213 protein-coding genes and 2 riboswitches (1 of these 215 cut by a window edge) are annotated in these 230686 nt (G+C 45.1%); of the genes, 139 read left to right on the top strand and 74 right to left on the bottom strand.

The window, feature by feature from the left end:
• The 29 genes from NSQ58_RS04780 to NSQ58_RS04640 form a co-directional block, all read left to right on the top strand.
• On the top strand, positions 1 to 838 hold the final stretch of the coding sequence (locus NSQ58_RS04780; RefSeq protein WP_053326513.1) for an ABC transporter substrate-binding protein. Its footprint begins 902 nt before the window's first position; only the last 838 of its 1740 coding nucleotides appear in the window; its start codon lies beyond the left edge, outside the window; the stop codon is at positions 836 to 838.
• A gap of 68 nt (positions 839 to 906) precedes the next feature.
• Positions 907 to 1869: an ABC transporter permease gene (locus NSQ58_RS04775; RefSeq protein ID WP_023991143.1), complete on the top strand. Its 963-nt coding sequence runs from the start codon at positions 907 to 909 to the stop codon at positions 1867 to 1869.
• 11 nt (positions 1870 to 1880) lie between these two features.
• A complete protein-coding gene (gene opp4C, locus NSQ58_RS04770) occupies positions 1881 to 2804 on the top strand; it encodes an oligopeptide ABC transporter permease (RefSeq protein ID WP_013312797.1) in 924 nt (307 codons plus the stop codon).
• Positions 2805 to 2817: 13 nt separating this feature from the next.
• Positions 2818 to 3801, top strand: a complete 984-nt coding sequence (locus tag NSQ58_RS04765; protein WP_250241373.1) for an ABC transporter ATP-binding protein — start codon at positions 2818 to 2820, stop codon at positions 3799 to 3801.
• Complete coding sequence (locus tag NSQ58_RS04760) at positions 3798 to 4763, top strand: ABC transporter ATP-binding protein (RefSeq protein ID WP_013312795.1); 966 nt, start codon at positions 3798 to 3800, stop codon at positions 4761 to 4763. Before NSQ58_RS04765 ends, NSQ58_RS04760 begins: the two co-directional genes overlap by 4 nt.
• Positions 4764 to 4921: 158 nt before the next feature.
• On the top strand, positions 4922 to 5863 hold the full coding sequence (locus tag NSQ58_RS04755; RefSeq protein ID WP_023991141.1) for a D-alanyl-D-alanine carboxypeptidase family protein: 942 nt from the start codon (positions 4922 to 4924) through the stop codon (positions 5861 to 5863).
• Positions 5864 to 6099: 236 nt separating this feature from the next.
• Positions 6100 to 7158, top strand: coding sequence for an LCP family protein (locus NSQ58_RS04750; RefSeq protein WP_160788390.1), 1059 nt, complete (start codon positions 6100 to 6102; stop codon positions 7156 to 7158).
• Between the two features lie 45 nt (positions 7159 to 7203).
• Positions 7204 to 7632 (top strand): CBS domain-containing protein, encoded by a 429-nt coding sequence (locus tag NSQ58_RS04745; protein ID WP_013312792.1) that lies wholly within the window; start codon positions 7204 to 7206, stop codon positions 7630 to 7632.
• A 121-nt stretch (positions 7633 to 7753) separates the two neighbouring features.
• Positions 7754 to 8056 carry a MazG-like family protein gene (locus NSQ58_RS04740; protein ID WP_013312791.1) on the top strand — a complete coding sequence of 101 codons (303 nt, stop codon included), beginning with the start codon at positions 7754 to 7756 and terminating at the stop codon, positions 8054 to 8056.
• A gap of 5 nt (positions 8057 to 8061) precedes the next feature.
• Positions 8062 to 8979 (top strand): DUF2232 domain-containing protein, encoded by a 918-nt coding sequence (locus tag NSQ58_RS04735; RefSeq protein WP_023991139.1) that lies wholly within the window; start codon positions 8062 to 8064, stop codon positions 8977 to 8979.
• Between the two features lie 11 nt (positions 8980 to 8990).
• Positions 8991 to 10979: a DHH family phosphoesterase gene (locus tag NSQ58_RS04730; RefSeq protein WP_023991138.1), complete on the top strand. Its 1989-nt coding sequence runs from the start codon at positions 8991 to 8993 to the stop codon at positions 10977 to 10979.
• Entirely contained in the window at positions 10976 to 11419 is a 444-nt protein-coding gene (rplI, locus tag NSQ58_RS04725) for a 50S ribosomal protein L9 (protein WP_023991137.1), read from the top strand. The genes NSQ58_RS04730 and rplI overlap by 4 nt, the downstream gene beginning before the upstream one ends.
• A 2-nt stretch (positions 11420 to 11421) precedes the next feature.
• Positions 11422 to 12780, top strand: a complete 1359-nt coding sequence (gene dnaB / locus NSQ58_RS04720) for a replicative DNA helicase (protein WP_023991136.1) — start codon at positions 11422 to 11424, stop codon at positions 12778 to 12780.
• Between the two features lie 376 nt (positions 12781 to 13156).
• A complete protein-coding gene (locus NSQ58_RS04715) occupies positions 13157 to 14443 on the top strand; it encodes an adenylosuccinate synthase (protein ID WP_025723148.1) in 1287 nt (428 codons plus the stop codon).
• Positions 14444 to 14646: 203 nt separating this feature from the next.
• The gene (locus NSQ58_RS04710) at positions 14647 to 15471 is read left to right on the top strand and encodes an ABC transporter permease (RefSeq protein ID WP_023991134.1); all 825 of its coding nucleotides are present in this window, start codon (positions 14647 to 14649) and stop codon (positions 15469 to 15471) included.
• Between the two features lie 53 nt (positions 15472 to 15524).
• On the top strand, positions 15525 to 16556 hold the full coding sequence (locus tag NSQ58_RS04705) for an ABC transporter ATP-binding protein (RefSeq protein ID WP_034095133.1): 1032 nt from the start codon (positions 15525 to 15527) through the stop codon (positions 16554 to 16556).
• A gap of 98 nt (positions 16557 to 16654) precedes the next feature.
• Positions 16655 to 17824 (top strand): extracellular solute-binding protein, encoded by a 1170-nt coding sequence (locus tag NSQ58_RS04700; RefSeq protein WP_025723151.1) that lies wholly within the window; start codon positions 16655 to 16657, stop codon positions 17822 to 17824.
• Between the two features lie 2 nt (positions 17825 to 17826).
• Entirely contained in the window at positions 17827 to 18669 is an 843-nt protein-coding gene (locus NSQ58_RS04695; protein WP_076295142.1) for an ABC transporter permease, read from the top strand.
• A gap of 31 nt (positions 18670 to 18700) precedes the next feature.
• Complete coding sequence (locus NSQ58_RS04690; RefSeq protein WP_076295143.1) at positions 18701 to 20215, top strand: hypothetical protein; 1515 nt, start codon at positions 18701 to 18703, stop codon at positions 20213 to 20215.
• The gene (locus tag NSQ58_RS04685; RefSeq protein WP_076295144.1) at positions 20212 to 20679 is read left to right on the top strand and encodes a hypothetical protein; all 468 of its coding nucleotides are present in this window, start codon (positions 20212 to 20214) and stop codon (positions 20677 to 20679) included. The genes NSQ58_RS04690 and NSQ58_RS04685 overlap by 4 nt, the downstream gene beginning before the upstream one ends.
• Positions 20672 to 21679, top strand: a complete 1008-nt coding sequence (locus NSQ58_RS04680) for a CehA/McbA family metallohydrolase (RefSeq protein ID WP_076295145.1) — start codon at positions 20672 to 20674, stop codon at positions 21677 to 21679. Before NSQ58_RS04685 ends, NSQ58_RS04680 begins: the two co-directional genes overlap by 8 nt.
• A 27-nt stretch (positions 21680 to 21706) precedes the next feature.
• Entirely contained in the window at positions 21707 to 22423 is a 717-nt protein-coding gene (locus tag NSQ58_RS04675; protein ID WP_028540973.1) for a GntR family transcriptional regulator, read from the top strand.
• 147 nt (positions 22424 to 22570) lie between these two features.
• Positions 22571 to 23227: a hypothetical protein gene (locus NSQ58_RS04670; protein ID WP_023991126.1), complete on the top strand. Its 657-nt coding sequence runs from the start codon at positions 22571 to 22573 to the stop codon at positions 23225 to 23227.
• Positions 23228 to 23550: 323 nt separating this feature from the next.
• Complete coding sequence (locus tag NSQ58_RS04665) at positions 23551 to 25074, top strand: M23 family metallopeptidase (RefSeq protein WP_023991125.1); 1524 nt, start codon at positions 23551 to 23553, stop codon at positions 25072 to 25074.
• Between the two features lie 232 nt (positions 25075 to 25306).
• The gene (yycF, locus tag NSQ58_RS04660; RefSeq protein WP_025723159.1) at positions 25307 to 26038 is read left to right on the top strand and encodes a response regulator YycF; all 732 of its coding nucleotides are present in this window, start codon (positions 25307 to 25309) and stop codon (positions 26036 to 26038) included.
• Positions 26035 to 27864 (top strand): cell wall metabolism sensor histidine kinase WalK, encoded by a 1830-nt coding sequence (walK, locus tag NSQ58_RS04655; protein WP_053326504.1) that lies wholly within the window; start codon positions 26035 to 26037, stop codon positions 27862 to 27864. Before yycF ends, walK begins: the two co-directional genes overlap by 4 nt.
• Positions 27861 to 29201 carry a YycH family regulatory protein gene (locus tag NSQ58_RS04650; protein WP_076295146.1) on the top strand — a complete coding sequence of 447 codons (1341 nt, stop codon included), beginning with the start codon at positions 27861 to 27863 and terminating at the stop codon, positions 29199 to 29201. The genes walK and NSQ58_RS04650 overlap by 4 nt, the downstream gene beginning before the upstream one ends.
• 18 nt (positions 29202 to 29219) lie before the next feature.
• A complete protein-coding gene (yycI, locus tag NSQ58_RS04645; RefSeq protein WP_076295147.1) occupies positions 29220 to 29984 on the top strand; it encodes a two-component system regulatory protein YycI in 765 nt (254 codons plus the stop codon).
• 6 nt (positions 29985 to 29990) lie between these two features.
• Complete coding sequence (locus tag NSQ58_RS04640; protein ID WP_025723163.1) at positions 29991 to 30797, top strand: MBL fold metallo-hydrolase; 807 nt, start codon at positions 29991 to 29993, stop codon at positions 30795 to 30797.
• Here NSQ58_RS04640 and NSQ58_RS04635 read toward each other — a convergent pair.
• Positions 30766 to 30972 (bottom strand): hypothetical protein, encoded by a 207-nt coding sequence (locus NSQ58_RS04635; RefSeq protein WP_028540967.1) that lies wholly within the window; start codon positions 30970 to 30972, stop codon positions 30766 to 30768. The two genes, NSQ58_RS04640 and NSQ58_RS04635, sit on opposite strands and share 32 nt — an antisense overlap.
• A gap of 503 nt (positions 30973 to 31475) precedes the next feature.
• On the opposite strand from NSQ58_RS04635, the gene NSQ58_RS04630 reads away from it, so the two are divergent.
• The gene (locus NSQ58_RS04630; protein ID WP_023991119.1) at positions 31476 to 32711 is read left to right on the top strand and encodes a S1C family serine protease; all 1236 of its coding nucleotides are present in this window, start codon (positions 31476 to 31478) and stop codon (positions 32709 to 32711) included.
• 86 nt (positions 32712 to 32797) lie between these two features.
• Here NSQ58_RS04630 and NSQ58_RS04625 read toward each other — a convergent pair whose 3' ends face one another.
• A complete protein-coding gene (locus NSQ58_RS04625) occupies positions 32798 to 34519 on the bottom strand; it encodes a cellulase family glycosylhydrolase (RefSeq protein ID WP_028540966.1) in 1722 nt (573 codons plus the stop codon).
• A gap of 233 nt (positions 34520 to 34752) precedes the next feature.
• Between NSQ58_RS04625 and NSQ58_RS04620 the strand changes: the two genes are divergently transcribed.
• The 4 genes from NSQ58_RS04620 to NSQ58_RS04605 all read left to right on the top strand — a co-directional run bounded on the left by NSQ58_RS04620 (position 34753) and on the right by NSQ58_RS04605 (position 37364).
• The gene (locus NSQ58_RS04620; protein WP_341056966.1) at positions 34753 to 35517 is read left to right on the top strand and encodes a class I SAM-dependent methyltransferase; all 765 of its coding nucleotides are present in this window, start codon (positions 34753 to 34755) and stop codon (positions 35515 to 35517) included.
• A 105-nt stretch (positions 35518 to 35622) separates the two neighbouring features.
• Entirely contained in the window at positions 35623 to 35790 is a 168-nt protein-coding gene (locus NSQ58_RS04615) for a CxxH/CxxC protein (protein WP_007433184.1), read from the top strand.
• Positions 35791 to 35911: 121 nt separating this feature from the next.
• On the top strand, positions 35912 to 36847 hold the full coding sequence (locus NSQ58_RS04610) for an AraC family transcriptional regulator (RefSeq protein ID WP_068939288.1): 936 nt from the start codon (positions 35912 to 35914) through the stop codon (positions 36845 to 36847).
• A 28-nt stretch (positions 36848 to 36875) separates the two neighbouring features.
• A complete protein-coding gene (locus NSQ58_RS04605; RefSeq protein WP_340857315.1) occupies positions 36876 to 37364 on the top strand; it encodes a DinB family protein in 489 nt (162 codons plus the stop codon).
• A gap of 82 nt (positions 37365 to 37446) precedes the next feature.
• Here the strand turns inward: NSQ58_RS04605 and NSQ58_RS04600 are convergent, their stop codons facing one another.
• A complete protein-coding gene (locus NSQ58_RS04600) occupies positions 37447 to 37791 on the bottom strand; it encodes a helix-turn-helix domain-containing protein (RefSeq protein WP_076264609.1) in 345 nt (114 codons plus the stop codon).
• A gap of 192 nt (positions 37792 to 37983) precedes the next feature.
• Here NSQ58_RS04600 and NSQ58_RS04595 point away from each other — a divergent pair, with 192 nt between their 5' ends.
• Together NSQ58_RS04595 and rlmH are read left to right on the top strand one after the other, a co-directional pair.
• Positions 37984 to 38844 carry a DNA-binding protein gene (locus NSQ58_RS04595; protein WP_076264608.1) on the top strand — a complete coding sequence of 287 codons (861 nt, stop codon included), beginning with the start codon at positions 37984 to 37986 and terminating at the stop codon, positions 38842 to 38844.
• 151 nt (positions 38845 to 38995) lie between these two features.
• Positions 38996 to 39475, top strand: a complete 480-nt coding sequence (gene rlmH, locus NSQ58_RS04590) for a 23S rRNA (pseudouridine(1915)-N(3))-methyltransferase RlmH (protein WP_013312768.1) — start codon at positions 38996 to 38998, stop codon at positions 39473 to 39475.
• Positions 39476 to 39652: 177 nt separating this feature from the next.
• Here rlmH and NSQ58_RS26750 read toward each other — a convergent pair whose 3' ends face one another.
• Together NSQ58_RS26750 and NSQ58_RS04585 are read right to left on the bottom strand one after the other, a co-directional pair.
• Entirely contained in the window at positions 39653 to 39787 is a 135-nt protein-coding gene (locus tag NSQ58_RS26750) for a JAB domain-containing protein (RefSeq protein WP_413630612.1), read from the bottom strand.
• Positions 39788 to 39805: 18 nt separating this feature from the next.
• Positions 39806 to 40009: a hypothetical protein gene (locus NSQ58_RS04585; RefSeq protein WP_165178301.1), complete on the bottom strand. Its 204-nt coding sequence runs from the start codon at positions 40007 to 40009 to the stop codon at positions 39806 to 39808.
• Between the two features lie 438 nt (positions 40010 to 40447).
• Here NSQ58_RS04585 and NSQ58_RS04580 point away from each other — a divergent pair, with 438 nt between their 5' ends.
• The 4 genes from NSQ58_RS04580 to NSQ58_RS04565 are packed head-to-tail and all read left to right on the top strand — an operon-like array spanning position 40448 to position 44804.
• On the top strand, positions 40448 to 40903 hold the full coding sequence (locus NSQ58_RS04580) for a BglII/BstYI family type II restriction endonuclease (RefSeq protein WP_165178300.1): 456 nt from the start codon (positions 40448 to 40450) through the stop codon (positions 40901 to 40903).
• 12 nt (positions 40904 to 40915) lie between these two features.
• On the top strand, positions 40916 to 42181 hold the full coding sequence (locus NSQ58_RS04575; RefSeq protein WP_264454340.1) for a hypothetical protein: 1266 nt from the start codon (positions 40916 to 40918) through the stop codon (positions 42179 to 42181).
• The gene (locus NSQ58_RS04570) at positions 42168 to 43940 is read left to right on the top strand and encodes a DEAD/DEAH box helicase (RefSeq protein WP_165178298.1); all 1773 of its coding nucleotides are present in this window, start codon (positions 42168 to 42170) and stop codon (positions 43938 to 43940) included. Before NSQ58_RS04575 ends, NSQ58_RS04570 begins: the two co-directional genes overlap by 14 nt.
• Before the next feature lie 6 nt (positions 43941 to 43946).
• Positions 43947 to 44804 (top strand): protein NO VEIN domain-containing protein, encoded by an 858-nt coding sequence (locus NSQ58_RS04565; RefSeq protein WP_165178297.1) that lies wholly within the window; start codon positions 43947 to 43949, stop codon positions 44802 to 44804.
• 27 nt (positions 44805 to 44831) lie between these two features.
• Here NSQ58_RS04565 and NSQ58_RS04560 read toward each other — a convergent pair whose 3' ends face one another.
• Positions 44832 to 46331, bottom strand: coding sequence for a DNA-methyltransferase (locus NSQ58_RS04560; RefSeq protein WP_165178296.1), 1500 nt, complete (start codon positions 46329 to 46331; stop codon positions 44832 to 44834).
• 711 nt (positions 46332 to 47042) lie between these two features.
• Between NSQ58_RS04560 and NSQ58_RS04555 the strand changes: the two genes are divergently transcribed.
• The 6 genes from NSQ58_RS04555 to NSQ58_RS04530 all read left to right on the top strand — a co-directional run bounded on the left by NSQ58_RS04555 (position 47043) and on the right by NSQ58_RS04530 (position 53577).
• Positions 47043 to 49007: a translation factor GTPase family protein gene (locus NSQ58_RS04555; protein WP_341056963.1), complete on the top strand. Its 1965-nt coding sequence runs from the start codon at positions 47043 to 47045 to the stop codon at positions 49005 to 49007.
• A 105-nt stretch (positions 49008 to 49112) separates the two neighbouring features.
• Entirely contained in the window at positions 49113 to 49673 is a 561-nt protein-coding gene (locus NSQ58_RS04550; RefSeq protein WP_341056962.1) for a DUF4303 domain-containing protein, read from the top strand.
• A gap of 141 nt (positions 49674 to 49814) precedes the next feature.
• Positions 49815 to 50342, top strand: coding sequence for a hypothetical protein (locus NSQ58_RS04545; protein WP_076264603.1), 528 nt, complete (start codon positions 49815 to 49817; stop codon positions 50340 to 50342).
• A gap of 340 nt (positions 50343 to 50682) precedes the next feature.
• The gene (locus NSQ58_RS04540; protein WP_023991093.1) at positions 50683 to 52017 is read left to right on the top strand and encodes an SMI1/KNR4 family protein; all 1335 of its coding nucleotides are present in this window, start codon (positions 50683 to 50685) and stop codon (positions 52015 to 52017) included.
• Positions 52018 to 52181: 164 nt separating this feature from the next.
• Complete coding sequence (locus NSQ58_RS04535; RefSeq protein WP_023991092.1) at positions 52182 to 52784, top strand: class I SAM-dependent methyltransferase; 603 nt, start codon at positions 52182 to 52184, stop codon at positions 52782 to 52784.
• Positions 52785 to 53040: 256 nt separating this feature from the next.
• Positions 53041 to 53577 (top strand): YceI family protein, encoded by a 537-nt coding sequence (locus NSQ58_RS04530; RefSeq protein WP_071558001.1) that lies wholly within the window; start codon positions 53041 to 53043, stop codon positions 53575 to 53577.
• 77 nt (positions 53578 to 53654) lie between these two features.
• Here the strand turns inward: NSQ58_RS04530 and NSQ58_RS04525 are convergent, their stop codons facing one another.
• Entirely contained in the window at positions 53655 to 54332 is a 678-nt protein-coding gene (locus NSQ58_RS04525) for a TetR/AcrR family transcriptional regulator (RefSeq protein WP_069081262.1), read from the bottom strand.
• Between the two features lie 368 nt (positions 54333 to 54700).
• Between NSQ58_RS04525 and NSQ58_RS04520 the strand changes: the two genes are divergently transcribed.
• Positions 54701 to 56407 (top strand): CocE/NonD family hydrolase, encoded by a 1707-nt coding sequence (locus NSQ58_RS04520; protein WP_339201189.1) that lies wholly within the window; start codon positions 54701 to 54703, stop codon positions 56405 to 56407.
• A 179-nt stretch (positions 56408 to 56586) separates the two neighbouring features.
• Positions 56587 to 57048 carry a phage tail protein gene (locus NSQ58_RS04515; RefSeq protein WP_071644079.1) on the top strand — a complete coding sequence of 154 codons (462 nt, stop codon included), beginning with the start codon at positions 56587 to 56589 and terminating at the stop codon, positions 57046 to 57048.
• A gap of 77 nt (positions 57049 to 57125) precedes the next feature.
• Here the strand turns inward: NSQ58_RS04515 and NSQ58_RS04510 are convergent, their stop codons facing one another.
• The 3 genes from NSQ58_RS04510 to NSQ58_RS04500 form a co-directional block, all read right to left on the bottom strand.
• Positions 57126 to 58067, bottom strand: coding sequence for an NmrA family NAD(P)-binding protein (locus tag NSQ58_RS04510; RefSeq protein WP_069080571.1), 942 nt, complete (start codon positions 58065 to 58067; stop codon positions 57126 to 57128).
• A gap of 91 nt (positions 58068 to 58158) precedes the next feature.
• A complete protein-coding gene (locus tag NSQ58_RS04505; RefSeq protein ID WP_053326476.1) occupies positions 58159 to 59046 on the bottom strand; it encodes a LysR family transcriptional regulator in 888 nt (295 codons plus the stop codon).
• 120 nt (positions 59047 to 59166) lie between these two features.
• The gene (locus NSQ58_RS04500; RefSeq protein ID WP_023991084.1) at positions 59167 to 60255 is read right to left on the bottom strand and encodes a GntR family transcriptional regulator; all 1089 of its coding nucleotides are present in this window, start codon (positions 60253 to 60255) and stop codon (positions 59167 to 59169) included.
• Between the two features lie 290 nt (positions 60256 to 60545).
• On the opposite strand from NSQ58_RS04500, the gene NSQ58_RS04495 reads away from it, so the two are divergent.
• From NSQ58_RS04495 to NSQ58_RS04470, 6 genes are all read left to right on the top strand, one after another.
• Entirely contained in the window at positions 60546 to 62159 is a 1614-nt protein-coding gene (locus NSQ58_RS04495) for a xylulokinase (RefSeq protein ID WP_023991083.1), read from the top strand.
• 1 nt (position 62160) lies between these two features.
• A complete protein-coding gene (locus tag NSQ58_RS04490; protein WP_023991082.1) occupies positions 62161 to 62856 on the top strand; it encodes an L-ribulose-5-phosphate 4-epimerase in 696 nt (231 codons plus the stop codon).
• Between the two features lie 34 nt (positions 62857 to 62890).
• A complete protein-coding gene (gene araA, locus NSQ58_RS04485) occupies positions 62891 to 64315 on the top strand; it encodes an L-arabinose isomerase (RefSeq protein WP_023991081.1) in 1425 nt (474 codons plus the stop codon).
• A gap of 205 nt (positions 64316 to 64520) precedes the next feature.
• Positions 64521 to 64787 carry a hypothetical protein gene (locus NSQ58_RS04480; protein ID WP_341056958.1) on the top strand — a complete coding sequence of 89 codons (267 nt, stop codon included), beginning with the start codon at positions 64521 to 64523 and terminating at the stop codon, positions 64785 to 64787.
• Between the two features lie 416 nt (positions 64788 to 65203).
• The gene (locus tag NSQ58_RS04475; protein WP_053326474.1) at positions 65204 to 66703 is read left to right on the top strand and encodes a malate:quinone oxidoreductase; all 1500 of its coding nucleotides are present in this window, start codon (positions 65204 to 65206) and stop codon (positions 66701 to 66703) included.
• Between the two features lie 232 nt (positions 66704 to 66935).
• Positions 66936 to 67112: a hypothetical protein gene (locus NSQ58_RS04470; RefSeq protein WP_023991078.1), complete on the top strand. Its 177-nt coding sequence runs from the start codon at positions 66936 to 66938 to the stop codon at positions 67110 to 67112.
• Between the two features lie 10 nt (positions 67113 to 67122).
• Here NSQ58_RS04470 and NSQ58_RS04465 read toward each other — a convergent pair whose 3' ends face one another.
• Entirely contained in the window at positions 67123 to 67869 is a 747-nt protein-coding gene (locus tag NSQ58_RS04465; protein WP_341056956.1) for an SDR family oxidoreductase, read from the bottom strand.
• Positions 67870 to 68054: 185 nt separating this feature from the next.
• Here NSQ58_RS04465 and NSQ58_RS04460 point away from each other — a divergent pair, with 185 nt between their 5' ends.
• Positions 68055 to 68978 (top strand): AraC family transcriptional regulator, encoded by a 924-nt coding sequence (locus NSQ58_RS04460; protein ID WP_341056955.1) that lies wholly within the window; start codon positions 68055 to 68057, stop codon positions 68976 to 68978.
• A gap of 69 nt (positions 68979 to 69047) precedes the next feature.
• Here NSQ58_RS04460 and nudK read toward each other — a convergent pair whose 3' ends face one another.
• Complete coding sequence (gene nudK, locus NSQ58_RS04455) at positions 69048 to 70010, bottom strand: GDP-mannose pyrophosphatase NudK (protein ID WP_068939246.1); 963 nt, start codon at positions 70008 to 70010, stop codon at positions 69048 to 69050.
• 1 nt (position 70011) lies between these two features.
• Positions 70012 to 71196: a MerR family transcriptional regulator gene (locus tag NSQ58_RS04450; RefSeq protein WP_071558011.1), complete on the bottom strand. Its 1185-nt coding sequence runs from the start codon at positions 71194 to 71196 to the stop codon at positions 70012 to 70014.
• A gap of 189 nt (positions 71197 to 71385) precedes the next feature.
• Here NSQ58_RS04450 and NSQ58_RS04445 point away from each other — a divergent pair, with 189 nt between their 5' ends.
• Positions 71386 to 71961, top strand: a complete 576-nt coding sequence (locus NSQ58_RS04445; protein ID WP_023991073.1) for a histidine phosphatase family protein — start codon at positions 71386 to 71388, stop codon at positions 71959 to 71961.
• A 92-nt stretch (positions 71962 to 72053) separates the two neighbouring features.
• On the opposite strand, the gene NSQ58_RS04440 is transcribed toward NSQ58_RS04445, so the two are convergent.
• Both NSQ58_RS04440 and NSQ58_RS04435 read right to left on the bottom strand, forming a co-directional pair.
• Positions 72054 to 73121: a DUF4367 domain-containing protein gene (locus NSQ58_RS04440; RefSeq protein ID WP_023991072.1), complete on the bottom strand. Its 1068-nt coding sequence runs from the start codon at positions 73119 to 73121 to the stop codon at positions 72054 to 72056.
• Positions 73082 to 73672: an RNA polymerase sigma factor gene (locus NSQ58_RS04435; RefSeq protein WP_053326469.1), complete on the bottom strand. Its 591-nt coding sequence runs from the start codon at positions 73670 to 73672 to the stop codon at positions 73082 to 73084. The genes NSQ58_RS04440 and NSQ58_RS04435 overlap by 40 nt, the downstream gene beginning before the upstream one ends.
• Positions 73673 to 73926: 254 nt before the next feature.
• Here NSQ58_RS04435 and NSQ58_RS04430 point away from each other — a divergent pair, with 254 nt between their 5' ends.
• Entirely contained in the window at positions 73927 to 74439 is a 513-nt protein-coding gene (locus NSQ58_RS04430; protein WP_028540941.1) for a HEAT repeat domain-containing protein, read from the top strand.
• A 63-nt stretch (positions 74440 to 74502) separates the two neighbouring features.
• Here the strand turns inward: NSQ58_RS04430 and NSQ58_RS04425 are convergent, their stop codons facing one another.
• The 3 genes from NSQ58_RS04425 to NSQ58_RS04415 form a co-directional block, all read right to left on the bottom strand.
• Positions 74503 to 75948 carry a DEAD/DEAH box helicase gene (locus tag NSQ58_RS04425; RefSeq protein ID WP_076295174.1) on the bottom strand — a complete coding sequence of 482 codons (1446 nt, stop codon included), beginning with the start codon at positions 75946 to 75948 and terminating at the stop codon, positions 74503 to 74505.
• Between the two features lie 403 nt (positions 75949 to 76351).
• Positions 76352 to 76798: a GNAT family N-acetyltransferase gene (locus tag NSQ58_RS04420; RefSeq protein ID WP_023991068.1), complete on the bottom strand. Its 447-nt coding sequence runs from the start codon at positions 76796 to 76798 to the stop codon at positions 76352 to 76354.
• A 226-nt stretch (positions 76799 to 77024) separates the two neighbouring features.
• The gene (locus NSQ58_RS04415) at positions 77025 to 77606 is read right to left on the bottom strand and encodes a TetR/AcrR family transcriptional regulator (protein WP_028540939.1); all 582 of its coding nucleotides are present in this window, start codon (positions 77604 to 77606) and stop codon (positions 77025 to 77027) included.
• 318 nt (positions 77607 to 77924) lie between these two features.
• On the opposite strand from NSQ58_RS04415, the gene NSQ58_RS04410 reads away from it, so the two are divergent.
• From NSQ58_RS04410 to NSQ58_RS04385, 6 genes are all read left to right on the top strand, one after another.
• On the top strand, positions 77925 to 78986 hold the full coding sequence (locus NSQ58_RS04410; RefSeq protein ID WP_341056954.1) for an LLM class flavin-dependent oxidoreductase: 1062 nt from the start codon (positions 77925 to 77927) through the stop codon (positions 78984 to 78986).
• A gap of 24 nt (positions 78987 to 79010) precedes the next feature.
• Positions 79011 to 79949, top strand: coding sequence for an alpha/beta hydrolase (locus tag NSQ58_RS04405; protein WP_053326464.1), 939 nt, complete (start codon positions 79011 to 79013; stop codon positions 79947 to 79949).
• 323 nt (positions 79950 to 80272) lie between these two features.
• Positions 80273 to 81229, top strand: coding sequence for an endo-1,4-beta-xylanase (locus NSQ58_RS04400; RefSeq protein WP_023991064.1), 957 nt, complete (start codon positions 80273 to 80275; stop codon positions 81227 to 81229).
• A gap of 240 nt (positions 81230 to 81469) precedes the next feature.
• A complete protein-coding gene (locus tag NSQ58_RS04395; protein ID WP_053326463.1) occupies positions 81470 to 82021 on the top strand; it encodes a TetR/AcrR family transcriptional regulator in 552 nt (183 codons plus the stop codon).
• Entirely contained in the window at positions 82021 to 82392 is a 372-nt protein-coding gene (locus NSQ58_RS04390; protein WP_023991062.1) for a DMT family transporter, read from the top strand. The genes NSQ58_RS04395 and NSQ58_RS04390 overlap by 1 nt, the downstream gene beginning before the upstream one ends.
• A 245-nt stretch (positions 82393 to 82637) precedes the next feature.
• Positions 82638 to 83525, top strand: coding sequence for a class I SAM-dependent methyltransferase (locus NSQ58_RS04385; RefSeq protein ID WP_075154981.1), 888 nt, complete (start codon positions 82638 to 82640; stop codon positions 83523 to 83525).
• A 168-nt stretch (positions 83526 to 83693) separates the two neighbouring features.
• On the opposite strand, the gene gnd is transcribed toward NSQ58_RS04385, so the two are convergent.
• From gnd to NSQ58_RS04365, 4 genes are all read right to left on the bottom strand, one after another.
• Positions 83694 to 85097: a decarboxylating NADP(+)-dependent phosphogluconate dehydrogenase gene (gnd, locus tag NSQ58_RS04380; protein ID WP_075154980.1), complete on the bottom strand. Its 1404-nt coding sequence runs from the start codon at positions 85095 to 85097 to the stop codon at positions 83694 to 83696.
• A 107-nt stretch (positions 85098 to 85204) separates the two neighbouring features.
• On the bottom strand, positions 85205 to 86551 hold the full coding sequence (locus NSQ58_RS04375; RefSeq protein WP_023991059.1) for a GntP family permease: 1347 nt from the start codon (positions 86549 to 86551) through the stop codon (positions 85205 to 85207).
• 27 nt (positions 86552 to 86578) lie between these two features.
• Entirely contained in the window at positions 86579 to 88117 is a 1539-nt protein-coding gene (gene gntK / locus NSQ58_RS04370) for a gluconokinase (RefSeq protein ID WP_341056952.1), read from the bottom strand.
• The gene (locus tag NSQ58_RS04365; RefSeq protein WP_341056951.1) at positions 88110 to 88841 is read right to left on the bottom strand and encodes a GntR family transcriptional regulator; all 732 of its coding nucleotides are present in this window, start codon (positions 88839 to 88841) and stop codon (positions 88110 to 88112) included. Before NSQ58_RS04365 ends, gntK begins: the two co-directional genes overlap by 8 nt.
• 317 nt (positions 88842 to 89158) lie before the next feature.
• Between NSQ58_RS04365 and NSQ58_RS04360 the strand changes: the two genes are divergently transcribed.
• On the top strand, positions 89159 to 90454 hold the full coding sequence (locus tag NSQ58_RS04360) for a GntP family permease (protein WP_023991056.1): 1296 nt from the start codon (positions 89159 to 89161) through the stop codon (positions 90452 to 90454).
• A gap of 21 nt (positions 90455 to 90475) precedes the next feature.
• Positions 90476 to 91621, top strand: a complete 1146-nt coding sequence (locus tag NSQ58_RS04355) for a glycerate kinase family protein (RefSeq protein WP_341056950.1) — start codon at positions 90476 to 90478, stop codon at positions 91619 to 91621.
• Positions 91622 to 91792: 171 nt separating this feature from the next.
• Here NSQ58_RS04355 and NSQ58_RS04350 read toward each other — a convergent pair whose 3' ends face one another.
• The 5 genes from NSQ58_RS04350 to NSQ58_RS04330 form a co-directional block, all read right to left on the bottom strand.
• Complete coding sequence (locus tag NSQ58_RS04350; RefSeq protein ID WP_028540929.1) at positions 91793 to 92833, bottom strand: CdaR family transcriptional regulator; 1041 nt, start codon at positions 92831 to 92833, stop codon at positions 91793 to 91795.
• Between the two features lie 286 nt (positions 92834 to 93119).
• Positions 93120 to 94055 carry an RDD family protein gene (locus NSQ58_RS04345; RefSeq protein WP_341057746.1) on the bottom strand — a complete coding sequence of 312 codons (936 nt, stop codon included), beginning with the start codon at positions 94053 to 94055 and terminating at the stop codon, positions 93120 to 93122.
• A gap of 498 nt (positions 94056 to 94553) precedes the next feature.
• Positions 94554 to 95426 (bottom strand): GNAT family N-acetyltransferase, encoded by an 873-nt coding sequence (locus tag NSQ58_RS04340; protein ID WP_279833151.1) that lies wholly within the window; start codon positions 95424 to 95426, stop codon positions 94554 to 94556.
• An 89-nt stretch (positions 95427 to 95515) separates the two neighbouring features.
• A complete protein-coding gene (locus tag NSQ58_RS04335) occupies positions 95516 to 95986 on the bottom strand; it encodes a MerR family transcriptional regulator (RefSeq protein ID WP_023991051.1) in 471 nt (156 codons plus the stop codon).
• Entirely contained in the window at positions 95980 to 96708 is a 729-nt protein-coding gene (locus tag NSQ58_RS04330) for an SDR family oxidoreductase (RefSeq protein WP_075154975.1), read from the bottom strand. The genes NSQ58_RS04335 and NSQ58_RS04330 overlap by 7 nt, the downstream gene beginning before the upstream one ends.
• 149 nt (positions 96709 to 96857) lie before the next feature.
• Between NSQ58_RS04330 and NSQ58_RS04325 the strand changes: the two genes are divergently transcribed.
• Positions 96858 to 98810, top strand: a complete 1953-nt coding sequence (locus NSQ58_RS04325) for a BglG family transcription antiterminator (RefSeq protein ID WP_075154974.1) — start codon at positions 96858 to 96860, stop codon at positions 98808 to 98810.
• 166 nt (positions 98811 to 98976) lie between these two features.
• A complete protein-coding gene (locus NSQ58_RS04320) occupies positions 98977 to 100956 on the top strand; it encodes a PTS fructose transporter subunit IIABC (RefSeq protein ID WP_075154973.1) in 1980 nt (659 codons plus the stop codon).
• An 88-nt stretch (positions 100957 to 101044) separates the two neighbouring features.
• On the opposite strand, the gene NSQ58_RS04315 is transcribed toward NSQ58_RS04320, so the two are convergent.
• Both NSQ58_RS04315 and NSQ58_RS04310 read right to left on the bottom strand, forming a co-directional pair.
• On the bottom strand, positions 101045 to 101170 hold the full coding sequence (locus NSQ58_RS04315; RefSeq protein WP_256026489.1) for an EamA family transporter: 126 nt from the start codon (positions 101168 to 101170) through the stop codon (positions 101045 to 101047).
• Between the two features lie 80 nt (positions 101171 to 101250).
• Positions 101251 to 102165, bottom strand: a complete 915-nt coding sequence (locus tag NSQ58_RS04310) for a phosphatidate cytidylyltransferase (RefSeq protein WP_264454370.1) — start codon at positions 102163 to 102165, stop codon at positions 101251 to 101253.
• A 95-nt stretch (positions 102166 to 102260) separates the two neighbouring features.
• On the opposite strand from NSQ58_RS04310, the gene NSQ58_RS04305 reads away from it, so the two are divergent.
• Positions 102261 to 102803: a hypothetical protein gene (locus tag NSQ58_RS04305; protein WP_023991046.1), complete on the top strand. Its 543-nt coding sequence runs from the start codon at positions 102261 to 102263 to the stop codon at positions 102801 to 102803.
• Positions 102804 to 102821: 18 nt separating this feature from the next.
• Here NSQ58_RS04305 and NSQ58_RS04300 read toward each other — a convergent pair whose 3' ends face one another.
• The gene (locus tag NSQ58_RS04300) at positions 102822 to 103712 is read right to left on the bottom strand and encodes a diacylglycerol/lipid kinase family protein (RefSeq protein WP_075155097.1); all 891 of its coding nucleotides are present in this window, start codon (positions 103710 to 103712) and stop codon (positions 102822 to 102824) included.
• Positions 103713 to 103850: 138 nt separating this feature from the next.
• Between NSQ58_RS04300 and NSQ58_RS04295 the strand changes: the two genes are divergently transcribed.
• Entirely contained in the window at positions 103851 to 104717 is an 867-nt protein-coding gene (locus NSQ58_RS04295) for an SDR family oxidoreductase (RefSeq protein ID WP_023991044.1), read from the top strand.
• A 261-nt stretch (positions 104718 to 104978) separates the two neighbouring features.
• A complete protein-coding gene (locus tag NSQ58_RS04290) occupies positions 104979 to 105317 on the top strand; it encodes a zinc ribbon domain-containing protein YjdM (RefSeq protein WP_013312677.1) in 339 nt (112 codons plus the stop codon).
• Positions 105318 to 105357: 40 nt separating this feature from the next.
• On the opposite strand, the gene NSQ58_RS04285 is transcribed toward NSQ58_RS04290, so the two are convergent.
• Positions 105358 to 106113, bottom strand: a complete 756-nt coding sequence (locus NSQ58_RS04285; RefSeq protein WP_028540921.1) for an AIM24 family protein — start codon at positions 106111 to 106113, stop codon at positions 105358 to 105360.
• Positions 106114 to 106364: 251 nt separating this feature from the next.
• Here NSQ58_RS04285 and NSQ58_RS04280 point away from each other — a divergent pair, with 251 nt between their 5' ends.
• Positions 106365 to 107417, top strand: a complete 1053-nt coding sequence (locus tag NSQ58_RS04280) for an LLM class flavin-dependent oxidoreductase (protein ID WP_076264590.1) — start codon at positions 106365 to 106367, stop codon at positions 107415 to 107417.
• Positions 107418 to 107520: 103 nt separating this feature from the next.
• Here the strand turns inward: NSQ58_RS04280 and NSQ58_RS04275 are convergent, their stop codons facing one another.
• The 5 genes from NSQ58_RS04275 to NSQ58_RS04255 all read right to left on the bottom strand — a co-directional run bounded on the left by NSQ58_RS04275 (position 107521) and on the right by NSQ58_RS04255 (position 111683).
• On the bottom strand, positions 107521 to 108030 hold the full coding sequence (locus tag NSQ58_RS04275) for a DUF1036 domain-containing protein (RefSeq protein WP_071558028.1): 510 nt from the start codon (positions 108028 to 108030) through the stop codon (positions 107521 to 107523).
• A gap of 80 nt (positions 108031 to 108110) precedes the next feature.
• A complete protein-coding gene (locus tag NSQ58_RS04270) occupies positions 108111 to 109619 on the bottom strand; it encodes an aminotransferase class V-fold PLP-dependent enzyme (RefSeq protein WP_071558029.1) in 1509 nt (502 codons plus the stop codon).
• Between the two features lie 134 nt (positions 109620 to 109753).
• Positions 109754 to 110230: a DsrE/DsrF/DrsH-like family protein gene (locus tag NSQ58_RS04265; protein ID WP_023991039.1), complete on the bottom strand. Its 477-nt coding sequence runs from the start codon at positions 110228 to 110230 to the stop codon at positions 109754 to 109756.
• A 123-nt stretch (positions 110231 to 110353) separates the two neighbouring features.
• On the bottom strand, positions 110354 to 111169 hold the full coding sequence (locus NSQ58_RS04260; RefSeq protein ID WP_341056944.1) for an NAD(P)H-binding protein: 816 nt from the start codon (positions 111167 to 111169) through the stop codon (positions 110354 to 110356).
• 67 nt (positions 111170 to 111236) lie between these two features.
• Positions 111237 to 111683, bottom strand: coding sequence for a MarR family winged helix-turn-helix transcriptional regulator (locus NSQ58_RS04255; RefSeq protein WP_076295181.1), 447 nt, complete (start codon positions 111681 to 111683; stop codon positions 111237 to 111239).
• A gap of 232 nt (positions 111684 to 111915) precedes the next feature.
• On the opposite strand from NSQ58_RS04255, the gene NSQ58_RS04250 reads away from it, so the two are divergent.
• Both NSQ58_RS04250 and NSQ58_RS04245 read left to right on the top strand, forming a co-directional pair.
• Positions 111916 to 112878, top strand: coding sequence for a radical SAM protein (locus NSQ58_RS04250; RefSeq protein ID WP_028540917.1), 963 nt, complete (start codon positions 111916 to 111918; stop codon positions 112876 to 112878).
• A 162-nt stretch (positions 112879 to 113040) separates the two neighbouring features.
• Positions 113041 to 114015, top strand: coding sequence for an aldo/keto reductase family protein (locus tag NSQ58_RS04245; protein ID WP_076156709.1), 975 nt, complete (start codon positions 113041 to 113043; stop codon positions 114013 to 114015).
• Between the two features lie 80 nt (positions 114016 to 114095).
• Here NSQ58_RS04245 and NSQ58_RS04240 read toward each other — a convergent pair whose 3' ends face one another.
• The 5 genes from NSQ58_RS04240 to NSQ58_RS04220 form a co-directional block, all read right to left on the bottom strand.
• On the bottom strand, positions 114096 to 114491 hold the full coding sequence (locus NSQ58_RS04240) for a hypothetical protein (RefSeq protein ID WP_103744510.1): 396 nt from the start codon (positions 114489 to 114491) through the stop codon (positions 114096 to 114098).
• 188 nt (positions 114492 to 114679) lie between these two features.
• A complete protein-coding gene (locus NSQ58_RS04235) occupies positions 114680 to 116620 on the bottom strand; it encodes an FtsX-like permease family protein (protein ID WP_075154967.1) in 1941 nt (646 codons plus the stop codon).
• Positions 116610 to 117371, bottom strand: a complete 762-nt coding sequence (locus NSQ58_RS04230; protein ID WP_264454378.1) for an ABC transporter ATP-binding protein — start codon at positions 117369 to 117371, stop codon at positions 116610 to 116612. The genes NSQ58_RS04235 and NSQ58_RS04230 overlap by 11 nt, the downstream gene beginning before the upstream one ends.
• A 102-nt stretch (positions 117372 to 117473) precedes the next feature.
• Positions 117474 to 118478 (bottom strand): sensor histidine kinase, encoded by a 1005-nt coding sequence (locus NSQ58_RS04225; protein ID WP_023991031.1) that lies wholly within the window; start codon positions 118476 to 118478, stop codon positions 117474 to 117476.
• Positions 118471 to 119166, bottom strand: coding sequence for a response regulator transcription factor (locus tag NSQ58_RS04220; protein WP_028540911.1), 696 nt, complete (start codon positions 119164 to 119166; stop codon positions 118471 to 118473). The genes NSQ58_RS04225 and NSQ58_RS04220 overlap by 8 nt, the downstream gene beginning before the upstream one ends.
• 187 nt (positions 119167 to 119353) lie before the next feature.
• Here NSQ58_RS04220 and NSQ58_RS04215 point away from each other — a divergent pair, with 187 nt between their 5' ends.
• On the top strand, positions 119354 to 119983 hold the full coding sequence (locus tag NSQ58_RS04215; protein ID WP_023991029.1) for a YfbR-like 5'-deoxynucleotidase: 630 nt from the start codon (positions 119354 to 119356) through the stop codon (positions 119981 to 119983).
• Between the two features lie 204 nt (positions 119984 to 120187).
• On the opposite strand, the gene NSQ58_RS04210 is transcribed toward NSQ58_RS04215, so the two are convergent.
• Positions 120188 to 121372 (bottom strand): RCC1 domain-containing protein, encoded by a 1185-nt coding sequence (locus NSQ58_RS04210; RefSeq protein ID WP_053326445.1) that lies wholly within the window; start codon positions 121370 to 121372, stop codon positions 120188 to 120190.
• 116 nt (positions 121373 to 121488) lie between these two features.
• Here NSQ58_RS04210 and NSQ58_RS04205 point away from each other — a divergent pair, with 116 nt between their 5' ends.
• On the top strand, positions 121489 to 121980 hold the full coding sequence (locus NSQ58_RS04205; protein ID WP_028540909.1) for a hypothetical protein: 492 nt from the start codon (positions 121489 to 121491) through the stop codon (positions 121978 to 121980).
• Positions 121981 to 122033: 53 nt separating this feature from the next.
• On the opposite strand, the gene NSQ58_RS04200 is transcribed toward NSQ58_RS04205, so the two are convergent.
• Positions 122034 to 122741 carry a phosphodiester glycosidase family protein gene (locus NSQ58_RS04200; RefSeq protein ID WP_023991026.1) on the bottom strand — a complete coding sequence of 236 codons (708 nt, stop codon included), beginning with the start codon at positions 122739 to 122741 and terminating at the stop codon, positions 122034 to 122036.
• 240 nt (positions 122742 to 122981) lie between these two features.
• Here NSQ58_RS04200 and NSQ58_RS04195 point away from each other — a divergent pair, with 240 nt between their 5' ends.
• Positions 122982 to 123968, top strand: a complete 987-nt coding sequence (locus tag NSQ58_RS04195; protein ID WP_264454379.1) for an aldo/keto reductase — start codon at positions 122982 to 122984, stop codon at positions 123966 to 123968.
• Positions 123969 to 124053: 85 nt separating this feature from the next.
• Here the strand turns inward: NSQ58_RS04195 and NSQ58_RS04190 are convergent, their stop codons facing one another.
• Positions 124054 to 124677 carry an acetate uptake transporter gene (locus NSQ58_RS04190; protein WP_023991024.1) on the bottom strand — a complete coding sequence of 208 codons (624 nt, stop codon included), beginning with the start codon at positions 124675 to 124677 and terminating at the stop codon, positions 124054 to 124056.
• Between the two features lie 118 nt (positions 124678 to 124795).
• Positions 124796 to 125995, bottom strand: a complete 1200-nt coding sequence (locus tag NSQ58_RS04185; protein ID WP_053326441.1) for a glycosyl hydrolase family 28-related protein — start codon at positions 125993 to 125995, stop codon at positions 124796 to 124798.
• A gap of 295 nt (positions 125996 to 126290) precedes the next feature.
• Here NSQ58_RS04185 and NSQ58_RS04180 point away from each other — a divergent pair, with 295 nt between their 5' ends.
• From NSQ58_RS04180 to NSQ58_RS04145, 8 genes are all read left to right on the top strand, one after another.
• Positions 126291 to 127019 (top strand): YheC/YheD family protein, encoded by a 729-nt coding sequence (locus tag NSQ58_RS04180; RefSeq protein ID WP_053326440.1) that lies wholly within the window; start codon positions 126291 to 126293, stop codon positions 127017 to 127019.
• A 42-nt stretch (positions 127020 to 127061) separates the two neighbouring features.
• On the top strand, positions 127062 to 127961 hold the full coding sequence (gene aepX / locus NSQ58_RS04175; protein WP_028540901.1) for a phosphoenolpyruvate mutase: 900 nt from the start codon (positions 127062 to 127064) through the stop codon (positions 127959 to 127961).
• Positions 127961 to 129121, top strand: coding sequence for a phosphonopyruvate decarboxylase (gene aepY / locus NSQ58_RS04170; RefSeq protein ID WP_028540900.1), 1161 nt, complete (start codon positions 127961 to 127963; stop codon positions 129119 to 129121). Before aepX ends, aepY begins: the two co-directional genes overlap by 1 nt.
• Positions 129118 to 130230 (top strand): 2-aminoethylphosphonate aminotransferase, encoded by a 1113-nt coding sequence (locus NSQ58_RS04165; protein ID WP_069081032.1) that lies wholly within the window; start codon positions 129118 to 129120, stop codon positions 130228 to 130230. Before aepY ends, NSQ58_RS04165 begins: the two co-directional genes overlap by 4 nt.
• A 16-nt stretch (positions 130231 to 130246) precedes the next feature.
• Entirely contained in the window at positions 130247 to 130987 is a 741-nt protein-coding gene (locus NSQ58_RS04160) for a YheC/YheD family protein (protein WP_053326436.1), read from the top strand.
• Between the two features lie 157 nt (positions 130988 to 131144).
• Positions 131145 to 131501: a nucleotide excision repair endonuclease gene (locus tag NSQ58_RS04155; RefSeq protein ID WP_023991017.1), complete on the top strand. Its 357-nt coding sequence runs from the start codon at positions 131145 to 131147 to the stop codon at positions 131499 to 131501.
• A 110-nt stretch (positions 131502 to 131611) separates the two neighbouring features.
• Positions 131612 to 132556 carry a helix-turn-helix transcriptional regulator gene (locus tag NSQ58_RS04150; protein ID WP_264454380.1) on the top strand — a complete coding sequence of 315 codons (945 nt, stop codon included), beginning with the start codon at positions 131612 to 131614 and terminating at the stop codon, positions 132554 to 132556.
• 67 nt (positions 132557 to 132623) lie between these two features.
• Entirely contained in the window at positions 132624 to 133145 is a 522-nt protein-coding gene (locus NSQ58_RS04145) for a DinB family protein (protein WP_023991015.1), read from the top strand.
• Here NSQ58_RS04145 and NSQ58_RS04140 read toward each other — a convergent pair.
• The 4 genes from NSQ58_RS04140 to NSQ58_RS04125 form a co-directional block, all read right to left on the bottom strand.
• The gene (locus NSQ58_RS04140) at positions 133078 to 133614 is read right to left on the bottom strand and encodes a Crp/Fnr family transcriptional regulator (RefSeq protein ID WP_023991014.1); all 537 of its coding nucleotides are present in this window, start codon (positions 133612 to 133614) and stop codon (positions 133078 to 133080) included. The genes NSQ58_RS04145 and NSQ58_RS04140 overlap by 68 nt on opposite strands.
• Positions 133615 to 133650: 36 nt before the next feature.
• Positions 133651 to 134391: an SDR family oxidoreductase gene (locus NSQ58_RS04135; protein ID WP_023991013.1), complete on the bottom strand. Its 741-nt coding sequence runs from the start codon at positions 134389 to 134391 to the stop codon at positions 133651 to 133653.
• A gap of 31 nt (positions 134392 to 134422) precedes the next feature.
• Positions 134423 to 135001, bottom strand: coding sequence for a TetR/AcrR family transcriptional regulator (locus NSQ58_RS04130; protein WP_075154961.1), 579 nt, complete (start codon positions 134999 to 135001; stop codon positions 134423 to 134425).
• 132 nt (positions 135002 to 135133) lie between these two features.
• Positions 135134 to 135679: a glutathione peroxidase gene (locus NSQ58_RS04125; RefSeq protein WP_023991011.1), complete on the bottom strand. Its 546-nt coding sequence runs from the start codon at positions 135677 to 135679 to the stop codon at positions 135134 to 135136.
• A 281-nt stretch (positions 135680 to 135960) separates the two neighbouring features.
• Here NSQ58_RS04125 and NSQ58_RS04120 point away from each other — a divergent pair, with 281 nt between their 5' ends.
• Positions 135961 to 136689, top strand: a complete 729-nt coding sequence (locus NSQ58_RS04120) for a YheC/YheD family protein (protein WP_023991010.1) — start codon at positions 135961 to 135963, stop codon at positions 136687 to 136689.
• 114 nt (positions 136690 to 136803) lie between these two features.
• Here the strand turns inward: NSQ58_RS04120 and NSQ58_RS04115 are convergent, their stop codons facing one another.
• The gene (locus NSQ58_RS04115) at positions 136804 to 137514 is read right to left on the bottom strand and encodes an SDR family oxidoreductase (protein ID WP_023991009.1); all 711 of its coding nucleotides are present in this window, start codon (positions 137512 to 137514) and stop codon (positions 136804 to 136806) included.
• A gap of 32 nt (positions 137515 to 137546) precedes the next feature.
• Positions 137547 to 138098 (bottom strand): NAD(P)H-dependent oxidoreductase, encoded by a 552-nt coding sequence (locus NSQ58_RS04110; protein ID WP_076295185.1) that lies wholly within the window; start codon positions 138096 to 138098, stop codon positions 137547 to 137549.
• A gap of 160 nt (positions 138099 to 138258) precedes the next feature.
• Here NSQ58_RS04110 and NSQ58_RS04105 point away from each other — a divergent pair, with 160 nt between their 5' ends.
• A complete protein-coding gene (locus NSQ58_RS04105; RefSeq protein ID WP_013312645.1) occupies positions 138259 to 138609 on the top strand; it encodes a winged helix-turn-helix transcriptional regulator in 351 nt (116 codons plus the stop codon).
• A gap of 160 nt (positions 138610 to 138769) precedes the next feature.
• Positions 138770 to 139258, top strand: a complete 489-nt coding sequence (locus NSQ58_RS04100; protein WP_053326631.1) for a hypothetical protein — start codon at positions 138770 to 138772, stop codon at positions 139256 to 139258.
• 87 nt (positions 139259 to 139345) lie between these two features.
• Here NSQ58_RS04100 and NSQ58_RS04095 read toward each other — a convergent pair whose 3' ends face one another.
• Positions 139346 to 140086, bottom strand: a complete 741-nt coding sequence (locus NSQ58_RS04095) for an SDR family NAD(P)-dependent oxidoreductase (RefSeq protein ID WP_068939178.1) — start codon at positions 140084 to 140086, stop codon at positions 139346 to 139348.
• Positions 140087 to 140243: 157 nt separating this feature from the next.
• On the opposite strand from NSQ58_RS04095, the gene NSQ58_RS04090 reads away from it, so the two are divergent.
• A complete protein-coding gene (locus NSQ58_RS04090) occupies positions 140244 to 141149 on the top strand; it encodes a LysR family transcriptional regulator (protein WP_316244425.1) in 906 nt (301 codons plus the stop codon).
• Positions 141150 to 141238: 89 nt separating this feature from the next.
• On the opposite strand, the gene NSQ58_RS04085 is transcribed toward NSQ58_RS04090, so the two are convergent.
• Positions 141239 to 142108 carry an AraC family transcriptional regulator gene (locus tag NSQ58_RS04085; protein ID WP_316244424.1) on the bottom strand — a complete coding sequence of 290 codons (870 nt, stop codon included), beginning with the start codon at positions 142106 to 142108 and terminating at the stop codon, positions 141239 to 141241.
• Between the two features lie 316 nt (positions 142109 to 142424).
• On the opposite strand from NSQ58_RS04085, the gene rlmN reads away from it, so the two are divergent.
• The 5 genes from rlmN to NSQ58_RS04060 all read left to right on the top strand — a co-directional run bounded on the left by rlmN (position 142425) and on the right by NSQ58_RS04060 (position 147976).
• Positions 142425 to 143522 (top strand): 23S rRNA (adenine(2503)-C(2))-methyltransferase RlmN, encoded by a 1098-nt coding sequence (rlmN, locus tag NSQ58_RS04080; protein ID WP_023991003.1) that lies wholly within the window; start codon positions 142425 to 142427, stop codon positions 143520 to 143522.
• A 139-nt stretch (positions 143523 to 143661) separates the two neighbouring features.
• The gene (locus NSQ58_RS04075; RefSeq protein WP_023991002.1) at positions 143662 to 144363 is read left to right on the top strand and encodes a dihydroorotate dehydrogenase electron transfer subunit; all 702 of its coding nucleotides are present in this window, start codon (positions 143662 to 143664) and stop codon (positions 144361 to 144363) included.
• On the top strand, positions 144344 to 145276 hold the full coding sequence (locus NSQ58_RS04070; RefSeq protein ID WP_023991001.1) for a dihydroorotate dehydrogenase: 933 nt from the start codon (positions 144344 to 144346) through the stop codon (positions 145274 to 145276). The genes NSQ58_RS04075 and NSQ58_RS04070 overlap by 20 nt, the downstream gene beginning before the upstream one ends.
• Before the next feature lie 379 nt (positions 145277 to 145655).
• Positions 145656 to 147242, top strand: a complete 1587-nt coding sequence (locus tag NSQ58_RS04065; protein ID WP_341056938.1) for an ATP-binding protein — start codon at positions 145656 to 145658, stop codon at positions 147240 to 147242.
• Positions 147239 to 147976 (top strand): response regulator, encoded by a 738-nt coding sequence (locus NSQ58_RS04060; RefSeq protein WP_076156674.1) that lies wholly within the window; start codon positions 147239 to 147241, stop codon positions 147974 to 147976. The genes NSQ58_RS04065 and NSQ58_RS04060 overlap by 4 nt, the downstream gene beginning before the upstream one ends.
• A gap of 50 nt (positions 147977 to 148026) precedes the next feature.
• Here NSQ58_RS04060 and NSQ58_RS04055 read toward each other — a convergent pair whose 3' ends face one another.
• Both NSQ58_RS04055 and NSQ58_RS04050 read right to left on the bottom strand, forming a co-directional pair.
• A complete protein-coding gene (locus NSQ58_RS04055; protein WP_341056936.1) occupies positions 148027 to 149046 on the bottom strand; it encodes a 2-hydroxyacid dehydrogenase in 1020 nt (339 codons plus the stop codon).
• A gap of 17 nt (positions 149047 to 149063) precedes the next feature.
• The gene (locus tag NSQ58_RS04050) at positions 149064 to 150119 is read right to left on the bottom strand and encodes an AEC family transporter (RefSeq protein ID WP_023990996.1); all 1056 of its coding nucleotides are present in this window, start codon (positions 150117 to 150119) and stop codon (positions 149064 to 149066) included.
• A gap of 334 nt (positions 150120 to 150453) precedes the next feature.
• Here NSQ58_RS04050 and mmuM point away from each other — a divergent pair, with 334 nt between their 5' ends.
• Positions 150454 to 151401 carry a homocysteine S-methyltransferase gene (gene mmuM, locus NSQ58_RS04045; RefSeq protein WP_028540887.1) on the top strand — a complete coding sequence of 316 codons (948 nt, stop codon included), beginning with the start codon at positions 150454 to 150456 and terminating at the stop codon, positions 151399 to 151401.
• A gap of 148 nt (positions 151402 to 151549) precedes the next feature.
• Here mmuM and NSQ58_RS04040 read toward each other — a convergent pair whose 3' ends face one another.
• The 5 genes from NSQ58_RS04040 to rhaB all read right to left on the bottom strand — a co-directional run bounded on the left by NSQ58_RS04040 (position 151550) and on the right by rhaB (position 158696).
• Entirely contained in the window at positions 151550 to 153820 is a 2271-nt protein-coding gene (locus NSQ58_RS04040) for a GDYXXLXY domain-containing protein (RefSeq protein WP_341057742.1), read from the bottom strand.
• A 138-nt stretch (positions 153821 to 153958) separates the two neighbouring features.
• Positions 153959 to 154849, bottom strand: a complete 891-nt coding sequence (locus tag NSQ58_RS04035) for an AraC family transcriptional regulator (protein ID WP_076264579.1) — start codon at positions 154847 to 154849, stop codon at positions 153959 to 153961.
• A 198-nt stretch (positions 154850 to 155047) separates the two neighbouring features.
• A complete protein-coding gene (gene rhaD / locus NSQ58_RS04030; protein ID WP_023990992.1) occupies positions 155048 to 155893 on the bottom strand; it encodes a rhamnulose-1-phosphate aldolase in 846 nt (281 codons plus the stop codon).
• A 52-nt stretch (positions 155894 to 155945) separates the two neighbouring features.
• Complete coding sequence (rhaA, locus tag NSQ58_RS04025) at positions 155946 to 157202, bottom strand: L-rhamnose isomerase (RefSeq protein ID WP_053326424.1); 1257 nt, start codon at positions 157200 to 157202, stop codon at positions 155946 to 155948.
• A gap of 12 nt (positions 157203 to 157214) precedes the next feature.
• A complete protein-coding gene (rhaB, locus tag NSQ58_RS04020; RefSeq protein WP_023990990.1) occupies positions 157215 to 158696 on the bottom strand; it encodes a rhamnulokinase in 1482 nt (493 codons plus the stop codon).
• Between the two features lie 351 nt (positions 158697 to 159047).
• Positions 159048 to 159151: riboswitch (purine riboswitch) on the top strand.
• Positions 159152 to 159309: 158 nt separating this feature from the next.
• Between rhaB and NSQ58_RS04015 the strand changes: the two genes are divergently transcribed.
• The 16 genes from NSQ58_RS04015 (at position 159310) to NSQ58_RS03940 (ending at position 176387) form a co-directional block, all read left to right on the top strand.
• Positions 159310 to 159927, top strand: a complete 618-nt coding sequence (locus NSQ58_RS04015; protein WP_053326423.1) for a xanthine phosphoribosyltransferase — start codon at positions 159310 to 159312, stop codon at positions 159925 to 159927.
• Complete coding sequence (locus NSQ58_RS04010; RefSeq protein ID WP_071558032.1) at positions 159921 to 161228, top strand: nucleobase:cation symporter-2 family protein; 1308 nt, start codon at positions 159921 to 159923, stop codon at positions 161226 to 161228. The genes NSQ58_RS04015 and NSQ58_RS04010 overlap by 7 nt, the downstream gene beginning before the upstream one ends.
• A gap of 689 nt (positions 161229 to 161917) precedes the next feature.
• Positions 161918 to 162121, top strand: a riboswitch (cobalamin riboswitch).
• A gap of 217 nt (positions 162122 to 162338) precedes the next feature.
• Positions 162339 to 163919, top strand: a complete 1581-nt coding sequence (locus NSQ58_RS04005; RefSeq protein ID WP_028540880.1) for an ABC transporter substrate-binding protein — start codon at positions 162339 to 162341, stop codon at positions 163917 to 163919.
• Between the two features lie 15 nt (positions 163920 to 163934).
• Positions 163935 to 164864, top strand: a complete 930-nt coding sequence (gene nikB / locus NSQ58_RS04000; RefSeq protein ID WP_023990985.1) for a nickel ABC transporter permease — start codon at positions 163935 to 163937, stop codon at positions 164862 to 164864.
• A 14-nt stretch (positions 164865 to 164878) separates the two neighbouring features.
• Positions 164879 to 165694, top strand: coding sequence for a nickel transporter permease (nikC, locus tag NSQ58_RS03995; protein ID WP_028540879.1), 816 nt, complete (start codon positions 164879 to 164881; stop codon positions 165692 to 165694).
• Positions 165694 to 166611, top strand: coding sequence for an ATP-binding cassette domain-containing protein (locus NSQ58_RS03990; protein ID WP_028540878.1), 918 nt, complete (start codon positions 165694 to 165696; stop codon positions 166609 to 166611). The genes nikC (NSQ58_RS03995) and NSQ58_RS03990 overlap by 1 nt, the downstream gene beginning before the upstream one ends.
• Complete coding sequence (locus NSQ58_RS03985) at positions 166608 to 167384, top strand: ABC transporter ATP-binding protein (protein ID WP_028540877.1); 777 nt, start codon at positions 166608 to 166610, stop codon at positions 167382 to 167384. Before NSQ58_RS03990 ends, NSQ58_RS03985 begins: the two co-directional genes overlap by 4 nt.
• 142 nt (positions 167385 to 167526) lie before the next feature.
• A complete protein-coding gene (nikA, locus tag NSQ58_RS03980) occupies positions 167527 to 169152 on the top strand; it encodes a nickel ABC transporter substrate-binding protein (protein WP_028540876.1) in 1626 nt (541 codons plus the stop codon).
• 46 nt (positions 169153 to 169198) lie between these two features.
• On the top strand, positions 169199 to 170143 hold the full coding sequence (gene nikB, locus NSQ58_RS03975; protein ID WP_023990980.1) for a nickel ABC transporter permease subunit NikB: 945 nt from the start codon (positions 169199 to 169201) through the stop codon (positions 170141 to 170143).
• Positions 170143 to 170973, top strand: coding sequence for a nickel ABC transporter permease subunit NikC (nikC, locus tag NSQ58_RS03970; protein ID WP_080682961.1), 831 nt, complete (start codon positions 170143 to 170145; stop codon positions 170971 to 170973). The genes nikB (NSQ58_RS03975) and nikC (NSQ58_RS03970) overlap by 1 nt, the downstream gene beginning before the upstream one ends.
• A gap of 20 nt (positions 170974 to 170993) precedes the next feature.
• On the top strand, positions 170994 to 171818 hold the full coding sequence (locus NSQ58_RS03965) for an ABC transporter ATP-binding protein (protein ID WP_023990978.1): 825 nt from the start codon (positions 170994 to 170996) through the stop codon (positions 171816 to 171818).
• Positions 171819 to 171856: 38 nt separating this feature from the next.
• Positions 171857 to 172666, top strand: coding sequence for a nickel import ATP-binding protein NikE (gene nikE / locus NSQ58_RS03960; RefSeq protein ID WP_023990977.1), 810 nt, complete (start codon positions 171857 to 171859; stop codon positions 172664 to 172666).
• A gap of 142 nt (positions 172667 to 172808) precedes the next feature.
• Positions 172809 to 173618 carry a transporter substrate-binding domain-containing protein gene (locus NSQ58_RS03955; RefSeq protein WP_023990976.1) on the top strand — a complete coding sequence of 270 codons (810 nt, stop codon included), beginning with the start codon at positions 172809 to 172811 and terminating at the stop codon, positions 173616 to 173618.
• Between the two features lie 30 nt (positions 173619 to 173648).
• The gene (locus NSQ58_RS03950; protein WP_023990975.1) at positions 173649 to 174365 is read left to right on the top strand and encodes an amino acid ABC transporter permease; all 717 of its coding nucleotides are present in this window, start codon (positions 173649 to 173651) and stop codon (positions 174363 to 174365) included.
• 4 nt (positions 174366 to 174369) lie between these two features.
• Entirely contained in the window at positions 174370 to 175137 is a 768-nt protein-coding gene (locus tag NSQ58_RS03945; protein ID WP_076264578.1) for an amino acid ABC transporter ATP-binding protein, read from the top strand.
• Positions 175138 to 175370: 233 nt separating this feature from the next.
• Positions 175371 to 176387, top strand: coding sequence for an asparaginase (locus NSQ58_RS03940; protein ID WP_013312613.1), 1017 nt, complete (start codon positions 175371 to 175373; stop codon positions 176385 to 176387).
• Between the two features lie 46 nt (positions 176388 to 176433).
• On the opposite strand, the gene NSQ58_RS03935 is transcribed toward NSQ58_RS03940, so the two are convergent.
• Complete coding sequence (locus NSQ58_RS03935) at positions 176434 to 177381, bottom strand: Gfo/Idh/MocA family protein (protein ID WP_071558041.1); 948 nt, start codon at positions 177379 to 177381, stop codon at positions 176434 to 176436.
• Positions 177382 to 177493: 112 nt separating this feature from the next.
• On the opposite strand from NSQ58_RS03935, the gene NSQ58_RS03930 reads away from it, so the two are divergent.
• Positions 177494 to 178453: a helix-turn-helix transcriptional regulator gene (locus NSQ58_RS03930; RefSeq protein WP_023990972.1), complete on the top strand. Its 960-nt coding sequence runs from the start codon at positions 177494 to 177496 to the stop codon at positions 178451 to 178453.
• Between the two features lie 42 nt (positions 178454 to 178495).
• Here NSQ58_RS03930 and NSQ58_RS03925 read toward each other — a convergent pair whose 3' ends face one another.
• A complete protein-coding gene (locus NSQ58_RS03925; RefSeq protein WP_013312611.1) occupies positions 178496 to 178741 on the bottom strand; it encodes a DUF6953 family protein in 246 nt (81 codons plus the stop codon).
• Positions 178742 to 178954: 213 nt separating this feature from the next.
• Between NSQ58_RS03925 and NSQ58_RS03920 the strand changes: the two genes are divergently transcribed.
• Positions 178955 to 180355, top strand: coding sequence for a transcriptional regulator (locus NSQ58_RS03920; protein ID WP_071558043.1), 1401 nt, complete (start codon positions 178955 to 178957; stop codon positions 180353 to 180355).
• Between the two features lie 212 nt (positions 180356 to 180567).
• Here NSQ58_RS03920 and NSQ58_RS03915 read toward each other — a convergent pair whose 3' ends face one another.
• Positions 180568 to 182304, bottom strand: coding sequence for an ABC transporter substrate-binding protein (locus tag NSQ58_RS03915; protein ID WP_053326412.1), 1737 nt, complete (start codon positions 182302 to 182304; stop codon positions 180568 to 180570).
• A 147-nt stretch (positions 182305 to 182451) separates the two neighbouring features.
• Here NSQ58_RS03915 and NSQ58_RS03910 point away from each other — a divergent pair, with 147 nt between their 5' ends.
• The 4 genes from NSQ58_RS03910 (at position 182452) to NSQ58_RS03895 (ending at position 185376) form a co-directional block, all read left to right on the top strand.
• Positions 182452 to 184038, top strand: coding sequence for a DUF4153 domain-containing protein (locus NSQ58_RS03910; protein ID WP_028540869.1), 1587 nt, complete (start codon positions 182452 to 182454; stop codon positions 184036 to 184038).
• A 13-nt stretch (positions 184039 to 184051) separates the two neighbouring features.
• Complete coding sequence (locus NSQ58_RS03905) at positions 184052 to 184618, top strand: hypothetical protein (RefSeq protein ID WP_028540868.1); 567 nt, start codon at positions 184052 to 184054, stop codon at positions 184616 to 184618.
• A 9-nt stretch (positions 184619 to 184627) separates the two neighbouring features.
• Positions 184628 to 184777: a hypothetical protein gene (locus NSQ58_RS03900; RefSeq protein ID WP_179085434.1), complete on the top strand. Its 150-nt coding sequence runs from the start codon at positions 184628 to 184630 to the stop codon at positions 184775 to 184777.
• Positions 184778 to 184938: 161 nt separating this feature from the next.
• Positions 184939 to 185376 carry a hypothetical protein gene (locus NSQ58_RS03895; protein ID WP_023990966.1) on the top strand — a complete coding sequence of 146 codons (438 nt, stop codon included), beginning with the start codon at positions 184939 to 184941 and terminating at the stop codon, positions 185374 to 185376.
• Between the two features lie 73 nt (positions 185377 to 185449).
• On the opposite strand, the gene NSQ58_RS03890 is transcribed toward NSQ58_RS03895, so the two are convergent.
• A complete protein-coding gene (locus NSQ58_RS03890; protein WP_341056930.1) occupies positions 185450 to 186565 on the bottom strand; it encodes a WG repeat-containing protein in 1116 nt (371 codons plus the stop codon).
• A gap of 510 nt (positions 186566 to 187075) precedes the next feature.
• Here NSQ58_RS03890 and NSQ58_RS03885 point away from each other — a divergent pair.
• From NSQ58_RS03885 to NSQ58_RS03865, 5 genes are all read left to right on the top strand, one after another.
• Positions 187076 to 187393 carry a PTS sugar transporter subunit IIB gene (locus NSQ58_RS03885; RefSeq protein ID WP_013312603.1) on the top strand — a complete coding sequence of 106 codons (318 nt, stop codon included), beginning with the start codon at positions 187076 to 187078 and terminating at the stop codon, positions 187391 to 187393.
• Positions 187386 to 187718, top strand: a complete 333-nt coding sequence (locus NSQ58_RS03880) for a PTS lactose/cellobiose transporter subunit IIA (protein WP_013312602.1) — start codon at positions 187386 to 187388, stop codon at positions 187716 to 187718. The genes NSQ58_RS03885 and NSQ58_RS03880 overlap by 8 nt, the downstream gene beginning before the upstream one ends.
• A gap of 84 nt (positions 187719 to 187802) precedes the next feature.
• Positions 187803 to 189131, top strand: a complete 1329-nt coding sequence (gene celB, locus NSQ58_RS03875; RefSeq protein ID WP_023990964.1) for a PTS cellobiose transporter subunit IIC — start codon at positions 187803 to 187805, stop codon at positions 189129 to 189131.
• A gap of 73 nt (positions 189132 to 189204) precedes the next feature.
• Positions 189205 to 190614: a glycoside hydrolase family 1 protein gene (locus NSQ58_RS03870; protein WP_254348595.1), complete on the top strand. Its 1410-nt coding sequence runs from the start codon at positions 189205 to 189207 to the stop codon at positions 190612 to 190614.
• 202 nt (positions 190615 to 190816) lie between these two features.
• Positions 190817 to 191527: a GntR family transcriptional regulator gene (locus tag NSQ58_RS03865; protein WP_023990962.1), complete on the top strand. Its 711-nt coding sequence runs from the start codon at positions 190817 to 190819 to the stop codon at positions 191525 to 191527.
• Between the two features lie 95 nt (positions 191528 to 191622).
• Here NSQ58_RS03865 and NSQ58_RS03860 read toward each other — a convergent pair whose 3' ends face one another.
• A complete protein-coding gene (locus NSQ58_RS03860) occupies positions 191623 to 192159 on the bottom strand; it encodes a PadR family transcriptional regulator (RefSeq protein ID WP_028540865.1) in 537 nt (178 codons plus the stop codon).
• A gap of 212 nt (positions 192160 to 192371) precedes the next feature.
• Between NSQ58_RS03860 and NSQ58_RS03855 the strand changes: the two genes are divergently transcribed.
• The gene (locus NSQ58_RS03855) at positions 192372 to 193643 is read left to right on the top strand and encodes an L-lactate MFS transporter (protein WP_023990960.1); all 1272 of its coding nucleotides are present in this window, start codon (positions 192372 to 192374) and stop codon (positions 193641 to 193643) included.
• Positions 193644 to 193679: 36 nt separating this feature from the next.
• Entirely contained in the window at positions 193680 to 195629 is a 1950-nt protein-coding gene (locus tag NSQ58_RS03850; RefSeq protein ID WP_341056929.1) for an oxidoreductase, read from the top strand.
• Positions 195630 to 195801: 172 nt separating this feature from the next.
• On the opposite strand, the gene NSQ58_RS03845 is transcribed toward NSQ58_RS03850, so the two are convergent.
• Positions 195802 to 197343 (bottom strand): family 43 glycosylhydrolase, encoded by a 1542-nt coding sequence (locus tag NSQ58_RS03845; RefSeq protein ID WP_340857430.1) that lies wholly within the window; start codon positions 197341 to 197343, stop codon positions 195802 to 195804.
• A gap of 402 nt (positions 197344 to 197745) precedes the next feature.
• Between NSQ58_RS03845 and hmpA the strand changes: the two genes are divergently transcribed.
• Positions 197746 to 198975, top strand: coding sequence for an NO-inducible flavohemoprotein (gene hmpA, locus NSQ58_RS03840; RefSeq protein WP_279833288.1), 1230 nt, complete (start codon positions 197746 to 197748; stop codon positions 198973 to 198975).
• Between the two features lie 113 nt (positions 198976 to 199088).
• On the opposite strand, the gene serS is transcribed toward hmpA, so the two are convergent.
• A complete protein-coding gene (gene serS / locus NSQ58_RS03835; RefSeq protein ID WP_069081046.1) occupies positions 199089 to 200378 on the bottom strand; it encodes a serine--tRNA ligase in 1290 nt (429 codons plus the stop codon).
• Between the two features lie 818 nt (positions 200379 to 201196).
• Here serS and NSQ58_RS03830 point away from each other — a divergent pair.
• Complete coding sequence (locus NSQ58_RS03830) at positions 201197 to 201448, top strand: aspartyl-phosphate phosphatase Spo0E family protein (protein ID WP_053326396.1); 252 nt, start codon at positions 201197 to 201199, stop codon at positions 201446 to 201448.
• 524 nt (positions 201449 to 201972) lie between these two features.
• On the top strand, positions 201973 to 202704 hold the full coding sequence (locus NSQ58_RS03825) for a hypothetical protein (RefSeq protein ID WP_053326395.1): 732 nt from the start codon (positions 201973 to 201975) through the stop codon (positions 202702 to 202704).
• Positions 202705 to 202742: 38 nt separating this feature from the next.
• Here the strand turns inward: NSQ58_RS03825 and NSQ58_RS03820 are convergent, their stop codons facing one another.
• Positions 202743 to 202961: a hypothetical protein gene (locus tag NSQ58_RS03820; RefSeq protein ID WP_053326394.1), complete on the bottom strand. Its 219-nt coding sequence runs from the start codon at positions 202959 to 202961 to the stop codon at positions 202743 to 202745.
• Between the two features lie 870 nt (positions 202962 to 203831).
• On the opposite strand from NSQ58_RS03820, the gene NSQ58_RS03815 reads away from it, so the two are divergent.
• The 4 genes from NSQ58_RS03815 (at position 203832) to NSQ58_RS03800 (ending at position 211282) form a co-directional block, all read left to right on the top strand.
• Positions 203832 to 206384 (top strand): DUF2339 domain-containing protein, encoded by a 2553-nt coding sequence (locus NSQ58_RS03815; RefSeq protein ID WP_071558049.1) that lies wholly within the window; start codon positions 203832 to 203834, stop codon positions 206382 to 206384.
• Between the two features lie 162 nt (positions 206385 to 206546).
• A complete protein-coding gene (locus tag NSQ58_RS03810; RefSeq protein ID WP_013312591.1) occupies positions 206547 to 207896 on the top strand; it encodes a sodium-dependent transporter in 1350 nt (449 codons plus the stop codon).
• A 276-nt stretch (positions 207897 to 208172) separates the two neighbouring features.
• Positions 208173 to 210131 carry an acyltransferase family protein gene (locus tag NSQ58_RS03805; RefSeq protein WP_023990954.1) on the top strand — a complete coding sequence of 653 codons (1959 nt, stop codon included), beginning with the start codon at positions 208173 to 208175 and terminating at the stop codon, positions 210129 to 210131.
• 194 nt (positions 210132 to 210325) lie between these two features.
• A complete protein-coding gene (locus NSQ58_RS03800; RefSeq protein WP_028540861.1) occupies positions 210326 to 211282 on the top strand; it encodes a polysaccharide deacetylase family protein in 957 nt (318 codons plus the stop codon).
• 77 nt (positions 211283 to 211359) lie between these two features.
• Here the strand turns inward: NSQ58_RS03800 and NSQ58_RS03795 are convergent, their stop codons facing one another.
• The 3 genes from NSQ58_RS03795 to NSQ58_RS03785 all read right to left on the bottom strand — a co-directional run bounded on the left by NSQ58_RS03795 (position 211360) and on the right by NSQ58_RS03785 (position 215535).
• A complete protein-coding gene (locus NSQ58_RS03795; protein ID WP_023990952.1) occupies positions 211360 to 212487 on the bottom strand; it encodes a glycoside hydrolase family 88/105 protein in 1128 nt (375 codons plus the stop codon).
• A 49-nt stretch (positions 212488 to 212536) separates the two neighbouring features.
• Positions 212537 to 214069: an MFS transporter gene (locus NSQ58_RS03790; RefSeq protein WP_013312587.1), complete on the bottom strand. Its 1533-nt coding sequence runs from the start codon at positions 214067 to 214069 to the stop codon at positions 212537 to 212539.
• A gap of 113 nt (positions 214070 to 214182) precedes the next feature.
• The gene (locus tag NSQ58_RS03785) at positions 214183 to 215535 is read right to left on the bottom strand and encodes a right-handed parallel beta-helix repeat-containing protein (protein ID WP_341056926.1); all 1353 of its coding nucleotides are present in this window, start codon (positions 215533 to 215535) and stop codon (positions 214183 to 214185) included.
• Between the two features lie 331 nt (positions 215536 to 215866).
• Between NSQ58_RS03785 and lepB the strand changes: the two genes are divergently transcribed.
• Entirely contained in the window at positions 215867 to 216487 is a 621-nt protein-coding gene (gene lepB, locus NSQ58_RS03780) for a signal peptidase I (protein WP_341056925.1), read from the top strand.
• 59 nt (positions 216488 to 216546) lie between these two features.
• Here lepB and NSQ58_RS03775 read toward each other — a convergent pair whose 3' ends face one another.
• A complete protein-coding gene (locus tag NSQ58_RS03775) occupies positions 216547 to 217749 on the bottom strand; it encodes a GTP-binding protein (protein ID WP_081047510.1) in 1203 nt (400 codons plus the stop codon).
• Positions 217750 to 218076: 327 nt separating this feature from the next.
• On the opposite strand from NSQ58_RS03775, the gene NSQ58_RS03770 reads away from it, so the two are divergent.
• On the top strand, positions 218077 to 219765 hold the full coding sequence (locus tag NSQ58_RS03770) for a methyl-accepting chemotaxis protein (protein WP_071558052.1): 1689 nt from the start codon (positions 218077 to 218079) through the stop codon (positions 219763 to 219765).
• A 104-nt stretch (positions 219766 to 219869) separates the two neighbouring features.
• Here the strand turns inward: NSQ58_RS03770 and NSQ58_RS03765 are convergent, their stop codons facing one another.
• Both NSQ58_RS03765 and NSQ58_RS03760 read right to left on the bottom strand, forming a co-directional pair.
• A complete protein-coding gene (locus NSQ58_RS03765) occupies positions 219870 to 220700 on the bottom strand; it encodes a carbohydrate ABC transporter permease (protein WP_013312583.1) in 831 nt (276 codons plus the stop codon).
• The gene (locus NSQ58_RS03760; RefSeq protein ID WP_013312582.1) at positions 220700 to 221596 is read right to left on the bottom strand and encodes a carbohydrate ABC transporter permease; all 897 of its coding nucleotides are present in this window, start codon (positions 221594 to 221596) and stop codon (positions 220700 to 220702) included. Before NSQ58_RS03760 ends, NSQ58_RS03765 begins: the two co-directional genes overlap by 1 nt.
• Before the next feature lie 122 nt (positions 221597 to 221718).
• On the opposite strand from NSQ58_RS03760, the gene NSQ58_RS03755 reads away from it, so the two are divergent.
• From NSQ58_RS03755 to NSQ58_RS03725, 7 genes are all read left to right on the top strand, one after another.
• Positions 221719 to 223578 (top strand): cache domain-containing sensor histidine kinase, encoded by a 1860-nt coding sequence (locus tag NSQ58_RS03755; protein ID WP_023990949.1) that lies wholly within the window; start codon positions 221719 to 221721, stop codon positions 223576 to 223578.
• On the top strand, positions 223571 to 225217 hold the full coding sequence (locus NSQ58_RS03750; protein WP_264454395.1) for a response regulator transcription factor: 1647 nt from the start codon (positions 223571 to 223573) through the stop codon (positions 225215 to 225217). Before NSQ58_RS03755 ends, NSQ58_RS03750 begins: the two co-directional genes overlap by 8 nt.
• A 106-nt stretch (positions 225218 to 225323) precedes the next feature.
• A complete protein-coding gene (locus NSQ58_RS03745; RefSeq protein ID WP_028540854.1) occupies positions 225324 to 226628 on the top strand; it encodes an ABC transporter substrate-binding protein in 1305 nt (434 codons plus the stop codon).
• A 318-nt stretch (positions 226629 to 226946) separates the two neighbouring features.
• Positions 226947 to 227975: an NADH:flavin oxidoreductase/NADH oxidase gene (locus tag NSQ58_RS03740; protein ID WP_341056924.1), complete on the top strand. Its 1029-nt coding sequence runs from the start codon at positions 226947 to 226949 to the stop codon at positions 227973 to 227975.
• A 173-nt stretch (positions 227976 to 228148) separates the two neighbouring features.
• The gene (locus NSQ58_RS03735; protein ID WP_076156614.1) at positions 228149 to 229078 is read left to right on the top strand and encodes an ABC transporter ATP-binding protein; all 930 of its coding nucleotides are present in this window, start codon (positions 228149 to 228151) and stop codon (positions 229076 to 229078) included.
• Entirely contained in the window at positions 229062 to 229781 is a 720-nt protein-coding gene (locus NSQ58_RS03730) for an ABC transporter permease (protein ID WP_076156611.1), read from the top strand. Before NSQ58_RS03735 ends, NSQ58_RS03730 begins: the two co-directional genes overlap by 17 nt.
• Before the next feature lie 28 nt (positions 229782 to 229809).
• Positions 229810 to 230547: an ABC transporter permease gene (locus tag NSQ58_RS03725; protein ID WP_341056923.1), complete on the top strand. Its 738-nt coding sequence runs from the start codon at positions 229810 to 229812 to the stop codon at positions 230545 to 230547.
• Positions 230548 to 230686: the final 139 nt, after the last annotated feature.

Genomic DNA, 230686 nt, shown 5'->3' with positions numbered 1-230686 from the left:
GGACATGGACAACATCACAGTTACTGAAGACAATGTAGAGGAATTAAAGGCGTTGGGCTTCTTGGACGTGAATATTATGCCGACAAACGGCTATGGATATATTGCGTTTAATCATAAGGAAAAGAAATTTAAGGACCCTAAAGTACGTCAGGCTCTAACGATTGGCTTAAACCGTAAGGAGATTGTGCAGGGCGTGTATGGTCCATATGCGAATGTTATTAACATTCCACAATCTACAGAATCTTGGTCTTATACGGATGAAGGTATCAACAAATATGAATTTGATACAGCTAAGGCGAAGGCTTTGCTGGATGAGGCAGGCTGGAAGGTTGGTGCTGACGGAATTCGCGAAAAGGACGGAGAAAAGTTGACCATTAACTTCTCTGCGACTGCTGATAACCCAGTAGTAGAGGCCTTGCTACCGATCATGTCCAATAACTATAAGGAGCTAGGCATCAAGCTGACTTCCGAAACTTTAGATTTTAACGCCATTATGGATAAAAAGGACACAGGCAAGTTTGATATGTTCTTCGCGGCTTGGGGCTTAACACCAGACCCGGATACAACGACTTTTATTTCGAATGGTGCACAAAATGATATCGGCTATTCCAATAAGAAGGTCGATGAACTAACGCTTGCTGGTAAGCATGAGCTGGATCAAGAGAAACGCAAATTGATTTACAAACAGCTCTATCAAGAGCTGAACAAAGATCTACCAACTATTTTTATGTACCAACGCAGAGATATGTGGCCAGTTAATGGACGTGTATCTGGCTTGGAAATTACGCCATACAAAGATTTTGAGTTCACTCTGCATAACGCTCAGATCGCTCAATAAGGGTTGCCAATCGTATGCTCAGCTCTCACGAGCTGGGCATATCACTTTATTCGTCTGGAGGAATGAATATGAAGCAGTACATTATTCGAAGACTGCTGCAACTCATCCCCACACTTATTGGCATATCCATTATCGTATTTGCGATTTCAGCCATGGTGCCGGGTGATTATATTACAGCCAAGCAGAACCCGAATATGACGGCCGAAAAGGCGCAGCAGCTACGACATATCTACGGGCTGGATAAACCGGAATACCAACGCTATTTTATATGGGCCGGTAATATGTTAAAGGGGAATATGGGGGATTCATTACAGCATAAGCAGCCGGTAACGAAGGTCATTGGCAATTATGTATGGAACTCATTTATTATCGCTTTTTTTAGTCTTATTTTTAGCTGGCTGATTGCGGTTATTGCAGGAGTATTTTCAGCCAAGTTTCAATATTCGTTATTCGATAAGTTTGTCACATTATTCATTTTCTTATGTATGTCGCTGCCTTCATTTTTTATTGGTCTATTGGTCATCAAAATATTTGCCCTGGAGTGGGGGATTCTCCCGGTTGGGGGCATGACCACAGCAGGGATGGAGCCAGGCTCGTGGGCTTATATGGTGGATGTTCTCAAGCATATGTTCCTGCCGACACTCGTACTTACGATGCTGAGCACAGGAAGTCTGACCCGGTATTTCCGTACAGGCATGTTGGAGGTCATTCGTCAGGATTATATTCGTACCGCACGCGCCAAAGGCTTGAAGGAACGTACGGTTATTTTCAAGCACGCACTGCGCAATGCACTGATTCCAGCCATCACACTACTTGGCTTCGAGCTTCCGGCCTTATTTGGTGGGGCGATGATTCTGGAGAAGGTATTTGTGTGGCCGGGTGTGGGTCAGGTCTATCTGGAGTCGATTAGTATGCGGGATTATCCGTTTATGTTGGGCTTCACGATTTTCTTAGCGTTACTTACGCTTATCGGTAATTTGCTCTCTGATGTATTGTATGGCATGGCAGATCCAAGAATTCGCTTGAAGTAGGAGGGATACTATTGTCCGCAGAAACAGTCACGATTGAAACGAATCAAAAGGCGGCGATCCGTCCTGAAGCGTCTCCATGGAGAATCGCCGTTCGCCGTTTTAACCAAAACCGTCTGGCTTTGGCTGGTCTCGTTATATTAATTCTGATGGTTATCATTTGTAGTTTTGGACCGATGATTTCACCTTATCATTTAGATGATTACAAGCTAGCTGACAAAAATTTATCGCCTAATGCTAAGTACTGGCTTGGTACAGATAAGTTTGGTAGAGATATTTTGCTGCGTACAATGCTGGCCGGCCGTATTTCCTTGACGGTGGGACTGGTCGCCACGTTTATTTCGGTCATGATTGGAGCGACGTTGGGTGCGCTGGCAGGGTTTTATCGTAAAGGCGTGGATACGGTTATTATGCGGATTGCCGATATTTTCATGGCACTCCCTACATTACCGCTGCTTATTATTTTAGGTGCTGTTCTGTCGGATTTGAAGGTCGATCCGTCGAATCGCATTTATTTTCTGATGCTCATTATCGGGGTCTTGAGCTGGACTAGCTTGTCCCGTCTGGTCAGGGGGCAAATTCTTACGCTGCGTGAACAGGAGTTCATGCAGGCGACGGAAGCGCTAGGCTTGAGAGACCGTCGCAAAATATTCCGACATTTGCTGCCGAACACGATTCCTACCATTATTGTTACGGCTACGCTTGGAGTAGCGGGTGCGATTATTACAGAATCTGCGCTCAGTTACTTGGGAATCGGCGTTGTGCCGCCCACACCTTCGTGGGGGAATATGATATCGGCTGCAAATAACCTAATTGACTTCCGCAAACGGCCTTGGATATGGGTCCCACCGGGAATGTGTATTCTAATTACAGTTGTAGCGATTAACCTGATTGGCGACGGTTTGCGTGATGCGCTGGACCCTAAAATGAAGAAGTAGGAGACGAACGTTTATGGAAAATGCTTTGATTGAATTTCGTAACCTGAAAACCCACTTTCATACCTCTAACGGAACTGTCAAAGCGGTCAATGACGTCAGTTTTAAAATTCGTGAGGGTGAAACGCTCTGTGTGGTAGGAGAATCTGGTTGCGGTAAGAGTGTAACTGCGATGACGATGATGAGGTTGATTGATTCTCCCCACACCTCAGACGGACAAATCTGGTTTGAGGGCAAAGACCTCCTAAAACTCAATAAAGGTCAAATGCAGCAGATTCGCGGCAATGACATCTCGATTATTTTTCAGGAGCCGATGTCTTCTCTGAATCCCGTGCTTACGATTGGGGAACAGATCACGGAGCCATTGCTGATGCATACATTAATGAGTAAAAAAGAAGCACATGCCCGGGCAATTGAGCTGATTAATTTGGTGGGGATCTCACGTTCAGAGGAAATATTTCATTCCTATCCTCATGAATTGAGTGGCGGTATGCGCCAGCGGATCATGATTGCCATCGCATTAAGCTGTAATCCGAAGTTATTGATTGCGGATGAACCGACAACGGCACTGGATGTGACGATTCAGGCACAGATTCTAGATTTAATGCGGGATTTGAAGGATAAGCTTAAAACGTCCATTATGCTCATTACGCACGACTTGGGTGTCGTGGCAGAAATGGCTGATTATGTGGTCGTTATGTATGCTGGAAATGTCATTGAAGAGGCGCCTGTCATTGAGCTGTTTAAAAATCCGCAGCATCCATATACTCAAGGCTTATTAAAGGCGAAGCCCGTCATTAATCAGAAAATGGATCGACTCTATTCCATCCCAGGACAGGTTCCAAACCCAATTGAGTTGGGAGAAAATTGTCATTTCCATGATCGGTGCTCCCACTGTATGCAAATTTGCAAGGATCAGGTTCCTCCTTTGAATGAAAAGGAGAATGGTCATAAGGTTGCCTGCTGGCTATATGAGAAAGAAGGAGGGCAACGGATATGAGCGAGCCTTTGATTCAAGTGGAAGGGCTGAAAAAGTATTTCCCGATCACAGGCGGGATTTTTCAGCGTACTGTCGGACATGTGAAAGCAGTCGATGATGTATCCTTTAACATTCATAAGGGTGAATCCTTCGGTCTGGTAGGAGAATCGGGTTGTGGCAAAAGTACGATTGGACGCACGATTCTTAGATTGATGGATAAGACAGAGGGATCGGTACGATACAAAGGCGAAGACTTGCACGCGTTAAACAAAGAGCAGATTCGTGCGCTTCGTCCGAAGTTGCAAATCGTCTTTCAGGACCCTTTTAGCTCACTGAATCCGAGAATTAAGGTCGGTGAAGCCATTGGTGAGGCGTTGCTGGATCACGGGTTGATTGATCGTAGTGAGCTGCGGAAGAAGGTCAATGAAACGCTGAATATTTGTGGGCTATCCTCGTATCATTATGATCGGTATCCGCATGAGTTCTCTGGCGGCCAGCGTCAGCGGATCGGGATTGCAAGGGCTTTGATTTTGAATCCTGATTTTATTGTGGCTGATGAGCCGGTATCTGCTCTAGATGTGTCTATTCAGGCCCAGATTATTAACTTGTTAAGTGATTTGCAGCAGGAACGCCAATTGACCTATCTGTTTATCTCGCATGATCTAAGTGTAGTCGAGCATCTGTGTAGCCGGATTGGTGTGATGTATCTGGGTTCAATGGTAGAGCTTTCCTCCAAGGAGGAACTGTTCAGTAATCCGCTTCATCCGTACACAAAGGCGCTGCTATCGGCAGTACCGATTCCCGATCCCACGATCAAGAGACAACGGATTGTGTTGAAAGGAGACATCCCATCTCCGGCCAATCCGCCTTCAGGATGCAAGTTTCATACACGTTGTCCTATGGCAGAAGCACGTTGTAAAACAGAGATTCCGGTATACCGCGATGCGGGCGATCAGCATTTTGTAGCCTGTCACTTTGCCTAAAATATATAATTAGGAAGCAAAATATCCGTCATCCTGAAAGCAGAATTGACGGATATTTTGGCGTGGAATACAAAAGGTAAAAAAATTGTATCTTTTTTTCGAAAAATTGCAGACAAAATGGATTTTTCATCGTCTAATAAAGTATGGAGGTTATTACGATGATGAAAAAACATTGGTTACGTTGGGCTATTGTCGTCCCGGTACTTATTATATTGATTTTTATTACGCTTGGACCCCGCCTGTTGATCGGAAAGCCGAATGTGGATGCAGAGGCTGCGGTGCTGATGGACATGCATACTGGGGAATTACTGATGGATGTGAACGGCGATACGCCTATGCCTTCCGCAAATATGTCCAAGCTCATGACTGAGCTATTGGTGCTGGAGGATATTCGGGCCGGACGGTTAGGCTGGAATGATGAAGTGCGAATTAGCCGTTACGCGAGTACGGTGGGCGGTGTGAATTTGTCCCTCCGGTATGGTGAAAGGATGACCGTATCCGAATTGTTCCAGAGTATGGTTGTGTATTCAGCGAATGATGCCGCTGTCGCGTTAGCGGAGCGTTCAGCAGGGAATGAATCAGCTTTTGTGAAGCGTATGAATGGAAAAGCTGCCCAAATCGGGTTGTCATCCGATAGTCGCTTCAGCAATGCCTCTGGAGCAGGGCAGAGTGAATTGGGGCCGAATCACCCTGAGGATATTCGGGGAGAAACGAAAATGACAGCAAGCGACACGGCGAAGTTGGCCTCCTATTTGATTACGTCACACCCGGAGATTTTGAGAACGTCCAGCCGTACGCAGATGGAGTTGAAGGATAAAGGTATCTACATTAGTAATACGAACTGGATGCTGCCTTCCTTGGCTGGACCGTACTCTTACGCGGGAACGGATGGACTGAAAGCAGGATACACAAGCGATGCTGGATACTGCTTCACCGGTACAGCTGAGCAGCATGGAAGACGGCTAGTTGCTGTGGTGTTGGGTGCACCGAGCAAGGAGGAGCGTTTTGAGCAGACACGGAGGTTGTTCGATTATGGTTTTGCCCTGTCGACTTCTTTCCCGGTGCGACTGCAAAATTTGGTGAAACTGGCCCCGCATTAAGGGGGGAAATGATTTTGAAAGCTACATAGGATACGAATATAAACATGAATTAGGGCTTTGACCGTGAGGTCGAAGCCTTTTTTGGCATGAATTTGAGAAGCTGACCACGCCATGATACTTTTGACAACAGGGTAGCAGACCTTTTATGCTTTGAGGGGAAGTTTTCGCTTCATGTGGGACCAATTCGGTTTAATGAAGAGATGGGATTTGTGACGGAAAGAAGGAAGGTACCTGTTATGGAGAGAAGACATAAGAGAAGGACCAGTGGAAAGCCCAAAAAGAAAAAGAGGTTTACCGCTCTATATATTTCATGTATTGTTTTATTTTTGATTGCAGTGGGAGGCTACCTATTCCGCAAACAGCTGACACTGGTGGCTTTTGATTGGTTTGTATCACCGACGTTGGAGAGCAAGCTGGAGAAATCCTATCAGCCGCGACAATCCGGTGAACAGCAGCAGCAAGAGACAGTAGCTTACCGTAAGGAGCCCTTTTCGGTGCTGTTACTGGGTACAGATGAAAGGCCAAATGAAAAGGCGCGTGGTCGTTCGGATACGGTTATGTATGCAGTAGTACGGCCCGCAGAATCGCGTCTGCTTTTGATTTCCATTCCAAGGGATACGTACGTACAGATTGTCGGACATGATCCGAATCGCGATGGCGAGGATGATTTTGATAAGTTGGGGCATGCTTATGCGTTCGGAGGCGCAGATATGTCCATGGCTACAGTAGAGAAGTTGATGGAGCATAAGGCCGATTATTATGCTACGATTAATTTCCAGGGTATTCAGGAGGCGGTGAACGCAGTGGGTGGAGTTGTGCTTCCCATCGACAAGCCCATTGAGAATAAGAATCCGCTGCATATCAAGTTCCGTATTGAGGCGGGCAAGCCGCTTTATAATGGTGAGGAAGCCATGTATTATGTTAGATATCGGGAAGATAGCGACTTCAACCGTACAAAACGGCAGCAAATTTTCTTGAACGCTATGGCCGATAAGCTGCTGAATATCAACGGAATTACCAAAATCCCGGAGCTGCTCGATATTATGGGAGCCAATTTCAAAACCGATATGGAACCTACTTTTATTACTGGGCTTGGCAAGCAGGCTATTTCGCAGGGGAATCCACAAATTTCAAGTTTTACGATTACGGGGGAAGGGTTCAAGAAGAAGGGCCTGTATTATGACCGGGCTAATGAACAGGAACTTGAATATGCCAGACTTATGATTGCGAACTGGCTAGATTCCGATACAACCCCGCAGACGCTGAGGCTTCCCGACAAGCAGGACATTCAGTGAATAATCAATTGATTTATATTTGATTTTGAGGGGGATTCGTTTCTCATGAACATCGCTTTTTTCTTGCTTCCCAAACAGGAAGTTGCTTGTGTAACGGCGGATGCTACTTTACGGCAAACGTTGGAACGGATGGAATATCACCGTTTTACAGCGGTTCCTATTTTGGATAAAGAAGGTAGATATACAGGTACAGTTACAGAAGGTGATCTGTTGTGGCATATGAAAGAGTCCGAGGGGAAAATCACCTTTGAAAACGCTTCTAAGTTTATGCTTAAGGACGTTCCGTTGCGGGTTACGATGAAGCCCGTATCCATTGACGCGAACATGGAGGATTTAATTAATTTGGCGAAGGTACAGAATTTTGTGCCCGTCGTAGATGATATGGAACGGTTTATTGGCATTGTACGTCGCAGCCAGATTATTGAGTATTGTGAAAAATTTGTGTCCAGGGAATCGCTTAATACTTCAAGCTAAAATAAGCAGCAAAGCTGGTCCGAAAATAACGATTTACCTTATGGGGTAACAGTTATTTTCAGAATAGGATATGCTATAATGGAGAATAAAGCTTTTTCAGAGGGGTGTGACTCTTCATCATATGCCTAAAGAAATGGATGTAGTTAAACGAGCCAAGGTTATTGAATGGCTTAAAACAGAGGTGCTTGACCAAGTCTCCCGTCTGTTTAAGGCGATGTGGGAAGGCAGTACAGCCCGCATTGGTGATTGTTTGGCGAGTTTGGTGATGAGCAGTTATATTTTGGGGAGGCGCCTTGGAGTGTCTTACCGTGAATTGGATGATCTACTCATCGACAAGCTAAGAAAGCACAGAAAAGAAGGACACCAGCTGGAGGATTGGTATCAGGACATTTCCGCACTGGAAGAACATATGCGTAAGAGGTGAAAACGTTGAAATTCCGCTTGGCAACTGTAGCATGGAGCGTCATTTATTTGCTTCTGCTGCTGACTCTATTGACACCATTAAGAATCATTACCGTATTTTTGCTGATTGTGCCTGGCGCTGTATTGTTTTCATCGCTGCCTTTCAAAGGATTTCTGGTCCACGTCATACCGGTGCTGTTAATTATAGCGCTACTCGATGTGTATTCGCTGCTCCCTGCGATTTATTTTCTGATTCCTTCAATAATGATGGGACGGATTTATAAAAAGGGAGGACCTGCTTTTCAGGCGTTGATGACCGGAATGGGCATTATTTTAGCCGAGTTGTTGGTTGTTCTGTTTATCGCTACGTATTCTTTTGGGTTTGATCTTTCGCAGTACCTTCGTGATCAGGCCGCGATATCGGCAAGTATAGTACAGCAGGTTTTGAGTGCTAATCCGATGTTTTCGAACATGAATTGGACAGCGGAGGATACGCAGAAACTCGGTACAATGCTGATTGGAAAAATTCCGTATGTGCTGATCATGACCTCGTTCATATTGGCGGTGATTACGCATGCTTTGGCACGTCCGGCATTGAGCAGTCTCGATGTACCGGTACGCAAAATGAAGCCTGCTCGCGAGTGGAGGCTACCGCGCGCGCTGATCTGGTATTATCTGCTGGCAATTGTAATTGAATGGATAGCAGGGTCTTCCGATAGCAGCTGGATTCAAATGGTTTCCATTAGTATGCTACCGCTGATTCATGCATGTTTTATTATCCAGACGATTGGTTTTGTATACTTCTGGACGCATAGCCGTAAAATGAGCCCGGTGATTGCGTTGCTGCTGTCGCTCGTCGTTCTGGTGTTCCAGCCGCTCCGCATTATAGGTATTATTGATTTGGCCTTTCCGCTGCGTGAAGCTATTACAAGATCAAAGAAATAGGGTGAACAGTCATGCCTAAATTTCTACAAAAACGCTGGCACGGCTATCAGACGGTCTGGGCGTTTTTACTGCTGCTGGTGCTTGTCATATGTATTTCCATGTACAACTGGGAACTGGGTGTGATAGGACTGCTGCTGTCATTCTTGCTCGGCGGACTGATGCTGAAGACGGAATTGGATTTTCGTCGGGAACTGAATCAATATATCAGCGGTCTTTCCTTCCGGATCAAGCGGGTGGAAGGGGAAGCGATTAGTACATTGCCGTTCGGCATCATTTTATACAGTGAAAATCGAACGGTAGAATGGCACAATCGGTTTGCCGGGGAGATGTTCGAGGAGCAATCGCTGATTGGTGAGTCTCTTCAAGATTTGTTTCCTCAACTCGCAGGTGCTCTAAGCACCAAGAAGGAAACAAAGGAGCCTGCTCGTGAGCTGAAGGTGGAGCTACAGCATGATGAGCGTCATTATCAGTTTCTGATCGTGCCCGATGAGCGTCTGATATATTTGTATGAAGTAACGGAGTTGGCGGTGCTACGCAAGCAGTATGAAAACGAGCGGTTGGCGCTCGGTATCGTCATGCTCGATAATATGGACGAGGCTGCTCAGGGAATGGACGATCAGCAACGCACCGCGCTTATTGCAAAGGTGTCGAGCGAGATTACATCTTGGGCTAATCAGTACAATATTTATTTGCGTCGATTATCTTCTGAGCGTTATCTCATTATGCTAAATCATAAAGCGCTTCAGGAGCTGGAGCAAAGTCGATTCGTCATTCTGGATACCGTAAGGGAAATGACGGCGGATTTGAAAGTACCGATGACACTGAGTATTGGCTTGTCCTTCGGTGCAGAGAGCATCAAGGAGCTAGGCGAGCTGGCCCAATCCAGTCTAGATATGGCGCTTGGACGTGGGGGCGATCAGGCAGCAGTGAAGGCGGGACAGCGCCTGTCCTTTTATGGAGGCAAGTCCAATGCTGTCGAGAAGCGTACCAGGGTGCGTGCCCGAGTCATTGCACATGCGCTGCGTGACCTGATGCAGGAGAGCGACCGCGTCCTGATCATGGGACACAAAATACCGGACATGGATGCATTGGGAGCGGCCATCGGTGTGTGGAAGGCTGCGGCACTTTACAATGTAGAGGCACATATCGTACTGGATAAATCCAATCCGTCTATCGACCGAATGATGGAGCAGGTAAACAAGGATGAGAAGTTATCGCAAGCGCTCATGACGCCAGAGCAGTCGCTCCAGCTGATGACTGAGCACAGTCTGCTGGTCGTGGTGGACACGCATAAGGCCTCAATGACGATTGAGCCGCGTCTGGTGCAAACGGCCAGCCGGGTGGTGGTTGTCGACCATCATCGTCGGGGCGAGGAATTTATTAACGATTCGGTTCTGATCTACTTGGAGCCATATGCGTCATCGGCCTGTGAGCTGGTGACCGAGCTGCTGCAATATATCCATGAGAAGGTCCAACTGACACCGCTGGAGGCAACATCACTGCTGGCGGGGATTACGGTGGATACCAAGCATTTTTCCCTGCATACAGGCTCGCGTACATTCGAGGCAGCCGGCTTTTTACGGCGTAGTGGGGCAGATACAGTAATGATCCAGCGCATGTTAAAAGAGGACCTGGATGAATATATTGCTAAGGCGGAAATTATTAAGCATGCTAAAATGATATATGGGCATATCGCAATTGCGGTAACTGAGCCCGGACAGAAAATACCGCAGCTCCTGATTGCTCAGGTGGCGGATTCATTACTCAATATGACGGATGTACTGGCCTCCTTTGTGGTCAGTGAACGTCCTGACGGCCTGGTGGGGATCAGCGCCCGTTCACTCGGACGCATGAACGTACAGGTCGTCATGGAACGGCTAGGCGGCGGAGGACATCTGACGAATGCGGCGGTTCAGCTGGATTGCCCGCTGGAGGAAGCTAAGCGCAGAGTGGTCGACGTGCTGGCCGAAATTGATGGGGAAGAGGGGTTATTTGAATGAAAGTGATATTCATTAAAGATATGAAGGGCCAAGGCAAGAAGGGGCAAATTAAGGAAGTGTCGGACGGTTATGCAGCGAATTTCCTGTTGCCGCGTGGTGTTGCCCGTCCAGCGACAGAAGGAAATATGAAGACGCTGGAAAATCAGAATGCTGCTGAGGAAAAGCGCAAGCAAGAGGAAAAGGAAGAGGCTCAAGCGCTCGGCAAAAAGCTGGAAGAGACAACGATTCAGCTCAAGGCGAAGGCTGGTGAAGGTGGACGGCTGTTCGGCGCGATTACAAGCAAGCAAATCGCGGAGGCAGTAGCTAAAACTGGCATCAAGCTGGACAAACGCAAAATTGAGCTGGAAGAACCGATTCGTACGTTGGGCGTGACTCAAATGACCGTTAAGCTTCATCCTGAGGTCAAAGCTACGCTGAAAGTACAGGTGACTGAAGAATAATTATGGGCGGCGAATTTTTTGATCGGATTCCTCCGCAAAATCTGGAGGCTGAACAGGCGGTTATCGGGTCTATTTTGCTCCAGTCTGAAGCACTGATTACCGCAATGGAGCGGGTGCAAACCGAGGACTTTTATGATAAGGCTCATCAGATGATTTACGAAGCAATGATTGAGCTGGGTGAATCCGGACAGCCGATTGACTTGGTTACGCTGACCTCGAAAATTCAGGACAAGGGACAGCTAGAGGATATCGGCGGTGTCAGTTATCTGGCGAAGCTGGCTCACGGGGTGCCAACAGCGGCTAACGTGGATTACTATGCCCAGATCATTGAAGAAAAAGCGATGCTTCGTCGCTTGATTCGTGCAGCTACACAGATTGTGAGCGAAGGCTATAGCAGTGGCGAAGATGTCGCTGGTATGCTGAGCGATGCTGAGCGCAAGATTATGGAGATATCCAACGGGCGCTCAGGTAGTGGCTTTATTGCCATCCGCGATGTCGTGATGGAAGTGTTTGACCGCGTTGAATTGCTGCATCAGAACAAGGGCAATACGACCGGGATTCCGTCCGGGTTTGTTGATTTGGACAAGATGACGGCGGGTTTCCAGCGCAATGACTTGATCATTGTGGCCGCCCGTCCATCCGTAGGTAAAACAGCGTTCGCTCTGAATATTGCGCAAAACGTTGCAGTTCGGGCAAAAGAGACAGTAGCCATCTTCAGTCTGGAGATGTCGGCCGCTCAGCTCGTGCAGCGGATGATTTGCGCCGAGGCCAATCTGGACGCGAACGTCATGCGGACAGGTGAATTTAAAGGCGACGACGATTGGGCGAAGCTGACGATGGGCATTGCAGCCTTGTCAGAGGCGGAAATCTATATCGATGATACGCCCGGCATCACTGTGGCTGATATCCGTGCCAAGTGCCGCCGTCTCAAGACGGAAAAGGGACTTGGCATGATCGTAATCGACTACTTGCAGCTTATTCACGGACGAGGCAAAGCAGGCGAGAACCGGCAGCAGGAGGTATCCGAAATCTCACGGACATTGAAGCAAATCGCTCGTGAGCTTGAAGTGCCTGTAATTGCCCTCTCCCAGCTGAGTCGGGGTGTGGAGCAGCGTCAAGACAAGCGGCCGATGATGAGTGACTTGCGGGAATCGGGTTCTATCGAGCAGGATGCTGATATCGTGGCGTTTCTGTACCGGGATGATTACTATAATCAAGAAACAGAAAAGAAGAATATTATTGAGATTATCATTGCCAAGCAGCGTAACGGCCCGGTCGGTACGGTAGAATTGGTCTTTCTCAAAAATTATAATAAATTCGCTAATTACGAGCGTGCCCATTCGGATGCGTTCGCCGGATAACATATTAGTATCATTAGAAAAGGCTCTTTCGACGCGGATCTCGCGATCTTGAAAGGGTCTTTTTTTATAGAATTCACGTATTTCATATAAGGAATGAAACTCTCAATTACGAACAATACTATTTTCATGTAATATAATGTTCGCTTTTTATTTGACTTTAAAAAATGGTGCTGTTACACTTATAGTGCTGCTTCAACGCAGTGGGGAGAACAATACGCCCGGGGCTTTCCGAACCTACGGAATGTCTGCGACGGACGTTTTTTCCTGCTGTCCGAGAACGCTCCATATCTGCTCGCTCAGGCGATTGAAGTCGGATATGCGTAGTGTGTCAGCTCAAAATCAGAGTGTCTGTGGGCACTCCACGGAGGAATGAAACATGTCAACTGTAGTCGTTGTGGGAACACAATGGGGAGACGAAGGCAAAGGTAAAATCACGGACTATCTGGCGGAAAGCGCTGAAGTGGTGGCCCGTTACCAAGGCGGAAACAATGCTGGTCATACGATTCTCATTGACGGTAAAAAGTACAAGCTGAGCCTGATTCCATCCGGCGTTTTTTATGAAGATAAAAAGTGTGTTATTGGCAACGGCATGGTAGTAAATCCAGCCGCTCTTATTGAAGAAATTACTTACATTCATGATAATGGCTTTTCCACAAAAAATCTGGTCATTAGTGACCGTGCACATGTGATTATGCCGTACCATATGACGCTGGATGTGCTGGAAGAAGACCGCAAAGGTCCTAACAAAATTGGTACTACCCGTAAAGGGATCGGCCCTGCTTATATGGATAAAGCTGCACGTAACGGTATTCGTATTGCTGATTTGCTGGATGCAGAGGAATTCGAAAAGAAGCTGCGCCACCAAACGAAAGAAAAAAATCAAGTGATTGAACAAGTATACGGCGGCGAGCCATTGGACGTAGAAGAAATACTGAAACAGTATCTGGAGTATGCTGAATTTATCCGTCCTTATGTAGGAGATACGTCTGTCGTGTTGAATGATGCGATTGACGCAAATCAAAAGGTACTGTTCGAGGGTGCGCAAGGCGTTATGCTCGATATCGACCAAGGTACGTATCCGTACGTTACGTCCTCCAACCCGTCGGCTGGCGGCGTATGTATTGGTTCCGGTGTAGGCCCGTCCAAGATTCAACAAGTCATCGGTGTGGCTAAATCGTACACCACTCGTGTAGGTGATGGACCCTTCCCAACTGAGCTGAACGATGAAGTCGGCGATTACATTCGTGAAACAGGTCATGAGTACGGTACGGTTACAGGTCGTGCTCGTCGTGTTGGCTGGTTTGACAGCGTTGTTGTGCGTCATGCCCGTCGTGTCAGTGGGTTAACGGGTCTTTCCCTGAACTCGCTGGATGTATTGACTGGCCTGAAAACAGTGAAAATTTGTACAGGTTACAAGTACCGCGGTGAGGTGATTACGCATTATCCGGCTAGCCTAAAAATGCTGGCGGAATGCGAAGCGGTATATGAAGAAATGCCAGGTTGGAGCGAAGACATCACTGGTGTGAAAACGCTGGAGGAACTGCCTGAGACTACACGCAATTACGTACAACGCGTGTCTGATCTGACAGGTATCCCAATTGCTATTTTCTCGGTTGGGCGTAATCGCGATCAAACAAATCAGGTGCTTCCGATTTATTTGTAGGACAAGAATGATATAGCTATTGATACACGTTCAAAGAGAGAGGCTGTTAGCAGCCTCTCTCTTTTTTTATTCTGTGAAGTGTTAAATGGTATCTTCCCCTTTACATAATCTTATCTTCCTTGTCGATTTGTGATAACAAACCCTCTCTATAATCCAAATAGAAAAGAGATTCGGACGTCTAGACGTCTTGAGAGGGATGAATTATGAACTGGTATCTTCGCTCACTCGGCACACGCAAAATTGTGGAATTCATCGTGCTTGTCATTTTCGTCATTTTTTTCCTAGGGCCTCTGACCAATCTTCTCCTTTTGGCGGTTTCGGGAAAATGGCAGTATCCTGCACCGCTCCCGCAGAGCTTGTCACTGGAATGGTGGAAGTTTGTACTTACCCAGGATGATGTACTCAGCTCGATTTCCCTATCCTTCCTGATTGCGATTACCGTTACGGTCTGCTCCATTATCGTATGTATTCCTGCTGCTTATGCCTTTGCACGAATTTCTTTCCCGCTCAGTAAGTGGTTTCTTTTCTCATTCCTGCTTACGCATGCTTTTCCGAAAATGGGTTTGTATGTGTCCATTGCCGTACTATTCTACCAATTCGGGTTGATGAACACCTTTGCAGGCATTGTGCTTATCCATATGGTAAACACGCTCATGTATATGACCTGGATTCCTTCCTCTGCCTTCCGCAGCGTACATCGTGCACAGGAGGAGTCAGCGCGGGATGCCGGAGCCGGACCATTTCGGGTGTTTTGGAAAATCACCTTTCCTATGGCGCTGCCCGGCATTGTGGTCGCCTCCATCTTTACCTTTCTTGCTTCACTAGATGAAGCACAGGGGACACTCCTTGTCGGAACACCGGACTATAAAACAATGCCAGTCATCATGTATTCCATCATTGCTGATTATCCGAGCACAACGGGCGCTGTTTTCTCTGTCATTCTTACCCTGCCAACGATCATTCTGCTATTGGCAGCCAAGCGTTTTGTAAGTGCGGATGTACTGGCAGGCGGATTTCAGGTGAAATAACGTAATTGGTCAAAAGAGGAGTTTGCAAAATCCTGAAAAAGGAGCCTAAGCTAATGCCCATTCAATTATCCATTCAAGAGTTAACTAAGCGCTTCAAGACAGGAGACGGAGTCAAAGGCATTTCACTTGACGTGATGAAGGGAGAGCTGGTGACACTGCTGGGACCTTCCGGCTGTGGTAAAACAACCGTGCTTCGCTCCATTGGCGGCTTTTTGGACCCGGACAGTGGCGACATTCAGATTCAGGGTAAAAGCGTACTCAAACTGCCGCCCGAAAAGCGTCCGACGGCTATGGTGTTCCAAAGTTATAATTTGTGGCCGCATATGACCGTGTATGACAACCTGGCTTTCGGGTTGAAGATTCGAAAGGTGAAGAAGACAGAAATTGACCGTCAGGTGAAGGAAGCGCTAGCGCTGGTTCGGCTAGAGAGCGCAGAGCGTAAAACGCCGGGACAGCTCTCGGGCGGTCAGCAGCAGCGGGTAGCACTCGCTCGGGCTTTGCTGCTAAAGCCTGATGTATTGCTGCTGGACGAGCCTTTTTCCGCGCTTGATGCCAAATTGCGCATGGAGATGAGAGAGGAGCTGCGCGATATCCAGACCCAGACAGGGATGACGATGGTGTTCGTCACCCATGATCAGGAGGAGGCGCTGTCTATTTCTGACCGAATCGTCGTTATGAATGCGGGCCGAATTGAGCAGCTCTCTTCACCGCAGGAGATTTATGACAAGCCACAGTCACTTTTTGTAGCGGGTTTTATTGGCCGTATTAATTTATTAAAGGGGGTGAGCACAGGTCGCAGTGTCTCTGTGAGCGGAATACCGTTTGCACAAGAGCATGAATACACAGGTGAATCCATGGTTGGTGTAAGACCAGAGGATATTGTTCTGACGACGGAAGAAAATGGTTCTCTAGCCGGAACGATCAGACAAGTGATGATTCTCGGGCATTATGCGGAAGTTTCGCTGGATAGCGGTACCCATCATCTGAAAATGTTTGTGCCGCGTGAACGAGCGGCCGAGCTGCGCAGTGGAGAGCACATCAGCTTCAGCTTCAGTAAAATTGTTACTTTTCCATCAGCACAGTGAAGATTCACGATCAACCTCTATATCGCATCAATGTCCATCACGAACGCATCATCTGGTGATGCTGCGAACTTGTGCAACTATCTAAAGGAGGCAACAACGTGTTTGGGAAAAAGAATATGGGTCTGGTTTTGGCAGGGGTACTTAGTTTATCGTTGTTGGCTGGCTGTGGAAACGGCGGTAATGCCGCCACGGCTACAGGGGAAGCCAAGTCTACAAAAGCGGGAGCGGCTACGGGAACGACGGAAATTTCCTTGTACACTGGAGGGTCCCTGAACGTCAAAGAGCTGTGGGAAACGTTAATCAAGGACTTTGAAGCTAAAAATGATCACGTTAAGGTCAAACTGGTGTATTTGCCAGCAGGGACCGGAGGCGCATCTACACTGGATCGTCTGATCGCAGCCAAGAAAAGCGGACAAACCGATACAGATATCGACCTGTACGAAGGCAGTCTGGATGACATCACCAAAGGGGTAGGCGAGAAACTGTGGGAAACGGTGGATGCTGCCAAGGTTCCAAATTTGAAGAATGTTGATGAAACGTATCTCAAGCAAGTCAACAATCAGGCCATTCCATACCGTGCCTCTTCGGTTGTCCTTGCCTATAACAGTGCAAAAGTAGCAACACCTCCGAAAACAGCCGACGAGCTGTACACGTGGATTCGTCAGCATCCGGGTAAGTTTGCCTATAATGATCCGTCCACTGGTGGGTCAGGCAGCTCGTTTGTGAACACGGTTATCTATAATTTCCTTCCACCAGAGGCGATGAACAGTGATGATCCGGCAAATATGAAGAAATGGGATCAAGGCTTCTCACTGCTCAAGGAACTGGGCCCTTCAATGTACCAAAAAGGAGTCTATCCTAAGAAGAACCAAGGCACGCTTGATATTTTAGCAAGTGGAGAGGTTGACATGGTTCCAGCCTGGTCTGATATGGCGCTCGAGCAACTGGCTAAAGGGCTGCTTCCAGACACGGTGAAGCTGACACAGATCGACCCTGCCTTTACAGGTGGACCCTCTTATCTGATGGTTCCTTCGCTTTCCTCCAAAAAAGAAGCAACTCAGGAATTCTTGAATTATATACTGACGCCCGAAGCGCAAACGGTGGTTATTAATAAAATGTACGGCTATCCGGGGATTAAGTGGAATCTGATGCCAACGGAGCTGCAAGAGAAATTTAACAGTGTATCTTCTGGATACCGCAGCTTTAACAGCGGAGAGCTTCAGCAGGAAATCTACAAACGCTGGCAAAGTGAAGTAGCGGGCGGTTGATCATGAGTTCATTGTCCAAAAGGGGGATGCTGGGGCTTGCCCTGGTCATCCCGTCTTTTCTCATTTTGCTGGTCGTCGTTATTATTCCGATTCTCTATGCCGTAAAGGAAAGCTTGATTGATCAATATGGAACGGGCTACGGTCTGGCCAACTATATTCGGCTGTTCACGGAACCTGCCATGCGTAGAAATATCATGTATACCATTAATGTCACGTTAGTCTCGACGGCCCTTACTCTGGTCATCAGCTATGCTTTGGCGGTTTATCTGAGATTCGGTAAAGGGGTTGTCGTGAAGTGGATAGGTCGGTTGTATTTTATTCCGATGTTTGTTCCCGGTGTAATTGCAACGTATGCGATCATTACTATGTATGGTAATCACGGTTGGGCTACACGTCTTTTGCTGCCGCTTGGCATTGAGACGATTCCGAGGATTATTTATGACTACAAAGGGCTGGTGCTGGCTAATTTGTGGTTCAACATTCCGTTCGCAACCATGCTGCTCAGCTCGGCACTTGCCAGCATTCCAAACGCTGTCGTCGAAAGTGCCAGAGATGCCGGAGCCAGCACGATGCAGCTGTTTGGGCGCTTTATTTTACCCCTTTCCTACAAAACGATGTGGGTTGCGGTGACCTTCATTTTCATGGGAATCATGGGAAGCTTTACGGCTCCCTTCCTGATCGGTGCCAACTCACCACAAGTGCTGGGTGTTGCGATGCAGCAGGTGTTTTCCAGCTATCAGGAGACGCATACGGCCAGCGCAATGGCAGTGTTTATGTTTCTACTGTGTTCTTTTATGGGCTACTTTTATATTCGGACAATGGTGAAGGATGCGGATGCCAGCTAGACCGCCGTTATACACTAAGGAGGTTACAGGGATGAACAGCCAAGCAGAGGTGCAAATTACCGGGTTTAGTGGGCGAGTGTGGGAAAAGGATCTGCTGGATTGCGGTTATCGGATTGCCTTACACAAGGCGGAGGTTGAGCTCAGTCCGGGAAACGGATTCCGGTTTACATTTTCCATGCCAGAAGACGGATACGCGGAGCTTGATCTGTTCGCCAGATCAGACAGTGACTGGGCTGCGACAGATCGAGAATCTGCCTTCGTACGTCTCTACCTGAATGAAGCCTATAATCAAGATGTCATTTTGTACTATGGTAGCAGTCAGGGAGTGTACACCCGTTTGTTGGGATATCTAAAAGAAGGCGATTATGAGGTCTATGCCGAATTCCGCGAACTGGAATCGGCTCCGCTTGTATCTCGAGCATGGATCGACGGGGTTGAACTGCGCTGCGTGGCTGATTCCTCTCCAAGATCGCTGATTTATCGCCATACCCCGCTTTTATATGGCCGCAATCTGTCACATCCCTATGAGAATCGCTTTACAGATACACCGCTTGTTTTGTTCTATTCCATAGAAGTGAACGAGGGGAAGACGGTCATCGAATACCAGATGATGTTCAGCCATGAAGATGAGGGAACGCCCGCGCCGCTGCTTATGAGCAAATGGGGAAGAACCACCGATATCGAATGGATGTACCGCGTAGAGCTGGATGCAGGGGGCAATGTTCTGGAAGCTGTTTTCCAGGGGGCACATCATATTACGACTGCGTTTAATGGCAATTATGATCTGGGCGGGCATCCTGTTCTCCAATCCGCAACAACCAACGGAAACTTTAAGGATGACATTTCATCGGACTATCGTTTTATGCTGCCGCCTGCTTTCCATTGGAAACCAGAGGAAGAGCCGCGTGAGGCTGTCATGAGCCGTTTTCCTTTTGCCTATCAGGTCACTGGGTGGGAGATGGAACGTCAGCAGGAGCTGGAAATGCCATCACAAGCGTCTTCCATTACACTTGCACACCAGCGTAGCTATGTGTTTATCCAGACTTCAAAACGTCCCTTGCGGGATTCAGGCAGAGAATTGTCTCCAGGGTTCAAGCCTGGCTTCAATCGGCGTGAGGAGGATGCCTGTGTCGATGTTCAGCTTCGTCTTCACGGCTCGGAGCAGTGGTATTCATCGTGCCATCATGATCTGAGACTCGGGGATTTTAGAGCCGCTTATGAGGGGGCAGAGTCACACTTTTCCACCACGATCAAGCTGTCTGGAGAGGCTGTGCTTGAGGATATAGCTGAAATCAGAGCCGTATTGCTGGAAGGCGGTGCGGACAGCATGGAAGTGGTCGGACTGTGTGCTTTTACGTTAAACGAAGATAATCTCCCGCAGTTTCCAGGTATTCGTACAGACCGGGTGATTGAGCTGACGCGGCTTCAACCCGTGGGTGTTTTGTGGGCGGCAGACAAAGACATGTCGGGTGATGAAGTACATACTGTGAATGATATGGTGAGACATGTTGTGGATGAACCGTCTAGCCAGGATGGGGAGTCATGAGCAGACTACTGTATGTGGAAGGAACGGTCGACAGAACCTGCACCCAGAGCCATATTACGTACTCTTTTCATATTCCACAGCCGACTGAAACGATCCGTATTCACTTCTCTTACACGCCCAAGTTATTGGAGGATCAAGAGCAAGCACGAGAAATCATTGAGGAAAGCATGAGCAAATACGGATACGACGAGCCGGGGCATTCATCCGATCTATGGAAGAAGTATATACCGCTGCAAAATTTATTAACGCTGTCTGTCGATGATCCTCTCCGTCACCGCGGAAATGCGCACCGTCCCGAGATGCAGCAGGAGCATTGGCTCGGTTCGTCTGCGGCTTCCCCCGGATTCCTTGCAGGAGATCATCCGCCAGGCATGTGGCGGATTACGGTCAGTCTGCATGCCGTTGTGACCGAGACGCTTGCCTACCAAATTCATGTATTGGGGGAGGAAGCAGCATATGCTTAAATGGATTCCAGCTGAGCTTCACACCCATACGCTTCACAGCGACGGCAAGCAAACACTGGAGGAGCTGGCCCAAAGTGCAGCCAATCTCGGGCTTGAATGTATCGCTATGACGGATCACAACACGCAATCGGCACTTGCGGATCAGGAACGGGTTCAGCGGCAGTTCGGTCTCCCCATCATTTCAGGGATGGAGTGGACGACCTTTTACGGGCACATGCTGACGCTTGGGGTTGACCGCTTTATCGACTGGCGTGTGCTGGGACCAGATGACATCCATGAGGGGATTCGGCAGGTGCATGAGCAGGGAGGCATTGCAGGGATTGCCCATCCGTTCAGGATCGGAAGTCCGATCTGCACGGGGTGCTTTTGGGAATACACGATTCAGGATTGGCATGAGGTGGATTATATAGAGGTCTGGTCAACGCTTATGCCATCTATTAAGCGGGATAGCCAGCGGGCGTTTGCCATGTGGACCGATTTGTTGAATCAGGGGTATCGCATCACTGCGGTAAGCGGTCGGGACTGGCATGTATCTAAACCAGATGATGCGCTTCCGGCTGTTACGTATTTGGGTGTTCATGATGAAGCAGAAGAGCGAGAAGGTTTAGCAGGCCGGGCAGTTGATGCGATTCGCCACGGTTCAGTGTCAGTTACGATGGGACCGTTACTGACGATGTGGGCACAGATTAAGGGCAAAGAAAATCGTTATCACATCGGCGAATGTATAGAGCTGACTGTAGAGGATTCACTATCGGTGACGGTTCAATTGGATGTGGAAGCAAGAGCATCCCATTATAACCTCAAGCCTCAGAATCTTCGTCTTCTGCTGACAAGTAGTCATGGAATATGCTCCGAGATCCAGGTCCCTGCTCACACAGGAGAATATACGCTGTCATTGCAAGATCCGCTAGGAAAGGGCTGGATAAGAGCCGAGCTTTACGGCTGCATGGAAGACTGCGTGATGATGATTGCTTTTACGAATCCGATTTATATGGCTTAACACAATAGAAAGGCTGGGCTTCGGACGGTGTCAACAAAACAAGAGAACATAAAGCAGCTTATAGAAGAATATATGAAGGTTAATCAAATGGGTCCGGGGGATCGGCTGCCGTCGGAAACTGCACTTTCCCAATCGTTTCGTGTCTCGCGTACGACGCTAAGGGGAGCTATTCGCCAACTGGAATCGGAAGGTAAGCTACTAGTAAAACACGGGAGTGGCACGTTTGCTACTTGTCCGCTGCCGAGTATTCCAAGCTCGCTGGACCGCCTGTACAGCATCGGGGACATGATTCGTTCGGCAGGGTTACGGGAAGACGAGCAGCTGGAATCCATTCAGAGAATTTCGGTTTGCCCTCCTGATATTGCCGAACAGATGAGATTTTCCGAAAATGAGCCCATGATTGCCCTAGAGCGTACACGAACTGCCAACGGAGAGGCTGTAGCCCACTCTATAAACTGGATGCCAGAGAAATTAGCCGGTCCCATTCTGGAAGGTGACTCTTTTTCAGGCTCGCTTTTTCAGAGTCTTGAGTTCAAGGCGGGGGTGCGAATCGTCGGAGCGTATTCCGAGCTTACCGTTCCCAACTATGACGACGCACATATGACACGTCTGCTGAAGCATCCGCAGGCTACGGTATTACTATTGAAGCAGCTTCACTATGATGAAATGAACAGGCAGGTGCTGTATTCTCTGGATTATGTCCGCAGTGACATTTTCCGTTTCTGGGTGCGTCGTACGCGCTGATTCAATCAGAATGTGGCATCTTCTATTGAATTGTGCTAGTTTTACATATTCCATGGGTTAAAAATCGTCATATCTCGTCAATACTGATCTATATGCACTTCATGATGATACACACATGGCAGGATGCGTATAAGGAGGTAACGGGATATGAGGTGGCTTGGATGGCTGCTCAAAAAAGGAATGACGGTGGTGTTGGTTAGCGCACTAACGCTGGCAGTGACAGGTGTAGTCGTTAATGCTTATGTTCAATCGCTGCTGCGGCAGTTTAACATTCAGCTCGATCATCAGCCCATATGGGGATTGGGTTGGCTAAAAGGCAGTGCGGGTACGGACCAAAGCACAAACACGGGGAAGAACAAGACGACGGGAAGTGGCTCGGGAAGTGTAACACCGCCTGATGATGCGTTGCCTGTCATGGGACAGGGCTTAGAAGAAAGCGGGAGTGAGGCTGGTGGCGTAGCCAATGGCAAGGTATCTCAGGAGGGGGCCACGTCGGCCGGAACATCAGGCAACGAGTCACGGAAGCAGGCAGAAGGTACAGCTACACCCGAAACGAGTATTGAAGGCCATGATTTAGTGATTACGCCCGACCATTTGACGGAGAAGAAGAACAACTTACCAGCGGCACAGAAGCAGGAAATTTTTGCGATTCTGATGAATAAGCTGCCGCCGGAGGAGATGCAGAAAATATCAGCTGCGATGGAAGGCGGTCTCACCGAGCAGGAGCTTCAGGATATTCAGCAGGTGCTTGCGAAGTATTTGACCAAAGAGGAATATAACAAGTTGATGGATTTGCTTAAATGAGTATTTTGCAAAATCTTGAATAATAAACGATGAATTCATGGGAAATGTTTATGCTCAAAATAGGACTGTAGAATCCGCGCCATGCGCGGATTTTTTTGCGTGTCAGGAAGGAATTGGAGTGTAGTTGAATTCTTTGTAAAGGCTATGTTAAAGTAAACAGTGTTGTGAAAAGGTTAAATTTTTGAAACCTTTTACGCAACTATGCAATGGTAGATAGCGACTAATATCATAGATGCTTGTGAATACAGGCTAGGTTCATAATGTGAAAGACCAATAACGAACGCATTTATATAGAGATAAGATATGCTGAAAAGGAGAGAGTCATGAAGGTTTTGAGGGAGCAGGATTCACCAGACAGCAGGAATGCAGACTCAAACGTTGCAGACAAGCCTGCTGTGGAAGCGGGGAAAATAGCAAAGTGGTGGAGCGGTCGGAGAAAATGGTTGAGCTGGACGGCAGGCGGTGTGGTGATTGCAGGCAGTCTTATTTTTGCGAGTAATCAGTATGTCGGGGCTAACACAGTTCCTTATTATAAAGTGTATGTAAAAGGCGTCGAGGTCGGGAATATCTTGAATGAGCAACAACTTAAACAGCTGTACGCAACGAAGAGCAAACAATATAAGGACAAGTATCCCGGCGTCGATATGGTGCTCAATACGAGCGCGGTAACGACAGGCATTGAGAAGGCATATAAAGCGGATATCGACAGCGCGGCCACGCTGAAGAAGCTGGACGGTATGCTGACAGCGTATGCCAAAGGGGTAGAAGTGAAGGTCAACGGTCAGACGGTTGGCATTGTAAAGGACAAAGCGACTGCACAAGCGGCTTTAAAACAAGTACAGAAGAAGTACACACCTGTGGGTGAGGGTACATCTACAGGCATCAAGGGGCTGGTTCGCAAAACATCCGTGGGCAGCAGCCATGCGAGTGCTAGTACTAAAACCCCTAAAGCATGGCTGGAGTCTGCCGGTATCCGTGAGAAAATCGCGTACGAGCCTGTGAAAGCAGACCCGAACAAGGTGCTGACGGAGGCAGAAGCAGTCAAAGTGTTGACTGAGGGGCGTGAGGCTCCTATCACGTATACAGTGCAAGAAGGCGATTCTTTGTCGTCGATTGCAACTAAATTTAATATGACCGCTTGGGAGATTAAGCAGAACAACCCTGGCTCGCGTGAGCTGTATTTGCAAATTGGGGACGAATTGAAGCTTACTGCTCCGAAGGCTCCGGTTACGGTGCGAACAGTAGAGAAGGTCGTCGAACAGATTGCCATCGAGCCTGAGGTTGAGATTCGCCAGAGCGATGAACTGAAGGCAGGAGTTACCAAAGTAGTCAGACCGGGACAAGCAGGTCTTAAAGAGATGGACTATCGTTTGACCAAGGAGAACGGCGAGGTCGTGCAAGAGGAATGGCTCGGTCAAAAGGTGCTGCAGCCGTCTGTTACTGAGGTGGTTCTTAGAGGGACGAAGGTCGTGGGAGAAGGCTCAGGACAGTTCGCTTGGCCGGTGTCCGGCGCATCGATGTCGAGTAGCTTTGGCGCACGTTGGGGACGTATGCATGAGGGTGTGGACTTGGTCGGTAGTGCTGATATTCACGCATCAGATGAAGGCGTGGTATCATTTGCAGGTCAGCAGAATGGATACGGCAATGTCATTATGATTGATCATGGCAACGGCTACCAAACCGTGTACGGGCATTTGAGCAGCATTGGCGTTCATGTAGGACAGGTGGTTCAGCAAGGCGAATCGATTGGGGTCATGGGGAACACAGGACGCTCGACCGGAACGCATCTGCATTTTGAAATTCGTAAAGATAATACGCCACGCAATCCAATGACGTATTTAAGATAGATTGGATGTTTATATCGAGAGTTACATGATTTATGAGAATCAAAGGGAAAGGCCATGTTTTTCTGCATGCTTAACATTAGGTGCAGGCATGGTTTTTTTCTGCGTAAAGAAAAGGGTCTAGAGAAGTAATGGAATGGCTCACGGGTATGATAGAATAGAATAAACATCTTATAGGTACTGACAAACGTAAGTTAATTATAAATTATGATCCGTGAAGAGAGGTGAACGCTATATGCAGGGAACGATTCTGGTAGTGGATGATGAACAGCCAATCGCTGATATTTTAAAATTTAATTTGGAAAAAGAGGGCTACCAGGTGATTTGCGCCTTCGATGGAATCAGCGCGGTGGATATCGCGGTCAAGCAGCAGCCTGACCTGATTCTGCTGGATCTGATGCTGCCGGGCATGGACGGCATGGATGTATGCCGCGAGGTACGTGGGCATCAGCTCCAGACGCCGATTATTATGTTGACCGCCAAGGACGGCGAAATCGACAAAGTGCTGGGGCTGGAGCTGGGCGCGGACGATTATGTGACAAAACCGTTCAGCACACGGGAATTGCTGGCACGGGTGAAGGCACAGATGCGCAGACAGCAACGCGGCGGGGCAGGCGCGTCGGAAAGCCGACCGCAGGAGGATAAGCAGGGGCTGCGCGTGGGCGACCTCTTTTTTGATACGGATATGTATACAGCTTACAAAAACGGAACACCGCTTGACCTGACGCACCGTGAGTATGAGCTATTGCACTACATGGCGAAGAATGCCGGAAAAGTCATGACGCGGGAGCATTTACTCCAGGCGGTGTGGGGCTTCGAATACTACGGGGATGTGCGGACAGTGGATGTGACCATTCGGAGGTTGCGCGAGAAGATTGAGGAGAACCCGAGCAAGCCGGAGACCATCCTGACACGCCGTGGCCTTGGATATATTGTGAGCGGGGGCAAAGGTGGCCTGCGGGCATGAGATGGCTGTCTTTCTTTCGTACCATTCATGCAAAGCTGATTATTATCTATGTGCTGCTTATCTTGGTGGCTATGCAGCTGATTGGGGTCTACTTTGTCAGCTCGATGAAAAACTCTCTCACGAGTAATTTTACGCAGGATTTGCAAGCACGGGCGGAGATGCTGTCCGTGCTGGCGGAGCAGGATCTGAGTGGCAGTGACGGCAAAATGGAAGAAGACAGCGTGGAAAGCCTGCGTGCACGCGTGAATAATTTGTTTGATTTCAGCGGCGCGGAAATTCAGGTGCTGGATGCCAGCGGTAAAGTGTTAATTACTTCTCAGGGTTCACACGCCGATTATGTCGGACGCAAAAACACGCAGACAGTGGTCAGCCGCGCACTCCAAGGTATCCGTGATAACGAGGAATACATGGTGGACGAGGATAATGTCCGCAAGAAGGTCGTCGCCAAGCCTGTTATCAGCCAAGGCAAGATTGTCGGCGCGGTGTACATCGCCGCTTCGATGAGCGAGCTCTACGATACGATGAAACGCATTAACAATGTGTTTCTCTCAGGTATGCTCATTGCGCTCGCGTTGACGGCTGTGCTGGGCGTGGTATTGGCCCACACGATTACGCACCCGATTAAGGTGATGACACGTCATGCAACGGAGGTTGCCGAGGGCAAATTCGACCAGCAGATGCCTGTATTTGGTGATGACGAGATCGGCAGGCTCAGCGTGGCCTTTAACTATATGACAGGCCGTCTGCGTGAGGCGCTGTCCCAAAATGAAGAGGAGAAGGAGAAGCTCTCCTCCATCTTGACCAATATGAGCGACGGTGTGGTCGCTACTGATGACAATGGCCGGGTCATTCTAGTCAACCGTCGGGCCAGCGCCATGCTGGGCGTAAACGAGAACGAAATGACTGGAAGGCATATCGCGGTACTGCTGGGGATCGACCCGGAGGAAACCGAGGCCCTGTATAGCGGCTCTTCGGCCTCCACGCTCTTGCAGCTGGAGCCAGCCGGTCAGGATGAACCCATTGTTATCCGTGTGACATTCACGCCGATTCATCGGCGGGAATTTGGCATTACGGGAACGATTGCCGTACTCCAAGACGTGACGGAGCAGGAGGAGATGGAGACGACACGGCGGGAATTCGTAGCGAATGTATCACATGAGCTGCGCACTCCGTTGACGACCATCCGCAGCTATGCTGAGGCGCTGGATGACGGCGCGATGGCTGAACCGCAGCTCGCGGAGCGTTTCGTGGGCGTGATCCGCAACGAGACAGAGCGTATGATCCGGTTGGTTACGGATTTGCTGCATCTGTCACGGCTCGATTCCAATGAGGCACCTTTGCGGATGCAGCCTGCAGATGTGATGGAGATGCTGGACGAGGTCGCAGATCGGTTTTCTTTTCAAATGAAGCAAAAGCACATTCGCTCAGGGATGTTCGTAGAGCAGGGAATCGGTAAAGTCGTGATCGACCGGGACCAAATTGAGCAGGTGTTGGACAACCTGATGTCCAATGCGCTGAAATATACGCCAGATGGCGGGAGTATTCGGATTGAAGCTCGCCGCAATAGTGAGGGGATGCTATCCATTTCGGTACAGGACACCGGGATTGGTATTCCCAAAAAAGATCTGGACCGGATTTTTGAACGGTTTTATCGTGTAGACAAGGCGAGATCGCGCAATATGGGCGGCACGGGGTTGGGACTTTCGATTGCCCGGGAAATTGTAAAGGCGCATGGGGGCCAGATTTTTCTGGAGTCGGAATACGGTCAGGGAACCTGCACGACCTTTACGCTACCCATGTCGAGTGAAGGGAGGGAAGCACAGTGAAGGAACGTTTGAAGTCGTGGACGCTTATTTTGCTGGTTGCTTCCAGCCTGGTACAGACTTATTTTTTGATTTACCGCCTTCCGGGCAGTGATTCTGTACTCACTTCAGAGACGAACTATGTCAAAACCGAAAGCATGGGGCAGGAGAAAAAGATTGAGAACCTCGTGTTTCCTGATAAAATGCTCATTCACCAAGGTGAGAAGAAGCATACCGTTTTTTATCCGGGTGTTACTTTTTACGATTTAATTTATACACGGCTGGAAAGCCGAAGCTTTAACAACTTTCAACGTCGAAGTATTCAATCGGCAGACTGGGCGCGGATTCGCAGCGAAAATGAAGGCATCGAATTATCTTTTTCAGGCGGAGTCCCGGTTTCATTACTGGAGCGGGTCATGCGTCTGACGCCGGATTCGGTGTTTCAGGGAGAGACGATTAACCGCATCTGGATCTATATAGATGAAAAGAATGCCAAGCCGCACGCGCTCTTTTTCAGTGCCAGAGGCGATGTGGTGTATGAGGCGAACCAGTTCGATATGACGGTAGAGGACATCCGACAGCATGTGAATTTCGGTAAAAATGCCCCGTTGTACGAGCTGGTGGATAATCAGTACTACATTCCCGTGAATGACCTGGAAACTACACAGCCTGTGGTGTATGCTGGGTTGTTTACGACGGAGCAAATGCAGCGGAATTTGTTTTTCGATCCGGGGATTACGCGCAATATTCAGGAAAAGGACGGCTCCCAAATTTATACGGACAGCAAGCGTAGTCTGCAAATCAAGCAGGAGCAACGATGGATGAGCTATACCGATCCCAGTGCGCCGGGGGCGGGTGGAAGCAGTCCGATTAGGGATGTGCTGGCCGCGGTTGATTTTGTAAATCAGCATGGTGGTTGGGATGCTTCGTATCAGCTGAAATTGAAGAGCAGTGATGAAAATCGTACAACTGTGATGTTTCAGCAGTATTATGGTGCTTATCCAGTGCTGGACACACCATCGTTCCGCTTTGGTACGATTTCGCTGCAAATCCAGCAGGAAACGGCTTCTGTCTATGAACGTTCGTTGCTGTATCTCAAGGGAGGAGAACAATCCTCAAAGAAGGTTATGCTGCCGGGCGGCGAGCCCTTGAAAAAGCAACTGGAGACTGTAGGCAAAGGGAAGACGATTAGAGAACTGACTCCTGTATATCAGCCGGAGCTGATTAATGATGGATTGAAGCTTTCTCCTGAGTGGCGCGTTACGCTCAGTGACGGTTCTGTTGCTGAGATTCATGCTGTCCCTGTAACGACAGCATCGAATACAACACAAACACAGCCAGACCGGGAGACAAAGAGGTGACAGGAAGGGGGAACGGGAATGGATTGGAGCCGCGCCAAAAACGTACTGATCTGTACATTTTTGCTGCTCAATGTGGTATTGAGTTATCAACTGTGGCATGACGCGCAGGAAACGGTAGGGCCGAATTTGGATTTTACTTCATTGGATGAAAATACGCAGCGTTTAATGGAAGAGAAAAGCATTCAGGTGCTGGCTCCGATTCCCGGGGATACCCCGCAGCTGCCTAAACTTTCTTACACATACGTTCATAGTGGAGAAAAGGATGATCGTGTGCAGCTGGTGAAGCCGGTGGACAGCAAACTGGTATTCACCCATGACGCGTTAGTTGAGGCATTGGAGCCACAAATCAAGGATATCGATAACTTCCAGTATGATCCGCTGGATGTTCAGGAGGAGTTGGCATCCGGACAAGCAGATGCTTTTGTGCTCCATCCGTTGGTACAGGGCAAGTGGCCGCTATTTAATGTGAAGCTGGCTCTGTTTTACAGCAATCAGAAAATTACAGGGTATCGCAAAATTAAGGTCGATCTCCAGCCTTCGGATGAGGCAAAGAAAATGCTGCCTGCGTCCAAAGCACTGGCAAGGCTGATTGACGGTTATTTGCCGCGCGACTCGATTGTGAAGGATATCCGGCTCGGTTATTACGGACAGACCTTTAACTCCGATAGCCAGGTGGCTGCCCCCGTGTGGCGGTTTATGCTGGACAACGGGAAAGGTGTGTATTATGTGCAGATGAACGGAGATGTCATTAGTCCAAAGACAGAACATACAGAAGGGTCTTGAACAGATATGGGGATTTCATTTACCGTGCTGTCGAGCGGTTCGACCGGCAACGCTACCGTTGTGCGGAACGAAGACACGACATTGCTCATCGACGCAGGTCTCAGCGCGAAGCGTATTGACGAATTGCTGAAAGAACGCGATCTGAGCGGAGAAGAGTTGGATGGTATTTTGGTCACGCATGAGCATTCCGATCATGTTAAAGGACTAGGCGCCATGGCGCGTAAATATAATTTACCTATATATGCTAACGAGAAGACATGGTTTGCCATCAGCAATGCTGTTGGGCAAATTGCAGAGGATAACCGCAGAATATTGGAGACAGGCGCAACGCGGGAATTTGAGTCATTACGCGTGGAGTCTTTTGGCATATCCCATGATGCGGCTGAGCCTGTAGGATATAGCTTTTATGATGGGGCAGAGAAGCTCAGTGTAGCGACCGATCTTGGCTATGTCAGCGACAAAGTGAAACAGGCGATATCAGACGCGGATGTATTGGTGCTGGAGTCTAATCATGATGTGGAAATGCTGCGTATGGGTCGTTATCCGTGGAACATCAAGCGCCGTATTCTCAGTGATATCGGTCATTTATCCAATGAGATGGCGGGCGCGATTCTTAGCGAGCTATTGACAGGACGTACGAAGCGAACGTATTTGGCACATTTGAGCCGCGACCACAATATGATGGAACTTGCGAAGTTGACTGTACGTGGGGCGATGGAAGACCGCGGCTGTTTTTACAAGGACAGTGAATTTCGATTGTGCGATACGTACTATGATCGTCCTACACCTTGGGATAAGGTAAGTGAGCCATAAAGCTGTCCAGCTCGGCGGCTTTGCGTTCTACCTCTTCACGGGTCACTACGCCTTTGTCCACCAGTAGTTCAATCAATGTACTTAGCGCCAGTGTATTGCGGTAATGCTCGTCTTTCAAATCCGCAAGCTTGGCAGCCATGTGAACTTCATCCATAGCCGAACGATGTGAATTCATCATATATTCCTCCTGTAAAAATATTTTAGAAATGGCGTGCAATGAGCTTGGTTCTGCCTGTGGTTTTGTTGGGTGCTGTGATACAATAAAGCTAACAACGGAAAGCTTTCTGAAGGAAGGCTCTCATCGAAAGTATAGGCAGCTTTAAGCGGACGGGAACAGGCCAGAACGTCTCTATGAGACGATCATTTTGTAATAGAATAGAAGACTTGTTACTATTGTAGTCCATTGGTTTGGAAATCATTCCTCTTTTTTCCTCTATTCGGGGTCAGATTCGGCGTGTATGCTAATTTATGAGATTCGGTTGCTTAGGAAGGCACCATTTGTGGTGATTAATAAGTAGGCCGGAACGATTGGTTGCTGGATTCCGATGATAAGGGATATTCAATCCATTTGAGATGTTCAACGGAGCAGGTTCTCTGTAGCATAGGTTGGCGCAAGCCCGAATAGCCCTAATTTTTTAGTGAGTGTCGGTGCATGACAACGAAGGGGAGAGGATTAGCATGGGCTTGTTTGAGGACGATTTTTATTCAACAAAGGTATCCACACGTGCGGCTAAAAAAATGGCATTTAAGGCGCGCCGTGGAGGACGTGGACGTTGGCCACACAGGAAGCGTGGAGTAAGTCCGGTGCAAGCTGCTGTCATTAGCGGTGCAGTCAGTGCAGTGGTTGCTGTGCTTCTGTTCAGCTTTATTACAGGCCTGCCCTCCACTACGGCGGTAACGGGAGCCAGTCACTATCCCTTGCGGCAAGCAGCGGGTGATCCGTATGATCGGATTGTGCAGGCGGCAGCCAAGGTGCGCCCAGCCGTCGTCAGCATCGTGAATCTGAAAGAGGAAGATGGTAAAAGCACGGAACAATCCGCGCTTGGATCGGGTGTCATTTTCCGAGTGAGTTCAGGCAAAGCCTTCATTATGACAAATAACCATGTGGTCGAAGGATCAGATGATCTGGATATTGTAACGGTAGACGGTGTCAGAAAAGAGGCAAAGCTGATCGGAAAGGATCGCATTAGTGATATCGCTGTACTCGCAGTTGACGATAAAGGCATTAGCACGGTAGCGGATATCGGCGACTCCAGTAAACTTCGTCTGGGTGAGACGGTCATTGCTATTGGCAATCCGCTTGGCCTGGGAGACACGCTTACCTCCGGTATTGTGAGTTATACGAATCGCATCATTCCGATTTCCATTAACCAGGATGGCGTATATGACTGGGAGCAGCATGTGATCCAGACCGATGCGGCGATTAATGAGGGAAACAGCGGCGGAGCGCTGGTCGATCTGGACGGACGTGTGATTGGCATTAATACGATGAAAATCGCTGATACTGGTGTTGAGGGACTTGGTTTCGCCATTCCCGCCAATGAGGTAATGAAGACGGTGAATGAACTGGTTGAGGACGGCAAGATCACCCGCCCTTATCTGGGGGTATACACGGTGGACCTAAACAATGAATATGCACCGCTGGATGAAACTCAGCGCAAGGAGCTCAAGTTGCCGGACAGCGTGAAAAATGGGGCAGTCGTTCTGGAGGCCCATGGTCCTGCCAAGGAGGGTGGCTTGAAGCTGAACGATGTCATTACAGCGTTTGATAGCGAACCGATTAACTCTACCCTTGATTTACGTCGCTACTTGTACGATAACAAGAAGATTGGCGATGAGCTGAAAGTTACTTTTTACCGGGCAGGCAAGGAAGAAACGGTGATGTTAAAATTAACAGATAAGCCGGAAGGCTAAGGTAACTTATAGGCTTAACTATAAAAAAAGGCGTTCACCGGCTCATTTCCGGGAACGCCTTTTTCGATCTTCTGCTGAGCCTTAGATTAGGATGTCGTTCCCGTTACACGGGTTCCGCTCTTGGTGATTTTGTATGTCACCACATCGCCGCTCCAAAAATGGAACTTCAGCGTGACTTCACCATCTTTTACACTATTAAAAAATTCAGGTAGCAGCTTGATGCCATTGGCATCATAGGCAGGGGCAAAAGTATTGCCAAACTCTTTATAAGGCGTCCAATCCTGTGGACCGGCATTGCCACCATTGGTATAAACGGCTTCCATCGTGGCGAGCTGGCTACCGTGGAATTCTGTTGGAATGGTAAAGGCTTGTGTAGTCCCTTCGACAGCGCTTAATTTTGGGGTATCATACACGACTACTTTGAAGTTCCAGTCTGCCCCCTTGTTAAACTTAGCGGTAATGACGGCATTCTCCCCATATTTACCGGAAGTGGTCAGGCTGGTGAGCAAGCTGGCTTTTAAGGTTAATGTATCTCCGCTCAGCGTATAGTCGGTGCTCTGTGTTAGTTGCTTACTGCCCACACTGAGTGTTTTCAGCTGATTGCCATTCAGGTTTAAGGTGACCTTGGTGTCCTGAGCAGAGGTGCCTTTCTTCAAGTGAATGAGATCACGGTCTGCATTGGAGGAACGCCCTTTTAGACTGGCTTTAATAACATTAAAGAGTTCAGGATCAGACCATTTGTACGTTGTGCGGTTAAAATGCTGGCCATTATCCCAGAGCATACCTGTTATTTTCTTCTCTTTCATGTAATAGGTTAAATACTCGAAGAATTTCAGCTTTTCGCCTTGTTCAATAACGCCTGTATTTTTATCGAAGCCGAGTAGACCGAATTCACCTACAATAACCGGAATACCTTTGGCTACAAAGGTGTTATAGACGTTATCAAAGGTTTGGATGATATCGTTTTTAGTATCTTTATCAAAAGTAGTATGGCCCGCAATATTTACACTGAAAGGCCAATAACCATAATAGTGGACGGTGGCAATCAGATTGGGATCATTCAGCTTGGTTATCGTGTTGTACAGCTCGTTGATTTTGGCCTGAGCAGGTGAGGTGTCCAAGCCAGGCAGAACAAGGGGACGAGTGGCATTCTTACCGCCAGAGGCGCGGACAATTTTGTGGAAGGATACATTCAGTTCTTGGAGCATCTGATTCATTTTCGCTTCATCCGTAGTCCCTCCTTCGGAGAAACGGGGTTCGTTAATACTTTCGAACATCAGCTTGTTAGGCTGGTCTTTAAAGCGTGGGGCAATTTGTGTCCATAATGCGTTATAGCGAGCCAGCACCTCATCATGTTTGGGCTCCATATTGCTTACCCACGTCCATGAATCATGATGGACATTGATCATGACGTACAGATTAGCATCCAGTGCCCAGCGAACAACCTCTTCCACACGGTTCATGTAGGCAGACTCAACGGTATAGTTTGGTGCTGCTCCAATGTGCTTATCCCAGGTGACGGGAATACGAATACTTTTGTATCCTTGGGCGGCAATTTGCTGGATCAACGCCTGGGTAATGCGCGGATTGCCCCAGGCTGTCTCATCCGCCCCCACAGCATCCAGAGAATTTCCTAAATTCCATCCAGGCTGCATGGCTTCCACATACGATTGCATGCTGCTCGCAGCCGCAGCTTGTGGTGCTTGTCCGTCAGATTCGGCAGCAGCGGCAACGGATGCGAACGTAGATAACAACAGGGTAATGGCAAGCGTCAACGACAGCAATGAAACGGGTCTTCGTTTTAACATAACAGGCCCCTTTACAAAGTTATTTTTGAAAGCGCTTTCCAATAAAACACTACCACACTATTTGAATATGGAATACCTGTATAATTCATGTAAAAATCATGTGTTAATTAGATATTTTAATTTTGTAAGCGTTATTATTGAAAAAATACAGAAATGAGTGTAGAATCTATGGCCCTACGTGGATTGTAGTATAGCATCGGATTTGTAAATACAAAAGAAAGAAGGAGATGAATATGAATAAGTGGGACACGGAAGAGGCCATTCGACGCTGGGATATGCATGCAGGAAACTTTACTGCCAAGTACACGGAGGAAGGAGATCGATCTCGCGAAGTACTGCTAAACCCGGCATTACAAGCCTGTATGGGACCTCTCGGGGGCAAAAAAGTGCTGGATGCCGGCTGTGGCGAAGGCTATCTAAGCCGTAAAATGGCCAGGGCGGGTGCGTTGGTAGAGGCTGTCGATTACTCGACAGAGATGCTGAGGCTAGCCAAAGAGCGGACGCCGTCAGCGTTGGGAATTACATATCACCATGGCAATCTGGAAAAGCTGGAGATGTTCGGGGACCAGAGCTTTGATCTGATCGTGTCCAATATGGTCATACAGGACTTGGCCCATTATGAGCAGGCGATTGCCGAAATGCAGCGATTATTAGTTCCAGGGGGCCGCTTTATTTTTTCTATTCTGCATCCGTGCTTTCAGACGCCGCAGAGTGGTTGGGTGAAGGATGAGACTGGAAAAAAGCTGTATTGGAAAGTGGATCAATATTTCAACGAAGGCCCATTGGAGCAAGCGATCCCTTATGATCAGGAAGAAAAGTTTTTGTACTTTCACCGTACACTGAGCAGCTATGTACAGACCATTATTGAGGCGGGTTTGCTGTTGGAAGGGATGATCGAACCCAAGCCTTCTGCCGAAATGTTGGAGAAATATCCCCATTTTCACGAGGACCTTAATGTCACTAATTTTCTTATTTTTACAACCAGACGTTTGGGGTAAAAAGCAAGCCCTTTCCTTTCCGCGTCAAGTGTGGTAGAACAAAAGAAGGCAGTTTTGGCACACTTACAACAGGAAGAGCTTCAAACGGAAAGGGATGCAATTGGAATGTACGTGGTATGTAAAGAGCATGTGGAACTGGCAATTGATATGTTCGTCGATGAATACGAGGATGCACCGGATGTCGTCGATCTCAAGGAAACGAAATTTTCGGATTGGGACCCTCCAGTGAAGTGCAAGGAATGTGAGAACAAAGCAGAGTTTTTGGTCGTCTAAAAACAAGCACGGGCGTTTCGGGCAGAAACGTCCTTTTTGTATACCAGAATTTTTGCAAAAATACCCCATACATAGAGCTATATTTATTCCCACCACGTACTGAGACAGGAGTGAACGATGGATGGACCCTTTGCTGCATTCACTATTTCGTCCGCTTCAAGTCAATGGAAGTGATCTCTCCACGTATTATATCGAACAAAAGCCGTCTGCTGTGCTAAAAGCTTACGTGGCCTGTTATTGGGAGTCCGGTCCGGCTAATAGGGTGGTAGAAGAGAATCTAGCAGCTTCGTGCGAAGACACCGCTTTGTTAAGCTTGCCGCATGAAGAAACCATGGAGCGGGTATTACCTGACGGCTGTACGGATATTCTATTTGAATACGACCCGGTGAGTAAGCGTCAGGAACTCTCGTACTGTGGGACATTTACGCAACCGTTTGTGTCTGCCAGACAAGCAGGGTCCGAGACACGCATTTTTGCGGTGCGATTTTTTCCCGGTGGGGCACATTATTTTCACGGTATGCCGACTCATTTGTTTACAGGTGGTAATTATCGCTTGGAAGATCTCTGGCCCGAAAGCATCGCTGTGATAGGTGAGCGCATTATGGAAGCGCAGAATTTCAATGAACGGGTGCGCATAATGGATGAGTATCTTAACCAGCTTCTGCTGCGCCGTAGGATAAGCGATTGTGACCTGATGAAAAACTTGCTGCATCGCATCTTTGTGAGCGGCGGGAGTGTGGGGGTTAAGGAGCTTGCGGAGTGTGAGGCGATCAGTGAAAGACAGCTTAACCGCAAGTTTGGGCAGTGGATCGGAATCAGCCCCAAAAAGTTCAGTGAAGTCGTCCGCTTCCAGAGCGTTCTGCACAGTATCAAAGGCGGCGGGGGTCTGGATTGGACGGAGCTGGCATTGAAGCACAGCTTTTTCGATCAAGCGCATCTAATCCGTGATTTTCGCAGGTTTTATGGAGATTCCCCGCTTACCGCGGCTAAGGATTTACGGAAGTTGTCCGATTTTTACAATACACGCCCAGAGGCTTCGGCTATACTCAAAATATGAATAAGAATGGCAAAGGAGAGATGTGAATATGAGTGGAACACTGCAAGTTCGCGATCATTTGCTGAATGAGCTGGAGACCGGAGTACGGACAGGGGAAGCCTTAATCCGTAAAATACGTCCAGAGGATTGGAGCTTTCGTCCACAGGATAATTTCCGTTCGCTGCTGGAGTTAGTGCATCACTTTGTGCTTATTCCTGCTTCGGATCTTGCGATAATGCAGGAGAAGTCTGAGGGTGAAGTGGGAAGCATTGAAACCAGCCTGTCCGGGGTGGAAGATCCCGAGCGCTTAGCTGCGGCTTTCAGGGAAAACTTCGAGGCTTATAAGGCTTACATTCTTTCGCTTAGCGAAGACGATTATCTGAACCGTTCGACGAAAGCTTTCTATATGGAGCATGGACATTTGCAGGTCCAATGGCAGATTGAGACCGTGACCCATGTATTCCATCATCGTTCGCAGATTTATAATTATCTAAAGCAACTGGGACATGAAGTGAGCTTTTCTATGTTGTACGCTTGAGTATTTTTGTGAAGATTTATGGAGGGCACCTGTGCGGTGCTCTTTTTTGGTTGTAATTAAGCTTTTCTGAGATGATATGGCCTTACTCAAACGCACGTGAAACTTCTTTACTAACCCGTCTGAGAATGCCGATTTGCTCCTCATTCAATCTGCTGGTCAACGCAACAAACTCATCTATCGCCTCTTGCCGAATCGTTTCGTCTTCAGTCATATGTTCTTTGGAAAACATTAATTCACTGATAGACACGTTTAAGGCAGTTAACACTTTCTCCAAGGTATCAATCGAAAAGTTTCTTTCGCCACGCTCTACCGATCCAATATATGCATCATCTAATCCTGAAAGTTCCGCAAGTTGTTGCTGTGTTAATCCCTTAGCCTTCCGAATCGTTCTAATTCTTTCTCCAACCGAATTCCGTAATTTTGTCATATTAACCACCTCTCCTAAAGGTTAGGAGAGTATCGATGTAATTAGCAGAGACATAAAGGCGGTAAAATATATTGAAAAAACTGCGATTAAGTACTATATTAAATTTATTGTACTACTTAATTGGAGTTTCACAAAGGAATATATTAAGAGCGAGTGCTTTTTATTCTAGTCATTTTGAAGGAGGAACCCTCTTTGCGAACTTCTATCCTGAAATCACTCAAACCGGACATCATTGTTGAAATGTTAGAGATGGCTGTGGCTTTTGAAAATTGGAAAAAGGTGATGGAGACGGCGGATATTTTGTACCAATGTGTACAGCGTATCTATGAAGAACGGCAGTATCATAAAGCAATGAAATTATCCATCCCGCATGTCAATTTAGAACGTCCGTTGATATACTATTTTGGTTTCAGTCACCTGATGTGTGGAATGGCTCACCAGAACCAGGGTGCATATGAGCAGGCAAGGGAGTGCATCTATAAGTATGCTGAGCTGGGGTGGATGGAGGATTTAGAGGAAGAAGACATTCAGGTTGTCGAGGAATTCAGGTTTTTAGCCAAAACTAATTTATATGCAGTAGATATTTTGTCTGGAAATATAGAGCTTGTCGAGGAATACGTAGCCTTTTTGCAGGATAATCTAGAGGAAATATTACCGGGGCTGAATACCATATTACAGGCAGCGCTTATGTATCATTTGGATGTAGGGGATATTTTACATACGTTTGCAGAGCAGATTGATGAATTCGGGAGTTATGAAGACGCAGAGAACATATCTTACTATTATAGCTACTGCTATCACTTGGCTTTGTACTATCGGGAGTACGATAGATTACAGGATGCAGTGGGACTTACTGTGCGGGCGATGCAACTAGCCGATCAGTCGGGTAACGATCGTAATTTCAAGAAATGTACAGCATTGTTTGAATCATTACGGGAGTCAGCGACAGCGGAACAAATCAGCCAATATCGACAGATGCTAATGCAGAGTCTTGATGAATACGAAACGGATAGGCATTTCATTGTGAAGAGCGTAATGGATAATCCGCTATGACCTGAACAGGGAATAGGCTCGTAGTGGAGAGGAAATAGATAGGTAAGAGGCGCATCAGGTGCTAAAATAACTATGTTAAAGGTATTTTTTCATGTTAGGGATCGTAAATGCGATTTTACATTATCATTCGACATAGATAGGGGTATGGAATTTGTTTATTCAGCTTATAGGTGTGGGCAAGTTAAAAGAGAAGTATTTGGTCATGGGCATTCAGGAATATGCTAAACGGCTAGGGCCATACATCAAGTTCCAAATGATCGAGGTAGCGGACGAAAAGGCTCCCGATACACTGAGCGAGGCGGAGGTTCGACAGGTCAAGGAGCGAGAGGGCGAGCGTATCCTAGCCCATGTGAAAAGCGAAGCACACGTCATTGTACTCGCCATCGACGGCAAACTGTGGAGCTCGGAAGAACTCGCAGAGGAACTGGACAAGCTCGGCACCTACGGTACAAGCCATGTTGTCTTCGTCATTGGCGGCAGTCACGGCCTTTCTGACGAAGTCCTCCGCCGTGCCCAACAGAAGCTGAGCTTCGGAAGGATGACCTTGCCACATCAGTTGATGAGGCTGGTGCTGGTAGAGCAGATTTACCGGGCGGTGAAGATTAATCGGGGTGAACCGTATCACAAGTGATGGTAAGATAGAAAGGGAGGCCATCACCTCCCCCCAGCTTGCTTTTATTAAAATTGCGACGGTTACTCCATCCAAAAGTCGGGGAATTAAAGGATTCTAAGAAGTCATAATCAGGATATAACTTCGGCAGTAGGCTGAAGGCTCGCTCATGCAGAGACTCAATGGTGAAGTCAAAAATCAGATTAATCTTTGTATGAGGCTATTCTTTGTCGACAAAAATAGAACGACAAAATGTTCTTGCTGGAGATACCGCATCTCAGGCATCAACAGGTCAACTGCGGCCTGCGGATGATCTACGGAGTATACTGACAGGTCTGCTCAGTCTACGTGCTAACTGCAAGGTAGCGGTGATCGGCGGGCCTTCCCCTTGCCGATACCTTTGATGGACAACAGCTCAAACTCCGTGACGTTCATCAACTCCTGCACGGTGGGAAAGCGTTCAAAGATTTCATCGACAATATAGGAGCCGGGCTTCTCAGCGAGTGCATCTCCCAGCAATGATTTGATCTTATTCAGTTCGTTCGGATGGTTCATATCTGCTTCCTCCAGTAAACACAAAAAGAGAAGTCTGATTCGACTTCTCCCGTTGCGTGATAATATGTTGTTTTGTATGATAATGATTTTCTTGAGTCGCCTCATTTGCGGGCGGCTTCTTTTTCTATTTCTTCAATCTGCATCTGAATCAGGACAAACTCCACAAGAGCCTGAGCGTACCCCCTGCTACTTTTTCTTTAGGGACAGTGACAAGTGAGAGGATACTTAGAAGATAGTGAGAATATCTACTGTTAAAATCATTGGCTATATAGACCATACATGGTGTGAATCAGTTTACAGCATTTGTATGATAAAGTACTATTGAACTATATGATTCTTATTGAGTGGTACTGATTATACTAAAAGAGTTATATTGAATAATACGTATGATAATATTCAGAAGATGGTTTTTAATATGGATTTCATGGAGGAATACTTATGAAGGTATACTGCTCATCTCAACATTATGGTGACCAAGCGATTTCATCTGAACTATCAAGTCCAATTATTGAAATGCTGACTAATCTTAGCTTTGAAGTGAAAAAAGGTACTGGAAAGAAGCTAAGAAAAATAATATCAGATGCATTGGTTGAACTTGGTTGGTCTGATAAAATTAGGGTCGATTCTGAAAATAATATTACGATTACCTCTATGAAAGGGAATATTGGACTTTGTCTACAGACAGGTAATGTAAGCCGATTTTATGCTGACATTTTAAAGTTACAATCCTTGTACATAAAAGATAAAGCAGACGCAGCGATATACATTATTCCTATGAAAATTGCTTCTAAAAAAATTGGTAGCAATCATGCATATTTTGAACGGCTAGTTGAAGAATTGAATTTATACAAACACATAATTACACTTCCGATGCTTGTCATTGGTTTAGAGTAGGGAGAGATAGGGATGGAATATGGTTGGTCTTTACCTAGGAGAATAACTCACTTGAATGAACTTAGACAGACTGATGACAAGGATAATCCGCAGTTTCAATTGTTTTTTCAAAATAGAAGGCAATTTTTTACCATTTATACAGTGCCGATTGGTCTTCCAAAGTATAGATTAGCGAACGGAAGAACACAGGCTTCACAAGAAAGTTACCTATCTAAGAATCCAGATTTACCCCAGGACTACTTTGAACGCGATGAGGAGAATGTTAGCGTTCAAGAAGTTCAACATACGCTACTGAAAGGGTTATTAGGTTCGGGTGGGAAAAATATTATTAAATTTTTTAAAAACAATAGACAAAATGAACCATTAATATTAACTCATACTGGATTTGTTGTAAATGGTAATCGTCGACTTTGTGCTTTAAGGGAGCTATTGGAGGAAGACGAGGTTAAGTATAGTTATTTTTCTCATATAGATCTAATAATTCTTCCTCCATGTGAAGAAAAGGATATTGATGAACTTGAGGCCCAGTTGCAAGTCGTTACTGATATCAAGGCTGATTATAATTGGATTAGTGAAGCTTGTATGTTACGTAACAGACATATAAAACATAGATATTCACTTGAAAGCTTGGCCCAAATTTATGATAAAACAGTCCCTCAAATTGAGGACATCCTGGACACGTTGCATCATGTAGACATGTACCTTGACAGCCAAAATAAATCAAAAAGATATGAAGAAGTAGTAAAACAAGAATATGCATTTAAACAACTGAAAAAGGCTAGAAAAAAAATAAAAAACGACGCTAAAAGGACTATTTTTACCACGATAGCTTATACAATGCTGTCTGCTCCTCCAGAAACAGGACGACTTTGGGATTCTATTCCGGAAGCTGAAGAGAATCTAGAGAAAATAATAGCAAATTTACAAGACGAACTCGAAATTGATGTTGAGCTAAAAGGTGACGACAGTTACTCACTCTTGGATGATGAAGAAGACGAGTTGGAATCACTGATAGTTTCAGTAAGTGAATCAAGGAACAAAGAAAGAATCCTAGAAGTAGTTGATGATGTTATTCGTGAGCAACGTGAGATAGAGAGAGAATCACGAAATAAGAAATACGTTTTGATCCAAGTTAATAAAGCGAATACTTTTTTAAAAAATGCTATTAATGGAGTAAGTAGAGATACTGAGAGTTCAGGTATAGATCAACAGCTTGATGAGATTCTAATTTCGGTTTCAAAACTGAGGGAGTTGCTGAGAAAAAATGTTACACATTGATTATCTAGATCAACCACATAGTGCCTACTTGAAACTGGATGAAGAATCCTTAGCTTGGGGAGAAATAAGAAGGGCTTGTCAAGAAAAAGGTGAGACTACCAATGTCAGTGAACAAAGCCTTTCTATGCCGTGGTGGGTGTTTCTTTCTGCAAGGAAATCACTAAAAATTGTGGCTGTAAAGTATCATTTGAAAATAGAATTTTCTTTTAAAGTGCAAGAGTTACTTAGAGCGGCTAATCAAAAGCGAGCTCAATTTAAGGAAATTGAAAAAGTAGAGCCTGTTGGAGAAGAAGAATTAGTTGAGAAATTAATAGAGGTCGGTTTTAGCAGAACTTTAACGGAACATCAATTAAGGAATGTTGCAAAATTAGCATCTTTGTCTGCAGGGGCAACTTTTTCTGTCCCTGGAGCTGGAAAAACAACAGAGGCATTAGCATATTATTATTTCAAAAAGGAAAGTGAACGAACAGTACTTTTTATAGTCGCCCCAAAAAATGCTTTTGCGGCATGGGACGAACAACTTGAAATATGTATGCCCAATGCACAAACATTCGTTAGACTAACTGGGGGAGAGCGTTTAATCCAAGCGGCATTGTTGAAAAATCCTAAACATATCATTATTACTTACCAGCAGTTGCCGCGGGTTATTGATTTAATTTCCGCATACTTAATGGATAAGCATGTAGTTATGTTTCTCGACGAGAGTCATCGTATAAAGAGTGGCGAAGACATCGTGACTGGTAAGGCGGTCCTTTCACTCTCCCATCTACCATCACAAAAGTTGATTATGTCAGGTACACCGATGCCAAACTCGCCGTATGATTTGATTGCACAATTTAATTTTTTGTACCCGGAGATTGAAGTAGATGAAGAAAGTGTTGTTGACACCATTAATCGGATTTACGTCAGAACAACTAAGGCAGAGCTTGGCCTGAGGGAGCCTAAGTATAAAATAGTTGCAATTCCAATGAGCCCTTCTCAAAGGAAGTTATATGATTTACTTCGTTCAGAAGAAGCAAGACAATATGAAAAGCTAAAGGCCAATCAAAGAAATGCATTTAGAACAATGGGCAAGAGTATAATGCGAATGCTTCAACTAACTTCTAATCCAGCATTGATAATAAAAACTTTAAAGAACTCTAACGATTGGATGTCTGATTTTTTGCTCGATGATCAAAGTCCCAAAATTGAATATGTTTGCAATAGAGCTAGGCAACTAGCTCAGCAAGGAAAAAAATGCATTATATGGTCAAGCTTCGTTGAGAATATTGAGCTTTTAAATTTACGTTTAGAGGATTTAGGAGCTAATTATATTCATGGAGGGGTTGATGCAGGAAGTGAGGATGATGATTTATCAAGAGAAGGCAAAATTAAAAGGTTTCTTAATGAGAAAGATGCATTTGTCTTAATTGCTAATCCTGCCGCTGCGAGTGAGGGGATTAGTTTGCATACAGAGTGTCACCATGCTATTTATTTAGATCGGAACTATAATGCCGCTCAATTTTTACAGTCTGTAGATAGAATCCACCGATTAGGTCTATCTGATGATGTTGAAACTGAAGTGGAGATACTTATTTGTCCTGACAGTGTTGATGAATCAGTAAATAGAAGATTGAACATTAAAATAGATAGGATGTCGGAAGTTCTACAAGACAGCTCAATTAAGGTGGAACCGGAGTATGTTAATCCAGAGTTGTTTGAAGAATCAATATCAATGCAAGACATTAATGATTTTGTTCAACATTTGAAGGGATTATAAGCTAATATGTCCGTTTCTGTAGGGGTGCTATATTCAGCATTTAAGTTTTTAGAATTGTTGCACAAAACCGTTAGTACAGAAGAAGATATTAAAAATAGCTTTTCTAAGTTCTACGTTGCTAGTTTAAATAGTGTGTTTGAAGTGTGTAAATTATGTAATTGGATGAAGGTTGAACCAACGGGTAGCCTTGTGGTCACTGAACGAGGATATGAAGTGTTATCAGAAAAAATTCCATATAAATTCTTGCGAATTCAACTGAAACATATGATTTATTTGAACAAGCCAAGTTGGTCAAAAGTATTACATTACGGCCGATTAGAGTCATTTCAATACCTACCGACAGATATAAAACAATGCTTTGAGGAAGCCCAATTAACGGATGGCTATGATTTAGAAACCGTAACTTGGTGGGATACTGTATCAACATTTATAAGAAACGGTAAGGATGAGAGAAAATTATCCATAGGCAGAATGGGGGAGCGTCTATCTCTTAAATATGAAGAGGACAGAGTGGGAGAAACTCCAACTTGGAAATCAATTGAGAGTAACCTGGTTGGCTATGACTTATTGTCATGGCTCGACTCAGATAAAGCTGAAAAACTAAAAATTGAAGTTAAAACAACCACGATCGACGATACAGAAAAGATTACTTTCTACCTTACAAAAAATGAATGGGAAGTAGCAAGTACGTTATCCAATTATGTTTTTCATTTGTGGTCATTATACAATGGAGAAAAATTATATGTTTTCCCCCCTAATTTGATAGAAAATCAAATCCCAATAAACCAGGGGAAAGGATATTGGGAGAATGCAAAAATTGAACTGTCAAGATACGAACTGGGAAAACACAAAAGAAGTGGGTAACTGTTAACCAAGAGTTACCCACTTCTTTTAGTTATCAAAATCAAGAATATCTAAAAAAGCATCTTCTTCTCTAATTATTTGGTTAAGGTAGTTTTTCTTTTCATATTTGATGGCAGGGACTAATCTGTAGTCGTCGCTTTCAATACGAACATTACTAACTAGAGGGGGGATATCTCTATCAAATAGGTCGCTTAATTTTGAAGAATCTACTAATTCCAAAATTTGTCCTGCTGTTATCTCTCGATCCAAATTTTTTGTGTCGCCTTTAGTGTATAAATAATAAGGATTATTAGGGTAATTTTGCAAAATTTCAGGTAAATCGGTTATTGATATTACTTTCGTGGATGTTATCAAGCCATATTTGGTAAACGGAGCTTTACTAGCTTGTTGTTCCAAATGAAGGCTAAAAGTTTCAATAGCTATGTCTTGCTCATTTATAACCATAAAATAATCAACCTTACCAAGCTTATTATCAGGTAATTGAGTATCTAGAGACTCAAAAGCTAGATTTAGGAGTACTGGTTTTATGATTTCTTTTTTATCATATACTAATGGCTTTTCTGACTTAAGAATAGGTCTGAGTCGTTTAATTAAAGCTTTTTGATACTTTAAAACCCGAAGCCGATAAACCGCATTTTTCATTATTTCTTTAAGTTCATTTTGGACATCGTAATAAGCCTGTATATCGGGCCACTTATGTTCTATAAGAGGGATGGTTACTTTTTCGAATACTTTCTTATAATCAGGATTAGTATCGATTCCAAGAAACCGACGCTCTAATTTCATTGCAGTTGCTAATAGCACACCAGTTCCAGCATAAGGATCCAGAACCACATCATTTTTGTCTGACGATAGTAAAATAAGACGGGCCATCATTTCTGGTGGGAAAGGACAAGCATGTCGGAATTCTTCTTCTCCAAAATCTATTTTATTTCCCCAACTGCCCTGTGTTGGAATTGGAAATTCCCATATGTTTTCTGGGACTTTCCCTTCTGGATTATATCTCTCTGGGTAATCAATCCACCACTCCATTAGTTTGTCAACATTCTTTATCCGGTCAATGTGATATTTGTAAGTATCACTTTTAGTGAACATAAGAATGTATTCAAAAACGTTTCTCATTTGGCCTTTTCTGGACCAAGGTAGTGTCTTTCCTTTATCCCAAATAATTGTATCTTGATGGCTCCATCCAATAGACTCCAATTCCTTTGCTATATCATCTGGTAGACGAATCAACTTACCATTTCGCTTCATAGTGTCCACAATGACGAATAAAGTAGCGGAGTCTTTGGATACATCATAGACACCTTGGAAAGTTCTCTTTATATCAGAAAGATATTCATTGTAGGATTGTTTGTAACCCGTTTGTTCTTCCACATCACCATATTTCTTCATATTCCAATATGGTGGAGAGGTAATGATGAGGTCAACGAATGGTTCAGCTCCAGGAAATAATTCATGTATGTTCACAGAGCTTGCTGTTACATAAGAATTTAGTTTATCTAGATGTTGAAGGTTTATTGTCATTTCTTTGCATCCTTCCGTTTAAAGCTACAATGTCTATTATACCAACAAAATCATTGAGGATCTATAGTGCAATATTATAAGAATATGGGTAATGGTCTTTTCCTTGATATTCACTCTTAGAAAATTGAAGATAATTATTTCGAGTATTTTCCCTACTTGTGATAAGGATGATTATTAATAATTCTATAATTTTCCAGACGTATAGAAGAAGAAGTAATTAAAGAAATTGCTGATTTTCATGGAATAGATCTAAAAACTCTTGAATAGTACACTGGGGGGATGACCCCCAGTGTACTATTATTTTATGTTTTATTAGTTTACCATATCAGCCGATACGGTGAACCGTATCATAAGTAGGGCGAAACTTGAAATTGCGAAATTTATCAGGACTATAAAAAGCGGCAGTCTTCGACTTTTTCGTTGGACTGTCGTCTTTCTTTTACAATTACTATGCAGATTAAAATGGTGTAGATTCGAAGGGAAGTTTCCTTCATGCAAGCGGTAAATCAGTTTCAAGATTCCGTTCAAGCAATAGTATATTAATTATGTTTTAATCTGGAGAAATCGCTCAACATAAATGTAACTCGTTGTTTTTATCCTCTGTCTATGAAAAAAGATCCTATCTCAAAACCCAACTCCTACCCGCTCTCCCGATTTCTATGCTTTAATAAAATGAGCAGTATCAACAAGAAGCGTTGAAAGTGGGATTCTATGAAGCGATTAACGATTGGCCTGTTCGCCCATGTGGATGCAGGTAAGACAACTTTTGCGGAACAGCTGCTGTACCATACGAACAGTATCCGGTCGCGGGGGCGGGTGGATCATCAGGATGCGTTTCTGGACAGCCACGACATCGAGCGGGCAAGGGGTATTACGGTGTTCGCAGATCAGGCGGTAATAGAATATAAAGGAGACAGCTATTATTTAATAGACACACCCGGACACGTCGATTTCTCCCCGGAGATGGAGCGGGCGATTCAGGTCATTGATTATGCCATCCTGATTGTAAGCGCAGTTGAAGGTGTCCAGGGTCATACGGAGACGGTCTGGCAGCTGCTGCGCAAGCATCGAATTCCGGCGTTCTTCTTTATCAACAAGACGGATCGAATCGGTGCGGATGCAGGCAGAACCGAGGCGGATATCCGTCAGCAGTTGACGGGGGAAGTATGCTGCATTACACAGAGCTTGGCTGACGGCATAGTCGGTGAGCCGCTGCGGGAGGCCATGGCGGAGCGGGACGAAGCTTTGCTGGAAGCATTCCTGGAGGGGAGAGAGGATTCCGGCTTCTGGCTGGAGGCCTTGCAGAGGATGATAGCGGCGGGTCTTCTCTTCCCCTGTGCTTACGGCTCTGCGCTTCAGGATACGGGCGTCGTTGAATTTCTGGATCAGCTGCATCTGCTGACGACAACCACTTATGACGAGAATGCTTCGTTCCAGGGGCGGGTTTATAAAATTCGGCACGATGCAGGCGGAGCGAGACTCACGTTCATTAAGGCGCTGGGTGGTCGGCTGAAGGTGAGGCAACAGCTTAGTTACGAGAGCGGCGGCGTTCAATATGACGAAAAAATTACGCGGATCTTCTTGTTTAACGGCCTTAAATCGCAGCCGGTGGAACAAGTGGAAGCCGGCGATTTGTTTGCGGTTGCCGGCTTGTCCGCCGCCGAGGCCGGACAAGGCCTGGGGACGATATCAGACAAGTTAGCTTACGATTCGGAGCCGACGTTACAATCGAAGGTATTATTCGACAATTCGATACATGTACAGAAGGTGCTCGGTGCTTTTCGCACGCTGGAGGCGGAGGAGCCTTCTCTGAACGTCGTTTGGGATGAGAAATTGCAGGAGATTTCTATCCGCGTCATGGGATTGATTCAGCTGGAAGTGCTGGAGCAGCTTGTTAGAGAACGGTTTGGCTTTGCTATCTCTTTTGGACAACCGGAGATCTTGTATAAGGAAACGATTCAATCGGCTGTGAAAGGGTACGGCCACTTCGAACCGCTCAGGCATTATGCGGAAGTGCATCTGCTGATTGAACCGGGAGCAAGGGGCAACGGCATCATGTTCGATAGCAGATGTCATGCCGATGATCTGAATGTCAGCTATCAGAATCTGATTCGGAATCACCTCTATGAACGGGAGCATCACGGACTGCTGACCGGCATGCCGGTCACCGACGTGAACATTACGCTGCTGAGGGGCCGCGCGCACAAAGAACATACCCATGGCGGCGATTTTCGTGAGGCTGCCTTTCGAGCACTACGGCAGGGTCTGGAGAAGGCGGACAACGTGCTGCTGGAGCCCTTTTACGATTTTAAAATCAAGGTCGCTATCGATGAAATGGGCAGGGTGCTGTCCGATATTCAGCGTGCTTCAGGTATTTTTAATCCACCGCAGACAACCGGAACGCAAGCGGTGGTCACGGGCAGGGTGCCTGTGTCGACTTTCATGAACTACAGTGCCGAATTTGCATCCTTTACGCATGGACGAGGCAGTATCCGCTGCGTGTTCAGCGGCTACGACCGCTGCCATAATTCGGAGGAAGTCATAGAGCGGATGGGCTACCGCAAAGGGGCGGACCCGCTGTATACATCCTCCTCCATCTTTTGCGCCAAGGGGGCGGGTTACTCGGTGCCATGGGATGAGGCGGAAGCCAAGATGCACCTTGAATTAGAACCTTAATCGCCCATATTTCCAGGATTCAGGTAGAAAGTAGGTAGATTTAGGACAAACAATTTTTATAATGGAAATAAGATGTATATTTTATAGGGCTAAGGGGCGAATGTCATGAAACCCATGCAAGGAATAGAGGCGCTGGCGGCAGAGATTGCCGATGTGGCTAGGACGTCCTTTCGCACTCTTTTTGAAAATGGCGAACGTTACTATTACTGCACGCTATTTACTACTGGAGAGGGACATGCGCCAAGCATCTCCGCCTGGTCATGGGAGGCCTTGGAGAGGGAAGCGGCCAGGCAAGAAGAAGAAAGTGACATGCCGGGGTCAACGATTGCGGAACTCATCAAATGGTCCTATGCCGATTCACCCTATTGTTGTTTCAGGGATGAAAACTTCGATGAGGTTAAACAATTGTTTATGGGGCGTCCTTCTATTGCGGAGCTTGAGGCTGACGAAAGGAATCGTGAGTTTGATTCGAGGCTGAAGGCCATGGAGCTGGCGATGAAAACGCTCGATGATGAAGGCGCGTTTGCCTTGAATCAACCGCGAGAGTCTGTATGTGTCCTTGTCGAGGTTATGCCGCCGGATGAGATCAATACCGAAATCGCCCTACGTTTGAATCGGGCGGAGTCTCCGGCTATGCGAGCATGGCTGGCGGAAGCGGCGGAGTAAGGGCGTTCGCGTTTCTTGAGGGAGAGTTGTAAAATGCCTAATCATCAAGCGGTTTTTGGCGTGCGTATGTCCCATTCGCACAAGCACGCAGCCCGCCCCTGGCGTAAACTGAATTATAATCAGTGAGCGAGGTGAACTTCCATGGCACAATCGAAAGAGATGCGTGCACGGGCTAAGAAGTTTCAGGGCCGTCCGGTCTGTGTCACCCTGCACAGCGGAGAGACTTACGTCGGCTACATCACCGACGCTAATTATGGCGGGTTAGTACTTGCCAGCGCCGGAGTCCCCCCACGCGCTTCTTCCGGGAAGCAAGACTCCCGATCTCTCAAACGCAGAGCTGGTGCGCATGCCCCGGGCGTCCGTCTCGGCAACCGGAAAAGCGGCGCGCGTAAGCCGTCTGGCCGTTCGCGATCCCGCAAGCCGGACGCCAAGGTGTCGGCATTCCTGCCGATGATGGGCTCGCTGTTAGGCGGCCTTGGCGGCTCCACTGCAGGCGCAGGAGGGCTTGGCAGTATGCTCGGCGGCGGCCTGCGGCTGTTCGGCATGATCCAGAAATTTGTCCCGGTCGTGAAGATGGGCTACGGTATGATCAAATCCATTCGCCCGTTTCTCGGAGCCGTTAAAGGTTTGATGCCCCCGGCCAGTCCGGCCACGCCGGATAACGAATAATCGTGTCCCTGTGAACTTTAAGCCCCCATTGAGTGGTCAAAGGGGGCTAGCCCACACCATCACTTTCTAACAAGAATAAAAATGATCACGTTCTTTGTCATTAAATTTGCCAAGTTTCCGTATCCTAACAAATTCGTGTTGGCCCCCATATGGATTCCTTTCATATGCATTTTTTGTATGGTAATCTAAGGTGGTCCAGGGGACCTTAATAGAAGCTACAATGAAAGATTAATTAAAGATACATATCATTTTAAAGAGGTACGACCCATAGAAAAAATAATAAAATTGCTGGATAAGCAAACAAAGGAAACCTGGCTATGGTCAACAGGAGGGTTCAAATATGTGGTTTGGGAAGAAAGAAACGCAACTAGATCGGATAAAAAACAAACTGAGTCAAGCCATGCGCAAAGACGCCGATTTCTCGGTGTTTGGAGCATCCTCACATCAATATAGGGTTAAAGAGAAGCTTACAGCAAAAGAGCTGGCGGACTGGCAAGCCCACAATCAGGTCACACTTCCTGAGCCTTACGCGCAATTTTTAACGAAAATCGGCAACGGTGGCGCTGGCCCCTACTATGGAATCTATTCAATTGAAAAGGCAGCTTCCTATACCGAGCGCCAGGCACTCCTTGCCAAATCCGTTCTGCATCCCGGGATGACGAAAGAGGAATGGAACCATCTGATTGAGCCCCTGACCAAGGATGAGGACATTCCCGATGAGGAATACGACGAAGCCTGTAATAAGGTGCTGGGCGGCATGTTGTGCATAGGCACCCAAGGCTGCGAATACGACATGTATCTTGTACTTGAAGGGAAATACAGGGGGAGAATTGTGTACACCTCCGATTTTCATCCCGATCATCCTTTTTTCTTTGTCTATGAAGACAGCTTTCTGGACTGGTACGAGCGCTGGCTGGATGAAATTATTCTGGATTATGATATCGGGTGGTTTGGTAGTCGAATGCCGGGTGATGAGAATGCGCTGATCCAGATTTATCAGAGCGCTCCAAACGAAGAAATCCAAGCCAAAGCGCTTGATGGAATGTTCAAGTTTAAGAAAGTCTCTCAGCCAACCCTTGCTTTTTTGAAAAATATTGCGGAGCAAAGCCCAAAAAATCGGACCACAGCCATTTGGCTCATCTGCAAAACTTCTTTTGACACGGGTAGGAAATATCTTCTGGAGCTGTTGCAATCGGATAAACATGAGGATTTTCTGCAAGCTTTACAGATTCTGCATGCTTCCAGTAAAACTGTGAATTTAACAGAGTTTATTCCAGTGATCTTGCAAAGGCTTGACAGGATTCACGACCCGGAAACGTTGCGTTATGCAGGGTATATCTTGGAGGATTACGGTGCGATTACTCTCCAGAACTTTGCGCCTTTCTTGTGTCACGCTGACCCGAAAATGCAAACCACTGCCATCTATGCCGCGCGCAGTTGCGAAAACAAGCTGGGAAGCTGGCAGATTATTGAACAGATGTTGATGGGGGGCGGCCCGCAGGTTCTGAATAACTTAATTTTATACTGGGGCATTATCCCACATGAGAAGTTGCTGCCTTACTATAAGGCGGTATGGCCGCAATATAAAAGCAATCCGAATTTCAGAGAAAAATTTATCGGTTGTTTGCGAGAACTGCATTTGCCAGATGATTATTTCGACAAAGACGAATCGTGAAGAAGGTGTACATGAACCACCCCAAGGTTGTCTCCTCCATTCATACAGAGGTTTTGTTTTCCATAAGCATGAATAAGAATGTGGACTAAATGCTAATGCTTGATAGAATATCATTCTATATTGTTGTATTCAGGATTTTATTAAGGCGGATTGGGGAGGTAATTATGGGAAATACGGATAAGTTTGAAATGATAGCGAATATATATGACACTTCGGAAAGAATTCAAATTGCAAAGGCATCATCTGATGCCATTCGTGAATATGTAGTTGACGCTAATAGTAAGAATGCTATTGATTTTGGGTGTGGAACGGGTCTTGTCGGAATGAACTTGTTAAACGATTTTAATTCTATGCTTTTTCTGGATACTTCACAAAACATGATTAATCAAATAAAACAAAAAATTACTGATCTTCATATTCATAATGCAGATACAATATGCTTTGATTTTGAAAAGGAAGGTCTATCGGATCTTCATGCTGACTATATTTTTATGGCTCAGGTTCTGCTCCATATTCATGATGTTGAATTCGTTTTATCCAGATTATTGGATGTTCTAAATGAAGGAGGACATTTACTAATTGTAGACTTTAATAAAAATGAAAAAGTAGTTTCAGATTTAGTTCATAACGGATTTAATCAAGAAGAGCTGGCTGACATTATGACTAAAATAGGGTATAGAGATATTCAATCCAAAACTTTTTATAATGGAAGTAAAATATTCATGGGACAAGATGCATCTATGTTTATTCTTGATTCTCGGAAATAAACTTTTAGGCAGAAATCAACTCTCCTTATAGTTAGCTTCTAAGGTGCAACGAAATAAAAGGCCGCCCCTTATGAGACAGCCCCATGCTTCTTGTACAGTCCGAAATCGGATTTACGAGGAAGCCGAAAAAATGCTAAAACGCTACTGACATCCCGTTGTCAGTAGCGTTTTTGTATATTAGGAGCATGCGAATAGCGCAGTGTTTTGGAGATAGGGCGACCTTTCTCAAATCTTATCATAGAGGTGGAATCTATTTATGAGCAATATCAATTGGGAAGTTGATGCGGACCACAGCTCCGTTGAGTTTTCGGTAACGCATTTAATGATTAATAGAATCAAAGGAGTATTCGAGCATTTCCAAGCGATCTTGAATTTTGACCCCAATGATTTAACAACCATGGGTATTCAAGCTTCCATAGACGCAAATAGTATCACAACTCGCCAATCGCAACGAGATGAACACCTGAAGAGCGACGACTTCCTTCATGCAGCCAAGTATCCAACCATTACGTTTCAAAGCACCAGCTGCGTCCTTGCTGGCGAAAGGCAATATGAGCTTACGGGCAATCTAACTTTGCATGGAGTAACAAAACCCATCACTTTTCATACCGTTTTTGAAGGACTAAATAAAGACCCTCGTGGCCGGGAACGTGTAGGATTTCATTCAACAGCCAGTATCGAACGCAATGAATTTGGCTTGACATTCAACTCGCATCTGGAAAAAGGCGGGATTGTTGTCGGGAATGAAGTGAGAATCGAACTTTATATCGAGGCAATTAAAATAGTAGATTAGCGGTCCTAAAGGCCATCCTTTTATCGGGATGGTCCTTATTCAAAAACTTGCCGCTACAAAAAGATGCCTTGGCGGCCTCATGTTGAGCCTTCCAAGCCTCCATCCGATTGATCTGGCTTGTAGCATAGCTTGGAGGGGATAGTTTTATCAACCTGCGTTATCCGACAATACATGGCCATTCCTTCTTTGGTTAGATGAGGCAGTATAAGGCTCCATAGGATGGACAAGATGTTTTTTGGATTTGGAAGAAACTTTTGGAGAAGAATTATTTCCTGTGTGCCATACATATTTATCGATAGTAAAGAAATAGCCAAATCTTCATATTGCCCGGCATATAATTCTTCTTTCATAATTCCTTTATTAACAAACCCCTTAAATATGTTGGTAAAAAGCGTATAGAAATCATTAACAACCTTAATTTGCATTTTAGCTATCTCCGGATACAACTTAGGCAATTCTGTAAAACTGGAGAAATAAAAGAAATATTTTTTACGGAATGCATTAAGAATTAAAAACTGCTGATTCAGCCCTTCGATAGAAACCTCCGCTGAGAAATTTAAGTTTTGGTATTCTTCATACTGCATTGCCATAACACCAATCATAAGATCATGTTTTTTTTTGAAATAGTATGTCAAATTACCAGGACTTATATTTAACGCATCGGAAATATCCCTCAATGTTACATATGCATATCCTTTTTTATTAAATAATTCAATTGAAGTCTCAAGGATCTTATCCCTTAAATTAATATCCATTTCTATCTCCTTTAGAGCGTTTGTGCTATGCACTTGAAATCAAAAGCATTATATCATAAATTGTTCCTTCAAGCCGAAATAAGTAGCTTGATTAAGAATACGGAAGAATTCGAGAGATAATTTGCGAAAATCCTCAGCCAAGAGTGCCATTCCCAATAAAGACCAGAGTTGAGTTGCTGTATTTGCAGGAATATACTGATTTTAGTACACGTGTACTAAAACTTTTCTGAATAATTATTGAAGGGAGTGAACCCCTTGCAAGAAATCAGAAAGAGACCTAAAGTTCACAATGCGATTGAACAGGATACAGAAGCACGCTGCTTATTGATTGACTGGTTTGAAGAAAAACTATCAAATGGAGGCAAGCTATGAATCCATTACCTATCGACATTAACGAAAGAAGTAATCACTTTTATGAACTTACTTGGAAAGAAGTACAGATTCCTATGAGAGACGGGAATTATCTCGCCGCAAATCTTTATCAGCCTAATGTGGATGGGAGTTTTCCAGTAATCATGACGATGTGTCCTTATGGAAAGGATCTTCATTTCTCTCAATTTGCTCCTGCTAATCCAACAATCGCAATAGAATATACACACTCGCAGGATAAAGGGCCCTTAATTAGTTGGGAAACACCAAATCCTGAATTTTGGGTGCCGCAAGGCTATACTGTCTTGCGAGTAGATGAACGTGGTATCGGTAATTCTCCAGGAAAGCTGGATATATTATCAAATTCTTTGAAGAAGGATTATTATGATGCAATCGAATGGGCTGGAACGCAACCATGGAGCAATGGAAAGATAGGACTGCTGGGCATCTCCTATTTGGCTATGAGTCAATGGGCCGTGGCATCCGAACAACCTCCTCATTTAGCTTGTATCATACCTTGGGAAGGTACAGTAGATTATTATGCAGAATTCTGTTATCCGGGCGGAATCCAGGCGAACGGTTTTCTTTCATTCTGGTGGAAGAACGGAGTTTTGGCGCATCAATACAATCCCGATGGAAAATTCTCGGAAGAACAATTGCAAGCCAATCGCACTGATTTCCCGGAGATGGTAAAAAACAATCCATTACGTGATCAATCGTGGACGAATCGATTTTCTGATTTGAGTAAAGTAGAGGTGCCTTTATTATCCGCAAGCAACTGGTTTAGCGCCGGAATGCATACCCGTGGAAATTTCCTGGGTTTTCAGAATGCGGTATCAGAGCACAAGTGGCTTGAAGTACATATCGGGAGCCATGTTGGTGCATTTTACACCGCTCAGGGTCGGGAACTGCAGAAAAAATTTCTGGATTATTGGCTTAAAGGAATCGATACTGGCATAATGAGAGAACCGAAAGTAAAGCTTGCCATTCCTCGCGGAGGCAATAACTACACATGGCGCTACGAGAACGAGTATCCGCTTAAGCGCACCCAATGGACCCGCTTTTACCTTGATGCAAGCTCGAATTTGCTTTCGCAAGAGCCTCCGCAAGCCAAGGCCCAGCTTTGCTATGAAGGCGATAAGGAGTGCGAGTCAAAGCACTGGGCGAAGCCTTTTATGGTGAAAGAATTCTCGAGAGAGGAAAACAATTCAAAGCGTGTTCTGTTTGAAACCGATCCGTTTGATAACGAAACAGAAATTCTCGGGCCTATCAAACTCCGTTTGTGGGCATCGTCAACTACAGATGATATGGACATTTTCGTATCTTTGCGAAATATTGACTCACTAGGCAATGAGGTCGTTAACTCAGGAGCACTAACAGAGAAATTCCCAATTAGCCAGGGCTGGCTGCGCGCTTCCTTACGTAAAACTGATGATGAATTATCTACGGAGTATAAGCCTTATTACACCTTCGATGAGTTTCAAAAGCTGGTTCCAGGAGAAGTCTATTGCTTGGATATTGAGATATGGGATAGCGCAATTGTTGTAGCTAAAGGAAACCGATTGCTCCTGGAAATTGGAAGTCAGAATCAAAGTGGCTGCGCACTGCTGACTCAGACGGGGGATGACAGGGTTTGGGATGCAGACATTACTCTATATACAGGGGATGAATTTGATTCTTATTTGTTGCTGCCGATCATACCCTAACTGAGTTCAAGTTGACATGCTTTCCAACGCCCATGTTCCCTCAGACAGAAGGAAGTTGGAGAGAATATTCCTTTGGATCGGTGACGATTTATGTGTACCAGTAAGTTGTGAACTCCAGAACCGTACCATAAGTAGCGGCAAGTTTTTTTGGGCATAATGAGATAAAAGGAGATGTGGAAATGTCCTATATCGTTGATTTTAATAATGTGTCTACGGTTGGTTTAGAGTCTTCACCTGTAGTAGAAGCGCTTGCTGGTTTGCGTGCTAATGAAGCCCGTTACTTTATGAACAAATACAAGCATGAATTTACGGTGGTGTCAGCTAGTGAAAGTCAGGAGACCCTAGATTATGTGAACCGAATTCTGAAAGAGCGTGATATTGAATTTGCGGCCAAACCTTTAGAAACGTCACGTTTTCAAGTGGAAAATATTAAATTTGCGTATGTCTTTTATGAGGATGGTCTTGAGGTCAACGTCATGTATACGGTTGATGACACTAAGAAGCGGGCCGTTGGGTTTAAGCTTTCTGAGGGGATGGAGGTACCAAAGGAGCTAGAAGGGAAGTTTAAGTTTGCTAGGCAGAAGTCAAAACTAGCTGGAACAATTCGGGGTTCGTTTTTTGTAATTAAAGGAGAATACTAAAGTAGGCAAAAGCGCAATTGGAGAAATCGGATGTAAATCAGCTTCCGATCTCTCCGCAAACATGATCATGACTTGAATTAATTATCTTTGGAGTGTCGTTCACCCACTTGGTACTCATTCGCATGTTCAAACATATATTTCACTGTTACGGGATCTTGGCCCGTCAGCTTCTTAAAGTCGTCCGTAAATATATCCATTTTTCCTAAGCGAATAGCTTGTCCAAAGGTAACCATACCTTCAGAAGAGAAGGGGGCTTCGGAGTCCTCTGCAAATTTGCCATCCGTTGTTCTGGGAACACCCATGGCATCAAATATGGCGTAGTTTTCTTCATCCGTGATCTGCTTGTAGGTAATATGATGACCCGTTACTTCATTTCCAATCTCGATAAAGTCGGACATTGTTATTAATTCAGGACCATTTATATTTAATATCGCCTCATGATAATTGATTGCTGCTAATGCATAAGCGACAGCTTTTGCACAATCCTTCCGTGAGATATAGGCCATCTTGCCGTCACCCTGATTATTTTTCAACACGCCGTCAGACTTCACATAGGTGAAGTAATTGGTAACCATAGCCTCCGCATATTGCGAATTACGCAGGAAAATATAATCTGACCCGACACTTTTAATATAATCTTCCGTATAGACATGGTCCAGTTTTTCAACACTTGGATTGGATTCATCCGCCGCGTTAACCAATGAAGTATAGATGATTTGTGTTACTCCAGCTTCTTTCGCCGCATCGATCACGTTTTTGTGTGCATTTTGGCGTTTTACCCCCACAAAAGGCATGGAGATTAAAGCAAGTTTATCTGCATTAGCAAAAGCTTCTGCAAGACCGTCTATTGTATTGAAATTGGTCACATGCGTTTCAATACCTTGTTCTGCATACCCTTGTAAAGATGCCGGATCATATGCACAAAAAATAATTTGGTCTTTTTCTACTAATTTTAATAAGTATTCAGCCGCTTGTCTGCCCAGATTGCCATCCACACCCGTTAATAATAACTTACCCATGTTTGTCGTCACTCCTTGCTGAAATGAACTATACTTATATATTATGTGAAAAAAATAACAAAGTATAATACAAAAAACTTATGGGCTATTGCTAAAACGAATTTTGTATTTGTTGTAGGAATGAGTATAATGCTGGATTAGAATTATTTTTCAAGTAGCCTATTTCGATTTTAAAAGTATGGTGTGAACCTTGTATGGGAATGAGTCGGACCTCTTCTTTCAGGTCAGCAAGATCATAGTTATCTGGGAAAAAGCCAATTAAATTCTCTGTGATGATATAAAACAGCTTTGTTTCGACATCGTCTGCGGTTCTAAGGATGTTGGGCTGGTAACCATCTTCCATGGCATGTTGAATCATTAAATAATAGGAGTCTCCAATAACCATTGGATTCAGCATGACAAGCGGATACTTATATAATTCTTCCTTTGAGATGGACTCAAAACTGAAGAGGGGATGTTGTTTACTTACGGCCGCGCAGTATCGTCCGCTATATAATGTATGGGTTAGGATTTTCTCTTTCCCTTTAAACTCTGAGTCAAAGGCAATGGCTATGTCATGTATTCCTTTTTGCAGATACTCAGCGATATCCTTTAGCAATACTTTATTTAATTCAAGTTTAATCTTTGGATGATTTTCTTTAAATGAAGGGATAAATTTTAATAAGCTTTGGATATCTGTGATTGTAGCATATTCGATACTCAATAGCTGGGTATTATATTTTTGAAAATTTTCCATGCTTGTTTTCATATGATTATATTGCTTCCAGAGCACGACGGCCTCTGCATAAAACAGCCATCCCGCTTTGGTGGGCTCAATCGGAATTTGTTTTCTATCAATTAACTGAATGTTGAACTCATTCTCAAGTGAGGCCATTTGTTGGCTAATCGTAGTTTGCGATACAAAATTCTTCTTTGCTGTTTCTGTGAAGTTTCTACATTCAACGAGATCTATAAAATATTTTATCCTTTTTAGATTCATGTTTACCTCCAATTGTATGGAATTTATTAAAACTTACGTTCCCGCCATAAATTCAAGCCAGCATACCCTAATGTTAATGGCAAACTGGCGGTTCATAATTGGAGGTAATGTGAGCACCATTTACTTCAGTTTCTTCTTTACCGTCTCCCCTTCAATCAACACGGGCTGATAATAGGTGTGGTTGCGTAGATCCTTCTTTCCTTGCAGTTTCTTAATAACCCAATCGGCGGCATCACGTCCCATTTGTTCCTGTGGGTGTGTTAATGTCGTTAGCTTGATGTTTGCATTTTTGGAAATATAGGAATTATCTTGACCAATAATGGATATGTCTTCGGGAACAGATATCCCAAGTTGTCTGCATACATGTACAACTTCTAATCCTACCTCGTCGTTATAGCAGACAATTGCGGTTAACCCGTCTCTTTGTTCGGTAAGGAATTTTTTTAAGTTGGCGGACAGGTCCTGCTTCGTCTCTGTATAGAATGAGAGCACTTGCTCTGGGTGAAACCGTAATTTGGCTTCTCCAAGCGCTTTGATATAGCCCTTCATTCGATGCTTTCCTTGTAAATCATCCATTTTGGCAATGATACCAATGTGTGTGTGTCCGTTAGCAATCAATTCTTTTGTTGCCAGATAGCTGGATTGTACATCATCGAGACAAAAGAAGGGAACTTCCAACTCTTCATAATAAGCATTAATCATGATGAACGGAACATCCTGCTCCTTGAACGTCAAATAGTAAGAGATATTGGGATTATATAGATTGCTCTTTGTAGGCTCAATGATCAAGCCATCCACACCAAAGGACAACATCATCTCCAAAGCTTTCTTTTCCTGTGCGACATCATTATTTGTACTAGCTAATAGCAATGAATAATTATCTTCATTCAATCTAGCTTCAATCCCGCGAATAATAGAAGGGAAGATGTAATCGGAAATATAGGTCGTGATGACTCCGATGGTTTTATTACTGGAATTCCCGCCGGTTTTTGATCGGAATTGGTTGCTGACATAGGTGCCAGATCCTTTTTCACTTCTTAAAAAGCCCTCGTTGGATAGTTCTAAAATTGCCTTTCGTACCGTCTGGCGACTAACTTTATACATATCCTGCAAAGCCGATTCTGTTGGAATTTGTTCTCCTACGCTGTATGCTCCTGATAGAATGTTGCTTTTTATATCCTCAAGGATGACCTGATACTTTGGTTTCACTTTATTCCTTCTTTCCTGGTTGTCCTAATACCAATTTACCTATCCATAATATTTGTATGTACATATTTTAGCATAATTATGAACTTATTATAATCCATTGCCCAACATGCAGTAATACTAAAGGAAAAATAGAGAAACATTCAATTCGTAAGAATATTTGTAGGTATAACTATGTATTCGTGTTGACAAATGTACGAACAAAAAATATACTAAGGTTGTAAATTAAAGAAAGCGCCTTCTTTCAATTATTGCGATTATAACAGTTGTTCAGAGAGAGGAGTCACGTGAGCATGGATCAAGACATTAAACAAGCGATTACTAAGGGAGAAACCTCACTTGGTATCGAATTTGGATCCACACGTATCAAGGCAGTGCTGATTGATCATCATTTTGAAACAATCGCATCTGGAAGCTATGAGTGGGAAAATCTCTTGGTAGACGGATATTGGACGTACAACTTAGAGAGTATTATTACGGGTCTACAAGAGGCTTATAGTGAAATGAAGCAAGAAGTTGAGCGAAAATATGGAATCACTCTTCGTACCGTTGGTTCTATAGGATTCTCTGCAATGATGCACGGATATATGGCTTTTGACAGCAAAGGTGAGTTGCTTGTTCCGTTCCGAACTTGGCGGAATGCGACAACCGGTGTTGCGGCAAAAGTGTTAACTGATAAATTCCAATTCAACATCCCTGAGCGATGGAGTATTGCTCACCTGTATCAAGCTATATTGAACGAAGAGCAACATGTCCCTCAGATTGATTTTATGACGACGTTAGCTGGATATATTCACTGGCTGCTGACTGGCAATAAGTCCATTGGCATCGGAGATGCTTCGGGTATCTTCCCAATTGATGAGACTACACATGATTATAACGAATCGATGGTTAAGCAGTTCGATGAACTCATTGCAGCCAAAGGTTACGATTGGAAGTTAGAAGGAATTCTCCCTAAAGTTTATATTTCAGGCGAGCAGGCAGGTGTACTAACCGCCGCGGGAGCCAAAATCTTAGATAAATCCGAAGATTTACAACCAGGTATTCCGCTTTGTCCTCCAGAAGGTGATGCGGGAACAGGGATGGTCGCTACGAATAGTGTGAGGAAACGGACTGGCAACGTCTCTGTGGGAACCTCGGTTTTTGCCATGCTTGTATTAGAGAAGGATCTTTCAGCGGTATATCCGGAAATTGATCTGGTGACTACACCGAATGGTAATCCGGTCGGAATGGTTCATGCCAACAACTGTTCAAGTGATCTCAATGCTTGGCTGGGATTGTTCCGTGAGTTCTATGAGGCAATGGGGCAAAAGGCCGATCCAAACCAATTATTCAGTGTGTTGCTGAACAAGGCTTTGGAAGCAGATCCAGATGGCGGCGGCTTACTTAGCTACGGATATTTGTCAGGAGAGAATATCACCGGAATAGAGAAAGGCCGGCCATTGTTTGTCCGCTCCCCTGAGAGCCGTTTCAATTTGCCCAATTTCATGCGGACTCATCTTTTCACTGCGTTTGCTGCTTTGAAAATCGGAATGGATATTTTGACAAAGAAAGAAAATGTCGCAATTGATAGCATACTGGCTCACGGTGGTTTATTTAAAACCCCTATCGTCGGACAAAAAATCGTTGCGGCTGCCATGAATGTCCCGGTATCAGTGATGTCAACAGCTGGAGAAGGCGGGGCGTGGGGTATTGCTATTCTGGCTTCTTACATGATGAACAAGGCTCAACAAGAAAGTCTGGAAGACTTCCTCGACCAAAAAGTATTTAGAGATGCTGAGGGGCAAGAAATTTCTCCTGACAGTTCCGACGTTAAGGGATTCGAAGCATTCATGGAACGCTATACACAAGGTCTAGCGATTGAACAGGCTGCTGTAGATAATCTAGTGGAAAACTGGAGGGATTGATGTGTTAGAGCAACTGAAAGAAGAAGTATATCAAGCCAATCTGGATTTGCCTAAACATGGACTCGTGAAATACACCTGGGGTAACGTAAGCGCTGTTGATCGTGAGAGCGGCTTATTCGTTATCAAACCTAGTGGTGTTAGTTATGACACGATGAAACCTAGCGATATGGTGGTTGTTGATTTTGATGGCAATGTTGTTGAAGGAGAAATGAGACCTTCATCAGATACACCGACTCACGCCGTACTTTATAAGCATTATGCAGAGATCGGCGGTATTGTACACACGCATTCGACTTGGGCAACGATTTGGGCTCAAGCAGGCCTGGATGTACCTGTAATGGGGACTACTCACGCAGACACCTTCTATGGTTCTGTTCCTTGCGCCCGTTTCTTGACACAAGAGGAGATTGATCGTGGTTACGAAGCGGAAACTGGCCGTGTCATCATCGAAACTTTTGAGCAGCGCGGGCTGGATATTTTAGCAGTGCCGGGTGTTCTGCTTAAGGGTCATGCTCCCTTCACTTGGGGGAAAGATGCAAAATCGGCAGTCATGAATAGCGTCGTGTTGGAAGAAGTTTCGAAAATGAATTTATTCGCACGAGAATTGAATCATTTTGCTGAAGAATTGCCGCAACGCATTCTAGATAAACACTATTTACGCAAACATGGGAAAGACGCGTACTACGGGCAAAAGTAATATAAACTAAAAAATTATGAAAAGAGGATGAATGATGTCAACAGTAGGTACAAAACAGTTCTGGTTTGTCGTAGGTTCACAACATCTGTATGGCGAAGAAGCATTAGCAGAAGTTAAAGCACACGCACAAGAAATGACCGATGCCTTAAATAAGAGTGGCGTTCTGCCTTATCCGCTTGTATTGCAGGATCTGGCGGTTAGTGCAGACAAAATTACTAGCCTTATGAAAGAAGTCAACTATCGCGACGAGGTTGCCGGTGTCATCACGTGGATGCATACCTTCTCACCTGCAAAAATGTGGATTCGTGGTACTAAATTGCTGCAAAAGCCGCTGCTTCATCTTGCTACACAGTTCAATGAAAGTATTCCTTGGGCTACGATTGACATGGACTTCATGAACCTCAATCAGGCAGCTCATGGTGACCGTGAATATGGATTCATCAATGCCCGTCTGAAGAAACAGAATAAAGTGGTCGTAGGGTACTGGGAACGTGCGGAAGTGCAGAAGCAAATCGCAGAGTGGATGGATGTAGCGGTTGCTTATAACGAAAGCTTCAATATCAAAGTTGCCCGCTTTGGCGACAACATGCGTAACGTTGGCGTTACGGAAGGCGATAAGGTCGAAGCCCAAATTCAATTTGGATGGACCGTTGACTACTTCGGAATTGGCGACCTTGTTCAGTACGTCAATGCTGTGAAAGAAGAAGAGATTGATGCTTTGTTTGCAGAATACTCCGAACTCTATGAATTTGATTATGGTACTTACAGCAAGGAAGCTTGGGAAGCCAGCGTAAGAGTGCAAGCAAGCTATGAAATTGCCCTTAAACGGTTCCTGGATAATGGCGGCTATACTGCCTTCACTACGAACTTCGAAGACCTCTATGGTATGAAACAGCTTCCTGGTCTTGCCGTTCAACGTTTGATGGCACAAGGATACGGCTTCGCCGGTGAAGGGGACTGGAAGACGGCAGCGCTCGATCGCCTGCTTAAAGTAATGAGCCATAACCAATCCACTGGCTTTATGGAAGACTACACCTATGAATTGGCGGCTGGTCAGGAATCGATCCTTCAATCCCATATGCTTGAAGTTGACCCAACGTTGGCAAGCAACAAGCCTAAAATCATCGTTTCACCGTTAGGTATCGGCGATCGTGAAGATCCAGCCCGTCTGGTGTTTGACGGCAAGGCAGGAGACGGTGTAGTTGTTTCCATGGCTGACTTTGGCACGCATTATAAACTGCTGATCAATGAGGTTACTGCATTTGAACCGACAGTTCCTGCTCCAAATCTTCCAGTGGCCCGTGTACTGTGGAACGTGAAGCCAAACTTCCAAGATGGGGTTAAAGCATGGATTGAGAACGGCGGTGGTCACCATACCGTGGTTTCCTTGAATCTAACCACAGACCAAATTGTTACTTATGCAAAACTGGTTAACCTGGAATACGTAATTATTAAGTAACTAGAAGATAGTCATCTACTAAAAGCATTGGGTCAGTCCTCAGGACCCAGTGCTTTTTATTAGTTTTCTAAGAATGTATAGATATGGGAAGGTTCCTAAGCTATCTGGCGATATAACGGGATAATTGGTTTCTCCTTAAGGTAATCATTTAATTCATAAGGATGTGATACTATGTCCAATTTTGTTCTATTTGAAGCAACCGAATGTGCGTGAGACGATTGAGCGAGTTAAAACAATGAGATCTCAAGAATGGTTAGATTTCGCGATTTGGTACCATACGGAGCAAGATTATGGAAAGAGGAAGGGCTTGCACGGGTACGAAGGATATATTCAGTTCCTTGAACATCGACGTGAGCTAGAATTGCAAATCATTGAGCAACTCCCTTTTCAATCATTTATTATGGATAACTCCGATTATGCTTGGGAGAATCAACAACAGACCGTTTTGAATATTATGATGAAGCATTTATAAACCGTGAAGCTCATTCCAGAAAACGTTAGTGCAATTAGAAAGGGCCTATCCCGTAAAGACATATTTTACCGAATTTTTCATATACATGGACTGTTGATTCGATCATTGGAAATCTGTACTCTACATCATTTGCTTCTAAACGCTTTTTTGGTGTCTGTTATTATTGCTAGTAAGTGAAGCTCAAATAATACAGCGTGTTGAGATCAATTCTTATTATTTCTGCAAAGAAAATTCTCACTTTTTAGCAGAAATGATTTATAATTATCAGATAATAGACAATATAATTTTTAAAAGATTATATTTTAGTTATAATAGAGACAGAAAAGATATGTTCCTGAGTGGAGCCTTGCTTCTTGTATCATCTAAGCAGGAGGGCCTGCTCTTTTTTGCAAATATAAGAGATAAGGAAGGTTTTTATGAATAGCATTCAGAAAAAAACAGACATTATCTTAATCGGTGCCGGAGTCATGAGCGCGACTCTGGGATCATTGCTGAAAGAGTTAGCACCGGAGTGGGAAATTCAAGTGTTTGAGAAACTCGCAAACGCGGGAGAAGAAAGCTCTAACGAATGGAATAATGCAGGTACAGGCCATGCTGCACTGTGCGAACTGAACTATACATCCGAGAAAGCTGACGGATCTATAGATATTCGTAAAGCTGTAGACATTAATGAGCAGTTTCAGCTTTCAAGACAGTTTTGGTCTTTTCTTGTAAACAGCAATTTGATTCGTAATCCACAGGACTTTATCAAACCAATACCTCATATGAGTTTGGTAACAGGAGAGAAAAATGTATCTTTTTTGAAAAAAAGGTTTAAAGCGCTTTCAACTATTTCTCTGTTTCAAGGCATGGAATTTTCCGACGACCCTGAAAAGCTGAAGGAATGGATTCCGTTGATTATGGAAGGCCGTACATTGAATGAACCAATCGCGGCAACCAAAATCGACTCTGGAACAGATGTCAACTTTGGTGCTTTAACACGCATGTTGTTTGAGCATTTAAAAAGTAAAAACGTCGACATCAATTACAAGCATAGTGTAAAGGATATTAAACGTGCGAGCGACGGCTCGTGGAGAGTCAAAGTCCATAATCTGGACAACGGTAAAATCGAATACCATAATGCCAAATTTGTCTTTATCGGTGGTGGCGGTGGAAGTCTACCTTTGCTACAACGAACTGGTATTCCTGAGTCCAAATATATCGGGGGATTCCCGGTAAGTGGACTATTTATGGTATGTAACAATCCTAAGGTTGTCGCCCAGCATCATGCAAAAGTATATGGTAAAGCTAAGGTTGGTGCTCCTCCCATGTCTGTTCCGCATCTGGATACAAGATACATCGGTAACCAAAAAGCACTGCTATTTGGGCCGTTTGCTGGCTTCTCACCGAAGTTCTTGAAAACGGGCTCAAATTTGGATTTGATCGGTTCTGTAAAACCCAATAATCTCATCACGATGTTGGCCGCAGGCGCAAAAGAGATGGCATTGACCAAATATCTGATCCAGCAAGTAATGTTATCGAATGAAAAGCGTCTGGAAGAATTACGCGAGTTTATTCCGAACGCCAAAATCGAGGACTGGGGGATTGTGGTAGCGGGTCAACGTGTGCAGGTGATCAAAGATACGGAGGGCGGTAAAGGAACACTTCAATTTGGTACGGAGGTGGTTAGTGCCGCTGATGGTTCGGTAGCTGCACTGCTCGGCGCTTCTCCGGGTGCTTCTACTGCTGTTCACGTTATGCTGGAAGTATTGGAAAAATGCTTCCCACAACATATGGAAGAGTGGGAACCAAAAATAAAAGAGATGATTCCTTCTTATGGGGTGTCACTAGCGGAAAACCCAGAGCTTTACCAAGAAATTTACGATTCCACAACGGAGGTGCTGGGACTGGGCGAAAAAGAACCGCTTCATCGTTAATTTTTGCATGGCTGGTAACTGGATCATCCCACTACTCTTTAATAAAATGTGCAGTAATCTTACGATATATTTTAAAGTTGAATAAATAACAACACCAAGCGGTGGGAAGGAATTCCCACCGCTAAAATGCTTGCTTAACAATACAAAATTTTGCAATCCTTCTGCATTTTCGGTGTCTGCTACAGTGATCACAGTAATTATGTAGAGCGCTATAGGCTCTATTCAGTTCCAGTTGTCCAATAAACTGGTGCAGCGGATTGCTACCCCGGCTTGGTTAAAACGGATGGGCGGAGAAAAGACAGAGCTGTCGGTGGAGGATGTAGCGAAAATGGCGGTCCGACTGGCGACCCTGCCGGAGGGTGGTCCAACGGGCGGATTTAATTACATGGATGATCAGCTTCCAGGGTAAAGCACTTATGTTACATTTGTGCGGTTGGGCGGATCACGATTTCGTTCACATCAATATCATCCGGTTGTTCAATTGCGAATCCAATTGCGCGGGCTACCGCGGCCGGTGTCATGGCTAGTTTATCCCGGATGGCAGCGAGTTGATCTCTCAATGCGGGATTGGTCATACCCTCCGTGAAATTCGTCTGCACAATACCAGGCGAAATGATGGTCACGCGCAGCTTGTCACCAGCCTCCTGGCGCAACCCCTCTGAGATGGCGCGCACAGCGAACTTCGTACCGGAGTAGACCGACTGGTTCGGCACAGTCTTATGTCCTGCTACAGAAGCGATGTTCACGAAGTGTCCGGAACCCTGCTTATGAAAGATAGGCAACGCTGCGGCTATACCGTACAAAACCCCTTTAATGTTGACGTCAATCATGTCCTCCCAGTCCTCGACACACAGATCTTCGAGAGGGGAAATGGGCATAACGCCAGCGTTGCTGACGAGAACATCCAGCTTCCCGTACCGTTCGCAAGCCAAATTAACGAGGTTGCACAGATCCTCGCGCCGTCTCACGTCAGTGCGTGCATAAACAGCTTCGCCACCTCCATTTGAAATGCGTGTCGCCAGCGCTTCAAGGCGATCCGCTCCACGCGCTCCAAGCACGACTTTTGCCCCACGCTCGGCAAGCAACAGTGCTGTTGCTTCTCCAATTCCGCTGCTTGCACCTGTAATCACGACGACTTTGTTCTCTATTCTTCCTTCCAAATGCATAGCCCAATCCCTCTTCCTCTAATCTATTTGCCTTAGGCCCTTTGTTGGCCTTGCAAGTAAATTTTAAGTAGAATTCGATTGAGACAGGTAGACCGATCAAGTCCAATTCTTGCCTAATCCTATTCGGCGTGCATATAATTAGCACATCAATATTAGCGTTCAACGGAAAGGACGGTGAAGCATGAATGATTTCGTCTCCTCCCCCCTCTGATATTTCTACGAATCTAAAAGAACTGATTCATTTAATTCATCAACATGCGTCTTCGGATGGTACGTTTGTCTCGTCTGTGCCAGGACTTTATTTCAGACGTGCAAGCGATGTGTCCGAGCTGAATCATACGGTCCATATGCCCTCCCTGTACGTGGTTGCACAAGGCTCAAAGACAGCAATGCTGGCTGGAGAAAACTATGTGTACGATTCAACAACTTACATGGTCACATCAGTTCAGCTTCCCGTAACTGGTAAAATAACTCAGGCCTCGTCGGAGCTCCCTTATCTAAGTCTTCAATTATCCATTAGTCCAGACGTCATCCTGGACATTATCAAGAAGAGTCCTCCTCAATGTACCGTAAAGACTGGACGCGGCATACTGGTGAGCCAATTTGACCCTCTGCTGCTTGATGCGCTACTTCGGCTTGTCAGACTTTCGGATACGCCTGCGGATATTCAGTTTCTTGCGCCGCTTATCACGCACGAGATCCTTTATCGTGTATTACAAGGTGAGCAGGGGGCTTTAATCAGGCAATTTGCCGTAGTTGGTAGCTATGCACATAGCATCTCCAAAGCGATCCATCTGATAACCCGCGATTACTCTAAGCCTCTTGTGATCGAAGAATTGGCGAAGGAAGTAAACATGAGCGCCTCTTCCTTACACAAGCATTTTAAAAAGGTAACGGCTATAAGTCCTCTCCAGTATCAGAAGGCCATTCGACTGCAGACTGCACGCCGCTTGCTGCTCTCGGAGGGAGTGGAAGCCGCCAATGCAGGCTTTCGCGTTGGCTATGAGAGCCCTTCGCAGTTCAGCCGGGAATATGGACGCATGTTTGGGCGTCCACCAATGAGTGATGTTAAACATTTGCGCAATTCCCTTAGTGTCTCAGTTGATTGAGAGATTCTTCGGGTGATCCGTGGAGGAGGCCCAGAGCAAGTTGTCTTTGGTCTGGTCAAAGAGGATATATCACACCAACGGAAGTTCGTCGAGCCGTTCGTAAATCAACAATCCTTTCTCTTTCGCCACCCTTACCATTTCATCGGCACCCTGAGAAGGTCCTCCAACTCGAAGCACGGCGTTACAGCAATCAAGCAGGCGAATGGAAGACGGATGAAAGATTCTGTTAAAAGTCTCGTCTCCCAAAGCAGTGGAACCAGCTGTCGCGATAAGGGGCAAAGCATACCACTCCCCCAGCACCGGCATATGACCAGCCTCGTAAACTTGAAGAGCAATTTCATTCATGTAGTTGACGTTCTTCTCAATTAATACATGATCATCATTCGTTCCAGATCGATACGGGCCTGCGATAAGGATATGAAGCGGTTTCGATTTCACTTTCAAGAGTCCTTGGATCTGAGCGTATTGGAGCAGCATTATCGTCTTGGCGTCACGAATCTCGCCGCTTTCGACCATGTTTAGCACTTGAGCAAACGGGAGTTCCATTACTTCAATGTTTTCCTGCTCCTCCTCAAGGCCACCACCGCCACCCGTTGTCATATCTTCACTATACTCGGCTACATAGAAGTGCAGGATTTCGGTAACGGAGCCCGGTGACATATAGGCCTCGCCAACTTTCTGCACACGGTTGATACGGTATCCCGTCTCCTCCTCCGTCTCCCGAAGAATACCTTCTTCCGGTGTTTCTTTATCGAGTAGTCCTGCACAGGTTTCGATAAGCATCCCAGTTTCATTGCCGTTCCGATAAGTAGGCATCCGGAACTGTCTGGTCAGTACAACGGTTTGTTTGTGCCGATTATAGAGCAGGATCGTTGCGCCGTTGCCGCGATCGTACACTTCACGGGATTGTGTCTCCCATTGTCCATTATTTTTTTCAAACTCGAATGTGACCTTATTTAAGATGTACCAGTTATCCGATAGAAGCTCCTCTTTTACAATCCGTACTCTTGGGTGATACTGTTGTGACTTCATCTCATTTCCTCCCTAGAAAGATTCCGTTCTCTTTAGTCATTTCGAGAGTTCCGTTCTGCTGCAGAAGCCGATTGACGTGGTCTCGAAACTTGTCAATAGCCGCTCCGACAAGTCGCTCTCTTGCGTTCATCGGAGTCGAGATTATATATTCGATCAGGGGTTCCGCTTCGTCGACCAACAGGCAGTCCTCGTATCGAAGCAACCGAAGATCGGAAAAGCAAGAAGACAGCAAGTCCCCTCCGTTATCCAGGTGGAACCGTTTAATAGCATGATCCAACACATGAAGCTCAGGATCGAACGAAACCGCCAAGTGTTCGACCTCTTGTAGGTGTTGAGTGCTCATTGTAGAGGTGCATACTACACCTCCTTGCTTTAAGATACGGTGCATCTCGCGGATTGCTCTAGGGATGTCCGGCACGTGGTACAGCATGTTGTTAGCGATAACCATATCGAATTGCTCTTCATGGAATGGGATCTGTTGCGCGTCAACAGATAAAAACTTAAACTGCGGATTGTTGCTTCCCAAGCGACAACGTGCTTCTTCCACCATCCCGCTTGACATATCGGTAAGCGTGATACGCCAGCTGCTTGGAATTCGTTCGGCGTTTCTTATCCAAAAGGTCCCGTCGCCGCAGCCCAACTCGAGAATGTGGGCTCCCGGTTGCACCTCCAGTTGTTCAAAGATCCAACGATGCCAGCCTTGGGGATTCGTACTGTACTTGTCGTAAAGATGTATCCGCGTTTGCAGGCGGTTCGCCGTCCGATATTGCTCCCCCCAATTTTGCTCACTCTGCACGGTTTGAATAACATCCGCCAAATGGTTCCAATCGGAGCCATAAGCCGACATTTCCATAGCATCTCGTATTGCATGTACTACGTGCTCTGTATGAGCAATTTTCTTTTGTAAAACATCGAGTTGTGCTTGCAACGAGTGTCTGATCTCTCCGTTGGATGGCGACTCTGCATCTAAAATGTCCATTATTGTTTGAAGCGATAACCCTAGATACTTCAACATCTGAATTCGCTGTAGTCTTTCCATATCTTTCATGTTGTACAGTCTTATGGATCCAGTGCGATGACCTCCTGGACTCAGAAGTCCAATTTGGTCGTAATATCGCAATGTCCTGACCGTTATCCCTGTACGTTTGGCAAGCTGTCCTGTCGTCAGATAGTTCTCTTTGTCCATCCATTGCTCACATCCAATTGATTGCTCTAGCATGTCGTTCTCAGTCAGTATAGCAAATGACGTAACGTCACCTTCAAGAAAAATTTATGCAATAAGAAACAAGAGAAAACCACCCTAGCAAAAGGTAACTTGGTAGTTAGTCACGAATATCATGTAATAAAAATTCATCAGCTCTTCATGGAGGCTACTATGAAAACTTTCATTTACATGGTGAGACATGGCGAATCACCGAAGACGGAAGGAAATGAAAGAACAAGAGGTTTGACTGATAAAGGCAAGTCAGATGCTTTTCAAATAACTGAATTATTGAGAGGAGAGGGGATCGAGGTTTTCGTTTCAAGTCCATATCAACGGGCAATCCTAACCATTCAAGAATTAGCTCAATGCTCAGGACAAGAAGTTTTAATATTCGAGGATCTTAAAGAAAGAATTTTTTCTAGTGAAGATAACCGAATCCCCGATGATGAATTATTCCCTTTGTTAGATAAGTCATTTTCTGATCCCAACTTTGCTTTAACGGGAGGAGAGTCTAATGCAGTTTGTCAGAACCGAAGTATAACAGTCTTAAAGGAATTGCTAAAAATCTACCGAGGACAGAAAGTCGCATTAGGCACTCATGGAGCTGTAATGACTTTAATGATGGAGTATTATGACAAGCAGTATGATTTGAATTTTTTACTACACACATCCAAACCAGACGTATACAGAATGGAATTCAATGATCAGGAATTAGTTGAGGTAAAAAGATTGTGGAACATGCCGTAATAGTTTGTGAGGAAAAGGTATAAGGACTATTCTTCAAAGAGAGACCACCCTTAAAAAAGGGATGGTCTCTCTTCGAAACTTTTCTTTTATAGCTATTGCGGCGAACCGTTAAGCAAATCTTCAGCTATTTTTACCAGGTCTTCTTTGCTCAGCGGGCTGTCCTGGTTATCAGATATGTTGTAGTGTAACCGTCTTTTTTCATCGAGCCATCCCAGTCGATTTTTTCCTACCTCCAAGGGCTTGCTTGTTTCGCTTGCTCTGATGTAATAGGCCTTGGTTCCTTTAATCATCAGTTCCTCAGCCGAATCCTGTTCATTTTGCATCACGGTCGTCTTTGTGACTTCGGGAGCGTATTTGGTGACGGCGATATTTACATAGTCATTTCCTCTCGCATACCGGGCGAGGGTGAAGTCTGACTTGTCCCAGCTCAGCTTTTGAATAAACAGATTTTCACCTTTCGGTGCAGCTTTAGCCTGTTGCGTCAGTTTATCCGTTAAAGCCCGATATTCCTCTTTGTTCATCATCCCAGGATATGCAGCGACTGGGTAGACGTATCCGAAATCAAACCGGTAGCCATTCGGCAGATGAGTGGGACTATGCAACAGCGGAGCTTCTGTCCGCTTGATTTCATCCTGCAGACTGCTGAAGCTAGAAAGTTCAGTCGGTTTGTAGGCAAACAGGACGGGATTAGACGAATTTTGTTGATTCATAGAATCGTCCTTAACGTAATAGGCGGCATACTCTCCAGGCTGTAGACGGTCTGTCACCTCTTCGTTCCACTGTGTGTAGGTGGTTGTATACGTTTTGGAAGCGTCCGTTTCGGCTGGTGTTTTGGCGGTATTTAATACGACATCGCCTTTACTGTTACGGAATTCCAGATATTGCGAAGCGGCGTATCCAGTCACAGAGGCGCTCAATACAAAAAGCAAGATCATGATAGGAGCGGTGATGCGCGGCTGAAGACGCATTTTTACAATGAGTCCCTTTTTGGATTTCGCCTTTTGGTAGACCTGTTCCATCACTTTATCAGAGACGTCAAAAGCTTGGATTTTTAGGACACTCTCTGGTTCTGTCAGCATGTCCATGTTTTTTAAGCCTCTGTCTTTTAGATCGGTGTATTTCAGGCCTTGTTCCTGAGTTCTGTCTTGTAATTCACGCATTTTGGGTCCTCCTCTATGGGCTCCATCATTTTTTTGAGCTTTGTTTTTGTTCTGCCGTATTTTTTCTTGATCGCTTCCTCGCTTTTGTTCATAATTTCCCCGATTTCTCCAAACGATTTTTCTTCAAAGATGCGCAGCACCAACAGGTTTCGCTCCTCTGCATTCAGTTGGTCCAATGCCCGGCTCAGCGGTTCACTGAAAAGCTGACGTTCCATAACCTGCGCAGCACTGTCTGAAGTCATGTTAGTTGAGGTGAACAGGGTCATTTTAAATTTGCGCTGTAATTTCTTCCTGCGAATCAGGTTCAGGCAGTGATGATAAGCCATTTTATACAGCCAGGAGGAGAAGCCCACTGTGGGCTTGTACATACTGATTTTCTCGAAAGCACTAACGAAAATATCCTGTACAGCCTCTTCCGCTTCTTGCTCACTTCCTAATATCCGCCAGCAGTACACAAAAATCTGACGCTGATACTCCTTTACAATGTAGGCGTAATCCTGGATCTCGCCAGCTTGGACCCGTTTAATTCTATATTCGATTTCCTCATTCAAAGATTTAGGCACCCCCTCTGATTAAAAAGAAAACTATATCTGTATAACAAATGAAGAGGACCGAAAGGGACACCTTTTCTAAAATTTTTTAAGTATTAAATCAACTCTCTAAGAGAATACGATAAAGCAGAACAATTATCACCAACGTTGTTGGTTTCATAGAGCTTGAATTTTTATTGTGGAAATAAATAGAATGATAAAATATACCTATCAAAAAAGTGGAAATAGATTGTAAAGAAAAAAGGAGATGGAAAATGGGGTTTTATGATAATAGAGAAAATGCTTTATTCCGCACTCTTCAAGAGCAAGTCATAACATTCAAACAATGGGGAGCTAGCATAGCTGAAAAACATGGAGAATGGGAAACGAATTATCTTTATTGGGATAAGCTTTATAATGCTGTTGAGGAAGTGTTAGAACATACTTCATTAGCTGAATGGCAGACAGAAGTTTATGAACTGATCTTATATACACTGGCAAGGGATAATGAAGTTGAGAATGTATTGCAGTTGTTAATTGTACAACCCAAAATATTTTTGTCTTTAGCCTACAGTGCAATTACATACTCTGATTACGAAGCCAGATGGCAAATAGCCTATGGATTAGGTGAAGTAAAAGGAATGAGGGATGAAGTAAATAGTCTTTTGTCTAAGCTCTCGAATGATGAGCACGAATATGTCAGAAGAAGGGCATTAATTGCATTGCAGAAAAAATGGAAAGATGAATTAAATGATCAAGAGATAAACTCGGCAATCCCGCCCGTATAGCTAACGAAAACCATCGGCTATGCTGGGCGGGATTGCCTCACCCTCTTTAATGCAGCGTATCTTCTACTTATTCCCTTTGCGTACCTTTAACAGCTTACCCTTTACGGTCGTATTCTTCATAATTTCAAGCACCAGTGGACCTTTACCATTCAGAATCTCAACATCTGTCGCATAATCCAGAATCGTAATGATTCCGATATCATCTGCGGTGACTCCGTCAAGCTTAGCGATGGTCCCCACGAAGTCGACAGCTCTGAGTTTTTTCTTCTTACCGCCGTTAAAGTTCAGCTTCATAATCTGTTGGTTTAATTGCTCGCGCTTATCTTTTTTGAGTGCGGTTTTTACATGCAGTTTCTGCTCAAAATCTTCTCTACGGAGATCAACAGCCTCTTCTGAGGGGGCCTTTACCTGCGGAATCGCGAATCCAATATATGCTTCAATATCAACTAATCTTCTGCCATCCTTAGGAGTGATGAGGGAAATGGCTTTCCCTGTTTTTCCAGCACGTCCCGTACGTCCTGTGCGGTGAACATAGCTTTCCTTCTCAAGGGGAATATCGTAGTTAATGACATGGGTGATATTCGTGATATCAATCCCTCTGGCGGCGACATCTGTCGCAATCAAGTAACGGAATTGACCCCTTCTGAATGCATTCATTACCTCAAATCGCTCGTCTTGCTCCATGCCACCATGAATGCGATCACATGGATATTCGAGATCAGCCAATGCTCTGAATAATGTATCTACATTCTCCTGCGTACGACAGAAAATAATGCAGCTGTCAGGATTCTCAACAATGAGCAGATCTTGCAGTAGTGCCAGCTTGTCTGACTCCTTCACCTGAATAAGAGAGTGATCAATTGTAGCGGTCGTTATGCCAGTCGCTTTAATCTCAATTCTAACAGGATCGTTCATATACTTGTGTGACAGTCTGGCTACATCCTCAGGAAAAGTAGCGGAGAATAACATGGTAACCCGGTCACTAGGCAGCGCTTGAATAATCGACTGGACTTGCTCGATAAAGCCCATATTCAGCATCTCGTCAGCTTCATCAATCACGAGGTAGGCAATCCGATCTAACGATAGCGTGCCTCGTTCGATATGGTCCAGTACACGTCCTGGCGTACCTACAGCCACATGCGTTCTTTGTTTTAACTCAGCCTTTTGGATATGAAAAGGATGTTTTCCATAAAGGGGCGTTGCTTTTATCCGCTTAAAGCGTCCAATATTCGTGATGTCTTCGGTGACCTGTAATGCGAGTTCACGGGTTGGCGTCAGGATTAAAGCTTGGGGCTTATTCTCATTCCAATCTACTAGCTCACAAAGTGGAATACCATATGCTGCTGTTTTGCCGCTACCTGTTTGCGATTTGGCGACAAGATCCTTCTTCTCAAGCGCAACAGGAATAACTTCCGTTTGAATCTCTGTTGGCGTCTCATAGCCCAAGCTATTGAGCGCTCTTACAATTTCTTCACTTAATGCGTAATCTGTAAAATGCTTCTGACTCATTTTCAACCTCTTCTGCGCTGTATTTGAATACCATTACATATATAATGTCATCGTGTATCGAACTTATACTCATCTAGTATACTCTATATCCAGGCTTACTCTAATACATATCCATGTTACTGTTTGTCTAATCGTATCCTTGGAGCGTTTAACGAAGGGCTCGTCCATTTTCTTGTGTATGGCATCTGATGTGTTGGTCGACTGAGCTATTTCGCAATTTAACGACCAACAAACTTTACCCCATATGGATCTACGTTGAACAATTTCATGGAGAATTACTTATCTTCAATTGTATCGGCATTTCCATATCCGCATGCGTGAAAACATGTGTTACGAACAAAGGGCACCCAATCGGGTGCCCTTTGAACTGCCGTTAGCGCGGAAAACCGTATCAAAAGTATTGTTACGATGAAAAGTGAACCCAATTTCTCCCTTGGACAGCATCCATCTTTTTAAAGAAAATTTGAGCGCGTTTATTCTCAGTAGAAGTTATCCAGGTCATATGAGCATACCCATGATTTTGTGAGTACTTTTGACATTCTAAAAAAAGCTGTGATTCTACTTCTGTATCTCTAAATGGTTCCAATACAAATAGGTCGTTCATAACGGTGATTTTGTCTGCTTTCATCGTGCTAAAGGTAAAGAATAATGTAGCAAAGCCGATTAATTCTCCATTTTGTTCCGCCACAAATTGTATACCGTTTTGCTGCTCAAAAAGGGTTTGAATCAAATTATGAATTTTTTCGATAGGTGGCCTAGGGTTTTGATAAAAACCAACGATGTATTCATACATTAACTCGGTTAAATTGTTTAAATCATCAGGCTTAGCGTTTCTTATTAAAAATGACATTAGATGTACTCCCTTTTCATTAGTTTTGAATTAATATACATCGTAAAGTATATATATGCAAAATTAAGATCAGTGAAAGAATCTTTTGAACTCATGTAAATGCGAAGAAGTATGTAATATGAGCGCAACAAAGGCTGCCGAGGAAATGTATCCGGCAGTCTTTGTTGCGCTGAGGGACATGTGCATCGAGAATACACCCATTCGTTAAAATTGAATTTACTCCGAATTACTTAAGAAGTGTAAGTGTCACCTCTATCGTGTTATTAATAAATGATCGTTCTGGACGAGATTTTATCATTACGGTCAGTCCAATTAACGATACGACTAGCGCCTGTGATACAGCCTTCGCATTGAGCCCGATCTCAAGCTCACCTGATTGTATACCTCGTTCAATGGTTTCTTGAAATATAACCGATAGGTACATTTGATGTTCCCTTGTAAGAATTTCAAATTTCTCATCATGAGGTGCAAGTTCAACCATTGTATTGATGCAAAAGCATCCTTTTCTAGGGTTTTCTGTATATTCCTCATCTACCACACCTTCAAAAAAAGCTCGAAATGCTTCTTTTACAGATGGTTTGCTTTGAAGTTTGGCTCGGATCAGAGAAGCACGGGACATCATGTATTTGCGCAGCGCAGCTTCGAACAATTCTTTTTTGCCTCCAAAAGTGGAGTATATACTAGGTCGTTGAATTTCCATTCTGGAAGTTAAATCACTCAGTGAGGTAGCTTCATATCCCTTCTCCCAAAATATTTGCATTGCTGCATCTAATACTTTATCTTCGTCAAATTCGCGGATTCGTCCCATAATCAATACCTCTCATTGCTCGTAATTTTATTCTTAACTCAATAACTCTGATTATAATTGTCAGGGTTTTTTATTTGCGTACCAATTAGTATGTTATTATCTTATAATTAGCCCGTTATATTGTCAAATGCAGATTGGTTTATCGCACCAAGGAGATATCAGTATGAGGATAAAACAAAGTATTTTTACTATATTTATTGACAGTATTCTTTTTAATGAGTTATATTTACTGGGAAAAATATATTACCGATCGGTATGATATTTTATCGGTATTTGATTGTCATACAAAGAAAGCTATTAGAATAGGAGAGATGGACCATGGAGATAGGTATTACTTCGTTTGTAGAAACAAAGCCTGACGTTCAGACAGGTGAAGTGATAAGTCACGCACAGCGATTGCGCGAAGTTGTCGAGGAAATTATCCTTGCTGATCAAGTGGGACTTGATGTGTTTGGGGTAGGTGAGCATCATCGGAAGGATTATTCGGCATCTTCACCAGCAATTGTGCTGTCAGCGGCTGCAGCGCAGACGAAACGGATTCGGCTGACCAGTGCAGTCACAGTGCTTTCTTCAGCTGATCCCGTTCGCGTTTTTCAGGATTTTGCTACGCTGGATGGTATTTCGAATGGACGTGCGGAGATTATGGCGGGCCGAGGTTCCTTTATTGAATCTTTTCCACTGTTTGGCTATGACTTGGAAGACTATGATGAGCTGTTTGAACAACATTTGGAATTGCTTCTTAAAATACGGGAGTCCGAAAAAGTAACCTGGAAAGGCAGACATCGGCCAGCGATTAACAATTTGGGTGTGTATCCACGGCCGGTTCAGAATCCTTTACCGATATGGGTTGGCAGCGGGGGCAGGCAGGATTCTGCTATCCGTGCAGGTCTGTTAGGACTGCCCTTGATGTTGGCGATCATTGGTGGAAATCCGATGAATTTTGCACCGCTTGTACAGCTTTATAAGAAGGCAGCAGCGCACGCTGGTCATGACGAATCGCAGCTTAAGGTTGGATCGCACTCGATAGGATTTGTTGGAGAGAATAATGAACGAGCTGCAGATACATATTTCCCTTCTACGATGGCAGGTATGAATAGATTAGGCAGGGAGCGGGGCTGGGCGCATTATGATCGTTCTAGCTACGATGCCGCGCGCAGCTTTGAAGGTGCGCTGTATGTTGGCGATCCTGAGACTGTTGCCCAGAAGATCATTCACCTTCGCAAACATGTAGGTGTTACACGCTTTATGCTGTATGTTCCGTTAAGTACAATGCCGCATGCCGAGGTGATGAAAGCCATTGAGCTGCTGGGAACAGAGGTAGCACCCCGAGTTCGGAAGGAAATAGCCCAGTGGGAAGCGGAGACGGAAAAAAGATTATAAAAACCAAACATAGGAGTGATTCACATGGATTTTGAAAATCGTTTGTACCCAGAATTTAGGTCGGTAATTGCACAATTTCCTGGATTTCAATTGGAAGAAAATTTAGAACTGAGTAGAAGCTATTTATCGAGTCCTCCCATTGAGCAGTCGGAGCACGTACGCACGACAAGCCGGATGATTCCGAGCGTAGCAGGCGAGATATTAGTTAAAATCTACGAACCTGCCCAGCGAACTGACGTTAGGCTTCCGGCCATGCTGTGGATTCACGGGGGAGGCTATGTGATGGGGCATCCTGATATGGACGATGCTTTGTGCGAACGCTTCGTGCAGGCGGCCAAATGCGTCGTCGTATCGGTCGATTACCGACTTGCTCCCGAGCATCCCTACCCAGCTGCCATCGATGACTGTTATGCCGCTTTGACGTGGATGACCGATGAAGCTGAGCTGCTGGGCATCGACTTAGATCGAGTCGCAATTGCCGGAGCAAGTGGGGGCGGCGGTCTGACCGCAGCACTTGCTTTAATGGCCCGTGACAAAGGCGGGCCAGCCCTCATTTTCCAAATGCCGCTGTATCCGATGATCGATGACCGTAGTATTACGGCGTCAAGTCATGAAATTACGGCCGATAACGCACCATGGAACCGGAAGAACAACTTGGCGGCCTGGAACATGTACTTGGGGGATCGTACTGAAGACACCGAGGTGTCCCTATACGCTGTGCCGTCGAGAGCGGAATGCTTGGCTGGGCTACCGCCGACCTATACGTGCATTGGCCAGCTCGATCTGTTCCGAGATGAGACGATTGAATATGTGACACGCCTTGCCCAAGCTGGGGTAGACGTTGAATTCCATCTGTATCCCGGCACATTCCACAACTTTGAGGGGATGGTTCCGCAAGCAGAAGTAAGCCAACGTGCTAGCCAAAGTTATGTAGATGCAATTGCACGAGCCCTTAATTCTTAAACTATTAAATGGGCAGTCTCCAAAGTGATATGCTTCCAAAAAAGTAGACAGGTTAAATAATAAAACTTGCTACTGTAAGGGGAGCATATCACTTTTTGCAGTAATCTTTTTTGTCGTTTGATACGAGGCTAGATTTTAACCGAAACGATGTGTTAAAGGAGCATCAGGTGTTCAGTCGCCCCGCAATGATGTAAAGTTTTTCGGGTAAAATCTTTACTTTTACATGTAGCGGATAATAACCTTTCATTCTTATAATTGGAAATGTAAGCGATTTATTTAGAGGCGAGGATATTAAAAAACTATACGTATGAGGAGGAGATTGTATGTCGAAATTTAAAGTGGGCAAGTTGGTAAGCAGCTTGGCGTTGGCGGGTGTGTTGTTATCATCAGTTCTGATAAACCCGGCTAGTGCCAGTATGGCGAACGGTGGCAAATTCCTCGGGAATATCATTGCTGGAAGTGTCCCTGCAAGTTTCGGAACATACTGGAACCAGGTGACGCCAGAGAATTCGACCAAATGGGGGTCGGTTGAAGGCAGTCGTAACAACATGAACTGGTCGCAGGCGGATACCGCCTACAATTATGCCCGTAACAATGGCTTCCCGTTCAAGTTCCATACATTGGTATGGGGTGCTCAGGAGCCAGGTTGGATTAGCGGACTGTCGGCTGCTGATCAGAAGGCGGAAGTGACCCAGTGGATTAAAGCAGCAGGTCAACGCTATCCGAATGCGGAGTTTGTAGATGTGGTGAATGAGCCCCTGCATCAGAAGCCATCCTTCCGCAATGCCATAGGAGGTGACGGATCGACCGGATGGGATTGGGTCATATGGTCATTCCAACAGGCCAGACAAGCTTTCCCGAATGCCAAGCTGATGATTAATGAATATGGAATTATCAACGATCCCTCGTTAACCGACCAATATGTCAATATTATTAATCAGCTCAAGAGCAGAGGCCTGATTGACGGAATTGGTATTCAATGCCACCAGTTTAGCATGGACACTGTTTCAGTTAACACGATGAACACTGTACTGAACAAACTGGCGGCAACAGGATTGCCAATCTATGTGTCGGAACTGGATATAACTGGCGACGACAACACCCAGCTTGCCAGATACAAGGAGAAATTTCCGGTATTATGGAAGCATTCCGCGGTGAAGGGAGTTACGCTCTGGGGATACATTCAGGGGCAAACCTGGATATCGAATACACATCTGCTGAACTCAAATGGCACGGAACGTCCCGCACTCCAATGGCTGAGACAATATGTGCAGAGTTAAGCTATAGGTGGCACTTAAAACCCAACAGATGCGAAATTTTCCCAAATATCTGGGCTGGGTAGATGTTTATTTGACGAAGTCTTGGCTGAAATGTTATACGCCCAAGGCTTCTTTTTATTTAGCTTAAACCTAACGTATCAAAACCTAATCTAACTCAATTAGGCTTACATACCCAATCTATAACTTTAACCCACTTGAAATAAAACCGTCTGGACGGTATAGTAAAGGGGGGTGATCAATATGAATACAACTAAAAAAACATTAAAAAGAGAATTAATTCTTAAAGCGGCCTCCATGATTGTGCACGAAGAAGGAGTAGAGAAGTTAACGTTAGAAGCGGTGGCTAAGAAAGCGGGAATAAGTAAAGGAGGATTGCTTTACCATTTTCCGAATAAGGATGAATTGGTTTTGGGAATGGTTGAGCAACTATCGACCAACTTTGTCTCCGAATTTAATGAGAGAGCAGAAAACGATATGCATTCCAAAGGAAGATGGACTCGCGCTTATATGAATACATCATTTTCTGGCGATCGGAATGCAAGTGACCTGTATACCGCTCTTTCAGCAGCACAGTTTACGAACCCTCAAATGCTAAAGTTACTTCAGGACGAGTATGAGAATATCCAAAACAAAATTGAAAACGACGAATTGGATCCCGTTCGTTCCACGATAGTCCGATTAGCTATAGACGGCTTGTGGTTTGCCGAAATGTTTGGGCTTGCTCCTCCTAATGAGGAAATGAGGCAAAAAATGATGGAAGAATTGAAGACATATATAAAGGAGAATGAATAATGGCTTATCTTTTCTTGGCAATCTCTATTGTTGGTGAACTTATTGGAACTTCAATGCTTAAAGCTTCAGAAGGTTTTACCAGATTGTATCCGACTCTATTCACAATTGTTGCGTTTGTGATCTCTTTCTTCTTTATCTCTCTATCCCTTAAGACGCTTCCTTTAAATATGACTTATGCCATCTGGTCAGGTGTAGGGGCTGTTGCTACAACGCTTATTTCAGTATTGATTTGGAAAGAAAAAATCAATACAGGAAGTATCGCAGGTATTGCTTTAATTGTTATTGGCGTGGTGGTACTGAACCTATTTGGTGCAGGACATGGTGAGGCAAAAGCTACAACAGAAGCAACGGGTTCAATCGTTCAAAAATGAGATAAAGATTTTCGGACCGAGGATATAAACACGCTTGAAGGCATAAGGGCATTCGTCGAGAAAGTTCTTGTGCCGCACGGCGTGAGGGTATGAATTTTTAGTCATTTAAATTTTTTTGATTGAATTGCAGATATAATAAGTCTATAATGTCGATTGTAGGGTGTTTCATATTTACCACCATACGGAAGCAAGGTGTAGATATTAGTAGACTTTAAAATCTAATTAGTAGAAGGGAAGTCTAATTAATGACCCAGTCTTTATTTGATCCCGAAGTATGGAAGGCTGCTTGGATAAACGATCCGGAAGCTGGTGTAAATCGAATGCTTAGAGCGGGAACGGTACCGGCTCATTCGTTTGATGATATGGCAAGGGCAAGAAGCTTCCACAAGCAGGCATTTAATGAAGAGGGAATAAAAAGAACAGCCAGAATTATGGGATGGCTAAGGACACAGGGAGTTACCATTAAAGACTCCTCTATCCTAGATATTGGTGCTGCCTCGGGTGTCTTCAGTATTCCTTTTGCAGAGGAAGGGGCAAATGTTACTGCCGTTGAGCCCTCAGGACCGTTGACAGCCTTAATGGAAGAGAGTATTAAGCCATCGATAAAGGAAAACATTAAAATCGTACGGGAACAATTTGAGGAGTTATCTATTGAGACGAACGGATGGAAAAACAAATTTGATCTGGTGTTTGCATCCATGTGTCCAGCCATTTTCGGTTGGGAAATGGTAGAGAAGGCGCTCGCCTGTGCCAGCCAGTTTTGTTACATCAGTACGAGTGCTGGGCCTAAGGAGCATAGTCTGATTCAGGAATTGCGCCCTGTAGTCGGAATAAAAGAGGACCTAGTACAAACGTCAGATATGGCATATATCATCCAACTATTAAATATATATGGCTATTCTTTTCAAACCCTGATTACTCGTGAAACCCAAACGGTAATGATGTCGGTGGACGAGGCGGTAAAACATACATTAGGCTGGTTCTCATTCTTCGGGATGCCGACAGATGAACAGTCATTACAGAAGGCCGAAACTTATTTAAGAAGGACGTACGCAGGAAAGAGAATTCCTGTTCAGCAAGGAGGACGCTTTGGTAAAGTTCTGGTCCGTATAAAGAATCAGCACATGTATTAATCGTTTTGTCATGTAGCTTCTATTTATTCCCCTTGCCCTTCAGAATCTCAACGTCTGTTACATAATATAGACACAAGAGCATTGTGGGGAAAATGTATTCAAAATAAGAGCCCTAATGAAGGGAAGAACCACTTCATTAGGGCTCTGGAGATTTACTACGGCTATGGATCACTGCCAGTTTGTGTGAAAGAAACCTGCTACATCACTTCGTTCATAAGTATGGGCACCAAAATAATCCCTTTGTGCTTGCAAAAGGTTAGCATTCGAAATGCCTGTCCGGTAACTATCGTAATAAGTAAGTGAAGCACTTAAACATGGAAACGAAGTACCAGAATTAATACCCTCACAGACAACTTTTCGTAATCCTTTTTGATACTCTTTAACCTTTTCAGCAAAATACGGGGCGATTAATAGATTAGCCAAATTCGGCTGTTCTTGATATGTTTCGCTTATTACGTTTAAGAATTCGGCACGAATGATGCAACCACCACGGAAAATAAGGGCAATATCCTTTAAAGGTAAATTCCATCCGTAAAGTTCAGAAGTCATTTTATATTGTATAAATCCTTGCGCGTAGGCACAAATTTTACCCATATAAAAAGCTTGTCTAATGTACTCAATCCACACATCTTTATCTAAACTTCGCTGGTCAATCCCTGGTCCTGTTAGAATATTTTCTGCATAAACTCGTTCTTCTTTTAAAGAGGAGATGTAACGGGCAAACAATGACTCTGTAATAATGGATGATGGGATCCCATTGTCAATTGCTTGAATGCTTGTCCATTTACCAGTGCCCTTTTGCCCTGTTTTATCAAGAATCACATCAATTAGTGGTAAGCCTGTTACATCATCCTTTTTCCGTAAAATCTCTGCTGTGATTTGGATTAAATAACTTTTTAGCTCCCCTTGATTCCATATTTCAAAGATATCAGCAATTTCATTCACAGATAAACGTAACCTTTTTCTTAAAAATGTATAGGTTTCTGCGATTAATTGCATATCTGCATACTCGATTCCGTTATGTACCATTTTTACAAAGTGACCGGACCCTTTTGGACCCATATAAACACAGCAAGGGTCTGCGTCCACTTGGGCTGCTATTTTTGTTAGAATAGGAGCTGCTTTTTCATATACGTTTTTATCTCCACCAGGCATGATCGAAGGTCCATTTAAAGCCCCGACTTCGCCGCCGGAAATACCGATTCCTAAATAACCGATTCCTTTTGACTTCAATTCATCATATCTACGTTCCGTATCTTTGTAATGGGAGTTACCACCGTCCATGATCACATCGCCTGCTTCAAGGAAGGGTACTAATGTACCTATTACCGAATCGACCGGTTTGCCCGCTGTTACCATAAGGAAGATTTTCCTTGGAGTTTTTAAGGAGTAAACAAAATCTTGAATTTCGTAGTAAGGATGGATGGAGTGACCTTCACTTTTTTTAACAAGATCATCCGTTAAATCCCTCGTATAATTATAGACAGCGACTTGCTCACCCTTACCAGCCATGTTTAAAGCGATATTACGGCCCATTACCCCTAAACCAATGACACCAATTGTGTTGGACATTTTTTCTGCTCCTTTTATTTGAAATGAATAGGCCGTAGATCCTCACTTATAGGCTTAGAAAACTCTAAGGGAAATAAGTGGGGGATCTACCGCCCAGGAATCATGGTTTATACGAATAAACTTAGTACTAAAATAAATCCTAATCCAGCTACAGAAATGATGGTCTCAAGCAATGTCCATGTTGCAAATGTTTCTTTCATACTTAAACCAAAATATTCTTTAAACATCCAGAAACCAGCATCGTTAACATGTGAAGCTATTAAACTACCCGCTCCCGTTGCAAGCACAACTAAAGCAAGATTAACGTCGGATTGTCCTAACATCGGAATAACTAAACCAGCGGTTGTTAAAGCTGCAACAGTTGCAGAACCTAAGGAAATACGTAATATTGCAGCGATGATCCAGGCAAGCAAGATGGGTGATAATGTAGTTCCATTGAATAATTCAGCCACATAGTCACCTACGCCGCCATTAATCAGTACTTGTTTGAAGGCGCCGCCACCCCCAATGATTAAGAGCATCATCCCAATATGAGTAATAGCCGTTGTACAAGATGCCATTACATTTTTGATTGGAATTTTCCGTGCTATTCCCATGGTGTAGACAGCTACCAGTAAGGAAATTAACATGGAAGTTGATGCATCACCAATAAAACGGATCGCTGCTAGTAAACTGCTATCTTCAAATCCCATTGTTTTTTGAAGCAAAGTAATAACCGTAGCAATAGACATTAAAATAACAGGAAGCATTGCAGTAAATACACTGATACCAAATCCCGGAGTTTCCTCGGATTTAAATACTTTTTGTTCACCTAAAGAGGCAATATTACCGGTTTTCGTAAATGATGCAGGTACGAGTTTTTTGGCAAGCTTAGTAAACACGGGTCCAGCTAAAATAACAGTTGGAATGGCAATAATGAAACCGTAAAGTAAAACCTCACCAAGGTTCGCGCCATATTCACCAGCAATAACTGTTGGCCCTGGATGTGGAGGTAAGAAGCCATGTGTTACGGATAAAGCTGCAACCATCGGAATACCAAGATATAAGATAGAAACCTTTAATTCTTTTGAAATGGCAAATATGATTGGAATTAACAATACTAATCCTACTTCAAAAAATAACGCCACACCGATAATGAATGAAGCAGCTACGACTGCCCATTGGATATTTTTTTCACCAAATTTGTCTACGAGGGTCATGGCAATTCGTTGAGCACCGCCAGAATCAGCGATCAACTTACCTAACATCGCTCCAAGTCCAAAGATTAACGCTAAGTGACCAAGGGTTCCGCCTAATCCGGCTTCGATGGTTTTGACAATTTCCTCTAATGGCATTCCAAGTGCTAAAGCGACGCCGAACGATACAATGATTAATGAAATAAAGGTGTTCAATTTGAAGCCCATTATTAAAACTAATAATGCTAAAATTCCAATCGCTACGATAACTAATGGCATTGTAATTACCCCCTGCTTTTTATCTTTTTAGTGTTTAATTAAGCTTCTTTGATAATTGGAAATCCGTGTATAATCATCTTCTAATACTCTGGATAGGTTAATGAAAATCGGCAGCAATTTCCTATATTCCTTGGTCGCTTCTTCTTTTGGTGTATGTTTGTTGGTACTGCCAACCATTTCAGAAACGACTTCAAAGGACTGGATTTGTCCGGTGGCATACAGGCCTAAAATACAAGCTCCTAGACAAGAACTTTCGTAGCTTTCTGGAACGACGACTTCAGATGCGAATATATCGGACATCATTTGCCGCCAAACAGCTGACCTTGCGAAGCCTCCAGTAGCTTGGATTCGGGTCACAGGACCGTCCATACATTCGGTTAATGCTAAAAATACGGTGTACAGATTGTAAATGACTCCTTCTAGGGCTGCGCGAATCATATGTTCTTTCTTATGTGACATCGTTAAACCGAAGAATGAGCCACGTACGTCTGGGTTCCATAATGGCGCACGTTCACCAGCCAGGTATGGATGGAATAACAATCCGTCAGATCCTGGTCTTACACGTTCAGCAATCTTGGTTAGTACATCATATGGATCAATTCCTAGCCTTTTCGCTGTTTCCACTTCTGATGAGGCAAGTTCGTCGCGGATCCAGCGAAGGACCATCCCGCCATTGTTCACCGGCCCCCCAATAACCCAGTGCTTTTCTGTTAAGGCATAACAAAATATTCTTCCCTTTTCGTCTGTTTGAGGCTTGTCTATAATGGTTCGAATGGCACCGCTTGTCCCAATTGTGACGGCAACTTCGCCTTTTCGTATCGCATTTACACCTAGATTAGAAAGGACTCCATCGCTAGCTCCAATAACAAACGATGTTTGTGGATCGATCCCCATCTTTTTTGCTAAATCTGAATCACAGTTGGTAAATATCCTGGTTGTTGGCACGAGCTCAGATAATTGAGAAGGGGTTATACCAGCAATTTTTAATGCTTCTTCATCCCAATCTAATTTTTCTAGATTCATCATGCCCATGGCAGAAGCTAGGGAATAATCCACTACATATTGATCAAAGAACTTTTTAAAAATATATTCTTTAATTCCGATATACTTTTTAACCTTGACAGCGGTTTCAGGAAGGTCATTCACAATCCAAGCTATTTTTGTTAATGGTGACATGGGGTGAATGGGTGTTCCTGTTCGTTTATAGACTTCATGGCCATTCAGCTCATCTTTTATTTTATGTGCCCACGCTTCACTGCGATTATCTGCCCATGTAATACAAGGTGTCAGTGGGCGGTCATTTTCATCCATCGCAATGACACTATGCATGGCACTGCTAAATGAAACAAACGATAGCTTTTTTTGTGAGTGATGTTTCATTATATTTGAAGTGGCTTGCAGAACAGCCTGAAAAATCTCTTCTGGGTTTTGTTCAGCTGTTGCTATATCCGGTGTATAAAGCGGGTATCCAATATTCTCTTGTTGGATGACTTCGCCTTTTTCGCTAAATAGAACGGCTTTCGTACTTGTGGTTCCGATATCTACACCTAACATATAGTTATTCATTTTGTTGCACGACTCCTTTAGATAGCATTTGTTGTGACATCCATAGGTCTTCTACTTTACCTTGAACATCATCAAAGTTTTCATGTAAAGACTTGATCATGAGGTCTCTATCTTTTGCTTTGATTGCTTCAATATAAAGTTCGTGATTGTTTATAATCCGTGTAAAATCTTCATATTTTTCAGTGAAACGCATACGCATCGACAAAAGAATGAGACTTTCCATAACAGGCTTTAAATTATTCCAGATCATCAGAATATGCGAATGATTGACTGCACGAATAATCGTTTCATGGAACAAGACATCTTGATATGAAAACTCATCAGCATCACTATATTTAACGGCGACTTTCATCATTTCGAGTATTTTACTAAGTTCCTTCGCCAAATCATTAGTATCCATCTTTACAAGACGTTCAAATACGAAGGATTCTATGAGCAGACGGACATCATAAATTTCTTCTATTTCTTTTTCTGATAGGCCAATAACAACGGCTCCCATTCTTTCTAATCGAATGATATTTTCGGATGCCAGTATTTTTAACGCTTCACGAATGGGTGAGCGACTTACAGTGAAATCAGCAGCTAGTTTATTTTCGGATAATATGGTACCGCTTTCAATCCCGCCAGAAATAATGCGCATTCTAAGCTCGGATGTTACGCGATCACCAGCAGAGGCTTTTAAAAGCCATTTGGAGGGATATAGGAATTCTGATTCGACCATCATTTCACCTTCTCAATTAATCAAGTATACTTGTATACAGGTATTATAATCTGAAATTTTAAATTTGCAAGCGTATACATTAAATTTGTTTTGTAACGCCTCGATACATAAAATGAAAATTGCATATTAAGACATAGATCCTGTTTGGATCTTCTCATATATAATGCTAGACTCAATACTGATTTCATCTATAGGTTCCAATTGAAGTTCCGATTTTTTGTTCAAATGCACAATCAATTTCGTCTGTTCTTCAATATTTTTAACGTGCGGCAATCGATATAATGAAAGCGTAATCAAAAATTGCCCGGGGGGTTAGACAGATGGAAGGATTGACGATCAGTTGGATAGGAGCTCTGGCAGGGCTGGCTATTGCAATTATTCTGATATTAAGAAAGCTGAATCCGGTTTACGCTTTATTTTTGGGAGCTATTGTAGGCGCTTTATTGGGCGGAGCCAATCTGGAGCAGACGATCAGCGTGTTAATAAGCGGTACGCAAAGTGTGATGGGGACAGTCATTCGTGTGCTTGCCGCAGGTGTATTGGCAGGCGTAATGATGGAATCTGGGGCAGCGGAGACAATTGCGCAGGCTATTGTAAAGAAATTTGGCGGCAGTAAAGCGATACTCGCACTAGCCTTGGCGACGATGATTATTACGGCGGTAGGTGTATTTATTCCCGTTGCCGTGCTGATTGTGGCACCTATTGCATTGTCGGTCGGTAACAAAATGGGGATTTCCAAGCTGGCGCTCCTGTTGGCTTTGTCTGGAGGCGGAAAAGCGGGGAACATCATCTCTCCCAATCCTAATACGATTGCAGCGGCGCGCGGATTTAATCTGGATTTAAGCCACGTGATGTTGGCAGGAGTGGTTCCTGCGATATGCGGTTTAATCATGACTGTTTTGGTGGCATCTATGTTGAAAACCAAAGGTGTGAAGGTGTCCGACCAGGATATCATGGACAGTGATGTCGATACATCGAAATATCCAGCGTTGGGACGGGCAATTGTAGCCCCGCTGGTAGCTGTTATTTTGCTGATGATTAACCCGATTGGTTCTATTTCCGGTATTGAAGCACTTTCGAGTTTCAAGGTAGATGCGATGTACATTTTGCCGATCGCTGGGATTGTGGGTATGCTGGCCATGGGGCAAGGGCGTAATATCTTAAAGTATTCGGCCTCCGGTTTAAATAAAATGACGGCGACTGTGCTGATTTTGATCGGTGCAGGCGGGATTGCGGGTCTGATCTCTGCCTCCAACTTGTCTGCTCAGGTGGTTGGCCTGATTGAAGCTTCGGGAGTTTCCGGTACATTTTTGGCACCGCTTGCAGGTATTCTGATGGCAGCTGCTACGGCGTCCACCTCGACGGGCGTTATTTTGGCAACAGGCTCGTTTGGGGAAGCCATTCTGAACATGGGAACGGCCCCACTCGCTGCAGCTGTGATGGTGCATACAGGAGCTACAGTCATTGATTCCTTGCCGCAGGGCAACTATTTTCACGTCACGGCAGACAGCATGAAAATGAGCATTAAACAACGGATGGGCTTGATTCCTTACGAAGCTATTGTGGGTGGAACGATGGCAATTGTAGCGACAATCATGTATGGATTTTTACTTTAATATTCACGATGGGGTGAGAAGATGAGAGAGAAAACGTTTGTGCTGGCACCAGATTCTTTTAAAGAAAGCATGACGGCTAAAGAAGTATGTATCGCGATGGAGAAAGGACTGCGCAAGGTCTATCCGGCGGCGAATTATGTCCACGTACCGATGGCGGACGGCGGTGAAGGAACGGTGCAGTCACTGGTGGATGCGACAGGCGGACAGATTCGTTATATCGAGGTGACAGGACCGCTTGGAGAACCTGTAACTGCTGCATACGGCCTGCTGGGAGACGGCACCACAGCGGCAATCGAGATGGCATCCGCCAGTGGAATCCATTTGGTGAACAAGGATAACAAAAACCCGTTAAAGACAACAACCTACGGAACAGGGGAGTTAATCCGTGAATGTCTGAACCAGGGAATTCGAAAAATTATCATCGGCATTGGTGGAAGCGCGACGAATGATGGCGGTACAGGAATGGCGGAAGCGCTGGGCGCCAGATTTCTGGATACAAAAGGCAATACTCTTCCGCGCGGCGGCGGTAGTCTGGGCGAGCTGGCCAGTGTTGATATTTCATCACTGGATGACCGCTTGCAGCAGGTACAATTAATTGTAGCCTGTGATGTGACAAATCCGCTGTGCGGAGAGCATGGGGCATCTCAAGTATTCGGGCCACAAAAAGGGGCGACTCCGGAAATGGTGCAGCAATTGGATGCCAATCTTGCTCATTACGCCGATGTGGTGAAGCAGCAGCTGGGCAAGGATGTGCGCGATCTCCCAGGCGCAGGCGCAGCAGGTGGATTGGGTGCGGGCTTATTAATTTTCACTCAGGCGGCGCTGCAAAAAGGCATTGAAATTGTGATTGAATACACCGGTTTAAAACAAAAGCTCGCCACTGCCGATATCGTTTTGACGGGGGAAGGCGGTATTGATTTTCAGACCAAATTCGGTAAAACTCCTTATGGAGTAGCCCAGGCGGCAAAACAGTCTGGAAAAAAGGTCATTGCGGTCGCAGGTTATATCGGGGAAGGGATCGACACGTTGTACAAGGAAGGAATAGATGCGGTGTTCGGCATCGTACCGGGAGCCTCGGAGCTCGGTAAGCTGCTGGCCGAAGGGCCGCAAAACGTAGAGCGTACGTGCGAGAATATCGCAAGAGTATTTCAATTGAGCGAGAAATGAACAGATGGAGAAGCGGGTTTTAAACATAAAACGGCATCATACAAATACGATATAATACGAGCGCTCGCCTGTAATCCCGAACCTAGCTAAAGCCGGATTGACTAAGAAATTTGGGTGACGGCGAGCGAAAATATGGTGTTACTGGCGCATGGTCTGGCGTGATACAGCAGTTCATTGATACAGTGCCAATAAGCCGTGCGTAAGCTCAAAAAGCTGAAGGAGATTCCGGGGATCTTTACCGGTTAAGGTATGAATGCGCTTCAGGCGGTATTGCAACGTATTTCGGTGAATATTTAATTCATCTGCGGTAAAGGAGACACTGCCGTTATGGTTAATAAAGCTTCGCAGCGTATCCAGCAAATCCACGGTATCTTCCAGCTTGCTAACCAGATAGATCGTATTCGTCAGGTTCGTTTGACTCAATTTGACCAGAAATTCGACTTCCGCAAAAGAAATTTTTTGCACAGGCGGGCGCAAAGCCAGTAAAACATTCATAGCTGACTTGGCCTGCATATAAACATCCGCAATGTTGATCTCTTGTCTGCTGACCGTAACCAGCACATCGGGATGGCTGCGCACAAGTGGCTCTAGCAGTTTGTCTGTCGGCTCCTGATTTTGTATTAGGATGAGATAGCAGTCTTCCTCCATACGAAAGGATGGATGCTGCATAAATATATTGGACAACTCGGCTAAATGAGCTGGATCAGTAGGCAGGTACTTTACATATACAGCCGAAGTTTTTAGAAGCAAATCAATGTGATATTGGGCTGCTTCTTTTTTTATTTTTTGCGTGTAGGCTCCCTGATGATTTAACAGCATTTCCAGCACAGATTTTTTGCGGTTGGCTTCGTGGGCCAGATGCTCCAAGGAGATCCGCTGTTCAATCAGGAGAGACACCGTAGTTTTAACAATATTGCAAAAAGGACGCACTTCATCAGGATTGCCTGAAATACCAATGACACCAACTAACTCATGATGAATGACAATCGGTTCATTGGTTCCCTTTTTCTCATAGTGGCCGTCCTGCCACACTTCAACCATTTTCCCAGTTTCGAGCGCCTGAACAGCTCCTTGGTGAATGGTTCCGATTCGTTCACTCTCGCCGCTGCCAATGATGATGCCGCGTTCATTCATAATATTGATATTGTATGGAATATCCTTCATCATTTTGTCTACGATGTCTTGAGCTTGTTTTTCGGAGAGCTGAAACAAATCAGGATTCCTCCCTTATCTATAGTGATATAGTGTGTTTTAATGTACTACCTTTATGAAAGGGTTTTCAATCCATTGTGCATCTGAACAATATGATAAAGCGGATTACCGAACATGTCAGTCAATTTTATCATAGATGTGAAATTGCAGCATATTATAATAATCCATTAAACGATGTTATATATTTTTGCATTGAGTGTAATCTAGAGTATAGTTGTACGCAAAAAAACAGGGCTCATAGGAGCACCTGCTTTTTGTCTATCCTTTTTATTGCCAGCCACGCTGTCTAATGACGGACCTCGCGGAAGCTGTAGATAATATCATGTAGCTCTTTCTTAAAACGACTATATTTAGATGCGGGCGTATATCCGAGCACCTGATAATAATCATTTTCGGTCTCAATAATCGCCACATGGGTGACATAATGGTTCACATCTTTTTGTCCTTTAATCGTAAACTCAATGGCAGGATATCCATGAATCGTTGTGTTAGATGAAGGTCCTACAGTAGAGAGATTAAACTCTTTGGTCATGTTGTATTGAATTTTCTTTGTGTAGTGCTGGAGAGTTACATTGCCCAATTCCTTTTTCGAATTGGATACTACCGCAACGGACTTTTGAATGTACGGATTAAATATCGCAATCTCTGCTTTTCCTTCACGGTCCGGGTCTGTTGACCAGTCCAGCGGGGCCGTGATTTGAAATCGTCCATCTTTACTTACATAGCTTTGCTCTTTCTTGCTCACTGGAGCTTCAGGAGGTACGTAACTGTCTGCAAGTATAAAAATAGCATTTACAAACGAGGCTCCCAAGATCACCATTGCAGTAAAAAATATAAAGAGCGAACGTTTCATTGTCTTTTTGTTAATCGGCTCTAAATCCCGTACCTTTACAACATATGTACCTGCAGCTAAATCACCAATTCGTTGTCTTGATGCAGTTACTAACACACTGATACCAGCAGGTATCCCACCCATTAGCAACGGATTGGTGTCTATGAGTCTGAGCAGCGTACGAATGAGTGATTTAAGAAAACCAGGAGGCTTTCCTTCCCCGTTAACCACCTTAATACGAAAAACGAACTTACCCAGCGTATAGCCTGTGTAACCTTCCAAAAGCAAATAATAGCTGAAGAAAGCAATAAGCAGAATACAACGGGTTGCAATCGCTAAAGGCAAAAACCATCTGTCCGTTATTTGAATGACAGAAATAAAAAAACAAATATACCCGATTACAAAAAATATGCAATCAAAAACTGTTGCTCCCCACCGTCTAAACAGAGTAGAATTCGTATGTTTTTGATAACGCCGCCATCCTGTTTGGATCTACCCCATAATTTTGACCATGCTGAATGTACGTCTGTCTTGAAGTTTCCTGCGGATTGTGTGATATGTGCTGTTCGTCCAAAAAATACACCTCTTCTTAATAATTGAAAACACACTCCTTATATTAACGGTCATTTTACAATCCATGTTTAGGAAAACATTCTATAAACAAAGAAATTATTATAAATATCCCTTCCTCTCATTGAACCGCATTCAGGCGCTAGTAGAGCCAGAGAATGCACAATCCTTGCGGTTGCTTGAAAAAGCAGGCTTTCGGCAAGAAGGGCTCCTCTCCCAATATGAATTTACGTTAGGGAAATATGATGATCTTTACATGTGCGCATTGGTCAAATCAGAGTATATCAATCGTTCTCAGAAATGATAGATGTAGGTGAATCAAGCGGGAGAGCTTGGATTCAGCGGCATACCCATTTCATATTGCTCAATGGAGTCTTTCGAGAGACCTATTTTTTGGATAAAGCCTTCAAGAGAGTCATTGTCAGACAGACAGATGTACACCTTCTCAATCTTTTGGATCTCTGCTGCTCTATGAAGGAGGGCGCATCCTAATCCTTGGTTGCGATGCTTAGGATCGACCCAAAGAAAGTTGATTTTACCCTTAGCACTCATGCTCACCATGCCGAGGCACGTTTGATTTACTTCGTAGATGCCGAGAAAAGCTTCCTGTGTACTAGTGGCGTAATAAGGTGTGTCACTTTGCCAATGGATGTGGCAGTCGATAAGGGTCTTTCGAAAAGCTGCGATGTCATCAAATGTAACTTCCTTAAGAATATACGAAGATGAGAGGGCAGCGGGTGGGGTGGAGGGCAGAGTGCCGTTGTAGTATTTCAGCGTATAGCGTGGCTGATAGCCTTGCTTTTCATATAATTTGACGGCCCGATGATTATCCTTGATGACTTCGAGCCATAGCTGCTGGCAACCCGCGGAGATGGCTGTTTGTTTATGTAATTCCAGCAACTTGTTGCTAATCCCCTGACCACGGTAAGCCGGGGCGATGCATAGCGTGCCGCAACGCATGGTCTTGTACCCGTCGAACTGCCGGACACCGCCAAGAATTAAGCCGATCGGTTGATCCTCATCCATGGCAAGGAAAGAGTGATTCCGTGTATTACCCTCTGGACCAAAAAAACGTGCTGCGAAATCGTCCTGATCCGTGGTCAGACGAATGGAATAATCCGAGAACCCAAGCGAAAATGCTTGGAAAATGTGTTCCATACTGACGTCATTGCATCTCACATAGGTGATCACCGTTATTCCCCCTAGAAATTCATACTATATTTGGATTATAGGGAATTAAGGGAGCTCCATCAATCTCCCGCTGAAAATAAAAAAACCCCTTAAAAAAGGGGATTGGTGCTGGGTGTTGTAGGGTTGCAATTCGTGTCGCTAAGATCAGGATTGGTAGAGAGGTCACGATAATGGTTGAGCTTATATTCAATAATTTTTTGGGTTTCCATCAGTCTGGAAATTTCTTGTTGAATCTTCTGATTATGTTTCTCAAGTAAGGAGTGTCTGATCGGAATGGTGCTGTTGCCTTGCATCGAAAGTTCTCGATAATGCTTCATTTCCTCTATAGTCATTCCAGTAGCTTTTAATCGGGTTAAAAAGATAATCCCCAGAATCTGATCTCTACTGTAGAACCTGTGTCCGTTAGCCTTTCGTTCTGCATAAGGCAGCAAGCCAATTCGCTCATAATAGCGTATAGTATCTTCTGTTAAACCTGTTAGTTCTGCAGCTTGACTAATAGAGGTTATGGTCTCCGGAATTTCCTGCAAAGTATCCCACTCCTTAATTGTAACGATTACCAAGGCACTTCTCCATTCGAGTCGAAAAACCCTCCTGACGGCCCGTCATTATTTAAAGTGGCTAAACGAACAACGACAGCAGCAGCTTGTTGTACCGAACCCGGTCCTGTAAAGCCATTTAAGTCAGTGGCGGTAAAGCCAGGGTCAGCCGAATTAATTTTGAGAGGTGAGTCTTTGAATTCTTTGGCAAGGGTGACGGTGAACATATTAACCGCTGCCTTGCTGCTATTGTAGGCAAGCAAATTAAATTGTGCATGCTCATGCTCAGGATCGCCATTATAGGTTAACGAACCAAGGCCACTCGACAAGTTAACGATTCTACCACAAGGAGATTCTTGCAATAAAGGTAGCATGGCTTGCGTCACGGCGACCAAACCGAAAAAGTTCGTTTCATACGTTTCTCTTAAATCGTTCAAAGAGAACTGACTTGGAGGAGTGGCTCCTCCTAAAGATATGCCGGCATTGTTGATTAGTACATCAAGGGAACCGAATTCTTGTTTGATCTGTTGGACTGCGGAATCAATCGTACTTTGATTCGTCACGTCTAACAAAATCAATCGGGCTTCTACTCCCTCATTAGCCAACTTAGCCACCGCTTCCCGGCCGCTCTGCTCATTCCGTGAGCCAATCAGGATTGTAATACCCATCCCCCCCAATTGTCTGGCTGTTTCATACCCGATGCCTTTGTTGGCCCCAGTAATAAGAACTGTTTTCCCAATGGTCATGAGCGATTCCTCTTTTCATTATTCTTGAATTTGGCGGCCACCATGCTTTAAATGTACTACTTGGAGTATACTTAAAGTCAACACAAAACCAGCAAATTATAGCTCGAAGTGCCCTAGACATTCTTTATTTTGGAAGATGGGAGAATGGAATGAATAAAAGGCAAATGGAAATTTTACGCATGTTGTTAACTGAACCGGACCGGTTGTGGTTAGCGCAGGATCTGGCGGATCTGACCGACTGCTCTGAAAAGACGATCCGCAACGATCTGAAAGTAATTGAAGATTATATCGTTAAACATTCTGATGCCAATCTAGTGAGAAGGCCGGGACGCGGTATTTATCTGGAGATGGGTGAAGCGGATCAGAATGAATTGTTCCATCGACTGTATGCGGACGAGAGTACAGCCCAACATGAGTCGGATGAGGAAAGGGTGCTGCATCTCGCCTATCGGCTCTTGATGAATGCCAAGCCTGTGACCATCCAGGATCTAGCTTCACAGTATTATGTGAACAAGACGGTGATTCGTAGAGATATGGAGAAGATCGATGGCTGGCTGCACAGCTTTGATCTGGCCTTGATTACCAAGCAGCGCGTTGGATTGACCATTCAAGGCTCTGAGAAAAATAAGCGCATCGCTTTGGCGCGGATGAACCAGCTGATTGACAGTCCTGAGTTAACAGGACAGATGATGCGCAAACAGTTTGAATCGCACGAGATTACAACCATAAATCATGAATTACAAGCATTTCAAAAACGCCATGAGCTCAGCTTTACTGACGAAGCTTTCGAAGCTCTAATGCTGCATATCCTCTTAATGGTCAAACGAACCAAGATGGGACAGCCCATTTCGCTCTCCAAGCAGGACATTGCCTTTTTGCAGGAGAGACGCGAATTTACATGGGCTACGTCTTTTTTGCAGCAGTTGCAAAAGTTGTTTGCCGTGCCTTTTTCCAAGGAAGAGACGGCGTATTTAACTCTGCATCTGCTTAGCGGGAAGTTTCGTTACCAGCAGGAGGAAAGAAGGGGAAAACAAGGCGAGCTGGTAGATAACCACCCGCTTTTGCCTGAGTTGATTGAGCAGTTAGTCCGGCGGATGTCCGAGCTGAATATGATTGCCTTTTCCAAGGACAAGATGTTGCTGAAAGGGTTGAATGTCCATTTATATACGACCCTGAACCGTCTTCAATATGGGTTGACCGTGTCCAATCCTATGCTGGCCGAGATCAAGAAGATGTACCCCTACATGTTCGACCGAGTTATTATTACACTGGAAGAGGTAGGGAAATGGATCCGTCTATCCTTCCCCGAGGAGGAAGCGGCGTATTTAACGCTGCATTTTCAGGCTTCTGTGGAGCGATTGCACCAGAAAGAGAGTCACCCCCAGAGAGCCATCATCGTGTGTCACATGGGCATCGGTATGTCCCAACTGCTGCGCACCAAGGTGGAACGTAAATTTCCGGCTGTACATGTGAAGACAACCCTTTCCAAAGCAGAAGTCCAGGATTATCTGGCAGCCCAAGAGGTGGATCTCGTCATTACCACTGTAGATCTCCCAGAGATGAACGTTCCGCATATTCTCGTCTCTCCCTTGCTGGATGCCAAGGACGAGCGTCGGCTGGAGCAAGTGATCCGACGACTAGATGAGCCGGAACAGAGGGCGGCAGACGAATCTGTATTTTTTAAATATACAACACCTTTTTTGGTCTTTCCCCAGCAGGAAGTGCAGCATCCGGAACAATTGATCTCCAGGCTGGCGCAAATACTGGAGGACAAAGGATATGTGGAGCCCGGTTATGTGGACAGTGTATTGGCGCGAGAAAAAATGTCGGCTACGACGATTGGGGGAGGCATAGCCATCCCGCATGGCGGTTCTGAGTGGATAAGGCAGTCCTCCATTGTAATCGCTACCTTGAAGCAGCCGCTTACCTGGGGAACCGAGAAAGTAGAGCTTGTGTTCTTGCTTGCGGTCAAACAGGATGGGCGGGAAGAAATGCGCCAGTTATTTAAGGAATTGTCCCTGATCAGTGAGCAGCCTGCTTTGGTTCATGCCTTATCTAAGGAGACCGATGCGATGAGATTATTAGGGAGAATGAAGGGATAAACTAAAAAAAGCTGTGCTCTGGAGCAGGACTTATAGATAAGTCCTGTTTTTTGTCGGTATAATTCCGTTTTACCGAAAGTTCCGGTAAAAAGTTCGTCCGATAACAGCAAGATAGGCGTTTATACTATCAATGTAAGCGGAAACACTAGAGAGAAGGGGAATGACTATGAAGATATTGGCGATTACCTCATGTCCTAACGGAATTGCACATACGTATATGGCAGCTGAGAATCTGCAAAAGGCAGCAGCAAAGCTGGGCATTGAGATGAAGGTCGAGACACAAGGATCCATTGGAGTCGAAAATCAACTGACCGAGCAGGAGATCCGTGAGGCAGATGGCATTATTATTGCAGCGGATAAAACGGTGGTTAAAGACCGCTTCGTCGGTAAGAAACTGCTGGTCGTTGGCGTACAGGATGGCATTCGCCGTCCAGAAGAATTGATCCAGCGGGTGATGAAGGGTAATGTACCAGTGTACCAAGCAGAGTCACGTTCTGCCGAAGGTAGCTCACAGGAGAACAAACCGAAACAAAATCCCATCTACCGCCACTTGATGAACGGTGTATCCTATATGGTACCCTTCATCGTCATTGGGGGATTGCTCATTGCCATTGCGTTGACGATTGGCGGTGAGAAGACACCAGGCGGTCTGGTTATACCGGACGGTTCATTCTGGAAGACGGTTCAGGATATCGGTTCGGCTTCGTTTACCTTTATGATACCGATCCTCGCCGGATTTATCGCGATGAGTATTGCAGATAGACCGGGGCTTGCACCGGGTATGATTGGCGGATTCATTGCTGCGAACGGCAGCTTTTATGGAAGTGAGGCGGGGGCTGGATTTATCGGCGGCATTATCGCTGGTTTCCTGGCCGGTTATGTTGCACTTGGGATTCGGAAAATCAAGGTTGGCCGAGCATTACAGCCGATCATGCCTATAATTATTATCCCTGTATTGGCATCGTTAATTGTTGGATTAATCTTTGTCTTTGTGATTGGTGCTCCAGTCGCACAATTGTTTGAGGCTTTAACTGGTTGGCTTGCAGGTATGCAAGGTACAAGCTCAATTCTACTGGCATTGATTCTAGGTGCGATGATCTCCTTTGATATGGGCGGCCCTGTGAACAAAGTTGCTTTCTTATTCGGTTCGGCCATGATCGGCGAAGGGAATTATGAAATTATGGGGCCAATCGCCGTTGCGATTTGTATTCCTCCGATTGGGATGGGACTTGCAGCGATGATCAACAAACGTAAATTTGCACCTGCGGAACGCGAGGCTGGGAAGGCAACATTCACAATGGGGTTGTTCGGTATTACCGAAGGTGCAATTCCATTCGCGGCGCAAGATCCACTGCGTGTTATTCCTAGTATCATGGTAGGATCCATGGTCGGTTCAGTCATTGCGATGTTGGGAAATGTAGGTGATAAGGTAGCTCACGGTGGACCGATTGTAGCTGTACTTGGTGCAGTGGACCATGTGCTTATGTTCTTCATCGCCGTTATTGTCGGCGTAGCTGTATCGGTTGTCCTGGTGAGCTTGCTGAAAAAAGATATTGCAGCAACTGTAACTCCAGATGCTGCTGGGGAAGCTGGACAATCTGCGATTACTACAACGGCCGCTACGGAGTCATCTGCTTCAACAACTGTTACAAATAATGGGCCAGCCGTTTCTCCACAAGCGATTCACATTGAGAAACTGACGGATATTGTAACGATGGATCTGATTAATTTGGATCTGGAAGGAACGACACGAGATGCTGTGGTTGATGAAATGATCGGAGCACTTGAGAGAAATGGAGCCGTAAGCTCTGCCAGTGATTTCAAACAGGCGATATTAGCCAGAGAGGAAGAAGGCTCCACAGGCATCGGAATGAATATTGCCATTCCTCATGGCAAATCGGAAGCGGTCCTGAAGCCAAGCGTGGTCTTCGGCATCAAGCAGGGCGGTGTTGACTGGAATAGTGCAGACGGAAGTGAAGCAAAACTGATCTTCATGATTGCCGTACCGCGCAACAGCAAGGAAAATGCGCATCTGAAAGTACTGCAGATGTTATCGCGTAAGCTGATGGATGATCATTTCAGAGAAGCGCTCCTGGCGGTTAAAACGAAGGAAGAAGCATATCAATTGCTGGATCAGGTGCATTAATTCCAAGCGATAAGAACTTGAATCAAAAAAAAGAGGCTCCCGAAGTTTCAGCCGGGAGCCTCTTTTCTTGAGAAGGTCTTTGCGTAAGTCAGCGGCGTTCACCGCGTGATATAAGTATGATGCCGAGAAATACAAAGCCTGCACCAGCCAGATGAGCCAATGAGAAGGATTCACGGAGGATGATATAGGACAGCAACAGTGTACTGACGGGAATACAACCCCGTGAGGATAGGCTGCTTTTTTCACAACAAGATATTGTGTTCCATGATCATCTAGGTTTGAGCCATGTAATCGCTACATAAAGTCAAAAAAATAACGGATCACGTGAAAAAAGACGGGCGAGGTGTAGGTCAAGCTATCCACCCGACTTAAATAGCTTTTTTTCAAAGCATCGAACTTGTCATCATCGCCGATTAATAAATCCCGCTTCAGCACGGAAACCGTTAAGCTACCGAAGAAACCGCTCAAGCTGATCAGCATGCCGAAAATAATTCCAAATTTCAGGTCAAACGGCGTCAGATAGGGATAGATAAGATAGGAACCCGCTATGGTTACGGGAAAAGCGAATGCAAAGCCTTCCCAAGTTATATTGGGATTGGATGTCGGGACGATTTTCCGCTTTCCGAAATAGAGTGATGCTAGATAGTGTACGACATCATTGAGCTGCGTCAGTACCACTAGAAAAAGTACAAGTTTTGCTCCGTATTGCGGCGTAGCAAACTGAAAATAGGCCAGATGACTCAACCCGAAAACCATCAGCATGAGCCCCCATTGGGTCGAGCTGACACTGCGCAGAAAACCAACCGTTCCTTTGTTGATCAATCGCGGGAGCGGTAGCAGCAAGAATACATAGATAGGGATAAAGACAATAAACATTCCATACCACCCGATATAAATCCAATAAAATTGTACGGGAATCGCTAAGTACGCCCATAGAAACAATCTGCGATCAGCTTTTCTGGATCTAATCATGGAAAAGTATTCTTTTAGCGCAAAAAAGGTGAGTGCCATCAAGGAAAGCAGTGAAACGATCGGATTGAAAAGAGTTGCCAAGCAAAAGATAAAGAACATACCCCACCATGTCTTGATGCGAAGCCCAATAGCTGCATAGTCTTTGTTTGGCTGTGTTTTGACTACCACTATATAAATCAGATGGATGACCAATAAGGCTGCGAAAATAAGGATTAACGTTAATAGCGAACTGTCCATTACCACTCACCAACTTATCGCGAAATAGGATTCCATTAAGGCTCCTATGTTATTATGAAGGAATAATTCAAACTTGATAAGGGGAAATTTCGTAAATGGTAGCAGATCAATCCGTCTTTATCTTGCTTACGAATACGGGAACGTTTCTTACGAGAGTCATTAAAAGCTATACGAGAGCGCCATACAATCACGCCTCCATTTCCTTCAACCGGGAACTTTCGGAGTTATACAGCTTCGGGAGAAAGACCCCTAATAACCCTCTGGATGGTGGTTTCGTGAAAGAGGATATTAAGACAGGTACATACAGCAGATTTCCGAATACAACATGTGTTATCTACGAGCTTCAAGTAACCGACCGTGAAGTTGAAAAAATGAAGCGAGTTTTACATGTATTTATCCGAAGTCGTCAAAAATATATGTATAACTTACTGGGTTTGATTGGTATTGCACTCAAAGAACCAGTCGAGTTCAGCAATTCTTATTTTTGTTCGCAATTCGTTGCGGAAATTTTACAGCGATCCGGCATAAAAATATGGAACAAGTTGCCCGCTCTTGTTACGCCAGACGATTTTCGTCAAAGTGATCGATTCCATTTGATCTACGAGGGGAAATTGAGCGAGTATGATCCTCAAGCTTGAGGACCAGCACCGCATTACTTAAACCTCTTCCGGCACAATTACCTCAATATGACGCGGTAAAATACCAAGCTCGATAGGCAAAGACGGCCCTTCCTCACCATCTACATTCGTACTGACCGGTTCTGCAGAGCTGACACTTACATGCTTTGCGGTAAAGTAAACGATATCACTATGATCCTTCAGGTTGCCTAAAAATAAGGATATGCTGGCCGTCACGGTGTTCAATATATTGAGGTTTTTGAAAATAAAGCAGTGAAGCAGACCATCGTCAACAGCCGCATCGGGCGCCAGTTTCTCGAATCCGCCAACTGAATTGGTCAAAGTAGCCAAAAAGAGTGGGGATTTTCCTTCCCAGATATTGTCATCGTAGCGGACGATAAGTGAGTGGGCAGGATGGCTGATAAGCTCTTTCATGCCTTCTTTGAAGTAGGCAAACGTGCCAAACATGGATTTATCGTCTGATGATACAGCTGATAGCGATTCAGCAAGCGAACCTGTGGCAACAACATTGGCAAACATTCGGCCGTTTAAGAGACCCATATCTACGTTTTTCACGCGGGTAGAAGTCAGTGTACGGATCGCCAGCTCGGGACTTAGCGGAATTTGCAAGGCACGGGCAAAATCATTGACTGTCCCCAGGGGAATGACACCCAGTCTTGGACGATGGTCTTGATCAATGAAACCGTTGATTGTTTCGTGAAGTGTGCCATCCCCGCCGATGGAAACGACTAGGTCACAAGCTTCCTCACACGCATTGACGCAAAAACGAGTGGCGTCCAGTTCCTTTGCCGTCTCTTTAACCGTAACAACGTATCCTTGATCACGTAGAATTTCTTCTACGCTTCTGACATGTTGGAGGGATTCCTCTTTGCCGGAAGAGGGATTTACAATAATCATAGCTTTCTTCATATACATGTTCCTTTCTCTGGGGAAAGTCTGGGTTACCAACTCTTACCCGAAAAGCAGACCTTTAGACTCTAGATTAGACATGTGTTATATTTTTAGTTACTATATAAAAGTGAATACAATTTGAATGGAGGATTTCATATGAAAATTGCATTAACAGGAGCAACGGGGCAACTGGGTTCCATCGTGGTAGATACGTTGCTTACATCTGTCTCCGCAAACGATCTTATTGTTAGCGTAAGAAATCCAGAAAAAGCAGAGAACTTACGGTCTCGTGGTGTTGACGTTCGTCATGGCGATTTTGATAAACCGGAGACGCTGGATCAGGCGTTTGCTGGAGTAGATCGACTGCTGATTATATCCGCAGACGGGGATAATGATACTAGAATCCGTCAGCATAAAGCAGCTGTTGATGCTGCTGTGCGTGCTGGAGTAGGCTTCATCGTTTATACTAGCGCTGCCAATGCCGCTGACAGCACTCTATTCCTTGCGCCCGTACATCGTATCACGGAGGAGTTCATTCGCGAGTCAGGTATTCCTTACTCCTTCTTGCGTAATAATTGGTATCTGGAGAATGAGGCAGGCACGATCCAATCCGTACTCGCGGGGGCTCCTTGGCTAACCTCGGCAGGGTCTGGTAAAGTAGGTTGGGCTACCCGCGCAGATTATGCGCAAGCAGCTGCAACCGTTTTGTCTGGCGAAGGGCATGAGAATACAATATACGAGCTCTCCGGTAAGCCGATTACCCAAGAAGAGTTTGCAGCGGTACTTGCTGAGGTTCTGGGCAAAGACGTTCCTGTACAGCAGGTGGATGATGCTACGTATGCCGAGGTTATGCTCGGTGCGGGAGTCCCGGAAGGTGCCATCCCTATTGTGGTCGGTATTCAACAAGCAATTCGTGAAGGAGCCTTGGATGTCGTAAGCAACGACTTCGAGAAGCTGTTGAAACGCCCCCTTACGCCGCTTAGTCAAGGAATTAGTGAACTGATCAAGCAAACCCAAGCATAATAAACGTGCCGTAAAAAAGGATGCTGCCTAGGAAGACAGCGTCCTTTTTAGTTACATGTTTACCTCTCGGCATTTTCAGTAGACAGAACGCTTACATATAAGGTACAACAATACTCAGATTAGTTTCATCGATGAGTGGAATCGTGACGGATTATCCAATATACTTGTAGGGAACTCCAAGGAAGACTTGGAGCAAGCTTGGTCTATCAAGGAAGCTTAGCATAGCAGTAGAATTTGAAAATGAATGGAGTACATAATACCATGTCTAATTTACCAAATTGTCCTGAATGTAATTCAGAATACACTTATGAGGATCGCAGTCTTTTCATTTGCCCGGAATGCGCTCATGAGTGGTCTACCGAGTCAGAAGCAAGCAGTGAAGACGTAAAGGTTGTTAAAGATGCGAATGGTAACATCCTGCAGGATGGTGACTCTGTAACTGTCATTAAAGACCTTAAAGTGAAGGGAAGCTCATCCGTCTTGAAAATCGGCACCAAAGTAAAAAACATCCGTCTGGTGGATGGCGATCACGATATTGACTGCAAAATTGATGGTTTTGGAGCAATGAAGCTAAAATCGGAGTTTGTAAAAAAGAATTAAAATGTAAGAAAGGAGAAGCCGAGGGCTTCTCCTTTTTTATTTACAATGGTGCTAACCATACGGTTCCCGTTCCCCTGTACACATTTACCAGCCCTTCGCCGGAAGCAGCCGAGCCCATTTTGGTTTTCCCGGATTTTTCGACGGTGAACTGTAAGGTATTGGACCACATGAGGGCAAAGTTACCATCCACCTTCAGCACATCATTTTGCAATTCTATAACGACCGCTTCCTCAGAAGGGATTGGAGCTTGAAGTGCCAGAACTCCTTTTCCGCGGGCGCTTAAATTAAATAACCCTTCTCCACCCAGTGCAGCAGAGGAAAGATTACTACGTGCAACGACGGAAATGTCCAGCGTCGTGTCACAAGCCAAAAACAAGCCGTCTTCGATGGCAATATCATCATTGTCGACATCAATAAGCCAAATATATTGGTAAGTAGGCTCCAGCATAATCGTACCCGTGCCTCTATAGTGTGGTTTAATGGCACCTGTTCCCGTTACAGCACCGGACACCAAGTTTCGCATTAAGCCTCCAACGCCTTTTACACCAGTAGTCATTTCCATGCTACCCACAGTATATTGCATGGCTCCCGCCTTCATCATAATCTCACTATTGTTGATTTCGATCATGAGCTGTTTGCGGCGCATATTACTTTTGCTCATATAGTAATTGTCTTTCGCAGCCATAACCGAGGTAGAACTCAAATCTGTTATGTATTCTAGTACCGTAAATCCACCTAATTGGTCAGTCATGGCAACATTGCTGTTATCCTTTAAATTGTTAATGACAAAAGCCATAAATGTATGTGCCTCCTTGTTGTATTCATGTTGTGGGGATGGGAATCTTCTTTATTCCATAAAATATTCGACAAAGAGACTTCTTTTCCTGCGGCGAATCTGGACACTTCCCTTGGCTGGTTTTCAGACTCAAAAAAGGAGAGCTTGAAAAAGATACGAAAAAGGTTCAATATAAAGATATCGGTTTTTAAAATGATTGGCTTCGAAAGCAGTCGTATGAGAATAGGGCATGAAAATAGGGGGTAGAACAAGTGGAGATAGGTATAAGCACGTTTGTAGAAACAACGCCGGATACCCAAACGGGTGAGGTTATCAGTCACGCACAACGTATACGTGAAGTGGTCGAGGAGATTGTGCTTGCAGATCAGGTAGGGCTGGATGTGTACGGCGTGGGGGAGCATCATCGTAAAGATTATGCGGCATCTGCTCCGGCTGTTATCCTCGCTGCTGCAGCAGCACAGACCCAACGAATTCGGTTAACCAGTGCAGTTACGGTGCTTTCATCGGATGATCCCGTACGTGTGTTTCAAGATTTTGCTACACTGGACGGTATTTCGAATGGACGAGCTGAGATTATGGCAGGCCGAGGTTCTTTTATCGAATCGTTTCCGTTATTTGGGTATGATTTGGATAACTACGATGAATTATTCGATGAAAAGCTGGAGCTGTTATTGAAAATACGAGAATCCGAGAAAGTTACCTGGAAAGGCGGACATCGGCCGGCAATCAACAATTTGGGTGTGTATCCGCGTCCAGTTCAAAATCCTTTGCCCGTATGGATTGGGAGTGGGGGCAATCAGGAATCTGTGGTTCGTGCAGGCTTGCTCGGGTTGCCGCTGGTTCTGGCGATTATTGGGGGTAGCCCTGTACAGTTTGCCCCGTTGGTGGAACTGTATAAAAAAGCCGCTAGGCATGCTGGTCATGATGCATCGCTGCTTCCGGTTGCATCACACTCGCATGGTTTTATCGCAGAGACTACTGAGCTGGCAGCGGATAAGTTCTTCCCTTCCACTCAGCAGAGCATGAATGTGCTTGGGCGTGAACGTGGTTGGGGCCCTTACACTCGTTCCAGCTTCGATGCTGCACGCAGCTTTGAAGGAGCGTTGTATGTAGGCGATCCCGATACGGTTGCCAAGAAAATCATTCATCTGCGTAAACAGGTAGGCATTACACGTTTTCTGTTGCACGTGCCCGTCGGTACGATGCCGCATGATGATGTCATGAGAGCTATTGAGCTATTGGGAACAGAGGTAGCACCACGGGTTCGTGAAGAGATATCCAAGTGGGAATCCGAGAGTAAATAAGCGGTTACCTCATAGATAAAAGAGAAAGGAGCAGGCCATGGGGGTGAGGTCGCTCCTTTTTTGGGTTCTAAAAAAACTATATGCGAGCTGATCAGATCATTTTTTATTTGGTCCGTTTTTTATGCGCAATACGTTTTTGCAATAAAGTTTTGCCTTGTTTTAGTCTCTTAGGTGTTGCAGGAACTCTGCGCAAAATAGGTTTCTCTTGGGTTGCTTTGGAAGGCAATGTCATGCGGAGTGTGGATGATGCAGGTTTTCTTTGACTGCTGCTCGTTACAAAGTTGATGGTGTAGTCCAAGACGAACGGACTAACTGCGATTCTCCGCAGTCCCACGCTTCTACAAGTGGTACAGCCTGTATCCCAGCACCAATTGAAGGCATTCTCAGGAACTTGAGTGAAATATGTTCCCCTCCATTCGCGTCCAAAATCATCTTCAGCGTAATAAAAGAACGTATTACCTCCTGCGAAGCCGCTCCAAACCTGAATAGTCTGTCCAGGGTTAACACGGTACCAGCCTGCTTTAGAGTAGTTAACAGGAGTACAGCTGAAGTCCGGGTAGGCAAAGACTACAAAGATAGCTGCACTAGTACTGTTGCGAAAATTGAGCCCCATTGTCGTCACTTCTTTCCTCATATAGTAATTTACAGTGTATCCTATGAGAGTTTTGAAAGAAGGGAACGGACAGGAGTCTCTTAATCGCTAAAATTAAACCATTTGCTGATGTCTATTTTGTGATGTTCATTCATAGATCGCCATTCGTTTGATTCTGGTTGATAGGTATAATCTTTTTGCCAGGTCGTGATGTTTTCCACGATTGCTCGTATGGAAGAGGCGATATAGGAGACTTCCTGATTCGTCATCATGGGATGGAGCGACAGACGCACCCAGCCCGGTTTTCGAGATAAGTCTCCCGCATGGATCAGGTCTGTCATTTGTTTAGATGTTTGCTGGTCGATGCCCAGCAAATAATGTCCGTAGGGGCCTGCACAAGAGCAGCCGCCCCGGACCTGGATGCCAAACCGATCATTCAATAGTTTTACAATCAGGTTATAGTGAATATGGCCGACAACGAAAGAAACGATTCCCAATCGTTCTTGGCTGCCTCCTCCTAAAATGTGTGGCCCTGGTATGGTACTCAAGCTCTTTAGTAATAATGATGTCAGTTCCTTTTTGCGCTCCAACAGACGCTTCTGTCCCATCTGTTCTTTTAGCCGAATGCAGAGCGCGGTTCGAGTGGCTTGTAGAAAGGCAGGCGTCCCTCCATCCTCACGGGCTTCAATATTATCTTTATACTCGTATCCACCCCAAGGATTGGTCCAGTTAACTGTGCCCCCTCCGGGCTGATCTGGAGCACAATGGAGGCACAGCCTCGAATCCATAATTAAAACGCCGCTTGTACCGGGTCCCCCAAGAAATTTGTGGGGTGAAAATACAATCCCGTCCAGTTTCTCAAGGGGATCTGTGCGGTGCATGTTGATCTCGGTATAAGGTGCGCTTGCCGAAAAATCAACGAAACAAACGCCGCCATGTTCGTGCATTTTGCGGGCTAGCTGGTAAATCGGTACTTCGAACCCTGTAACATTGGAGCAGGCGGTAAAGGCGCCGATTTTGATAGGGCGATGCCGGAATTGAAGCAGCAGTCGTTCGAGATGAGTTGGATCGACAATCCCGCCGGGACCCGGAGGAAGACACACAACGTCTCCAATGGTTTCTGCCCAGGAAATATGATTGGAGTGGTGCTCCATGTGTGTAACGAAAATAACGGGACGTTCTTTTTCGGCGATGGGGTAGAGGGGCTTTAATTTTTCATGTATTTTCAATCCTAGCAGTCGCTGAAGCTTATTCACTGCACCTGTCATACCGGACCCGGCAAACAGGATGATATCATGTTCATTGGCATGAACGTGGCTTTTAATGATTTGTTTCGCTTCTTCATAGGCTTGGGTCATCAGAGTTCCTGTCAAATTAGACTCCGTATGCGTGTTCGCCACAAAAGGGCCTAATTCATTAGCTATTTTCGACTCGATGGGTCCATACAGACGGCCGCTGGCTGCCCAATCCGCATAAATCAGCTTTTTTTGCCCATATGGAGATTCAAAGGTCTGGTGATATCCGATTGTACTTTCACGATACCTTTGGAAATAAGCCTCGTTAGAAGGCTGATACCTACAATTACTGCTTCCAATTCGAGCCATGAGCATACGGCGCCTCCCAAGTCGTTCTGTCTTCTTAGGGTACGTAGGTAGGCCCGAATAGGTTAAAAAAAATAGGCGAGTGTCATCATTTAGTCACAATAAAAGCCTCATCCAACAGCCGGATAAGGCGCAAGTCTATCTTATATAAACAACTGCATATCGGATTCGAGCGCATCTTTTAAATACGTTTTGGCCTCGATAATTTCCAGTTCAGGTATAAATTCTTCCGGTTTAAAGCCCATAATATCGACCGATAGCTTACAGGCATAAAATTTCACATTTTTCTTCCGTGCTCCTTTTAAGAAATGAATGAGCTTCGGGGCTTCGTTATCTTCGATCATTTCCGTCAGCATCAGCTTGCCAAGGCCGCTAAAATTCATTTTGGATAATGGCAACTCTTCGGGTCCTTTTGGAGTCATCCAGCCCATGATTTTTTCATAAATCGTCTTGTCCTCAAACGTCATCTTGTCAGGATCACGAACCAGAAATAGTCCCCAGAACGCAAAAAACATCGTCACGTCCACGTCCAATTCCCGCGCTGTATTTGCCAGAATCAGTCCAGCCATTGCCTTATCATAATCGCCGCTGAACATAAGCAGATTCATCCTTTTATCCACAATTCCCGCCTCCATTACCAACAGATATATTCAGTATGGATTTGGGAATGAGAAGTATGCCCAGTTCACATATCGCTCACAATTTATGGAGTGGGTGTTGGCAAGAATTTTTAGCGTTGTTTTTCATGTGGAGATAAAGGGCCGGATGCTTTCTTTCAGTGAAGTGAGCGGACCACTGATCAACTGTTCCAATTCATCCGACGTGGAGCGCGTATCTATTTTGCCCAAAAACCCAAATATCCAATTTTTGATTTGGGGGTCTTGACGGAGGGAGACGGATCTGCCTGTAAGCTCGGTCAAAGCTGCTGTTAAATCTGAAAAGGTCCAGGGACTGGAGGAGACAAATTCATATTTCTTGTTCTTATGGCGGTCTGGGTCGGATAGCACTGCTGCGATCCCTCTGGCAAGATCCCAACGCGTGACGGTGTTAAATTTCCACTCTCCAGGGTAAATATCGAGTGCGCCCTTCGCTATGGCGGCGTTCAGGTCGAGAGTTTTGACAAAATCGGTATATAATGAATTCCGTAGAAAAGTGTAAGGAATTCCGGTGGTGCAAATGGCGTGTTCTGTAGCCAAATGCAGATTGGAGAGGGGGATAGAGCTGGCTTCAGAAAAGGCAAAGCTGGTGTATAAAATGTGTTCTACTTTACATTTTTTAGCTACTTCTATGATATGAGTATGTTGACGAATACGAATCGTATCGTCGGGATGTGAACTTGAAATCAACAACAGTTGGGAAGCACCCGCGAATGCTTGCTCAAGCGAATCGGGTTGATCGTAGTCACCTAATCGTACTGTAATTCCCTGTGCCTCATAGTGTTTTCCGGTTTCAAGGTGGCGAACACAAGTGGTAATTTCATGAGGTGAGACTTTTTGAAGGAGCTGTTGTATGATTAGGCTCCCCAATTGACCATTGGCTCCAGTAATAACGATCGACATGGAATATCATCCTTTTTATACAAATGGGATTTTAGTTTAGGACTTAACCAATTGAGTAGAAAAGCCGTTACGTCCTCTTTAATTTGTTGAGCAGGGAAAGGAGCTGCTTCAATTCCTGATCATTCAACACCTGCATTTTTTCCGCAATCCTCTGCCGGTTTTCGGGTAAATTACGCAGCAGAAGGCTTTGCCCTTCGCTTGTTATAGAAATTACCGATTTTCTACCGTCCATGGGATGGCCTTCCCGGCGAATGAATCCTTCGTTTTCGAGCGGGGTGAGCAGCAGGCTAATATTTGATTTGGTGACACCGATCCTTTGGGCGAGCACAGATGGGAGAATTGTACCTCCTTCCTTCATGATTTCAACCAGAATTCGAATTCTGGCTCCATTGGTTCCCTTCGAATGCCAGTATTTTTCTGAGACATCAACTAATCCGGCTGTCGTTTCCACCAGTGAAAAGAAAACCAGAGAATGCAGCGGCAAATCAAGTACGTAATCCTGTAGGTCTTTCAAACGATCACCACCATAAATGTAGTTAAGGGCTTAACTAATATGAATTTACTAAAGTTAGGTAGTACTTGTCAAATTAATTTTTCAGCGCTGATAAGCGAATTTCAAGGTCGCTACCGCTGTTGTATCTGTTTGCACCCACCGTTACCAATGTCATATCTACAAACCGCTCCTATTCTGTATAATCTCAAGGGAATTCAAGACATAAGCCTGAGATCGGGAGGATCATGAGAAAGTGAGTATAGACAACAAATATAAAGCACTTGAACTGGAAAAGCCGGGCATCTACGAGCTGGAGGGACTGGAAGTCGGGGTCACCTCTAATTGCAACTTCAAGTGTGATTACTGCTGCGCGTATCAGCGGAACGATGGGCAATGCATTAGCAGCAAAGAGGTCATTGATATTATTGATGACATTCCAACGTTAAAACGTGTGCGACTGTCCGGGGGAGAAGTGACCTTGAAGTATGAGGATTGTCTGGACATTGTGGCTCACTGCTCAAGCAAGGGCATCGCTACGCAGCTCAATACCAATGCCAGCTTGCTCAGCCCTGAACGAATTGAGAAACTACGTGATGCAGGACTTTCCAACATTCATATTTCTTTCAACTTCACGGATGCCGATAAATATGCAACCTATTATCATGTTCATCCTCGCATGTATGAGAAAATCGTTCAAAATATCCGATTATGTACCGAAGCCAAGCTGGAAACGGTGCTGGAGACGTTGCTGTTTGCGGAGACGCAGAACAACATGCCAGCGATTAGCGAAAAGGTATATGAACTCGGTGTGCGCATCCATGAAATCCAAAACAGCATTGTGATGGATCATACGAACTGGAATGCTATTTCCACCAAGGAAGCGCTCGTTCGTTCCGTTCATGACCTGATTGCACATAAGAAAGATGATACTGTGTTGTATTTCACCTGTATGGACCGTTTTGCAGAAGCGCTGGGCTTCAAGGAACAGCCTGGTGTTTATTTTTCCAACTGTGTTGATGGTAAAAAACAGCTCCATCTTCACGGGAACGGGGACATCCTGATCTGTGAGCTATGCCATCCTGTGGTCATCGGCAATATTTATAATGGAACATCCCTAAAGGATATTTACAAAAATAAACCGAAGCAGCTTCAGGAGTTTCTCGACAAACTGCCTTGTCCTGCATATGATGCGCTTTTTCCTGTAGGAAGCAAGTAAATATGATTTGAGATTGTGAGGCTATAAGCATCTACCACCCTAACAGTCAGGGTGGTAGATATCCTTCATATAACTCCATGAGTCCTTTATCAATGATTTTAATGAAAGGGTTTACATGTTAAAATATAAAAATATGATCTTCTTATGAAAGAAGGAGTAGATATGAAATATAGAAATGTAGGCAACAGTGGTCTTAAAATTAGTGAAATCGGTCTGGGGAGCTGGTTAACGTACGGTACAGCTGCCGAGCAGGAAGCAGCTCATACCTGTATTGCCAAAGCCTTTGAACTCGGGATTAATTTCTTTGATACCGCGAACGCGTATAACCGGGGAGAAGGCGAGAAGGCTATGGGAGCTGCCTTGAAGCCTTATCGAAGAGAGAGCTATGTGTTATCTACCAAGGTGTATTTCCCTATGGATTCTGGTCCGAATGACAGGGGACTGTCACGCAAGCACATTATGGAGCAATGTGAAGCGAGTCTGAAGCGTCTTGGCACGGATTATATCGACATGTACTTCTGTCATCGTTATGATTCGGGTACTCCTTTGGAAGAGACGCTGCGAGCGCTCGATGACCTTCAGGCTCAGGGTAAGATTCTGTACGCTGCTGTCAGTGAATGGAGTGCTGCCCAGCTCACGGATGCCTATGGGATTGGAAAAAGGCTGAATTTGCGGCCACTGATTGCCAATCAGCCAATCTATAATATGTTCGAACGTTATATCGAACATGAGGTACTTCCCGTATCTGGGCAGGTAGGTATCGGCCAAATTGTATTTTCGCCTCTGGCTCAAGGTATCCTCACGGGTAAATACAAGCCTGGACAACCTTTACCGACGGGCAGCCGCGGGGCTGATGCCTCTGTCAATAATGTCATCAGCAGTTACATGAACGATACCGTTCTAAACTGTGTCCAGGAGCTGGATAAGCTGGCGAAGGATTTGGGTATTACCCTGTCACAGCTCGCGCTTGCCTGGATTCTGAGAGAACCGGGTATCAGCGCTGCACTCATTGGGGCCACTAAACCGGCACAAATCGAAGAAAATGTAAAAGCAGTCGAAGTGACGCTGCAACCGGAGACATGCGTGGAAATTGAGCGGATTCTCAAGCAGGCAGAAGGTTTTGAACCTTTGCGTTAAGCATTCTAGCCTCTGTAGAGGGGAACCATTAATAAAAAAGTCTCGCTCTTCCTGTCCTTAACAGAGAAGAGCGAGACTTTTTAACTTGCTTCAAGCAGGGCATAAATACCTGAAACCACACTAAATACAATCCCGCTTACTAAAACAAGGATTTGCTTCTTACTGAGATCCAGCGGATCAAAAAAGATAGGCAACAGCCATTTTAGGCTGATGACAGCCCATAAGCCCTCCAGTAACCCTAGCATCAACACCTTTTGTCCCCAGTGAAACTTCATTTGCGGTGTTAGCGGACCTTCAAGAAACAGGTCACCTGAAGTATGGAGATTCCAAGAAACAATAACTACGAATATAAGGAGAGTTAATAGGGTTGACATAATATAGGTGATATCTTTTTTAGCCTTTTTCGTGAGTTTCGGCGATCTTTTAAACTCAGGCAAGCCAATCAGGAAAAAGACGATTCCTACGATAATAGCCACGCCTACAGAGGAACAGAGTATGATATTGGCTACGATGCCGATGCCATTGATGATTAATAATAAAATAAGCTCTCCCCCTTTGGGGTTACGATGATAGTTATTTTATTGTACATATAGGAACGAAAATGCTCAAATATTTGGAAAAGCCCCAGCGCTTTCGCCTGGGGCTTTTTTTTGCTTTTTGCCGATTACAATGCTGATTTAATGACCTTTTTATAATACAGGATGGATAGTATCCCGAAAATGGAATATAAGGCGGTGTACAGCACCATAACGATGATCATAGGCATCCAAATTTCAGTTCCAAACAAGAACCAGCCAGATTGAACGGCGAAATAGCTATGTGAAAGGCCAATTACTAGTGGAATGCCGAAGTTAAAGAGTTGTTTTATTTTAATGCCTCTAAGCAGGTCACTTTGAGTGAACCCTAACTTTCTTAACACGGTGTAATTGGCTTTTTCGTCTTCACTCTCATCCATTTGCTTAAAATAAAGGATGCAGCCTGATGTAATGAGAAAGGTCAGTCCTAAAAAGCCAACTACAAACATGATCACTCCCATGTTCCGCTTCTGATTGCTGCTCATTTCAAGGCGTGATGTTTGTTGATCATTAAAATTCGCAGCTGCAAAGAGACGATCGGCTTCTTTGATCTGTTCTGCATTTATCATATCAATTCCAATATATAATGATGACTTCTTTTGAATCTCAGGATTTGCATCTTTCTTTAGCCGCTCAAAGATAGTTTCGTCTACAATGACAGTGGGTAATCCACCGGCTGTAAAATAGTAGGGAATCACGTACTCCTTTTTTAGACCCACATATTGTTGGTGTATGACTTCCTTATTTCCCTTCAAATCCAATGGACCTGAGTTTTTCAAGGACATGAATTTCTGTAACAAATCATTATAGCCTGTTAAAATCGTTTGGCCTGGAGATACATCCGTACCCTTCACAGATTGATCGCTTATGACAGGCAACGTCATGGAATTCGCACCGATATTTAATCCTTCCAGAGGAGTGTCCATAATTTGCGCTGTGTTCACGCTGACTTGAATAACTTCAATTTTCTTTTCTAGATACTTTATGTCATGCTCCTGAAGTAACGTTTTGAATTTCTCAGCATCCGGTACATTCGTCATTGCAAAATGGGAAGGCACATTGTCCTCAGCTGCTTGATCCGCAGAATAATAGGCGATATAGCTTAAGGAGAGTAAACCGATGGCAAGTGCCGATACCGTCGTAATAATGGTCAACAATAAAGCATTGGATTTCATGCGGAACATAATGGATGAGAGAGACAGCACCTCATTAATGTTCAAATAGCCGCCTTTACTTTTTCTGATGATATTGGAAATAAAGCGGATAGATCCTTTATAAAAAAGGAGTGTTCCGATGATGACAGAGCCCAAAATAAACACCATAGCCATAAATAACTCATTCATGGATGTAAAGTCTCCACCAAACAATTTGGAAGAAACATAGTATCCTAGAGCGATGAATGAAACTCCAATGATCCCGATGATCATCTCATAGATAGATATTTTCTTGATTTTCCCTTCGGTAGTTGAGGTTACTCTGAACAAAGACAAAATACTCTGTCTTTTGATAAAAGAATAATTCATGAGCATGATCAATAGGTAGATGATACCAAAAACGATGAGTGTTTGAGTCAGTGCTTGGTTAGAGAAATATAAAGTGGCAATGGCTTCGACGCCCGTCGTCTTAAATAAAATCATGATCACTAATTTGGAAAAGGAAAATCCAACCCCAATTCCGATGAATAGTGAACTGAAGTATAGAATTAAGTTTTCAGCACTCAGGATGCGAAAAATTTTATTTTTAGTCATTCCGATCAATTGAAATAGGCCAATTTCTTTGCTGCGTCTTTTTATAAAGATATTATTAGCATACAAAAGGAAGATGCAGACAATGGCGACCAGTAAAACGGATGCTGCCCGTATGGAAGCTGCACCTTTAACAGAACCCTTCACTTCGTCCATGGAGGGATCGTATTGTAATGTGACAAAAGCGAAATAGAGCGCAACACTAAAAATGAGAGCAAAAACATAAAGGTAATAATTTTTAAGGTTTTTTTTCAAATTCTTTAGAATGAGCAGATTAATGTTCATATTGGACCCCGCCTAAGACCCCTTGGGTTTTCATGATATCCTGGAAAAAGCTTTGTCTTTCCTGCTCGCCTTTGTGAAGCTGCGTATACATTTGCCCATCTTTAATAAAAATGACCCGACTGCAATGGCTGGCAGCGACAGGATCATGCGTGACCATAATAATGGTTGCCTTGCGTTTTTGGTTTAATTGGCCCAGCTTATTTAATAAATCGGAAGCCGACTTGGAATCCAGTGCACCTGTAGGTTCATCGGCAAAAATAATACTGGGCTCATGAATAAACGCTCTGGCCGCAGATGTACGCTGCTTCTGTCCACCCGAGATTTCATTGGGGTATTTGTCCTTGAGCTCATAAATTCCCAGTTCTGTAGCTACTTCCTGAAATTTTTGGTTGGCTTCTTTTTTAGGCGTTTTGGTGATGGATAAGGGTAAGAGAATATTCTCCTTCACGGTTAGCGTATCCAGCAGATTATACTCTTGAAAAATAAAGCCTAAATGCTTTTTGCGAAATTCAGCCAGTTGCTTTTCTTTCATTTTCGTCATTTCGATATCATTGATTCTAATGGAGCCTTGGCTCACTTTATCAATGGAGGAAAGAACATTCAGCAGTGTGGTTTTACCTGAACCGGAGGCTCCCATAATACTGACAAATTCCCCTTCTTCAATGACGATATCTATTCCCTTCAAAACCTCCTGCATATTTAACTTATTACCGTAACTTTTATGAATTTTATGGGCTTCTAAAATACTCACTTCGATGCACTCCTTATTGTTCTTGTAGCCTTATTATAAAAATAGAGCCGATGTTTTTCCTTTGATTGGGCGAACAATACATAAAAGCATGTGACATCTCTGTCACATGCTCACCATGCTCACAAAATCATTTCGTTTGGGAAAAATTAAAGTGAAGGTTGTACCCACGTTCGGTTTGGAGTGCACATCTATATGTATGAGCAAGGACTGTGCTGCCTTTTTCGTTAAATATAACCCCATGCCCGTTGAAGTATGATCAGAATGTTGGGTTGTGGAGGTAAAACCTTTCTCGAAAATACGGGGTATATCCTTCGGATCAATACCGCGCCCAAAGTCTTGGACCTCAAGCTGTATTCGATCCCTTTGTTCATAGCTGTGAATGATAATATCACTGGCATCGCTATATTTGATGGCATTGGTTAAGAGCTGTCTGATGATAAAAGCCAGCCATTTGGCATCACTCAGCACTTCCATGTGCTCCAATTGGATGTCAAAACCGATCCCTTTTTGGATGCACCATGACTGTAATGCTTTGATTTCATTAAAAACCAGAGATTTTAAATTCACTTGCTCGACATACAGATCATTTTCAATAAAGGATATGCGTTTGTGATGGAGCTGCTGATCCAGCAGTAAGTGGATTCGTAGCCATTCATAGGTTAACTGAGCTTTTAGGGGCTTATCGTCCAACCGCTCAATCATCAAATGCATGGTGGTCAAAGGTGTTTTTACCTCATGAATCCAGGATAATAATTCATCTTTTTCATGTTCAAGTGTCAATTGATTTTGCGAGATGATCTGTTGTAACCGTTCGGTCTGGTCAGTGATTTTTTGTTCAATGATTTGCTCAAACGGACTCTCCGGTTCGCCTATACCCGTTAGTTCAAGAGGGCTCCTCCATTCTTCTAGTGTTGTATAGAATTTGATTTCCTTGGGATAGCGAATGATTAAAAAAACCAAGAAAATCATCATGGATAAGAAGACGATATAAAGGATGGGCATTAACGGAATTGCTGCATCCACATAAGCAATGAACAGGATCAGGAATTGCTGACACACAAACAGTAGAATCCAGCTCCGCCTCTCTATAAGGTATTTTTTAATCATAGGCAGGTGCCTCTTCTGTAGCCATATAGCCTTGCCCGACTTTCGTTTCAATGAAACGGCCCAAATCCAGCTCGTCTAATTTTTTACGCAGGCGGTTCAAGTTGACGGTCAGGGTATTGTCGCTGACAAAACGTTCATCATCCCAGAGGCTTTTAATTAATTCCTCTCGTGCGACAATTTTATTTTTTTGTTCGATCAGCAGCTTCAAAATAAAAATCTCGTTCTTGGTTAATTCGATGGAGCCAGCCTCATTGGCTACTACGTTTTTTTCATAATCGACCGTCGCTCCACGCCATGTTTTCAGGGAGACAGGTTCTGTATTGTAATTATATACGCGGCGGAGTGTCGCCTGTAATTTTGCAATGAGTACATCAAAATGAAACGGTTTTTGGATAAAATCATCCGCGCCAAGCTGCATCGACATCACCATATCCGTAGGATGATCCCGTGATGATAAGAAAAGAATGGGCACGTTAGAGTGGGATCGAATCATTCGACACCAATGAAACCCATCAAATTTCGGCAATTGAATATCTATCACGACCAGGTCAGGCTTTATCGTTGTGAATTCCTGAATGACTTTATTAAAATCCTGGATGCCATACACATCATAGTTCCATTGAGTTAACCGATCCTTCATTTCATGGAACAAAGTTTCATCATCTTCAATTAGTAGGATTTTGAACAACGATTTCACCACTTTAACCTTTTTTTAGGATTTTGCAACTCCCCTTTTATAAAGTGTATAGCAAAAATTGTATATGTGCTACATGTGTGGATTCAACTTGATACTGCGATAATCTGCTGTTAATAGTTGAGGTTTATAGTGGGGTTTATATTGACTATCTCATATATGTTAAAGGATGGATGCAATGATGGGAATTCACACGTATTTTCGGTCGCTAAATGAGCTGGAAAGAATCATCCGTTGTCCGGGTAAGTTTAAATTCGAGGAACACAGCGTATCGGCACATTCTTGGAAAGTAGTACAATACGCTAAAACGCTGGCTGATATTGAAGAGAGAAATGGTGTCAGTATTGACTGGAAAAAGCTATACGAGATTACGAGCAGTCACGATTACGGGGAAATTTTTATTGGGGACATCAAAACGCCTGTTAAGCATTCCTCTAAGGAACTACGATTATTAATCCAGCAGGTCGAAGAAGGTATGATTGAGTATTTTATTGAAGAGAATATTCCCGAGGATTTTAAAGCTATTTTTCGCAAACAGTTACGTGAAGGCAAAGATAATTCAGTAGAAGGTTTGATCCTTGAAGTTGCTGACAAGATGGATCAGGTGTACGAAGCATTTGCCGAACTACAGCGGGGAAATACTGAAAAAGAATTTATAGTCATGTACCGTAATGCACTTGTGAAAATCAAGAATATTCAATTACATTGCGTTGATTATTTTTTGGAAAATATCTTGCCCGATATGGTCAAGGAAGAAACGCCTTCATCCATTGATATCAAAAAGATTACGGAAGAAGCCTTAGCTCTGTAAATGAATTTCTCTACCGTCCAGAAGCTACTGAAGCGCTTCTGTTCATACATAATAATAGTTTTATTTGTAATAAAGTAGCTTCTATATGAAAATAAAGAGCAATAAGGGCAGTTGATTGAACTGCCCTTATTGCTTTTTTGGGGTTGGAAAAACGGAGGGCTAAGCGTATTCCTTAAACAATTTATTAAGGTATAAGAATATTAGTTATTCCGAAAAAGGATTTGGGAAATTCGTTTTCGTGGCAGCATATTGTTCCTTGGTGTTGCCGATTCCCAGTTCGCCGTTTTTGTTATATCCCCAGGACCAGACCGTCCCATCGGCTGTCAAAGCATGGGAGTGGGTTCCTGCTGCACTGAATGCTACTACATCGGTTAGTGGCGTGTTTGTGTCATCTACAACTTGGGATGGGACTTTAACAGAAAATACATCGGTCCCGTCACCTACCTGTCCCTCATTATTGGTTCCCCAGCCCCAAAGAGTTCCATCATTTTTAAGTGCAAAAGTTTGAGTTTTGCCTGCTTTCAGTCTACTTACATTGGAAACATTGATCAATACGGGTGATCTTCTAAAAGTAGAGGTTCCATCCCCAAGCTTTCCAGAAGTGTTACTCCCGGAAGCATATACTTCTCCGCTGTTCGTTAGTACATAAATGCGGTCAGCTCCGGCAGTAAAAGTTTTGATATCATCAATTCGATATTGAACAGGGGTAAGCTGGTCTTCTTTGTCATCCTGCCCCATTGCGCCATCATAACCACGTCCCCATACCCATAGCTGATTATCTTTGTCTAAGGCTGCACCAAAGCTATCGCCAGCGTCAATGGCTACAATATTCTCCAAACCTTGTACCTGCACAGGCTTAACGGAAAAGGCGGAAGCTCCTTTTGTGCCAATGCCCAGTTGGCCAAAGTTGTTTTCTCCGTAGGCCCACACGGTTCCGTCATTTTTGAGCGCAAGTGTGAATTGACCGCCTGCCCTCACTTCCTTCACATCATTAATATATTTGTTTTTAACAGGCTCATTTACAAAACCCTTTTTAATCCCTGTTCCTAGCTCCCCGTAACCTGCAAAGCCCCAAGACCAGATGGTTCCGTCTTTTTTGAGCAAGGTCGAATGCAGAGCACCGGCATCAATCATAGCGATATCAGATACATGGGCCTGCACCGGACTTGTTTTATTATTCCCTCCGCCAGCGCCCACGCCGAGCTTGCCATTACCGTTACTTCCCGTTGCATAAAATGAAGATCCATCTTCCATGGCCAGGAAAGCGTTAGTGGTCCCTGCCGAGAGCAAATGGTCGTAATTTACAGTAGAATCAGCGCTTGCCGTAATAGAGCTTCCTACTAAAAGTGTTGATGCAGCGAGAGCTACCAAACTGAGTTTTTTTAACATATAATTGCACACCTTTCAAAATGTAATGGATAAATACAGACTAAAGCAACCAAATTGTTCCTGTCCGCGTCTTAATAGTGAACATATTCTATAAACCAGATTAGGGAGGATCACTTATGAAAAATAGAGTTTCTGCCCTTGTCCTTGTCTTGCTTGCGGCAGCATTACTGCCTGCATGTTCTACAACAGAATCGGCTACGCCGGTTAACGAATCTAATGGAGCGGTGGCTCAATCTATTTTTGACTTAGTCCGTCTGGAAAGCACAACGGTATACACAGGGCGTGCCAAAATCGAAAGTATTGAAAGAATTGAAAAAGAAGTAGAACAACCCTTAGCAGCCCCCACCATGGACTATTTGGTCCGATTTGAACAGCCTGTTCAATTTGCTAAAGAACTACCCCAAAGTGATGATCCAACGGAAAAACCTATCCAATCGGTCTATATATCTGTCCCAGATACACATATTTATAAGCAGATGGATGGTCAGCGGAGGCAATTAATCAATCCAGCACAATTACAAGCGGGGCAACCGATTGAAGTTTCTTATGTGTACCCTGTAACACCTGTTTTCCTGGCATTGGAAATCGTTGTGCTGGATGATTTATAGAGGAGGCCGGTAAGGCCTCCTTACTCCTATACAAGCACGTTATATCATAAGGCTTAGGTGATATTAATGAGTTTTACCATGTTGTAGATATAACGTGTTTGCTCATACTTAACCATAGTGCCTGCAGAGTTCTTAACTTGAATACCGGACGAGCCTCCACCATCAAGAAGAATGGCTTCAAAGCAATCCTGTTTAATAAAATAATTGCGAAGTTGTTTCAGTGTCGCATTTTCATGAACAACCAGGTAGACCTGCCAAACATTATTTACGACCTTGAAGCCCAGGCCAGTTCGCCCGGTGGAATCGGTGTATCGCAACGTTCCGTTCAAATCAAATTTTTCAATATCTTTTAAATCCTCAAGCCATGCTTCTTCCTCTTTCTTCAGCGACAGGCTACCGCCGCTAATAATAGACTTATACGTAATCGAAGTCCCCATTTGTTTTTTGAGATCCGTCACACTTGAAGCACGGGTAATCCCTATTTTCGTTTTGTTGCTCTCCGTGTATACAAATGCTGTACCACGGCTATTCCCTTTGGCATTCGCCTTAGTATCATGGGTATTATTAGGTGTGACCGCGATAGACAAACACTCGGTCGGCGCCTTTGTTGTGCTGATTGGGTTAAAGAAGCCCCCATTAATCCCGTAATCGGTTTGCTGTGTGATCCGGCTTCGAATATTTTTATTTTGAATATTCGAAGCTGGCGTGATGATAACATGGAAACCATCGGACGTTTTGGTGTAAGAGTAGTTTGCTGGCATGTTAAACCTCCAATTGGATTATTTTGAAACCGAATCTCGCGCGATAATTCGTTTCTCATATATATAGGAAATTTACAGCTGCCTCTTACAACCCGGAAATCAAATTTTTCTAAAAAATTTTGAAATAGCATATACAAGACAATGCTTGACTTCAAGTTAACTTTAAGTAGTAACATACGGAATGTGACGTAGTGATTAGGAAATGCGATGACTATTCTGATAATTTAGGAGTGATAAAAATTGAAAAAGAAACAACTGGGTAACAGCGACCTTCAAGTATCTGCACTGGGTCTGGGCTGCATGGGTATGTCCGAATATTACGGTGAGTTGAATGATCAGGAGTCGATCAAAACGCTTCATCGTGCGCTGGAGCTAGGGATAAACTTCTGGGATACTGCCGATGTCTACGGTGTGGGGAAAAATGAAAAACTGATTAGCCAAGTCCTGCGGAGCCACCGTGACGAAGTCGTATTGGCCACTAAATTTTCCATTATGCGCGGGGAAGATGGCGCATTTATGGGTGTAAGTGGCCGTCCTGAATATGTAAAAGAGGCATGTGACCGCAGCCTGCAAAGACTGGGTGTAGATGTGATTGATTTGTACTACCAGCACCGTGTCGATCCGAATGTACCTATCGAGGAAACGATTGGCGCGATGAGTGACTTGGTTCAGGCGGGAAAAGTCCGCTATTTGGGGCTGTCCGAAGCTTCTCCTGGGCTCATTCGACGCGCTCACAAGGTACATCCGATTACAGCGCTGCAAACGGAATACTCCTTATGGAGCCGGGAAGCGGAAGATGAAGTTATACCGACGTGTAAGGAGTTGGGTATCGAATTTGTGGCCTACAGTCCACTTGGACGCGGATTTTTGAGCGGGCAAATTCAGAAGTTTGATGATTTTGCAGAAGATGATTTCCGTCGCTCGGTGCCACGTTTCCAACCTGAGAATTTCCAGAAAAATCTGGACCTCGTGCAGCATGTTAAGGACCTTGCTGCCCAAAAAGGGGTCAAACCTTCTCAACTGGCGTTGGCATGGCTGCTTGCGCAGGAGGGAATTGTACCGATTCCAGGAACCAAGCGGGTTACGTATTTAGAGGAAAATGCAGGTTCCATCGATGTTGTTTTATCCACACAGGAAATGGAAGCTATTAACGCAATCATTCCAAAAGGAATGGCAGCAGGCCTTCGTTATCCGGCAGAGCGGATGCCGAATTGGCAAGCTGAATAATTAAGATAGCATATTAATCCCAAAACAAAAGCCGTCCTTTACGCGGATCGGCGCGAAAGGCGGCTTTGTGGGTTTACATATACAGTTAAGGACGTGGCTTGAAAATGCCGAAAGGACGTCCGACGGGCAGGAATGTACGGTCAAAATGAGCATTCAGAACGGCAGCTCCTGTACCATACAGTGAGAGCAGACCAATGCCCATTTCAGCATAAGCGGCGATGGTATGGAATATCTCTGGTGCAACGCCGAATGCATCGAAGCTAAGACCGAGGAACAGAAAATCAATCAACACAAAAATAAAGAATAGAACCTTATGCGTCTCCATCGCTCCAATGGTCATAAAGAGCGTAAAGATGAGATAGCCCGCAAAGGCAAAGCCGAGCTGCTTGCCGTCTACAGCAGACGCCAGCTCAGGGCCGAATACGCCCATTTTAATCATCCAGCTACTAGCTACGGCTAACCAGAAGAAGGCGTAAGCACCAAATGCCGTCATGCCGAAGGTATTGTTATGTTTTGCATCCTGAATGGAGGCAAACAGCTGCGCAAAAGCACCGAGAAATATAGCCCAAGGGATGATGAAGCTTAAGCCTTCGGTGAGACCAAGCTTTTGGGATGAAGCCACAAGCGTTACGATAGCCAAGCCAAACAGGCCGATCGCACTCGGATCGGCCGTTATGATTTTTACGTTAGAATGAGATTCGTTTTGCATGAAAAAATAGAAGCCTCCAATAATGTTCAAGTACGCGTCAATCTGCCGATGCCAGAATCACACTGACATATTGTAACGGAAACCGACGTACTCGCATAGTAGGTAATTCATAAAATTTCTACCGATTGCGGTTGCCTGTATTGACGTTATTACGCCCGCCTTCAATACTGACTGATTTACCTCTAGTATCTGTGATGTTGTCCTTAATTTCATTGGAGTTGGAATCGGTGACCCGTATTCCTATATTGGAGAACCCGGAGTATGTGGTCATCTCGTTACCAATAACTTTGTTGTTGTTTGCGTCAGCAAGGCGAATGACTGCCTCTGGAGTAAGTGAGGAATTGGTTTGAATAAATTCGTTGTCGGTAAACGTATTGCCATCCGATTGGACCAAAAGACCTTGCAGGGATGCATTTTTTACAGTATTTCCGTATACATTGTTACCTGTTGCTCCAGTCAGGACAAAGATCCCGCGCGGGTAATTTTCAATCACATTATTGTTTACAGTATTGTTGGCGCCATTATTAGGGATGCGAATGCCTGCGTATCCATCAGATTGATGGGTCTTGTTAATAATTTGGTTCCCAGTGACTGTCGTGTAGGTTGCGCGTGATAAATTGATTCCACTGCCGCCGCCCGAATTGGTAATCTGGTTATTCGTAATTTTGACATTGCGGAACTCGCCTGCCGGAAAGCTCTCGTGTCCGGTGGCAATAGCATGTCCATTATTTCGGTCAAAGCGGCTGTTGGTAATCTCTGAATCTCTCGTTCTGCGAAGAAGGGCTCCGATCGTTGTATCGCAAATTTCCACGTGATCCAGCGTGAAGTGAGAGACGGCCATTTCCATAATAATACCGCCTACCTGACTTTCGCCACGGGCTTCACGGTTGGCACGGTCTGCATCAATGGTGAGATTAGATAACTTCACGTCTAGTCGGTCAGAATTGTTTCGTAGAATCGGATCGCCAACGACGTATTGGCTTTTAGACCCTGTCTTTTTGAAAATCGTTTTTCCCATTCCGTCACCGTTCAGGCTAACCCCGGCATATAAACGAATAGATTCGTCAACCAAGTATGTTCCTTTTGGAAAATAGACGGTTCCCTCCATTCCTCGGTCGTAGAAATACTTTAATGCATTCTGAATTTCCTTTGACTGTGAGGAATTCGAGTTGGCTTTAACACCAAAATCCTTGGCATTAATTACATTGTCCGCAGCTCGGGCTACATGAATGTCTCCTGTAGAATTTTGAATAACGAACGCAATGATGGCTACGAGTAAGAAGCTAAACCTGACCTTCCGATTAAAGATATTTGACATGATACATATTCCTCCTAACAAAATAGTTGAATTAATTACATAATTACCCTTTATATTTTCGGTCAAAATGGGTTTTATTTCAAGTACAGTGTGTGACAGCCTATTTTCTGTGGTCCGAACCCCGAGTCTGTCCGAAAGGGTGTCTCCAAGGGGGGCGTATTTATAACAGCTGGGACATGCCTTTTTGTGACATAAATCTTGGTTTCTAGCAGAGGTAGCGGCCCACGCAGAAGGGGATCTGGATGCATATGCATACTGTATGCGCAAAAACCCAAAAAGATAAGAGGGATGACTAGTGCCTATTGGAAAAATGAAAAAGCATAAAGAAATGTTGCAACATCCCGTTTTGCGTTCGCATTTACCTGAAACCCACTGGTTTACGGATTCAAGGACCTCGCGGATGCTGAATACTTATTCATCGGTCTTCATAAAACCCAATCACGGGAGTGGTGGCAGCGGGATCATCCGGGTCAAGAGATTGAAAAAAGGATATGAGGTTCGTAGCGGTTCAAGTCGAAAGTTTGTTGGATCTCGTTTTGTCTTAAAAGCAATTAAGTCATACCGGAAATCCAGACATCGGTATTTGGTACAGAAAGGACTTCGGTTGGCTAAGTACCACGGGTCGATTTTTGACACCAGGATATATTTACAGAAGCCAAGGGGGAAATGGGTTATTTCCGGGGTGGCTGCCCGTGTCGCGGCACCTCATAAGTATGTTACCAATTATCTTAAAGGAGGGCATGCAGTATCCTTGCATCGAGTGCTATTCAGCCTTTTTAAGCACAACCGCGCGAAAGCAGATGCCTATTTTCGTAGAATCTCCAAACTATCCGTCATTATTGCCAAAAAGATCAATGAACGGCATCCGGTTCGCGAATTGGGGGTTGATATTGCCATAGATAAAAAAGGTCATATTTGGATTATCGAGGCCAATTCACACCCAGGACATATGCTATTTACTCAATTTCCCGATCCTACTATGATCAACACCATCATGAGAAACAAGAGTCTTATTCGAAAGTAGATTCCATGCACGTTATTTTTAGGGGAGAAGGAGAAAGTTTCAATGAAAAAAACAAAGCAACTTAGAGACTTGGTCAATTCACAAAAACCAGAGTTTATCATGGAGGCTCATAATGGTCTGTCAGCCAAAATTGTGGAGGAGGCAGGATTTAAAGGAATTTGGGCCAGCGGGTTATCCATCTCTGCAGCGATGGGAGTAAGGGACAACAATGAGGCCTCCTGGACGCAGGTTTTGGATGTTTTGGAATTCATGAGTGACGCTACCTCCATCCCGATTTTGTTGGACGGAGATACGGGGTACGGCAACTTCAACAATGCAAGGCGCTTGGTGAAGAAACTGGAGCAGCGCCATATTGCGGGGGTATGTATCGAAGATAAGCGGTTCCCCAAAACGAATTCTTTCATTAACGGTCAAGAGCAGACTTTGGCTGATATCGAAGAGTTTTCCGGGAAAATTAAAGCGATGAAAGATACGCAGACGGACACGGATTTTACGGTGGTGGCCAGAGTAGAGGCATTTATTACCGGGAGTGGGCTTAAAGTGGCGCTGCAGCGGGCGGAGGCATATCGAAAGGCAGGAGCCGATGCCGTATTTATACACAGCAAAAGATCGGATGCCGCAGAGATTGAAGCGTTCATGAAAGAATGGGCTGGAAGATTGCCAGTAGTGATCGTGCCTACCAAATACTATACGACTCCAACCGTCAGGTTTCAGGAGATGGGGATTAGCCTTGTGATTTGGGCAAACCATAATTTGAGAGCATCCATTCAAGCCATGAAACAATTATCTGGCCGAATTTATCGGGATGAAAGCCTTGTTCATGTCGAAAAGGAAGTCGCAACCCTCGAAGAAGTATTCCGGCTTCAAGGGGTCGAAGAGCTGCAAGCTGCGGAAAAGAAATATCTTCCATCGTCAGAACCGGATTCGGGTGAGCGCGTATAATGGACACGAAATTGTTAGGAGAAGAGCTGAAAAAATTAGGATTTACCTTTTTCAGCGGTGTTCCATGCTCCTTCTTGAAAAGCTTGATCAATTATGCCATAAACGAATGCGATTATGTTGCAGCGGCTAACGAAGGGGATGCGGTCGCCATTGCATCCGGAGCTTATATAGGGGGGAAGAAATCGGTAGTCCTTATGCAAAATTCGGGGCTGACCAACGCTGTTTCGCCATTGACCTCCCTTACTTACCCTTTTCGTATTCCTCTGCTTGGATTTGTCAGTCTGCGCGGAGAACCGGGGATACCTGACGAGCCTCAGCATGAACTGATGGGCCAGATTACAACGCAAATGCTGGATTTGATGGATGTGGAATGGCAGTATCTCTCCAAGGATTTAGAGGAGGTAAAAAATCAATTGATCCAGGCTAATGAGCAAATTGCCCGGAATCGCCCGTTCTTTTTTGTCGTTAAAAAAGGCACGTTCGACAAAGAGCCATTGAAAAAACAGCAAACCTCCATCCATTTAAATCAGATCCGGCAGCATGGTCGTGCGAATCATCAAATGCCTACGCGCTATGATGCATTATGTGCGATTAACTCCATGAAAGACAGCCATACCGTCCAGCTTGCAACAACTGGTAAAACTGGGCGCGAACTATATGAAATTGAAGATGCAGATAACAACCTGTACATGGTAGGTTCTATGGGGTGCATCGGTTCTTTTGGACTGGGGTTAGCTCTGAGCCAACCAAGCAAAAATATTGTCGTGATTGACGGAGACGGATCTCTGTTGATGCGTATGGGGAGCCTGGCAACCAACGGGTACTACCATACGGCCAATATGATTCATATCATGCTAGATAATAATGCCCATGAATCAACAGGCGGGCAAAGTACGGTATCGCATAATATTGATTTTATAGATATTGCTGCTTCCTGTGGGTATACAAAGTCGATTCTTGTTCACAGTCTCGAGGAACTAAAAGTCTTTTTACAAGAATGGAAAATGAATAGAGAACTTACGTTTTTGTGCCTGAAAATATCCAAGGATTCCAAGGATCAGCTTGCTCGTCCGCATATGAAGCCTCACGAAGTAAAAGAACGTCTGCAGCGTTTTATTCATAACGATCCTTTGAAGGGCAAGGAAGTGGGCGGTTCATGAGTTCTGTCGTCAAGAAAAACATTTTGCTTACCCCTGGGCCGGCAACGACTACAGAAAGTGTGAAATGTTCACAGGTCGTTCCGGATATTTGTCCTCGTGAAGCCGAGTTTGGCCAAATCATGGAGTATATTTCTACAGAACTGACCCGGTTGGTTGCTGACCCGGATGATTATGCGACTGTATTGTTTGGCGGATCAGGTACTGCAGCGGTGGAATCCATCATCAGTTCGGTCCCGAATCACGATGCAGCAATCATTGTCAGCAATGGAGCCTATGGAAAACGGATGTGCGAGATAGCGAAGGTTTATGGGGTAGATTATCTTGAATTCAAAAGTCCCCCCGATGATGCGATTGATTTGGCTGAATTAGAAAGGTTTATCCAATCTTCCGAACGCACTGTCTCCCATCTGGCCGTCGTACATCATGAGACGACAACTGGCCTGCTTAACAAGGTGAAGGATATCGGAGAATTGTGCAAAAGATATCAAATCGACATGATCGTGGATGCCATGAGCTCATTTGCGGCCGTTCCAATTCAATTGAAGGAAATGAACATTGCCTACCTGGCGGCAAGCTCCAACAAAAACTTACAGGGAATGGCCGGGGTTTCGTTTGTGATCGCCGAAAAAAGCAAATTGGAGAATTTGAAAGGCCAGAAACCAAGAAGCTATTATTTGAATTTGTATGCTCAATATAACTACTTTGTGGAACATGGGCAGATGCGGTTTACTCCCCCAGTCCAAACCTTATATGCGCTTAGACAAGCGATTGAGGAATTAAAGCAAGAAGGGGTGGATAAAAGGTACGAAAGGTACGCGACATCCTGGAAAACCTTAATTAACGGGTTAGCCCGGTTAGGCCTAACCTATATCATTCCCGAAGAGCATCATTCCAAGATCATTACTTCCATTCTTGAGCCTCATTGTGCAGGTTATGATTTTCAATCTATGCATGATTATTTTTATAGCAAAGGCATGATGATTTATCCCGGCAAGCTAGAGAAGCTAAATACGTTCCGGATTGCCAATATAGGTGATATTACGTATAAGGAAATGGAGTTATTTTTGGAATTGCTTGAAGGCTATCTCAGTAGCATAAAATGCGGATGAGAAAGGTGGAGTTCCCATGGCATCAGGAGCAAAAGATAAGTGGTACAAATATTTGTTATTGAGAAGGTATGCGTCTCTGAGGTCTTATGTCCCCGAGACGAGGCTCCTGGATAGGCATAATTTCTCGAAACTTCTCTCCAAGTACGTGCATGTTATTGTGAAACCGGTGTGGGGGAGTCGTGGACGGGGGATCTTCCAGGTCTCCTGGTTAGGAAACCATAAGTACATCGTACATTACGAGAATAAAAGAGTTTTAGTAAGGGGTAGAACCAATACGTATCATTATATTAGAAGAAAAATCGGGAACGCCAGTTATATGGTTCAACGCAGAATTACCCGTCCGACCATCAACAAACGCCCTTTTGATATGAGAGTCATCATTCAACGGAGAACCGGCTCACCTGTATGGGTAGTCACAGGGAAGGTTATCAAAGTTGCAGGCAAAGGTTATATTGTTTCCAACAATACACGGAGTAAGGGAACTTTACTCAGTTTTAAATCCGGCATAAAACAATCTTCTGTTCGGCACCTGTCTGCCAGTGCCCTAGAGTCCCGTATTAATCGTGTTTCCATCCGTTCCGCGAAGAGATTAAGTAATTTTTTTCCGGGACATCGTATGTATGGACTGGACATTGGAATAGACCGGAAAGGACGTATCGGGATTATTGAGGCTAATCTTTATCCGGCAAGGTCCCATTTCCGTAAGTTGAAGGATAAAACGATGTATTACCGCATTACGGATTACAAAAATGGATAACATAAATGAAAAGGTGGCTCTGTATTCATCAGAGTCATCTTTTTCTCATACAGTTTCTAAGTCGGGAGTTTTAGTCATGGGACAAAGGATTATTAAATGGTGTTACCACGGGATTTGTGATAATATTTACACCTATATAGAATGAGGAAGTGACATAGTGATTAATATAACAATTCCAACTCCGGATATCACAATTACCAAACAGGTTAACCCTGAGCTCAGCCATATTTACGGATTTACCGACTTTCACCTGATCCCTAGAGATAAGGCTGGTATCTTTATGTTCTACAACACACAGGAGGAATTGCTGTTCGTTGGTAAAGCAAGAAAGCTGAGACAAAGAATCAAAAAGCATTTTGAAGATACCGTATCGCCGATCAAGGACAAGCGGAACGAAGTAGCGATTATTGAGGTTTGTATTGTGGAAGATGCTGTAGAGCGAGAAATCTATGAAACCTACATCATCAATTCACAAAAGGCTAAATATAACGTCGAAAAAGTGTTTTTTAAATAATGAAGTAACTTCCGTATGAAAAAAAAGAGCAATAAGTCGCAGTGACTGTACTGCCCTTATTGCTTTTTTGTATTTCTGCATTTTAGATCCTTCCAGAGAGGGGCCGTGGTATGAACAAAACAGATCGTTTGCTAGCGATCTTGCTAGAGTTGCAGCGTAAGGATATTTTACGAGCCGAGGATTTGGCAGCCATATTCGAAACGAGTGTGAGGACCATCTATCGGGATATTCAGGCTCTAAGTGAATCGGGTGTACCGATTGTAGGAGCACCGGGCATTGGATATTCCTTGATGGAGGGGTACTTCCTGCCCCCCCTGAGCTTTACCGCAGAAGAGGCTGTGGCGTTGCTAATCGGAACGGATTTTGTCGAACAAAAATTTGATACAGACTACGGTATCAAGGCGCAAACCTCCCGCAGGAAGATTGAAGCCATATTACCGGAGAGCGTTCGCAGGGAAGTTTCCCGGGTGCGTACGACCATCAGACTGCTCGCGGTGGGTGAAGGGGTAAACCATAGCGAGAAAACCTGTTTGGAAACGTTGCGTCTCGCAGTATTGGAAAAACGGAAAGTACAGTTTGGCTACTCCAAGAGAATGCCAGAGGCTGACGGGAATCGTCAAAGTGTGCGTGTGGTCGCTCCTTATGGTCTTGTACTGCTCCGTGGTTCTTGGATGTTAATTGGGCAATGCGAATTGCGACAGCAGCTTCGCCATTTCCGTCTGTCACGTATGGACAAGCTTATCGTGCTGGAGGACAGGTTTGAGTTGCCTGTCGATTTTCATTTGCAGGATTACAAGCAAACCGATGACCGTCATGTAACTGTTCGCATATTAGCACGTTCAGATATCGCAGATAAGGTGAAGGAAGCGAACAACTTTTATATGGAGGCCATAGAGGAGCGTGCAGATGGACTGCATGTACTCTTCCGCGTCAGACAGCCAGAGGAACTACTGCAATGGATACTTGGATGGGGCGCGGATATGGTTGTGCTGGAGCCTGAGTCGCTCAGGGAGCGGATACGTGTGGAAGTGGAAAAAATGTTGAAATGCTACTGACATAATGCTGTCAGTAGCATTTTTGTATAGTAAAGCTACTTTGATAGAGAGGGGCAATTATTAATATATGAATACAACTGAAACATTGCAGCGTTTCGAAGAAACGGCACAACACTATCTTCTTGAATTGGACAGCTTTAGCTTGGAGGAACTGCAATACACACCTCAGGAGGGTCAATGGTCGCTTGGACAAATGTATCTTCATTTGGTGAACTCTGCACTGTATATGCATCTTAAGAACATTGATCTTTGTCTACAGCCTAATGGGGAGACAGGAGTTAAAACGGAGGCAGGCACAGCCATTTTTAATCTGGGGAGCTTTCCGCCAATGCGTATCCAAGTTCCACCATCCCCTCAGTACACTCCCCAACAACCCACTAGCAAAGAAGAAATTGTGGAGGGATTAAACGTCGTGATCCGCAAGATGAGAGAGATTGAGCCGACCGTTGGGAAATCAACAACGCTGTTCACCGTCTCTCATCCCAGTTTTGGTGCGTTGAATGCTGGAGAGTGGTTTGAGCTCATTGAGATGCATTATCGTCATCATCTTTTGCAGAAGGAGCGCTTGAAGCACGCAATAGCCGATTAATCGTCTCCCGACGCAGCCCAATAAACTGGCCGATTTCCTCCTGCGTCAGCACGTCCGTTAACGTGGCGGGTGCGATGTAGGAGTGGAACCAGCGTTGGAGCTTCCGAAGCTTCTCGGCAGGTGACACCTCGGTGAGCTGGTCAATTCGTTGCTGCATCATGCGTAACTTGTCCTGTAGCTGCAAAGCGATAGCCCGACATTGAGCCGGATCTTGCTCCAGCGCCTGATACCATTCTTTTTGCGACAGAACCTCGACCTCAGAGGTTACCAACGCCACCGCTGTACCATAATAAGGATTGGGGCTGATCAGGGAGTGGTGCGGGATGATTTCATCGGGCACAATCACATTAACTAAAATTTGCGAGCCGTCTTCATGGACTCGGACAATTTTTAACAAGCCGCTCTTTAAGTGATATAAAGGGCCGGATTCTCCTTGTCGAAATAAGGTCTCGCCTTTGTTTAATATCATGAACGTAAACAGCCTCCATTCCATGTATTCCAGCTTTTAGATGAACCCGCCATTGACGCGGATCGTTTGCCCGGTAACCCACTGTGATTTGGCGCTGACCAGGAACTCAATCACATCAGCGATATCTTCCGGTTCGCCGAGCCGACCCATAGCATTCATTTTTTTCATGCCTTCGATTTGCTGCTCGGTTTTTCCTGCTTGGAAAAGCTCGGTGTTCACAGGACCGGGAGCCACAGCGTTGATCGTAATTTGCTTGCTTCCGAACTCTTTGGCTAGCTGACGGGTAAATTGCTCCACTGCGCCCTTGGTACCTGCATATACGCTATAGGCCGGGAACATTTGTCCGATCACGGATGTAGACAGGTTCACGATTCTTCCGTAGTTCTCCATATATTTCATGGCTTGCTGACATGCAAAGAAAGTGCCTTTTACATTGAGTGCGAATTGTTTGTCAAAATCAGCTTCGGTCACCTCAGCCAGAGGTTGGGTGATCATCAGCCCAGCGTTGTTAACCAGAATATCCACTTTACCGAATTCAGCAATCGTATTTGTAAATAATGCTTCAATATCACTCATTTTGCCCAGATCAGCGTGAAGTGCAATGGCTTTGCCGCCTTTTTGAAGAATGCTCTTCACGACTTCTTGGGCTTTGTCCGGACTGCTGGCATAATTGATGACTACATTAGCGCCCAGATCAGCCAGTTGCTCGGCAATGGCACGTCCAATCCCTCTGGAGGACCCGGTGATAATTGCTGTTTTTCCGTCCAAATGCTTCATATGTGTTTTGTCCTTCTTTCCTTTATCTATTTTAAGTGATTCCTTTTTCTAAAAGCATCCACACATCCGAAAACTCCTGATTAATCACGGGACTCTTCCATTCGTAAGCATGAGCGGGATGATGAAAACGGGCTGTGGCATAGAAAAGGGTACGCGCCAGTTGGGCTGGCTGATCCGATGTGATGTCCCCGCGTGCAATGATATCAGCGAGCTGATCCACAATGTGGGCGATATGCAGGTCGATTAAATCAGCGGCTTGCTCGGTGACCCTCGTATACATCTCAAACATTTCCTCGTCGTCGCGGGCATAATACTGCTTAAGTTCGACTAAGGTCTGTATATATCGTTTTAAATGTGGCGTTCCCAGTATAGATGAATTCTGACAGACCTCCGTTAACGGGCCAATAATCTTTTCATTCAGCCATTTTTCGGTCACGCCTTCAAGAAGCTCGGCCTTACTTTTAAAGTGTCGGTAAATGGTGCCATGACTTACTCCCAGTACTTTGGCAACATCGGTCACGGAGGTTTTGGCTACACCAAAACGTCTAAGGGTGTCTTCTGTAGCGATGAGAATCTGTTCCTTGGTTAGCACATCTGAGGATTTTTCCATAGGGACACGGTCAAGTGCCGTGTGAGTCACCTCCTTGAAGTCAGGATAACACAAAGAGTATCAAATGACAAATATTCATTTTTGTCATTTGATACTCTTTTTTTAAAGAATCCAAAGAAGTGAACGGAAAAATTACAATAGCGATTCGATGACAGGATCAATGGCACAGGGCTCGGTTGTTACTTCAAATCTTCCTTTTACATGGCCATCGCGATCGACCAAGAATTTAGAAAAGTTCCACTTGATACCGTCGCCAGCGTATATTTCTGGATACTTATCCCGCAGGAAATCCTCCATCCATTGACCGTCTTTGGTCTGGGTATCGAAGCCTTGAAACGGTGCCTGTTGGGTCAGATATTGAAATAAAGGATGAGGAGATGAGCCTCTTACATCCGTCTTCTCAAATAGCGGGAAGGTTACTCCATGGTTCATTTGACAGATTCCCTGAACCTCCGAATGGCTACCCGGCTCTTTTTCATTGAATTGGTTACAAGGAAACGCAAGGATTTCAAAACCTTGTTCCCTCCGTCTTTCGTAGAGCCTCTGCAGATCAGCGAATTGACTGGAGAAGCTACACTTGCTGGCTGTGTTTACAATGAGGAGAACCTTTCCTCTGTAATCTGAGAATTCAATCGGCTTCCCGTTAATTGAGGTTGCCTGAAAATCATAAATAGACATATTAACGTTCCTCCTCACGTTATTTTTTAATACATCATATATCCAGAATTATTATTGGTCTAATATATTATTGGAATCAACTTTATAGGTATTTGCAATAACTTCGTCATGCAAAGAACACTTTGTTCATTTCTCTCTTGAAATCAAAGAAGACTCGCCTTAAAGAAAGTAGGAGATTTGCCTCTTTCATAGCAAACTGTGGCATTCGCCGTTACCAAGATAGAATATAGATGCATATTCATGTAATGTGTGCAAAAACCCAACAGAATCGAGGGATATTCGTGCCCATTGGAAAGATGATTCAATACAAGGAAATGCGACAACATCCCATTTTACGTTCTCACTTGCCCGAAACCCGCTGGATCAGTAATGCAAGGACTTTACGGATGCTGGATACCTATCGCACAGTCTTCATCAAGCCTAATTATGGGAGTGGAGGAACTGGCATCATACGTGCGAAAAAGCTGGGGAGGAAATATGAGATTCGTTGTGGCTCCAGTCGCAGAGTCGTTAGATCCCACGCCGTAAGAAGAGCAGTTAGAACCTATCGGAGACCTCATCGCCGTTATTTGGTACAGCAAGGACTTAAGTTAGCCAAGTACAAAGGTTCCATTTTTGATGCCAGAGTGTATATGCAGAAGCCGGAATCGGAATGGGTCATTTCAGGAATAACCGGCCGTGTCGCTGCACCTCGAAAAGTCGTTACCAACTATCGGAAGGGAGGACATGCGGCGCCGTTGTCCAAAGTGCTTTTAAGGGTCTTTAAAAATGACAGAACAAAAATGAAAGAGATTCTGGACCAGATCACCGAGCTTTCTAGAATCATTGCCGACACGATAGATACAAATCATCCGGTTCGCGAGCTGGGCATCGATCTTGCTATTGAAAAGAGCGGTCAAATCTGGATTATCGAGGCCAATCCGCATCCCGGACATATGTTGTTCAGGCAGCTCCCCAATCACAAGATGATTCGCAACATTTTGAGAAACAAACGTCGTATTCATCACTAGGATAAAGTTTGTGAAATCATTCATTGATAAGAAAAGAGGAGAACGCCCAAGCAAAGATGCGGGAGCGTTCTTCGTTTTTTTTGTTAAATGACTGACGGATTTAAGACGAAGCTTTTATGTTAAAATGTGTCCGCCATCCACATGAAGGACTGTTCCGGTCACAAACTGATTTTGAATCAAATAAATTACACCTCGTGCAACATCCTCGGCAAGTCCAACTCGCTTCACAGGAAGCTTATGCGCGATCGTATCATAGAATTGATTGCGCGTATTTTCAGGCATTTTGCTGCGTGAAGGTGTATCAATAATGCCGGGTGAGACGACATTCACGCGGATGGGAGCAAGCTCTAACGCCAAGGTTTGACCAAGATTCGAAACCGCTGCATTCACAGCACCGAGCGCAGAGGAGCCAATCATCGGCTTGTATGCCACCACTCCTGAAAATAAGGTAATGGAACCCTCGGTTGAAAGTTGGGAAGCTCCGTATTTAGCTGCATAATACTGGCCCCAAAATTTGTTTTCGAATAGCTTGCGGGCTTGATCCGTCTCCAACTGAAGGAATGACCCACCTGAGGTTTCTGCCGCGCTAACGATAAGATGATCATAGGGGCCGACTTTTCCGAAGAAGGATTTTACCTGCTGCTCATCTGACGTGTCCAGCACATGTATTGCAGCACGAGGGCCCAGCATTTCTTTGGCCTTGTGCAATTTATCCTCCGAGCGGCTGGCGATTACCACTTCCGCTCCAAGCGAAATGACTTGCTTAGCTGTTTCTAAACCAATACCTGAGCTTCCACCAATAATGACAATCTTTTGGTTTTGCAAATGGATTCCCTCCTAGTGTTCCTCTGGATTTGTTAATCATGTAATACGGCTTGTAGATGTATATCAAGATCAGTAATAAATTTAGGTATATTTGGATTTTTAATAACATCGTAGCACGCAAAGCTTTTCAAAGGCTCCATGCCGAGAAATGTATGTGCAGAATGCAAATGCCTGAGTGCGGCTTCTAGACTAGCGCCATTAAAAAATTGATTTGGATCATTAAAAGCTTTTTCTGGAGCGTTCCAAGTCGTGGAGAACATATATTTCTTGTCGGTTAATAAACCTCCGCTACCATATTCATGAGCACCCGTGAAGAATACACCGTAAGCATAGACTTCATCCATATAAGTCTTTAATAATCCAGGAACGCTGAACCAATAGATAGGGGTTTGGTAAATGACTACATCCGCCCATAAAAATTTTTCTTGTTCTTCGCTGAGGGTATAGCCATTTTGAACAGACGTTGTTTTGATTTTGTTCTCTTCACTTAAGAGACGCACCATATTGTCCATCAATGTTCGGTTCAATTTCCCTTCAGACGAATCATATTTTTGATGACCGTTAATGATTAGTATATTTTTCATCTCTTCACCTCCTCGTATTAGAGAAAACATGACTTGCTACACCGATATTGTATATGTAGTAAGTTTATTTAGGGAAGTAGTGATATTTAATTCATATAGTTTCCTAAATGGAACTATTGTGATACCATTGGGTTTAACAGATATTTTTGGAGGAGTTCCTATGCACGCCCAAGAACCTATTGAATTGACCAAAGGAATACCAGGTAAGCCGTGTCCTATTGCCCAAACACTTGATTTGATCGGAACGAAATGGACTTTTTTAATCATCCGCGACCTTCTTATCGAAGGAACACTGAGATTCAGCCAACTTCAAAAATCCATGAAGGGGATTAGCCCCAAAACGCTTTCCCTACGCCTGAAGGAACTAGAAGATAACGGCCTGTTAGAAAGAAAGGTATATGCCGAGGTTCCCCCGCGTGTTGAATATTCGTTAACGGAAAAAGGGAAGCGACTGGAAGGTGTTTTTATTGAGCTGAAGAGATTTGGCTTAGATTTAAAAGCAGATCATTGAGGGACATGACGCAGTATTCCAAGGTATCGTTGAGATGAACGATGCCTATTTCTTATATACAAAAAAGGAAGCGCTTACTATAAAGTTCACAGAAAGTTCACTTATGTGGAGGTTTTGACTATTTATATAATTACCAAGGTACACAGAAGGGATGATGGAATTGCCAACAACGAAGAAAGAAGATTTTTATTTTGGTTTAATGATGTGCTTGGGGATGGTCGTATTCATGACATTTTATAATCTATATACAAATGACTTGATTGGCACAATATCTCTAAAAGTAATGTTTCTGCAATTTATTTTATGTTTTATCATTGCTTTCGTATTGGAATTATTTATTGTCGGTCCACTAGCAAAGAAAATAGCCTTCTCATTACCATACGACAAATCTAAAAAGGTATTTGTGATTCTATCCCTCTCATGCTGTATGGTCATTGGAATGGTTCTCTGTATGTCACTTTATGGATTGGGGACGGCTTACTTTTTTAATGGTCTTTCGGGAGACTCATTATTTAAAAATTACTTGTCTTTAGTTTGCAAGAATTTTATTTTTGCTTTCCCTCTGCAACTCTTAATTGTGGGGCCGCTTGTTCGGTACTTATTTGTTAAATTCGTGAAAGGTACACGAATTGCGGTATCTCTAAGCTAAAACGTAGTCAACGACGGTATACGATAGCTCAAAAGCCGCCTTCTGTCTGAGAAGGCGGCTTGTTTTTACGCAGAAATCCCAGTATTTTTACAGCGTTTGTCCGCTGTCCACCGTAATAGTCTGGCCTGTCATGGCTTCCTGTTCCAAAGCAGAGCAGATCATGCTAGCAATATCCTCGGGCGTGGAAATGTGCTGTAGGAGCAAATGAGGAAACAGTTGCTTCATTTGTTCTTCCCTGCCTGCCCACCATCTTGTTGCTACGGCTCCCGGCACGATGCAATTGACGCGAATATCCGGTGCCAGTGCTCGTGCTAAAGATTTGGTCAGCCCGTGGACGGCCGCTTTGGATACCGCGTAGGGAAGAGAGGAACCTAGCCCTGTTTGCCCTGCTATACTTCCCAGATTGACGATAGCTCCTTGTTTACTACGCTTCATAAAAGGAGCTACGGCTCTGGCGCAGTAAAACATGCCTTTTACATTTACATCAAATAGATCATCCCATACCTCTTCCGTGGCTGCCTCCAGATCATCCATAGGAATGTGATGTGTAATGCTAGCGTTATTCACGAGTATATCAATCGTACCAAATTGCTGGACAATCTGATCAACCATAGTTCGAACTTCCTGATCTCGGGAAACATCTGCCTGTAATGCGATAGCACGTCCGCCCTTTTCAAGGATCATACGTACAGTTTCCTCAGCATCGTTTTTAGAGCGGGAATAGTTTACGACTACCGTAGCTTTTCGATCTGCTAAGGCCATACATACGGCTCTCCCAATTCCTGTACCTCCACCTGTAACCAGTGCTACTTTTTGATGTAAATCCATATATATTCGCTCCTTCCCATCCAGTTCATTTTGCGTCTGAAAAATAATATGATCTGATATGTATCATTGTAGAAGATGTATTGTGTTCTGTATAATTGAATTAACTGAATTTACAATTCAATAAAATTGAATTAATTGTGCATATAGGAGTTTGAGAATGGACATTAAAACACTCAAAACATTTCAAATGATTGTGAATTACGGGAGTTTTATTCGTGCAGCGGAAGAGTTGAATTATGCACAATCTACCGTGACGATGCAAATACAGAAGCTGGAGTCCGATATGGGAATTCAACTGATCGAACGGGGCAAGAAAATAAAGTTAACTGAAGCGGGCAGGATGTTTTACGAGCAAAGTCTACATATTGTAAAGGATATGGAGCAATTGCAGGAAAATATGGACAATCTGCAAAGAGGAACCGCAGGCGACCTTCGTATAGGAGTGACCGAACCGACTGCCAGTTACCGACTACCAGAAATTTTAAAACGATTCTTAACCCATTATCCGAACATTCGAGTTTCTGTTGAGTTTGGGAATACCCCTACTCTAAGCGAGCGTGTTCTCAAGGGGGATATTGATTTAGCGCTGTGTTCCGCACCGGATTTGGGCACAGAGCTATATTTTGAACCTTTATTTAGGGAGAAATTTGTAGTTTTAATGCCTGAAAATCACCCGCTTGCGGAAAAAGAAAACATTAGGCCGGAGGATTTACAGGGGCAGCGGTTGCTTATTACGTCGGCCACCTGTCCATATCGTCGCAAACTTGAAATGGTCATGAAGGAATATGGAATAACCATATTAAACACGATGGAAATTGGCAGCATGACGGCTCTGAAATTTTATGTGGAGAGCGATTTAGGTATTGCACTTGTGCCACAAATTCTGGTCAGTTCTGTCCCAGCAGGAACAGCGGTGAGGGAATTAAGCGGCAGCCTGATCGATATGACCTTCGGCCTTCTTTGCAAAGCAACAGACTATCCGCTAAAGCCGGCAGGTTCAAGCCTATACTCTGTGTTGAAGCAGGAGCTTGGGGAGTTGCCTGGGAGCATTAAGCTAGAGTAGCGAGTATGCAGGGAATTGTGTTTCTGTCACCTTCTGATGTAAATACAGTACGGTATAAAACCGACTGCAATAGGCAGTCGGTTCGTTGTTTACTTTTTCTTAATCGGAATCCAAACTTCACTTCGGTAGTCTTCAGCATGTGAATCGCCCATAGTATACACTTCCAGTTCCGGGCCGCCTGAATGCTCATAATTACTGGCAGGGAACCATTCCTGAAAAATTCTTTGCCATACCTTTTGGATCGAGTGAGGCATAGGGCCGATGGATGTAAATACTGCCCAGGTTGAAGCTGGAATGGTTCTGGCTTCTAATCCGCTGGAAGCGGCTACGTCCTCGCTGCCTTCTGCGGCAATCAGGTACGTGAATTTCTCTTCTCCATGTTTGAAATCCAAACAAATACCGAGGATGTCGTCGCCTGTTCCCAAGGCATGAATCTGATCCGATGTACCATCCGCATTCAGTTCATTCCAGAATTTTGGGATTTCTCGAAGATTATCGCCGTTCTTAGTGGTGACTTGAATGGACTTGCCAATGACCGTAAAGGCCGCCTTCTCTATAATTTTGTAATCCATTTCCTGATCTCCCTTCAACGATAGATGGAAGGTGATACGTGGAAAGGCTTTCAGGTTTACCCCAGGGCTTCTGGCCTCAGAGGGCGAAATACCGTGTACCCTTCGGAACGCTTTAGAAAAAGATTCGGGGGAATCATATCCGTATTTGAACGCTACATTCAACACCTTGGCGGAAGAAAGACTCAATTCCTGAGCAGCCAAGGTCAATCGACGTTTGCGCACATATTCTGCAACCGTAACGCCGGTTAGCATATGAAACATACGCTGAAAATGGAAAGGAGACGAGTAAGCTGCCTTTGCAATTTCATCGATATCGAGTGGCTGCTGCATTCTCTCTTCCATCAGATCCAGTGCGTTCTTGATCCGAAGCAACCATTCCAACCGCATCACCTTCCTTAGTTGTAATCATATCATTAGGAGTATCTGTAATCCTGTCTTTGCGTGCTCTTGTTGAACAGGTTCTGTCGCCTAGTTTAATGTGGCTTGTACTTTGTTTCAAGATATAATTTCACGCTAAAATTTTGGAGAAACCATGTGCCTGCCCCCTTGTGTTCATAATTAAAATTTGGGACAATGGAAGAGGCGTTTAAATAGCGCAGATTACTTAAACATGCTATGATGCAATGATGGTTGAGACGAATGGTGCGTGCTTAGTTTCATATAGAGGAAGACGAATTTGAATGTTTTGAAAAGAGGATCGAACATGAAAAAAGAATCCATTTATGGATTAACGCTAGATCAATTGACAGCATGGCTCATCGAGCATGGACATAAGAAATCCCGGGCATTGCAGGTATGGGACGCATTGTACCGGAAGCGGGTTACTGATTTTGCAGCGATGGCAGAGGTTCATGAGGATTGTACTCGCCTGTTGGCCGAGCATTTTTCCATTGAAACACTTGAAGAACACGTGAAGCAACAGTCAGCAGACGGGACGGTCAAGTTCTTGTTCCGGCTTCAGGATGGTAATTTGATTGAGACAGTATTGATGCGGCATAAGTTTGGCTTATCTGTATGTGTGACTACGCAGGTAGGATGTAACATTGGGTGCAGCTTCTGTGCGAGCGGATTGTTGAAGAAGAGCCGTGACCTGTCCAGCGGTGAAATTGTAGAGCAAATTATGAAGGTCCAGCTGTATCTGGATCAGGAACGCCCGGGCGACCAGGTCAGTCATGTTGTTGTGATGGGAATTGGCGAACCGTTTGATAACTTCGTGAACCTGTCCGATTTCATTCGGGTCATTAAGGATCACAAAGGGCTAGCGATTGGGCCACGGCATATTACCGTTTCCACAAGTGGACTGGCTGATAAAATCATTGAATTTGCAGATTCCGACCTACATGTCAATTTGGCGATCTCCCTCCACGCTCCGAATAATGAGATTCGTACTCGCATTATGAAGATCAACCGGGCGATTCCGATTGAGAAACTCATGCAGGCGATTGATTATTATTTGGACAAAACAAATCGTCGGATTACGCTGGAGTACATCTTGCTGAAGGATGTTAATGACGGTAAGGAGCACGCGCTCGAACTGGCTGAGCTGGTGGGCCATCGCCGTAATCTGGCCAATGTAAACCTAATTCCGTACAATCCGGTGGATGAGCATAGCCAATACCAGCGGAGTGAGTCGGAGTCGATTACTGGCTTCTATGATGTTCTGAAAAAACAAGGCATTAGCTGTAGTGTTCGGCTGGAGCATGGAGTCGATATTGACGCGGCCTGCGGGCAGCTACGCAGCAAGCAAATCCGCAAGGATGCCAAGGGTAGCCGCAATGCGGAGCGCGAAGCCATTAGTTAAATACACAAGCGTACTCTCTAACAGGAGTACGCTTTTTTATATCACGAGCCGCAGGGCGAAACGTTACCCGAAAATGTGAAAATAGTCACGTAATAGTTGCTGCTTTTACGTTATAGTGAGTGGTTAGTGGAGGGGTTATATGGCTAACGTAATTTCGAATGTGGCGCTCGTTCCGGGCATTTATGTGATGAAAATAGAGGGAAAGTTTAAAGGGAACATGGGGCAGTTTTACATGCTGCGCAGCGGGACAGGTTACCCACTGCTGCCCAGACCCATCAGCATTTATGATATCGGGGAAGAGAGTATTTCCTTTTTGTACCGGGTTGTTGGAGAGGGGACAAATTTGTTTTCCCAATTACAGCCTGGTCAGGAGATTCATTTAGAAGGACCTTTCGGAAACGGTTTTCCGCAGGTAGAGGGTAGTTTGGCTTTGATCGGCGGTGGCATGGGTACAGCTCCGTTGCTGTTGGCTGCAAAGTATTACCCGCATGCGCACGTTTATTTGGGGTTTGCACAGCAAGCCTTCGGGGTTGAAGCGTTCGAAGCTGTGGCGGCATCTGTGCAGGTCAAGGTAGGGGGAAGCATCGTCGAACAGGTTGATCCGACGCTTTATGCAAATATGTTCTCCTGCGGGCCAACTCCGATGTTGCAAGCACTCGCCATGAAAACGGTGGATACGTCATCCCGTTTATATATTTCAACTGAAAGACACATGGCCTGTGGTATTGGCGCATGTTTGGGCTGTACGATGCGTACCCGTGGAGGCAATCGAAGGGTATGTAAAGAAGGGCCTGTATTCCCGGTGGAGGAGGTGGAGTTTGATGATCTCCATGGTGTGTAATATTGCGGGTGTACCATTCAAGAACCCGATCATCATGGCTTCCGGTACGTTTGGATTCGGACGTGAGTATGCGGAATTTTATTCTCCTGAATTATTGGGTGGTATCGTCGGCAAGGGACTGACCCTGCATCCGAAGGCTGGTAATACGGGATCACGAATACATGAGACAGCATCGGGCATGCTCAATAGTGTGGGGCTGGAGAATCCGGGTGTTGCCGCCTTTTTGAAGGATGAGCTGGATGACATGACACGCTGGAACACGGCTGTTATTGCCAATGTGGGCGGCTCCAATCTGGAGGAATACGTTCAGGCCGTAGCGATGATTACGGAAAACGCGCAAAAGCGTCGCACGATGAACCGCAGAGGCGTTGATATGCTGGAATTGAACATTTCATGTCCCAATGTGAAGCAGGGTGGAATGCAATTTGGTATCCAGACGGAGGTAGCACGGGAGGTTGTGCGTCAGGTGCGCAATGTGACGGCGCTTCCGTTGGTCGTCAAGCTGTCTCCAAACGCAGAGAACATCACACAGATGGCCGTTATGTGCGAGGAAGAAGGCGCAGACGGAGTTTCGCTGATCAATACATTTTCTGCAATGAAAATAGATATACGCCGGCGTCGCAGTGTCTTCGCCAACACGTATGCTGGTCTTTCCGGCCCGGCAATTAAACCGATTGCCTTGCGCATGGTTCACCAGGTGGCACAGGCGGTGTCGATTCCGGTGATCGGGATGGGCGGGATTAGCTCGGTGGAGGATATTATTGAATTCACCATGGCAGGGGCCGCTGCCATTCAGGTGGGAACGTACAATTTTGTTCATTTACATGCAGGGGCTGAGCTGGTACATGGCCTTGAACAATGGATGCAGCGGGAAAAGGTGCAGTCATTGGATGAGATACGGGGAATTTTGTGAATTTGGAACCTTTTTGCATACACTAATTCATATAGAACCGGCTTGTCTTTAAAAGACAAGTCGGTTTTATTTATTTTACTGAAATAGCCAAGCATCAACTAGTGGTTAATATCGCACTTGTTCAAGATGAACGAAATTTGATTTTCTAGCCGATGAATGGCTTCCTCGGACGCCTGGTCGTTTGCACCTTGTTCCTGAAGCGCGCAGAGCTTGCAGAATAAGAAGGAAATTGTCAAACAATGTCGAATATCAAGGGAATATAGGGTCAGAGATAAGCTCTTCTTCCTAATGGGGAGCTTAACAAAGAAGCTAGGTGATGGGGTTGCGATTAAAAAGTAAGTCGAAACCGAGACGACAATTCAAGGTTTCGCTACAATTCATGATTATTATTTTGGTTGTTTTAGTTATCATTATTTCTTTAATTATATCCTTGCTTCTCATTCGTAATTTCGTGATTAACAAGCATTTTGATAATACGAAGGAAAAACTTTCGGGTATTGCCAAGATGGTTGCCAGTGACAACGATGTTATTCGTAATGTTGAGCAGGGAGTTCCTGTGAAGCAGATCCAAGACTACTCGCTTGGAGTCATGCATAACGTTAATGTGGATTTTGTTGTCATTTTGAACCACGATTTAATTCGGCTATCTCATCCGGATGCAACGATGGTTGGCAAACCGTTCTCTGATTTGAATGATGCCAGAAGAGCGCTATCCGGTCAGGGACATTTTTCTGAGAATATAGGTATTTTGGGCAAAGGTTACCGATATTTTACGCCGATATTTAATCAACAGCATGAGGTCATTGGCATTGTATGTGTAGGGCTGACCATGAGAACCCTAAATCATGATTTGATGCAGGCGCAGTATACCATTTTTGGGGGGCTGATGCTTGGGCTCTTTAGTGGAGTTCTGGGCGCGATCATTCTGGCTCAGAAAATCAAAACGATTTTATTTGGGCTTGAGCCGCAAGAGATAGCGACACGATTGCGCGAAAAAGAAATTATTGAAAATGAGGTCGCTGAAGGAATTATAGCCATTTCGGCTGACAAGAAAATTATGCTCATGAACAAAGAAGCTCAGGCCAAGTATCAACTGGCAAACCAAGAGATGAAAGCCCCGATTGGCGAGCAGCTAGATACCAACTTTTATAACGTGCTCTTCAAGAGAGTGTTTGATGATAAAAAGAAAATCAAGGATCGCTCATTTTATGTGAATGGTATAGAAGTCATTGCGACAGTAACCCCTATATATATTGAAAATGAGTTTTTTGGGGCAGTTGCAACGCTGCGCGACCAATCCGAGATGATCCATCTCAGCAACCAGTTAAGTGGTACAAAATATTATATTAACTCCCTTCGCGGACAGACCCATGAATTTATGAACAAAATGCACGTAATATCCGGGCTGATTGAAATGAGGAAATATGCGGAGGTCAGTCAATATATTCAGCAGCTAAATCACCGGTATCAAGATGAGGTAGGCTTTTTGACTGAGAGAATTAAAGTTCCGGCATTAGCAGGTTTTATTATGGGTAAAATCAACGAAGCACGCGAACAGAATATTTCGGTTCTTCTTGCAGAAAGCTCGGATGTCTCTAATGTGGAGATGCAGGATATCGTTCATGATGTCATACACATCCTGGGTAATTTTTTTGACAACGCCATAGATTCCATCTTACAAAAAAAAGAACCCGGCAAAATTGAGCTGAAATTGAATTATGAGTGTGAGGGAAATGTATTCATTTTGAAAGTGAAAGATAATGGTATGGGGATTGATTTTGAGATGCAAAAAAGGATATTCGAGCATGGCTTTTCAACCAAAGGAGAAGACAGAGGCTACGGCTTGAATCTGGTTAAAACCATGGTGGAAAATCATCAAGGAATCATTGAGCTTGATAGCCAACCGGGTCTGGGAACAAGTATATATGTAGAGTTGCCCTGTACATTGGAGGTGACAAATGAATGAAAGTTCTAATTGTTGAGGATGATCCGATGGTTGCTGAGCTCAATCAACAGTTTATCGAGCGCATGGACAATTTGGACGTTGTATGTAAGGCAGATACCGTCAAAAAAGCACAGGACTGTCTTCAAAAGTGGAAACCGGATCTGGTATTACTGGACGTTTATTTACCTGGAAAAAGCGGATTAACTTTATTATCACATATGCAGGAGCATCAATATCATGCTTCGGTTATTTTAATTACGGCTGCAAAAGATATTCAGACGGTGAAGGAAGCTGTTTTTTATGGTGTTGCAGACTATTTAATTAAACCCTTTACATTCGAACGCTTTAGACTGGCTGTTGAGAAAATCCAGCGCCTAGCCACGGTGATGGAGGAAGGGAACGGAATTAATCAAGCTGTTATTGACCATTATTTTAATAAAGAAGAGCATGCGGGTGTGGAAAAGAAAAAACCTGTTGAACATCCATCGCATAATCTACCGAAAAACCTATCTAAAAATTTGTCCAAACTAACCATGACCACGATACTGAAGAATATTCAAGAGCTGGACGGACCATTCTCGGTTGAAACATTAGCCAGAGAAGTGGACTTGTCCCGTATCACGGTAAAAAAATATATTCAGTTCCTGGTGGACGATGGCTTTCTAGTTGAATCGATAGAATACCACAAGGTTGGCAGGCCGCTAATGCTCTATCAGTTGAATCCTGATATAAAAGAACCGCCATTTCCGATGTAATCTGGAAATAGCGGTTCTTTTTTGTTCAACAAGAGTACCGAGCTTCCTAATTATTTCATAGAGAGAACAGGAAGTGGGACTAGGTTATCCGAAGAATGAGTTGTAACGATATCATGGAAGTTGTCGTAGCTAGTTTCAATCATGTTGGATAACGCCGTAACGGTATTCGAGCCAGCATGAGGCGTTACCAAAACTCTTGGATACAGCTCCACAAGCTTCTGGATCGTTGGGTCCGGGAGCATTTGCCATGGTTCAAATGCTCTAAAGAATAATTCATCTTCTTTAGGGAAGACATCCGTAGCGAAGCCCTCCAGATGGTTACTGAGCAAAGCGTCCAAAATGGCTTGGTTATCTTGTAATTCTCCACGTGATGTATTGATGAGAATAGATCCCTTTTTCATTTTTGCTAAAAAGCTGGCGTTAATCATTTTGTCGTTCTGTCCCGGCAGATAAGGAACGTGCACACTAACGACATCACTCTCTGCCAGTACTTCATCCAAGGTTGTGAATGGAATGACTTCCTTGGCCGCATCTGATTGGTACACATCATAACCAATAACAGAGGCTCCCAATCCTTTAAACAATTTGGCCTCCGTCAGACCAATGCGACCAACCCCGATAATCCCAACTTTACAGTTATGGATCTCTTTGCTGAATGTATGCTCATCCACAATAAAATTTTTGAACGAGCTTTTGGTAGTCATATAAGCGGTGTGTCGGAACAGCATCATTGCTAAAGTTAGGGAGAGCTCGGCGATGGCATTCGGAGAGTAGGATGGCACGCGTGCCACCTTCATTCCGAATTCGCTGCAGGCATCCAAATCAATGTGGTTGATTCCGACTGTTCTGGTGAAAACATATTGAATGCCGTATTCATTGAATTTTGTGATATTTTCCCGATTGGCAGCACAGTTTCCTCTTAGCAAAACGGCATCGTGATGCTGTGCCAATTCTGCATTGCTGGTGGTTAACAACTCTTCTACTAGCGTTAGTTGGAAGTCATATTTATTGAGATCCTGGAAATAGGGTTTCTCATAAGAACGGACACCATAGCAAATGATTTTTAACATGTTGTTTTCCCCCTGATTTAGAAAATTCCAATTTTATCAATGACATTGAGCGTAATGATCCACACTGGAATCATGACGACAGAAGTGATAGTAGATAGAAGCGATGCATTAGAAGTTAATATGGCTTCCTTATCAAAACTGATGGCATAGGCTGCGGCTACGGTAGCTGTAGGAGTAGCCATCATGATGACAATAGTAGCTAAAGCGACAGAATCGACTGACAGAATATGGGATACAGTCAACAAAGCCAGCAAGACGATGTTAACAATAGGAACAAGCCAAACCTTAACTATGCTGTAATACCAAGAGGTCTTATCAGTAGCTGCCGACTTGAAGCTGATCTCCCCCAATGTCGAGCCAATCGATAACCAGGCTAATGGAGAAGCTAGTCCAGCTAGGTAGGTCATGGGCTTGAACAGCCAGACAGCGGTTTGATCAATTCTTAGAAAGGCGAACTGCTGAATGGCCCCATCCTCTGTAGCTACACTCATTTGTGGCAAATAACCTTGAAACAACCAAACAAACAAGCCTAGAAACGTGGCGATAACGATGGGATTCAAAAACATGGTTTTGAGATTTTTAAGCTCCATTTTCAAGCCGCTCATTTTGATATAGCCATAGGAGTATAAGAAAATGCGGTACCCTATGTTAAAAATGGAACTGTACATCACTCCGGTAGGACCGTAAATGGCTCCGACAATTGGAATTCCGAAGAAAGTAGTAGAACCGAAAATGGTTAACACCCGCAAAACATCCTGTTTATCCTTGTTGTAGCTCAGGAAGAACGGTTTAGAAATAAAGATGAGAATAATATAAATTAGAATTCCCCATATTAAAACATTCATTCCTTGTTTTAACATTGTAGGATTAATATCCTGCATGAAAGAATTAAAGGCTAGTGCTGGTAGAGCCACGGTTAGAACAACCTTGGATAACATCTTTCCTACTGCTGCGTTAAAAATCCCCTTCTTCCGGCAAAAGAAACCAAGAAGGATAATAAAAACGGTGGAAGCGATAGAACTGAGAATTTTGTTATCTGTTAAGGTCGCTGTAATCATTTCTAGTAAAGACATAGATAAAACCCTCTCTTGTACCTTTTTTCACATAAATGACGATGCAGAATGTGACGATGCAATTCCCTGATCTTTTGGCCAAAGTGTTGGTTTGCACTTTTATAGTAAAATGACTTTGTGAAAAAAAGAACAATATCTAATTAATTTAACTTATGAAACTAATTTAAAAAATTTATACGTTACATCAGATGGTAAATGAAACGAGAGGGCACGTCTTCACGGAATGATTATTTATTGGCTTTGTGAGTGCTCATCAACATCCGTGCTATAATGTAAATCATTAAACCCTACTTGATTAGTGGGTTAAATAGAAAAGACGAGCAGGAGGGGTCACATGAACCCGATACAATATATACTGGACGAATTTCAGCTGATCGTGCTGGACGGCGCCATGGCGACTGAACTGGAGCGTCATGGACATGATCTGAACGATAGCTTATGGTCAGCTAAAATCCTCCATGAGCATCCGGAGTCGATCAAGCGTGTACATAGAGATTATTTTGAGGCTGGGGCAGACTGTGCGATTACTGCGAGCTATCAGGCTACCGTTGAAGGCTATGTTAAACGGGGCCTAAGTGAAAATGAGGCGCTGGAACTGATTCAATCATCGGTGCGGATTGCTGTGCAGGCACGCGATGAGTTTTGGGCTGACGTGACGGCTACTGCTAGTCAGCGGCATCGTCCCAAGCCTCTAGTCGCGGCCTCTGTTGGCCCTTACGGGGCGTTTTTGGCAGATGGGTCAGAGTATCGCGGCGATTACAAGCTGAGCGAGGAACAGCTAGTGGAGTTCCACAGGCCGCGTATGAAAGCTCTGATTGAGGCGGGTGCAGATATTTTAGCTTGTGAAACGATACCCTGTCTGGTTGAAGCCAAGGCCATCGCCCGATTGCTGAAGGAATTCCCAGGCACGTATGCCTGGATCAGCTTTAGCGCAAAGGATGGGCAGCATATCAGCAATGGTGAGTCTGCCGCTGCATGTGCTGAGTGGCTGAATGGGCATGAGCAAGTGGCCGCTGTAGGAATCAATTGCACTTTGCCGAATTTCGTTCCATCGCTTATTCACGAAATACGCAGTCACACGGATAAGCCTGTGGTGGTATATCCCAATCTGGGGGAGGAATATGACCCGGTCAGCAAGACATGGCACGGCAGCACTTGTACAGAGACATTTGGACAAAGTGCCCGCCAATGGTATGAAGCGGGAGCTCGTCTGATTGGCGGCTGTTGCCGGACTCAGCCGCTGGATATTGAGGAAATAGCATCATGGACGAGAGATGTATAAACGAGGATAAGCGTAGCGTAGGGATAAAAGTTATCTATAAGAGGTAACTCGATGGCCCGAAAAAGAACAAGCAGGCTGAACCAAGTTGTGCTCCAGCAATGGAGCAGCTTGGTTCAGCCTGCTTTGTTAACTACCTGCGCCGATCCGGTCAGCTTTCTGCCAAACGTTCCAGCAGCGCGTCCCCATTGCGGCTCACCCGAATATGGGCAAAATGTGCGTTCTGTTCTACAGTACGTCCGGTTCCCTCAGGGATGAAATAATTCTCAATACCGTACAGAATACGAGAACCATACCATTGTCCATTTAGAACGACCTCATGACTGGTAAGTTTTTCACCATCTTGATATAGGCGATCCGCGACGTATACTCCTTGGCTATCTGGTGTGAGAACGACTTTGACCTTGCCTCGGCTCCATTCCTCCTCCTGAAGAGGGGGCTTGGAAGGCGGGGTAGATATGTCGTAATTCAGTGCCACATAATCGCCTTGCAGCAGGGAGCGCGGGTCTATAGGAGCCAGTTCGAGCTTAATGGAAGCCCCTGTGGCGAGCAGGGTTTCACTTCTCGCCGTCTGATAGCCGATGATCCCCAGCTGTAGCACGATGACAATAGCGATGAGTAACGGGCTTAAGCGCATGAAGCTAAAGCTGCGGTGGTCGGCATCAAGTGCTGCTTTGCCGCTATGGGCCATTCGCCGATCCGCCCACCAGGTCAAGCCGAGTGCAATGACCCCCAGAAGCGCCAACGTAAAAGACTTATACAGTAGCGTCCACAATAAATCATAGTATTTGAAGCCGATAAAAATAAACCAGAATACAACGCTCATGAGGGTCTCCGATTTTTGTTTCAGACGGGCAAAGGCAAAGATCATCCCGGTAACGATAACAAAATAAAAAATGTTAATGAACATATAAGAGTGTGGAATGACATCCTCGAAAAACGTCGCCCAAAACAGGAACAACAAGCTGAAAAATAATGAACTATTCCGCAGATGTTCTTTTAACTCCGTCTTGAATTTAAAGTAACTTACCCCATATAACACGGCATTGACGATGAAAAGAGAGAAAATGATGAACTTATAGGTCCAGTTCCAACCATCCCACTCCTGATACTGCTGAAATAAAATGGTCGCCAGATTCAGGTTTACAAAGGTGTAGGCAAAAAACAACTGCCTTTTCCCCTTGGAGCGAAACCATCCAGCGATGGAAACGATCAGAAATAATACCGAAAGCAACGACTGATCTGACCATAGAATGGCCGCCAAGCCTGTTATATAGCTGATGGTCAGCAGTGTATAACGTATTACCGAATCCAGCTTGGATTCCGGTATGACAATCATCAAAATCATAAGCAGCAACGACACAACCAACAGTACATATTCGGTGTGGTTTACATTCGTGCTAATCATAATCAATCCGATGAGAGATATACTACCGATCAGCACTCCAACCATTTTGATTACACGGGATACGGTTTTGCTGATCCATTCACTGCCATGTTCCTCGGGAACGGTCGTCTCAGTCTTTGATGTACTAATGTCCGTTATCCCTGCTTCCGGCGGTGTTTTTCCCAAACGATTCAAATAACGGAAAAACCACACGTTACCCGTCAGCAGCAGCGCCACAAAAATCAAACCAAAAACAAAAAACAAAGATGAGGAGTACGCCTCTGCCAGCTCTATAAATTTAAAGACAGCAAACGCCGAGATTGCCAATGCATTTAAGGTCAGTAGCGTTTTATTCAGCCGCACCTTGATAAATATATAAAATCCTAAAGCAATCATAGCAATATGCGGTATATTCATGATCAGGCCATACCCATCAAATGCAAAAGAGTTGGTCATCGCCAACATGGCTATATGGAAAACTGTAAAGCTCATATATTGTAGTGGAGCAGAATGTATACGATGAAGGAACGTCAATAAAAATAGCAGCAGATTGACTATTGCGAACATTCCGGCAATGGACAACGATTGCAGCTCGCTATAAGGCGCGCTTTGCATAGTAGGGTAAAAATAAAGCCACAAACCAAGTTGAATCAGTACATAAGACAGCATATAAAAGGGATTGTAGCGAGTAATCCAGCTAAGTAGCAGAGCCGGCACCGACCAAATGAAAAACAATCCGTAGCTGTCCGCATGGGAATTGTAAATTTGACCGAGCAATGCCACGGAAACGCCAAAGGCTATACAGCCAGCCACCAAAAACATATTAGACAGAAAAGCTTGTTGGCCGGGAACAGCACGTATCCGTGCAAATACAAAAGACAAGCCATAGAACAGAACAATAAGCGCAGCAGCAAGTACAATCTTGGATGTCCGATCCAGTCCGCCCCAATTGGAGGCGAAAAAATAAATAATTGCGGCCAGTATCAGTGAGATGCCCAGCAGATAGCCCGTACGTATCGCATTGAATCGCAGCATGGATTTCACGTACCTTTCCTGTTGGTTTGAAGCCTATTATAGCGTTGAAAGGGCTCAGAACCAAGTGGAAATTAGGATCAGGTCATAAAAAGAGAGCCACCGTATACGGTGGCTCTCTTTAACGTTACTGGATTCCGACTAAGCGTTGACGGTACGAATCTCTTGCCGGGACTGATGTCGGAAGCGATACTCACGCGGTGGAATCCCTGCTGTTTTCTTAAATGCCTTGGAAAAGGTGGACATATCGGTATAGCCGATGGACTGGGCTATGATCGACAAATTGTAAGTTGTCTGCTCCAGTAATCTTTTGGCTTCGTTAATCTTGAGGTTTTGCAAATACTTGGCGGGAGAGATGAGGAAGGTGGAATGGAACTTACGTGAAAAATGCGCACGATCCACACCTACATGCTCGGCAATTTGCTCAATCGTAACACGGTCACAATAATGCATTTCAATGTAATCTTTCCCCTGCTGGAGCCAATAATCAGAGCATACAAAGTTGCGCAGCACGTCAGATGTGTTGCGGGACAATTCCTCGAAGATCTGGTGCAGTGTAATCAAGCGGGCCAGATCGCTACCCTGTCTGTTGTCGTTTACGATGGAAAACAGGTTGGAGATAAGCTCAAGGATTTCCTCGCTCACTGCGTTAGCCATAAATGGCGTAGAGGGATTAATTCCGATCCGCTCCAGCAATGCGAGGGACTTGGGTCCCTCAAAGGCAATCCATACCTTTTGCAACGGGTGCTCCTGATCGGTGTAATATTCATGGGCAAGATGCGGAAAAAAACAGAATAAATCAGACTTTTGGACACGGTAATTCTGCTGCTTATAAATAAACTCAGCCTGACCTTCAAGTACAAAAATCAAATAAAAATAAGGAACAGCCTTGGGACCGACATGGCAGCTTGTTTTCGAAATATCCATACCAAGTCTGACTGGCCAAATGGCGCTGGATTTTTCCAGTTCGGTAGCTGTGAAATAATGGTCTTCCACGATGTCGAAGTGATCTTCATTTTTTGCTCTTTTCATAACTTGTCACCTCTCCTTTGGTGGAGATAAGGGAATTTTGATTTTATTGTATATAAAGGAAAGCATAATTACAAGTTAATTCATTGGAATTAAGGGTTATATAATTAAAACTAGGTATGCCAAAGGCTCCATGGCCGGTTTGAGAGGAGCCGTGGAGCCTTTTAAGTTCTGTAGTTTGAGATGGAGATTAACCTACATTTATACGTTCAGTATTCCTTCTTTTGGAGTAACGTTAAAGGCTTTCGCCAGATCGGCCAATTCCTGATCCGTAATTCGTTGCTGAATATCATGGTGAGCAATGAGCATATAAATTTGCGCCGCTTTTTCAATCGTTTCAATCAGGCCAAACGCTTCATCAATGGAGCTGCCCGTTCCGAAAATGCCATGATGAGGCCATAATACAGCGTGATGATCCTTCATTTTTTTAGCCGTTTCGCGGCCGATTTCGCTGGAACCTGGTACCATCCAAGGGATTACACCAATACCGTCTGGAAAGACGACAATACATTCGGTACACATTTCCCACAGCGTTTTGGTGAATTGGTTTTCGTCCAGACTATGAATGAAGGTCATGGCAATAACATGGGTGGCATGATTATGAATCACAACACGATGGTTAGGATCGACCTTCAAGCGCTCAATGTGGCCCATAAAATGGGAAGGTAACTCACTGGTAGGCACTGCGCCATGTTTGAGGCCCCACAAGACTTCCAATTGCTCACCATCCTGGGAGACACGAAGGACTCCTAAGTTAGCTTCTGGATCTGCAATTACGTTTTTAAAATATTTTCCTGATCCGGTGACGATAAAATATTTACCAGCCAGTTCATTCACCGGGAAAGCAGGTTTAATCGTCCGAATGACCTGATGAATATCTATATATTTTGCAACCTCAGCTTCATCCAGAATATAGCTTACATTACCTCCATTGCGTTCATCCCAGCCGAATTTCCACATGTTTTGTGTAATTTCCGCCATCTCGCGAACAAATGGGATATCCAGTCCCGATTTGCGTTCTTTTTGATTCTCCAGCACAGTAGTCATGGATAATCTCTCCCTTTGTATGATATGAATATAAGCATTATCAGTGCAGTAGTTACCGTTTCAGCAGTACCTGTTGTTCATAGTTTTTTACTTCGGCCAGCCATTCCTCACGAACAGGAACGCCGTTTTGAGCGCAATAGTAATCCCATATGGCACCAAACGGATACGATTTAAACTCTTCGACTAGAGCAAGACGAGTGGTGAAATCCCGTTCCTCTTCCGCCTGCTTTAATGCTTCAATCGGTTCGAGCATAGCGCGAAGTAGCGCTTTGATCGTGTTGCGTGTTCCGATGACCCATGCTGCTACATGATTGATACTTCCATCAAAGAAATCAAGACCGATATGGGTTCGGGAAAGCAATTCACCGCGAACCAGCTCACGGGCAATGTCCAGCAATTCGTCGTCCATCGTCACGACATGATCACTGTCCCAACGAACCGGTCTGCTGACATGGAGCAATAATTGATCGGTGAACATCAGCACAGAGGACAGTTTGTTCGAAATGACTTCGGTTGGATGGAAGTGACCAGCGTCGAGACAGATGGATTTACCGCGTGTCAGGGCGTAACCCATATAGAATTCATGTGAGCCCACGACATAGCTTTCTGAGCCGATGCCGAACAGCTTGCTTTCAACCGCATCGATGTTGTATTCCTCACTGATTTCCTCGCTGAAAATTTCGTCCAGCGCATCACGCAGACGTTCTCTTGGAGCCAACCGATCAACCGGAGTATCTTTATAGCCATCCGGCATCCAGTGGTTTGTGACACAGGGCTGACCGAGTTCTTTGCCAAAATGCTCTGCAATCCTGCGTGATTTTTTGCAGTGTGTGATCCAGAAATCGCGGATTTCCGAATCCTTGTGACTCAGTGTGAAGCCGTCTTCCGCTTTGGGATGGGAGAACAAAGTTGGATTAAAATCAAGCCCGAGCCCTTGCTGTTTGGCCCAGTCTACCCAGTTCTGAAAATGGCGTGGCTCCAGTTGATCCAAATCCACTTGTTCTGTGGTGTCCGCATAGATTGCGTGCAGATTGACCTTGTGTTTACCCGGAATAAGCGATAGAGCTTTTTCTAAATCCTGACGCAACTCATGCGGCGTGCCTGCTCTGCCCGGGTAGCTGCCCGTTACGGCAATCCCCCCGCTAAGCTGTTTGTCTTTGAACAGAAATCCCTGAACATCATCTCCCTGCCAGCAGTGCAGTGATATTTTGATTTGTGAAAGCTTCCGTAAAATGTCGTCAACTTGAATACCGTGGCGGGCATACAGCTTTTTCGCTTCGTTATAACTGGCTTCAATAGCTTCATTCATGGCTTTACTCCTTTATTGAGATATCTGAATAGAGGATGTTGCTTGTATCTTGAGGCGCTCCCAGCGATCCAGGAGTTCTTGCAAGCCTTCCACCGATTTCGGCTCATATAGCCGAGTCGGAAAGGAGCGGGCGATGGTTCGGCCAGCAGCTTGGAGATCTTCAAGAGCACCAGAGCTGATTAATTGCACGACAATATTGCCGATGGCCGTAGATTCGGAAGGACCTGCCTGAACCTCAATTCCCAAGAGATCGGCTGTTAGCTGACATAGTAACTCGTTGTTAGCGCCTCCGCCGACAATGTACAATCTGGTAATCGTTTCGTCTGTTAAACGTTGCAGTTCGTGTAAGGCATCGCGGTAGCTTAAGGCCAGACTGTCGAAAATACAGCGGGCGAGTGAACCCGGCGTCTTGGGGATGGGCTGGCCTGTTTCTTCACAGAATCGCTGGATTTCAAGGGTCATACTATCCGGGTTTAAGAAGGATGACTGGTTACAGAGGACGAGACTGACAAACGGTGTCTCTGCTGAAGCCAGTTCGGCCAATTCAGCAAAGCTATGTGCGGAACCGCCCTCTCTCCTAACCTCCTGAATCATCCACAATCCCATAATATTTTTCAGAAAACGGTACGTACCGTAAGCACCCCACTCATTCGTGTAGTTCGCCTGCATGGCTGCCTTGGTATTCAAGGCTTTGGAACGTTCCATTCCCAGTAGTGACCACGTTCCGCTGCTAATATAGGCCCAAGATTCTTCCCGCTGTGACGGAACACCTGCAACAGCCGATGCAGTATCGTGAGTAGGCGCAAGAATGATCTGACAGTCCGGAAGATCGTATTTTTGAACAAGCTCCGGCAAAAGAGAACCCAGAACCCGTCCAGGCTCGGCAAGCTCTGAAAACTGATTGCGTCGCAGTTGGAGCAGGGACAGCAGGTCTTCATCAAACTCTCGTGTGTTCACGTTGAGAAGCTGCATCGTGGACGCATTCGTCATTTCATTGATCATGATGCCTGTCAGGCGATAGTACAGATAATCGGGGACCATCAATATTTTATCCGCCTGGGCAAGCTGTTCCCGATCATGGACAAACAGTTGATACAGGGTATTAAAGTTTAGTTCCTGAATGCCTGTTTTCTCATACACAGCCTCTCGACTGATGATTTGGTGCAGCCTGTCGGGCGCATGGAGGGTACGTGCATCCCGGTAAGCGTATACCTCATGAATGCGGTTTCCTTTCTGATCAAGCAGCACGTAATCTACAGCCCATGTATCAATGCCGAGCGTACAGGAGTGAATCCCCGTCTGTTTAGCTTTTTGCAAGCCCTGAATAATCTCATTCAATAGTTCGTCGATATTCCAGTAATCGTGTCCGTTTTTTTCGGTAAAGGAGTTGTTGAAACGGTGAAGCTCTTGCAAGTGTAGCTGGTCACCTTGCAGAGTTGCACTTACGAGCCTTCCGCTTGAAGCTCCAATATCAACAGCAAGATAATTATTCATACCCAATCTCCTTGCATGGATAAAATACTGGCAGCCTGAAAGTCTGCCTTTTGCTTTCTTAACTAACTCCATACTACTTCCGTTTTTCTTTGTAGTCAACATAAACGGAAGTATAATTTGTGGTTTTATTTTTGTTTTCTAAAATTATAATTAAAATTAAATGTTGTTTTGCATGTATTTTTGTTTTTTATCTGTTTTCTACAATCAGGATTATGCAAAGTCCTTACAATATATATACCTTGAACAAAGGTCGGCTTGATTTACGATATTCCAATTGTGGAAGGTTCTCCAAATGCCGCTGTCTGTATGAAAAATAGTCTTGAAACCGCCCGCCAGAGGGTGTAGTATACAAGATATCAATTTCATATGACTCGTATAATATTGGGGATATGGCCCAGAAGTTTCTACCGGATGACCACTGTAATCGTCCGACTATGAGTGATAGCGCATCGGCTTTGGATGAATGCGGGCATTTATTTGTGCGCCAATCCGTCAGGGATTACAACCCCAAGGACAGGCTTCACTTGAGAAACAACTCAAGGGAGCCTGTCCTTTTTTTGGTTTTGGCAGGTTTTATACTATTTTAAAGTACAGAAGGAGCGATACTCGCATAATGAAAGCTTTGGAGGAACGTATTCGTCAAGAGGGACAAATTTTATCTGATACCGTACTAAAGGTAGATTCATTTTTGAATCATCAGGTAGATACAGCATTAGCATTGGAGATTGGTAAGGAGTTTGCACGCCTTTTCGGCAGTGCTCCGATCACCAAGGTGCTTACAATTGAAGCTAGTGGTATTCAATTTGCTATGGCTACTGCTATTGCCTTGGGGGTCCCGTTCATTTATGCGAAGAAAAAGAAGGCAATCACGCTGAATGAGCAGGTATACTTCGCCGAGGTTCATTCGTTCACTCGGCAGGAAACCTATCAGGTGAGTATTTCCCAAAAATATCTCCATGCCAGCGACCATGTGCTGATCGTAGATGATTTTTTGGCTACTGGCGCAGCATTGGTCGGACTTACGGATATTGTGAAGGAAGCAGGAGCGGAGCTGGCCGGGGTTGGCTGTGTGATTGAGAAGAGCTTCCAGGAAGGCCGTGGACTGTTGGAGCAAAGAGGCATTGCCGTACGTTCTCTTGCGCGTATCGCTTCCATGGCACCAGGCGAGGTTCATTTTATAGAGGAAGCTGGCGTGGTGATTCCTCCCGTTAAGGAGAATGTGGGATGTTAAGTAAACAAAAGTTATTCGCGCTGGGCTTCCAGCATGTCATGGCGATGTACGCTGGAGCAATTGCTGTACCTCTAATTGTAGGGGGAGCATTGCACCTGACGCCAGCCCAGATGGCTTATTTGGTGGCTGCCGATCTGTTCACTTGCGGGATTGCTACGTTATTACAGATTATGGGCACACGCTTTTTCGGTAGTAGACTGCCTGTCATTTTAGGCTGTACGTTTACGGCAGTAGGGCCCATCATCGCGATTGCTTCGACCTCAAATTTAGCGACAGCGTATGGTGCCATTATTTTGTCTGGTATATTTGTGGTGTTAGCAGCACCGTTGTATGGCAAGCTGCTACGCTTTTTCCCGACGGTGGTTACAGGTTCGGTCGTTACGATTATCGGTCTATCCCTTATTCCGGTGGCGATGAACAATGTAGCAGGGGGTCAGGGCAGTTCGGACTTTGGACAGCCACGTAATTTACTGTTGGCCTTAGTCACACTACTGGTTATTCTGCTTGTGAATCGGTTGGCAAAAGGCTTTTTGCGCTCGATTTCCGTGCTTATTGGTTTGTTCGCGGGCACAGTGGTTGCTTATGGAATGGGAATGGTGCATTTTGCTCCCGTGGCGGAGGCTTCATGGGTGAGTGTTGCACAGCCGTTTTATTTTGGTAAGCCAGAGTTTAGCATTATGGCAGTTTGTACGATGATTATCGTCAATATTGTCAGTATGGTTGAGTCTACAGGCGTTTATTTGGCAGTTGGCAAAGCAATTGATCAGAAGGTGGAGCAGAAGCAGATCGTCAATGGTCTGCGTTCCGAAGGACTTGCGATTATGCTTGGGGGTATTTTTAACGCGTTTCCTTATACAGCTTTCTCGCAAAATGTTGGTCTGATTTCACTCACACGCGTCAAATCGCGAAACGTTATTTTTGCTGCGGGCGGTATCATGGTTGTTCTTGGTTTGCTTCCTAAGCTGGCTGCCTTAACGACAGTGATTCCTAACGCTGTGCTGGGCGGGGCGATGATCGTCATGTTCGGCTCGGTCGCTGCATCAGGCATGTCTATTTTGTCAGAAGTGGATCTACGGAAAGAAAGCAATCTGCTGATCGCAGCATGCAGCATTGCCGTGGGCCTAGGCTCTGCCGTTCTGCCGCAAATGTTCGACCAGCTGCCGAGCTTTGCTAAAATGCTGTTGCAAAATGGCATCGTTTCGGGTTCGATTACAGCGATTGTCTTGAACATCGTTTTGACAAGAAAACAGGGCGAACCGGTCAAAAGCGTGACGGTTCAGGAGGTTCCACAGAAGGTTTGATGATTAGGAATAAATAAACCCTTGCCGTCTGGGGACATATAGATATTGACCCTGTCCGACTGTGCAGTGGCGCTAAAGTTAACTCTTAAGTTGATTTATTTACTAGAGGAATTTGCTAGAGTAGTGGGCGAGGTCGTGGTATAATTTACCTTATGGATTTTGAATAGTGGTGGATGTTTTCGGACTACGGTGCAGCTTCCCGAAAGGGGGTGAAGCCGATGGTTACACTTGTGTCGTGCTACGATGTGGTGCGTTGGATGGTTACGTTACTAAGCCTGGTGTTTAGTATTCGTAAACTTTATCGCTGGCTACGTCGAAAATTTCGGAACAAGCGAAAACCCACCGCGTAATTAGGTTGGCCCCTAACGGTGGGTTTCGTTTGCATTAACATTTAGTTATGCAGCGCGCCGTGGTGGTGATCCACAGCCTTTCAAGTCCTAAGAGTCTTTGCCGTTGGCGCGGCGAAGACTCTTTTTAGTATACGGACACGATGATTATCTATATACCTAATTTTAGCACGTTCATTTCGTGCACGCAATGAATAGACATCACCTTCATTCTCGCCACATCGTTCAAATTTAAATTATTGTGCAGCATTTATTGACAAGCCTGTGACAACAAAATAAGATCGTAATGGAAAGAAATAAAGGAAGAAAACAGGTGTGAGCCGGACGACTCTATGTACGGGGTTTTGCTGAGACCATGTAGATGGTTGTTGAGCGTGTTCACTTAAAAGGGAAGTTCGGTTGATTCCGACACGGGCCCGCCACTGTATACAGGCATCAGCAGGATACTGCTGGAGCTTTCAGAACAGCCACTGGAACTGTGAAGAACCGGGAAGGCCTGAAAGATGCGCCTGGAGTCAGGAGACCTGCCTGTTTTGACATCACTGTCAGACCCACGGGATGCTGGGGAGGTGGTTAGGCGTGCTGCATACGGAATGTCTGAAACCGATCTGATCCCTTCTATGTTTTTGGAGTTGGCTTCGAGGTGAGTTTTGACATTTTATAATGAAAGCATTTCTGACTGCTGATCAAGTGGTCCGGAATGCTTTTTTCGCGTTTTGCGTTAGGTTTATATGATTTTACAAGATAGAGGGGGATTCATTGAATGATTAGCAATCGTAGCAGGCGTTCATGGTTGATATGTACAGGGGTGATGCTGCTGCTGGCAGTTATGGCTCTTTCGGGATGTGCCAGCAATAAGACGTCGGATAGCTCCGGCAAGGGTGAAAACGCGTCAGCACAACAAACAGCGACAGATAAAAAGCTGGTAATGGCGTATACATGGAAACCGTCAGGCGTTGACCCGCACGGAGATAATAGCTGGGATGTGATGCGATCCGGTGCAGGTGAGACACTGGTACGTTTGAATGAAAAGCTGGAGCCTGTGGCTTGGCTGGCAAAGGAGTGGAAGCAGGATAGTCCTACAGTTTGGACGTTCAGCTTGCAGGATAAAGTCACTTTTCATGATGGAAAGAGTATGGATGCAGTAGGTGTAAAAGCGTCTTTGCTGCGCTCTATCGAGAAAAGCCATCTGGCTAAGGATTTACTGAATGTGAAGTCCATTGATGTAAGCGGCCCGCTGGCTTTGAAAATCACGACAAACCAGCCGAACGCGGCGCTGGTGTCCAATCTAGCTGATCCATCGACAATTGTACTGGATGTGGCATCGATGAAAGATGAGCAGAGTTACCCAGCGATGACAGGCGCCTTTAAAATCAAAGCGTTCAACAAGGACCAATCGTTGGTCGTAGAGCGTTATGACGGATATTGGGGCGAGAAGGCACGACTGGCTGAAGCGACGATGAAGTTCATTACGGACGGGAATTCGCGTCTGATGGCGCTGCAATCCGGCGAGGTGGACGTAGCGACGGATATTCCGGTTGATAACGCAGAGGTACTGAAAAAGAACGACAAGCTACAAGTGCTGTCGGCTCCCTCCTTGCGCACCCATATGATCGTGTACAATATGGAATCGCCAGTATTCAAGGATGCGGCGAACCGTAAGGTGGTGGACAGCCTGATTCCGCGCACATCGATTGTGAGCGCCGTCATGAGGGGCTTCGGTACGGAAGCAAGTAGTCCGTTCCCGAGCATTCTTCCCTTCGGTAAAGTTGAGCGTAAAGCGCTGGATGGAACGGCAGAGCAGCTGTTGACGAAGGATGGCTGGCAGAAGGACGCTCAAGGGACATGGACTAAGCAAGGCAAGCCGTTCGAGGTTACGCTGCTGACTTTCCCTCAGCGTCCAGAGCTCTCTGTTATGGCTGAGGTCATCCAAAGCCAATTGCTGAAAGAGGGAATCCAGGTCAAGATTCGCAAGGTGGAAAATATCGACGAGGCGTTGACCAAAAACGATTGGGATTTTGCAATGTACAGCATGCTTACTGCTCATACAGGAGAGCCGCAATATTTTATGGACATGTTTTATTCTTCGAAAAGCGAAGCCAATGTAAGCCGGTATAGTTCCAAACCGCTAGAGAGTATTCTTAACAGCTTGAAGCTGGCGAAGGATACAGCGCAGCGTAATGCTGTGACACTACAAGCGCTGGATATCATCAATGCGGATTTGCCACAGTCGTTCATTGTGCATCCTGATAATGTGTTTGGTGTGAAAAAAGGGGTGGAGGGTTTTACACCCCATCCGATCGAGTATTACTATATTACAGCGCAATCTGATATTACGGAATAACGAGCTGCGTATCCTATGATTCGTTTTATACTGGAACGTGTGGCGCAGCTGCTCATCATTGTATTCGTTGTATCCACGCTGACTTTTGTACTGATGCGGCTCGCTCCTGGTGACCCTGCTACTATTTTGCTCACCGCGCATAATGTCCCTGCCTCTGAGGAGGCGTTGACGACGCTACGGCAGGAACTGGGCTTAAACGAGCCGCTTCATATTCAATATGTGAACTGGCTGCGAGATGTGTTCACGGGGCATTGGGGCACCTCGTATGTATCCAAGGAATCCGTGCTAGCCGAACTATGGAACAGACTGCCTGCTACTGTGGAGCTAGCTGCTGCGGGCTTTGCCGTCATGACGGTGCTTACGCTGGGGCTGGGACTGGCTGCCTCGCTAAAAATCAGCGGCCCACTGGATCGTCTGGGCAGGCTGTTTGCCCTGCTGGGATCGTCGATTCCCTCTTTTTGGCTTGGTTTTCTGTTGATCTATCTATTCTCCGTTCGCTTGGGCTGGCTCCCATCCATGGGAAGGGAGGACTGGACACATCTAGTGCTCCCAGCGCTGACTCTTGGCGCAGGTTTGGGAGCGGTGCAAGCCCGTGTACTGCGCGCTCAAATGCTGGAGCTGGGTGACCGGAATTTTGTGAAAGCAGCGAAGGCTCGAGGCTTTTCGCGTATGCATATCCTGTTTTTTGAGATATTTAAGCATGCGGTTCTGCCTATGATTACACTGCTAGGTACCAATCTATCATTTATGCTGGCAGGTAATGTCATCGTCGAGACCATTTTTTCATGGCCGGGGTTAGGTAAGTATTTTATAGATGCGATTACCCAGCGAGATTATCCGGTGATTCAGGGGTATGTTATTTTTGCCGTATTTTTAATTGTAGGTGTTCAGTGTTTGGTGGATTTGGTCCAGACGGCGATAGATCCGAGGCTACGTTTGCGTTAAGGGGGAAGCTGAAAATGAAAAAGATACGGCTTTCCTTTCAAGGGAGCTTGCTGGCAGGAGGCGTACTTTTTGGTCTGATCGTGCTGCTTGGGTTATTGGCTCCATGGGTCGCTCCTCATGATCCTCTTCAAGTGGATCTTTTGAACCGTCTGGCACCACCCAGTCGGAAATATCCTTTCGGTACGGATCATCTGGGTCGGGATGTGCTGTCACGGCTAATTTACGGGATTCGGACGAGCGTGCTAATCGCATGTGCAATTACTGTAGCTACGTTGTGCTTCAGTCTGCCTATAGGGTTGCTCATTGGTTATGTGCGTGGACGTGTAGATCAGCTGATCATGCGGGGAATCGATGGCGTATTGGCTTTTCCTGATATTATTTTAACGGTGGCAATTGTGGGCATTTTGGGCCCGGGTTTTGTTAACATGACCCTTGCGATTATTGCGGTACGGTGGGCGGGTTATGTCCGGTATATCCGTAGTCTGGTTCAAAAAGCCTGTCAGGAGGACTACGTTCGGTATGCCCGTTTATCCGGCAATTCACACGCGCGTATACTGAGACGTTATGTATTGCCACAAGCGTTGCCGCAGTTGTTGGTTTATGCGGTATGGGATATCGGACGCGTGGTGCTGATGATCGCTGGGCTGTCCTTTCTTGGACTGGGTGTACAGCCGCCCAAGCCAGAGTGGGGCGTGATGCTGCATGATGCAACCTCATATTTTCAGGTGGCTCCGCATGTCATGATTTTCCCAGGCTTGGCGATTATGCTATTCGTACTTGCCTGCCAGCTTTTGGGCGACCGCTTTTCGGAAAAGGGGGCGACCAAATAGTGGGAGATCAAATAGCCCTTGGGGGCAAGGATACGATAGAACAAGTGGCAGGGCGAAAACCGTTGTTACACGTGGAACATTTGGAAATCTGCCGCACAGGCGTAGGAGCAAGCGGAAGTGGGAGCAAACCACTGCTGCGGGATGTGAGCTTTTCCATATATTCAGGGGAGATTGTGGCCCTGACCGGACCGAGCGGGTGCGGCAAGAGTCTGACCGCACACGCAATCGCAGGCATGCTGGAGCCAGGTATCGGTGTTACGGAAGGGCGTATCTACTATAACGGGGAAGACACTCTCCCGTTCCAGGAACGGCGCTGGCAAAGGCTGCGCCGAGAGGATATTGCCCTGCTCATTCAACAATCGCTGAGCGGGTTGAATCCGATCCGGACTGTCCGCGCCCAGCTGATGGATACGCTTAGACTGCACGGGCGGCGTCGGATGCCGCACGACCAGATGGAGCCGGGGCACGCTGGTGCTGCCCCATCCCACACTGCACCGCAGCAAGTCCACCCGCTGGGCGTGCTGCCACGGATGCGGCAGATGCTGATCCGTGCCATGGAGATAGCCAGAGGAGGCGCTACTCCAGTGCGGGAGGCCTATTTGCGCTCTCTGCTCCGCAAGGTTGGGTTTACAGATCCTGAGCATATTTTGTCGTCATATCCTTTTGAACTAAGCGGAGGCATGTGTCAAAGGGTGCTGCTGGCTGCAATGTTAAGCTCAGGTCCAAGCCTTTTTATTGCCGATGAGCCTACTACGGCGTTGGATGTTATCAACCGCGACAAGGTTTTGGCATTGCTGCAACAATTGAGAGAAGACTTTGATCTCACCATATTGTTGATTTCACATGATCGCCAAGGTATGAGCCGCATAGCAGATCGAGTGTTGGAGATGAGCCCGGAAGGAAGGATGCACCAGTGATGCTGGAATTGAAGAATGTGACCAAAGCATACCCTGTCCGCAAACGGAGAAAAGGCTGGTTCAGCACGCAAGATAGCGAGCAGGCCGTGAAAAAGGTGAGTCTGGAGTTACGGCAGGGGGAGTGTCTTGGATTGGTTGGAGAAAGTGGAAGTGGCAAAAGCACGCTGGCACAATGTATTCTAGGGCTGGAGTCGTTGACCTCAGGGGAGATTTGGCTGGATCATCAGCCTATACATTTCGAAAAGACGAAGGACGTTCAGCTGTACAAGCGAATCCAGTTGGTTGCACAGGATTCGTCCTCCTCATTGCATCCTCGTATGACCATTCGAGATATTTTAATGGAGCCGATCCACAACTATTTTCCTGAGCTAAAAGCACAGGCGCTGGATATTTGTCTGTCTCTATTGGAATCAGTAGGAATGGAGGCTGACAGTCTGGAAAAATACCCAGCACAGCTGAGTGGCGGGCAAAAACAGCGGGTATGTATTGCCCGAGCGTTGGCGGTGGAGCCGGATATTATCTTGTTCGATGAATCGATCGCCAATCTGGATACGACAACGCAGTCTTCTGTACTGGACATGCTCAAAAGAATGCAGATGGAACGTCAGTTGTCCTACCTATTCATCACTCACGATCTCCAATCTACTCGCCAGTTTTGTGATCGAGTTGCCGTCATGGTTCAGGGGGAGATCGTGGAAATCTTTAAGGAATGGGATGAAGACTTGTTACAGCATGAGTACACGCGTACTCTGTTTCAAGCGTTGGAGAATTAAGCCATAAATTTAATATTATACAAATTTAAAATAAATAAGAGGATTGCTTGTCGAATATTGTTGACAAAATAGAACGTGGTACCTATTCTAAATATGATTATGATAATCATTATCACATATATAGAAAAGGGGAAATACATTGATGTCCGTTCGACACCGCAAGACTGCCACCCTTATGTTGGTGGCGCTCCTCTTATTATCCGTTGTTTTGGGCTGCGCGAAGCAGGAAAAAACCCCTGCATCCACCTCTACTGACGGAGCTGCCAATGAAAAGTCGATCACGCTATCGTGGCCGCGTGACATTGGTACGATGAATCCTCACGTATACAATCCTTCCCAACTTTTTGCACAATCCATGGTCTATGAGCCGTTAGTCAGCTACAAGCAAGGAGGCAAGCTGGAGCCTGCTTTGGCTGAATCCTGGACTATTTCCAAGGACGGCAAAATATATACGTTTAAGCTGCGCAAAGGTGTGAAATTTTCGGATGGAACGCTATTTAATGCGACCATTGTCAAAAAGAACTTTGACGCTATTATGAAAAATGAGAAAACGCACAGCTGGCTTGGTATAGTAGGCGTTCTCGACAAAACTGAAGCTGTAGATGACAGCACCTTCCGAATGACGCTCAAAGAGCCATACTACCCAGTGCTTCAGGATTTGTCTGTCGTTCGCCCGTTCCGTTTTCTGGGTGAAGCGGGGTTCCCGGATGATGGAGATACGTCCAAAGGAATCAAGAAACCTGTAGGTACAGGACCTTGGATGCTGGATGAATACAAGCAAGATGAATATGCAACCTTTAAGCGTAATCCGAACTATTGGGGTACTGCACCGAAGGTGGATAAAATTACGGTAAAAATCATTCCCGATGGCGAAACCCGTGTAATGGCCTTTGAAAAAGGCGACCTGGATCTGATTTATGGAGAGGGTGTCATTAGTCTGGATGCTTTCAAACAGCTTCGCGACACGAATCAGTATGTTACCACGCTGTCCGAGCCTGTAGGTACAAGAAGCCTGTTACTCAACTCATCCAATCCCAAGCTGGCAGACCTTCGGGTACGTCTGGCACTCCAGCATGGCTTTAACAAGCAGGCAATGGTGGAAGGTGTAACCTCGGGGCTGGAGGAAACAGCGGATACGGTTTTATCCAAAAACTATCCGTATACGAATGTAAACTTACAGCCTGTTGGCTATGATGTGGAAAAATCCAAATCGTTGCTGGATGAGGCTGGCTGGAAGCTGCCCGCAGGCGGTACAGTACGGGAAAAAGACGGACAACAGCTGGATTTTGAGCTGATTTTTGATAAGACTGATCCGATCCAAAAGGCGATGGCTGAAACCATTCAGGCTGAATGGGGAGAATTGGGTGTCAAAGTGAACCTGACCGGACTGGAGCTGACGGTTCAAATTAAGCGCCTTAGATCCAACCAGTTTGATCTGTACTTCTGGTACAACTATGGTGCACCTTATGATCCGCATTCCTTTATTAATGTCATTGCCAAGAAGAGCTTCGGAATTTCCGAGGTGCTGAGTGCCCTCCCGATGAAGAAAGATCTGGATCAGCAAGTACACGAAGCGCTCTCATCGACAGATGAAACCAAGCGTCAAGAGCTGTATGCTTCGATTCTGAAGACGCTTCAGGAGCAATCTGCCATTGTGCCTATTTCTTATATTAAGAAAACGGCAGTGTACCAGAAAAAGATTACAAACTTTGTATTCCCGGCTAATCGGGATGAAAATCCGTTTGAGGGAATTGAAATCGGAAAGTAGCTGAAGCCGATAGGTAACGGTAGTTTACAGGATAGGAGGACAACTCATGATCAGCTATATCGGGAAGCGAATGGTAGCGGTCATTCCTATTGTTCTCTTTGCCACCCTCGTTACCTTTGCACTGATTCATATTTCACCAGTTGATCCGGCCGAGGCTTATTTGACGGCTGCTCATATTTATCCTACTCCAGAGATTCTGGAGCAGAAAAGGCATGAGTTCGGGCTGGATCAGCCTTTGCTGACGCAGTATATGCATACACTTCAAAGAATCAGTCAATTGGACTTTGGTACTTCGTATCTGACCAACAAGCCGGTGTGGGATGAGGTCAAGGTTCGGCTGCCCGCCACTTTTGAATTGGCTGTGAGCAGTATGGTGCTATCTATTGTGGTGAGTATTCCACTGGGCGTGCTGGCGGCGATGCGTAAAAATGGATGGATCGACATGCTTAGTCGAGGAATTTCATATTTTGGCGCATCTATACCCCAGTTTTGGCTGGGATATTTGTTAATCTTCTTTTTCTCTGTCCGATTGGATTGGCTCCCTGTAGAGGGGCGAGGAACGTGGCAACATCTGGTGTTGCCCACTTTGACCCTGTCGCTGGTTCTGATTGCTTTATATACGCGCCTGCTGCGTTCCAGTGTGTTGGAGCAGCTTCAGGAAACGTATGTGCAGTATGCCAGAACTAGAGGGATTCGTGAGCGGGTGATCATGCTCAAGCATGTACTGAAAATTGCCATTGCTCCACTGATTACAAGTATGGGTATGAATCTGGGCAAGCTTCTGACCGGAACAATTATTGTGGAGCAGGTGTTTTCATGGCCCGGGTTTGGCCGTTATTTTGTGGAAGCGATTTTTAACCGGGATATTCCCGTCATACAATGCTATGTGTTTTTGGCGGCATGCCTGTTCATCGTATGCAATTTGCTCGTTGATCTGGTGCATTTGTATATGGACCCCCGAATTTCATCGAAGGGACGAGCAGAGCTGTGATGATAAGGTTGCGTACAATGTTCAAAGGTCAAAAGGTAATCGTGGTCTGCTCTGTCGTACTGGCTGCTCTTTTTATCATTATGGCGCTAGCTCCTTGGCTGGCTCCCCATGATCCGGTTAAAGTCAATTTACTGCACAAGCTGGAGGGACCTTCGAAAGAATACTGGCTGGGGACCGATCATTTGGGTCGGTGCAATTTATCCCGGTTGCTGTATGGAGCGCGGATTTCCCTCGGCTTTGCGACATTAATTTTCCTGTCCTCGCTTAGCATCGGCGTTGTGGTCGGGTCGCTTGCAGGTTATGTAGGTGGCTGGGTCGATAGTGTGTTGATGCGGTTTTGCGAAGGTATTATGGCGTTTCCGAATTTGGTGCTTGTGCTGGGCATTGTCGGTATTTTTGGACCGGGCCTCATGCAGGTGCTGCTTGCCTTGATGATGGTGCAGTGGGTGTATTATGCCAGAATGTGCCGCAATATGGTCGTCAGTCTGAAAGAACGGAATTTTATAGCTGCTGCAAGGATTAGCGGGTCCTCCTCAGGGGCCATTATCCGGCGGCATATTATTCCGAATGTGCTGCGGCCGATTGTGGTCATTGGTACACTGGAAATGGGTTGGGCGATCATGGATATTTCCGCGTTGTCGTTCCTTGGTCTAGGCATTCAGCCGCCGACCCCCGAATGGGGAGCGATGATTCATGAGGGAACGGGATACATTCGCAGTCATCCGGAATTAATGATCTATCCGGGGGTTATGATTCTGGTGGTGGTGATGGCCTTCAATATATTGGGGGAGGCGCTGTCCGACCGATACGGAATTGCCAAACGTCAGTAAAACGGGAGTGAGTTACAACGATGGACGACAGGGCGAAGGTGCTGGAGGTCAGCGGCTTACAGGTGAAGCTCAAAACCGGTGCCGGGGCGGTATCTCTGCTGGAGCCAACTCATTTTGAGCTGAAAAAGGGACAGGTACTGGGTCTTGTCGGCGAGAGTGGAAGCGGCAAAACAGTGACTTGTAAAGCGTTGCTCCAACTGCTGGATCGCCAGACGATGGACGTGGAAGGTAGTGTCCGTCTCAACGGGCGCGAGCTGAACGGAATGGTGGCCGAGGAGATGCGGCGAATTCGAGGCAAGGAAATCGCGTTTATTATGCAAAACCCGATGAGCGCTTTTACGCCAGTGTATACGATCGGAGCTCAGTTTATGGAAACGGTCCGCACGCACACCGGATTAACCAAACGACAGGCCCATGAACTTGCCATAACGGCTCTGGAAAATATGAATCTGCCCGATCCAGCCAAGCTGATGAAGCGGTATTCGTTTCAGTTGAGCGGCGGGATGCTGCAACGAGTCATGATCGCCATTTCCATGTGCCTGCGGCCAGCAGTGGTTATTGCCGATGAACCAACGACGGCGCTCGATGTGGTCAATCAGCTACAGGTGCTAAGAGAGCTGGATCGCTTGCGTACGGAATACAATACGTCCATTTTGCTGATCTCGCATGATCTGGGCGTCATTTCCCAATTGGCGGATGAAGTGGCTGTCATGCAGCAGGGTCGTATTGTTGAGCAGGCTGAGGTCCATCAGTTATTCGATCACCCGCAGGATGAATATACGAAAATGCTGCTGCATGTCAGACCCAAGTTGTCCATTCGGGGCATAAATCAGGTAGGTGGTTAGTCGCCTGTTCGACGGTTACACTTTCAAAAGGGGAGCGAATGCGCATGCTACAAGTGAAGAAAGTAACTCATAGCTATGGAAGGCGCAAATGGCTGGGCCGCTCTGAACCACGTCCTCCTGTGTTGGCTAACGTTTCGCTTACTATAGAAAGTGGGTTTTGCCTAGGCTTACTTGGTACCAGCGGAGCCGGTAAAAGCACGCTGGGCAAGGTTATTCTGGGGCTGGAGAAGCCGCAGGAGGGTCAGGTGCTGTTCCAGGGACAGGACATTTATAATGCGAGCCCCCAAGTCCGCAGGGGACTGCGACGGGATATGCAGGTCGTATTTCAGGACTGCTACTCTGCTGTAAATCCCCGAATGACCGCCGGGCAGATTATTGGTGAGCCATTGGACAATTACGAACGGTTATCGGTGCAGGAACAAAAAAGAACGGTCGAAAGCCTGCTGGAACGGGTCGGCCTCAAGCCGGAAGATCGGATTAAATATCCGCATCAATTCAGCGGCGGACAATTACAGCGGATCAACATTGCACGGGCGATTGCGCTTAAACCAAAGCTGATCGTGCTGGATGAGTCCGTCAGCAGCCTCGATATGGTTCACCAGATGCATATTTTATCCCTGCTGGGAGAACTGAAATCTTCGTTTGGATTGTCATATCTGTTCATCACGCATGATATTCGGGCGGCATATGCCATCTGTGATGGCATTGCTGTGATGGAGCAGGGAAGATTGATTGAGCGCTGTGATGAGAAGGATCAGATTTTTGAATCTGCTCATCCGGCTGTACGACGGTTGATCTCGTCCATTTTGCCGGAACATCCAGCAGAGCGTTTTCCGCTTCATGGATAACAGTGGACCCGCAAGGGTCCTTTTTTTGTGCAACATATGGATAAATAATCGAAATGAAATTTACTTGTTGTATTATTTGAATAACCCGTTATAATATAAAATCATAGTAAATTACTTGGATATTAAAAAGGGGATGTCATATATGAAGAAATCTGCTTTGGTGGCAGCGATTGGCCTATCTCTTGTGTTATTAACGGGTGCCTTGAGTGGATGTTCCTCGAAGGATGCGGCATCGGGGGATAAGGTAATCTATGTCGGCACACAAAATGACTACCCTCCGTTTGCTTTTACGAATGAAAAAAACGAGCTGACCGGGTACGATGTGGAAGTAGTCAAGGAGATCGACAAGAAGCTGGACGGCTACAAGTTTGAGTTTGTACCTTCTGGCTGGGACGGAATTTTCATGGCGCTGGAATCGAACAAGATTCAGGTCGTAGCAGATGAAATCGCCAAAAATCCTGAGCGCGAGCAAAAATATTTGTTCTCGGATGAATCCTACTTTCAGGCACAATCCGTCATTGTTGTGAAAAAAGGCAGAACGGATATACACTCTCTCAAGGATTTGGAAGGCAAGAAGGTAGCCGCATCAGTAGGCGATTCCTACACACAATTGCTGGAACAATATAATGCGAAGAATGGGAATAAAATTATTTTGAAATACAATGATACAGGCACTTCGTCCGATAACCTTCAAGACGTACAAAATGGCCGGGTGGACGCTTATGTGAATGATCCAGTCATGACGGCTGCTACGATCAAGAAGGAAGGTTTGCAGGTCGAAGCGATAGGTGATCCTGTGCAAACGGATGATATCAATCTGGTGTTCAAAAAGGATAAGCAGGGCGAAGAGCTGAAAGCTAAAATCGACCCGATTATTAAAGAGTTGAAAACGGACGGAACACTGAAAAAATTGTCTGAACAATGGACAGGTGGGGAATATATCCCGCAGTAACAACAATGTAAAGGGTAAAGTGAGGTTCCTATGGAAAAGCTGTTTGACCTTGATTATATGCTGAAAAGCCTTCCCCGGATCGTTGAGTATCTACCCGTTACGCTATGGATTGCATTTTTGTCCATGCTGCTGGGTACGATTATCGGGTTGGCAACGGCGTTAATTCGGATATACAAGGTGCCTGTCTTGGCGCAACTGTCTACGCTGTATGTCTCCTACATCCGGGGAACACCGCTCATTGTGCAGCTGTTTCTCGTATATTATGGAATACCCAAGTTTTTATATTATTTTCAGAGCGAATACGGTTTCTTACAGCAATTAAATATCTACGTGATTCCACCCGAGGTTTTCGCATTGTTGTCATTTTCACTAAATCTCGGGGGTTATCTGTCGGAGACGTTCCGGGCGGCGATTCATTCAGTCGACCGGGGACAATTTGAGGCAGCTAATTCCATCGGCATGAGCCAAACACAAATTATGCTCAAAATTGTATTGCCGCAGGCGTTGACGGTGGCTTTGCCCAATCTGGGAAACACGCTGATCAGTACGGTGAAGGATACGTCTTTTATTTTTATGATCGGTGTCGTCGATATGATGGGACAGGCTAAAATTATGGGCGCGCGGGCGTTGGCTTTTTTTGAGGTATATGTTGCGGTGTCCCTGATTTACTGGTTGGTGTGCATTATTATTGAGCGCGGGCTTGTCGTGCTGGAGAAGCGTATTCGAATTTACGAAAGAAGTGAGTAAGAGCATGATCAAGCTTCATCAAATTCATAAGCATTTTGGACAGCATCACGTGTTGAAGGGCATAGACTTGACGGTAGGCAAGGGAGAAGTCGTGGTGATCCTGGGCCCAAGCGGATCGGGGAAGTCCACGTTGCTGCGCAGCATTAATTTTTTGGAGCAGCCGACCAGCGGAGTCATTGAAATTGACGATGTAAAGGTCGATGCCGCCAAGGCGGGAAAAAAGGACATTCTCGGACTACGGATGGCAACGGCAATGGTATTTCAGCAATATCAGTTGTTTAAAAATTTGAATGCACTCCACAATGTGATGATTGGTCTGACCAGTGTGAAAAAGCTGGATCGTAAGCAGGCGAGGGAGATCAGTGAGGAGATTTTGGAAAAGGTCGGGTTAAAGGATCGTATGACCTATTATCCTGCTCAGCTTTCGGGTGGACAGCAGCAGCGAGTTGCGATTGCCCGTGCTTTGGCACTAAATCCGCAGGTGTTGTTGTTCGATGAACCGACATCCTCACTTGATCCTGAACTGGTGGATGAAGTGCTGTCCGTGATCCAAAAGGTGGCGAGTGAAGGCAATACGATGATTATTGTCACGCATGAGCTTGGTTTTGCGAGAGATGTAGCGGATCGGGTTGTGCTGATGGAGCATGGCGTGATCGTGGAGCAGGGACCCGTGGAGCAGTTTTTCACCAATCCGAAGGAAGAACGGACACGGCAGTTTCTGGGCAAAGCGTTGGTACAGAGAGCGCCACAGGAGCAGCCTGTATCCCCATAAAAAGTACGTGGATGGGTTATAGGTATGTGCAGCGCTGTAGACTTATTGCACCTATAGTAAAAAGCACGTTAGACAAGTCGCAGGAGGAAGGAAAGCCCGCGCTTGTTTGTCGTGCTTTTTTTGGCGCTTCATATCCCAAATTCTTTTCCATTGCAAAGTAGCTTATCACACTTATTCATGATAAATTCTAAGAACAATACAGTGAAGATGTAATCGGGAAGGAACATTGGCATATGAAAAAGGTTTTGTTCATTAATACCGGAGGGACCATTTCTTCCTCCTATCAGGAAAACGGCCTGACACCGACCCAATCGGCTGAAAATATTTTGGCGGAAATTCCGGAGCTGAAGGAGATTTGCGAGATTGATGCCCATAATCTGATGAGCATTGATAGCACAAATACACAACCAGAGGATTGGGCTTCCATCGCCCGGATGGTACATCGTTCGCTCGATCAGTACGACGGCATTGTCATTGCACACGGTACGGATACGATGGCTTATACGGCTTCAGCCTTGAGTTTCATGCTGGGAACCGTAGACAAACCCGTCGTTGTGACAGGTTCACAAGTTTCCATTTTGGCGGAGCACAGCGATTCCAAAAAAAATGTAATTGACTCATTCCTGACCGCATGTGGCGAGGTGGCTGGGGTTTTTGTCGTGTTTAACGGCAAAATTATCAATGGTAGCCGTAGCTCGAAAATCAGAACACGCAGCTATAACGCCTTTGAGAGTATTAACTATCCGTACATTGGCCTCGTGGAGAACGGTAAGGTGGTCTATACGGAGGGCGTATTTGCAAATCGCAGTACCGTTCGTCATCCATACAACGACGGGTATGCTTCCGAAGTATTTCTGCTCAGGCTGATTCCGGGTACGAATCCGGCGATTTTCGATGCCATTCAGGGCTTGGGCTATAAAGGTATCGTCATTGAGGGCTTTGGTATGGGTGGCGTCCCTTTTAAAGAAAGAAGCCTGATCAGTAAAATCGAGGAACTGATGAAGGACGGTATGAGTATTGTCGTGACTACTCAATGTCCTTATGAGGGCGGGGATTTGACGATCTACGAAGTGGGGCAAAAGGTACTGGAGAAGGGGGTTATTCCGGGGTATGACATGACAACGGAAGCGCTGGTGACGAAAATGATGTGGGCGTTGGGGCAGACGACCGATCCGGCCGGGGTAGCCAAGATTATGGCAACGAACTACGCGGACGAAGTTTCCTTGCCTGCGGATACAGCTTCCTTATAGGAAGCTGATTTCCGTAGATAAGAACAGGCATAAGAAAAAATACGGGTTAACGCTGGCCTTGCCCCAGACTGCTTTTAATCTCAATAGCCACTTTCAGCGCTTGTACAGCCGATTCCAGTGGAATCAGGCTTTCCGAATGTCCACCAAAGCATTCAAGTGCATGATCCAAACTTTTTTCGTATGGATTGGCAGATTCGAGGTTGATTTTTTGCTGTCCTGATGCGGTATACTCATATAATGCGGTAGGTATAAGATCGTTTTCGTCGCTTTCATGGAATACCAGCTTGGCCTTTTCAAAATAAGCTTCATAGGCCACTGTGAACGGGTAGCTTCCCGGCATATGGGATGAAGCGATGACTTCTGTGAATGTATCCCGATGCTGAAAGTAAGCACGAACCTGTGCTTGTTCAGGATGAGTAACTTCTGTACCCCAGACTGTACATGGATCACAGGGGCCTAATAGCCAGGTCAGTAAATCCAGTTCATGAATCATGAACTGAGTAGGGATGGAGCTTAGTCCAAGATCCCCCCACAGATGAGGCGTTTCTCTTTTCAAAGATAAGGAGATAAGCTTTCCGTACTTCTGTTGGCGGTATGCCTCATACAGATAGGTATAGGCGGGATCAAACTTAATGAACTGGTTGACCAGAATCTTTTTGCCATATTGCTTCGCAGCTTGTTGCATAAGAAGAGCGTCTTCGAGATTAAAGCAAACGGGTGTTTCACAAAATACATGCTTACCGTGCTTTAGCGCATCCACAGCATATGACCTATGCAGGTGGGAGGGCAGGCATAGATCGACGATATCCACGTCTGGATCCAGCAGAATATCCTCTATATTTTGTGTGACTTCTACGTTTAGCTCCTCTTTCAGCTTTTGCAGCTTGGTTTCGTTCCTTCCAAATACCATGATTCTGTTTACCTTGGGATGGTTGTTTAACAATGAGGCATGATATGCGCCGAATCCCGTCCCCAATATTCCAATATTCATCATCCATTACACCCCTTTACTTCTATGATACACACCTATTGCTGCCAACAGGGTGTCAACAATCTTTGCATCATCTTTTCAATTCGGGTTAACCATCTATTGTGGAGGTATGATTGTGAGACTGCATCGTTTAATCGCGATTTTATTATGTATCGAATCTAGAGGGAGAATGAAGGCCAAGGAATTGGCGTTGGCACTGGAAACCTCTGTACGCTCCATTTACAGGGATATCGACCTCCTGGCTGAAGCCGGCGTTCCGATTGTTACCGCATCGGGACCGAAGGGCGGAATTTATTTAATGGAGGGTTATACGGCGAACCTGAAACAGTTGAATGGCGGGGATGTCATTCAGTTGTATTTAACAGGGATGGGCATTTATACAGGCGGGCCCACCGAATCGGGTTTGAAGTTAAAGAATGCTCTGCTCAAACTGGAACAGACGATGCCAGACCCGTATCAGTCCGATATTAAGAAAGCCAAAGCACGGTTTTATTTTGATGATACGCCGTGGTGGACGGAACGTATAGCCATTCCTTGTCTTGAGGCCGTGAGAGCTGCAGTGTGGGGGTCCCATAAAATAACCATTCAATATGAGAAGGCTGACGGAATCTGTTCTTCCCGTCATGTGCATCCCTATGGACTTGTGGTGAAAAAAGGAGATTGGTATCTCATTGCCTTCTGTGAAGTTGGGCAGGAGATTCGGACCTTTAAATGTGAGCGAATCAAGGAGGTTCAGCCGTCTGCGGAAGTGTTTGAGGTTCCGGTCGATTTTTCGCTGGAACATCATTGGATGAGGCAAGAAACCGCGTTTAAGCAGCTTTGTACAGAGAAAGAATACTATCCCGTTCTAATCCGAACGAATAAGAAGCAAGCGGGAATTATAGCGAAAAGAATGGAAATCATCCAGTCTGTACAGGAAGGCAGTCATTTCATTCTAAAGGTCAACATGTATAGTTATGAAGCGGCTTGTCGCGATGCTATGGATTGGATCGGTAGGGTTGAAGTTTTGGAGCCTGCAGTACTCCGACAGTTTGTGAAGGAAGAAATTAACCGACTCCAGAGGATATATGGATAAATGATTAAAAAAACACCTGCCTAGGGCAGATGCTTTTGCTTGTTAAGTCCAGGCCCATAGAAATCCGTCACGATCCCAGGCAATTCTACCACCATGAAGCTTGCGGAATGCTTTTTTGATTTCTTTTTCCAGAGATACATGACCATGCTCGCTTATAAACACATACTGCTCTCCATACTCAGAGCGTACATATGCAATTGCATCTTCTTGTTTCAGGGTGCCCACTTCACGGATCTGCGCGACCATCCATTGTGCAATCTCTTGTTCTGTTGTAGGGGTGTTGTCCATTTGTCGTATCCTTTCCTGCGTACCGATTGGGTGTAGCTGTTCGGCTCACCTCCCCGTAGTATACGGCAATTCGGAGAATTATTGAATTTTTTGATATAAATTTACTTGAGCGGTTGGCTAAGTGGGCTTTCTTTTGTATAATTAAGGGAATATTCACGGGAATTTTCTTTTTTTGTATTGTAATCATGCAAGTAATCCCTGGGGGTGCCTGATTTGAAGGAAACAACCACAATTCGCGCAGAGCTGGAGCAGTACATCAGACGAGAAGGAATTACGATTAGTAAGTTTGGGGAGAACACAGGTATTAATGCAGGGACGATCAGTGCCATTATTAACGGTAATCGTCCGATTGCGATGTTGCTGTTGGATCGGATTGGTGCAGGCATGGGGCTTAAAGAAGGGAGCCTCTATGAGTTATACATTGATGAATTTATACGGAATACGGCACCGAATTGGCGACGGGTTCGTCCCTTTTTGCATCGCTGTGCAGAGCTGAACAAACTGGATTGTATTAAGCAAGTCGTGGAGTTTATGATGGACTATCTCATATACGCCCCAGCTTTGTTTGAGACAGCAGAAGAATTATTCAGTGAAGGCAAGTTCGAGGCTGCGGCAATTATTTATAAAAATGTTTCGGAAAGTGAGAAATACCAACATTCAGAGCGTCTGGCGCTCTGCCAATACCGTTTATTTACGATTGCCGTTGGCGATGACCAGGACGAAAACTTATGGGCAGCCACACACTTTGAAAGCTTTGTGGACCGACTGGGTGAAGCAGACCAACTGGATGCCTTAAGAGACTTGGCCAATACCTATGCCTCCTTGCGGCGTTGGGATAAAGTAGAATGGTTTGCTGAAAAAATGGCTCAAAAAGCCAAGGTACAATACGAGCAAAAATACGGAAATACCAGAAGATCGGAGCGTGGCAAGGAACCTAAGGGTCCTTTGTTTATGTATATTGTATACTCTTATGTGCTGCGCGCCGGGGTGTGGGATGAGCGCGGGGATTATCAGAAGGCGCTGGAATTTGTATCCCTATACTCTGATTTGAGCTGGGTGCAAGAGGATACGGAAGAAGCTCAGCGTTTGAAGGCCCTTTGTAGCAACTGGGCTGAGGCCAACGGGTATTTATATCAATTGATGTCCGGCAGCCTGGATGTGATTCCACAGTATGTAGATTATTTGGAAAAAAACGAAGGTGAAATTCTGGTGGGGCTACATAAAATTATGGTAGCGGCCAACCGTTATGATTTTAATGTAGATCATGTACTGCAGCGCTTTGAAAAACAAATTGAGGCATTTGCAGATCAGCATGTCAAGGTAGGGACCTATACGGAGCAAATGTCAGCAGATCTCTATGCACGATTTTTGGCAGAGATGGCTTGTTATGATCTCAACAAACATCGTTATTCCAAAGGTATGAAATTCCTGCTCGAGAGCCTTTCCTATTCCGTCGTGCTGAATGGTAATCCTGTCACAATCAAATGTGTAGGATTATTTGAAAAGTTTCGGCATACTGCCACTTCTGAGGACAAAGAGGAATATAAAAACTTACTTGGAGAGGTAGAGTACATCCATGATAAAAAAGATCGTTTTTTCTCTGCTCGCATTTAATGTTTTTGTCCTATTGAATTTTTCACCCGTTCCCCCCCCTATGGAAGATCCTAGCGACGTCCACAGTCATGGGCTGGGGGGATGGGCTTTTTCATCCCTTGATACATCTACCTGAAAAGGTCTAGATTGTCGTAACCCAAAAGGTATCCTCTTATGAAGAAGAGGATACCTTTTTTTGATGTGGAAGTGCATTTGAAGGAGCACTTTTGCCGTCAAGAGTGGGGAGTTGGAAGTTGAGCAGGCGGAAACCAGACATGACGCAGATCCACCCAGCCCTGACTGTTAAAAGATACACCGCGCACAGAAGGGAGATAGGCCGTCTGAACGGGCTTTTCATATAAAATATGCAGCTGGTGCTCATCCATGAGCCGAGTTTCGATATGTTCGAATTGCTGCGCCCTAACAGTATGATCGGCCTCCCGTGCAATTTCACGCAGCAGTCTTTCGATATCCACACGGCTATGAGGCTCCACATGCCCAGATACATTGAGATACAAGTCAAACAGGCGTAATTGCTCATCACGGTCACGAAAGAGAGAAAAGATGATTAAGTCTGACTCCATACGGATAGATGAGCTTTTGAATTCATTCATAGATGCGGCCACGATGTTACAGGTATACCCACAGGATTCGAGCTGAGCCGCAACCCGGTCTGCGTCCGCTTTATACTCGGGAATGGTAGCAATTTGTAGTGCCGCCAGTGGTTCATAAGAATCGTTAGATGAATCCACTGCTGGAGGAAGGGAGCGATGATCCAGACATGCTACAATGCGGGCACGTATTTCTGGGTTGCGCAACGGTCCATCCTTGTGTGTATTACATGTGATAAATTTGCGTACCGAAGCCGCCGAGTGAATCTGGCTCCATGCGGTATCCGTATCTCCCGCTGATACGGGATTATGGATAATGTGAAAAGAAGAAGCGGTGTCTTCCGTATCCGACGATTCCAGCTTAGTCGCCCACGGGAGTTGGACAATTTCCACTCGGTCCAGATGAGCCCGGCCTTGAAAATAAGGTGCGAAAGCCTCCAGTGTACACAGGCTTTCGTTCATTTCCGTGACTTTGAATGCCCCTGTACCGATAGGGCGGATGCCAAAGGCGGCCTCACCCACCTGATTAAGCTCACGCGGCACAATCGCAGCCCGGCTGGTACACAGGAAGGATAGAAATAGCTCGTTCGGCTCTTTTAGTACGAAGCGTACCATCGTCGGGCTCAACGCCTGGACGTGCTGAATTTGCCGGACGATAAAATGATAAAGTCGCCTTCCCGGCGCCCGACTCAGTCGCTCAAAGGTATAGACGACGTCTTCAGCGGTCAGTATTTTTCCGTTATGAAACAGCACTTCTTTACGCAGGAAAAAGGTCCACTGTGTACGAGTGGCGTCCACCTCCCAAGCGTGCGCCAATCCCGGCAAAATCTCACCGCTTTCGTTCGCCCGGCGGGCCAGGCCATCAAAGACGTGGCTGGATACGAAGGACTCGGCGAGCCAGTTCAAGTACAACGGGTCCAGCGTATAGAGTTGCTGGCGAATAGGCAGACGCAGCGTGTCGATCTGCTGCTGATCACTGCGCACCTCTGCGTGATGCCCAAAATAATTCAGCAGCCAGCCTTGCAAATGCTCCTGCATGGTGGAGGAGCGTGAATGAACTCGGATCTCATCCAGCGCGCGTTTGATATCATGGCGGTCTATGGCTTGCATCATGGATTGCACGGCAATGTCTTCCGGCTGAATGAGGAAGCGCAGACTGGAGCGGCGACCTCTGCCTCGGCGAGGAGTCCATTGTATCCAGTCGTGCTGCTCCATTTTCTGAATGATCATCAAGGCGTTGCGGTGAGTACAGTCAAAAATAGCCGCCAGCTCATCCAGCGTCGTCTCTATGGTATGGTTTTCGTCCTTGTCGTCAGCTGCGTGTGAGTGAAGCCGTAAAAATTGGGCATGGAGTTTCATTCAAGGTTGCTCCGTTTCCCCTATATTTGATTAAAAGCGTAGCCACTTTTATAAAATAGGAAATTTTGTTTGAATTAATTTCTCTTTATCTTCTTATTTTATCATCTACAATAAGGGTTATAAAGCATATTTGTGGAGGTATTTACCATGCATGACAAGATGAATGGAACGTCTTTGCCGAAAACGTCGTTTCTGTCCGCCTTTGCTGGCGCAATTGTGTTAGCGCTGGTTCATCAATATCTGTTTTACGGACATGGGCTGGGCGTGTCTATGCCAATTTTTGTTATTGTGTTTTACGCCTATATGTATGCCTTTAATCGAGATCGTTTCCAGTTAGGATCATGGATAGGGCGTTTACTGTTTGTGATCATTTTCATGCTGGCATTGACATATGCGCTGTTCAATAATCCGGTCCTATATGTGTTAAATGCGCTGGCGATACCTGCTCTGATTAGCGTACATATGGTGCTGCTGTTTGGGGAGAAAAGGCATGGCTGGTCGGAACCCGGTATTATTGGTCAGGCGTTAAGCCATTGGTTTTATCAAAACTTTCGTCATATCGTGACCCCGTTTCGGATGGTTAAGACAGTAGCCCTTCGGAATGTGAAGGATGAGCGTAAGCGTGTATTGGGCAAAGTGATAATCGGTTTGCTTATTGCCTTGCCGCTACTGTTCATCATCATATCTTTGCTGGCTTCGGCAGATGGGATGTTCGAAAAGCTGTTATCTGGCATACCCGATTGGATCGGCACACTGTCCTTTGGGAGTGGCATGCTGCGGCTGATCTGGACCTGCTTTTTCACCTTCTGTTTCTTCTGCTACTTGTGGGGATTTGTACAGCCTGCTCCGCGTAATACGCAAAGAGAGACTCAATCATGGCACGGGTTAAATGAGCGCACGAATGGTCCAACCACCGAGTATGATGGTCATTCTTCAGTGATGATTGACCGACCAACGGTGCCTTACCACGAGCCGGTCGCGATCAAGTTTGATCCTGTAATTACCGCTACGGTGCTGATTGTCATGAATTTGGTGTATGTTGTGTTCGTTGTGTTGCAGTTCGGATATCTGTTTGGTGCATGGGAAGGTGCTCTGCCCGAAGGAACCTCGTATGCTGAATATGCGAGAAGAGGATTCGGGGAGCTGGTTATGGTAACAGGTATCAACTTTGTGCTGATGATCAGTGTATTGAAGTGGACTGAATTTGGATCAGGTATAGTGCAAAAAATGAACAGCGGCCTGCTGTACATACTCGTGGGTTGTTCGGGTGTGATGCTGTACTCGGGATATACCCGGCTGGTTATGTACGAAGAAGCATACGGCTATACGTACACCCGCTATTTGGTACACGCGTTTATGATTTTTCTGGGCTTGCTACTGCTTATTGCAGCAGTGCGCATTCATTTCCGTCAACTGCCGTTGGCGAAATATTATATTGTACTCGCTCTGGTCGCCTATGTCGTCGTGAACTATGTGGGCATTGATATACGGATTGCTGAAAATAATCTCGAACGATATCGTACGACATCGGTGATAGATAAGGAATATTTGAGTGAGCTATCGGCAGACGCGATTCCGCTGCTGATTGACTTTAGCCGTAAGGAACATGGAGCGCTGGATGAGTTTTTACAAGCCCGTTTGACAAGCATGACGAGAGAAGAATCGGCTTGGCCTGAATTCAATTGGGCAAAGTATCGAGCGCAACGGGAATTGCACGACTATATTTTGGAATGAGAGGTGTTTGGGAATGATCGGAATAGATGCAGTACAGGGTATGGTATTGGAGCTACAGGATGAGATGTCACAGTATCAGCATCAGTTTGGGGTAAGACGAAACCATTTTCTCGCGGAGGCTATGTCCTACGGAATGAGTGAGGAGGAATGCCAGTCTTATGCTATCCAGAGTATTGGTCCGGTCGTTCCCGTCGCCTGTATGCCTACGTTGGCCCCCGGCAAAACCCGACCGCTCAGTCCAATGTTGGCAGCGCGGTACCGATATGCGGGGGATTGGAAGGACATCGACGAGCATCTGCTCCTGCCAGATGAAGTGCTGCGGATCGCAGGTACAGAGCAGTTCCGCAGCTGGATCAGCGATATGCGGAATTACTGGGTGGAATCGGCTCCATACCGATTCGGGGATGATCGTCTTTCGCTGCTGTCGGTTGCGAGCGAGGAAGAGGGTCACTTTTCCATGCTCGTCTGGAAGGAGCCTGGTGAAGAGCCTGAAGTATGGACGTATGCTTTGCAGCATGAATACCGATTCAGTCATCTGCTCCATTGGTTCAAGTGGCTGAACGGGCGCAGTGAAGAATGAGAGGTACAGATGATGAAAAAGAATCGTAATTGGGTCGTGCTATTTATCGGCATCGCTCTGATGATGGGGGCAGCAGACTATTTAACACAAGCTAAGCCTACGACTCCTCCTGAGCTTATCGTTCCAACCGTAATCAGTGAAGAAAGCCTTCAGTTGTGAGAATGAAGTTAATTTTTTGTAGTATTACGTTGTTAAAGTAAGCCGGAAATCACCCTAATAGTTGAGAGGGAATTGAGGCCAACATCAATGAATGTGGAGCCATTCAGATGTTCAAGCGACTCCGTCATTTCCTCTACAGCTTATATTCAGGGGGAATTTCAATGGCTAGAAGTGCAAGTACTTACGCGTCTGTAATTGACGGTTTTAAGGTAGAAACGAACAAAAAGTATTCGCCAGTAGGTGGAACGAAGTGTAATATTTTTGCACAAGATGTGATGTCTGCGATGTCGGCTTCCCTGCCAAGTGGCTTAGCCAATCAAATGGCTGATGCTTTACTGAATAAAAAGGCGCCGGGCTGGGACTCTGTAACCTTTCAGGATGCTCAAAAAAGAGCAAATCTAGGGTATCCTACCATCGGGATCAAAAAAGCGGATGGGCATGGTCATGTAGTCGTTGTCAGACCGAAGGGTTCATCGATTACGATTTTGAAAGAGGTACAGGTTGCTCAGGCGGGAACCAAAAATTATAACAGTAATACCATTAACTACTCGTGGGTGGCAGCAGATCTGCCTGGAGTGAAATTCTACACACACGACTAATTATATTCAAGGTATTGGAAATCTAATGACCCCGGAAGCAGATCCACTCGATCTGTCTCCGGGGTCGTCTTTTTTATTTTGAAACGGAATGTTTAGATACAATGAACGCTTTGCCTGGCTTGCTAAAAGCAACAGCATAGCCATTGGAGAAGGAGGAGGATTCCACTCTGTACTCAAGTTTAGTCAGCAGTTGCCCCTGACGATTGATGTAACCGAATTTGCCGTCTGAGACGGATGATTGTGTTTGTTTACCGACTAAAGCAAGGCCTTCTTTGAACGGAGTAGTAACATCATATTTTTGTTGATATTTAATGACCAGTGCTCCACTTTTATTAATAAATCCGACTTCGTTTTTTGCATTTTTCACACTCGCCAGGCCTTCACTAAAATCCTGGGCATCTGTAAATTTAAAGGGAATCACGACTTTTCCCTGTTTATTGATGAATCCCCATTTCCCCTTGGTATTTTGCACCGGGGCCAATCCTTCCGAAAAGTCTCCGCCAGATTTATATTGAGGAGGAATGACTTCTTTCCCTACTGTATTGATATATCCGTATAACCCTTTGCTATTCTGAACAATAGCCAAGCCATTCGAGAAACCACGACTGTATTTGTATTTATAAGGAATCGCTAGTTGACCAGAGGCATTCACAAAACCGATCTTACCAGTGTTAGGGGCGTAGGCGAGGGCCAGACCGTCTGTAAATACATATTCTGACTCCACATTTTCTTTAAAATGAGAAAGGATTTTTCCCGTTCGATCTATAATTGCATTTTCTTTGGTGTCTGCTATGGTTACCTTTGCTTTTCCTTCAGAAAAGAAATTGGCTTCGGTATATTGGCAAGGGATGACCAGTGCCCCTTTGGTGTTAATGTATCCATAGAGATTGGTTTTTGTATTTTTGACTACGGCTCGCTGCTCATGAAAATCACCAATGGGTTTAAGCTCGGCGGGAAGTGAGAAAGCTTTCTCTCCTTTGGAATTGTAATACACGAGGTTTCCAGCAGATGTTTCAGCGGCTAATAAGCCATCATGAAAAGCACCATCGCTCAGCGGGCGAGCAACGTTGTAATCCAGAGCAGTTTTAGAAACTTCAATGGTTGTTGTGCTGGATGCGGCCCAGCCTGTTCCAATAACGGAGAGGCTAGTAACCAGAATTAATGCAGCTAATCCTAACTTTTTTAACATGCATAAGCTCCTTTGTGAGTTGACTTTTTAACTTCAGGCTTCGAAAAATCTTACCCTCATACGTAAGGTCTTCCATAATATAGACGATAAAAATGTAGGAATGTTTCTTGATATTCTAAATTTTTCTAATTTTCAGCACATGAGAAAGCCCTGCTTCCAAGTATGACACTTGCTATTCTCATCTCTACTCATCTCTTCTCACCCCAGCTATTCTTTGGCTACGGAGGGGCTATCAAGTTACTCCGTAAGCTCATGTTAGCATTTTACAGAATCGAATAACATATCATTTGGCAGAACCTCTTATAGTGAAAATCGATTACTATTGAGAGATTAAAGATAAGAGATCACGTTCATTTTCAAGAAAAAAAGTGAAGAAACAGTGTCATTTTAAAAAAAGTCTATACATATAAATTAAATGTATAGACAAATCAAAAGACTGGATTTATAATTACGCTGTAAACGTTTTCTAGTACTTAACATCCAATCAGACCTTGAAGGGAAGGAACAATCATGAAGAAAATTTTGCTGGCGTGCAGCTCAGGTATGTCTACAAGTTTGCTGGTTACTAAGATGCAGGATTATGCTAAGTCCATTGGAGACGAGGCTGAAATTTGGGCAGTAGGTCAAGATCAGGCGGCAGAAGATATGGCTAAGGCTGACGCAGTATTGATTGGCCCGCAAATGAGTTTTCTTAAAGGACAGCTGGAAAAGGAAGCAGCCCAATATGGTATTCATGTAGAAGTGATTGACATGATGGCATACGGGATGGTTGACGGTAAGAAAGCCTATGAGCAAGCAGTGAAGCTGGTGGAACGCAAAAATGGATAAAGTCAATATAGCTGAACTGACGGAAGAGCAAATTAGTTTCCAACTTATTCTTCATAGTGGAAGCGCTCGCAGTAAAGTAATTCAGGCGCTGACCGAATATCGAAATGAGAATGTAGAAGGGGCGGACGAACTGCTCAAACAAGCCAAGCAGGATTTACGTGCTGCGCATGATATCCATTTTCAAATGGTTAAGAAGGAAGCGGGAGGTACCCAAACTCCTTTCTCGCTCCTTCTGATGCATGCCGAGGATCATCTGATGTCCACGGTTACCATGAAGGATCTGGTTCTAGAATTGCTGGAGCTGTTCAAATCCAGAAATTTATAACGGAACATGTAAGTTTGAGAAATTTGGGACATGAAAAGCTTGCAACCCTATTGATGCAAGTCACTTCGCGGGGAGGAATAGGCTTTGTTTGAAAAATTAAGCCGGATACTGATACCTATTGCCGGTAAACTGAACAACAACCGCTATCTTACTGTACTGCGTGATGCATTTATGCTGTCATTTCCATTAACGGTTTTTGGCTCCATTATCGTCGTTATTATCAATCTGCCGTTTCTAAAAGGGTGGATGGGCGACGGCAATTATGCGACTTTTAGCAGTCTGCTGAACATTGCGCCTAATGCCACACTGAATATCATGACCTTATTTGTAATCGTCGGGATTGGGTATTACCTATCTCGAAGTTATAAGGTCGAGCCCATATTTGGCGGCATGATTGCGTTGGCTAGTTTCTTGATGCTCACCCCGTTTGTGTTGACACAAGAAAGCGGTGCCACGATTGCTGGTGTCATTCCGGTTGATCGGATTGGTGCCAAAGGCATGTTCCTTGGTATGATCGTCGCTTTTATTGCGGCAGAGATATACCGAAAGGTGACGCAACGAAATTTTGTCATTAAAATGCCTCCAGGCGTTCCGCCGGCAGTTGCCAAATCATTTGCCGCTTTGCTTCCGGCATGTATTACATTGGGCATATTTTTGATCATTAATGTTGTAGTTACACTGACCCTTCATAATAACCTGCATGATCTGATTTATCATGCTGTACAGGCACCTCTGGTGCATTTGGGCAGTGGCATTATACCTACATTGATTGCTATTTTCTTTGTTCAGCTTTTATGGTTCTTTGGGCTTCATGGTCAAATTATTATTAACTCGGTTATGGACCCAATCTGGAATACGCTGGCACTTGAAAACTATGAAGCGTACTCCAAAGGAGCAGAACTGCCGCATATCATCACCAAGCAGTTTGTGGATATTTACACCGTAGGTATCGGTGGTACAGGTATGACACTGGCTGTCGTGCTTTCGATTCTGATCTTCCTGAAGAGTAAGCAATTGAAGCAGGTCAGTAAGCTGGCCCTTGGACCGGGTCTGTTTAATGTCAACGAACCCGTCATATTCGGTCTGCCGATTGTGATGAATCCGCTTATTTTTGTTCCATGGGTTATTTCTCCAATGATCGTTACGCTGATTACTTACTTTGCCATGACCACTGGGATTGTGCCGCCGCCAAACGGAATACAGGTTCCTTGGACGATGCCGTTGTTCTTTAGTGGAATGATGGCTACGGGCTCCCTGATGGGTGGCGTGCTGCAGTTGTTTAATATGGCTGTCGTCTTTGTCATCTGGTTCCCGTTCCTGAAAATTATTGACCGGATGAACGTTCGTAAAGAGCAGGAAGAGGAGCTTAGCCAAGCAGCCATTGCTGGTAAGGATCAAACTGTTGGAATGTAATGTGGATAAGCTGCTAGATTAGCAGCTTATTCATTGCAAAAGAGAGAGGAGTAGAGCTGTGAATCATACCGAAATGAAAGATACAGAGCAGCAAACCATTCAATACCGTTTTCCATCCGACTTCTGGTGGGGCTCATCGGCTTCGGCTACCCAAACAGAAGGAACCGTGGAGGGAGACGGCAAAGGACCGAACATTTGGGATTATTGGTTTGAGCAGGAGCCGAACCGTTTTTATGACGGGGTTGGACCTGGCGAAACGTCCCGTTTCTATACCCGTTACAAAGAAGATATTGCACTCATGAAAGAGCTTGGTCACAACTCTTTCCGGTTCTCTATTTCCTGGTCGCGTCTGTTTCCGGCAGGGAAAGGTGCAATAAACCAGCAGGCGGTTCAATTCTATAATGCCGTCATTGAAGAGTTGCATCAGGCGGGTATTGAGCCGTTTGTGAACTTGTATCATTTTGATTTGCCGATGGCTTTACAGGAAAGTGGAGGCTGGGTGAACCGGGAGACGGTCGAGGCTTACGTGGATTATGCTAACACTTGCTTTGAGCTATTCGGGGATCGTGTAGCCAAATGGTTTACACATAACGAGCCGATTGTCCCGGTGGAAGGCGGCTATCTATACGATTTCCACTATCCGAATGAAGTGGATTTCGGTAAAGCCGTACAGGTGGGATATCATACCCTGTTATCGAGCGCCAGTGCTATTAAGGCTTACAGAGAAGGCGGTTATAAGGGCAAAATCGGAATTATTTTGAACCTGACGCCAACTTATCCGCGTAGTCAGCATCCGGCAGACGTGCAGGCTGCTGAAATATGCGATGCGTTCTTTAACCGTTCCTTTTTAGACCCATCTGTGACGGGAGAATTCAATCCTTTGCTCGTGGAGCTGTTACGCCAAGAGGGATATGTACCAAGCATGGAAGACGGAGATCGGGAGATCATACGCCAGGGCACTGTGGACCTGCTGGGGATTAACTATTATCAGCCACGCAGAGTTAAGGCTCGCGAAAGTCTGCCGAACCCGGATGCGCCTTTTGTGCCGGAACGTTTCTTCGATTATTACGTCATGCCTGGTCGCAAGATGAATGAAATGCGGGGCTGGGAGATTTATGAGAAAGGCATTTACGACATTCTGACCAATGTCAGAGAAAATTATGGAAACATTGAATGCTTCATTTCGGAAAACGGAATGGGCGTTCAAGGTGAAGAAAAGTTCAGAGATGAACAGGGCATGATCCGCGATGACTATCGCATTGATTTTATCCGTGAGCATCTCAAATGGGTCCAACGAGCGATCTCAGAAGGCTCCAATGTGAAGGGCTATCACCTATGGACGTTTATGGACAATTGGTCCTGGACGAATGCTTATAAGAATCGCTATGGTTTTGTGTCTGTCGATCTTCAGGACGGTGGCAAGAGATCCGTTAAACAGAGTGGGCACTGGTTCAAACAGGTGATCGAGAATAACGGATTCTAAGGTGGTCCTCTGGACCGCCTTTTTTTCTTCATCATCGTCAAAGAACTGTGCTGTACGTCGCTGGTGAGAAAGTATAATGTTCGGTATACTTACTTATACCGTAATACCTTAACGTCCCGCCTGCAGAACAAAAAGAACCAGCGCTACCGATGTTTTGGTAAAATGCTGACATAAAACAATTTTTAGTACAGGTGGTAGACAGATGAACAAATACGAGCGGATTGCACAAGAGGTCAAAGAGCGGATTATGAATAAGACCTATAGCAGTGATGATCCGATTCCCGATGAGATCTCACTGGCAAAAGAGTTTCGTGTAAGTCGGATGACGATTAAGCGGGCATTGGACACATTGGTGATGGATGGGTTGCTGAATCGTAAAAGAGGACACGGAACCTTTATCGTCAAATCAGTTCACAATGGCCCTGTTAACGTTGTCGTAAATGAAATGCTGGGGTTAACCAACGTACTGCGCGGGAAAGAGATCAAAAATAAAATCGTCGCCTTTGACGTTCAATTTCCATCCGAAGAGGTAGCGACCCATCTATTTATTGATGCAAATTCTCCTGTATATCATGTGATCCGTCTGCGTGTCGTGGAGGGTGAGCCCTACGTTATCGAGCGCACATACATGCCCACGAAGCTGATCAGCGGTATTACAGAGGAGGTGCTGTACGGCTCGGTGTACAAACATATTAAGGAGGAGCTGGGACTTAATATTGTCGGTTCACACCGTACCATCCGGGCATCCAAGTCAACGGAACTGGATCGTGAGCATTTGGACTGCGCAGCGGATGATCCAATCTTGGAAATTGAGCAGGTGGGTTATCTGGATACAGGTATACCATTTGAATACTCGTTCTCGCGGCATCGGTACGATAAATTTGTGTTTACCACAGTGAATCGAATGCGTTGATTAGTAAAAAAATAAGCATAAGGGTTCGAGCTACATATTCTCGAATCCTTGTGCTTTTTTGTGTTTACAATAAGTTTAAGGGAAAATGAGATGCTTTATTTTTTACAATAAGCAATAAAACTTTCTATCCATTGTATGGTTATAGTTTCGCGTAAAATAGCACCATCTAATACAAGATAATCGCCAAAATTATCACTATCAAGAGGAGGAATAGTTTCATAACGTTCTTTATTTTTGCGTAAATGTTCCAGCCTATCTTGATGTTGAAGCAGCTGATGTTCCAACAAATATAATCGGGTTGTTATATCCAGATGATTAGAAAAATACATTCTCAGCCTAAACACATCTTTGGGAGTGGGTTCAATAGGCTCTGCTTTTTTTAGCCATTGTAAAAAATCTTCTTTGCCATTCTCCGTAATCGAATACAATTTTTTTTCTAAAATTTCTCCGCTAATTTGGATCTCGTAGACGATAAGTCCCTCATTAAGCAGTTTTTTTAATTCTGGATAGATCTGACTATGCTTTGCAGTCCAAAATTCGCCTAAATCTTTACTGAATTCTTTACCTATATCATAACCAGTCATAGGTTCTTTATTTAACAAGCCCAGAATGGCATATTTTAAAGTTCTCATAAGGCACTCTTCCTAACATTTTCGTCGTTTATTGGTTAAGTATAACATATTTAGCGAGTCCACAATAAGATTGATATATTATTGAAAACATATTTAATAAAACATATAACTACATACATGTTCCTGTTGATATATTGCAAAGCACGTGTTAATATTATTTCGAAATATGTGAATGATTTCACAATACAACGACGAGGGAGAAGAAGATCTCAGTGGAACTTACAAAAAAGAGATGGATTATTCTGATTGCAAGCTGTTTTATTAATCTGTGTATTGGATCAATTTACGCGTGGAGTGTATTTTCTGCCCCAATGGCAGAATATTTGAGCAGCGTCACAGGACTTAGTTTAACACCGGGGAATTTGGCTATTGCATTTACGATTACAAATTCGGTAGGTCCTATCACGATGATTTCAGGTGGCTGGATTAATGATCGATTCGGGCCCAAGAAAGTGATCTTTGTAGGGGGCTTGCTATTTGGAGGCGGTATGATTTTATCAGGATTTGCAACATCTGTAGGTTACCTGGTATTGGCTTACGGTATCGTACTCGGCCTAGGAACGGGAATGGTTTACGGATGCACAATTAGCAACTCTATTAAGTTTTTCCCTGACAAAAGAGGATTAGTTGGCGGTATAACAACGGCTGCTTATGGAATAAGCTCAGTTATTATACCTCCTATTGCCAATAGTTTAATCAGTAGGTCTGGTGTGACATCAGCATTCATTATCATCGGTATAGCATTTCTTATTATTGTATGTGCTGCTTCTTTCTTCATTGAGAAATGTCCATCTGACTTTGTTCCTGCAGGATGGACACCCAAGACTGTAAATGTTGGCCGTTCTATTCAGAACGACAAAGACTGGAAAGGCATGCTCTCAAGCCCTCTGTTTTATATCATGATCTTGTTATTAATGTGTGGTGCTTTTGCCGGACTCATGTGTACATCACAAGCTTCTCCTATAGCTCAGAAAATGATTGGTATGTCTGCGGCAGCCGCTACGACAGTTGTTTCCGTATTGGCATTGTTTAACACGGGCGGACGAATCGTTGCAGGCTATATTTCGGACAAAATCGGTCGAATCAATACCCTGGCTTTTTCTTCTGTCTTTTCGGTCATAGGGCTCACATTGCTTTATTTTTCAGGCGAAGGTAGTGTGTTGACATTCTATATTGGTATTTCAGTTATTGGTTTATGTTTTGGTGCACTGATGGGGGTATTTCCTGGATTTACTGCCGATCAGTTTGGTGTGAGAAATAATAGTGTGAATTATGGAATTATGTTTATTGGATTTGCAACAGCAGGATACTTTGGCCCATCGATTATGAGTCATGTTTACAGCACAGACAGTAGCTATCAGAGAGCCTTTGTCATTGCGGCCGTACTTGGCATAACCGGACTTGTTCTAACATTTGTATATAAGTTCACTACCCGAAAAAATCAGAAGATGGCTGTGGATATGAATCAGAAAGCTATCAATTAACCCATAGCAATAAATACAGATAAGGAGCATGAGATCATGCAAAGAAAATATCCCAATCTATGTAAACCAATTACAATTGGAAATGTGACTTTCAGAAATAGAATGTTTGGCTCTCCTATGGGAGGTACAGATATTACAGCTGACTGCACTATTGGACCGAAATCTACAGCTTTTTATGAATTAAGAGCAAAAGGCGGTGCTGCGTCAGTTACGGTCAGCGAAGTCGTGGTTCATCCTGAGACGGAAGCTTCCCATATGTACCATCTGGATCTGGGGACAGTAGATTCTCTTGCTAGTTTTACCTATACTGCAGACGCTATTCGCCGTCACGGGGCAATTGCCAGTGTGGAATTGTCTCATTCTGGACAGTATGCAGGAACTTATCTGACTGACAAAAATAAGAAACAAGGACTTGCTCAGTGGGGACCCAGTCCAGGAGTACGTCCAGACGGCAGAGAAGTAAAGGAACTTACGCAAGAACTAATTGCTGACATTGTAGCAGCTTATGGTAGATGTGCTGGACTGGCCAAGAGAGCAGGTTACGAAATGATTATGGTTCATGGCGGACATGGATGGTTAATTAATCAGTTTTTTTCTCCTTATTTCAACCGCAGAACAGACAAGTATGGCGGATCTTTGGAAAACAGGGTGCGTTTTGCACAGGAGGTTCTTGACTGTGTTCGTAAAGCTGTGGGTTCTGGCTTCCCAATCGAGTTTAGAATGAGTGGCTCAGAGTTATTTGAAGGCGGCTATGGTCTGACAGAAGGTATAGAAATTGCTAAATTAATCGAATCAAGAGTCGACTTGCTTCATGTATCTGCAGGAACCTATCAGACAGGATTTGGTATCACACACCCTTCGATGTTCTTGCCTCATGGAAGTAATGTTTATCTTGCAGCAGAGATTAAGAAGCATGTAAGTGTTCCGGTTGCAACGGTCGGCGGATTAAATGACCCGGCACAAATGGAAGAAATCATTGCCAGCGGTCAGGCGGATGTTGTTGAAATGGCTCGCGCACTGCTTGCTGATCCAGAGCTTCCAAGAAAGGTGATGAGCAACCGCGACGAGGACATTATTAAATGTCTGAGATGCTTCACCTGTATGGCAGAACGTGCAGAAACATCCACAAGACGCTGTACAGTTAACCCATTAATTGGTCGTGAGATGGATGGAACAGAAATTTACCCTTCCCCTAATCCACGCAAGGTTTTAGTAGCCGGTGGAGGCCCAGGCGGGCTTTATGCAGCTCTTACTGCAGCCAAACGCGGACATAAAGTTATTCTATGTGAGAAGGCTGACGAGATAGGCGGTATTTTGAGGGGAGAGCAGGCGATTCCTTTTAAATATGAGATGTATGAATTAGGTGTTACTCTCGGAAAGCTGGCTAAAGACGCTGGCGTTGAGATCCGTTTGAATACACCTGTTACTAAAGAGTATGCAGAGAAAGAAAATGCTGATGCGTTAATTATCGCAGCTGGTTCCACAGCAATTGTTCCTCCAATTCCTGGATTGAATGGTGATAACGTAGTCATTGTTAATAACTACTATCTGGAGAAGGATAGGGTCAGCGATAGCGTAGTCGTATTGGGAGGCGGTCTGGCAGGCTGTGAAGCAGCAATTCACCTTGCCCAGGAAGGTAAGACGGTTCATCTGGTAGAGATGAGAACGGAGCTGGCTCCGGATGCTAATATTAGACATCGTCCGATTATGCTAAAAGAAATCGAAAAGAATAACATTCAGGTTCATTTAGGATTTAAAGGGCTGAGTGTTACACAAGAAGGTGTTGCTTGCGCTGATCAAAATGGTGAAGAACATTTTGTTCCAGGTACTTCAGTCATTTGTGCGCTTGGACAACGTCCAAGAAGAAACGTAGTAGATGAGTTAATTGATTGTGCACCTTATGTTGCACAAATCGGAGATTGCGTTAAGGCATCTACTATCACGACTGCAATATATCAAGGATATCATGCAGCGCTTGATATCTGATTATCTGCGACTCACTATCATTGCCCGGCATGGGACACTTCAGGAGTCTAAGAGAGGTACTCGAACATAGCGGTTCAACACAAATTGCACAGCTCCTGCAAATGGGTACAACATTGCGCAAGAGCTGTGCGATATTTTTTTAAGGATTAAGGCAATATTCCAAGTGTGAAAGTTAATTGCCAAGCAATCTTACTTCATGCACCGTCGGGGTATACCAGTTGTTCGGGTTATTGAATAGCACTGCATTTACAAGGTTGATTCGCACGTAGCGAGCTTGAAAATTGACTTTGTCACTGGTAAAACCATACGTGGTATTACCTGTACGATCAATCGTGGAGTAGTTAACTCCATCCATGCTGTATTCAATTTTATATTTGTAATACGCTTCAGATCCTTTGTACATAAACCATGAAATATCCACTTCGCTGATGGTCTTGGTACTGCCTAAATCGACCTGCCACCAAGCGGGCCAGGATGCGGAGGCAGCCTTCCACGAGGTTTGGGCGTTGCCGTCGTTCGCCAGTGAAGCTGGAGAACTGGATGCGGCTGAGCTAGCAGTCGCTGTTTTGCCCTGTGCGTGATTCACAAGGGACGGCAGGATTACTGTGCCTGTCGCAGCATCCAGATCCCAGCTACTGTACCAGTTCAGGGTTGCTGTTTTGTTGGAGTCATTCAGAGTTAGTGGCAACCAGATGAATTTGTGGTCGCTCAGATTGAGCGGATTCCAGCGATCGCCCATATAGATGTAGCTGGTTCCTGCGCTACCTGTAATCGTGGCGATGGAATGGATTTGCGAGCCGTAAGCCGCCGGATCACCGAAGGGCGACAGAGCAGACCAGCTTCCAGTCATGGAACTGGCGGTTGCGTAAGCGCCCTGATTCGGATACCAGCCAGATGCCTGAGAGGTGAACAGGTAGTAGATATTGTTCTTTTTCACAACAGCAGGAGCTTCGCGATAGCCATTTTCAAAAATCCAGCCAACGAACGCCTGCACACCTGTATAATCGGCTGTCAGCTTGAAGATCGCCATCGTATCATTGGCGCCGCCATTTTTACGGGAAGCTGTAATAAGGTAGCCGCTACCGTCCGTATCCGTGAACACCGTCATATCACGAGACTCGTAATTCAGTGGGCGGAAGCTGCCTTGGTAGGCAAAATTTCCGTCGGGTGTATCGCTGGTAGCGACGGCTACACGACCTAGTGAGTAGTCCGTGCCATTTTCATAGTGCGCCCATAGTACATATTTTCCGGTGGTTTTGTTGTAGATAACTTTGGGACGCTCGATTTTGCTCGAATTCAGCTCAGGGGCGGAATCTTTGGTGAGAATACTGCTGCGGAAGGACCAATTTTTCAAATCGGTTGAGGTATATACGTTCACTTTTTCAAATTTCCAGTTTTCGGCGTGCTCGCCGTACCAATAATAAGTAGAACCTACTTTTAGAATATTACCGCTGTTCGCCTGAATCGGGTTACCTGCGGTGTCTTTCCAATCCGCTCCGTTCGTAATGGCTGTGCTTGCTGTTGCGCTCAGGGATAGTTCAGCATTGGCGACGTCCAAACCATTCAGCGCTTGGTTCACCTCGGTCCCGTAGGTTGCTTGCGTAACGCCTGTTGTATTGGCGTGTGCTGTATCGGGTTGAAGACCCGCACTGGCCACTGCGAATAGGATACAAATCCATGCGGCTAACCATTTGCTGCTGTTGATCCACTTCACGATATCATCTGCCTCCTTTAACACGGATAGGATGGGTCGGAATGGCTTGTCCGGCACCTCATTTTCGATTTTACCCTAATTGGAAGCGTTTACAAGTGGAATAAATTGAAGTCTTTAGCATGGTGAAACTGTTGTTACGAGAAAGGACAAATCTGATCACTGCATACAAAATAGGTATATAGATATTTGAAACTTTGGGGAAAGCTCGTCAGTTATGTGGGAAGCGTTTGTAATTGTGCGTTTTGTCATTGACACGTTCACATTATTTTAAATTTAAAGTGACTGGAATCACATAAACGGTTACTTTATGTGGGTATACTTGCTTTAAATTGAGGGTTACAAATGGGACATATATTGAAATACCCTTTGTTATCTTATTTTGGAGAGAAGAGGGATACAAAGATGCTAAGTGAGCAAACCATTGCAACGATCAAATCGACTGTACCTGTTTTGGAGGTACACGGAACTACAATCACCAAGCGTTTTTACCAGATGATGTTTGAGGCCCATCCCGAGCTTCTCAATATATTCAATCACGCGAATCAGAAACAAGGACGTCAACAGGGAGCGCTGGCCAATGCTGTATACGCGGCTGCACAGCACATTGACCGTCTGGAGGAAATTCTTCCGGTGGTACGCCAGATTGCACATAAGCATCGCAGTTTGGGAATTAAACCCGAGCATTACCCTATCGTCGGAAAATATCTGCTCGCTGCGATCAAGGATGTACTGGGAGATGCGGCTACAGACGAGATCATTGCCGCATGGGCCGAGGCCTATGGTGTGATCGCTAATGTATTTATAGACGTGGAAGCTGAAATGTACAAGGAGGCTGGACAGCAGCAGGGAGGCTGGTCAGACTTTAAGAGCTTTGTTGTGCAGAAAAAGGTTAAGGAAAGCGACCAAATTACGTCCTTTTATCTGGTGCCGCAGGATGGACAGGTGTTGCCTGAATTCGAGCCCGGACAATATATCAGCTTAAAGATGGAAATCCCGGGAGAACATAATACCCACATTCGTCAATACAGTCTTTCGGATGCACCGGGCCAACCTCACTACCGAATATCTGTAAAGCGAGAGGATGCTGTAGAGTCCCGTCCGGCAGGTAAAGTATCCGTGTATCTGCATGAGCAGGTGCAAGAGGGCGATGTGCTTCAGGTATCTGCACCGGCGGGTGATTTTACGCTGGATCGGGCAGATCGCAGACCTGTCGTGCTGATCAGCGGCGGGGTCGGGCTAACCCCGATGGTCAGTATGCTGGCTTCCTTGGTGAAATCTGCTCCGCATCGGCCTATCACCTTTGTCCACGCAGCAGTCAACGGGGATAACCATGCTCTGCGTAATGAGGTAGAAAAGCTGGTCGCCACACATGCACAGGCTGCAGTTCGCTGGTGTTACAGCAGACCAACGGAGCAGGATCGGCTGGCACAGGCTTTTCACAAGGAAGGCCGTTTGGATCTGGCCTGGTTACAATCCGTGATACCGGAACGTAACGCACAATATTACTTTTGCGGCCCTGAGGGATTCATGCAATCGGTATACGGCCTGTTGAAGGAGTGGAATATCCCTGCTTCGGATATCCACTATGAATTCTTTGGTCCTGCTAGCGCATGGGAAGCAGAAGCACAATGACACAATGAAACATCAAAAAAGACGAAGGATAGTTGTCCTTCGTCTTTTTTTGCGATGATTACAATGGGAAATCCTGCTCATTGGGTACTACTTTTCAAAGTGCGCTCCTGTTTTCATAACAAGGGAGTACGCAAAAATTCCATACCTTGCGGCATATATGGGCGTAAAGCCTCCGGAATACGGATCGAACCGTCCTCTTGCTGGTGATGCTCCAGCAACGGGATCAGAATCCGGGGCGAAGCGACCGCTGTGTTATTGAGCGTGTAACAATATTTCAGCTTGCCGTCCGCATTGCGGTACCGGATGTTGGAACGGCGCGCCTGGAAATCAAGCAGCTGGGACGACGAATGTGTCTCGCCGTAAGCCTGGCGGCTGGGCATCCATGTCTCAATGTCCACCTGCTTGTAGGTTTTTTGCGCCATGTCGCCTGTACAGACAGCCATCTTACGGTAGGGCAGCTCCAGCAGTTGAAGCAGGTCTTCCGCATTGCGCGTAATCTCCTGAAACATCTGTTCCGAAGCGTCCAGGCTGGCTTCGCAGATGACGACCTGCTCAACCTTGGCAAACTGGTGCACACGATACAGTCCGTGCACATCCCTTCCGGCCGAGCCGACCTCATTGCGGAAGCATACGGACACGGCTGCCAGCCGAATCGGGTCCGTAACATCCACGATCTCACCGCTGTAATACGAGACCAGCGGCACTTCCGAAGTGCCTACAAGCCACTGATCCTCTCCTGTGATGCGGTACGTCTGATCCAGTCCGAGCGGGAAGAAACCAGTGCTGCGCATGGCCTCTGCACGTACCATCAGCGGAACATCCAGCAACTGGAATCCGCGTTCAGTCAGCAGATCCACCGCAAGCTGCTGCACAGCTCGATGCAATGCAACCCCTGCTCCCGTCAGATAGTAGTTACGGGTACCGGCTGTTTTGACACCCCGAGGGACGTCGATTAGCTTATGAAGCTCACCGAGCGTCATATGATCCTTTGGTTCAAATCCGAAGTTCGGAACCGGCCCGACCTGCTCCAGTTCAACATTATCCTCATCCGATCTCCCCCATGGCGTATCTGGCGATACGATATTAGGCATCAGAAGCAAGAGTTGTTGAAACTGTTCCTCTACTTCCTGTTGCGGGGCTTCCAGAAGATCTAGTCGTCCGTTAATTTCTTTGACCTGCCGCTTTGCCACTTCTGCCTGTTCACTCTGGCCGGCATGGATTAGCGCGCCAATATCCTGACTACATTGATTACGCTTCTGCCGAAGCTGTTCCACTTCCTGAAGTAGCTGTTTTCTCCGATCATCCAGGGTCAACAGCTCTGCGACCGATACCTGTATTCCTTTGCCGTCTGCTGCTGTCTGAACCTGTTCTTGATGCTCTCTGATCCATTTGATATCCAACATGACACCGCACTCCTTTTCGGATAAAAATACAAAAAGCGCCCTCATCCACATGGGACGAGGAGCGCTTTGATCTCGCGGTGCCACCCAAATTGACCAGACAGCATGACAGATGTCATAACTCTCCAATCCACTTTGCTCCGCTGTAACGGGCGGGTCCGGTTTACTTAGGTACATATCGCCATATCCTACGCTAACGTATGGTCCTTGGCGTAAACGCCTCCGAGTTGGATGCTCTTCACAGGCATAATATCGTTTGCTTTTTTGTTAGTATACGGATTTTTGGCAGGGTAATCAAGCTACAATAACTTATTAAGCTGCGATATACGGCCTTGTGCCACGCCAAGCCATTGTGCATATTCGCCCTGATTGGCACGGGGATGCTCATGCAGAAGTTCTCTTAGGCGTTGGATTAATTTTTGTGATGATTGGTTTACTCTCTTTCCTTTGTGCGCAGGTTTCTTAACCATTGGAGCAGGAGTGCGACTAACGAATTGTGCACGATAATGCTGTCCTTGAAACAGGAAGAAAACTTCAAAAAGTGTGGAAAGAAATCGATCAAAAAGATGGCTTTGCTCTTGGTAACTACTAGCTTTTTACTGGTATTGGTACTACCGGTTCAGGCTAAAGACTCAACTCTTGGCAAAGCCAAACTGCAAGAACACACTGGTACAGCTTGATTCAGGTTCTAATTTCATTACCACTGACCAGCCTAAACGCTGGTCTTTTTTGTTATATTATGCTGATTTTTGATTGCAAAAATAGCAATTAATATTTCCATATCCCAACCTAAAATGAGATTAATTAGGAGTGGATGTGATATGAATACAGATGAAACGCTAAATCAACAGTTGGAAGATGCCCGGCAACGATTGCATGATCTGTACGAACAATATAATTTCGGATATGCCTGTGTGCTTGAGCAGTCTATGTTTTTGGATGAACTGATAAATCAGTACAACCGTATGTTTCAGACCAAGAAGCTGACCCAAATGATACAACTAAACATCTTCATGCTTTCAGAGCCACATCAGCTATATTGTTTTTCTTGTCTTATGCCTAGTTCCGTTTAAATAAATGAAATAGATTCGACTTATGCAAAACTATTCCTCCTCTCAACTAATTAATAAATCATTCTATATAATGGATTTTTTAAAATAAAAATACATTAAAAAGTAATAAGTTTTGAGGTATAGGTAAGAATTGATACATATATTAATTTCAAAAACCAACCAATGACCATTAAAATCTATCCTTTGACCTAAAGGAAATGGCAATTCAATCTTGTTAAAAGCTTTGGAAGGTTAGCTATCTAGGAGAGGGGATTCATTTATAGGGGATTATTGAATTTTATGGTAGGAAAATAGAAGTTTTGTGATACAATTATTATTATAAATATTTCCTTTGATTAAAAATTATAATAATAATTCAATATTTTTGGTGATATGATTTCACATGCAAATTTCTCCACTCTACTTTTTGCTCGATTACATAACATTACATACTCACATATTTATTAGCGTTGTTAGTCGCTTTTTTTTGTAAGTTTCTATGCAAAAAAAAGTTTCTATAAAATAATATTATTGGAGGTATTTATTTGAAAAAGAAAAGTATTGCATTGTTTGCTCTATCATTAGCTCTATTTTCTGTTCCCGTTGTATCTGTTGCAAATGCTGAGGTAACTAATTCTAATATTGCTGTTAGTGAGTCAGCTACTTCACAGCCCGAAGTAGTTAAAGCCTACATAACTACAGAGAGTGGTTTGGAAGAAATCTCGTTAAATGAGTATCAAAAGCTCCTTTCTCAAGAACAGCCACAGACAGTCACAGCTCAAGTTTATGATAGCGGAAATAGGATTAGTCCAATGGCTGATACTGGTCTTGACTTTGTTTTTAAGCGTAAATTAATTCAATCCGCATATTATCCTCAACAATTACAAGTAGATCAGAAAACCGATATAACTGACTATATTAAAAATTCAAGTAAAACTACCACATTAACGCAAATGGTAGGTTGGTCAAAAAGTTTTTCGTGGAGTGCGAATATGACCATTTCCGCTAAATGGAATGACGCAGTAACTCAAGTTCTAGGAGGTGGCTGGTCGACTACTGAAACCCATCTTTATAATAGTTCTCTAACTGTTCAGCCTGGATATCAAGCGAAACTACAATTCACCCCTATTTATAAAGTAGTTAGAGGGGACCTGGTTGGTTATAATTATGTGGGCACGGTATTAGAGCGTATCAAAAATGTTACCATTAAATCACCTGTTAAACTTGCGGGTGGTAAAGTACAAGGTGTAGTCACAGTAGTAGAAAGAAGGCTCTAGTACTTAAATTATTAAGTTATAATGTAAAAGAAGAAGGCCTAGGCCTTCTTCTTTTTTTTCAAATATCCATATTCACTTATAATTAAGTAAGCTACTCCAATAATCAAAGCCATTACGGCAAAAACTTTTAAAGAACCAAACGGAGCATAAAAAGGATTTAACTGCCCGGCTCCTGTAATTGCTGCACAAAGATAATAAGAAGAATACAATATAGCAGATATAAAACAGAATATTGTTCCTGTCGCAGCCCTATTCATTGTCATCATCCTTTATAATTTTATGTAATAAATCCAAAAAATATAAACATGATTATTATAATCCAAAAGGTTGCGCACATCAACTTTTGGAGATTATCAATAGTCATCACTTCTTTTACCCCTCTCAGTCATCCTGACAGAATCAAAACGAAGGATGAATTTGTAAAAAAACTTCAGTCAAAATGAAGTGGTTTACAATGTTCCGGAGGCTACAGATAAAACCAAAGTAATTATTGCATATGACGTACTTATGTTAAGGAAGAATAACAATCGTTAAAATTTACACTCATTACAAAAAATAAGAAAGCTAATTTTAAGTGACATGCAGAAAGCCCTAAAGTCTGTGACGACTTTCATGAAAAAGTATTAATTTTGTGTAAGGAAGAATCCTACGGAGTTCTTCCTTTTTTTGTGGAAATCTAGAACGCTTAGATAAATCTGAACTATACACTCTACTTTATTTCTTTTTATGACTTACTTTTTTCATCATGATCCTTCCAATAAAAATAAATACAAAGAAAGATTAAGATAAGTGGAAATAAGTAAAAAGCATCATTAAACCCTGAGGAATGGGTGACTCTTAAATAGTATAAAAGCCAAAACATAGACATGCTTGCTATCAAAGCTATAGTGCCACTTATTGAATACATGTATATCTCCTTTCAATTTGGATTTCATGTTTGCGAAGGGGAAAGGTAGGCTTTATTTCATATGTATATCCATTCTACTTCATCTGCGAACATGAAACTGGAAGAATATATAAGTAAAAGCCCCAATTTAACGTCCAAAATGGGCTATAGTCTCTATAATGCCTTTTTAATTTCATGTAAAATGTAATGATTACCAAAATGGACAGCGATGGAGGAGAACATGGAGGATTTTAAAGATCGTTTACATACGATCCGCCAAGAACAGAACAAGCTGCTCAAGGAGTATCAAACATTAATCGCGGACTATGAAGCCTCAGATATCATTCTGGAGAATGAGGTTCTGCGAAAAAAGTTCGAGGATTATCAGGCTCGCTGCATTCACTTGGAAGAGCGAGTACGACATATTGAGCAGGAAAATGGAAAGCTGCGCACTGCGCTGACGGAGCAAATGCTGAGTGAAAAGGCGAATATGATCCGCATTTCGCGTGAAAAGCTGGAGACCTATTTTGCTTCCAGAACCGCAGAAGGGAAAAATCGGCTGACATCCTTTGAATATGGGGCTAAAAACCGGGTGGACCAGCTTATTCAGCAGACTACGCATGAGCTTAAAGAAGATCAGGACGAGATCGTCGCCAGATTACGACTGTTCTCAGAGGAGATTCGTGACCGGATCATGGAACAACGCGAGCGGTTTCAGGAGGCCGAGCGCCAATTGCTTCAGCAGACGGCAAGCGAGTTCCAGCAGTTCGGAGAAGAAGAGATCAGCGAGGAAACGATGCAGAAGCGCATGAAGCAAAATCAGTTTGAAATGAAGCTAGGCTTGAACTGGATCAACAAGCTGGGGATTTTGCTCATTATATTGGGTGTGGGAGCCGCTTTTAAATACTCATACTCGAACTGGTTTACAGGAAATATGAAGGGCGTGGCCTTCTTTCTGCTAGGAGCGTTGATGCTGGGCGGCGGGGAGTGGCTGTACCGCAAGCAGAAGCAGACCTTTGCGCTCGGTATTTTGGGCGGCGGTATTTCTGTGTTGTACGGATCGATTTTTTACAGCTACTTTTTGTTAGAAATCATAGGAATGTATACAGGCATAGGCTTATCCGTACTCGTTACGGTGACCGCTGTGCTCCTGTCATTAAGGTATGAATCCCGAACGATATGCTCTTTTGGTTTAGTAGGGGGATATCTCCCGCTCTTTTCCTATATGGCAGCGAACGGACTGGAAGGGAACGCCGTGTATATCGCCATGGGCTATTTGTTCCTGTTAAACTTGCTGATTCTGCTTGTATCCTTCCGCAAACGGTGGGTCGTCGTGCAATATATCAGCTTTTTACTTAATACGCCCTTGATGATTGTGCTGGCGTGGTTATCGGAAAGTGCCGTAGCGAGCATGCTGTATGCAGTCATTACATTTGCGATGTACCTCGGGATGACGCTGTGGGTGCCGTTCCGTTTAAAATCAAAACTGTCATGGCTGGATTTCTCCCTTTTGGCTCTGAATACAGTCGTGAGCTGTTCCGTTCTGTATTCTTTGTTCGGCGATGCAGGCCTGGATGATTATAAAGGCTTGCTGGCTCTCGTCTTTTGCTTGGTGTACGGGGGTCTGGGACAATGGGTCCGTCGATATATTCCAGAGGAGAAACAAACCAAAATATTATTTTATGCGACTTCGTTGACCTTTGCCATCCTTATGGTGCCGTTCCAGTTTGGAGTTAGATGGTTATCCATGGGCTGGTTGATCGAAGCGGTTCTTCTTACATTATATGGGCACCGTTACCGGTTGAAGGAATTGGAACGAGCTGGCTGGGGCATTTTATTACTGTGTCTGGGCGCATTCTTTTTCGTCGATTTCCCTATATATCTGTTGTCAGGATTTGAAACAGACTATTTTGGACTCAAATATACGCTCATTACACTGGGAATGTTAATCGTTACCGTCTTCTATGCGAGTGAATTTAGCCGTCCGAATGCTTTCAAAAACAATCGTTTGTACGAAATGCATATCATGCAAGGATTTAAATATGTAGCTTTGGTGAACGTGTATTTCTACCTTTTGTATGAAGCCGGGCATTGGTATAACATCGTCTTATCCGACGAGTTTGCTCATTACACCTTGTACAAAGTGTTGTTGTACACCTGCGTATCGCTGGTGTTGGCTTATTTCCTGCCTAAGGTGAGGTTGCTGTATGATCGGGTGATTAAATACTACAGCTTGGCGTTGTACGTCATAGGCTACGCGCTGGCACTGGTGATCACCGTAACGGTTCCAACCTTGCATGAAAATTATGCACAAAATACGGCTGCTGATTATGTGGCGTTAGTGGTACTCGCAGCCTTTAATGTGCTGGTATTCTTCAGCAGCAGGGATTTTCTGAACGCACTGATGACCCGACATTATAGAAGCAATGAGTTGTATCCGGTCATTATGGGTGTATATTTGCTGGGTATCATAACCGCCTTTCTCGGAGTTCAGTTCCGCCTGGGGGATGCTGGTCTTGTGTTCAGTCTGGTGTATTTGCTGCTGGCCATTTTGTATATTGTATACGGCTTCCTCAAGCGAGTGGTCTACATTCGCAGATTTGGATTGGGCTTGACCTTGCTGTCGACAGGTAAGCTGTTGTTGTATGATCTGCACCTGTTAACGACGGGGAGCACGATTGTAGCCTACTTCTCTTTTGGTGTTGTACTGTTGGCGATTTCGTATATTTATCAAAAAGTATCTAATCGCATGGGAGAGACCATAATAAAGAAGGATGTTGAAGAAAATATGTAGTTTTCTGTTGTATTTTGTAGATACGGAACATTATGAAAATAAATCCGGTAATAGTGAAAAATTATGCATGACCTTACATCCTACTTACGCTATAATGAGTAAAAATTATTTATGTGCGCATGCTCATGTTTATGCGTAAGTAGAGAGAATGAGGGGGATATAATGAATTTGAGCAAGGGGCAGAATAGCCTGTCTGATAAAAATGAACGCTTCTCGTCTGCTGGATTCATATTGGCGGCGATCGGGAGTGCGGCAGGACTAGGTAACATATGGAAATTTCCGTATATTACAGGACAATATGGCGGAGCTGCATTTTTCTTATTGTTTATTGTCTGCCTGTTGCTTGTTGGTTTGCCTGTACTTTTAGCAGAGCTTGCGCTTGGTCGTGCAGGTCGAGGAAGTGCTGCTTCTGCAATGGTAAAAGTAGGCGGTCACCCGATTTGGGGCAAGATGAGCATTATGTTTGTTATCGTGCCTTTTGTTATCTTATCGTTCTATGCCATTGTAGGAGGCTGGACACTGCATTATGCCGTAGAGGCATTTAGCGGAAATCTGTTTTCAAATAATGATTTTGCTGGACAGTTCGCTTCTTTTTCCTCCGGGTATGCGCCGTTGGTTTGGTTGTTAGTTGTTTTTGCATTTACAGCAGTCGTGGTTACTCTTGGGGTATCAAACGGGATTGAAAAGTTCAATAAAATTTTGATTCCTGCCAAGGTCATCCTGTTGCTCGTGTTGATGATTAACGCTCTTATGCTGCCAGGCTCTGGTGCGGGCGTATCCTTCTTTCTGAATCCCGACTTCTCTAAGCTAAGTATAGAGTCTGCATTGGTTGCTTTGGGACATGCCTTCTTCTCACTCTCACTGGGGATGGGAATTATGATCACGTACGGTGCGTACGTGGATCGCCGTCAATCGCTGGGTGGAGCCATGCTGGCAGTTGGTGGCGGAGATTTAATCTATGCGTTTATCGCAGGTATGATTATTTTCCCTACAACCTTCTCCTTCGGAATTAACCCAGCTCAAGGACCATCTCTGGTTTTCATTGCTTTACCGGCTGCTTTCTCGGCAATGCCTTTTGGTGCATTCTTCGGCGGTTTGTTCTTTGTACTGCTGGCGGTTGCTGCATTAGGTTCTATGGTATCCTTGCTGGAAGTTCCAGTAGCCTATGTCATGGAGCGTATGCGTTGGAGCCGGGTTCGCTCTGTTATCGTCGTATCGGTCCTGTGCTTGATGCTGGGCGTCCCTTCTGCATTGTCCATGGGCCTGGTGCCGGAATTAAAAGTGGGGGATAAATCATTCTTTGATTTCGTAGACTTCACCGCTTCCAACATCTTCTTACCGTTAGGCGGTTTGTTGATTGTTATATTCACAGGTTATTACTGGAAGACTGCGGCTGAGCATGCGAACATCAAACCCTTCTGGTTCAACGTGTGGTTATTCGGTCTCCGGTATGTTGCACCGATCCTGATGTTGTTGGTCTTCCTTCATACCTCAGGTATCATCAAATTTTAAGAGCATAGAATACTAATAAAAAGGCATTTTCTTCCTAAGGGAAGAGATGCCTTTTTTTGTATATCTATCAGTGGTTACCTAACTGTGGAAAGGAATGATATAATAAAAACATTGTCATTAATTTTAACTTCATTGAAATCATTACGATTATGAAGTTTTATATAATGAATGAAAAGGCTACAGGGCATCGCACAGACGATGTGCAGGAGAGGGAAAGGGCAGAAGAGCATTGAAACAGACAGGGAGCTTGAATTTGCAAGAAGGACGGCGGCTGAAATGAAGTCTAAACAATTGCCGTCACAACGTCGTTATATGCCAGGTTTGGATGGATTAAGAGCGCTGGCGGTCATCGCAGTCATTGTGTATCATCTGAATCCGGATTGGTTGCCGGGTGGTTTGTTGGGTGTAGGCGTGTTTTTTACTTTGTCGGGGTATCTGATTACAGATATTTTGGTGAGTCAGTGGGATACATATCATAGTTTTAAAATGAAAGATTTCTGGTTGCGTCGTGCCAGAAGGTTGCTGCCTGCCATGTTGACGGTTGTGGCTGTCATTGTCCTGTGCTCGTTGCTTTTCGATCCGTCACGGCTAACGGCCTTGCGCGGAGATGTACCTGCCGCATTGGTGTATATGAGCAATTGGTGGTTTATCTTCCATCAGGTTTCGTATTTTGAAAGTTTCGGCCCACCTTCTCCGCTCGGGCATCTGTGGTCGCTGGCGGTGGAGGAGCAGTTTTATATCTTATGGCCTTTACTGCTGGCGCTTGGGCTAAAATTCATGCCCAAGCGTATTGTGCTCGCAGGCTGGGTGACTTGTCTGGCGTTAATATCTGCACTCCTGATGGCAGTGATTTACGTACCAGGAAGCGACCCGAGCCGGGTGTATTATGGCACGGATACGCGCGGATTTGCTCTGCTGATCGGTGCGGCGCTGGCCTTGGTATGGCCAAGCGGCAAACTGAAAGAGCAAGCTTCTCCTAAGGCGCGTATGCTTCTGGACAGCATCGGTGCAATAAGCTTGCTGCTGCTTTGTCACTGGGCGTGGGCCTCGAATGAATATGACCCATCTCTGTACCGGGGCGGCCTGCTGGGCATAGCTTTGGTCACTGCTATTGTGGTCGCAGCGTTGGCACATCCGGTAAGCCACCTTGGTCGTCTCCTTGGAATCAAGCCGCTACGCTGGATTGGAGCCCGTTCCTATGGACTGTATCTGTGGCATGTTCCGGTTATTACGCTAACGACGCCTCAAGTAGATACCGATGGCGTGCATGTGATGCGTATCATTTTACAATTGCTAGCTACCGTATTGCTGGCGTCTCTCTCATTTAAATATATCGAGGAGCCGATTCGCCGTGGAGGATTCCGCCACTGGATCACAGAAATCCGTTCAGCGGTTCGTAGACAGGCGCGGTGGAGATGGATGCCTACAACTACAGCGGCTGTGCTTTTTGCAGGTATTCTCGTGGGTACCGTCCACCTGTACGTGGCGTCTCCTGACGCAACGATTCAGGCGGCATCAAGTGATGAGAAGCCAGTCGCAAAGGCAAAAGCGATGCCGCCGCTTCACGGAACGGTATCCGTGGCTTCCAAGGAGCCCAAAGCCATCAAGCTGCAAGGGTCCGAGGGCAGCAAGGTGCAGATCCCAGTCCCGTCTCAAGCCCAGACGCCTAAAAACACGGCGGTCCAGGCTGGTACTACGGACGATGTTACGAAACCGTCGGAACCTTCGGACAAACCCAAAAAAGCTACGCCTATTACAGGTGATGGGTCGAGTGTGACCGCCATTGGAGACTCTGTCATGTTGGATGTACAGTCGTACATTCAGGATTCCTTCCCGGGAGCTGTTGTAGATGGACGGATCGGCCGTCAGATGGCGGAGGCGCCTGCCGTACTGGAGCAGCTAAGACAGAACGGACAGCTGGGTAAGACAGTTATTATTGAGCTGGGCACGAACGGCGCTTTCACCAAGGATCAGTTAGCGAATTTGCTGGCCAGTCTGAAGGATACGAAGCATATTATACTCGTGAATACCCGTGTGCCTCGGCCGTGGGAGAGTATTGTGAACAAGCATCTTGCCGAAGCAGCGTTGCAGGACCCGCGAATTACAATGATTGACTGGTATGCAGCTAGCTCTGGTAAAAATTCATATTTCGAGCATGACGGAGTACATTTAAAACCTAGTGGTGCTAAAGCTTATGCGTCCTTGTTGGCTCAGGCCTTAACGAAGCAATCGTAATAAACTGCAATGATACTCATAAATTATGCAAATGCAAGACAAGAAAGCCACCAGGAGTAGGTTGTCCTCTGGTTGAAGTGCATCCCTAAATTTTCATCGGCTAAACCTAAGGGTTTTCCCATGTCCATTCTAAGGTGTGTACATCAACCCTGATCCGGTGGTTTTTCTTATTTTAGTGGGAGGTACATAAGCTAATGGAAAAGGGCTATTCACATAGTAGGACAAGAGAACACCGCTTGAAGAGGAACAGAAAAAGACTAATTTTACTTGCTATTATATTATTTGTGGCAGGCTGTATTACTTTCATTGCGATAAAGGTCTCAGATAACAAAACGCATGCGCCAACACAGGAGCTTGCTAAAAAAACAGATTCCGTATCCAAGGACTCATCAAAAGGTAAAGTAAATGGGGGAGCAAATGGTAAAGCAGTCTCTCCAAAAAGCGACCCCGAAGTAGAAGATGGTGCCTTTGTCGAAAAATATTTAAAACAGCAAATGCTAGGGCAGATGCCCGATGGAGCCGATGGTAAAAAAGTGGCCTACTTATCCTTTGATGATGGTCCATCCGTGACGGTAACACCTAAAATATTAGACATTCTGAAAAAACAGAAGGTCAAGGCAACCTTTTTTATCGTAGGAAAAGAAGCCGATGAAAATGAACATACCAGGAACATTATCAAAAGAATTGTTAAAGAAGGTCATGCGATAGGAAACCACACGTACTCTCATAATTATAAGTATTTATATCCTAACAAGCGGGTAAGCACGGACCATGTTATGCAGGATATTGAGAGGAACAATAAGGTGTTAAAAAGTATTCTGGGGCCAGAGTTCACCACAAGAATGATCCGGTTTCCGGGGGGCCACATGACATGGAATAGCAGAGATCCACAGGGGATGGCTGCTTTGGATAAAGTTTTACATCAAAAGGACTATCATCAGGTAGATTGGAATGTATTAACGAAGGATGCAGAGGGGAAATCCAAGAAGGCACCGGCACTAATCAACCAGTTTATAAGGTCAGTCAAAGGTCGTGAAAAAGCAATCATACTCATGCATGACACCTATGGTAAAGAAGAAACCGCAAAAGCGTTGCCTCAAATTATAGAATTCCTAAAGAAACAGGGATATGAGTTTAAGGTTATGAAGTAGGATATGTTTATATGTAAGAAAAGGACGGGGCTGATGGCCACCGTCCTTTTTGCAATTAAGGTTTATACTTCGCGTGTTTAGATGCGTTCTGCTTCACCCATCGCCTGAATGAAAGCTCCGATACCTTTGGGATCGTTGGTTATAATCGGCTCGCTGATATAGTAAGCGAAGGTGCCATCCCGACGATCTTTACCACCCAAACCGCTTACTTGCACCGTTTTGTTCAGATTCACGAGTCCTTCTTCAGTAATCGTGATAAATTCATCGATAATTCCCTTACGGATAATTTCTGCCTCTTGACGATATTGCTCTGGCAGATAGCCTTTGCGAACGCCCTTGGCAATAGCATAGAGAATCATGCAGGAAGCAGAGGCTTCCAGATAGTTGCCTTTCACATGGCCCAGGTTGAGCACTTGATAAAAGACACCACTTTCTTTATCACGCACTTTCAGCAGGGCTTCCAGTGTTTCCGTCAGCATATCAATCAGGACGGGACGGTCTGCATGATCCTCTGGAATATAGTCCAGCACGTCAACGAGTGCCATAACGAACCAACCCATCGAGCGTCCCCAGAAATTTTTGGAGCAGCCTGTTTCCGGGTTGCACCAATGCTGCTCACCTTTCTCATCCCAGGCATGGTAGAGCAGGCCTGTTTTAGGATCACGTGTATGTTCATAGCAGAGCTTGAATTGCAGGGTCACATCGTCAAACTCTGACGGATCTCCGAATTCACGGATAAATTCAGCGTAGAACGGGGCACCCATGTACAAGCCGTCGAGCCAAATTTGATACGGATAAATTTGCTTATGCCAGAATGCGCCTTCGCTTGTGCGCGGGTGTTTTTCCAGCTGACTGCGTAATTGGTAGGCAGCCTTCTTATATCGTTCATCTCCTGTAGCACGATACAGAGAGAAGAGCAGTTTGCCGTTATTCACATGGTCAATATTGTACTCATCTACTTTATAGCGCTGAATAACGCCATTTTCGTCAACAAAATGATCCATATGTTTCTTTATATATTCCATATACTTGGGATCGCCTGTCAGTTCGCCAACCCATTCCAGACCTCTGTAAATGACGCCGTGGTCATATTCCCATTTTTCGTAAAATTCTGGACTCCGTTGTAGAACGGAATCGCTCATACGTACTGCCCAAGAATCTGTTTTTGTAGGACTGGTTGTTGGTTGTGATGTTGGATTTGCCATGATACAGTCACCTCTTTAGTAAATGTTTAATCTGTATTTGTTATTGTTATTACATAGACGGAGTGTGTGTTTTAGGGTCAACAGGTTTGTTCTTAAAGCCCACATTATTGTTGCCCCAGCACCGATCGTAATGGAAACCTGTCAGTTCCTCGAATACCTTTCGTGCTTCCGGTTTGGCTGATTTCATGGAGCCACCGTTTTTGAGGCGGTCAATTTCGGCGATCAGCTTCTTGTGGCTGTCAATATCCAGCTTCATCACGACAGAAGCAATCATACCGATGATCGCGAGAACGATGGTACCGACCACGAGTACATAAAAGATGGCGTGCTGAGCAGCGACTGGCTGACTATCAGCCCCGGATACAAAGCCAAAATGCTGTAACACCCAGCCGAGAATGAAGACGACAACGGCCCGCACCATTTTTCCGGCAAAAGTCATCATACCTGCATAAATACCTTCCCGGCGACGGCCAGTCAACGCTTCATCCACATCGGCAAGGAACGTGTATTGATTCCAAGGGATGTAGTAGACGCCCCCTGTACCAAGTCCCATGAACAGTGTGATGACATATAGCCATACCATCGTATTAGAGGCTCCCGTTATATAGAGCAGGCCATAACCTGCTACGCTGAAGCAAACGACAACGAGTGCGGCGATAAAAGGCATACGGAACCCTTTACGCACACAGAATTGGATGAAGAAATAGGTAGAAATCAATTGAATGACAGAGTTAAAGCTGTTCAAATTGGATACCATCTCCGAGCTTTGGAACAAGGAGAAGACAATAAAGTACGTAAAAGCAGAAGTAAACAGCCACTCAGCTGAAAAGCCGCCCAGGTACATCCCGAGATGATGACGGAACGTCTTGACTCGGAAGGTAGAGGAAATGTCGACAAACAACTTTTTCATCGAATCTATAAAGGAAAGCGGAGCTTCACCTTCCAGTTCCTTTTGCAGTTCCTCACTTGGACGTTCCCAGGAGTTTTTATACAAGAATGCCATCGCAATCAGCAGAATAGCTGCAAAAACGAGACCGGTATAAAAGAAAGGCAATGGAGAGTCTTTGCCATACTCAGCAATAAAACGACCAGGGATAAAAGCAGCCGCAAAATTGGCGATTTTGCCAAACATGGCCTTCCATCCGGTCAATCTGGAGCGTGCGCCGAAATCTCGGGTCATCTCTGACGCTAGTGCTTCATACGGCACCATGACAGAGGTATACACCAGTTCAAACAGTACGTACGTACTCAGGTAATACCAGAAGCCCAACCCATCTACCCAAAGCATCGGATACACGAGCATCAGCGGGATACCCATCATGATGAAAAAGCGTCGTCTGCCGAATTTACGGCCCAAGCGGGTCCGGTGAAAGTTATCGCTGATAAAGCCCATGATCGGATTGCTGACTGCATCTATGATGCTGGCAACAGAGAAAATGGCCGCGGCCTGAACGGGAGACAGTCCGCAAAAGGTTGTATAAAAGTACATTAACCACGCACCGCTAATAGCAAGTGCGCCACTTCCCAGCATGTTACCGCTTCCATAGGCGAGTGTATGTTTCAGTGTGATTCTTCGTTCCATGATCTGTTCACCTCATATTTTGTCTGGTTATGAGGACAATCACCGGTCGCTATATTATGCAGAATTGTCTAAGTTGGTAGATGGGCCAGGGCGTCCTGAGTTGGAAGGGGCGTTTAGCGTGCCCCTATATTAGTGCCGCTCGGTGTTCCCGAGCCGATCAGATCGCTTCCTTTGGCCAGCTTAAGGAAATCACCTAGCTGGATGGAACCGTCTGCACTTCGAGTGATAGCAGGCGTGAGACTAACAAAGTCGTCTGCACTGACTACCAGACCTTTGGCATTTGTCGATTTTTTGTTTTTCCACCAAACGCTAGAGTTGTCTTGATCTGTACCGCTTGTTTTGTCACTAGCGCTTCCCTCAAAGGAAAGATTGTTTATGAACACGTGATCACCCTTGTCAAAAGCAAAATTACTTTGTCCATTGTCCCACGAAGTATTATTGGTCAACGTAATGCTGCCGGGGTTGCTATTGTAGGTGAAGCCGTGTTTTTTGTTCTGGAAAGCAATACTGTTTTTCACAATATGGTTGACTTTGATTTTGTCTCCACCCAGCTTAAAGCCGTTGCCGTCGCTGTTCGCGGTAGACGTTCCATCTGAGGTCTGCCCGTTGTGGTGGGCCACACTGTTCAAAATGGTTACTTCGCCGATGGGACCCGTTTCGGTTTTGCTATACAAATCCCAGCCATCGTCTACGTTGTACGCAGCCAAGCAGTTATCAAACACATTGCCTGATCCTACAGTTAATTTAGCCGCGAAGCCATCGGCATCCTCACCATTATCGGGATCAGCGTTATCGTGAGAGTAAGAATTCAAAATCAAATTGTTCGAAGGCCACTCACTAGTGGAAGCGTTAGGCGAGTAACGTCCAAGCTGGAGTCCAGTATCCCGGTTGTGGTGGGTTTCCACGTTTTCGATTCGGTTATTGCTGCCGCCGATATAGATACCATTATCTCCGGCACCCTTTACTTCAAGGCCCTTTACTAGCCAAAAGTCTCCGTTAAGCTGAAGTCCACGATTGGCTGAACCAAAGGCTTGAGCAGAGAAATCAAGTACCGGCTTTTCACTACCGTAAGCGACCAACCCTTTGAGTGAGCCGTTATTGCCGCTGTTTTCACGCTGAATTGTAATCGTTGAGGAGTAAGTGTAGTTACCACCGCGCAGATAAATAGTTTTACCAGGAGCAATTTGTGTAAGTGCTGCTTCGAGCGTGGTAGGACTGGATATTGTACCCGGATTGGACACGTTACCATTTGGCGACACATACAAATCTCCTGCCGCTAACGTTGTGGAGACAGCTGTTGCGTCGGTTGTACTAACTGCCTCTTCTGTGAGTGCAGAAGAAGGGATGTCGTTGGATGACGTATCTGCGTAAGCGGTTCCAATAAGACAAGAAGAAGCGAAAACAAAAGAAACACCGAGCCTTAGAGCGTTAAATCCGTTTTTTGGACGATCATTTCGTTTAAACATGTAATTTCCTCCTTATTTGAGCTCATATTTTAAAAGAAGATAGCATCTATAAAAGTGACTCATGCTGTCTTTCCACTAAAAACAGGACACCTCCTGGGGGGACAGATTGATCTACCATTAGTCCAAAACGCTCTAAGAAGTATATGCACAGTGTAATATATGTTAACGTTTGCATCAACAGTTTTTTACTGTTTTTTTGATATTGTGAAAAAAAGTTCACACTTTTGTTTCAACTAAAAATGCAATTTTGCCAGACTGGGAAAATTTGATTATACTTAAACATTATACATATAATAGGAATGAAAACTGTGAGAAAGGGTGGGTTTAGTGCATGGAGAGTGGAAATCATTTGACGGATTCAACTGTCGAACAATTGCAGGAAAAGCAGCCACGAGTGAAAAATGAGATGATCGATTGGCTTAAAGCCATTATTGTAGCCATTGTGCTCGTGTTCATTATACGTTGGCTATTATTTGCGCCATTTATTGTTGAGGGAGCGTCCATGGAACCGAATTTCAAGACAGATGAACGAGTGGTCGTGAACAAGATGATTTATGATTTTCGTGATCCCAAGCCGAGTGAGGTTGTTGTATTCCATGTGAAAAAGGAACAAAAAGACTTTATTAAGCGTGTTATCGGAGTGGCTGGGGATACGATTCAGTATCAAGGCGATCATCTTTATGTGAACGGTAAGAAAGTAGAGGAGCCATACATTCAGGGAGCTATTCAGAATGCGCACGCCAAGGGAGAACTATATAACAATGTTGATTTTCCAAATGGAACCATAACCGATTCCAAGGTACCTGAGGGTTATATTTTTGTGATGGGCGACCACCGCAATAATAGTAGGGATAGTCGTGCTATTGGCTTTGTTTCTATTAAAGATATCGTTGGCCGTGCGGATGTGATTTTTTGGCCGGTGGATAGCTCGCAATGGGTTAAGCATAAATAATATAAGAGCGCCTAAGAGGGGAGATTCCTCACTTAAGGCGCTTTTATTTTATAACCTCATTATATTTTTTTCGTAAACGGGTCAGGCAGCTTGCGCCAATCCTGCTCCATTTCTTCAGGGGTCAGCAGTGTCTCATCCAGAGTGCGCTCGATTTCTTCCCGGTTCATATCGATACCAATAAATACGAGTTTGGTCACCCGGTCACCATACTTTTCGTCCCAGTCAGGTGTCTTTTCGAAATCTTCGCCAAGATAGTATTCGCGTTCTTCTTCAGTCAAAGCAGATACCCACAGTCCTGCGCGTGCGAATTGTTTGGAGCTACCCGCCTGACTGAATGTAAAAGCAGTGCGGTTCTGCGTGGCGAGCCACACCAATCCCTTGGAACGTACAACCTCAGCAGGCCATTGAGCCAGCCATTTCAACAAACGTTCGGGATGAAATGGGATTTTGCGCTTGTACACAAACGAAGCAATGCCATATTCTTCTGTCTCCGGTACGTGCTCTTCTTTGTTCATTTCCTGTATCCAGCCTGCCGCCTGACTAGCTGTTTCAAAATCGAAGCGATGCGTGTTCAAAATCTCTTTTGGGTCCACCTTACCGTACTCGGAACGGATGATTTTGGCGTTTGGTTGAATGCCGCGTAACGCTTTTTCCAATCGTTCCAGCTCCTCTGGGGATACCAGATCGCATTTGTTAATGATCAGCACATCACAAAATTCCACCTGTTCTATGAGCAGATCAACGATGCCGCGTGCATCCTCTTCTGCCACTTCCTGTCCGCGATCCCTGAGGGAGTCCCTAGAGTAGAAGTCTTTCCAAAATTCCGGTGCATTCACGACGGTGACCATAGTATCCAGTCGGGTCAGCTTGGTCAAATCAATTCCATTTTCCTCATCTACATAACTGAAGGTCTGGGCTACCGGAATGGGCTCACCTATACCCGTGGACTCGATAAGGATATAGTCAAACCTTTTGTCGAGTGCCAGTCGTTCTACCTCTTTTAATAAATCTTCCCGCAGGGTACAGCAGATGCAACCGTTGGACATTTCCACCAGCTTCTCATCCACACGAGATAATCCTCCACCGTCACGAACGAGATCAGCATCAATGTTTACCTCACTCATATCATTGACAATGACGGCTACCCGCAAGCCTTCCCGGTTATTCAGCACATGGTTCAGCAGTGTGGTTTTGCCGGAGCCGAGGTACCCGCTTAGTACCGTGACCGGTATTTTCTTTTCCAATTCCATAGCGTTTGCCAACGTAATCACTCTTCCCTTCGAAAGTATCATGAAATGTCGAATGTGGTGTAGTGGTTATCATGCGAGATAGGAAAGCAGACGTGCTTTCTTTGTCTTTCTTTAATCGTAATAATTACGAATAGTAAAATTAGTAAATCATTATTAAGAGGAATTGTCAAGGAAGGTAAGATCACCTGATAAGAACTGTATTAATTTTCAAATCGATAAATAATTAAAATTTTAGGTAATTTGTACGATAAAATAAGTATCCATGATGGAACAGATTCGGCTTAAGTTGTATAGAGTTGTGACGGCATGGCGTCAGATTAGAGAGGACGTATCCAATACATGCGGACAATAGGAATAGGCACAAAAATTAGTGGTATGGTGATCGGCATTTTGATAGTGTTGTCTGTCGTGATCGCTTATGTGGCTACTAGCCGAATGCAGGAGGGTATTGAGGCTTTTGCTACCGAAAAGGCTAAAAATGACTTGAATATGGCAACCCGCCTGGTGGACTACAAATATAGCGGGGCATGGAAGATCAAGGACGGGCAATTATATAAGGGGAGCCAACGGATTAACAATAATGAGGAAATCGTCGATGAAATTGGCGAGGCAACAGGCGATACAGTGACTTTCTTTCAAGGGGAGCAACGGGTAGCGACGAATGTCATGCTGGAGGGCAAACGCGCTGTAGGCACGAAAGTATGGGAGAAGGTGGCTACCGTTGTCTTAAAGCAGGGTCAGCCCTATTATGGTCAAGCGGTAGTAGTTGGCAAAACGTATCAAGCTGCGTACACACCCATCCGCAGTGCGGACGGTGCTGTGATTGGCATTCTGTATGTAGGTGCATCGCAATCGATCATTGACGGGATCATTAGCGGGTTTATCCGCCAGTTTATGATTGTAATTGTAATTGCTATTGCGGTGTCGCTAGCCGTGATTCTCTGGTACATGAGCAGGGTAAACCGCAGGCTGGGCCGTGTAGGCCAAGCGCTCGCCAAGGCAGGTCAGGGAGATTTTACTTCTGTCCTGCTTGACCGGAGTGGAGATGAGCTTGGGCGGCTGAGTGTCAACTATAATGAAATGCGAGAAAATTTGAGCATTTTGATTTCCGAGGGCATGCATGCTTGTGGAGCGGTAGCCGATTCAACGGGGCGGCTTGCCGTCATTGCTGAAGCATCGACCAGGCAGGCCAATAGGATTGCAGACACCATCCGGCAGGTTGCAGACGGAGCCGGAGCGCAGACCCGAAGCGTGTTGGAAAATCAGACGGCGATGGAAGAGATGGCTCAGGGCATTCAGAATGTCGCGGAAAATGCCTCAGAGATTGCGGAAGCTGCTATCTACTCCAAGCAACAGGCGGAGGCAGGAGCGGAAACGGCGCGCCTCACGGTGGAACAGATGGGGGAGCTGCATTCGTCCATCCAGCATACGGAGGCTCTGATTCAAGCGCTTCACCGTCAATCAGGTGAAATCACCGGAATCATGCGGGTTATTCAGGAAATATCTGAACAGACGGGACTGCTGGCGCTGAATGCCTCTATTGAAGCTGCTCGCGCAGGTGAGCAGGGACGAGGATTCGAGGTTGTAGCATCCGAGGTGCGGAAGCTAGCAGATCAATCGGGAATAGCCTCCCGCCAAGTGGCGCAGCTTATCCAAAACATTGATGGAGATGTACAGCGCTCGGCAGAAGCGATTGGACATGTGGTAACGCATGTGGACAGCGGGCTGCGGATGATGAACAAGACACATGACAGCTTCGAACATATCGTAGAAAGAAGCACTCACATTGCGGAACGGATCGAAAGCATGGCAGCAACCGCAGAACAAATGTCAGCAGGTGTGCAGGAAGTTACCGCTTCTGCTACTGAAATTATTGTCATCGCCCGCAGGACGAGCGGCGGCTCACAGGAAGTATCGGTTGCAGCCTCTGACCAGATGGAAGAGATTAACCGTCTAAATACCTGCTCTGCTGACCTACAGCTTGCTATGGAAGAGATGCTGAAAGCGCTAGGCCAGTTTAAGGCTTAATGAATACTGTACAGAAGCCCATGATGGATATCACGAAGACAAGAGGACTTGCGCGAACAACACGCAAGTCCTCTTTTTTTTGCATCTGGCTTCGAATACTTGACTCAGCCTTTGACGGCTCCGGCGACGACGCCTTTGACAATGTATTTTTGCAGAAAAATAAATACGATAATGGAAGGCAGCACAGCCATTACCATCGCGGTCATGGCATATTGCCAGTCTGACGTATACTGTCCAACGAAGGTGTAGGCGGCCAGCGTCAGCGTTTTGGTGCTGGGTGAGCCGTTGACCATGAGAAGCGGAAGCAGAAAATCGTTCCAAATCCACATCACGTCGATAATGACAATGGTGGCGGTGACTGATTTCAGCAAGGGGAAAATCACGGAAAAGAAAAGCCGGAAGCCCGAGGCTCCATCGATTTTGGCGCTTTCGTCAATCTCAGCCGGAATACCTTTCACGAAGCCGTGATAGATAAACACTGCCAGCGGTGCGCCGAAGCCCCAATACAGCAAGCCAAGTCCCCAAGTGCTGTCTGCCAGATTTAAGTCTTTCGCCAGTCGCAAGACAGTGAGCATGATGGACTGAAACGGGATCAGCATCGGCATAATGCACAGCATGTAAATCACGGAGCTCCATTTGCTTTTGGTTCTTGCCAGCTTGTAGGCCGCGATGGAAGATATCAGCACGATACCTGCCAGGCCGACGACGGTAATAATGGTGTTATTGAGAAATAGGCGTGGATAGTCGATGAATTTCCATACATATACGTAATTATCCAGCGAAAGCTGCTTGGGCAGCGCAATGACGTCGGTCATGACCTCAGCGAAGCTTTTGAACGAATTGTTAATGGCGAGAAACAGCGGGTACAAAAATAACAGTGATAATACAATCATGCCCGCTTCTAGCAAAATACGTCCCGTACGGCTGCGTTGCATCAGGCTTCAACCTCCCTGCGTTTGAAAATAGACAATTGAATAATCGTAATGATCAGGACTGCAACGAATAAAATCAATGCTTTGGCTGTTCCGTAGCCATACAGATTGTTCTGGAATGTGTCCCGGTAAATATCATACGCAATGCTGTATGTCGTACCTCCCGGTCCACCGCCGGTCAGAGATAAAATGACGTCAAACACTTTGATCGAGTTGGTCAGTGCCATGAAGACTGAGATCGTAATGGAAGGTGCGAGCATCGGTAGAATAATACTGAAAAATCTCCGAATCGGCCCCGCGCCATCAACAATGGCAGCTTCTTTTAGATCCTCTGGCACAGATTGTAAGCCTGCAATATAAATGACCATGTAAAAGCCAATGGATTGCCAGATTGATACCGCCAAAATGGAAACAAACGCGAGCCCTTCCTCACCCAGCCAGCTCAGCTGGAAGATACCCCAGCCTGTACTGTGTCCCAGTGACTCAAAGCCTTGCATGAAGATGAATTTCCATATAAAGCCGACAATCACGAGACTGAGGATATACGGGATAAAGAAGGCCGCCCGCAGCCAAGCCGAGCTTTTCAGCTTCATATCGAGAACGAGCGCCAGCAAAATGGCCAGCACATTCACCAATACAATGTACAGGATGGCATACTTGACGGTAAACCAGGCTGCATGTGCAAAATTGGCGTCCCCAAGCAGGATTTGCTTGAAGTTATCCAAACCTACAAATTTCGGATGTTTGGATATGCCGTTCCACTTGGTCAGGGAATAGCGTATCGTCATCAAAAACGGAATATAAAATGCAATCGTAATGCACAAGATTACGGGCAGTGTGAATAAACCGAATTCCAGTTTACTACCCTTGTCGCCCCAGGTTCCCCTTTTTTTCAGCATAACGCACCTCTTTTTCTCAACATTTTCCGCTCTTTCGCTCCAAGCTGTTTAAGATATAATGAAAGTATAGGATAGCCCCTAGGGCCGGACCAATGGATTTAAGAAAACAGTTGAGGGTAAAAATGTGTACGCTTTCAAAAGGGGCGGTTATCATGATGTCAGAGCGCGTAGGAACGATTCTTCGCTCCATGTGGAGGAGGATCACGCAAAAATTAGTGAACAAACTCATTCTTCTTTTTACCTCGGTGATTATTCTGGTGGTGGGCTCACTTACAATTATTTCCTATCAGATGATTGAAAAGGAGTCGGTTAACCATAGCATCGCCAGCACGACCAATAATCTGCTGCTGGTCAATCAGAATTTGGAGGATTACTTGGAGGGAATGCAGCAGTTGGCTCTTCCACAGCTACGTTATAACGATATCATGAACGCGATTGCCAATGAGAACCGGGACTATGCTTCGCGAATGGTCATTGAAGATTACTTGCGCAGCATGTTTTATTCACGTAATGATCTGGAAGCGATCTATCTGTACGTGGCGGACCGACATCAATACTATGTGGTTACCAGGGAGACGTACAACATTACGGTGCGCAAAGGAATAAACACGGATATTCCCAAGCTTCCTTGGTATAAAGAGGCGATGGCTAGTACCACGAACGAATCATTTCAATCCTTTGTAGGGTCCCGTTCTGATATGGGCTATGTGGCGCCACAAGCCAGCTTTATGGCATACCATCGAGTGCTGAGGTCGATTGCATCCCGTCACCCGCAGGCGGTGCTGTCCTTTTATTACAATACGAGCGCCGTGGATGAAATCATGCAGAACATCCCACTGGGCAAAGGGGACCAATTGATGCTAATGAGCCCTAAAGGGGTTCCCTTTTATGTGAATAGCTTTCCGCTATATGAGCGGATGCGTGATTCCGGAGTGTTGGCACAGATCGGCAAGGGAGGAAGCGGGCGAGTAACGTGGTCAGATAGCAGTGGCAATCAGGAGTATTTGGTCGTCTATGATGCCGGTGAAAAAGATGGGTGGCAGCTCATCAAGCCCATCCCATACCGCCAGATTTATGAAGCAGCTACGACAACACGGAATTGGAGCTATGCCATCGGGGCTTTATTTTTAGGTGTGTCTATTATATTAGTGACACTGACCTCGAACGCCATTACCCGACCTTTACATAAGCTGTCCACCCAGATGAAGCGGTTTAGCACCGGAGATTTTGGAGCAACAGCTCCTGTGAAGGGACATGACGAGATTGCATATTTGTCGCTGCATTTTAACGAAATGGTCCAAAGAACCGAAGAACTTATTAATGAGCGCTATCGCATGAAGCTGGTCGAAAAGAATGCCATACTCAAGGCGTTGGAGGCTGAAATTAATCCTCATTTTCTGTACAATGCCCTGCAAGCCATATCCACACAGGCATTAAAGCGGGAGATGTTCGACATGGCGGATATGGTGGATGCATTGGCCCAAACGTTGCGGTATTCCATCAACGGCAAGGATATCGTAGTTGCCCGCGAAGAGCTCAAGCACATTGAACGGTATATAGGACTGCAAAAAGCAAGGTTCGGGGCGAGACTGCGGGTCGAAGTGGTATGGGAGGAAACGCTGATGGAGTTGCCGATCCCGAGATTATCTGTGCAGACGTTGGTGGAAAACGCTATCAAGCATGCGTTGGAAAAAGTATCAAGCGATATTCTGATCGTCATTTCAGCCGAATCGAGTTCTACAAATGCCACAATTGCAGTCAGGGACAACGGACCTGGAATTTCAGAGGACAAGCTGAGAATGGTGCTGGATTCATTCCATGAAAAATGGGAAGAACGGGAGAGCGAGCATATTGGTTTGAAAAATCTGAACACACGGCTGAAGCTTTTGTACGGAGATCAGGCAGGATTATTCATACTTACGGATGAAACGGGAACGGAAATGAGAATGCAAATTCCCCGGGGAGGAAGTAGTCATGTATAACGTATTGATTATTGACGATGAAGAGCCGTTGCGCGAAGCCATTCGTATTATCGGGGACTGGGACCGTCTGGGCATCGAACATATTTATGAGGCGACGAATGGAAGGTTGGGACTGGAGCTGTTGGGTCAGCACCATATAGATGTGGTGATGGTCGATATGAAAATGCCTGAGCTGAACGGTATCGAATTTCTTCGCGCGATCGAAAAGGCATATCCCCATCTGCTGACGATTGTCATTAGCGGCTACAACGACTTTGAATTTACACGGCAGGCGATACAATCCCGGGTGGTGGACTATCTGCTCAAACCTATCAATCGTCAGGATCTGAACCAGGCACTGCGCAAAGCAGTGGACATTCTGGAAAGTCGAGAGCAAAGCAAAAACAAGTTCATTAGCCAGAACATTACGCTGAATATGTCACTGCCGAAGCTGAAAGAGAAGCTATATTTGTCCATTTTGGACGGTAGCTTTAAAAGGCAGGCCAATACGGCGTTGCTCCCATTGATCGGAGCGGATCAGAAGGGGAATCGCTTTGGGGTGATCGTGCTGCGGCTGCTGAACAGGGATGAGATTCGCAGGACGCGTTTTCATGGCGATGCCGATCTGATGGATTTTGCCGTGACCAATGTGTTAGCTCAGACGTCAGATGAACGGTTGAGTTGTTTTAGCTTCTCCCATCCGCGACGGGAGCGTGAGGTCGTTTCGATCTGTACCCTGGCCCCAGGACAAGAAGAACATATGGCCTTACTATTGGCACAAGTGACACAGAAGGCGGTGGCCAACCTGCATGGGCTGTTCAGCATGGTGGTAGTTGCCGGATTGGGTAAGCTCTGCACAGATGTATTGGAGCTAGCGTCTGCTTATATGGATGCCAAGACGCTCATTCACAGCACGGATGTGTTAAAGCTGGAAGGGGAATCCATTCTTCATACAGTGCCACGGCAAATGGGTACGTTAGAGGAAATGTCATGGACGGAGCGACTGTTGTCGATCCAAAAGGATGCTCAGACAGGTCAGGCGAACCGGGCAAAGGTACTGCTGGGCGATCTGCTGAAACAATTGGCATCAGGCCCTATTTTCCGTTTACAGGATGCGGATCGAATGATGAAGGAGTTCCATTTTTTACTGAGAGAAGCTGCGATTGAGTTGGGTGCGTCTACGTCAGCGTTGAATCAAGATGGAGCTTTGGAAGATCTGGAGCAAGTGGGGGAAAGCGATTTGTCTGCTGATTTTACGAGCTTTGTCCACTACGGTCAGAGATTGAATCGGATGCTGGAGCTTTACATTGCTGGGGTCCAACATGCTCAAGCGGGGAACCAGCCCTTTGACATAACGGACATCAAAAGGCACATCGACCGTTATTATTTTGAGGATATCAAAATTTCGTTTTTTGCCGAAACCTATTTTTTGAGTCGGGAATACCTGATGAAGCTGTTCAAGCAGCAGTTTGGTTACGGTATTCACGAATATGTGCAGAAGGTTAGAATGGACAAGGCGAAGGAGCTGCTGGGTGATTCTAGCCTGAAAATACAGGAAATCTCGGATATGCTTGGCTACAAAGATAAAAATTATTTCAGTAAGGCTTTTCGTAATTATTATCAGGTGTCACCGTCTGAGTATCGGGTGAGCCTGCAATAAACCACTTTTTTACCCTTAACGCTTCACTAATCTGCCTTTTTAAATTGGAGTATATTTTTTAGAATGAGCGCATGGACGTTGATCACAAACAAATGGGGGAGTATCCATGTTAAAGAAGATGATGGCGTTATCCGGCAGTTTGCTTTTGACGGTCGGTTTGTTGAGCGGATGTGGAAGCAGCGGCGGCACGGATGCGTCGAAAGAAAGTGCTGGCGGCAAAGAAGATTTGAAAACGGTTACAATAAACATGTTCACAGCTTCACCAGAGTATACCGATGCTTTTAACGCGTATATTGAGGAGTATAAGAAGGTCAAACCTAACGTGAAGATCAATCTGGAGATCATGCAGGCAGACTACAACACGATTCTGAAGTCGAAAATAGCCTCAGGTAGTACACCGGATGTATTCCAAACGACGGCTGGAGGCGACATCGACACGTATGCGGATTATAGCGCCGATCTGACCAATGAGCCACTGGCAGCAGCCATGACGGATGCTGTTCGAGCGAATATGAGTTCCAGTGACGGTAAAGTGCTGGGATTCCCGGTGAAGGGGAACCTGTTTACGCTGATTTACAATAAGGATTTGCTTACCAAGGCTGGGGTAACCTCCCCGCCGAAGACGATTGCAGAAATGCAGGATGCGGTCACCAAGCTAGAGGCGAAGGGCATTACTCCATTTGCCAATGCATATAAAGAGTGGTGGGTATGGAAGCATATCTTCCAACACTATGTAGATGCTGCTGCGCAGGATGCGGGCGTGGAACCGAAGCAACTCGTTAGCGATTTTATCGCAGGCAAAGCAAAAATCAAGGACTACCCAGTGCTGTACAACAACTTCTTTAACTTCATTGATTTGACGGTGAAACATGGCACAGATAAGCCACTGGAACGGGACAGCAATGCGGAAGTAAGTGATTTTGCATCCGGAAAAGCTGCGTTTATGACGGGTAAAGGTGCGTGGGATGAGGAAGCAATCAAGAAAATTAATCCTGATCTTAAAATTGGCATCATGGGATATCCGGTGAGTGACAAAGCTGATCAATCGGTCATCATTACCGGTGCAGATCAGGCGCTGCGTATCAACAAGGATTCCGAAGTATCGAAGGAAACGATTGAATTTTTCAACTGGCTGTACACTTCGGAATACGGCAAGAACTGGTTCTCCCAGGTAGCGAAGGTGATTCCTCCAATTAAGGATGCACCGCTTCCTGATCTGGAAATGCCTAAGGAAATGGAAAGCATTTTGAAAACGTCGAAGTCCGGTGATCTGTCTGTTAACTACTCGCTGGATACGTTCCACCAAAAATTTGGCGAGCTGATGCAAGCATATATCAGCGGTAACATGAATAAGGATCAGGCGGTTGCAGAGATTGAGAAGGCATGGGTGCAATTAGGTTCAGCACAATAAGATTGGTTCCGCAGAGGCGTCCGTAAGGGCGTCTTTTTGTGTTATAGCTAGGAGGCGAAGAGGGCGTGGATAAAAAAATATTTAATAATAATTAAATATTTACTTGCAAAAAGTTATTGAGTTGTGGATAATAGGTTGTGTGCAATATATCTACAACATACGACATACATAATGACTGCAAGTTGCAAATGTGAGAGATCCCCCGTTTGAGGGAATCTCTTTATTCCGTTTGGACTATGCCGATCATGTTTATAATAGACCGTGTAATTTGGAACGCATTTTCATTGATGTGGTAAAGGTAAAAGGGAGATGAACGTTTTGACGAACTCGTTGTTTACACCGTATACACTGAAAGATTTGGAATTAAAGAATCGTGTGGTGATGCCCCCGATGTGCCAATACTCGGTGACAGCCAAGGACGGGATTCCGAATGATTGGCATCATGTTCATTACCTGAGTCGGGCTATTGGAGGTACGGGCCTGATTATTATAGAAATGACAGACGTGGAACCAGATGGACGGATTACAGATTATGATCTGGGTCTTTGGTCAGACGAGCATGTCCCAGCTTATAAGAAGCTGGTTGACGGCATTCATGCGCACGGGTCCAAGGTAGGCATCCAGATTGCTCACGCGGGCCGTAAAGCTGAGGATGCAGCTGAGCCAGTTGCTCCTTCGGCCATTGCATACCCGGATGCGAATTATAAACAGCCACGCGCGCTTACGACGGAGGAAGTCCGTGGCATGGTGCAGAAATTCGCAGACGCTACCCGGCGTGCAGTTCAAGCGGGCGTGGATACGATTGAACTTCACGGGGCACATGGTTACTTGATTCACCAATTCCATTCGCCAGTTACGAACAAGCGAGACGACGTGTATGGTCAGGAGCTATCCCGTTTCGGTGTTGAGGTTATTCAGGCTGTACGTAAGCAAATGCCTGCGGGTATGCCGTTAATCTTACGCATCAGCGCGGTGGAATACGTAGATGGTGGGTACGATGTGGATCATGCCATTGAGCTGAGCCGTGCATATCAGGCGGCAGGCGTAGACGTGATCCATGTTAGCTCGGGCGGGGAAGGCCCTGCTGGCGTCAGAAAGCCGGGCAACTATCCGGGCTATCAAGTGCCGTTCGCACGCCAAATCCGCGAGGCACTGAACATCCCGGTGATCGCTGTCGGCGCACTGGATGACCCAGCCTTGGCGCAGTCCGTTATCGGCAACGAGGATGCCGATCTGGTCGCTGTGGGACGCGGATTGCTACGCGATCCATATTGGGCGATTCATGCAGCAGTGACGCTGCGCGGCGAGGAGCCTTCCATACCTGAACAATATCAACGTGGCTACTGAGGCCTAAGTAATCCCACGTTGTTTATATATAAACAAGGCACCTGCAACGAAGTGTACGCTTCGTCAGGTGCCTGTTTTGTTTTATGGACAGATGGTACAGTGTAAGCAATCTTACACGTAGTAGTGGTTATATTTTGTATACTTGTATTATTTAGTGATTAGGAGGTTTGAAAGTGGATTATATTATTGAAACGAAAAAGCTCCGCAAACAGTTTGGGGGGGCTGTAGCCGTAGACGACATATCCTTACATGTGGAGCGTGGCAGTATCTACGGTTTCCTCGGTGAAAATGGAGCTGGTAAGACAACCACTATCCGCATGCTAATGAGGCTAATTGAGCCTACAAGTGGGGAGGTTTTTTTATTTGGCGAGCGGCTGGAGAAAAACTATCCTTCTATTTTCTCGAAAATAGGTACAATTATCGAAACGCCTGGTTTATACGAAAATTTGAGCGCACGCGACAATCTAAGAATTTGCTGTATGTACATGGGGGTACAGGACAACGGAAGGATAGAACGTACCCTAACCACGGTAGGATTAGAGCATACCGGGAAAAAAAAGTTTAAGGATTTTTCCCTAGGAATGAAGCAAAGATTAGGGATTGCGAGGGCGCTTGTTCATGACCCTGAGTTGCTCATATTGGATGAGCCGACGAACGGACTGGACCCATCTGGAATTAAGGAAATTCGTCAGCTATTGAAGCGGTTGTGTGAGGAGAATGGGAAAACCATTCTTATTTCCAGTCATATCTTGAGCGAAATTCAGCAGTTAGCTACACACATCGGGATTATACATAATGGAAAGCTGTTAACAGAAGATCGTTTGAGTCAGTTGGAGGAAGAATTTGAACAATACACAGACATAAAAGTACACGATGCAAAAGCAGTACAAACGTTTCTGCAAGAGCACATGGGACAGCAGCTTCAATCTAATGTGATATCCCCACAAGAACTAAGAATTCATAGTCCGATCGAAAATACAGCCACGTTAAATAAACAGTTAATAGATCATCAGTTTTCAGTCTATGAGATACACACCTCAAAGCAGACACTAGAGGAGTACTTTCTGACTCTCATTTCGGGAGAGGATGTGCGACGTGCTTAGAGCAGAACTCATTAAACTTAAAAGTTCTAAAGCCTTCTTGTTGAGCTATATTATATTGCTGGCTGTTGTGCTGTTGGAATTTGCGACGAGCGCTATTTTTTACAGATATTCAATTGATAAACGGGGTTGGACTTACTATTTCGAGGGCATAGTTCTCTTCGTCAATGTTGCAGCCGGATTTATCAGTTACTACATACTAACCGGTCATATTTTTGCAAGAGAGTATCAGGAAAACACGCATCTATTTATGTTTACCACGCCTGTCACCAGGGTTAAATTTTATTTTAGTAAATTGATCATTATTTATGGATTTATTATTGTATCCTTATTTCTCGTTCTGTTTTTGTCTGCCTTATTAGGCATGTCTATTACAGATCGACCTTTAACGATGGCTATCTGGGTATACCAAATCCAAGTGTTTGCTAAAATGTGTGTGATGCATGCGATGTTAATCCCAATCGCCTCTTTTTTTGCTATACGCTGGAAGAGCATCATGGTGGTTGTACTCGTAGTTTGTACTGCTATATTTTTGAATTTTATATATAAAAGTGAATGGTACCCTTGGATTGTACCCTATCTCTTATCTCCTAATGAAAGAAATGCGACTATACCTACCAATGTTTCAATAGCATGGCTCAGCTTATCCGTGATCTTTCTTCTTGGATTGTCTTTATCCATATGGACATATCAAAGAAAAGACTAAATGGAGAGTTTTTGAGAGGAGGGTTATTATGCTTGACCTGTTTAAAGCAGAGTGCTTGAAGCTGAAAGGAACTAAAATTCTTTGGTTGAGTGTAATGATTTTAGTATTAACCATTGTTTTAGAATTTTATAGTTACGCGGGTAGTTCCAAGTATTCCATAGATCGTGATGGTTGGAATGACTACTTTATGAGTGTTGTTATTCTTATTAATTTTCTGACCGGTTATATGAGCTACTATATTTTGACCTGCTATATCTATGCAAGAGAGTATCAGGAGAAGACCCATATTGCACTGTTTACAAACCCGATTCGCCGGACTCGTATTTACTTCAGCAAACTACTCGTTATTTATATGTACGTCGCTGTTAGCCTACTGATGGCATTTGTGCTATCTACAGTATTGGGTACGTTTATTACAATCAGACCGCTAACCTTTGAAATCGTTATGTATCAGCTTGGGGTATTTGCTAAAATGATTCTTATGCATTCTATGCTCATCCCGATCATCACGTTCTTCGCTATTCGTTGGAAAAAATTTGTACCCGCCATTATTGGGATGTGTACGGTTATGTGCTTAAATTTTGTTTTGGTTAATACACCGGGGAATACCTTTTATCCATGGACAGTGCCGTTATTGTTTTCTCCCCATGGACAAATGGGCAGAACATTCACGTATGTTCCTGGAGGGGTCATCAGTATTTGCTTCATTTTTGTGCTGGGTCTTTTTTTGGCGTTGAGAAGTTATACTCATATAGAGAAAAAGTAGAATGTGCAAGCAGAAAAACAAGGATGGTAGTCCGCATAAGGTTGGTTGAATGAAGCTGTAAAATGTTGTCGCTAAAGGACGGATTTGCGTGCTATAATTCCAGTAACAACAGAATGGCTTAGGTGGGCGGTCGGCTAAG

The sequence above is a fragment of the Paenibacillus sp. FSL M7-0134 genome (assembly GCF_038007865.1).
Classification (GTDB): domain Bacteria; phylum Bacillota; class Bacilli; order Paenibacillales; family Paenibacillaceae; genus Paenibacillus; species Paenibacillus polymyxa_B.
The sequence above is the reverse complement of the archived record's forward strand: the minus strand, read 5'-3'. Positions and strand labels throughout refer to the sequence as shown.

Excerpts from the sequence above, each read along its gene's own strand:
- NSQ58_RS04775 (WP_023991143.1), top strand. The coding sequence starts at position 907 with ATGAAGCAGTACATTATTCGAAGACTGCTGCAACTCATCCCCACACTT.
- NSQ58_RS04765 (WP_250241373.1), top strand. The coding sequence starts at position 2,818 with ATGGAAAATGCTTTGATTGAATTTCGTAACCTGAAAACCCACTTTCAT.
- NSQ58_RS04760 (WP_013312795.1), top strand. The coding sequence starts at position 3,798 with ATGAGCGAGCCTTTGATTCAAGTGGAAGGGCTGAAAAAGTATTTCCCG.
- NSQ58_RS04755 (WP_023991141.1), top strand. The coding sequence starts at position 4,922 with ATGATGAAAAAACATTGGTTACGTTGGGCTATTGTCGTCCCGGTACTT.
- NSQ58_RS04750 (WP_160788390.1), top strand. The coding sequence starts at position 6,100 with ATGGAGAGAAGACATAAGAGAAGGACCAGTGGAAAGCCCAAAAAGAAA.
- NSQ58_RS04745 (WP_013312792.1), top strand. The coding sequence starts at position 7,204 with ATGAACATCGCTTTTTTCTTGCTTCCCAAACAGGAAGTTGCTTGTGTA.
- NSQ58_RS04740 (WP_013312791.1), top strand. The coding sequence starts at position 7,754 with ATGCCTAAAGAAATGGATGTAGTTAAACGAGCCAAGGTTATTGAATGG.
- NSQ58_RS04730 (WP_023991138.1), top strand. The coding sequence starts at position 8,991 with ATGCCTAAATTTCTACAAAAACGCTGGCACGGCTATCAGACGGTCTGG.
- rplI (WP_023991137.1), top strand. The coding sequence starts at position 10,976 with ATGAAAGTGATATTCATTAAAGATATGAAGGGCCAAGGCAAGAAGGGG.
- dnaB (WP_023991136.1), top strand. The coding sequence starts at position 11,422 with ATGGGCGGCGAATTTTTTGATCGGATTCCTCCGCAAAATCTGGAGGCT.
- NSQ58_RS04715 (WP_025723148.1), top strand. The coding sequence starts at position 13,157 with ATGTCAACTGTAGTCGTTGTGGGAACACAATGGGGAGACGAAGGCAAA.
- NSQ58_RS04710 (WP_023991134.1), top strand. The coding sequence starts at position 14,647 with ATGAACTGGTATCTTCGCTCACTCGGCACACGCAAAATTGTGGAATTC.
- NSQ58_RS04705 (WP_034095133.1), top strand. The coding sequence starts at position 15,525 with ATGCCCATTCAATTATCCATTCAAGAGTTAACTAAGCGCTTCAAGACA.
- NSQ58_RS04695 (WP_076295142.1), top strand. The coding sequence starts at position 17,827 with ATGAGTTCATTGTCCAAAAGGGGGATGCTGGGGCTTGCCCTGGTCATC.
- NSQ58_RS04690 (WP_076295143.1), top strand. The coding sequence starts at position 18,701 with ATGAACAGCCAAGCAGAGGTGCAAATTACCGGGTTTAGTGGGCGAGTG.
- NSQ58_RS04685 (WP_076295144.1), top strand. The coding sequence starts at position 20,212 with ATGAGCAGACTACTGTATGTGGAAGGAACGGTCGACAGAACCTGCACC.
- NSQ58_RS04680 (WP_076295145.1), top strand. The coding sequence starts at position 20,672 with ATGCTTAAATGGATTCCAGCTGAGCTTCACACCCATACGCTTCACAGC.
- NSQ58_RS04670 (WP_023991126.1), top strand. The coding sequence starts at position 22,571 with ATGAGGTGGCTTGGATGGCTGCTCAAAAAAGGAATGACGGTGGTGTTG.
- NSQ58_RS04665 (WP_023991125.1), top strand. The coding sequence starts at position 23,551 with ATGAAGGTTTTGAGGGAGCAGGATTCACCAGACAGCAGGAATGCAGAC.
- yycF (WP_025723159.1), top strand. The coding sequence starts at position 25,307 with ATGCAGGGAACGATTCTGGTAGTGGATGATGAACAGCCAATCGCTGAT.
- walK (WP_053326504.1), top strand. The coding sequence starts at position 26,035 with ATGAGATGGCTGTCTTTCTTTCGTACCATTCATGCAAAGCTGATTATT.
- yycI (WP_076295147.1), top strand. The coding sequence starts at position 29,220 with ATGGATTGGAGCCGCGCCAAAAACGTACTGATCTGTACATTTTTGCTG.
- NSQ58_RS04640 (WP_025723163.1), top strand. The coding sequence starts at position 29,991 with ATGGGGATTTCATTTACCGTGCTGTCGAGCGGTTCGACCGGCAACGCT.
- NSQ58_RS04635 (WP_028540967.1), bottom strand. The coding sequence starts at position 30,972 with ATGAATTCACATCGTTCGGCTATGGATGAAGTTCACATGGCTGCCAAG.
- NSQ58_RS04630 (WP_023991119.1), top strand. The coding sequence starts at position 31,476 with ATGGGCTTGTTTGAGGACGATTTTTATTCAACAAAGGTATCCACACGT.
- NSQ58_RS04625 (WP_028540966.1), bottom strand. The coding sequence starts at position 34,519 with ATGTTAAAACGAAGACCCGTTTCATTGCTGTCGTTGACGCTTGCCATT.
- NSQ58_RS04620 (WP_341056966.1), top strand. The coding sequence starts at position 34,753 with ATGAATAAGTGGGACACGGAAGAGGCCATTCGACGCTGGGATATGCAT.
- NSQ58_RS04615 (WP_007433184.1), top strand. The coding sequence starts at position 35,623 with ATGTACGTGGTATGTAAAGAGCATGTGGAACTGGCAATTGATATGTTC.
- NSQ58_RS04610 (WP_068939288.1), top strand. The coding sequence starts at position 35,912 with ATGGACCCTTTGCTGCATTCACTATTTCGTCCGCTTCAAGTCAATGGA.
- NSQ58_RS04605 (WP_340857315.1), top strand. The coding sequence starts at position 36,876 with ATGAGTGGAACACTGCAAGTTCGCGATCATTTGCTGAATGAGCTGGAG.
- NSQ58_RS04600 (WP_076264609.1), bottom strand. The coding sequence starts at position 37,791 with ATGACAAAATTACGGAATTCGGTTGGAGAAAGAATTAGAACGATTCGG.
- NSQ58_RS04585 (WP_165178301.1), bottom strand. The coding sequence starts at position 40,009 with ATGAACCATCCGAACGAACTGAATAAGATCAAATCATTGCTGGGAGAT.
- NSQ58_RS04580 (WP_165178300.1), top strand. The coding sequence starts at position 40,448 with ATGAAGGTATACTGCTCATCTCAACATTATGGTGACCAAGCGATTTCA.
- NSQ58_RS04575 (WP_264454340.1), top strand. The coding sequence starts at position 40,916 with ATGGAATATGGTTGGTCTTTACCTAGGAGAATAACTCACTTGAATGAA.
- NSQ58_RS04570 (WP_165178298.1), top strand. The coding sequence starts at position 42,168 with ATGTTACACATTGATTATCTAGATCAACCACATAGTGCCTACTTGAAA.
- NSQ58_RS04565 (WP_165178297.1), top strand. The coding sequence starts at position 43,947 with ATGTCCGTTTCTGTAGGGGTGCTATATTCAGCATTTAAGTTTTTAGAA.
- NSQ58_RS04560 (WP_165178296.1), bottom strand. The coding sequence starts at position 46,331 with ATGACAATAAACCTTCAACATCTAGATAAACTAAATTCTTATGTAACA.
- NSQ58_RS04555 (WP_341056963.1), top strand. The coding sequence starts at position 47,043 with ATGAAGCGATTAACGATTGGCCTGTTCGCCCATGTGGATGCAGGTAAG.
- NSQ58_RS04550 (WP_341056962.1), top strand. The coding sequence starts at position 49,113 with ATGAAACCCATGCAAGGAATAGAGGCGCTGGCGGCAGAGATTGCCGAT.
- NSQ58_RS04545 (WP_076264603.1), top strand. The coding sequence starts at position 49,815 with ATGGCACAATCGAAAGAGATGCGTGCACGGGCTAAGAAGTTTCAGGGC.
- NSQ58_RS04540 (WP_023991093.1), top strand. The coding sequence starts at position 50,683 with ATGTGGTTTGGGAAGAAAGAAACGCAACTAGATCGGATAAAAAACAAA.
- NSQ58_RS04535 (WP_023991092.1), top strand. The coding sequence starts at position 52,182 with ATGGGAAATACGGATAAGTTTGAAATGATAGCGAATATATATGACACT.
- NSQ58_RS04530 (WP_071558001.1), top strand. The coding sequence starts at position 53,041 with ATGAGCAATATCAATTGGGAAGTTGATGCGGACCACAGCTCCGTTGAG.
- NSQ58_RS04525 (WP_069081262.1), bottom strand. The coding sequence starts at position 54,332 with ATGGATATTAATTTAAGGGATAAGATCCTTGAGACTTCAATTGAATTA.
- NSQ58_RS04520 (WP_339201189.1), top strand. The coding sequence starts at position 54,701 with ATGAATCCATTACCTATCGACATTAACGAAAGAAGTAATCACTTTTAT.
- NSQ58_RS04515 (WP_071644079.1), top strand. The coding sequence starts at position 56,587 with ATGTCCTATATCGTTGATTTTAATAATGTGTCTACGGTTGGTTTAGAG.
- NSQ58_RS04510 (WP_069080571.1), bottom strand. The coding sequence starts at position 58,067 with ATGGGTAAGTTATTATTAACGGGTGTGGATGGCAATCTGGGCAGACAA.
- NSQ58_RS04505 (WP_053326476.1), bottom strand. The coding sequence starts at position 59,046 with ATGAATCTAAAAAGGATAAAATATTTTATAGATCTCGTTGAATGTAGA.
- NSQ58_RS04495 (WP_023991083.1), top strand. The coding sequence starts at position 60,546 with ATGGATCAAGACATTAAACAAGCGATTACTAAGGGAGAAACCTCACTT.
- araA (WP_023991081.1), top strand. The coding sequence starts at position 62,891 with ATGTCAACAGTAGGTACAAAACAGTTCTGGTTTGTCGTAGGTTCACAA.
- NSQ58_RS04475 (WP_053326474.1), top strand. The coding sequence starts at position 65,204 with ATGAATAGCATTCAGAAAAAAACAGACATTATCTTAATCGGTGCCGGA.
- NSQ58_RS04465 (WP_341056956.1), bottom strand. The coding sequence starts at position 67,869 with ATGCATTTGGAAGGAAGAATAGAGAACAAAGTCGTCGTGATTACAGGT.
- NSQ58_RS04460 (WP_341056955.1), top strand. The coding sequence starts at position 68,055 with ATGATTTCGTCTCCTCCCCCCTCTGATATTTCTACGAATCTAAAAGAA.
- nudK (WP_068939246.1), bottom strand. The coding sequence starts at position 70,010 with ATGAAGTCACAACAGTATCACCCAAGAGTACGGATTGTAAAAGAGGAG.
- NSQ58_RS04450 (WP_071558011.1), bottom strand. The coding sequence starts at position 71,196 with ATGGACAAAGAGAACTATCTGACGACAGGACAGCTTGCCAAACGTACA.
- NSQ58_RS04445 (WP_023991073.1), top strand. The coding sequence starts at position 71,386 with ATGAAAACTTTCATTTACATGGTGAGACATGGCGAATCACCGAAGACG.
- NSQ58_RS04440 (WP_023991072.1), bottom strand. The coding sequence starts at position 73,121 with ATGCGTGAATTACAAGACAGAACTCAGGAACAAGGCCTGAAATACACC.
- NSQ58_RS04430 (WP_028540941.1), top strand. The coding sequence starts at position 73,927 with ATGGGGTTTTATGATAATAGAGAAAATGCTTTATTCCGCACTCTTCAA.
- NSQ58_RS04425 (WP_076295174.1), bottom strand. The coding sequence starts at position 75,948 with ATGAGTCAGAAGCATTTTACAGATTACGCATTAAGTGAAGAAATTGTA.
- NSQ58_RS04420 (WP_023991068.1), bottom strand. The coding sequence starts at position 76,798 with ATGTCATTTTTAATAAGAAACGCTAAGCCTGATGATTTAAACAATTTA.
- NSQ58_RS04415 (WP_028540939.1), bottom strand. The coding sequence starts at position 77,606 with ATGGGACGAATCCGCGAATTTGACGAAGATAAAGTATTAGATGCAGCA.
- NSQ58_RS04410 (WP_341056954.1), top strand. The coding sequence starts at position 77,925 with ATGGAGATAGGTATTACTTCGTTTGTAGAAACAAAGCCTGACGTTCAG.
- NSQ58_RS04405 (WP_053326464.1), top strand. The coding sequence starts at position 79,011 with ATGGATTTTGAAAATCGTTTGTACCCAGAATTTAGGTCGGTAATTGCA.
- NSQ58_RS04400 (WP_023991064.1), top strand. The coding sequence starts at position 80,273 with ATGTCGAAATTTAAAGTGGGCAAGTTGGTAAGCAGCTTGGCGTTGGCG.
- NSQ58_RS04395 (WP_053326463.1), top strand. The coding sequence starts at position 81,470 with ATGAATACAACTAAAAAAACATTAAAAAGAGAATTAATTCTTAAAGCG.
- NSQ58_RS04390 (WP_023991062.1), top strand. The coding sequence starts at position 82,021 with ATGGCTTATCTTTTCTTGGCAATCTCTATTGTTGGTGAACTTATTGGA.
- NSQ58_RS04385 (WP_075154981.1), top strand. The coding sequence starts at position 82,638 with ATGACCCAGTCTTTATTTGATCCCGAAGTATGGAAGGCTGCTTGGATA.
- gnd (WP_075154980.1), bottom strand. The coding sequence starts at position 85,097 with ATGTCCAACACAATTGGTGTCATTGGTTTAGGGGTAATGGGCCGTAAT.
- NSQ58_RS04375 (WP_023991059.1), bottom strand. The coding sequence starts at position 86,551 with ATGCCATTAGTTATCGTAGCGATTGGAATTTTAGCATTATTAGTTTTA.
- gntK (WP_341056952.1), bottom strand. The coding sequence starts at position 88,117 with ATGAATAACTATATGTTAGGTGTAGATATCGGAACCACAAGTACGAAA.
- NSQ58_RS04365 (WP_341056951.1), bottom strand. The coding sequence starts at position 88,841 with ATGATGGTCGAATCAGAATTCCTATATCCCTCCAAATGGCTTTTAAAA.
- NSQ58_RS04360 (WP_023991056.1), top strand. The coding sequence starts at position 89,159 with ATGGAAGGATTGACGATCAGTTGGATAGGAGCTCTGGCAGGGCTGGCT.
- NSQ58_RS04355 (WP_341056950.1), top strand. The coding sequence starts at position 90,476 with ATGAGAGAGAAAACGTTTGTGCTGGCACCAGATTCTTTTAAAGAAAGC.
- NSQ58_RS04330 (WP_075154975.1), bottom strand. The coding sequence starts at position 96,708 with ATGACCATTGGGAAAACAGTTCTTATTACTGGGGCCAACAAAGGCATC.
- NSQ58_RS04325 (WP_075154974.1), top strand. The coding sequence starts at position 96,858 with ATGAATAAAAGGCAAATGGAAATTTTACGCATGTTGTTAACTGAACCG.
- NSQ58_RS04320 (WP_075154973.1), top strand. The coding sequence starts at position 98,977 with ATGAAGATATTGGCGATTACCTCATGTCCTAACGGAATTGCACATACG.
- NSQ58_RS04310 (WP_264454370.1), bottom strand. The coding sequence starts at position 102,165 with ATGGACAGTTCGCTATTAACGTTAATCCTTATTTTCGCAGCCTTATTG.
- NSQ58_RS04305 (WP_023991046.1), top strand. The coding sequence starts at position 102,261 with ATGGTAGCAGATCAATCCGTCTTTATCTTGCTTACGAATACGGGAACG.
- NSQ58_RS04300 (WP_075155097.1), bottom strand. The coding sequence starts at position 103,712 with ATGAAGAAAGCTATGATTATTGTAAATCCCTCTTCCGGCAAAGAGGAA.
- NSQ58_RS04295 (WP_023991044.1), top strand. The coding sequence starts at position 103,851 with ATGAAAATTGCATTAACAGGAGCAACGGGGCAACTGGGTTCCATCGTG.
- NSQ58_RS04290 (WP_013312677.1), top strand. The coding sequence starts at position 104,979 with ATGTCTAATTTACCAAATTGTCCTGAATGTAATTCAGAATACACTTAT.
- NSQ58_RS04285 (WP_028540921.1), bottom strand. The coding sequence starts at position 106,113 with ATGGCTTTTGTCATTAACAATTTAAAGGATAACAGCAATGTTGCCATG.
- NSQ58_RS04275 (WP_071558028.1), bottom strand. The coding sequence starts at position 108,030 with ATGGGGCTCAATTTTCGCAACAGTACTAGTGCAGCTATCTTTGTAGTC.
- NSQ58_RS04270 (WP_071558029.1), bottom strand. The coding sequence starts at position 109,619 with ATGCTCATGGCTCGAATTGGAAGCAGTAATTGTAGGTATCAGCCTTCT.
- NSQ58_RS04260 (WP_341056944.1), bottom strand. The coding sequence starts at position 111,169 with ATGTCGATCGTTATTACTGGAGCCAATGGTCAATTGGGGAGCCTAATC.
- NSQ58_RS04245 (WP_076156709.1), top strand. The coding sequence starts at position 113,041 with ATGAAATATAGAAATGTAGGCAACAGTGGTCTTAAAATTAGTGAAATC.
- NSQ58_RS04235 (WP_075154967.1), bottom strand. The coding sequence starts at position 116,620 with ATGAACATTAATCTGCTCATTCTAAAGAATTTGAAAAAAAACCTTAAA.
- NSQ58_RS04225 (WP_023991031.1), bottom strand. The coding sequence starts at position 118,478 with ATGATTAAAAAATACCTTATAGAGAGGCGGAGCTGGATTCTACTGTTT.
- NSQ58_RS04215 (WP_023991029.1), top strand. The coding sequence starts at position 119,354 with ATGGGAATTCACACGTATTTTCGGTCGCTAAATGAGCTGGAAAGAATC.
- NSQ58_RS04210 (WP_053326445.1), bottom strand. The coding sequence starts at position 121,372 with ATGTTAAAAAAACTCAGTTTGGTAGCTCTCGCTGCATCAACACTTTTA.
- NSQ58_RS04205 (WP_028540909.1), top strand. The coding sequence starts at position 121,489 with ATGAAAAATAGAGTTTCTGCCCTTGTCCTTGTCTTGCTTGCGGCAGCA.
- NSQ58_RS04200 (WP_023991026.1), bottom strand. The coding sequence starts at position 122,741 with ATGCCAGCAAACTACTCTTACACCAAAACGTCCGATGGTTTCCATGTT.
- NSQ58_RS04190 (WP_023991024.1), bottom strand. The coding sequence starts at position 124,677 with ATGCAAAACGAATCTCATTCTAACGTAAAAATCATAACGGCCGATCCG.
- NSQ58_RS04185 (WP_053326441.1), bottom strand. The coding sequence starts at position 125,995 with ATGTCAAATATCTTTAATCGGAAGGTCAGGTTTAGCTTCTTACTCGTA.
- aepX (WP_028540901.1), top strand. The coding sequence starts at position 127,062 with ATGAAAAAAACAAAGCAACTTAGAGACTTGGTCAATTCACAAAAACCA.
- aepY (WP_028540900.1), top strand. The coding sequence starts at position 127,961 with ATGGACACGAAATTGTTAGGAGAAGAGCTGAAAAAATTAGGATTTACC.
- NSQ58_RS04165 (WP_069081032.1), top strand. The coding sequence starts at position 129,118 with ATGAGTTCTGTCGTCAAGAAAAACATTTTGCTTACCCCTGGGCCGGCA.
- NSQ58_RS04160 (WP_053326436.1), top strand. The coding sequence starts at position 130,247 with ATGGCATCAGGAGCAAAAGATAAGTGGTACAAATATTTGTTATTGAGA.
- NSQ58_RS04150 (WP_264454380.1), top strand. The coding sequence starts at position 131,612 with ATGAACAAAACAGATCGTTTGCTAGCGATCTTGCTAGAGTTGCAGCGT.
- NSQ58_RS04145 (WP_023991015.1), top strand. The coding sequence starts at position 132,624 with ATGAATACAACTGAAACATTGCAGCGTTTCGAAGAAACGGCACAACAC.
- NSQ58_RS04140 (WP_023991014.1), bottom strand. The coding sequence starts at position 133,614 with ATGATATTAAACAAAGGCGAGACCTTATTTCGACAAGGAGAATCCGGC.
- NSQ58_RS04135 (WP_023991013.1), bottom strand. The coding sequence starts at position 134,391 with ATGAAGCATTTGGACGGAAAAACAGCAATTATCACCGGGTCCTCCAGA.
- NSQ58_RS04130 (WP_075154961.1), bottom strand. The coding sequence starts at position 135,001 with ATGGAAAAATCCTCAGATGTGCTAACCAAGGAACAGATTCTCATCGCT.
- NSQ58_RS04125 (WP_023991011.1), bottom strand. The coding sequence starts at position 135,679 with ATGTCTATTTATGATTTTCAGGCAACCTCAATTAACGGGAAGCCGATT.
- NSQ58_RS04110 (WP_076295185.1), bottom strand. The coding sequence starts at position 138,098 with ATGAAAAATATACTAATCATTAACGGTCATCAAAAATATGATTCGTCT.
- NSQ58_RS04105 (WP_013312645.1), top strand. The coding sequence starts at position 138,259 with ATGCACGCCCAAGAACCTATTGAATTGACCAAAGGAATACCAGGTAAG.
- NSQ58_RS04095 (WP_068939178.1), bottom strand. The coding sequence starts at position 140,086 with ATGGATTTACATCAAAAAGTAGCACTGGTTACAGGTGGAGGTACAGGA.
- NSQ58_RS04090 (WP_316244425.1), top strand. The coding sequence starts at position 140,244 with ATGGACATTAAAACACTCAAAACATTTCAAATGATTGTGAATTACGGG.
- NSQ58_RS04085 (WP_316244424.1), bottom strand. The coding sequence starts at position 142,108 with ATGCGGTTGGAATGGTTGCTTCGGATCAAGAACGCACTGGATCTGATG.
- rlmN (WP_023991003.1), top strand. The coding sequence starts at position 142,425 with ATGAAAAAAGAATCCATTTATGGATTAACGCTAGATCAATTGACAGCA.
- NSQ58_RS04075 (WP_023991002.1), top strand. The coding sequence starts at position 143,662 with ATGGCTAACGTAATTTCGAATGTGGCGCTCGTTCCGGGCATTTATGTG.
- NSQ58_RS04070 (WP_023991001.1), top strand. The coding sequence starts at position 144,344 with ATGATCTCCATGGTGTGTAATATTGCGGGTGTACCATTCAAGAACCCG.
- NSQ58_RS04065 (WP_341056938.1), top strand. The coding sequence starts at position 145,656 with ATGATTATTATTTTGGTTGTTTTAGTTATCATTATTTCTTTAATTATA.
- NSQ58_RS04060 (WP_076156674.1), top strand. The coding sequence starts at position 147,239 with ATGAAAGTTCTAATTGTTGAGGATGATCCGATGGTTGCTGAGCTCAAT.
- NSQ58_RS04055 (WP_341056936.1), bottom strand. The coding sequence starts at position 149,046 with ATGTTAAAAATCATTTGCTATGGTGTCCGTTCTTATGAGAAACCCTAT.
- NSQ58_RS04050 (WP_023990996.1), bottom strand. The coding sequence starts at position 150,119 with ATGTCTTTACTAGAAATGATTACAGCGACCTTAACAGATAACAAAATT.
- mmuM (WP_028540887.1), top strand. The coding sequence starts at position 150,454 with ATGAACCCGATACAATATATACTGGACGAATTTCAGCTGATCGTGCTG.
- NSQ58_RS04040 (WP_341057742.1), bottom strand. The coding sequence starts at position 153,820 with ATGCTGCGATTCAATGCGATACGTACGGGCTATCTGCTGGGCATCTCA.
- NSQ58_RS04035 (WP_076264579.1), bottom strand. The coding sequence starts at position 154,849 with ATGAAAAGAGCAAAAAATGAAGATCACTTCGACATCGTGGAAGACCAT.
- rhaD (WP_023990992.1), bottom strand. The coding sequence starts at position 155,893 with ATGACTACTGTGCTGGAGAATCAAAAAGAACGCAAATCGGGACTGGAT.
- rhaA (WP_053326424.1), bottom strand. The coding sequence starts at position 157,202 with ATGAATGAAGCTATTGAAGCCAGTTATAACGAAGCGAAAAAGCTGTAT.
- rhaB (WP_023990990.1), bottom strand. The coding sequence starts at position 158,696 with ATGAATAATTATCTTGCTGTTGATATTGGAGCTTCAAGCGGAAGGCTC.
- NSQ58_RS04015 (WP_053326423.1), top strand. The coding sequence starts at position 159,310 with ATGAAAGCTTTGGAGGAACGTATTCGTCAAGAGGGACAAATTTTATCT.
- NSQ58_RS04010 (WP_071558032.1), top strand. The coding sequence starts at position 159,921 with ATGTTAAGTAAACAAAAGTTATTCGCGCTGGGCTTCCAGCATGTCATG.
- NSQ58_RS04005 (WP_028540880.1), top strand. The coding sequence starts at position 162,339 with ATGATTAGCAATCGTAGCAGGCGTTCATGGTTGATATGTACAGGGGTG.
- nikB (WP_023990985.1), top strand. The coding sequence starts at position 163,935 with ATGATTCGTTTTATACTGGAACGTGTGGCGCAGCTGCTCATCATTGTA.
- nikC (WP_028540879.1), top strand. The coding sequence starts at position 164,879 with ATGAAAAAGATACGGCTTTCCTTTCAAGGGAGCTTGCTGGCAGGAGGC.
- nikA (WP_028540876.1), top strand. The coding sequence starts at position 167,527 with ATGTCCGTTCGACACCGCAAGACTGCCACCCTTATGTTGGTGGCGCTC.
- nikB (WP_023990980.1), top strand. The coding sequence starts at position 169,199 with ATGATCAGCTATATCGGGAAGCGAATGGTAGCGGTCATTCCTATTGTT.
- nikC (WP_080682961.1), top strand. The coding sequence starts at position 170,143 with ATGATAAGGTTGCGTACAATGTTCAAAGGTCAAAAGGTAATCGTGGTC.
- NSQ58_RS03965 (WP_023990978.1), top strand. The coding sequence starts at position 170,994 with ATGGACGACAGGGCGAAGGTGCTGGAGGTCAGCGGCTTACAGGTGAAG.
- nikE (WP_023990977.1), top strand. The coding sequence starts at position 171,857 with ATGCGCATGCTACAAGTGAAGAAAGTAACTCATAGCTATGGAAGGCGC.
- NSQ58_RS03955 (WP_023990976.1), top strand. The coding sequence starts at position 172,809 with ATGAAGAAATCTGCTTTGGTGGCAGCGATTGGCCTATCTCTTGTGTTA.
- NSQ58_RS03950 (WP_023990975.1), top strand. The coding sequence starts at position 173,649 with ATGGAAAAGCTGTTTGACCTTGATTATATGCTGAAAAGCCTTCCCCGG.
- NSQ58_RS03945 (WP_076264578.1), top strand. The coding sequence starts at position 174,370 with ATGATCAAGCTTCATCAAATTCATAAGCATTTTGGACAGCATCACGTG.
- NSQ58_RS03940 (WP_013312613.1), top strand. The coding sequence starts at position 175,371 with ATGAAAAAGGTTTTGTTCATTAATACCGGAGGGACCATTTCTTCCTCC.
- NSQ58_RS03935 (WP_071558041.1), bottom strand. The coding sequence starts at position 177,381 with ATGATGAATATTGGAATATTGGGGACGGGATTCGGCGCATATCATGCC.
- NSQ58_RS03925 (WP_013312611.1), bottom strand. The coding sequence starts at position 178,741 with ATGGACAACACCCCTACAACAGAACAAGAGATTGCACAATGGATGGTC.
- NSQ58_RS03915 (WP_053326412.1), bottom strand. The coding sequence starts at position 182,304 with ATGAAACTCCATGCCCAATTTTTACGGCTTCACTCACACGCAGCTGAC.
- NSQ58_RS03910 (WP_028540869.1), top strand. The coding sequence starts at position 182,452 with ATGCATGACAAGATGAATGGAACGTCTTTGCCGAAAACGTCGTTTCTG.
- NSQ58_RS03905 (WP_028540868.1), top strand. The coding sequence starts at position 184,052 with ATGATCGGAATAGATGCAGTACAGGGTATGGTATTGGAGCTACAGGAT.
- NSQ58_RS03900 (WP_179085434.1), top strand. The coding sequence starts at position 184,628 with ATGATGAAAAAGAATCGTAATTGGGTCGTGCTATTTATCGGCATCGCT.
- NSQ58_RS03895 (WP_023990966.1), top strand. The coding sequence starts at position 184,939 with ATGGCTAGAAGTGCAAGTACTTACGCGTCTGTAATTGACGGTTTTAAG.
- NSQ58_RS03890 (WP_341056930.1), bottom strand. The coding sequence starts at position 186,565 with ATGTTAAAAAAGTTAGGATTAGCTGCATTAATTCTGGTTACTAGCCTC.
- NSQ58_RS03885 (WP_013312603.1), top strand. The coding sequence starts at position 187,076 with ATGAAGAAAATTTTGCTGGCGTGCAGCTCAGGTATGTCTACAAGTTTG.
- NSQ58_RS03880 (WP_013312602.1), top strand. The coding sequence starts at position 187,386 with ATGGATAAAGTCAATATAGCTGAACTGACGGAAGAGCAAATTAGTTTC.
- NSQ58_RS03870 (WP_254348595.1), top strand. The coding sequence starts at position 189,205 with ATGAAAGATACAGAGCAGCAAACCATTCAATACCGTTTTCCATCCGAC.
- NSQ58_RS03865 (WP_023990962.1), top strand. The coding sequence starts at position 190,817 with ATGAACAAATACGAGCGGATTGCACAAGAGGTCAAAGAGCGGATTATG.
- NSQ58_RS03860 (WP_028540865.1), bottom strand. The coding sequence starts at position 192,159 with ATGAGAACTTTAAAATATGCCATTCTGGGCTTGTTAAATAAAGAACCT.
- NSQ58_RS03850 (WP_341056929.1), top strand. The coding sequence starts at position 193,680 with ATGCAAAGAAAATATCCCAATCTATGTAAACCAATTACAATTGGAAAT.
- hmpA (WP_279833288.1), top strand. The coding sequence starts at position 197,746 with ATGCTAAGTGAGCAAACCATTGCAACGATCAAATCGACTGTACCTGTT.
- serS (WP_069081046.1), bottom strand. The coding sequence starts at position 200,378 with ATGTTGGATATCAAATGGATCAGAGAGCATCAAGAACAGGTTCAGACA.
- NSQ58_RS03830 (WP_053326396.1), top strand. The coding sequence starts at position 201,197 with ATGAATACAGATGAAACGCTAAATCAACAGTTGGAAGATGCCCGGCAA.
- NSQ58_RS03820 (WP_053326394.1), bottom strand. The coding sequence starts at position 202,961 with ATGAATAGGGCTGCGACAGGAACAATATTCTGTTTTATATCTGCTATA.
- NSQ58_RS03815 (WP_071558049.1), top strand. The coding sequence starts at position 203,832 with ATGGAGGATTTTAAAGATCGTTTACATACGATCCGCCAAGAACAGAAC.
- NSQ58_RS03810 (WP_013312591.1), top strand. The coding sequence starts at position 206,547 with ATGAATTTGAGCAAGGGGCAGAATAGCCTGTCTGATAAAAATGAACGC.
- NSQ58_RS03805 (WP_023990954.1), top strand. The coding sequence starts at position 208,173 with ATGAAGTCTAAACAATTGCCGTCACAACGTCGTTATATGCCAGGTTTG.
- NSQ58_RS03800 (WP_028540861.1), top strand. The coding sequence starts at position 210,326 with ATGGAAAAGGGCTATTCACATAGTAGGACAAGAGAACACCGCTTGAAG.
- NSQ58_RS03795 (WP_023990952.1), bottom strand. The coding sequence starts at position 212,487 with ATGGCAAATCCAACATCACAACCAACAACCAGTCCTACAAAAACAGAT.
- NSQ58_RS03790 (WP_013312587.1), bottom strand. The coding sequence starts at position 214,069 with ATGGAACGAAGAATCACACTGAAACATACACTCGCCTATGGAAGCGGT.
- NSQ58_RS03785 (WP_341056926.1), bottom strand. The coding sequence starts at position 215,535 with ATGTTTAAACGAAATGATCGTCCAAAAAACGGATTTAACGCTCTAAGG.
- lepB (WP_341056925.1), top strand. The coding sequence starts at position 215,867 with ATGGAGAGTGGAAATCATTTGACGGATTCAACTGTCGAACAATTGCAG.
- NSQ58_RS03770 (WP_071558052.1), top strand. The coding sequence starts at position 218,077 with ATGCGGACAATAGGAATAGGCACAAAAATTAGTGGTATGGTGATCGGC.
- NSQ58_RS03765 (WP_013312583.1), bottom strand. The coding sequence starts at position 220,700 with ATGCAACGCAGCCGTACGGGACGTATTTTGCTAGAAGCGGGCATGATT.
- NSQ58_RS03760 (WP_013312582.1), bottom strand. The coding sequence starts at position 221,596 with ATGCTGAAAAAAAGGGGAACCTGGGGCGACAAGGGTAGTAAACTGGAA.
- NSQ58_RS03755 (WP_023990949.1), top strand. The coding sequence starts at position 221,719 with ATGTGTACGCTTTCAAAAGGGGCGGTTATCATGATGTCAGAGCGCGTA.
- NSQ58_RS03750 (WP_264454395.1), top strand. The coding sequence starts at position 223,571 with ATGTATAACGTATTGATTATTGACGATGAAGAGCCGTTGCGCGAAGCC.
- NSQ58_RS03745 (WP_028540854.1), top strand. The coding sequence starts at position 225,324 with ATGTTAAAGAAGATGATGGCGTTATCCGGCAGTTTGCTTTTGACGGTC.
- NSQ58_RS03730 (WP_076156611.1), top strand. The coding sequence starts at position 229,062 with ATGTGCGACGTGCTTAGAGCAGAACTCATTAAACTTAAAAGTTCTAAA.
- NSQ58_RS03725 (WP_341056923.1), top strand. The coding sequence starts at position 229,810 with ATGCTTGACCTGTTTAAAGCAGAGTGCTTGAAGCTGAAAGGAACTAAA.